Consider the following 230,686-nt stretch of genomic DNA (forward strand, 5'->3'; position numbering starts at 1 on the left):
TTCGAAGCCGAAGGTGTACGAGATGCGGCCGGAGGCGACACTTCCGGCGCTGCCGTTGCCGAGGTGGCCTTCGAGGCCCTCCGGTATGGCCTGGATGCGGGAGCCGTAGTCGTTGTACATCACGCCGACGAACACGCCGGTTCGGCTGCCGCGCGCGGACGCCGGGTCGATGCCCGCCCGCTCCAGCGCTTCCCACGAGGTTTCAAGGAGCAGCCGCTGCTGCGGGTCGGTCGCCAGCGCCTCACGCGGGCTCATACCGAAGAAGGAGGCGTCGAAGCCGTTCGCGTCGTGCAGGAACCCGCCCTCACGCGTGTAGCTCTTGCCCGGCTTCTCCGGGTCGGGGTCGTACAGGTCCTCGTCCCACCCCCGGTCCACGGGGAAGGTGGAGATCGCGTCGGTGCCCGAGGCGACCAGCTCCCACAGGTCTTCGGGCGACTCCACCCCTCCGGGATACCTGCACCCCATGCCGACGATCGCGATGGGCTCCCGGTCCCTGTCCTTGAGTTCCTTCAGCTCCTGACGAGTTTCGTGCAGGCTGGCCGTCGCGCGCTTGAGGTAGTCGCGCAGCTTGGTCTCGCTCACCGTTTCTGGTCACTCCTCTGAGCACCCCGGACAGGGGTGGAAAGCCTTCGGCCGGTCACTTCCGGGGACAGGGGCGTCCGCGTCACGCGAGTTCCTCGTCGAGGAAGTCGAAGATCTCGTCGTCGGTCGCCGACTCGAACGTGTCGGCGGCGGCGACCTCGCCCTTCGCCGTCCCCGCCTGCTGCCTCGCGGTCAGCTTCGCCAGGACCTGCTGCAGGCGCGAGGTGAGACGTTCCGTGGCGGCCTCGTCCGCCACCACCTCGGCGATCGAGGTCTCCAGCTTCTCCAGCTCCGACAGAACCGGCAGCACCAGCGATGCGTCCGGCTCGTCCGCCACGAGCTCCTGCGCCAGGTATCCGGCCAGTGCCCTGGACGTGGTGTAGTCGAACAGCAGGGTGGCGGGGAGCCGGAGGCCGGTCGCCGTACCGAGCTGGTTGCGCAGTCCGACCGCGGTCAGCGAGTCGAAGCCGAGTTCGAGGAAGCCACGGTCAGGGGCGATCATGCGCGGGCTGTCGTGGCCCAGCGCCATGGCCGCGTACCCGGTCACCAGTTCCAGGAGTTCCTGCTGCCGGGCGGCGGGCCGCATCGAGCCGATACGGCGCCGCAGGTCGACGGAGTCGGCGCCGGAATCGCCCGCGGGTGTCCTCGCGGGGCCGCGTCGAGCCGTGGTCCGGATGATGCCCCGCAGCAGCGCGGGGACCGGCCCGTCCTGGGCTCGCCACGCCGCGGCGTTGAGCCGTGCCGGGACGAGGGTGGCCGCGTCGATGCCGCAAGCGGTGTCGAACAGGGCCAGGGCCTCCGCGGAGGACATCGGGGTCACGCCCTCGCGGGCGAGGCGCCGCATATGGGCCTCGTCCAGCTTGCCGGTCATGCCGCTGCGCTCCTCCCACAGGCCCCAGGCGAGCGACTGGGCGGGAAGGCCCTCGGCCCTGCGCCGGTGGGCGAAGGCGTCCAGGAAGGCGTTGGCGGCGGCGTAGTTGGCCTGGCCGGTGCCGCCGAGTGTCCCGGAGAGCGAGGAGAAGAGCACGAACGCGGACAGGTCGAGACCGGCGGTCAGCTCGTGCAGGTTGAGCACCGCGTCTACCTTGGGCCGCAGCACACGGTCGACCCGCTCGGGGGTGAGCGCTTCGACGACGCCGTCGTCCAGCACTCCGGCGGTGTGCACCACGGCGGTGAGCGGGTGTTCTTCCGGCAGGGAGGCCAGGAGCGCGGCGAGGGAGTCGCGGTCGGCGGTGTCGCACGCGGCGACCACGGCATGGGCGCCGAGGTTCGTGAGCTCCGTCCGCAGTTCGGCCGCGCCGTCCGCGGCGAGGCCGCGGCGGCTGACCAGCACGAGGTGGCGGACGCCGTGCTCGCCGACGAGGTGCCTGGCGACCAGGCCGCCGAGGCCGGATGCCGCCCCGGTGACCAGGACGGTGCCCCGCGGGTCCCAGGTGACGCCGGTCGTGGCCGACCCCGCGCCGCCCTGCTCGGACGCGCTGCCGCGCGCCGTCACCCGGGCCAGCCTGCCGGCCAGGACCGTGCCGTTCCGGACCACGATCTGTGGTTCGTCGGTGGTGAGCGCCGCGGGGAGGAGCCGGCGCGAGCCTTCCTGGTCGTCCAGGTCGGCCAGGACGAACCGGCCGGGGTTCTCGGACTGGGCCGAGCGCACCAGGCCCCAGACGGCCGCACTGGCGGGGTCGGCCACATCGGTGTCGCCGCCCGCGGCGATGGCCCCCTGGGTGAGGAACACCAGTCGGGAGGCGCCGAGGCGGTGGTCGGCCAGCCAGCTCTTGAGCAGGTCGAGGGCGTGGTGGCCGGCTTCCCGTACCGCCTGTGCCAGTTCCCGCGTCCGGCCGGTGCGGGACACGATCGCGGCGAGTACGACGTCGGGCGTGGTCGCGCCCGCGGCGATGTCCTCGGCCAGGGCCGCGAGGTCCGGGTAGGTGTCGAGGGTGACATCGGTCGCTCCGAGGGCGCCGGTCAGCTCGGCCTGGTCGGGTCCGACGAGCGCCCAGCGCCCGGTGGCCGCGCCGCTCGCCTCCGGGGCGGTCGGTACCCAGTCGACCTGGTACAGCGACTCGTGCGGCTGGGCGGAGTTGACCTGCTCCGGGGCCACGGGCCGCAGTACGAGGGAGTCGACCGAGGCGACGGGCGCGCCGGAGGTGTCGGTGACATGCAGGGAGACCGTGTCCTCGCCGACGCTCGCCAGCCGTACGCGCAGCGCGGACGCGCCGCTCGCGTGGAGGGTCACGCCGTTCCACGAGAACGGGAGGGTGCTGCCGTCGCTGCCGGACGGCTTGAACGCCACGGTGTGCAAGGACGCGTCGAGCAGCGCTGGGTGGAGACCGTAGCGCGCGGCCTCGCCCTCCTGCGCCTCGGGCAGGTCGACCTCGGCGAAGATCTCGTCGCCACGGCGCCAGGCGGCGCGCAGCCCCTGGAAGGCCGGGCCGTAGGCGAAGCCGACGTCGACGAAGCGGTCGTAGAGATCCGCCACGTCGATGGCCTCCGCCTCCGCGGGCGGCCACACGGCGAAGTCGGCGGCCAGGGACGCCGGTGCCGTGGTGGACGGGTCGCTGCTGAGCAGGCCGGTCGTATGACGTGTCCAGGGGGCGTCCGGCTGGGTGCCCTCGGGCCTGGAGTACAGGTTGAGCGAACGGGCTCCGGACTCGTCGGGCGCGCCCACGGTGAGCTGGATCTGGACCGCGCCGTGTACGGGCAGGACCAACGGCGCCTCGATGGTCAGTTCCTCGACCCGCTCGCAGCCCACCTGCTCGGCCGCGCGCAGGGCCAGTTCCACGAAGGCCGTGCCGGGGAAGAGAACGGTGTCCGCGAAGGCGTGGTCGGCCAGCCACGGCTGAGTGGCGACCGACAGGCGCCCGGTGAACAGGTAGGTGTCGGTTTCGGCCAGGGCGACGGCGGCGCCGAGGAGCGGATGGTCGGGCGAGTCCAGGCCGGCCGACGTCACGTCTCCACTGGTGGTCGGCGCGGCGTCGAGCCAGTAGCGCTGCCGCTGGAACGCGTAGGTGGGCAGCTCCACCCGCTGGGCGCCGTGCCCGGCGAACACCGCCTCCCAGTCCACCGTGGCGCCGTGGACGTGGAGTTCGGCCAGCGCCGTGGTCAGCGACTGAAGCTCGGGCCGGTCCTTGCGCAGCACGGCTACGAGGGCGGGAGTGACCGCGCCATCGGGTTCCGCGGCCGTCAGGCAGTCCTGCGCCATCGCGGTGAGCACACCGTCCGGGCCCACCTCGACGAACGAGGTCACGCCCAGGTTCTCCAGGGTCCGTATGCCGTCCGCGAACCGCACGGCCTCGCGCACGTGCCGGACCCAGTACTCCGGCGAGCACACCTCGTCCGCGTGGGCCGGGGTGCCGGTGACGTTGGAGACCAGGGACATGGTCGGCGGGGCGAACGACAGCCCCTCGACGACCTTCCGGAAGTCGCCGAGCACACCGTCCATGCGCGGGGAGTGGAAGGCGTGGCTGACCCGCAGGCGGCGGATCTTGCGGCCCTCTCGCTCCCACTGTCCGGCGATCTCCAGCACGGCGGGTTCGTCGCCCGCGACGACCACGGCCGTGGGGCCGTTGACGGCCGCGATGCTCACCTCGGCCTCACGACCGGCCAGCGACGCGGCGACCTCCTCCTCGGGCGCCTGGACGGCCACCATCGCGCCGCCTTCGGGCAGCGCCTGCATCAGCCGGCCACGGGCCGCCACCAGGGCGCAGGCGTCCTCCAGGGAGAACACCCCGGCCACGTGGGCGGCGGCGATCTCACCGACGGAGTGCCCGATCAGCACGTCGGGGGTGATGCCCCAGTGCTCCAGGAGCCGGTAGAGCGCCACTTCGACGGCGAAGAGCGCGGGCTGCGTGAACGCCGTCTGGTGCAGCAGTTCGGCGTCGGCACTGCCCTCGGCCGCGAACACCACCTCGGTCAGCGGACGGTCGAGCAGCATGTCGAGGTACGAGCACACCTCGTCCAGCGCCTGCGCGAACACCGGGAAGGCGTCGTACAGCTCCCGCCCCATGCCGAGCCGTTGCGCGCCCTGGCCCGAGAACAGGAACGCCGTCTTGTGCTCGGCCCGTGCCACGCCCTGGATCAGCGTGGCCGCGTTCCTGCCCTCCGCCAGCGCTTCGAGCCCGGAGCGGAACTGCGCCGGGTCCTCCGCGACCACGGCGGCGCGGTAGGGCAGGGCGGAACGGGTGGTCGCCAGCGAGTAGCCGATGTCGGCGACGTCACCGGCGCCCGCGGTGCGCACACCGTCGAACTCGCGCAGTTGCCCGGCCTGGGCGCTCAGCGCGTCGGCGTTGCTGCCGGAGAGCAGCCAGGGAACCACCGTGGTACCGGCCGGCGAACCGGTGGCACCGCCACCCGGCTTCGGCGACGGCGACGGCGACGGCGACTCAACGGGGTCGGCCGCCTCGATGATCGTATGCGCGTTGGTGCCGCTGATCCCGAAGGACGACACGGCCGCCCGGCGCGGGCGGTCCGTCCGCGGCCACGCGGTCGCCTCGCTCAGCAGCGACACGGCGCCGCTGGTCCAGTCGACGTGCGGGGAGGGCTCGTCCGCGTGGAGCGTCTTCGGCAGCACGCCCTCGCGCATGGCCATCACCATCTTGATGACACCCGCGACACCGGCCGCGGCCTGCGTGTGACCGATGTTCGACTTGATCGAACCCAGCCACAGCGGCTGGTCCTCGGACCTGCCCTTGCCGTAGGTGGCCAGCAGCGCCTGCGCCTCGATCGGGTCACCCAGCGAGGTGCCCGTGCCATGGGCCTCGACGGCGTCCACATCGGCGGCCGACAGACCCGCGTTCTCCAGGGCCTTACCGATCACACGCTGCTGCGACGGGCCGTTGGGCGCCGTGAGGCCGTTGGACGCGCCGTCCTGGTTGATCGCCGAGCCCCGGACGACGGCCAGCACCTGGTGGCCGCGGCGCCGGGCGTCCGACAGCCGCTCCACAAGCAGCATGCCCACACCCTCGGACCAGCCGGTGCCGTCGGCCTCGGCGGAGAACGCCTTGCACCGCCCGTCCGGCGACAGCACACGCTGGGCGCTGAACTCGACGAACGTGCCCGGCGTGGCCATGATCGTCACGCCGCCGGCCAGCGCCATGTCGCACTCGCCCTGACGCAGCGACTGGCAGGCCAGGTGCAGGGCCACCAGCGACGACGAACACGCGGTGTCCACCGTGACGGCCGGGCCCTCGAAGCCGAAGGTGTAGGAGAGGCGGCCGGAGGCGACGCTGGACGCGCTGCCGAGTCCGAGATAGCCCTGCACACCGTCCGGCGCGCTGATGGCCCGGCCGCTGTAGTCCTGGTAGTTCGAGCCGATGAAGACACCCGCCTGGCTGCCGCGCAACGCCGCCGGGTCGATACCGGCCCGCTCGAACGCCTCCCAGGACGTCTCCAACAGCAGCCGCTGCTGGGGGTCCATGGCCAGGGCCTCACGCGGTGAGATACCGAAGAAGTCCGGGTCGAAGTCGGCGATGTTGTCCAGGAACCCGCCGGTGAGCGCGTAGGTCTTGCCCGGCTTGTCCGGGTCGGGGTCGTAGAGCCCCTCGAGGTCCCAGCCACGGTCGTCGGGGAATCCGGAGATCGTGTCGACTCCGGCGTTCACCACGTCCCACAGTTGCTCGGGGGTCCGCACGCCGCCCGGGAAGCGGCAGCTCATCGCCACGATCGCGATGGGCTCGTCGAACGAGTCCGATCGGGTCGGCGTGATCTCGGCGGCGCCGTCTTCCTCGGTTCCGAACATCTCACCGTTCAGGAACCGGGCAAGCACCGTGGGCGTGGGGTAGTCGAAGACCAGGCTGACCGGCAGCCGCAGCCCGGTCGCCGCGCCGATCCGGTTGCGCAGTTCGACGGCGGTCAGCGAGTCGAATCCGAGGTCGCGGAAGGCACGGTCCGAGGCGACCGCGTCCGCGCTGTCGTGAGCGAGGACATCGGCGGCCTGGGCACGCACCAGATCGCGCAGCGCGGCTTCGCGCTTCGCCCGGGGCAGGGCCTCCAGCCGGTCGTGAAGCTCCGCCCGCCCGCGGTCGGCGCTGTTCGGCGCGGACTGCTTGCCCGTGGCCGTGGTCCGCGCGTCGCGCAGCTCGCGGAAGAGGGGGGTGGCGAAAGAGTCCGCCTCGAAACGGGTCCAGTCGATGTCCGCGACGGCGAGGAACGTCTCGTCGTGGTCCAACGCCTGGTGCAGCGCCGAAATCGCCAGTTCGGGGGACATGGCCAGCATCCCCGAGCGGCTCATCTGCTCTTCGTGTCCCCCGGCGACCGCCAATCCGCTGCCGGCCCAGGCGCCCCAGGCGATGGACGTCGCGGGTAGACCATCCGCACGCCGCTGCAACGCCAACGCGTCCAGATACGCGTTACCCGCCGCATAACTCCCCTGACCCGGCCCACCCAACGTGCCCGCCGCCGACGAGAACAACACGAACGCCGACAGATCCAACCCCACCGTCAACTCGTGCAAGTTCCGCGCCGCAACCACCTTCGGACGCAACACCCCAGCCGCCCGCTCCACCGTCAGAGCATCCACCACACCGTCATCCAACACACCCGCCGTATGCACCACGGCAGTCAGCGGCAACTCCCGCGGAACACCCGCCAACACCGCCGCCAACGCCTCACGATCCGCCACATCACACGCCACCACCGACACCCGAGCACCCAGACCCTCCAACTCGGCCTTCAACTCAGCGGCACCCTCGGCCCCCAACCCACGACGACTCGTCAACACCAGATGCTCAGCACCCCGACGAGCCAACCAACGAGCCACATGACCACCCAACGCACCCGTACCACCCGTCACCAACACCGAACCACCCACACGCCACCCCTCACCACCCACGGCCTGAGGAGCCGAAGCGCGCACCAACCGCTTGGCGAACACACCCGAACCACGCACCGCGACCTGATCCTCACCCCCCACACCCGCCAACACCCCGACCAGACGCGACACAGCACGCTCATCCAACGTCTCGGGAAGGTCGACAAGCCCACCCCAACGCTGCGGGTACTCCACTCCCACAATCCGGCCCAAACCCCACACCATCGACTGCACCGGACTCGCCAGCCGGTCAGAGCGACCCACCGACACCGCGCCCCGAGTGCCACACCACAACGGAGCCCCCACACCCACATCACCCAACCCCTGAACCAACCCCACCACCGCGGCAAGACCGGCAGGAACACCAGCAAAGGTCGCGTGTTCCACTTCATCCAGCGCCAGCAGCGAGAGCACACCCGCCACACCCGACGGCTCCGCCCCAGCCTCGTCGAGCGCTCCCCGCAAGCGCTCCGCCACCGCCCCACGGTCGTCACTCGATCCGTCCAGCACCACCCGGACGACCTCGGCCCCGTGCGTCTCCAGCCCGTTCACCGTGGCGGACACGAGGGCGTCATCGGCGTGCGACGCGGGAAGGACAACGAGCCAGGTGCCCGAGAGGCCCGCGTCGGTGACGGAGGCCAGGGGCTTCCAGACCGCCTTGTAACGCCAACTGTCGACCGTGTTCTGCTCACGCCGTTGACGACGCCAGGACGAGAGCGCCGGAAGCAACGCCGTCAACGACGACTGCGCCTCCTCGTCCTCCACCTCCAACGTCCGCGCCAACGCCTCCAGATCCTCGCGCTCCACCGCCTCCCAGAAACGCGCGTCCACCGCATCCGCGCTCAAGCCATCACCGGCGACCGCCACCTCGGCAGCCGAGACGGCGTCCAGCCAGTACCGCTGCCGCTGGAAGGCGTACGTCGGCAGCTCGGCCTGCCGACCACCCTGTCCGGCGAACACCTTCCGCCAGTCGACGTCGGCGCCGTTGACATGCAACTCGGCGGCGGAGGTCAGGAACCGCTCCAAGCCGCCCTCGTCGCGGCGCAGCGTGCCGACGACCACGGCCTGGGCGTCAGCGGCCTCCACCGTCTGCTGCACCGGAAGCGTGAGCACCGGATGCGGGCTCACCTCGACGAACACGGTGTGACCGTCACCGAGCAGGAGGCGGGTCGTGGCCTCCAACTCCACCGTCTGACGCAGGTTGCGGTACCAGTACTCCGCGTTCAGCCCGGCCGTATCCACCAACTCACCCGACACCGTCGAGTAGAACGGCACCTGCGACGAACGCGGCGCGATGTCCGCCAGGACCTGGAGCAGCTCCTCGCGGATCGACTCCACATGCGCGGAGTGCGAGGCGTAGTCCACCGGAACCCGGCGAACCCGCACCTCCTCACCCTCCAGCTCGGCCACCATCTCATCCAGCGCACCCGGATCACCCGAGACCACGACCGAGCCCGGGCCGTTGACCGCGGCGACCGATATCGCACCGCCCCAACCGGCGATGCGCTCCCGCGCCTGGTCGACCGGCAACCCCACCGACACCATCCCGCCACGGCCCGCCAGGCCACCCGCGATGGCCCGCGACCGCAACGCCACCACCTTCGCCGCGTCCTCCAACGACAACGCGCCCGCCACACAGGCCGCCGCGATCTCACCCTGACTGTGACCCATCACCGCATCCGGCACCACACCCACCGACCGCCACAACCGCGCCAACGACACCATCACCGCGAACAACACCGGCTGCACCACATCCACCCGATCAAAACCGGGAGCACCCGCAGCACCACGCAACACATCCGTCAACGACCAGTCCACATACGCCGACAAAGCCGCCTCACACTCACCCACCGCCTGCGCGAACACCGGCGAGGAGTCCAACAACCCCACCGCCATACCCACCCACTGCGCCCCCTGACCCGGGAACACGAACACCGAACGACCACGCACATCGGCCACACCACGCGTCACACCCGAGACCACCTCATCCCCGGCCAACGCACCCAACCGACCCAACAACTCCTCACGATCAGCACCCGTCACCACCCCACGGTGCTCGAACACCGAACGCGACGTCGCCAACGAGAACGCCACATCAGCAGCGCTCAACTCGGGACGCCCGGCCACGAACTCCCGCAGCCGGCCTGCCTGCGCCCGCAACGCGGTGTCGCTCTTGCCCGATACGACCCAGGCCACCGCGCCATCGGTGACCTCGGCCTCGGGCTCCTCCGCCTCCTCGGTCTCCGGCGCCTGCTCCAGGATCGCGTGCGCGTTCGTCCCGCTCACGCCGAAGGACGAGACGCCGGCGCGGCGCGGGTGGCCCGACTCCGGCCACGGCCTGGCCTCGGCCAGCAGCTCGATGTCGCCCGCTGACCAGTCGACGTGTTGAGACGGCTCATCCACATGCAGCGACTGCGGCAGTACGCCGTGCCGCATCGCCATCACCATCTTGATGACACCGGCAACGCCGGCCGCCGCCTGCGAATGGCCGATGTTCGACTTCACCGATCCGAGCCACAGCGGCTGGTCCGCTGGCCGGTCCTGGCCGTAGGTGGCCAGCAGCGCCTGCGCCTCGATCGGGTCACCCAGCGACGTGCCCGTACCGTGCGCCTCGACCGCGTCCACGTCGGCGCCCGACAGGCGGGCGGTCTTGAGCGCCGCGCGGATCACCCGCTGCTGCGACGGTCCGTTCGGGGCGGTCAGGCCGTTGGACGCACCATCCTGGTTGACCGCGGATCCCCGGACGAGAGCCAGCACCTCGTGGCCGTTGCGCCGGGCGTCCGAGAGCCGCTCGACGAGCAGCAGCCCGACGCCCTCGGCGAATCCGAATCCGTCGGCGGCGTTGCTGAACGCCTTGCACTTGCCGTCGGCGGACAGCGCGCGCTGACGGCTGAAGTCCACCAGCCCGGCCTGTGTGGACATCACCGTCGCGCCACCGGCGAGCGCCAAGTCGCATTCGCCCTGACGCAGCGCCTGGACCGCGAGGTGCAGCGCGACCAGCGACGACGAGCACGCGGTGTCCACCGTCACGGCGGGCCCTTCGAGGCCCAAGGTGTACGAGATCCGGCCCGAGGCCACGCTGCCCGCGCTGCCGGTGCCGAGATAGCCCTCAAAGCCTTCGGGGGCGTTCCCTTGTAGCCGGGTGCCGTAGTCGTTGTATACGACGCCGACGAAGACTCCGGTCCGGCTTCCCTTCGCCGACTCGGGGTCGATACCGGCCCGCTCGAACGCCTCCCACGAGGTCTCAAGGAGCAGTCGCTGCTGCGGGTCCATCGAGAGCGCCTCACGCGGGGAGATCCCGAAGAACGCCGGGTCGAACTGGTCCGCGTCGTAGAGGAAGCCACCGTTGCGGGCGTAGTACGTGCCCTCGCGCGCGGGGTCCGGGTCGTACGTCGTCTCGAGGTCCCAGCCACGGTTGGACGGGAGCGAGGCGATGGCGTCGGTGCCACCCATCACCAGGTGCCAGAATTCCTCGGGTGTCCGCACCCCACCGGGGAATCGGCAGCTCATGGCGACGATCGCGATCGGGTCGTCGTCCGTGTGCGCCGGGCTGTTGGCGGACCCGCCCGTCGCCGGTGCCGCGATGGCCGTGTCCTGCGCCCCGAGGATCTCCGAGCGCAGGTAGCCCGCCAGTACGGTCGGGTTCGGGTAGTCGAAGACGAGCGTGGCCGGGAGGCGCAGACCCGTCTCCGCGCTCAGGCGGTTCCGTAGTTCCACGGCGGTGAGCGAGTCGAAGCCCAGCTCCTTGAAGGGCCGTCCCGCCCCGATCGTGTCCGCCTTCGCGTGTCCCAGGGCGGCGGCGGCTTGGACGCGAATCAGCTCGTCGAGCAGGAACTGCTCCTGATCCGCCTCGGACAGGTCGACCAGTCGCCGTCGCAGACGGGTGGCGATGTCGTCCACGTCCGCGGCCCCGGCGCCCACGACACGGCGTGCTGTCACGGCGGGCACGACGTTGCGGAAGAGTGCGGGAAGTTCGGCACCCTGCGCACGCAGCGCCGGGACATCCAGCCGGAAGAGAACCGGAACGACCGCAGCCGAGACCAGAGCCGCGTCAAACAGCTCAAGCCCCTCGTCCGTGGCCAGTGGTACCAGGCCCGAGCGGGATATCCGCTGGACATCGTCCTCGCCGAGGTGTCCGGTCATACCGCTGGCCTCAGCCCACAAACCCCACGCCATCGACACACCCGGCAACCCCCGAGCCCGCCGCCACGACGCCAAACCATCCAAAAACACATTCGCCGCCGCGTAATTGCCCTGCCCCGCACTCCCCAACACACCAGCAGCCGACGAGAACAACACAAACGCCGACAGGTCCATCCCGGCCGTCAACTCATGCAAGTTCCACGCCGCATCCACCTTCGCCCGCAACACCAACTCAACCCGCTCACGCGTCAACGACGTCAACAACCCGTCATCCAACACACCCGCCGCATGCACCACACCACTGAGCCCAAAACCCTCAGGCAACCCCGCCAACACCCCAGCCAACACCCCACGATCCGCAGCATCACACGCCACAACCACCACCTCAGCACCCGCACCCTCCAACTCCGCCCGCAACTCCACCGCACCCTCAGCCCCCACACCACGACGAGAAAGCAACACCAACTTCCTCACCCCATGGCGCTCCACCAAATGCCGAGCCACCAAACCACCCAACACACCCGTACCACCCGTCACCAACACCGCACCCGAACCAAACACCCCCGACCCCAACTCCGAAACCCCACCCGAAGACACCACTCGACCCAAACGCGGCACCCGCACCACACCCGACCGCACCACCACCTGCTCCTCCCCCAACGCCAACACCCCAGGAAGAACACCCTCAACACCCTCCACATCATCGGTGTCCACCAACACCAAACGCCCAGGATTCTCCGACTGCGCAGACCGCACCAAACCCCACACCGCAGCCCCCGCCAAATCCACCACACCACCACCCACATCAACAGCACCCCGGGTCACCACCACCAACCGCTCACCCACAACACCCTCACCCTCACCCGCATCCCCCACCCACGACCGCACCCGCTCCAGAACCTCAAGAACCCGCCCATACACCTCACCCACCACACCCGAACCACCAGAAACCACCCGCACAACCTGGGACCCCGACCCCACCTCACCCGCAACCACAACCCCAGGCGCATCCACCCACTCCACCTGGAACAACGCATCACGCACCGCACCACCCACCGCACTCAACTGACCCGCGTCAACCGGCCGCAACACCAACGACTCGACCGACGCGACTGCGCGCCCCGACTCATCCCCCACCCACACCGACACCGCACCCGACCCTGAACCCGAACCCTGATCCGCCGACGCCAACCGCACCCGCAACGACGTCGCACCCACCGCCTCCAAAGCAAACCCACGCCACGAGAACGGCAACACACTCCCCGAACCACCCGCGAAGCCCCCACTCACACCCATCGCGTGCAACGCCGCGTCAAACAACGCCGGATGCAGACCAAACTGGCCCGCCCGCTCCCGCTCACCCTCAGGAAGCTCGACCTCAGCGAACACCTCACCATCACGCCGCCACGCCCGCCTCAACCCCTGGAAAACCGGCCCATACTCCAACCCACTCGCCGCAGCCCGCACATACTCACCCGACACATCAACCAACTCAGCGCCCACCGGCGGCCACACACCAAAGTCGAACCGCGACTCGGAGCCGGCCACGGCCGAGTTCAGCAGACCGTGGGCATGCCGCGTCCAGGCTCCACCCTCACCCGCAGCTTCCTCCCGCGAGAACACACTCACCTCACGGAAGCCAGAAGCATCCGCCTCCTCCACCTCGACCTGAAGATGCACCCCACCCTTCTCGGGCACGATCAGCGGCGCTTCCAGGGTCAGTTCCTCAACCCGGCCACAGCCGACCTGATCGCCCGCCAGTACCGCCAGCTCCACGAACGCTGTCCCGGGCAGCAGCGTCATCCCATGGACGGCGTGATCCGCCAGCCACTCATGCGTGGCCAACGACAACCGACCACTCAGCAGCACCCCGCCACCACTGGCCAACGACACCACCGCACCCAACAACGGATGCCCCAACGAACCCAACCCCACCGAACCCACATCACCCACACCCGCAGGGGCATCAAGCCAGAAACGCTCCCGCTGGAAGGCATACGTCGGCAGGTCGACCTGCCGGCCACCGTGTCCGGCGAACACCTTCCGCCAGTCGACGCTTGCCCCGCTGACATAAAGCTCAGCCGCAGAGGTCAGGAACCGCTCGGCCCCACCCTCGTCACGGCGCAGCGTGCCGACGACCACAGCCTGGGCGTCAGCGGCCTCCACCGTCTGCTGGACCGGCAGGGTCAGCACCGGATGCGGGCTCACCTCGACGAACACGGTGTGGCCCTCATCGAGCAGAAGGCGCGTCGTGGCCTCCAACTCCACCGTCTGACGCAGGTTGCGGTACCAGTACTCCGCGTCCAGCCCGGCCGTATCCACCAACTCACCCGACACCGTCGAGTAGAACGGCACCTCAGACGAGCGCGGCTCCAGGCCCGACAGGACCTTCAGCAACTCCCCACGGATCGACTCCACATGCGCCGAGTGCGAGGCGTAGTCCACCGGAACCCGACGAACCCGCACCTCCTCACCCTCAAGTTCCGCGACCAGCTCATCCAGCGCACCCGGATCACCGGAGACCACAACCGAGCCCGGCCCGTTGACCGCGGCGACCGAGATAGCGCCATCCCAACCGGCGATGCGCTCCCGCGCCTGGTCCACCGGCAACCCCACCGACACCATGCCACCACGGCCCGCCAGACCACCCGCGATGGCCCGCGACCGCAACGCCACCACCTTCGCGGCATCCTCCAACGACAACGCGCCCGCCACACACGCCGCCGCGATCTCACCCTGACTGTGACCCATCACCGCATCCGGCACCACCCCCACCGAACGCCACAACCGCGCCAACGACACCATCACCGCGAACAACACCGGCTGCACCACATCCACCCGATCAAAACCGGGAGCACCCTGGGCACCACGCAACACATCCGTCAACGACCAGTCCACATACGCCGACAAAGCCGCCTCACACTCGGCCACCGCCTGCGCGAACACCGGCGAGGAGTCCAGCAACCCCACCGCCATCCCCACCCACTGCGCCCCCTGACCCGGGAACACGAACACCGAACGCCCAGGTGTCTCGGCGCCATCCCCCCAGACCACACCCGGGAGCTTCGTCCCCTCAGCTACCGCCTCCAGGCGCTCGATGAGCTGCTCGCGGCTGGTTCCGGTCACCACGACGCGCTGCTCGAACGCGAACCTGGTCGTCGCCAGGGAGAGCGCCACGTCAGCGGCGCTCAGCTCGGAGCGCTCGGCCACGAACTCCCGCAGTCGGCCTGCCTGCGCGCGCAACGCGGTGTCGGTCTTGCCCGACACCACCCAGGCCACCGGACCCGCGACACCGCCGTCGGCAGGTTCCTCGGCAGCCTCGGCCTCGGCCGCCTCAACCTCCGGCGCCTGCTCCAGGATCACGTGCGCGTTCGTCCCGCTCACACCGAACGAGGACACACCGGCCCTGCGCGGCTCGCCCGTCTCCGGCCACGGCCTGGATTCGGTCAGCAGCTCGATCTCACCCTCGGACCAGTCCACGTGGCTCGACGGCTCGTCCACGTGCAGCGTCTTCGGCAGGACGCCGTGCCGCATCGCCATCACCATCTTGATGACACCGGCCACACCGGCAGCGGCCTGGGTGTGACCGAGGTTCGACTTCAGCGAACCCAGCCACAGCGGACGGCCCTCCGGCCGGTCCTGGCCGTAGGTGGCCAACAGCGCCTGCGCCTCGATCGGGTCACCCAGCGTCGTGCCGGTGCCGTGCGCCTCGACCGCGTCGATCTGACTGGGGGTCAGTTCGCAGTTCTCGAGGGCCTGCCGGATCACGCGGCGCTGAGAGGGGCCGTTGGGGGCCGTCAGGCCGTTGCTCGCGCCGTCCTGGTTCACGGCGGAGCCGCGCACCACCGCCAGGATCTCGTGCCCGTTGCGCCGCGCGTCGGACAGCCGCTCCACCAGCAGCACACCGATGCCCTCGGACCAGGTGGTGCCGTCGGCGGCGTCAGCGAACGCCTTGCACCGGCCGTCGGCGGCCAGTCCGCGCTGGCGGCTGAAGGTGACGAAGCCCTTGGGGCTCACCATGACCGTCGCACCGCCGACCAGCGCCATGGAACACTCGCCCTGACGCAGCGCCTGCGCGGCCAGGTGCAGGGCGACCAGCGCCGATGAGCAGGCGGTGTCCACCGTCAGCGCGGGGCCTTCGAAACCGAAGGTGTAGGAGACACGGCCCGAGGCGATGCTGGTGGTGGCGCCGTTGTGGAGGTACGGCTCGATCTCGTCCGGGATCTGCGCGGCCTCGGAAGCGTAGGTGGTGTGCATGGCGCCGGTGAAGACGCCTGTCTGGCTGCCACGCAACGACGCGGGGTCGATGCCCGCCCGCTCCATGACCTCCCACGACGTCTCAAGCAGCAGCCGCTGCTGCGGGTCCATGGCCAGCGCCTCGCGGGGCGAGATGCCGAAGAACGCGGAGTCGAACTGGTCCGCGTCGTGGAGGAAGCCGCCTTCGCGAACGTAACTGGTACCCGGGTGTTCCGGGTCCGGATTGTAGATCCCCTCCACGTCCCAGCCACGGTTCGTCGGGAAGGGGGTAATGGCGTCCGATCCATCGGCGACCAGGCGCCACAGCGCCTCGGGGGAATTCACTCCGCCCGGAAACCGGCAAGCCATACCGATAATGGCAATGGGCTCGGTGGCCGAACTGATCAGCTGGCGGTTCTGACGCCGGAGCCGCTCGATTTCCTTGAACGACTTGCGCAGTGCTTCAACGGCTTTGTTCTGGTTGGATGCAGCAGGCATCAGAAACTCCACACTTGACGCGTCGTTCGCCGGAAGAGCGCAACGGCCCTGAAAGTTGTGAGAACACGCATTGCCAGACGGACATCGGCCACACTAGCTCTGGTTTCGTAAGGGAAACCCTAGAAACCCACTCAGGCATGATTGACGCCCCGGACGTGTTTCCCGGGGGTTTGGTTTCAGTTGCGCTTCGCCGGCCGTGTGACCCTTGCTGCGGTCACGTTTTCCGCCGGCGTTCATGCCTCCGGAATGTCGAGCCCTGTTCTCACGCGCCAGGGTCTTCTTCGAAGCGGATCGCACCGGTCGGGCAACGGGAGACGACCTCGCGCAGAACGTCCAGTTGTCCGGTGTCGGGCTGTGCGTCGAGCAGGACGACGGAGCCGTCCTCGTCGCTCTGGTCGAACAGGTCAGGCGCGATCAGCGCGCACTGGCCCGCCGAACAGCACACCTCACGGTCGGCGGTGATCCTCATCGGGTCTCAGTCCTACCTTGTTGTTCGCGATGGGCCGACATGTCCACGTCTTGGGGGCCCTCTTGCATGACGGTGACGGACGGCGGGAGGGCGTCCCACCGTCCGTCGCGTGTACCGCTTGTTCGTCTCGGTCAGTCGTCCCAGGTGACGCGAAGCGACCTGGGGCCGTAGTGCACGCAGTCGTCCCGCATCGGGACCTCATCGGCCGGTACGGCCAGTCGCAGCGTGGGGAACCTGTCGAACAGGGCCTCGTAGCCGACGCGCAGGATCGTGCGGGCGAGGTGCTGGCCGAGACACTGGTGGACGCCGTGGCCGAGCCCCAGGTGCCCGTGATCCGTACGGCCGATGTCCAGCTGATCGGGGTTCTCGTAGCGCGCGGGGTCGCGGTTGACGGCGGGGAGGGCGACGGTGACCACCTCGCCCTTCTTGATGGTCTGACCGGCGAACTCGACGTCCTCAAGCGCCCACCGGCTGGCCCCGAGGTGGGAGATGGTGAGGTATCGGAGCAGTTCCTCGACGGCGGCCCCCATGAGCTCCGGGTCCTCCTGGAGCTTGGCCAGTTGATCGGGGTGCTCCAGCAGGGTGTAGACGCCCATGGCGAGCATGTTGCCCGTGGTGTCGAAGGCCCCGGTGATCAACGTGGCGGTCATGCCCATGAGTTCTCGCTCGGTGAGCTGCCCACCGCGGATGAGGTCCCCCAGGATGTCGTCCCGGGGGTCGTTCATCCGGCTGGGGACGAAGCGGGCCAGGAACCCGCTCATCCCGGACACTGCGGCGAGCGCCTCGGGAACGGTGGTGGAGAGCCGGCCCAGGGTCTCCACATGACGCTGGAGGCTCTTCCGCTCCGACTCGGGGACGCCGATCATCTCGCACATCACCCGCGAGGGAACGGATTCGGTGAAGACCTCCACCAGGTCGGCGCCGGGCCCGGCCTTTTCCAGATCGTCGAGTTGCTCGTGCACGATTCGCTCGATCATGGGGGCGAGTTGACGCGTGCGTCGGACCGTGAAAAAGCCGGTGACCAGCTTTCGGTACTTGCTGTGGACCGGGTCGTCCGTCTTCGCGAAAGCTCCCGGATCGGCAGGACCCTCGTACGCCAGTTCCGTGGGGACGGGGGAGATGATCCCTTCCTGGCGGGCGCTGAAGCTTTTATGGGTGAGCAGTTCCTTCGCTTCGGCATGCCGGGTGATGAGCCACCCTGGCGTGCCGTCCGGATAACTCATGCGCGTTATCCGCTCCTGCTCGCGCAGGGGGGTGTAGCCATCCGGAGGATCGAAGGGGCAGCTCCGCTTGGTGGGCAGCGAAACAGGGGGGCGCAGGACGTCGACCAAGACTCCTCCATCGATTCACAATCCATGCATCGAGGTCGTCGGCGGCTACACCGGCTGGCTCGATCCCGATGCTAGCTTCGCCGTAGACCCGGCAGCCCCCCACAAAGCCTCCCGCGGGCGCATTCTGTGGAATCCCTTAGACAAAGGGCGGGAGCTGTTGACCTCCGCGCGCGGGCGCACTCACCGCGCCGGCCGCGACGCGTGCGGGGTCTTCGGGTGCGCGATGGTGTCCTGCTCACCCGTCGGACCCGCTCGTCTCTCACGGGATCTCACCTGGCCGCCCCTCACCTCACCGCTCTCGTTCGCCTCCCTCGACGGCGGGCCCGACCCCGCCCGAAGCCTCCAGGTCAGGTGCCCGGCTCGGCACGTGAGCCGGGTGCGGAAATTCGTTCGCCGGGCCGCGTCGGACGGGCCGAGACTGTGGGCCGACCGCATCGGAGAGAGTGGGCCAGCGCTGACGTACAACCGAGACACCCTTCCCCTGCCGGAGAACCGCGTGCCGCCGGCCCCGTCGGGGGGCTTTCGGGACTGGGACGGCCTCGATCCGGCCCGCCACCCGTTCGACTGGGACGCCGAGGAGGAGGCCCACCTGTGCGCGCTGCTGCGCGAGTGGGTGCCGCCCGTGCTCTCCGGCATGGCCGGCTGGTGGCAGGGCGAGCACTGGTGCGAGAGCCAGTTCGACGCGATCATCCGGGAGCGCTACGGGAACTGGGCCCAGGGGTGGAACTGGTGCTACCGGTACGGCGGTCCCATCGGCGCCTGGGTCACCGGGGCCAGTTCCGTGACCACGCCCGACGAGACCGCCGCCCGTGCCGTGGCCGCGCTGTTGGAGTGGCGGGAGTGGCTGGAGCGGATGGCTCGGCTGTTCGCCGAGTTGGCTCCGCCGCCGGAGGCCACGCCCGAGGACCGGAGCTGGCATCTGGAGCGGGCCTGCGTCCGGCTCGTGACGCTCGCGCTGGACTCGGGCGCGGAGGGCGGCTGGCACGGCCAGGCCACCCGGGTACTGCAGTGGTTCCTCAGCAGCACGGGAATCGGCCAGGCCGAGGCCGAACAGGCGGTGGACGAGGCGATCGGCGGCCGGTTCCAGAGCTGGGTGGACCCCGGGCGGGCGCTGGTCGAAGCCGTGGGTGAGGACCTGGCGGTCGGCCTCACCGGCCACGCCCCCTACCAGGACCATCGCGAGCGGGCGGCCCTGGAGGAGCTTCATGACCGCTCCTGACAGCCTGGCGGTCTGGCTGCGCGTACGCCGTGTCGCCGCCTGGCACCAGGCACCGGCCCTGCGACCGGCGCTCCCCGCGCGCGACGGGTTCCGGGCCTGGTGCCAGGGGCCGGTGCGCCGGCGCGACCCCGTCCGTGCCGATCGGCTGCTCGCCGCCCACGCCCTGGCCAGCGCCGACGCGGCACGCCGCGCCCCGCTGGACTTCCCGCGCCTGGCCGCCTGGCAGTGCGAGGTCCTGGGCCAGGCGCGGGCGCCGTTCCGTACGGGCGACGCCCACGCGAAGGCCGGCCGCGAGCGCTACGGCCTTGGCCCGGACACTCCGGCCGCCTTCGCCGCCTGCCTGCGCGAGGCGGCCGACCCGCGGCTCCCGCTGGCGGCCCGCGCGGCCCGTGCCTACCTCGACGTGGCGTTCTTCCACCCCTTCACCGACGGCAACGCCCGCGCGGCGCTCCTGACCCTGGTCCACGTCCTGGCCCGGGAGGGCGTCGTCCTGCCCGAGGTCGGGCCCCTCCAGGCCACCCGTTACGCGGACGACCCGGTGGGCGCCGTCGACCTGGCCACGCTCGTCGGCGTACTCAACCGCCGTGGAGCCTGACGGTTCGGCGGCGCATCGGCCGCACACCCCTGGTGAGCACGTGGCCGAGAACGCTCCCTGGGGTGGGAGTTCGGCCCTGGTTAGGCTGGGCCGCACGGAACGACGTACGGAGACGACGCGCGGCGCGTGCGCGCGGCGCGAGTGAGGGGTCGGCGGGTGCTGAACGAGGTTGCGGGGTTGCGCGTACCAACGGGTCAGGCGGCGGAGGCGGCGCGGCTGGTCTGTACGGAGTACGCGGATGATGCGCTGTACCACCACTCCGTGCGGTCGTACTTCTTCGGTGCGGCCTGGGCGCGGGCGCGCGGGCTCGACTTCGACAGCGAGTTGCTGTACGTCTCCGCGCTGCTGCACGACATGGGGCTCACGGCGCCCTTCGACAGCCACAGGATCGCGTTCGAGGAGGCCGGCGGCCATCTGGCCCGGGTGTTCACGGCCGGCCTCGGCTGGCCGACCGAGCGTCGCGACCGGGCGGCCGAGATCATCATGCTGCACATGCGCGACGAGGTGGCGCCGGAAGTGGACGTGGAGAGCCGGCTGTTGCAGGAGGGAACCAGCGCGGACGTGACCGGGACGGGCCTGGAGGAGTACGACCCCGAGTTCGCGCGAGCGCTCGTGACGGCGTACCCGCGGCTGGGGTTCGGCGCGTCCTTCGTCGGCCTCTTCCGGGACCAGGCCGAGCGCAAGCCGGACTGCGCGGCGGCCGGGTTCTTCACGCGCGGCGGCGCCGAGCGGACCCTCGCCCACCCGCTCGAACAGAGCTGAGGCCGGGCGGGGCGCGGCCCGGGGGCAGCCCCGGCCCGCGCCCCGCGGCTTCGACGACGCCCGTCCGGCGGTTGCCATCGCGCCGCGGGGCGGGCGTTTCGCGTGCTGGGCCGAGCCCGTGGCGAGACGACGAGCCCTCGTGGTGTGCGGGCGCGCTCAGCTCCGCGTGTCGCGGCGGGCCCGGTACGCGCGTTGCTGGCAGGCCCGGGAGCAGTACGTGCGGGGCCGGCCGCGCGGGGTCTGGGCGACGGGCCCCCGGCAGCCGGGGCAGCGGGCCGCCTTTTCGTCACACGCGGACTGGTCCGGCGGGGTTTCGTCACGCGCCGGACGCCGCGACCACGCTGGCCTCCCGCCGTTGCCGGCCGCGCGGGCGGCGGCGACGAGGTCGCCGCCGGGGCCGCGCCCGACGGGCGTGTTCCGGGCCAACTCGCCCTCCAGTACGGGGCACTGGGCCATGTCGTCGGTCTCGCAGCGCAGCAGGTGGCGCAGGTAGTCGCGGGCAGCCCGCAACTGCTCGATCTCGCGGTCCAGCACGTCGATCTGCTCGCCGACGACGCGCCGCCAGCCGCTGAGCGTGGCCTTCCCCGAGGTGACGACGGCGGCCCGGTCGAGCGGCAGCCGCCCCACCACGCGGCACAGATAGGCGACGCCCAACCGGCGCAGGTCGCGGTCGCGGTAGCGCCGTCTGCCGCCGTCGCGGGCGGGTGGCGTCAGCACCCCCCGCCGTTCCCACCAGCGCACCGTGGAGGGCGCGAGTTCGTACAAGGCCGCTGCTTCCCCGATGGAGACCGCACTCTTCGTCACCGGTCCAGTTGACATCAAGTCGGCTTCACCGGACAAGATCTAACTAAGGCAAGCCTTACTTGCCGTGGTCGGGTGGCCCTGCCGCGCTCCGGAGCGTCCCGCAGGCCGCGCGCGTCCAGCACGCGGCACTCGACACGGCCCTCACCAATTATCCGAAACCACGCACCCGTCACGCGGCCACGCGCACGGCCACGCCCCACACCGTCGGCACAGCCAGCGCGCGACAGGGCGTGCGGGCGCGCGTGTTTGCGCACATCGATGCGACAGAGAGGTTCAACCGTGAAAGCAGTCGAATACGTGGAGACCGTCATCATCGGCGCCGGCCAGCAAGGGTGCGCGGTGGCCGCGTGCTTACAGGACGTCGGCCGTGAGGCGGTCGTCCTGGAGCGGGGCGAGATCGGCCAGGCGTGGGCGCACGAGCGGTGGGACAGCCTGCTCGTGGGGAGCGGAATCCGATCGATCCGCTTTCCGGGTTGGGAGTTCGAGAGCGACGATCCCCACGCCTCGCTGTCCGGCCCGGAACTGGCCGAACACCTGCGCCGCTACGCGGCCGACCGCAAGCTGCGCATACGCCAGCACACGCCCGTCCACAAGGTCGAATGCCCGCCGCGCGCCGCCGTCGGCGACGACGTGCGCTTTCGGACCCACTTCGGCACGGGCGGCATCATCGAGTCGCGCAACCTCGTGGCGGCGGTGGGCGGTTACGCGGCCCCGCGCATTCCCGACGTGGCCGCCGCGCTCGACCCGTCCGTGCACCAGATGCACTCGCGCTACTACCGCAACCCCGCCTCGCTGCCGGACGGTGCCGTCCTCGTGGTGGGCGCGGGCATCAGCGGCCAGCAGATCGCCGACGAACTCGCGGACGCCGGACGCCGCGTCTTCCTCTCGGTCGGCCGGCACCGCGCGTGGCCGCACCGCTACCGCGGTCGCCGCATCCACGAGTGGATGTACGCCTTCGGTCTCTACGGGGAGTTCGTCACCGGGAACACGGGTGGGCCGGCCGTGCTGCCCGGGTTGCCGGTGACCGCCGTGACCAGTGGCGACAGCGACCTGAACCTCGGCACGCTGGCGGTCAAGGGCGTCACCCTCGTCGGGTCCACGCGCGGGGCCGAGCACCGCACGCTGCTGTTGGCGGACAACGTCTCGGCCACGGTGGAACAGTCGGCCCGCGCCTACCGGCAGATTATCGACACCATCGACGCCGGCATCAGCCGGCGGGGGTTCGTGGTCCCGGAGCAACGGCCGACCCCGGAGGTCCGGCGGGACCACATCGCCGACTTCGGGCCCCGCCTCGACCTGGCGCAGCACGACATCACGACCGTCATCTGGTGCACCGGGTTCGGGCCCGACTACCGCGTCCTGCCGGCCGAGGTGCTCGACGAGCGCGGGGCGCCGCTCCACGAGAAGGGACGCGTCGGGGCGGTACCCGGGTTGTACTACGCCGGGCTGCCGGACGGGGACTCGCTGGCCTCGGTCGCCATCTCGGCCAGCGTCGACAACGGCCGGTTCATCGCCGGCCAGATCCACATCGACCACGTCATGCGGTCCGGTTCGGCGGAGCCGGTCATCGTGGCGTAGCGGCGCGCCCGGGCTCCGGAGCCGCCCCTCCGGGGCCCGCGCGCCCGCCGGGGGCCGGGCCCCGGTCGGGGAACCGGGGCCGTCAGGGCGTGACGGTGGAGACCACGTACACCTTCGGGTGGTCCGGGTTGTCGAAGTCGACCGTGATGTCGAGGGTCGGCTCGGGGTCCTTCTGGTCGATGACGCCGCCGGCCCACTTCCGGTCGGCGTCCAGCTTCCAGCCGACGACGCCCGCCGTCTTGGCGTCGATGGTGATCCTGCCGTCGTTGAGCACGTCGCGGTCGGCGCCGAGCCGGCCGAGGAACTTGTCCAGGCCCTTGGGGTTGGTGACGAACTGGACGTACATCTGGCTCCGCTTCCACGAGTTGGTCTCGTAGAAGGCGACGTCCACGGAGTACGAGGGGATGGGCGTGTCGTAGATCCGCCGCTGCACCTTGCTCGGCCAGCTGTGGGTCAGCCCGGTGGCCGCCGCGTTCTCCTGCTTGTCCTCGCCGCTGCCCCGGCTCTTCTGGGCCGAGATGGCCATGTACCCGGCCGGGATGGCGATCAACAGGAACAGGGTCACCTTGCGCCGCCAGGAACGCCTGCCCTGCGTGGTCTCGCTCGTCTGGGACTGCTGACTCATCGCCGTCCTGCCTGTGCGTAGCGCTCGTACCGCTCGACCCGGCGCCGGTTGGCGCGCCGGAACCTGCGGGCGACGAGCCGGGCCAGGTCGGCCGCGCCGACCAGCCCCGCCTCGTTGCCGAGCTGGGCCTTGATGATGCGGGCCTCGGGCCGGTACCCACGACCGGTGAGCGTACGCCGGAAGGCGTCCCTGGCCGGCCCGATGAGGAGATCGTCGGCGGCGCTGACGCCGCCGCCGATGACGAAGCAGGACGGGTCGAGCGCGGCGGCGAGGTTGGCGATGCCCACGCCGAGCCACTGGCCGATGTCCTGGAGGAGTTCCACACACATGGCGTCGCCGTCGCGGGCCAGCTCGGTGATGATCGGTCCGGTGATCTCCTGGACGTTGCCGCCGACCCGGTCGATGATCCCGTACGCCACCGGCGAGTCGGCCGCCGCCAGCTCCCTGGCCTCGCGGACCAGCGCGTTGCCCGAGCTGTACTGCTCCCAGCAGCCGCGGTTGCCGCACGGGCAGCGGTGGCCGGCGGGCACCACCTGCATGTGGCCGAACTCGCCGGCGACGCCGTACTTGCCGCGCTTGACCTGGCCGTCCTCCAGGATCGCGCCGCCGATGCCGGTGCCGAGCGTGATCATCACCAGGTGGTCCTCGCCGCGCCCGGCGCCGAACCGCCACTCCGCCCAGGCGGCGGTGTTGGCGTCGTTGTCGACCATGACCGGCACCGCGAGCCGCCCGGCGAGCCGGTCCCGCAGCGGCTCGTCGCGCCAGGCCAGGTGCGGCGCGAACAGCACCCGGGAGCGGTCGGCGTCCACCCAGCCGGCCGCGCCGATGCCCACCGCGTGCACGTCGTGCCGGTCGGACAGGTCGAGCACCAGCTCGACGATGGTGTCCTCGACGACCTTGGGGCTCTTGGACTTGTCCGGGGTCTCGGTGCGGAGCCGCTCCAGTATGTTGCCGTCGGCGTCCACGACGCCCGCCGCGACCTTGGTCCCCCCGATGTCGATGCCCACGGTGGGCACCCGGGGCGCGGTCAGGTGCGAGCGGCGCTCGCGGGTGCCGACGGTGCGCAGCACGGTGGCCCGGGCGGAGCCGCGGTGCACTCGCTCGCGGTACAGGCTCATCGGCCGTCCCTCTCGCCGGTGTGGGGGGCGGCGGCAGCTCCGCGTGGTGCATGGCTTCGATCGCTGCGGGTTCGGTCGCTGCGGGTTCGTGCGCGCAAGAGTCGTCGTCCCTGCGGGTGTCGTGGGAGGCCAACGGCCTCGGGCGTGCGGTCGGGCGTGACGGGCGTGACCCGCCGTGGCGATTGTGCCTCACTCGCGCTACGCGGCGCATGGCGGAGCGGCAGTCCTCGGCCGGGCGGGGCGGTACGCGCTGGATGCCCCTGTTGACCGTCGAATGTCGCTCGACCACTTCCGCGATGGCGCACCACGAAGGACGCGGCGACCGGCGAGGTTACCTGACCCGGGCCGCGAAACCGGCGCACCCGCCGCACGCGCCGGCTGTCGGCGCGCTCGCCGGTGCCGGTGCCAGTGCCGGTGCCGCTGGTGTCATCGACGCCATCGGCGCGGCCGGGCCCGCTGGGCCCGACCGCGCCGGTGGGTCACTCGACGGTGATCACCCGCCAGTGGGTCACCCGGCCGTGGGGCGGCCCGGGCGCAGGGTGGGCGTGCTGGCGCGGGCCAGCTCGTGGCTCAGCTCCTCCAGCTCGCTGCCGCCGGCCATCTGCCGGGTCAGCTCGTCCAACGTGATCTCCGACTTGGCGTGGCTGCCCGCCATCGCGCCCCGCTTGAGGAGGACGAAACGGTCGCCGACCAGGTACGCGTGGTGCGGGTTGTGCGTGATGAGGACCACGCCGAGGCCGGCGTCGCGGGCCGCGGCGACGTACTTGAGGACGACGCCGGACTGCTTGACGCCGAGCGCCGCGGTCGGCTCGTCCAGGACGAGGACCTTGGCGCCGAAGTAGACGGCCCGCGCGATGGCCACGCACTGCCGCTCGCCGCCGGAGAGGGTGCCGATCGGCTGGTCCACGTCGCGCAGGTCGATGCCCATGCGCCGCAGCTCGGTGCGGGTCGTCTCGCGCATGGTCGCGGTGTCCAGGCGGCGCAGCAGGCCGCGGCCCTTCGTCGGTTCGGAGCCGAGGAAGAAGTTGCGCCACACCGGCATCAGCGGCACCACGGCCAGGTCCTGGTAGACGGTGGCGATGCCCCGGTCGAGGGCCTCGCGCGGGGAGCCGATCCGGGCCTGCTCGCCGTCGATGCGGAAGGTGCCGGCGTCGTGCTGGTGCAGCCCGGAGATGATCTTGATGAGGGTGGACTTGCCGGCGCCGTTGTCGCCCAGCACGCAGCTGATCTCGCCGGCCCGCACCTCCAGCGAGACGCCCTCAAGCGCCTTGATGTTGCCGTAGTACTTGCTGACGTCGACCAGCTCGACCAGCGGCGCGTCGGCGGCGCCGACGCCCTCGGTCCCGGCGCCGGTGGTCGCGCTCGCGCCGGTGGTCGGCGGCTGCGGGGCCGGGGTGGCCGGCGCGCCCTCGCCCGGGCCCTGTGGCTGCTGCTCGCGCTCGCTCACTTGCTCGCCTCCGCCCGCTTGCGCACCCACGCGTTCAGCAGGGTGGCCAGGAGGAGCATCGCGCCGAGGAAGAACTTGAACCAGTCGGCGTCCCACTGCGCGTACACGATGCCCTTGTTCGTCATGCCGAAGATCAGCGCGCCCACGGCGGCGCCGATCGCCGAGCCGTAGCCGCCGGTCATCAGGCAGCCGCCGATGACGGCCGCGATGATGTAGAGCAGTTCGTTGCCCACGCCCTCGCCGGACTGCACGGTGTCGAACGAGAACAGCAGGTGCTGCCCGAGTACCCAGGCGCCGAACCCGGTGCCCATGTACAGGGCGATCTTGGTGCGGGCGACCGGCACGCCGACCGCGCGGGCCGCGTGCGCGTTGCCGCCGGCGGCGAAGATCCAGTTGCCGGCCCGGGTGCGCAGCAGGATCCAGGTGGCCACGGCGACCAGGCCCAGCCACCACAGGATGGTGACCTTGATGTTCACGTCGCCGATGGTGTGCTGCGAGGCGAAGATCTTACGGGCCGACTCGAAGCCCTCCATGTCCCCGATGGCCTTGGTGGAGACCTTGCCGCTGATCAGCTTGGTGAAGCCGAGGTTCATGCCGGTCAGCATGAGGAAGGTGGCCAGCGTGATGATGAAGCTCGGCAGCCCCGTACGGACCAGGACGATGCCGTTGAAGAAGCCGATCGCCAGGCTCGTCAGCAGGGACACCCCGACGCCGACCCACACGTTGGCCGTCATCTGGTAGCTGAACATGGACGAGACCAGCGCGGAGGTGGTGACCGCGACGCCGGTGGAGAGGTCGAACTCGCCGCCGATCATCAGCAGCGCCACCGGCACCGCCATGATGCCGATCGTCGAGGACGCGTACAGCACCGTGGAGAGGCTGGAGAGCTGGAGGAAGCTGTCGGCGACGACCGAGAAGAAGACGAAGACGGCGACCGCGCCGACCACCGCGCCCAGCTCGGGACGGCCGAGCAGGCTGCGCAGGGTGGAGCGGTGCAGCAGCCGTTCGTCCGGTTCGGGCGGGTCGGCCGGGGTCGTGGGGCGCGCCAGGGAACCGCTCACCGGGTGCCCCGATCCGCGTACTCGGCCAGTTCGTCCGCCTCGTCCTTGGTGACGATCTGCGGGCCGGTCAGCACCGGCTGGCCGCCGCCGAGCACGTCGGCGTTGTACTTGTACAGCCACAGCAGGTCGACGGCCTGGTAGCCCTGGAGGTAGGGCTGCTGGTCCACGGCGAAGCCGAGGTCGCCGTCGGCCAGCCCCTGGGCGACCTGCTTGCTGAGGTCGAAGGTGTTGATCTCCGCGTCGCTGCCGGCCTGCTTCTTGGCCTTGACGGCGGTGTCGGCGAAGGGCGCGCCGAGCGTCACGACCGCGTCGTAGTCGCCGGACTGGAGCTTGGCCTCGATGGCGGAGAGGACGTCGGGCATGTTGGTGCCCTCGACGTAGAGGTTCTCCAGCTTGCCCTTGAAGGTCTTGCGGGCGCCGTCGCAGCGCTGCTCGTGGCCGACGTTGCCCTGCTCGTGCAGGACGCACAGGGCCTTCTTCCGGCCGCGCTTGGTCAGCTCGTCGCCGACCGCCTCGCCGGCGATGGTCTCGTCCTGGCCGATGTGGCTGAGGGCGCCGAACTCCTTGGACTCGGCCGATCCGGAGTTCACCGTGATCACCGGGATGCCGGCCTTGCGGGCCTTGGCGACGACGGCCTTCATGGCGTCGGGCTTGGCGAGCGTGACGATGAGCCCGTCGACCTTCTGGTCGATGTAGCTCTGCACCTGCTCGCTCTGCTGCTGGCCCTCGTCGCTGTGCGCGTAGAGGAACTTGATGTTGTCCTTGACCGCCGCCTGCTCGGCGCCGCTGCGGACGATGTCCCAGAAGGAGTCCCCGTCGCCCGAGTGCGTGACCATCGCGACGGTCCAGCGCGGCGTGTCGACCGCCGCGCGCCCGTGTGCGGACTTGGCCGCCCGCTCCTCCGCGCGCTTGCCGCCCGTACTGCTGCATCCCGCAAGGGTCGCGCCGACCACCGCTGCCAGCACGGCGCTCACGGCGCGTACCCCTGTCCGAACCCTTGCCACGAGGACTTGCCCTTCTCCACTGAATGTCACGGTGCGGCCGGGTACCGTTCACCCACCCCGGCCGCCCAAGTATCCGTCACCGCCGCTGGGCGCGGCCCCAGCGGGTCCCGCGCGCGGCGTACGCGCCGTCCCCGCGCCGTTCGGGGCGTGCCGCGACACGGCCGCCCCGCTCCCGGTTCCCCCGGCTCCTTCCGGCCGCGTGCGAGCGGTTGGAGTGGTTGTAGCGGCGCGCGCCACCCACCGTCAATGCTTTGTCAGAACATTCTGACGAAGGGATCTTCGCCGGGCCGGCCCGACGCCCGGGCGCGGCGGGTCAGCGTACGCGGTACGGCCCGCCGCACGACACCCGGGACGGGCCCGGCCCGGGGACGCGGCGGGACGCGCGGCTCAGGGGCGGACCAGGAGCTGGAACTCGAAGGCGTAGCGCGAGGCCCGGTAGGTGTGCGAGCCGAACTCGATCGCGCGCCCGGTGTCGTCGAAGGTGGTGCGCTCCATGGTGAGCAGCGGCGCGCCCGTGGACTCGGCGAGCCGCTCCGCCTCGTCGGCGGTGGCCGCGCGGGCGCCGACCGTCTGCCGGGCGCTGTGCAGCGTGATGCCGGCCCCGCGCAGCAGCCGGTAGAGCCCGGTCTCCTCCAGCGCCGCGCTCTCCAGCGTCAGCAGCCCGCTCGGCAGGTGGTTGCGCAGGTGGGCCATGGGTTCGCCGTGCGCGAGGCGCAGCCGCTCCACCAGCACCACGTCCGCCCCCTCGGGGACGCCGAGGGCCGCGGCGACCTGGGCGGTGGCGGGCTGGACGGTGTGGCGCAGGACCCGGGTGGCGGGCCGCTGGCCCGCGGCCGCCAGGTCGTCGTAGAGGCTGCTCAGCTCCAGCGGGCGCTTGACCTGGCTGTGCACGACCTGGGTGCCCACGCCGCGGCGGCGCACCAGGAGCCCCTTGTCCACCAGCGACTGGATGGCCTGGCGCACCGTGGGACGGGAGAGGCCGAGCCGGCCGGCGAGGTCGATCTCGTTGCCCAGCAGGCTGCCCGGTGCGAGTTCGCCCTGCTCGATGGCGGCCTCAAGCTGCTGGGCCAACTGGAAGTACAGCGGGACCGGACTGCCGCGGTCCACGCTGAACTGGACGGCCGCCGCGGAACGCAGCACACCCGATGCGTCTCCTTGCTTCGCCACGGGCCGAGGGTATCCGCACCGACAGTTGACGGAAAGTCGTGAAGTCTGATTGTCCGGACAAAGTGCGATCCGGCGAGGTGGGCGGGGTCGGGACCGCCCCGCGCGGCACCGGTGACGGGCGTACGCCACCCCGCGCGGGCCAGGCGCGGCCCCGCCACGCGGCCCCGTCGAGACGGGCCCGGCCGCGCGCGGGCCGGGCTCCACCGCGCGCGGGCCGGGCCCAGCCGGCCGGCGCGCGGCCCGGCGGGATCACTCCCGCGCGTCCGCCAGCCGCGCCAGCAGGTCCGCGGCCCGCTTGGCCACCACGTCCCGGTCGCCCTGGGCCAGCGCCGTGCCCATGCCGACGGCCACCGCGCCCGCGGCGATCCACTCCGGGGCGTCGTCCAGGGTCACCCCGCCGGTGGGCAGCACCGGCGCCTGCGGCAGCGCGGCGCCCACGTCCTTCAGCCAGCGCGGCCCGTACGCCGAGGCGGGGAACAGCTTGAGCGCGTCCGCGCCCAGCTCCAGCGCGCGCACCATCTCGGTGGGCGTGGCGACGCCGGGGAAGACGGGCAGCCCGTACCGGTGGCCGGTGCGGATGACCTCGGCGTCCAGGCTCGGCGAGACCAGGTAGGTGGCCCCCGCCTCCACGGCCATCCGGGCCGCCTGGGCGTCCAGCACGGTGCCCGCGCCGATCACCGCGTCGGCGCCGACCTCGCGGGTGAGGGTGGTGATGGCCTCCAGCGCGAAGGGCGTGGTCAGCGAGATCTCCATGCTGGTGATCCCGGCCGAGAGGAGCGTGTCGGCCGTCGCCGCGGCCTGGTCGTAGCTCTCGGTACGGATGATGGCGAAGACCCGCTGTTCGAGCGCGGCCCGGGTGATCTCCCAGCGGTACACGGCAGTTCGCCGCCCTTCTTCACATGCGTCGGGTGAGGACAGAGACAGGGGACAGGGGACAGGATGCGGGGGGTGGCGGCAACGGATACGGGACAGCGGGCGGGGCGGTGGCGCGAGGCGCCGCGGTGGGGCGGGGTGCGGGAGCTTCGGACGGGGCACAGGGCCGGGCCGGAGAGCGCGTCGCCGTCGGCGGCGGTGCGCCGCTCGCGGAGATCCCGCATCGTCCTGCGCCGGTCTTGTGTCCCGCTGGCGGGACCATGGTGCGACGGGCGGACCCGGTACGCGCCCACCCGCTCGCCCGTGGGCCCGACACGAGGCGCCAACGAACCCAACGTGCGAGGAACGGTGATCGTTCGCAAGTGGCGCGGCGCGTTCTTCGCGGCGCGCCCGTCGCCTCCGGCGCCCTGTCACGACCTCGCGGGGGCCCGCGCGCTGGGCGGTCAACGGTGCACGGCGTCGATCCCCTCCGTGTAGGCCGCCAGCGCCCGGTCCCGCACGGCCGGGCTCGGCAGCCCGGCCGTGTCCGTCGGGGACTGGATGGCCAGCGCCGCGACGCAGGCCGCCTCGGCGAGCGCCGCCTGCTCGGGCAGGCCGCGCAGCCAGCCGGAGAGATACCCGGCGGCGAAGGCGTCGCCCGCCCCGACCGGGTCCACCACCGGGACCGCGAACGCGCTCTGGTCCCAGCGTCCGGCGCCGGTGTACGCGGTCGCCGAGTGGTCCGCGCGCTTGATCACGACCGCGCGCGCACCCTCCTTGACCAGGTCGGCGGCGGCCTCGTCGGCCGGCCGCGCGGTCAGCAGCTCCAGTTCGTCCGCGCCCGCGAGGAGCAGGTCGGCGTCGGCCAGCAGGGGCCCGACGATCTGCGCCCACTGGGCGGCGCCGCCGAGCTTGTGGCGCACGTTGGGGTCGAAGGAGACCAGCGCGCCCGCGGCGCGGGCCAGCTCGATCAGGCGACGGGTGGCTTCGGCCGCGGTCGGCGAGAGCATCGGCGTGATGCCCGACAGGTGCAGCAGCCGGACGCCATCGAGCGCGGCGGGCGGGATGTGCGCCGGCTCCAGGTGCGAGGCGGCCGAACCCGCGCGGAAGTACTGCACGTCGATGGCGCGGGAGGGGTGACAGTCCCGCAGCAGCAGGCCGGTGGGCGCCTGTTCGTCCACACCCACCTGGCTGACGTCCACGCCGTCCGCCCGCAGCTCGCCGAGGACGGCGGCGCCCGGCGCGTCCGCCCCGAGGCGGCCCAGCCAGCGCACGCTGTGCCCGAGCCGGGCGAGTCCGACCGCCACGTTGGCCTCGGCCCCCGCGATGGAGCGACGGAAGTGAGTCGCCCGGTCCAGCGGCACGCCCGGCTCGGCCAGCATCAGCAGCATGGCCTCACCGCACGTGACCACCTCGGGGCCTGATGTCCCCGGGCCATATGTCACCGATGCCTCCTCCTTACGTCCTTCCGCCCCCTCGAACGCGTTTCTACCGAAACGCTATCGGTTGGCACTGACATCCGAGCCCGCGGGGGCGCACTCGGCTCGATCGGGAGCATTCGACTGCGCCCCGTACCCCCATCGCCCGCCCCACTCGCCCCGCGCGCCCCACCGCCATCGAGGTCGCGGGCCCGTTCGCCCGCCTTGCCCCGGCCCTTGGGCGGCGGCAGGGCGGCGCGGCCGACGCGGCCGACGGAGGCGGCTGCCGGTGGCCGGACGCCAGCGCCTGCTGACCGAACTGTTCGGCGACGGGGGCGGGGCGCGGCCGGGCCAGCGCCGAGCCGGCGGAAGGACAACGGGCGCCTCGCGGGCGGGAGGTGGGGCCCGGAGAACGCGGACTCCCACGCCGCGCACCTCGTGCGGGCGGTGCGCCCCGACGCGGCGCGGCGGCCGGGGACCGGGGGCCGCTGGCCACTGGGGGCGCCGGGGGCTTCGACGGTGCGGAACGAGCCGCCGCGCGGGCCGTCTCCCGCTCGATGCCCATGACGCCCGGCAGCGGGCGGCCGTCCAACGGGCGCTGAAACACGGGCCGACGGCGGGCGGTCTGAACACCCGTCCGTTCGGCTACGGCCACGACGGGTCGATCCCCGACCATCCGTGGGCCGCACTTGACGCCGAACGGGACATCGACCGCGTACGCGAGATCGCCTTCCCCTGCCGCCGGGGCCGCCCCGAGGCGCAGCGGCGAGTGCGGGGCCTCGGGCCACCGGCCCGAACGTTCGCCAGGACGCTGGAGTGGCAGGCCGAGTGCCGGGTCATGCGCGGCCCGTGCGCGGACGTAGACGCAGGCCCAAACGCAGACGCAGGGACCCTGGCGCCGTGGAACCTCGCCGGCCCACCGGCTCCCCCACAGGCGCGGCGGCCACCTACCGCCGGCCGTCCAGCCCGGCCCGAGCGCAGCGACCGCGAAGCGACCGCGCGCCGGCGCGAACGGGAGAAGCGGCGGTCGGGGTGGGGGCGCCGACCGCCGCTTCGGTCACGGACCGCTGGCTCACGGACCGCTGGTTCGCGGGCCGCTGGCCGCGTCAGCAGCCGTAGTCGACCAGGTCGAAGGACCGGTAGTGGTCGGCGGTGTAGTAGTCCTCCTGGTGGCTGTCACCCGTCACGATGCGGCGGGCGCCACGGTCGGAGGAGCCGGGGGTCTTCACGGTGTACTCGTGGTAGTAGCCCCGCGGGTGCTCGGGCAGCAGCCCCTCGCGGTTCTGGAAGACGGTGCCGTCCTGCGGGTAGGGGTAGGGGCCGCCCTTGTCGATCAGCCGCAGGGTGTCGTGGGCCTGCGAGGGCAGGTCCGAGTAGCAGATGTCGCCGACGGCGAGGCGGGAGAAGGTCGCCGACGCGGCGGGGGTCGCGGTGTCGACTGCCGGGGTGGCCGCGACGGCCGGGCCACCGATGAGAAGGGTCGTGGCGAGGGCGCCGAGGGCGCCGATGCGCGCGATGCGTGGGGGAATCCTCATGGAGCCAGCATGACGCGCGTAGACTGTGACATGTCAACGACAACTGGGCGATGTTTCCCAGGAGTTCACGAGACCCGCGCGGGGCCTCCCACTGCGGGCTCGCATTTTTGCCTATGAGGCAAAACTTTTGCCCCGGAGGCACGGTCCGGCTATACCGGACGTATGACCACGCCCCCCGACGAGTCCGTCGCGGAGCTGCCGTCGGTCGCGCCCCGGCTGCGCGACCTGCGACGGCGCTCCGGGCTGACGCTGGAGTCGGCCGCCCAGCGCGCCGGCCTGTCCCCCGCCCACCTGTCGCGGCTGGAGACCGGACGCCGCCAGCCCTCGCTGCCGATGCTGCTCGCGCTGGCCCGCACGTATGGCATCACGGTATCCGACCTGCTCGGCGAGGTCCCGGCGGAGCAGGACCCGATCGTGCGGGCCGACCGGATGGAGGCGTCGCCGGCGGGCGGCTGGACGTACTGGCGCGCGGGTGGCTCGGGCCGGGCCATGCAGGTGCTGCGCGTGCACGTCCCGTACGGCGGGGCGCAGGACGAGCTGGTGCGGGTGCACCCCGGCGAGGAGTGGCTCTACGTGCTGCGCGGTCCGCTGCGGCTCGTGCTGGGGGACGCCGTGCACCGGCTCGACGCCGGCGACGCGGCCCACTTCGACTCGATCACCCCGCACCGCATCGCCGCCGAGTCGCCCGGCGGTGCCGAGCTGCTGTTCGTGCACACCCTGCTGCAGAGCGGCGCCGCCGAGCTGTGCCTGGGCGACCGCGACCACCGCGCCACCGGAAGGACTGGTCGAGCATGAGCGACCGTACGCCGCACGCCGAGGACCCGAGCGCAGCGCAGCCGCCCACGGACCGCGCGGCCGAGGCCACACCCGCCGCACCCGCCGCTCCCGAGACCGGCGCCGGGGCCGGCGCCGGCGCCGGCGCCGCGAGCGGGCCCGGCGGCGCGGCGGCCAGCGCGCCCGACCCCGTGAAGCCCGACCCCGTGGTGCCCGGCTCCGTCGAGCCCGGCCCGGTGCGGGTGGAGCGCGCGGCCATGAACGAGGAGGACCGCGCGCCCTGGGGCCTCACCATCCGCGTCACCTTCTACCTGGTGGGCGTGCACATCTTCGCGGCCTTCCTCTTCCTCCTCTTCCACCTGGGCGCGAAGTAGCCGCCCGCGAGGCGGGCGCGGTACGAGCGCCTCGCGCCGCGTCGGCGGCGGCCCGGGGCGCGGTCAGCGGCGGGTGAGCAGCCGGCCGCCAGCGGAGGCGGAGGGCTGGCCGTCCTGGGCGATCCGCGTGCCGCGCAGCCAGGTGGACCGTACGACGCCGTGCAGCGTCCGGCCCGCGTACGCCGTGACCCGGTTGCGGTGGTGCAGTCGGGCCGCGTCCACGGTGAACGTCTCCTCCGGCGCGAGGACCGCGAAGTCCGCGTCCCGGCCCGGCGCGATGGCGCCCTTGACGGTGAGCCCGGCGAGCGCGGCGGGGGCCGTCGACATCCAGCGGGCGACGTCCGCCAGGTCGTGGCCGCGCGCCCGGGCGGCGCTCCACACGGCGGGCAGGCCCAGTTGGAGCGAGGAGATGCCGCCCCAGGCCGTGCCGAAGTCGCCCGTCTTCAGCTCCGGGGTGCTCGGCGAGTGGTCGGAGACGACGCAGTCGATGACGCCCTCGCGCAGGCCCTGCCACAGCAGGTCCTGGTTGGCGGCCTCCCTGATGGGCGGGCAGCACTTGAACTCCGTGGCGCCGTCCGGCACTTCCTCCGCCGCCAGGGTCAGGAAGTGCGGGCAGGTCTCGACGGTGATCCGGACGCCGGCGCGGCGTGCCGCCGCGATCATCGGCAGCGCCTCGCCGGACGAGAGGTGCAACAGGTGCACCCGGCCGCCGCTGGCCCGGGCCGCGTCGATGAGCGCGGCGATGGCCTCGCCCTCGACGGCTCGTGGCCGCGATGCGAGGAAGTCGGCGTAGCGCGGGCCGCTGGCGGGCGGGGCGCTCGCGAGGTGGTGCGGGTCCTCCGCGTGGACGAGCAACAGCCCGTCGACGGCGGCCAGCTCGTCCAGCACGGCGGCGAGCTGAGCGCGGGTCAGGTGCGGGAACTCGTCCACGCCCGACGGCGACAGGAAACTCTTGAAGCCGAAGACCCCGGCCGCGTGCAGGGCGCGCAGCTCGGCCAGGTTGTCGGGCACGGCGCCGCCCCAGAAGCCCACGTCCACCAGGACCTTCGGGCCGGCGACGGCCCGCTTGCGGGCCAGGTGGGGCACGGTGGTGGTGGGCGGGAGGCTGTTGAGCGGCATGTCGACGAGGGTGGTGACGCCGCCGGCCGCCGCGGCCCTGGTGGCGGAGGCGAAGCCCTCCCAGTGGGCGCGCCCCGGGTCGTTGACGTGTACGTGGGTGTCCACCAGGCCCGGCAGCAGCGCGTCGTCCCCCAGCTCCACCCGTCGGGCGCCGGCGGGCGCGGGCGCGGCGTGCGGGAGCACCCCGGCGATCCGCCCGTCGGCCACGTGCACGGTGGCGGGGTGGACGCCGGTCGGGGTGACGACGCGCGTCGAGCGCAGCACGAGGTCGACCCAGGCCCGGGCGGGCGGCCCCCCGCCGCTCTCGTACGGGGTACCGCCCGGGGCGGCGGCGCCCCCCGTTCGGCCGCTCTCCGTCGCCGCCCCACCGGACGAGACCGCTCCACCGGACGCTTCGGACACGCTGCCCCCTCGCCGCTCGCCGTCACACCGCGCGTCGCACCGATCTTCAACGTTCTGTTGAAGGAGTGTTCACGCGGGCCCACGCCGGCGTCAAGGGCTCGTACGGCACCGCCCGTGCCCCCGCGACCAACCCACCGCGCTTCGCGAAGCGGAACCGGAATTCCGTACGCCAGAAGCGCGCGGGGCGCCGCGCGGCGCTCCGGCACCCCGCCGGCGATGCGGACAAACCCGTCGCTACCGGCGATCGCAGCATGTGGACGGCTCGGTGCGGGACTTCGGCGCCGGGTAGGCTGCCGATGGCCGGTCGGCCAGCCAGCCACACGGCGCTTTGGCCGATCACCTCCGCCCCGAAAGGAAGCCGACGTGTCGACGTCCGCCCGGTCCCACACCGCCTCCACCGCCAGCTCGGGTGGCGTCCAGTCGCTTGAGCGCGCCTTCGACCTGTTGGAGCGCATGGCCGACGCCGGCGGCGAGGTCGGGCTGAGCGAGTTGGCCACGAGCAGCGGGCTGCCGCTGCCCACCATCCACCGGCTGATGCGCACGCTGGTCGCCACCGGCTACGTGCGCCAACAGCCCAACCGCCGCTACTCGCTGGGCCCGCGGCTGATCCGGTTGGGCGAGAGCGCGTCCCGGCTGCTCGGCACCTGGGCCCGGCCGCACCTGGCGCGGCTCGTGGAGGAGACCGGCGAGACGGCCAACATGGCGCTGCTCGACGGGGACGAGGTGGTCTACGTCGCGCAGGTGCCGTCCCGGCACTCGATGCGGATGTTCACCGAGGTCGGCCGCCGGGTGCTGCCGCACTCCACGGGCGTGGGCAAGGCGCTGCTCGCCCCCGTGCCGGACGACGAGGTGCGGGCCCTGCTCGCGCGCACGGGCATGCCCGCGGCCACCGAGAAGACCATCACGACGCCCGACGCGTTCGTCTCCGCCCTGGAGACGGTGCGCAGCACGGGGTACGCGGTGGACGACAACGAGCAGGAGATCGGCGTGCGCTGCCTGGCCGTCACCGTGCCCGACTCCCCCACCGCCGCGGCCATCTCCATCTCGGGCCCGGCCGGGCGGGTCACGGACGCGGCGAAGGAACGGATCGTGCCGCTCCTCAAAGAGGTCGCGCGGGACCTGTCGCGGACCCTCGCCGCCACCAGGCCCGCCTGAGCCCACCCGCCGAACCGCCCTCGCCCTCCGGGGGGCCCGGGCTACCGGGGCGCGGCTACCGGTGTGGCGCGTCGCCGAACCGGTCGATCGCCGTGCGCACCGCCGTCACCGATGGCCCGAGCCGGCTCACGGAGCCCAGCGAACTCGCTATCAGCAGCAGCGAGCGCCGCAGTTCCGGCACCTCGGCCCGCCCCTCGCGCACCATCGCGTCCAGGGCCGTCAGTTCCTCGTCGGCCACCGTACGGTCCGACAACTCGACCGGATAGGCGGCCAGTTCACACCGCAACCGGGAGACCGCCCGCCCCAGCTCCGCCGCCTTGGGGTCTCTTTCGGCGTCGGCGGGCCGCCGGTGCTTGACGGCCACGGTGCCCTCCATGGCCAAGACGTCGGATGGCCGACCGTACCTTGCCTCGTCGCCTGGCAACACTGACCGCCTCCCCATCTCATGCGTCCGCCCGCGACCCTCCGCGCCCCCGTATACGCGAAGGACGCGGCACAGTTAACGCCACTCTCCGCACGGTGCGCTATACACAGGGCGAAAATCGGTCGGCAAAGCCGGCTAAAACGGCCGGGGGGAGGCGGTCAGGGGGCGCGATCAGGAATCGTCCTCGACTCCGACGTCGAGCGCGTTGCGCCACACCGTGACGTCGAGCTTGACGTAGTCGCTCGGGTCCGACTCGGGCGCGGGGCCGTTGAAGGTCACCAGGCCGATGTGGCCGGAGCCGGTGCGTACGCAGATCCGGGAGCCCTTGGAGAGCCGGTCGAAGCCGATCGTGGTGGCGAACCGGGTCTCGCTGCGGCAGGTTTCGAGCGATCCCTCCTGCGCGTTGTTCAGCAGCACCAATTTGGTGTCCGTCGAACCCGTACGCAGTTCCCGGTCGCCGAAGCTGTTGTAGTAGGCGATGTCGCTGTCGGTGCTGCCGTTCTCCGGGTGGATGGGGTCGGAGGCGAAGAACAGGTGGTAGCCCTCCGGCAGGTTGATGCCGTTCTTCGTCACCGGTTCGGGGTCGGGGACGACGGTGGGCGCCGTCTCGGTGGGGGTTTGCGAGGGCTCGTCGCTCGGCTGGGTGGACGGCTCGTCGGTGCTGGGCGCCTGGGTGGGCGTCTCCGTGGCCTTGGAGGGCTCCTTCTTCTCGGCCTGGTTGGACTTCTTGTCGTCCTCCTGGAAGAGCACGTACGTGGTGGCCCCGCCCGCCGCGGCGAAGACCAGCAGGCCCGCCACGCTCAGCGCCACGAGCTTGCCCCGGCCGCGCTTGCGCGGCCCCGCGCCGCCGCCCTCGGGCGAGCCGAGCACGGTGGTGCCGGTCGAGCCCGGGCCGGCACCGTCCGACCCGGTCGTCGGGGTGGTCAGGGCGGTGGTGGAGAACGCGGGCGGACCGAACCCGCCCTGGCCCGTGGCGGCGCCCGACTGCGGGTAGCCGTACGCCTGGTGCGCGCTGGCCGCCTGCTGCGGATAGCCGTACTGCTGCGGCGACGCGGCGGCCCCCTGACCCTGCGGGTAGCCGTACTGCTGCTGCGCCGCGACCGGCGGCGGGGTGTGGGCCGGGTTCGGCGTCTGCGTCGGGTTCGGCGTCTGGGCCGGGTTCGCCGCCTGCACCGGCGGCGGGGTGTGCGCGGGCGTGGGCGTCGGCGTCGGGGTGGCCGGCGGCGTCGGCACGGGGGCCGGGGTGGCGGGGGGCTGCGCCGCGACGGCCGGGGCGGCGGCGGGCGGTTGGGCGGGCGCGGCCGGCGGTTGGGTGGGCGGCGCGGCCGGGGGTGCCTGCGGGGGCGCGGCGGGGGTCTGGGGCGCGTGCGCCGGGTAGGCGGGGCTCGGGGCCTGCTGTGGGGCGGGCGGTACGGGCGGCGCGGCGGGCGCCGGGGCCACTCCGGCCGCCGGCGCGACCTGGGGCGGCGCCGGGACCTGGCGGGGGGCCGGCGCGGGTACCCGGCCGGTGATGTCGGCCGCGACGGCGCCCGGCAGCCAGTCCTCGGACCGGCGCAACTGGGTGTGCGGCGACGCCTGTTGGCACAACTGGAGGATTTCGGCCAGCGCGGGCCTGGCGGCCGGGTCCTTGCGCAGGCAGCGGCCGACCAGGTCGGAAAGCTCCGCCGGCAGCCCCGTCAGGTCCGGCTCCTCGTGCACGATGCGGTACAGCACGCCGTGCGAGGTGCCCTCTCCGAAGGCCGGGGTGCCGATCGCCGCGTACGCCGCGACCTGGCCGAGCGCGAAGATGTCGGTGGCCGGGGTGACCTCGCGGCCGGCGGCCTGTTCGGGCGCCATGAAGGTCGGGGTGCCGACCGTGACGCCGCTGCTGGTGAGCGAGGTGGCGTCGGCGGCGCGCGCGATGCCGAAGTCGATGACGCGCGGGCCGTCGTCGGCGAGCAGCACGTTGGACGGCTTCAGGTCGCGGTGCACGATGCCCGCGCCGTGGATGACCTGGAGCGCCTCGGCTATGCCCGCGACGAGGAAGAGCACCGTGGAGACCGGGAGCTTGCCGTGCTGGGCCACCGACTCGGCGAGCGAGGGCCCTGGCACGTACGCGGTCGCCAGCCACGGGGTGGGGCCGTCGGGGTCGCTGTCGATGACCGGCGCGGTGTACAGGCCCTGCACCCGCTGGGCCGCCTTCACCTCCTGCCGGAAGCGGCGGCGGAACTCGGCGTCCTCGCTGAACTCGGGCCGGATCACCTTGATGGCCACGGCCCGGCCGCCGAGGGTGTACGAGAGGTAGACCTTGCCCATCCCCCCGGAACCCAGCTTCGCACTCAGTCGGTAACCCGCGACCGTCGTCGGGTCATCGCCCTCAAGTGGCTTGAAGACTCCCGCGGAATCCACACTATTCATGACGTCTCGTCCCCCGGCCCCATCAGGGCTGCCCTTCAAGCTTGCATGTGACAGCGGTGACCTTATCGGAAGTCGTCACCCGCGCCACCGCCGCTGACGCGGTCACCTTGACTCCTTCACGTACGCGGCGAACCGGCCCGCCACACCGTCACGTCGAGGCTGATGTAGTCACTCGGATCACCCTGCGGCGCGGCCCCCTGGTACGTGACCAGGGCGAGGTCACCGGAGGCGGCCAGCACGCAGACCCGGGAGCCCGGGGTGAGCTGGCCGAGGCCGATCTCGGCGGTGAAGCGGGTGGTGTCCCGGCAGGAGGTGGCGGAGCCGTACTCGTCGGCCCGCAGCAGCACCAGCTTCCCGCCGTCGCCCGCGCGCACGCTGCCGCCGCCGCTGCCGGGCGCGGCGGGGTTGCGGTAGCCGAAGTCGGCGGCGGTGGCCGGGGAGTTGTCGGGCCGCAGCGGGTCGGTGGCCAGGGTGAGGTGGTAGCCGTCGGGCAGCGACACGTCGTCGTAGTCGACGCCCTTGGGGCTGATCCCGCCGGGCAACCGGCTGCCCGGGCCGGTGGGCACGCCGGTCGGCTCCACGCCCTCGCGGTCCCCGCTGCCGGACGGCCCGCCCCCAGGGCCCTGGCCCACCGGGTCCGACGCGTCGCGCGACGGCTCGCCCTTCGACTCGCCGTCGGGCGTGCGCGGGGCGCTCGAATCGCCCCCGCGCCGGGCGGAGCTGTCCCCGTCGTCGTCCTGGCCGAGGTAGTACGCGGCGCCGGCGCCCGCTCCCACCACGAGCACGGCGGCGGCCACCAACGCGGCCACGCGCCGGCCGGCCCGCCCCGGGGGCGCGGCGGTGCCACCGGAGTCGGGAGCGGGGGCGCGGTCGGGGGCGTTCGGGTGGTCGGCGGCCGGCTCGCGCCGCGCCGGGTCGAACGCGCCACTACCTGACGCCGCCGCGCTGTGGTGCGCGCTCGCGTCGGCGCCACGGCCCCGGGCCAGCGTCTCGTCGTGCGGGGAGGCACCGGCCGCCGGTGCGGGGCTCGCGGACCGGTGGCCGAGGTCGGCGGCGACCACGGTGGGCAGCCAGTCCTCCGGGCGGCGCAGTTCGGCGCCGGGGGACGCGGCCCGGCACATGGCGATGACCTCCGCGGGGGTCGGCCGGTCGGCCGCCTCCTTCGCCAGGCAGCGGCCGATCAGCTCGCGCAACTCCTCGGGCACGCTGCTGAGGTCGGGCTCCTTGTGGACGACCCGGTAGAGGACGCCGTGCGGCGTGCCGTCGCCGAAGGCCGGGGCGCCGGACGCCGCGAAGCAGGCCACCTGGCCGAGCGCGAAGATGTCGGTGGCCGCCGTGATCTCGGTGGCCTCGGCCTGCTCGGGCGCCATGAAGGCCGGGGTGCCGATGGTCATGCCGCTGCCGGTGAGCGAGCTGGCGTCCGCGGCGCGCGAGATGCCGAAGTCGATGACGCGCGGGCCGTCGGCCGCGAGCAGCACGTTCGACGGCTTGAAGTCGCGGTGCACGATGCCCGCCTCGTGGACGGCAGCGAGCGCCTCGGCCATCCCGGCGATCAGCAGCAACACGGTGGGAACGGGCAGCGGGCCGTGGTCGGTGATCACCGACTGGAGCGAGGGGCCTGGCACGTACGCGGTCGCCAGCCAGGGCGTGTCGCCCTCGGTCTCCGCGTCGATGACCGGCGCCGTGTACAGGCCGTGCACCCGCTTGGCCGCCGCCACCTCGCGGCGGAACCTGCCCCGGAACTCCGGGTCCTCGCTCAGGTCGGGCCGCACCACCTTGATCGCGACCGGGCGGCCGGCCGGCGTGTAGGAAAGGTAGACCTTGCCCATGCCGCCCGAGCCGAGCTTGGCGGCGAGCCGGTAGCCCGCGATCTGGCGCGGGTCCTTCTCCCCCAGCGCCTTGAAGACCTCCGCCACCTTCGTCCTCCCCGTTTCAGCACCGCACGCCCCGACCTTAACCGAGCCTTCGGGCCCGGTACGCGGAGCGGTGGGCCCGCCCGGCGGGGGCCGGGGCGCGGGCGGGGGCGCGTTCCGGCTGGCCGGTACGCCAGCGCGCCCCGGGCGCGTGGTGCGGTAGGACAGGGCCATGGCAGCGACCTCACCGATCACACCAGCACCACCACGGGCGAAGGCGGCGGGCGTGGCGCCGAGCGCCGCGGAGCGGCCGGCCGTCGTCGGGCTGGTGCTCGCGGCGGGCGGTGGCCGGCGGCTCGGCGGGCGGCCCAAGGCGCTGCTCGACCACGGCGGTCGGCCGCTGGTGGAGCGCGCGGTGCGTGCGGCGCGGGCGGGGGGCTGCGCGCCCGTGGTGCACGTGGTGCTCGGGGCGGCGGCGGAGCGGGTACGCGAGCGGGCCGACCTCGCGGGCTGCGTCGTGGCCGACAACCCCGACTGGGCCACGGGCATGGGCTCCTCGCTGCGCGCCGGGCTGGCGTCGGTGCGCGACGCCCCGCGTGGCGGGCTCGGGCCGGGCGGGTCGCCTTCCAGCCGGGGCGCCTCGGCGGTCCTCGTGCTCCTCGTGGACCAGCCGGGCGTGGGCGCGGAGGCGGTGGCGCGGATGGTGCGCGCGCACCGGGCGGGCGCGGGCCTGGTGGCCGCGGCGTACGAAGGGCGGCGCGGGCACCCCGTGCTGTTCGCCCGACAGCACTGGGCACAGGTGGCCGCGCTCGCCCACGGCGACCGTGGGGCGCGGGACTTCCTGCGCGCCCACGCGGCCGATCTGACGCTCGTGGAGTGCGCCGACATCGCCTCCTGCGCGGACATCGACACCCCGGCCGACCTGCGGCTGCTCGATCCCGACCGCTGAGGTCGGGGCGGGTTCGTCGTGGGTAGCGGCTCGTTCGGCCGGCCGGGCCCTCGGCGCGTCAGCGGTCGCCGTCGCCGGGGTGGGTGCCGGGGGCGGGGGTGGTGTGCGGGCCGACGGTGGTGCCGGTATGCGGGTCGGCGGTGGTGCCGGTGGCCGGGTCGACCGTGGTGGCGTCGCCGGTGGACACGATCCCGGAGACGTTCCCGCCGATGGCCACCGATCGCTCCGCCGAGGCGTGCGCGGTGGCGGGCGGCGTGGTTGGCGTGGTTGGCACGGCCGGCGACACGGTGGGTGGCGCGAGGGGCGCGGCTCCGCTTCGGGGGTGGGCCGGGGCCGGGGTGGGGCCGTCGCCGGTGGACACGGCGCCGGAGACGTTTCCGCCGATCGCGACGGACCGGTGCCCGCTCGCCGTGACGGCGGGGCTCGCGGGGGCGGTCGGGCCGGGTGGAGCCGGCGCGGCGGGCCGCCGCAGCGCGTACACCGAGACGCCCAGGCCGGCCAGGCCGACGATCGTGCCCACGATGCCCGCCACCTGGCCCGCCGTGTCCAGGTCGGCGATCGCCACGAGCGCGACCAACCCGATGGCCAGCAATGCCCCGGCCGTCACGCCGCCCCAGGCCAACGCCCGCTGTCGTCCCGTCATATGAGCCATCATCGACGGCGCTCCCCCCACCACGCCACGCACTCGCCGCAACCCGTGTCAGCCGCCCGGACGCCGGCGCGTGGGGCCGGCCCGCCGGGCGCGTGAGCGGCGCCCGACGGACGCGGGCCACGGCGTGACCGCTGCCGGACATCGGCCCCATTGAACTTCCACCATGAGAAAACTATTCTCCATCAATCAGAAGCACCATGGCCGAAGCTCCGCCGTCCCCGCACCTCCACCACGGCACCACGGCACCACCCACCCGGGCACCGTTCGCCGTCGCCGCGCGGCGGCGTCCGCCACCGCCCTCCGCGCCCCGCCCGCCCTTCCGCGCCCCGCAGGCCGCCGCGTTGGCCCCGGCCGCGCCCGGGGGGCGGCTCGGCCGGGGGCGCCCGTCGAAGGAGAGTCAGCTCTCATGGCCGTACCAGTCCAGCCCCCGCCTGCCGTCACCGTCGCCGACGATCCCGCGCACCGCCTCGACCGCCAGGACGAGATCCTCACCGACGCGGCGCTCGCCTTCCTCGGCGCGCTGCACGAGCGGTTCACGCCGCGCCGCGACGCACTGCTGGCGCGGCGCGCCGAGCGCCGCGCGGAGATCGCCCGTACCGGCACGCTCGACTTCCCGCCGGAGACCGCGGCCGTCCGCGCGGGCGACTGGCAGGTCGCACCGGCGCCCGCCGCGCTCCAGGACCGGCGCGTGGAGATCACCGGTCCGACCGACCGGAAGATGACCGTCAACGCGCTCAACTCCGGCGCCCGGGTCTGGTTGGCCGACTTCGAGGACGCCTCGGCGCCCACCTGGGAGAACGTGATCGGCGGCCAGCTCAACCTGCGCGACGCCTTCGCCCGGCGCATCGACTTCACCGGCCCCGGGGGCAAGACGTACGCCCTGCGTCCGGACGCGGAGCTGGCGACCGTCGTCGTACGTCCGCGCGGCTGGCACCTGGACGAGCGGCACCTGCGGGTGGGCGAGCGCGCCATCCCCGGCGCGCTGGTCGACTTCGGCCTGTACTTCTTCCACAACGCGCGCCATCTCGCCGAGCGGGGCAGGGGCCCGTACTTCTACCTCCCCAAGACCGAGTCGCACCACGAGGCGCGGCTGTGGAACGAGGTGTTCGTCTTCGCCCAGGAACACCTGGGCCTGGCGCGCGGCACCGTGCGGGCCACCGTCCTGATCGAGACCATCACGGCGGCGTTCGAGATGGAGGAGATCCTCTACGAGTTGCGCGAGCACGCCGCGGGGTTGAACGCGGGCCGCTGGGACTACCTGTTCTCGATCGTGAAGAACTTCCGGGACGGCGGGCCGAGGTTCGTACTGCCCGACCGGAACGCGATCACGATGACGGCGCCCTTCATGCGCGCGTACACCGAACTCCTGGTCCGCACCTGCCACAAGCGCGGCGCGCACGCGATCGGCGGCATGGCGGCCTTCATCCCCTCGCGCCGCGACGCCGAGGCCAACGCGGTCGCCTTCGAGAAGGTGCGGGCCGACAAGGACCGGGAGGCGCGCGACGGTTACGACGGCTCCTGGGTGGCCCACCCGGACCTGGTGCCGATCGCCATGGCCTCCTTCGACCGGGTGCTGGGGACGCGCCCGCACCAGAAGGACCGGCTGCGCGAGGACGTCGCGGTGCGCGCGGCCGACCTGCTGGCCGTCGACTCGCTGGAGGCGCGCCCGACGCGCGCGGGCCTGGTCAACGCGGTGCAGGTGGGCATCAGGTACATCGAGGCGTGGCTGCGCGGGCTGGGCGCCGTGGCCATCTTCAACCTGATGGAGGACGCGGCCACCGCCGAGATCTCCCGCTCGCAGCTCTGGCAGTGGGTCAACGCGGGCGTGGTGTTGGAGGACGGCGTGCCGGTCACCGCCGCGTTGGTGCGCTCCGTCGCCGCCGACGAACTGGCGGCCATCCGCGCCGAGGCGGGCGAGGCGGCCTTCGCGGCCGGCGCCTGGCAGCGGGCGCACGACCTGCTGCTCCGGGTGGCGCTGGACGCCGACTACACGGACTTCCTCACCCTGCCGGCGTACGAACTCTTGGAGTGAGCAGGGGAGTTGGCTACTCCCGGCGGGGTCCCCCACCCCTCACACGACCGGTTTCTGAGGCCATCTGGACGGGGAAAACGCAACTTCGACAGGGTCCGCCGGGGCGGCTACCTTCACCTGGTCCCCGGCGATCGCCCACGGTCGTACGGGGAGTTCCCGCGGGCCGCGCGCTCCCGCGACGGGACGCGTGGGGCCCGCCCCGCGCGCCCTCGCCCCGCGCGTGGGCCACCGAACGGGACCCCGCCAGGCACCCCCTCCAGGGAGACGCATGCCCCATCTCGCTCTGTACACGTTCGGCGTCCTGAGGTCGCCCCTCACCGATCCCGCGCCCCTCACGGGCGAGTTCCTCGACCGCGGCGAGGCCATCTACCGGAAGATCAGCCAGCACCCCGGGTACCTCGCTCACGCCGAGGCGGCCGACGGGAAGCGGGGCGCCCACTTCGACCTGGACTGGGGCGCGTGGGGCGAGTTCGCCGTACCGGCCTGGTACGGCAAGGGCCGGACGATGGACACCATCGCCCTGGCCGCCTCCCTCTCGCTCTGGACCGACCTGCGCCCCGCCTTCGACGCCATCTACACCGGTCCGCACCGGGCGGCGCTGAACAGGCGTCACGACTGGTTCGAGCGGTCAACGCACCCGGGTTACGTGTTCTGGTGGGTCCCCGAAGGCGCGACACCCACCTGGCAGGACGGGGTCTCCCGGCTGGAGCACCTGCACACCCACGGCCCCGCGTCGCACGCCTTCACCTTCCACCACGCCTTCACCCCGGAGGCGACTCCCACCCGGGTCACGGGCATCGGCCCGAAGGACGAGCGGGTGCGCTGACGCGGAAGCCCGAACGGCGGCCGGCCCCGTAGTGGTCACGGGGCCGGCCGCCGGAAGGTGAAGAACGTGCAAAACGCGAAACGTACAACCGCGAAAAAGAGGGCCGGGCGGTGCGGGACCCCTCTGTCCCGCACCGCCCGTTTCTCCCTCGGCGATGGTCTGGGGCCGGGGCGCCCGTGCGGGCGCCGGTCGGCCGGTCAGCTCACGGGCCCGGTCTCCCGGACCGCGTCAAGCCGGTCGCCGTGGGGTGTGGTTCAGACGAGCTGCCACAGCGCCGGGGCGCTCACCGGGTCCCAGCCGGGCTGGGCCTGGTGCGGCTGGAGGCAGCGGTAGGTGGAGCCGTTGTAGGTGACCTGGTCGCCGGCGTTGTAGGTGGTGCCGGCCGCCCAGGTGCCCTCACCCGGGCCGGGGCCGGGGCCGGGGCCACCGCCGTCATCGGTCTTCAGGGTGAGCCCGTAGCCCTGGATCAGCGGGTTGATGGGCTGGTGGAAGGTGGTACCACCCGAGCGGCAGTCGCCGGAGCCACCGGAGGTGACGCCCTGGGCCTGGCTGCCGGAGATGTACGAGCCGCCGGAGTCACCGGGCTCGGCGCAGACCGTCGTCTGGGTCACGCCGCTGATGGTGCCCTCGGGGTAGGTGACGCTGGTGTTGTGCCGGGTGATGGTGCCGCAGTGCCAGCCGGTGGTCGAACCGGAGCGGCAGATCGAGGCGCCGACGGCCGACTGCGTCGAACCCGCGACCTTGACGTTCTGGCCCTGGCTCGCGACGTACGGCGTGGCCTTCCAGTTGCTGTTGGTCGCCACCCAGGCCGTGTCACGGCCGGGGAAGGTGGACGCCTGGAAGGAGCCCTGGCTGACCTGGTTGAAGCCGCTGGTGGTGGTGCCGGCCCGGCCACAGTGGCCCGCGGTCGCGAAGCCCTCCGTGGTGCCGCGGGTGACCGCGAAGCCGACCGAGCAGCGACCGCCGCTGCCCATGTAGTACGCGTCGCCGCCGCGGATGTCGTACAGCGGGCGCGGGCTCTCGGAGATGGTCTCGACGCGCACGAGGTCGCGGGCGACACCGCTGGCGGAGATCAGCTTCTGGGCGGCGGCCGGCTTGACCGCGTTCACCACGACGGTGTTGGTGCGCACGTCCACCGACCAGTACGGGGCGTCGACCGAGCTGTTCTTGACCGCGGCGCGGTCGAGCTTGGCCTTGGCGGCGTCCAGCTCGGCGAGCGTGTGCGACACCAGCTTGGCCTTGGCGCCCTTGGCGGCGATGCCGGCGACCTCGGAGCGGTCCGTGGTGGCGACGGTCAGCGTGGCGGACTCGGCGCCGCTGACCCAGGCGCCGGCGAAGTCGCGGCCCAGCGACTGCTGGAGCCGGCCGGCGAGCGCGCCGGCGTCGGCCTCGTTGACCAGTCGCTCCTTGGCCTGCTGCGGGCTGCTGAGGCCCAGGTCGCGCTGCATGGCCGCGAGGACGGCCGGGGACGTGTCGGCGACGCGCAGGGTCTCCGCGGCCGTCGGGGCGGCGGAGTCGGCCGACCGCGCGGAGGCAGTGCCCGGCAGCAGGCTGAGGGCGAGGGCGCCGACCGCCGCTGCCGCGGCACACGCGATGGTGGCGTGTCTTTGGGGCATGGGGTGTCTCCTCGGTTTCGGTGGGGGTTGGCGAAACCGTAAGTGGCGCGATCTCTTCCGCAGAAGATTCCAGATTTACCCCTGCCTCGCGGTATGGACCTGTGGCGGCGCCGCCATCGACACGCACCGCCGCGATCGGTCCACGGCCACCGCGCGGGCCACGACCGCACCACCGTCGCGCCCGCGACCTGCACCGCGCCGCGTCACGGCCATCACATCAGGTCCCCCTCGCCCGGCCGCGCCCGGGTCCCGTCCCACGGCTACGCCAGGGACCTCTCCCCCGGCCTGGACGGCGCCCGGCACGGGTTCGGGGCCGGGTTCCAGACCTCCGCGTCGTGAGCGGCGAGCCAGGCGGCGTAGCTCTCGCTGCGGGTGGCGGCGTCGGCGTGCGCGGCGTACGCGTGCTCCACCACGTCGGACGCGACGTCGGCGGCGGGCCCGTAGGGGTCCCAGCCGATGAGGTGCCGCCACATCAGCGGCGTACCGGCCAGCGCCCGGGTCACCAGCCCCGGCGGGGTGGGCAGGGTGGCGCGGCACAGGCCGGCGGCGCGGCCGACCTCGGCCAGGTAGACGCAGGAGGCGATGTCCGTCTCGTACAGGCGCCGGGGCCGGAACCCGGCCCGGGCGCAGGCGGCGTTGAAGCACTCGCCGAAGCAGCCGTCGCCCGGCACGACGGCCCACGCCTCGTCGGCGAGATCGGCCAACTCGACCTCGGAGCGGGTCGCGAGCGGGTGGTCGGTGCTGAGCATGACGAAGATCGGATCGACCGCGAACTGCCGCCAGGCCAGCCGGTCCGGCTCGGGCGGGGTGCTCTGGCCGCAGGCGCCGATGACGGCGAAGTTCAGCCGCCCGTCGGCGACCGACGCGGCGATCTCCCGGTCCGACCAGGCGATGCGGGTGGTCACCGGGGCGCCCGGGTGGGCGGCGGACAGGCGGTCCACCATGGCGCCGAGCAGCGGCCCGTGGGTGCCGCCGAGCCGGAAGGCGGGCGCCTGCTCGCCGTCCTGGGTCAGGCGCACGGCCTCGCGCTGGAGCTGCCCCACGGCGGGCAGCAGGATGCGGGCGCGGTCCAACACGAAGTCACCCAGCGCGGTGGTCCGCACGCCGTACCGGCCCCGCTCGAACAGCCGCCCGCCCAGGGTGGCCTCGATCCGTTTCAACTGCGCGCTCAGGGCGGGTTGCGCGAGCCCGAGCACAGCGGCTGCCCGGGTCAGGCTGCCCGCTTCGGCTATCGTCCGGATCGCCCTCAGATGCCGCATCTCCAGGTCCATGATGCGAGCTTGGACCCGCCGTCCACCCGGGACAATACCCAGGTCCAGACCAGCCCTCCGGAAGGCCGCGGCGACGCCGGTGCCCGCGATCGGCGGCGGCCGCGGCGGGGGTTGGGCGGCGGACGGGACCGGGCGAGGACGGGTGGCGCGGCCGGGGGCGCGGCTCAGGGGACGGTCGGTACCGGTGGCGGCGCCGAGCCGGCCGGCTGGTCGGACGGGGTCGCTGGCGTCGGGCTGCCCAGGTGGTTGAAGGCGAGGTTGAGGGCGACGGCCACGAGGCAGCCGGTGCTGATCCCGGAGTCCAGGACGACCAACACGTCGGCGGGGAAGGCGTGGTAGAAGCCGGGCGCGGCGACGGGGATCAGGCCCACGCCGAGTGCGGTGGCCACGATCAGCGCGTTCTCGCCCCGGTCGAGGTCCGCCCGCGCCAGGGTCTGGACGCCGCTGGCGGCGACCGAGCCGAAGAGCACGATGCCCGCGCCGCCCAGGACCGGCAGCGGGACCAGGGATATGACGGCCGCGGCGACCGGGAACATGCCCAGCAGGACGAGGATGCCGCCGCCGGTGGCCACCACGTACCTGCTGCGTACGCCGGTCATCGCGACCAGGCCGATGTTCTGCGCGAAGGCGCTGGCGGCGAAGCCGTTGAAGACCGGGCTGACGGCGGTGCCGAGGGCGTCGGCGCGCAGCCCGCCCTCCAACGTCCGGCCGTCCGTGGGCCGGTCCACGATCTGGCCGAGCGCGAGCATGTCGGCGGTGGACTCGGTCATGCACACCAGCATCACCACGCACATCGAGACGATCGCCGCGAGGTGGAACTGCGGCGCGCCGAACTCGAACGGGGTGGGGAAGCCGAACACGTCCGCCTGCCGGACCCCGTCCGTGCTGGTCATCCCGAACGGGACGGCGGCCAGGGTGCCGACGACCAGGCCCAGCAGGATGGAGATCTGCCGCAGGAAGCCGCGCGACAGCCGGCGCAGCGCCAGCACGATGACCAGCGTGGCGGCGGCGAGCGCCAGGTGCTTGGGGGCTCCGTGGTCGGCGGCCCGCGGGTCGCCGCCCTGGGCCCAGTCGAAGGCGACGGGCAGCAGCGAGAGGCCGATGAGGGTGATGACGCTGCCGGTCACCACCGGCGGGAAGAAGCGCACCAGGCGGCGGAAGTACGGTGCGAGCAGGAAGCCGAGCACGCCGGCGACGATGGTGGCACCGAAGATGACCGGCAGCGCGTCACCGGGGCCGGCCGACTCGCCGATGGCGATCATGGGCGTCACGCCCGCGAAGGAGACGCCGTTGACGAACGGCAGCCGGGCCCCGATCCGCCCCACGCCGAGCGTTTGCAACAGCGTGGCGATGCCGGCGGTGAAGAGGCTGGCCCCGATGAGGAAGGCGGTCTCGGGCGGATCGAGCCCCACGGCGGGGCCGATGATCATCGGTGGGGCCACCACCCCGGCGTACATGGCGGCCACGTGCTGGAGCCCGCTGGCCACCGTCTTCCCCGGCGGCAGCGTCGCGTCGACCGGATGCGGCGCGTCGACCGGATGCGGCACCTCGGCCGAGGCCCCCCGCGCCTCCTCCCGACGTGGCGTCCGCTCGCGCTTGCGTACCCGCTTCCGCTCCACGGAGGTCGCCACGGGCGTGGAGGCTGCGGTGGTTCGACGAAACCTGGGCACTGGCGCCACGGCGGTTCCTCCTGTCGGTGATCGCGCCGTCGCGGGCGCGGCGTTCGGGGAGCGGTGCGCGGGCGGTGGACACGCTTGCCGTGCGAGGTGCGAGGTGCGAGGTGCGGGGTGCTGCGAGGTACGGGGCGCGAGGCGAGGTACGCGGCATGCGGGGGCGCGGATACGCGGGGACGCCGCACGTGGGTACGGGCGGGCGGCGCTGGACCGGTGACGTTCGTGACGCCGGCCGCGACCAGGGGCGGGGTGGGCCGGCGGGCCGTGGTGATCGGGGCCGGCCCGGGGAGGCGGTGCGCGGGCGCCCTCCCGGGCCGGCGGTGCGCTCGCGGGCCGTGGCCCGCGAGCCCGGCCGAGGGCCGTCCCCCTCGGCCGAGTTCGGGCGGCGGGGTCCGCCGGCGGGCCTAGGCCGCGGCGATGCGGGCCAGGCGGCGGGCCTGCTCGCCGGCGGCGCGCGCGATGGCCTCCTCGTCGGCGGTGGTGAGCCGGCCGTCCTCGACCACCGGCACCCCGTTGACCAGCGACAGGGTGATGGGCGCCGGGGCGCCGAGGACGAGCGCGGCGACCGGGTCGGCGATCGTGGAGTGGCCGATGCCGTCCAGCCTCCACAGCACCAGGTCGGCCAGCTTGCCCGGCTCAAGGGAGCCGATCTCCGCGCCACGGCCCAGGACCTGGGCGCCGCCGTACGTGCCCATGCGCAGCGCCTGCCGGGCGCCCAGCGCGTCGGGGCCGCCGGCGATGCGGTGCACGAGCAGCGCGGTGCGCAGTTCGGTGTGGAGTTCACCCGACTCGTTGGACGCGGTGCCGTCCACGCCGAGGCCCACCGGTACCCCGGCGCGGAGCAGGTCCGGCACCCGGGCGGTGCCGGCGGCGAGCCGGGCGTTGGACGAGGGGCAGTGGGCGACGCCCGTGCCGGTGCGGGCGAAGGCGGCGATGTCGGCGTCGCCCAGGTGCACGCAGTGGGCCATCCACACGTCGTCGCCGAGCCAGCCGGTGGACTCGAAGTACTCGGTGGGGGCCATGCCGAACGTCTCCTTGCAGAACTGTTCCTCCTGCACCGTCTCGGAGCCGTGGGTGTGCAGCCGCACCCCCTTGCGGCGGGCCAACGTCGCGGCGTCGCGCAGGAGTTCGGTGGAGACGGAGAACGGTGAGCAGGGCGCGACGCCGACGCGCAGCATCGAGTCGAAGGACGGGTCGTGGTGGGCGTCGATGGCCGACTCGGTGGCGGTCAGCGCGGCCTCCGTGGTCTCGACGGCGAAGTCGGGCGGCAGACCGCCCTGTTCCTCGCCCAGGTCCATGGAGCCGCGCGTGGGGTGGAACCGCACGCCCAGCTCGCGCGCGGCCCGGATCTCCGCGCCGAGCAGGTCGCCGGCGCCGCGCGGGAAGACGTAGTGGTGGTCCATCGCCGTCGTGACGCCGCCCCTGGCCATCATGGCCAGCGAGCCGCGCGCCGCCTCGTACACCATCGGTTCGTCGATCCGCCCCCAGATCGGGTAGAGCGCGACGAGCCAGTCGAAGAGGCCGGCTTCCTGGGCCAGGCCGCGGGTGAGCCACTGGTAGAAGTGGTGGTGGGTGTTGACGAGCCCGGGCGTGAGCAGGTGGCCCGTGCCGTCCACGCGCCGGATCACGCCCGGCAGGTCGGCCGGGGCGGGGCCCGGGCCCACGGACTCGATGCGGTTGCCCGCGACGACCACGTGGCCCGAGGCGTACTCGGTGTCCCGGGCGTCCACGGTGGCGACGGCGCAGTTCTCGATGACGGTGCGGACCGGTGCGCCCGTGCGGCCCACGCCGGGGCGCGGGTCGCGGGCGGGGTCCGCCGGGTCGGCTGGGGCTTCCGGTACTGCCATGGGGGTTCCTCGGTGTCGTCGGGGCGAGGCGGGGCGGGCGGGCGCCGGGTGGAGCCGGCGGCGGGGGCCGCTGGCGGCTCGCCGGCGCCGCGTGTCGCATCAACCGCCGTACGGAGGCGGTGACTTCGCGCGCCCCGTCACTTAGGGGCTGGTGAGGTCCGTCGGTATGGTCTGGTTGGCGCCCTCGCGTAGGACGGTCGCCTCGATCAGGCCGTACGGGCGGTCGGCCGCGTAGTACACGGCGCCGTCCGCGTTGGCGTTGGTGAGGCCGAACGGTTCGAGGTCCACCAGGAAGTGGTGCTTGTTGGGCAGCGAGAGGCGGATCTCGTCCACCTCCTGACGGTTGTCGATCACCCGCGCGCCCATCTGGAACAGGGTCTGCTGGAGGGAGAGGCTGTAGGTCTCGGCGAACGCCTGGAGCAGGTGGGTGCGGGTCCGCTCGTAGGCCGTGTCCCACCGCGGCGCGGGCTCCCCGTCGCTCGCCCAGCGGTAGCGCCAGCGGGCGTGCACGTCGGTGGCCAGGACGCGGTCGTACGCCTCCTTGAGGGTCGTGTACCGGTCCTTGGCGTAGCCCCAGAACTCCGAGTTGGTGGAGTTCAGCACGGTGAGCCCGGACAGCCCCGAGATCACCTCCCAGCCCCGGCCGTCGTAGCTGACCTGCGCGGTGCGCACCTCCTGGCCCGCGCGCACGAACGAGTGCCGGACCGCGTCGGCGCCGACGAAGCGGGAGCCGTCGTCGGAGGTCTCGACGCGCTGCCACGCGTACTCCTCGATCCGCACGCGCGCCCGGGTGATGGCCTCCTGGCTGGTGACGAAGTGCCGGGCGAGGTGGATGCCGAACTGCTCGGCCGAGGCGATGCCGTGCTCCTGCGCGAAGGCGAACACGGTGTTCTTGACGGTGTCGGTGGGCAGCACGTTCGCGTTGCTGCCCTCGCGGTGGACGTCGGTCATGTCGCCGGAGAGGGCGACCGAGACGTTCAGGTCCTTGAGGTGGTGGGTGGCGCCCTCCCGGCTGACCTTCACGACCCGGCACTCGGCCTTGCCGTACTGGTTCTGACCGAGCACGGCCGCCCCGGACCGGCCGGGGCCGACCCGGGCCATGGGGTGACCGTTGGCGGACGAGGCGGGGGAAGCGTCGGACGTGGCGGACACAGCAGACGCAGAAAGCCCAGCAGACGCGGGGGTTCCGGAAGACGCGGAGGACGCTGTCATGGCAGTGCTAGCTCCCTCGGTATACGGAGTAGCCGAACGGGTTGAGCAGCAGCGGTACGTGGTAGTGCTCGCCGGCGGCGACGGCGAAGGCCACCGTCACCTCGGGGAAGAACGCGCCGTCGGCGGCGCCCCCGGCCCGTCCGGAGGCCGCGGCGAGGTGGGGGCCCACGTCGAAGCGCAGCCGCGCGTGTGTCGTGTCGGCGGGCAGCGCCGGCAGGCCCGTGCAGCGGCCGTCGGCGTCGGTGGCCGCGCGCGCGTGCACGCCCCAGGCGGCGTCGGGTGAGGCGCGGGCGGAGAGTTCGACGCCGATCCCGGCGGCCGGTCGGCCCGCGCTGGTGTCCAGGACGTGGGTGGACACCGATGCCTGGGTGTCGCCGCTGGTGTGGCGGTCGCTTGTCTGGTCGCTCATCCGGCTGCCGCTCCTTCGTTTCCCTCGTCCGTGCCGGCGGTGGTCCCGGACGCCCGGCTGGGTGCGCCGGGCGCGGGGTTCACAGCGGCGAGTACCCCGTCAGCCAGCAGTTTGGCCAGCCGAAGGCGATTGATCTTGCCCAGTTCGGCGCGGGCGACCGCGCGCTCCCGCTCGGGCGTGTTGCCGATCCGCTCCCGGATGGCCGCCAACAGCCCGTCGGCCGCCACCCCGGCGGCGCAGATGAGGAAGACGTGGCCGAACCGCTCCTGGTAGGCGAGGTTCAGCGCGAGCATCTCGGCCCGCAGCGCCTCCGGCGCACCCGCCATGCCGCGCTGTTCGTGCGCGGCGGCCAGGTCGCCGGGGGGCGGACGGCCGATCGGCGGGTGCCCGGCCATGGCCTCGGCCAGGTCCGCGTCGGCCAGCGCCGCCAGGGCGGCGTCGGCGGCGGCGAACAGGTCGTCGGCGCTGGCGTACGGGCGCCGCGCGAGGACGGCCGCGCCCCACGCGCGGCTCGCGCACACCGCGCGCAGGGCGGCGGACGCCACGGCGTCGTCGGCACCGTTGAACCGGGCGAGACCCGGTGGCGAACTCGACGTCACATCAGCCTCCGTTGCGGTGCGGTGAACGGCTGAGCAGGGCCGGGAGTCGTACGGATTCCCGAGGCGGGCGGGGAGCCGCGCGGGCGTGGCCGTACGGAGCGTGGTGCGGAGGACCGGCCGGTCGGGTGGCCGGCCCGTCGGGTGGCGGGTCGCGGCGGGCCGCGCCGGGCGCGGCGGTCAACGGGGGGATCGGCGGGTGTCCGGTGGGTGGCGGGTGCCCGGCGTGGTGGCGCCCGCAGCCCGGGGCCGGGCGCGGTGCGAGCGCTCGTGCTCGTTCGTGCTCGTGCTCGTGCTCGATCGTGCTTCCGGATAGCTAAGACCCTGCGCCCGCACATCGTCAACAGTTTGTTGAAATTCTTGTGGCGCGCGACACAACACCAGGGCCGCCGACCCGCGTTGGGTCGACGGCCCGCACTCCACGGCGCCCGGGGCGCTACTCGCCGGCCCGGCCGACCTTCTCCCTGTTCAGGTAGTTGTAGATGGTGAAGCGACTCACGCCGAGCGCGGTCGCGGCCGTCTCCACGCCGTGGCGTACGGAGAAGGCGCCGCGCGCCTCCAGGACGCGGACCACCGACTGCTTGGCCTTGCGGTCCAGGTCCGCGAGCGGCATGCCGTGCCGCCGCTCCAGGTCGGCCAGGATGTGGTCGAGCGAGTCGGACAGGTGGGGCAGGCGCACCGCGAGCACCTCCCGCCCCTCCCAGGAGAGCACGACGTCGTCGCCGGCCGCGCGCTCGGGTGGCACCATCTCGCCCCCCATGGCGTCGATGAGCGGCTTGACCGCCGCGACGAAGGGGTGGTCCCCGACCTCGGTCACGCCCCCTCCTCCCGTACGACGTTGACCTGCACCGAAACGCGCGTCGCCCCGGCCTCGACGGACCGGCGCAGCAGCGCGTCCACGGCCGCGTAGACGACATCGGGGCGGCCCTGGACGGTGTTGCCGAACGGGCCCACGTCAACCGCGTCCAGATCGGCGGCCCGTACGACCTCCCGGGCCACCAACGCGTGGGACGGCGTCTCGTCCAGGTCGAACGGCTCGGTGGTGAATTCAACCCTGAGTCTCACCCGGCCCAACCTACTGCGCCCCTCCCCCGCGACCGCTCCGAGCCCCTGGCAGCAGTGTGCCAGCCCTCGCACTTCTATTCCATAGAGCAGAATGAGCCTTCCGCATTGTGGTAGTTGATCGAGTATGCGGGGACGCGGAGGCGTCCGCCGCCCGGCTCGCGGGGCCGTCGGGCCGGGCGCGGGTGGGCGGTGCCGGGCGGAGAGGACGGATCGCTTCCGCGCCAACCTCGGTGCCGTGGCCGGCCGGGCCGACGCGTTCGGCCACCGGCGCGGGCGGAGCCTTCGGCGCCGGGCGGGCTCGGGCGCGGGGCGCGACCGTGCCGGCGCGCGGGAGGTTCGCGCACTACGGCACGGTCGGCCGGGCGCCCCTCGCCGCTCGGCGCGGCGAGGGGCGGGCGGCGGGGGCGCACCCCGGCGGTGGTGCCCTCAAGTGACACGCCCTAAGTGGCCACGGCCGAAACCCGCTCGCCGTCTCCCCAACGCCCCGCGCATCGTGGACGATGGGACCGCGTAGTAACCAACCCCCCGTTCCACATGTCCTGCTGGAGCCGACGATGGCCAAGAGCGTGCCGGTGCGGTGCCCGGCGTGCAGCCGTGAGCACTCGTTCACGCCGCCCACCTTCCCCTGCGCCTGCGGCGCCCCGCTGACCGTGCCGATCCTGGCCGGCCCCGTGGCCCGCCTCGACCACCGCACCTGGGAGGACTCCTGGGTCGCCGTGCGCTGTCACTCCTGCGGGCGCAGGGACCACTGGCCACAGCCCGAACTCGGCTGCCCGTGCGGCACGGTGGTGCGGCTGCCGGTGGCCGAGGCGCCGGAGGAGACCGGCAGTCGGCTCGCGACCACGGGCGGCGCCGGCGCGGCGGGCGCCACCGGCACGCACTCCGCGACCAGTTCGGCGGTGTTGCGGCCGGCGTTCCACCCGGTGACCATCCGCACCGGGCGCGACGTGGTGACCGCCGCCGCGCAGTACCTGAAGTGGCTCGGCTTCACCAGCATGCGCCGGGTGGAGGACCGCGCCCCCTCCGGGGTCGACCTGCGCGGGCCCGGCATCGTCGCCCAGGTGGACCCCACGACCCGGCCCACCGGGGTGCGGGACGTGGAGTGCCTGTGGCTGCACGGTCTGAGCGAGGCCGCCGTCAGCGTCTTCTTCTCCCTCGCGGGGTACGCGCGCATCGCGAGATCGCGCGCGGACGAGCTGTACCTGCCGCTGTTCGTCATGGACCTCACCGGCACCCCGCAGCCGGTCAACGACCCGGCGGACGACCTGATCCGGATGGGTCCGCCCGAGGTCTGAGCACCCGGGCCGGTCAAGGTCGCGGGCCGCGCAGGTCCTCGACGGTCTCCTCGCGCAGCACCGCCTTGCGGACCTTGCCGCTGGCCGTCAGCGGGAAGGCGGCCACGACCCGTACCAGGCGCGGGGTCTTGTAGCGCGCGAGGTGGCCCTCACAGTACGCCGCGACCTCGTCCACGGTCAGCGTCCGCGCGCCCGGCGCGAGGATGACGCAGGCGGCGATCTCCTCTCCGTACTTCTCGTCCGGCACGCCCACCACCTGCACGTCGGCGATCTTCGGATGCGCGTGCAGGAACTCCTCGATCTCGCGCGGGTACACGTTCTCACCACCCCGGATGATCATGTCCTTGATGCGGCCGACGATCTGCACGTACCCGTCGTCGCCCATCACCGCCAGGTCCCCGGTGTGCATCCAGCGCGCCGCGTCGATCGCCTCCGCCGTGCGCTCGGGCTCCGCCCAGTAGCCGAGCATGACGCTGTAGCCGCGCACGCACAGTTCGCCGCGCTCGCCGCGTTCCACGGTGAGCCCCGTGACCGGGTCGACGATCTTGAGTTCCAGGTACGGGTGGGCCACGCCGACCGTCTCGGTACGCCGACGCAGCGTGAGCAGGGCGCTCTCGTCCGCCGCCGGCAGCAGGGTCTGGGTGGCGATCGGGGAGGTCTCGGTCATGCCGTACGCGATGGCGATCTCGGACAGGTGCATGTCGGCGATGACGCGCTTCATCACCTCGGCCGGGCACGGCGAGCCGCCCATGATGCCGGTACGCAGCGTGGACAGGTCGTAGGTGGCGAAGTCGGGCAGGTTCAGCTCGGCGATGAACATCGTCGGCACCCCGTACAGCGACGTGCACCGCTCCCGCTCGACCGCGCGCAGCGTGGCGGCGGGGTCGAAGGACGGGGCCGGGATGACGGCGCAGGCGCCGTGGCTGACGGCGGCCAGCACGCCGACGACCATGCCGAAGGTGTGGTACAGCGGCACCGGCAGGCAGATCCGGTCGTGCTCGGTGTAGCGCAGCAGACTGCCGGTGACACGGGCGTTGTTGAGGATGCTGTGGTGCGAGAGGGTGGCGCCCTTGGGGTGGCCGGTGGTGCCCGACGTGTACTGGATGTTGATGGGGTCGTCGCAGCTCAACGCGGCGACGCGGGCGGCCAGTTCGTCGTCGCCCGCGCCGTAGGCACCGCCCCGGTCCGCGCCCCGGCCCGTACCCCCGCCCGCGCCGCTCGCGGCGCGCTCGCCCGCCGTCAGCAGCGCGGTCCAGGAGGCGTCGCCGAGGTGCACGACCTCGCGCAGGTCGGGGCACTGGGACCGGGCCGCGCGCACCACGGCCCGGCAGTCGACGCCCCGGTACTCGCCGGCGGCGACGAGCACACTGGTCCCCGACTGCCGGAGCGCGTACGCCAACTCGTCGGCTCCGTACGCCGGGTTGAGGCTGACCAGGATCGCGCCGACGCGGGCGGCGGCGAGCTGCACCAGCACCCATTCGGCGCTGCCCGGCGCCCAGATGCCGACGCGCTCGCCCGCCGCCACGCCGTACGCGAGCAGCCCGCGGGCGACACCGGTCACCGCGGCGTCCAGTTCGGCGTAGCTCCAGCGGCGGCCACTGGCCGCCTCCACCAGCGCCTCGCGGTCGCCGTGCCGGCCGGTGGTCTCGGCCAGTGCCGCGCCGATCGTCTGTCCGGTAAGCGTCAGTTCCCCGCCGGGGCTGCTCGCGTACGAGAGGGTCATCGTCAGCGGGCCCTCTCGGCGACCGAGCGGCGCGGGGCCGGGGCGGCGGGCTCGGCGGATGGCGCGGGCCGTTGGGGGGCCAGGGCCCGGGCGACCTCGTCGCGCAGCTCCACCTTACGGACCTTGCCGCTGACCGTCATCGGGAAGGACTCGACCACGCGCAGGTAGCGGGGCACCTTGTAGTGCGCGAGGCGACCCCGGCAGAAACGGGCGAGTTCGTCCCGGGTGAGCGGGTTGGCCGGATCGCGCAGGATGACGCAGGCGGCGATCTCCTCCCCGTACTTCTCGTCCGGCACGCCCACCACCTGCACGTCGGCGACCTTCGGGTGGGAGTAGAGGAACTCCTCGATCTCGCGCGGGTACACGTTCTCGCCACCCCGGATGATCATGTCCTTGATGCGGCCGACGATCTGCACGTACCCGTCCTCGCGCAGCACCGCCAGGTCCCCGGTGTGCATCCAACGGGCCGAGTCGATCACCTCGGCCGTGCGCTCGGGCTGCTCCCAGTAGCCGAGCATCACCGAGTAGCCGCGGGTGCACAGCTCGCCGGCCTCGCCACGGGGCAGGGTCACACCGGTGGCCGGGTCGACGACCTTGACCTCGATGTGCGGCATCACCCGGCCGACGGTGGCGGTGCGCCGCTCCAGGTCGTCGTCGACCCGGGTCTGGGTGGAGACCGGCGAGGTCTCGGTCATGCCGTACGCGATGGCGACCTCGGCCATGTGCATCTCGGCGACCACCCGCCGCATGACCTCCACCGGGCACGGCGAGCCGGCCATGATGCCGGTGCGCAGCGTGGACAGGTCGTAGGTGGCGAAGTCGGGCAGGTTCAGCTCGGCGATGAACATCGTCGGCACCCCGTACAGCGACGTGCACCGCTCCCGCTCGACCGCGTGCAGGGTGGCGACGGGGTCGAAGGACGGGGCCGGGATGACCACGCAGGCGCCGTGGCTGGTGGCGGCGAGGTTGCCCAGGACCATGCCGAAGCAGTGGTAGAAGGGCACCGGCACGCAGATCCGGTCGCGCTCGGTGTAGTTGACCAACTCGCCGACGAAGAAGCCGTTGTTGAGGATGTTGTGGTGGGAGAGCGTCGCGCCCTTGGGGAAGCCGGTGGTGCCCGACGTGTACTGGATGTTCACCGGGTCGTCGCAGCTCAACTGGGCCTGGCGGGCGGCGAGTCGCTCCGGCGCGACGGCGGCGCCGGTGCGCACCAGGCCGTCCCAGGTCGGGTCGCCGACGTAGACGACGTCGCGCAGCGCCTTGCAGTCGGCGCGGACCTGCTCGACCATGCGCCGGTAGTCGCTGGTCTTGTGCTCGATCGAGGAGACCAGGACCTGGACGCCGGCCTGGTCGAGCACGTAGCGCAGCTCGTGGACGCGGTAGGCCGGGTTGATGTTGACCATGATCGCGCCGATCCGGGCCGCCGCGTACTGCACCAGCACCCACTCCGGGCAGTTGATCGCCCAGATGCCGACCCGGTCGCCCTTGCCGACGCCCTTGGCCATCAGACCGCGGGCGACCTCGTCCACCGCCCGCCCGAACTCGGTGTACGTCCAGCGCCGCCCGCTGGCCATGTCCACCAGCGCCTCGCGGTCGCCGAAGCGGGCGATGGCCGCGTCGAGGTTGGCCCCGATGGTCTCGCCGAGCAGCGGCGTGTCACCGGCGCCGCTGGCGTACGAGAGCGCGGGCGGCGACTGGCCCGACTCCACGCGCCCCGGGGTCAGCGTCTGGCCGGCGGCGGCCTCGGGGTGTCGCTCGGCGGCCGGTTGCGCGGCGGCGCCCGCGTCCTGTCCCGTGGTGGCCGACGGCGCGCCGGTGGCGGCGCGCACGGCGGGCTCGGTGCTCTGACTGCTGGTGGCGGGGCCGGTCATGAGGACTCCTCACGGTATTCGGCGGCGCCGCCCCCCTGGGCGGTACGCTCGCGCAGCTCGATGCGGCGGATCTTGCCGGAAACGGTCTTGGGCAGCTCGGCGAACTCGATGCGGCGCACCCGCTTGTAGGGCGCGAGCACCGCGCGCGAGTGCGCGAACAGCTCCTTCGCGGTCTCCGGCCCGGGCTCCCACCCCTCGGCCAGGACCACGTACGCCTTCGGCACGGCGAGCCGCACCGGGTCGGGCGCGGGCACCACGGCGGCCTCGGCCACGGCCTCGTGTTCGAGCAGCGCGCTCTCCAGCTCGAACGGCGAGATCTTGTAGTCGGACGCCTTGAACACGTCGTCGGCCCGCCCCACGTAGGTGATGTAGCCCTCCGCGTCGCGCACGCCGATGTCGCCGGTGCGGTAGTAGCCGCCCGCCATGGCCTCGGCGGTACGCTCCGGATCGCCCGCGTACCCGGTCATCAGGCCCACCGGGTGCGCGGACAGGTCGAGGCTGATCTCGCCCTCGTCGGCGGGGACGCCGGTGACCGGGTCGAGCAGCGCGACGGCGAAGCCGGGCGTGGGCCGCCCCATGGAGCCGGTCTTGAGCGGCTGGCCCGGCGTGTTGGCGACCTGCACGGCCGTCTCGGTCTGCCCGAACCCGTCCCGGATGGTCACCCCCCAGTCCCGCCGCACCTGCTCGATGACCTCGGGGTTGAGCGGCTCGCCGGCCGCCACGGCCTCCCGTGGCGCGGAGCGCAGCGCGCTCAGGTCGGCCTGGATGAGCATCCGCCACACGGTGGGCGGCGCGCAGAACGTGGTGACGGCACAGCGGTCCATCTCGGCCATCAGCCGCGCCGCGTCGAAGCGGGTGTAGTTGAACACGAAGACGGTCGCCTCCGCGTTCCACGGGGCGAAGAGGTTGGACCAGGCGTGCTTGGCCCAGCCCGGCGAGGAGATGTTCAGGTGCACGTCGCCGGGGCGCAGGCCGATCCAGTACATGGTGGCCAGGTGGCCGACCGGGTACGAGACATGGGTGTGCTCGACGAGCTTGGGCTTGGCCGTGGTGCCCGAGGTGAAGTAGAGCATCAGCGGGTCGCTGGCGCGGGTCGGCCCCTCGGGCGTGAAGTCGGCGGGGGCGGCGTAGGCGTCCGCGTAGTCGAGCCAGTCCGGGGCCTCGCCACCGGCGCCCACCACGATCCGCGTGTAGTCGCCGGGCACGTCGGCGAACTTGCCGGTGTCCAGGGCGCGGGCGATGACGTGCCGGGCGCCGCCCCGCTCGATCCGGTCCGTCAGGTCGGCGGGGCCGAGCAGCGGGGTCGCGGGGATGACGACGGCGCGCAGCTTCATGGCGGCCAGCGCGGTCTCCCACAGCTCGGCCTGGTTGCCGAGCATCACCACCACCCGGTCACCGGCGCGCACGCCCTGGGCGCGCAGCCAGTTGGCCACCTGGTGGGAGCGCACGCGCAGCTCGGCGAAAGAGAGACGGGTCTCCGTACCGTCCTCCTCCACGATGTGCAGGGCCGTTCGGTCCACCCGCTCGGCCAGCGGGTCGAACCAGTCGAGCGCCCAGTTGAACACCTCGGGGCGCGGCCACTGGAACCCGGCGTAGGCAGCCGCGTAGTCCTCCCGGTGCCGGAGTAGGAAGTCCCGCGCCGCTCGGAACTCTTCGGTCGGACCGATTACCGCCACATGTCCTCCTCATTGCCAAAGCGCTCGCTAGCATCGTGCGACGAGTGATCTGAGTCTCACTACCCCCGGACGGGGGTGACGGTATTTACGGGGAGGTGTCGGTGGCGGATACGTACGGCGCCGTGGAAATGCGGTCCGCACTCGGGCGGATGCGACGGGGCGGCGGACTACCGGTCGCGTTCGGTGGACTGTTCGAGGGAACCCGCCAGTTCCGCATAGCCGAACTGGCCGGCACGGCCACACCCGTGCTCCTCGGCCTCACCATTACCACCGGCAACGGGCTCGGAGGCAAGGCCATGGCACTCTCCCGGCCCGTCTACGTATCGGACTACCCCGCCTCCCGCGTCATCAGCCACGAGTACGACGCGGCCGTCGCCGCCGAGGGCCTGCGCTGCGTGCTCGCCGTGCCGGTGGTGGTGCGGCGCCGGGTACGGGGGGTGCTGTATGGGGCGCTGCGGCAGCCGATGGCCCTCGGCGACCGCACCATGTCGGTGGCGGTCGAGGCCGCCCGCGAGTTGGAGCAGGCGCTCGCCGTGCGCGACGCCGCGCAGGACGAGGCGCAACGGGTACTGACCGCCGCGGCACGCCCGCCGGAGGCGGACCCGGCGGCGTGGGAGGAGGTCCGCGCGGCCCACGGCGAACTGCGGGCGCTGGCCCAACGCGTACACGACCAGAAGCTCCGCCACGACCTGCTCGCCGTCCTCGGCCGGCTGGCCACGGCCTCCCCCGAGGCCGCTCCCCCACCCGACCGGGCGCCCGGCCTCCCCTCGGTCGAGCTGTCGCCGCGCGAGGTGGACGTGCTCGCCTGCGTAGCGTCGGGCGCCACCAACGCGACGGCCGCCGACCGGCTCGGGCTGCGCCCGGAGACCGTCAAGAGCTACCTGCGGTCGTCCATGCGGAAGCTGGGGGCGCACACCCGACTCCAGGCCGTGGTCTCGGCCCGCCGGGCGGGGCTGTTGCCGTAGCGTCGGCTGGGGGTACCGGGGCGGGGCGGCTGCTGGTGTGTGGGGGTGGGGTGGGGTGGTTGTGGGGCGGTTGTGGGTGCGGCGGTGGTCCACGGTCGGGGTCGGGGTTGAGGGGCACGGTCGTGGTGGACAGGCATGGTCGTGGTCGTGGTCGACGGGCATGGTCGTGGTCGTGGTCGTGGTCGACGGGCATGGTCGTGGTGCGCGGTGGGGCGCGTGGGAGCGCGCTGGAGCACTGGGGCCCGTCCGGGCGCCGGGCCGGTCCGTCGTCCGGTCGGCGTCGCGCGGGGCGCGGTGCGCGGGCGCGGCGGGCGTGGCGCGTAGGTGGGGCCAGGCCGGAATCAGGTCGGCCAGGGTCGGGGCACCCGGTCGGACCGGGTGAGCCGGGGCCAGGGCAGAGGCGCCCGGTCGGGTCGGATCAGCCGGTCGGCGCGGTGGTGAGCATCCACTGGCTGAAGGCGGCGTAGCGCTCCGCGGACTCGGCGGCTCCGTCGGCGAACTCGATGGCGGTGGCGTGCTCGCGCACCCGCGCGAAGCGCGCGCGGCGGGCGTGCTCGTAGCGGGCGAGGGCCGTGGCGGTGTCGGGCCCGGCCACCAGTGCGGCGCGCAGCACCCCGACGTCCTCGATGCCCAGGGCGCCGCCCGCCGCGATGTGCGGGGACAGGCCGTGCGCGGCGTCCCCGATCAGCGCGACCCGGTCGGTGGTCCACCGCGACAACTCGGGAACCAGCATGATCTGGTTCTCCAGGATCGTGTCCTCGGGGGTCGCGGCGATCATCTCAAGCAGCTCGTCGTGCCAGCCGGAGGCCGCCACGTTACGGGCCCGCCGCAGGGCCCGGTCCCGCTTGCTGCCCACCAGTTCGCCGGCGTCGAACTGGCCGACCCACCACATGGTCTGTCCCGGCGCGACCCGGGTGTAGCCGCCTCGGGTGCGCCTGGGGCCGATGGTGACCATGGTGCCCTCCGGCCGCTCGGCGCCGGAGGGCAGCACGGCCCGCCAGGCGTAGTGGCCGACGTGCTCGACCGCCGCGCTGCCGGGCGCCAGGGTGGCGCGTACGTCGGAGTAGACCCCGTCGGCGCCGATCAGCAGGTCCGCGCGGAGTCGCGCGCCGCCGGCGAGGTGCACCTCGACGTGGGTGTCGTGTTCGGTGAAGCCGGTGACGTGGGTTCCCAGACGTATCCGGTGTCTGCCGAGGGCGTCGGCGAGCAGGTCGTTCAGGCCCGCCCGGGGCACCATCAAGAGCTGGTAGGCGGCCGGGTCGTAGCCGGCCGCGCGGATCGGGCGCCCGGTGGCGTCGAAGAACCAGGCGTCGACGGCGCTGCCCATGCCCCGCACCTCCGCCCCGACGCCGATGGCGTCGAACTCCCGCAGCGCGTTGGGCCACAGGCTGATGCCGGCCCCGGCGGCCCGCACCCGGGGGGCGTGCTCCAGGACGGTCACCTCGTGCCCGATCAGCCGCAGTGCCGCCGCGGTGGTGAGTCCGACCAGTCCCGCTCCCACGATCACGGTGCGCGTCACGTGCTTCCTCCGTCGTCCGGTGGATGATGCCGCGAGGTCGACCGACGACGACCCATGGTGCGAACTCCGTACCGGGCCCCCGGACTTGGCAAACCTCGCTCACCTCAGGCAGTCGACCATAGCCATAACCGTTAGCTTTTAACAACCGTTAGCGCTTTGGCCCCCATGGCCCGCCGCGTGAGCCGGCACCCCGCGCCCGGGGCGACAAAAGCAGTGGCGTCCGGCGTCTTCCGCAGGTAGGGAGGGGCGCATGATCGAACGCCAGGCCCTCGCCACGAAGCCCACCCTCACCGGGGAGCGGCTGCGACTGGTCCCCCTCACCGCGTCCCACGCCGACGCGATGTACGCCTCGACCACCGACCCCGAGACGCGGCGACTGACCGGCACGCACCGCACGTTCACCCCCGCCCAGATCACCGCCTGGTGCGCGAGCCGCGCGGAGCAGACGGACCGGCTCGACCTGGCCGTCGAGGACCTGGCCAGCGGCGCGTACCTCGGCGAAATGGCGCTGACCGAGGTGGACCCGGACAACGAGTCGGCCGCGCTCCGCATCTCGCTGGCCCCCCGGGCACGCGGCCGGGGCGCCGGCCCCGAGGCCATCCGACTGCTGCTCGACCACGCCTTCGGCCAGGTGCGGCTGCACCGGGTGTGGCTCGAGGTGTTCGCGTTCAACGACCGGGCCAGGCGCGCGTACGAACGCTGCGGCTTCCACGTGGAGGGCCGGCTGCGCCACGCGTTCCACTGGGCGGGCGAGCGGCACGACACGCTGGTGATGGCCGCGCTGAACGAGCCCCCGGCCGGCCACGGGTAGCCCTCCTCGGCGACGCGAGTGCCGCCCCGGCGGCAGACCGGGCGCCCCGGCGGCACGGGCCGGGGGCGACCAGACCGGATGCGGCCTGACCGAGGGCGCGGACTGGCTCGGTGGGGGCGGGCTGCTCCCGTATGGGGGTGTATATCCTGTTCGACGTTCGACGGTTCCGTCGGCTGTACGAGTCACGTGTGCGAGTCATGCGTGTGAGTCGGGTGCGCGAGTCAGGTGTGCGAGGAGGAGGTGAGGACCGCCGTGAGTGGTGAACCCCCCAGTCGCACGCCGCGCGGCAGCGCCGCACGCCGCCCGCGGCCCGCGGCGGCGCTCGCGCGTGCGTCCTCAACTCCCCGAGCCCGCGACCGTAAGGACCGACCATGGCCGAGCGCCGTAGCCGTAGCCGTACGCCCCTGTCCGCGATGAACGCCCGCCGCAACGCGCGCAGGGACACCCCAGAAGCCACCCCGAACACCACGCCCGCCACCGACGCCACCCCGCAGGGCCCCGCGCGCCGCCACTCCTGGCTCCGCCCGACCGCCCGCCCCACGCCCGACGCGCCACGCCCGTCACGGGGCGACACGGGGGATGCCGAGCCCACCGAGACGCGCAGCCTCATCGACGCCGCGGTCTACCGCGACGGCGTGCGGGTCGCCTCGCCGGGCAGTCTCGCCGACACCTTCCACGAACTGCGCGAGCGGCAGGACGGCATGGCGTGGATCGGCCTCTACCGGCCGAGCGAGGAGGAACTCGTCTCCCTCGCCGCGGAGTTCGACCTGCACAAGCTGGCGATCGAGGACGCCCTCGAAGCCCACCAGCGCCCCAAGCTGGAGCGGTACGGCGAGACGCTGTTCGTCGTCCTGCGCGCGGCCCGCTACCTGGACGCGCCGGAGGAGGTCGAGTTCGGCGAACTGCACCTGTTCGTCGGCCCGGACTTCGTCATCACCGTCCGCCACGGCGCCGCCCCCGACCTGCCCGCGGTACGCGCCCGCATGGAGGCCGCCCCCGACCTGCTGGCCCTCGGCCCCGAGGCCGTGCTGTACGCGATCCTGGACGCCGTGGTGGACGGCTACGCGCCGGTGGTGGAGGGCGTGCAGATCGACCTGGACGAGATCGAGACCGAGGTTTTCCGCGGCGACCCCGCGGTCTCCCGTCGCATCTACGAACTCTCCCGCGAGATGGTGGAGTTCCAGCGGGCGGCCAGCCCGCTGGTGGGCATGTTGCAGGCACTGATGGCCGGCTTCGACAAGTACCGCACGGACGAGGAACTCCAGCGCTACCTGCGGGATGTCGCCGACCACGTCACGCACACCAGCGAACGCGTGGACGGCTTCCGCTCGGCCCTCACCGACATCCTGGCCGTCAACGCGACGCTCGTCACCCAGCAACAGAACGCGGAGATGCGCGCCCTGGCCGAGGCGGGCTTCGAGCAGAACGAGGAGATCAAGAAGATCTCCTCCTGGGCGGCGATTCTGTTCGCACCCACGCTGGTGGGAACCATCTACGGTATGAACTTCGACCACATGCCGGAGCTGCACTGGGTGGGCGGGTATCCGTTCGCGGTGGTGCTGATGGGTGTGGTGTGTGTGAGCTTGTACTTCGTGTTCAAGCGGCGGGACTGGTTGTAGGGGCCTGGTCAGCCGGAGAGGCATCGGCTCAGGGCGGGTTGCCGCTTCGCAGGCTGTGCACGACGTACGTCATGTGCTGCACGTTGCCGACCCACAGCCAGGTGCTGGCGTTTCCGGTCCCGCCGCTGCCCTGCGCGCAGTCGCGAATCCACGCCTCGGCCGTGCTGGTGCCCGTCGCCCGGAAGCCGGGGGTTGCGAGTAACCGTCGGGCCATGGCCCGGTTGTGCGCCGTGCGTTCGTCGCCGCGCGTGAACATCTTGGCGAGGAGGTAGGAGCGGTCGGTGGTGTAGCGCAGCGTTCCCCAGGGCGGCCCGCCTTTGCCGGGTTGTGGGTCGCGGGAGAGGGCGGAGGCAGGTTGGACGCCGTAGTCGCCGTAGGCCAGCGTGTCGAGGTAGGAACGACCGCTGTCGAGGGTCTCGCCCCACAGGGCCCAGTCCGTGCGCGGTTCGTCGCACATGCCCTCGCTCATCAGGTCGGCGGCGGGCTGCGGCGCACCGCCGGCGATCAGCGCGAGGGTGCGCCAGGGGGCGAGGGGCAGCAGGGCGTCCAGCGCTCGGAGGGCCTCCTTGCCCGCGTCGGGCCGGTCAGGAAGGACGGTGACGAGGTCCAGGAGGAGGTCCACTCGTACGGCGGGGTCGGCCTGAGCCAGCAGGTCGCGCACGTGCCCCAGCGTCTCGGCGTCCCACTCCTGGGGGAGCGTGACCCGGATGCCGAGCCCGTCGCCGGAACGCCGTGCCGCCTCCCAGGCCCATCTCTGCTGGGGCCCGGGGCGCGAGGGGCCGGTCACGGGGCGCAGCGGAGCCACGGCCGCTACGCGTCGCAGGAGGGGGGCGAGCACGGGGAACTGGGTTTCGTCGACGAACGGGGCGTCCAGCCAGGCCGGTTGGTAGCGCTGGGCCCGGGCCACCGCGTCCAGGTCGGCCCGGAACGCCTTGCCCAGCTCGGTGGGGGGCAGGCCGGTGCGTTGGGGGACGGTCCACAGGGGTGTCACGCCGCGCTGGATGGCGGGGAGCAGCCGGCGGTAGGCGGTGCTGGCGTGCGGTCGGGTCGGGAGTACGGGGACGTAGAGCGGTTCCAGCATGACGGCCACCCCTCCGCGCCGCGTCGTCATCACCCTGGTGGCCAGGGTGAGCGTTGGCCTCGCACCGGGGAAGAGGGCCTTTCAGCCGCAATGGCCGCAATGGTCTAGGGGCTGTCATGGCAGCAACGGGCGCGATGCGGCGCCGCGCGCTGCCGGGATCGTGGGGGCCGTGGCGGACGGACGCGAGCCCCGCAGGTGTGAAAACCTCCCGGTGCGTCTACTCGTAGAGGCATGGACGACAAGAATCCCGATCCGGACCCGCGGACGACGCCGGGTCTCGAACCCGGTGGGTCGGTGCCCCCCGGGGAGACGCCGCCCGCCGAGGGCAGCACGCCTGACGCCGGGCCCGAGGAGACGCACAATCCGACGACCGGATGGGCGAAGGCCCCGGTATTTCTGATCGGGCTGCTGGTGGTGGTCGCGGTGGTGTACTTCGTCGCCCGCATCTGGCTGCAGTGACACCGCCGCGCGGGCCCCGCGACCGCCCGTGCCACGCCCGGCCCACGGGCGGTCGACGCCTGATCCGGGCCCGTGCCGGGGCACGGGCCCGGCCCGCGCCCGGCGCCCCGCGTCGGCCCCGAACCGAGTTCGTCGATCCCCGAGGACCGCGCATGAGCGAGCACCGGATCACCGTCGTGGTGATCACCCACAACCGTCGCGCCGAACTCCTGCACACCATGGAGCGGCTCGCCGCGCTGCCGGAGCGGCCACCGGTGATCGTGGTCGACAACGCCTCGACGGACGGCACGGCCGCCGCGGTACGGGCCCACCGGCCGCCGGTGCGGCTGGTCGAGCCCGGTCGGAACCTGGGGGCGGTCGGCCGGAACCTGGCCGCGCGTCTGGTCGACACGGACTACATCGCCTTCTGCGACGACGACTCGTGGTGGGAGCCGGGCTCCCTGACCGCCGCGGCCGACCTGCTCGACGCCCACCCACGGCTGGCCTCCGTCACCGCGCGCATCCTCGTCCACCCGCCGCTGACCGACGGGGGCGAGCCGGCGGGGGAACCGTTCGAGGACCCCATCGTCGCCGAGCTGCGCGACTCGCCGCTGGAGGGTCCGGACTGGCTGCCCGGCCCGGCGTTGGGGTCATTCCTGGCCGCCGCCACCGTCCTGCGCGCCGACGCCTTCCGCGCGGCGGGCGGCTTCTCGCCGCGGCTGTGGCTCGGCGGCGAGGAGGAGTTGCTCGCCGCCGACCTCGCCGCCCGTGGCTGGTGGCTCGCCTACGCGCCGGAGCTGACGATCCACCACCGGCCGTCCGCGAGCCGCGACGCGCGGCTGCGCCGCCGCCACGGGATCAGGAACACCCTGTGGTTCGCCTGGCTGCGCCGCTCGGCACCGGCCGCGCTGCGCCGTACCGCCCGCCTCGCGGCGACGGTGCCGCGCGACGCGACCTCCGTGCGCGCCGTGGGCGAGGCGCTGGCCGGGCTGCCCTGGGTGGTCCGCGAGCGCCGGCCGCTGCCGCCGGCGGTGGAGCGTCGCCTGGCCCTCCTGGAGGCGCCGCAGAACGCCTCGTCGGCCCGCCGCTACGTCGGCTGACCGGCGGGTCCCCGCAGCGCACCGACGACGGCCGGTGCCGGCCCCAAGGAGTTGATCCGTGCCCCGAACCCTGCTGACCGGCTGGTTCAGCTTTCTGCACGGCGAGGTGACCGCGGGTGACCTGCTCGTCGCCGACGTGGTGCGCGACGCGCTGCGCGGGGCGTCCATCCCGTACGACACCGCCTGGTCCCCCACCTTCCGGCCGGCGGGGCTGCACCTGGAGAACGTGGACCCGGCCGCGTACACGCACCTGGTCTTCGCGTGCGGGCCGCTGCACTCGCGGCGGCCCGCCGCCGACGGCGTCCCGGCGCCGCTGCTCGAACTGCACCGTCGCTTCGCCGGCTGCCGGCGCATCGCCGTCGGTGTCTCCGTGGTGGACCCGGCCGACCCGGCGGTCACCGGGTTCGACGTGGTGCTGGCGCGCGACGAGGCGGCGGCGACGGGCGCGCCGGACCTGAGCCGGCACGCACCGCCGCCGCGGGCGGTGCCGGTGGTCGGCGTGGTGGTGACCGAGGGCCAGCACGAGTACGGCGCGCGCCGGCGCCACGGCGAGGTGGCGCGGGCCATCGAGGCGTGGGCCGGCGGGCTCGACGCCGCCCGGTTGCCGCTCGACACCCGCCTTGACGCCCAGGACTGGCGGCTGCCGGCCAGCCCGGACCAGGTGCACGCGGTCTTCACCCGGCTGGACGCAGTGGTGACCACCAGGCTGCACGGGCTGGTGCTGGGGCTGCGGGCCGGGACGCCGGTGTTGGCCGTCGATCCGGTGGCGGGCGGCGCGAAGGTCAGCGCCCAGGCCGCCGCGCTCGGCTGGCCGATGGTGCTGCCGGCCGAGCGGGCGACGGCGGCCGAACTCGACGAGGCGCTGGACTGGTGCCTGAGCCCGGCCGGGCGCGCCCGGGCCCGCGAGCTTGCCGACTCCGCCGGCGCGCCCACGGGCCCGGGCCTCCTCGCCGACCTGCTGCGCCACCTCGCTCCCGGTACGGGGTGACGGGTGGCCGGGCGCGGCGGGCGGGCGCGGGCGGGTCTCCCGCCCGTGACGGCGCGGGCCCGCCACGGCGCGGGCCCGGCGTCGCTACGCGGGTCCGGGGCCCGCGCGGTCCGCGCTCAGGCGGCCTGGCCCAGGGCGGCCTGGGTGCTGACGGACGGGCGCGGTGCCAGCCGGCCGACCTCCCAGGTCGTCAGCAGGCGGGAGCGGAGCAGGGTGCCCGCGCCCACGGCGCCGGCGACGAGCAGTCCCCCGACGATCAGGGCGCCCCGGGCCCCGGCGAACTCCATCAGCAGGCCGAGCAGCGGCGGGCCGACCAGGCCCCAGCCGGTGCTGGCGCTGCGCCACACGCCGAGTACCCGGCCCCGCATGTGCGACGGCGGGTCGGTCTGCAGGACGGTGGTCCCCGCCGTGTCGGAGACGGACTCCACCATGGCCATCGGCAGCACCAGCAGGAGCAGCGGGAACAGCGAGGGGGAGAGCCCGGCGGCGATCTGGAGCAGCGCGCCGGCGGCCGTCAGCGTGCCGACCAGCCGTACGGAGGGGTTCTGCATGCGGCCGGCGAGCACGGCGCCGGCGATACCGCCCGCGGCCAGCGCCGTGGAGACCGTGCCGAAGTCGGCGGCGCTGCCGTGCAGCGCGCCGGTGACCAGTACCGCGAGCGTCAGCCCGTAGTTGCGGCCGAAGATCGCGCCGAGGCCGGTGATGACGGCCAGCGCCACCAGGCGCGGCCTGCGCAGGAAGAAGGCCAGCCCCTCGCGGGCGGTCATCCGCGCGGCGGCGCTCTCCCTGGCGGCCTGTTCGGCGGAGACCGCCCGGGTGGTGGCGGTGTCCGGCTCGGCGGGCTCGGGCGGCGCGAAGCGCAGGAAGGGGATGACGGCGGCGACGAAGAGGAACGACAGCCCGTTGGTGACGTAGGCCGCGGCGGTGCCGAACACCCCGATGGCCACGCCGGCCGCCGCCGTGCCGGCGAGGCGGCCGACGCTGTGCACGACCGAACCGAGGGCGATGGCGGACGGCACGTCCTCGCGCGGGACGAGGTCGTTGCCGAGCAGGGCGGTCGCCGGGCCGTCGATCGTGGCGACCAGGCCGGTGACGACCGCGAGCGCCATCAGCAGCCCCAGGTCGAGCTGGTCGAAGGCGACCAGTGCGGCGGTGGTGAAGGCCACGGCGCCCAGCACGGCCTGGCTGACGGCGGCGGTCAGTTTCCGGGGCCAGCGGTCGACGGCCGTGCCACCGAACACGCCGAGCAGCAGGCCGGGCCCGGCCTGCGCGGAGAGCGAGAGGCCGGTCGCCGCGGCGGAGCCGGTGACCTGGAGCACGAGCAGGTTCTGCACGGTGAGCTGCATCCAGGTGCCCGCGTTGGACACCAGGTTCGCCACCGACCACCAGCGCATGCTCGGGTAGCGCAGGCAGCGCCAGGGCGAGCGCTCACGCGTGGCGCCCTGGTCGGCGCGGCCCGGCGCGCCCCGGCGCCCGAGGCGGGCACGGGCCCGCTCCGTGCGGGAGGGGGTGTCCGCGAGGGCGGGCGTGGCGTCGGGGTCGGCCACGGCGTGGGCCGTCTCGCGGAGGTCGTCAAGGCGCGCGTCGGGCGCCGGGGCGGGCGCGGGCACGCGGGCGAGGGCGGAGACAGAAAGGGGCACGTCGGCACGTTTCGTGAAGAGCCCAGCAGGCTCGGAGAACGGACTCGGGTGAGGGAGGCTGGCCCGCGCCGTGCGGTCGTGGCCTCGGTCGGGCCGCCGCTGCGCGGGGGGGGCGGGATCGATCGATTCACCGCACCCAGCCAAGGCGCTACTGTCCCAGACGACGGCGGCCCGCCGCTGTGACCCGGGCCTCTCTCTCGCAGGCGAGGAGGGAAGTTCCCCTGCGTTCCCATGGATTGAACGCCTACGTGCCCTTGGTCACAAGGTCCGCCAGGGCCCTTCCAGCCACCCGTACGGGGTGCTCACGACCGGTCGTACGAGATGCTCCCGACCGGCCGTAGGGCCTTCGGCACGCGGCTCATGGCACCTGACGCGGCGCCGTGCGTACGGGCGCGTACGGGCGCGTACGGGCGGGCGTACGGACGGACGCCCTGGGGGCGGCGCGCCACCGCCTACGCACCGCCACCCCCGCGCGACGCTTCGCGACTCACCCGCTTGGCCCGCGTGAACCGTGTGGGGCGGGTACTCCGGCAGACATGAAGGCACTCGTGATCAACTGCACCCTCAAGCCGACCCCCGCCCCCTCCAACACCGAGGCGCTGGCCGCCGTGGTGGTGGCGGAGTGCGCCCGCCGGGGAGTGCCGTCCGATGTCGTACGGGCGGTCGACCTCCAACTCGCCCCCGGCGTCGAGCGGGACATGGGCGGCGACGACCAGTGGCCGACCGTGCACGAGCAGATCCTCGCGTCGGAGATCCTCATCATCGCCTCGCCCACCTGGCTCGGGCGGCCCTCGTCGGTGGCACAGCGGGTCCTGGAGCGGATGGACTCGATGCTCAGCGAGACCGACGACGCCGGCCGGCCGGTGGCGTTCAACCGGGTCGCGGGCGTCGTGGTGACGGGCAACGAGGACGGCGCGCACCACGTGATCAGTGAGATCAGCGGGGCGCTGGTGGACATCGGGTTCACGGTGCCCGGCCAGTCGTGGACGTACTGGCACCTGGGGCCCGGGCCCGGGCCCGACTTCCTGGACGACGAGCGCGGGCACGACTGGGCGCGGTCGACCGGCAAGGCCATGGCCGCGAACCTGATCGGAGTAGCGGAGGCGCTCAGCGTCCGGCCGCTCGGCCCGCCGCCTTCCTGAGCGCCGGCCGACCGCCGCCCCGGCTCCGCGCGCCGCCGGCACGGCCCGCCGCGCGCCGTTCGGTCGGGGCGGAACGCTCCGGCAGTGTCGCGGGACACAGGCACTCGTGTCAGTCTGAAAGCTGTTTAGGCCCATTTGTTGGGATATTTCGTCTCGACGAAGACACCGGCAGCACGCACGAGCACCCTGCCCGGGCCGGCCGTCACCCCCGCGACCGGCCGACCCGACCGGCACCGAAGGAGGGCACATGAACACCTCTGCCGCACCCCGCTGGCGCCACGCCGTCGTCACCGGAGGCGCCGGCTTCGTCGGCTCTCACCTGTGCGCCGCGCTCCTCGACCAGGGGACGGACGTCACCTGCATCGACGACCTCAGCACCGGGGCGCAGCAGAACATAGCGCCCTTCCTCGGCAGCCAGCGGTTCACCTTCCAACGCGCCAACGCCTGCCGGCCGTTGGAGGTCGACCGCCCGGTGGACCTCGTCCTGCACTTCGCCTCCCCCGCCTCCCCCGCGGACTACCTGCGGCTGCCCGTGCACACGCTGGAGACCGGCAGCCTGGGCACGCGCAACGCGCTCGCCCTGGCCCGCGCCCACCAGGCGCGCTTCGTGCTGGCCTCCACCTCGGAGGTCTACGGGGACCCGCAGCGCCACCCGCAGAGCGAGGACTACTGGGGCAACGTCAACCCGGTGGGCCCGCGCAGCGTGTACGACGAGGCCAAGCGCTTCGGCGAGGCGCTGACCACCGCGGAGGCGGGGGCGAACGGCGTCGACACCGGCATCGTGCGGCTGTTCAACACCTACGGACCGCGCATGCGCGGGTACGACGGCCGCGCCGTGCCCACCTTCATCCGGCAGGCGCTGGCCGGCGAGCCGCTCACGGTCACCGGGGACGGTCGGCAGACGCGTTCGCTGTGCTACGTGGACGACACCGTGCGCGGCATCCTCGCCGCCGCCGCGTCCGACCTGCGCGGCCCGGTCAACCTCGGCAACCCGGTCGAGATCACCATGCTCGAACTCGCCCACCTCGTCGTGGAGTTGACCGATTCCCGGTCCACCGTCCGGTTCATCGAACGGCCCACCGACGACCCGGCGGTGCGCTGCCCGGACATCACGTTGGCCCGCGGCAAGCTCCAGTGGGAGCCGCGCGTCACCGCGCACGAGGGCCTGCGCCGCACCATCGGCTGGTTCCGTCAGCGACTCGCCGCCTGACCCGGCCGCCGGCCGCCGGCCCGGCCGTTGCCCCCCGCCGACCCGACGACACCGTCGCATTCGCCGAAAGGCCCCCGGTCCTATGCGCGTTCTGGGAATCAACGCCCTCTTCCACGACCCCGCAGCAGCCCTCGTCATCGACGGTCACACCGTCGCCGCGGCCGAGGAGGAACGCTTCTCGCGCCGCAAGCACGGCAAGCGCCCCGTGCCGTTCGCGGCCTGGGAGATGCCCGAGCACGCCGCGCGGTGGTGCCTGGCCCAGGCCGGGCTGCGGCCCGAGGACCTGGACGCGGTCGCGTACTCCTTCGACCCCACCCTGGCCCGCCCCGCCGACACCATGGGCCTCGACGACCCGTGGGACCACCTGCGGCTCGCCTACGCGCGGGAGGCGCCCGGCTTCCTGCACACCGTGCTGCCCGGGCTCGACCCGGACATCGTGCGCTTCGTCCCGCACCACATGGCGCACGCCGCCTCCAGCGCCTTCGGCGCCCCGGGCGCGGACTCCTCCTCCGTGCTCGTGCTCGACGGCCGTGGCGAGCGCACCTCGCACCTGGCGGCCCGCCGCGTCGGCGCGCGCCTGGAGCCGCTGCACGGGCAGGAGTTGCCGCACTCGCTGGGCCTGGTCTACGAGGAGCTGACCGAGCACCTGGGGTTCCTGCGCTCGTCGGACGAGTTCAAGGTGATGGCGCTCGCCTCGCACGGCCGCCCGCGCGTGCTCGGCGAGCTGCGCCGGTACGTGCACGCCACCGGGGACGGCGGGTTCCGCGCGGCGGGCGTGCCCTGGCACGAGCTGTGCCCGCCGCGCCGGCCGGACGAGGCGTGGACCCAGGACCACGCCGACGTGGCCGCCAGCGCCCAGGCGTGCCTGGAGGAGACGCTGCTCGACCTCGCGCGCTGGCTGCACGGGCACACCCACGACGAGGTGTTGACGCTGGCCGGCGGCGTGGCCCTGAACTGCGTCGCCAACTCCCGGATCGCCCGCGAGGGCCCGTTCGGCGCGGTGTGGGTGCAGCCGGCCGCCGGCGACGCGGGCACCGCGCTGGGCGGCGCGCTGCTGCTCAGCGCCGAACGGGGCGCCGCGCCGGACCCGATGCCCGGCGCGGCGCTGGGCCGCGGCTGGTCGGACGCCGAACTGGAGGCCCGGCTCAAGACGGCGGCCGTGCCCTACGAACGCCCCGACGACGTCGCCGACACGGTCGCCGAGGCGTTGGCCGACAACGCCATCGTGGCCTGGTTCCAGGGGCGTTCCGAGTACGGGCCGCGGGCGCTCGGGCACCGCTCGCTGCTGGCCCACCCCGGGCACGCCGGGAACCTGGAGCGGCTCAACGACGTGAAGGGGCGCGAGCAGTTCAGGCCCGTGGCGCCGATGGTGCTCGCCGAGCGGGCGCCCGACCTCTTCGACGGGCCGTTGCCCAGCCCGTACATGCTCTTCGTGCACGACGTGGCGCCGGAGTGGCGCGAGCGGATCCCGGCCGTGGTGCACGTGGACGGCACCGCGCGCATCCAGACCGTCGACGCGACCACCGAGCCGCTGGTGGCCCGGATGCTGGCCGCCTTCGAGCGGCGCACGGGCCTGCCCGTGGTCGTCAACACCAGCCTCAACACGGCCGGCCGGCCCATGGTCGACGACCCGCGCGACGCGTTGGAGTGCTTCGGCTCCGCGCCCGTCGACCTGCTGGCCATCGGGCCGTTCGTGGTGCGCCGCGCGGACTTCTTCGCCGCGCGCCGCGACGAGGCGGCGGCCTCGGCCGGGCAGAGCTCGTACCGCCAGGGCTCCTACGAGCCGACCGCGGGCGCCGACGACGCCGCGGCGCTGGCCGACGACGCCGCGCCGCCCGACTGGGCCGCCCACGGGCCCGCCCGCTATCCCACCCCCGACCACCAGGGAGGCAGCCGATGAGCGGCGCCGACGCGACGCCGCCGTACGCGGTCGTCATCCCGACGCTGGGCCGGCCCAGCCTGACGGCCTGCCTGCGGGCGCTGGCCGACGCGGGCGAACCCGGGCCGAGCCGGATCGTGCTGGTCGACGACCGGCCGCCGGAGCGGTGCACGGCGCTGCCGGTCGCGGTGCCCGACGTGCTGCGCGACCGGGTCGAGATCGCGTTCGGCTGCGCGGGCGGGCCCGCCGCGGCGCGCAACATCGGCTGGCGCGCCGCCCGCGAGCCGTGGGTGGTCTTCCTCGACGACGACGTCATCCCCTCCCCCGGCTGGGCCACCGCGCTCGCCGCCGACCTGGCCGCCGCGACGCCCGACACGGCCGCCGTCACCGCCCGGATCGCCGTGCCGCTGCCCGCCGACCGCCGGCCGACGGACTGGGAACGCGGCACCGCGGGCCTGGCCACGGCGCGCTGGATCACCGCCGACATGGCCTGCCGCACCGCCGCGCTGAAGGCCGTGGACGGCTTCGACGAGCGGTTCCGGCGCGCCTTCCGCGAGGACGCCGACCTGGCGCTGCGGATGGTCTCGGCCGGCTGGCAGATCGCGACCGGCCGCCGGACGACCACCCATCCGGTGCGGCCCGCCGACCGCCTGGTGTCGCTGCGCGCGCAGGCCGGCAACGCCGACGACGTGCTCATGACGCGGCTGCACGGCCGCTCCTGGTGGCGGCGGGCCGACGCGCCGCGCGGCAGGCGCCCCGCGCACCTGGCGGTGACCGGCGCCGCGCTGGCCTCGGCGGCCTGCGCGCTGGCCGGCCGCCGTCGGGCCGCCGCCGGGTGGGGCGCGCTGTGGGGCCTTGGCACCGCCGAGTTCGCCTGGGCCCGCATCGCGCCCGGGCCGCGCACCGGGGACGAGGTCGCCACGATGGCGCTGACCAGCCTGCTGATCCCGCCGCTGGCCAGCTACCACTGGCTGCGCGGCCTCGTGCGCCACCGCGCGGCGCGCCCGCTGCCGCCCGGACGCCCGCCCACCGTCGAGCGCCAGCCGGCCCGGCCGCGCGCCGAGCGGGTGTAGCCGATGGGCATCCACACCAGCGACTCCCACCGGCCGCTCGTCCCCTCTCCCGCCTCCGACGGCGCCCCCGAGGGTGCCCTCGACGGGCCGTGGGTCACCCCGCGCGGCGGCTTGCCGCCCACCCGCGTACCGCGCGGCGCGGACGACGGCGGGCTCCCGCAGGCGGTGCTCTTCGACCGGGACGGAACGCTGGTCGTCGACGTGCCGTACAACGGCGACCCGGAGCGGGTGCGCCCGCTACCGACGGCCGGGGCCGCGGTGGAGGCCGTGCGCGCGCTGGGCATCCCGGTGGGGGTGGTCAGCAACCAGTCGGGCATCGCGCGGGGGCTGCTGACGCGCGAGCGGGTGAGCGCCGTGCACCGGCGGGTGGAGCGGCTGCTCGGCCCGTTCGACGTGTGGGCGGTGTGCCCGCACGGGCCCGACGACGGCTGCGGCTGCCGCAAACCCGCCCCCGGCCTGGTGTTCGCCGCCTGCGAGCGGCTGGGCGCCGACCCCGCCCGCTGCGCGGTCATCGGCGACATCGGCGCCGACATGGCGGCGGCCCGCGCGGCGGGCGCACGCGGGGTGCTGGTGCCCACCCCGGTCACCCTGCCCGCCGAGACGGCGGCGGCCGACGAGCGGGCGAGCGACCTGTTGGCGGCCGTGCGGCTGCTGACCGCCCCGGCGCGACCGGCGGGAGGCGCCGCATGAGCGATCTGCCCCGCACCCTCGTCGTCCGCCTGGACAGCGCCGGCGACGTGCTGTTGGCCGGGCCCGCCGTGCGGGCCGCCGCGGCCGGCTCCTCGTACACCGCGCTGCTGTGCGGTCCGCTCGGCGAGCGGGCCGCGCGCCTGCTTCCCGGCGTGGACGAGGTGCTGGTGCACGAGGCGCCGTGGGTGGGCCTCGACCCCGCGCCGGTGTCCGCGCGGCAGACCGCCGCACTGGTGGACGCGGTGGCCGCGGGCCGCTTCGACCGGGCGCTGATCCTCGTCTCGTTCCACCAGAGCCCGCTGCCGGCCGCGCTGTTGCTCAAGCTGGCCGGGGTGGACTGGATCGCGGCGGACAGCGTGGACTACCCCGGCTCGCTGCTCGACCTGCGCCACCAGCGGGCGCCGCACCGGCACGAGGCCGAGGCCGGGCTCGACCTCGCCCGGGCGGCGGGGTTCGCGCTGCCGCCCGGCGACGACGGCCGGCTGCGCGTGCTGACGCCGCCACCGACGACGGAGCTGACCGGCACCGAGCCGTACGTCGTCTTCCACCCCGGCGCCGCCGTGCCCGCCCGCGCGCTCTCCCCCGAGCGGGCGGCCCGGGTCGCCGCCGCGCTGGCCGCCGCCGGGCACCGCCTGGTGGTCACCGGCGGCCCCGGTGAGCGGGCGCTGACCGCCCGGGTCGCCGGAGATCACGCGCTGGACCTCGGCGGCGCGACGGACCTGCGCCAACTGGGCGGCGTGCTGGCCGGGGCGGGGGCCGCCGTCGTCGGCAACACCGGGCCCGCGCACCTGGCCGCCGCCGTCGGCACGCCCGTCGGCTGTCTGTTCGCGCCGGTGGTGCCGGCCCGGCTGTGGCGGCCGTACGGGGTGCCGCACGTGCTGCTGGGGCAGCAGGACGCGCCGTGCGCCGACACCCGGGCACGCCGCTGCCCGGTGCCCGGCCACCCGTGCCTGAACGGGGTGCCCGACGCCGCCGTGGTCTCCGCCGTCGACGCGCTGGTCAGCGGCGGGGCGCCCGGGGACCGACGCGCCACCGAACCCGACCGAGGGGCGACCGTATGAACATCCTGCTGTGGCACGTGCACGGCTCGTGGACCACCGCCTTCGTGCAGGGCCCGCACACGTACCTGGTCCCCGTGACCGAGGACCGCGGGCCCGACGGGCTGGGGCGGGCGCGCACCTTCCGCTGGCCGGAGTCGGTGCGCGAGCGCACGCCGGCGCAACTGCGGGACGACCCCGTCGACCTGGTGGTCCTCCAGCGTCCGCACGAGGCGGCGCTGGCCGAGCGGTGGCTCGGCGGGCGCCGGCCCGGCCGCGACGTCCCGGCCGTCTACCTGGAGCACAACGCGCCGCACGGCACCGTGCCGGACACCCGGCACCCGTGCGCCGACCGGGACGACCTGACGCTGGTGCACGTCACCCACTTCAACCGGCTGTTCTGGGACAACGGGGCGACGCCGACCACCGTCATCGAGCACGGGATCGTCGACCCCGGCCACCGCTACAGCGGCCACGTCGAACGGGCCGCCGTCGTCGTCAACGAGCCCGTCCGACGCGGTCGTACCACCGGCACCGACCTGCTCCCCGCCCTGTCCCGGGCCGCCCCGCTGAGCGTGTTCGGGATGGGCACCGAGGGGCTCGCCGACCACCTCGGGCTGCCCGCCGACCGCTGCCGGGCGGTCGACCTCCCGCAGGAGGCGTTGCACGACGCGATGGCCGCCTGCCGCCTGTACCTGCACCCGGTGCGCTGGACCTCGCTCGGCCTGTCCCTCCTGGAGGCCATGCACCTGGGCATGCCGGTGGTGGCGCTGGCCACCACCGAGGCGGTGCGGGCGGTGCCGCCGGGCGCCGGGACGCTGTCCACCCGGCCCGAGGAACTGGCCGAAGCGGCCCGCGGCTACCTCGCCGACCCGGCCGCCGCGGCCGAGGACGGCGCGCGCGCCCGACAGGCGGCGCTCGCCCGGTACGGACTCAAGCGCTTCCTCTACGACTGGGAGCAACTGATAGCGGAGGTGGTGGCCCGATGAACGCCGTCGAGCAAGCCCGTGGACTGTCCATCGCACTCGTCTCCGAGCACGCGAGCCCGCTCGCGGTCCTGGGCGGCGTGGACGCGGGCGGGCAGAACGTCCACGTCGCCCAGTTGGCCGGGGCGCTCGCCCACCGGGGCCACCGGGTGACCGTCTACACCCGCAAGGACGCGGCCGACCTGCCTAGCCGGGTGCTCCTGCGGCCCGGCGTGGAGGTACGGCACGTGCCGGCCGGGCCAGACCGGCAGCTCCCGAAGGACGAACTCCTGCCGTACATGGACGAGTTCGGCCGCTTCCTGGCCCGCGACTGGCAGCGGCGGCCCCCGGACGTGGCGCACTCCCACTTCTGGATGTCGGGCCTCGCCGCCCTGGCCGCCTGTCGCGAGCTGGACCTGCCGCTGGCCCACACGTACCACGCGCTGGGCACCGTCAAGCGCCGCCACCAGCGCGAGTGCGACACCAGCCCGGCCGAGCGCGTCGCCTGCGAGACGGAGCTGGGCGAGGGGTGCGACCGGGTCATCGCCACCTGTCGGGACGAGGTCGCCGAACTGGTGGCGATGGGTGTTCCCGCGCACCGGGTGACGGTGGTGCCCTGCGGCGTCGACCCGGACCGCTTCACCCCGTGGGGCCCGGTCGCCGAACGCGGCGGCCACCGGCACCTGCTGGTCCAGATCGGCCGCCTGGTGCCGCGCAAGGGCGCCGCCGTCTCCATCGCGGCCCTGGCGCACGTGCCCGACGCCGAGTTGGTCATCGCCGGCGGGCCGCCGCCCGAGCGGGTGGACCAGGAACCGGAGGTGCGCCGGCTGCGGGCGCTGGCCCGCGCGGCCGGCGTCGCCGACCGGGTGCGCTTCGTCGGGGGCCTGCCGCGCGCGGAGGTGCCGGCGCTGCTGCGGGCGGCCGACGTGGTGCTGTGCCCGGCCTCGTACGAGCCGTTCGGCATCGTGCCGTTGGAGGCGATGGGGTGCGGCACGCCGGTGGTCGCCAGCGCCGTCGGCGGGCAACTGGACACCGTGACCGACCCGAGCACCGGCCGCCTGGTGCCACCGGGCGACCCGGTCGCGCTGGGACAGGCCGTCGCCGAGTTGCTGCGCAGCCCGTCCCTGCGGGCCGCCTGCGGGGCGGCCGGGCGGCGGCGCGTGCTGACCCGGTACGGCTGGGGCCAGGTGGCCTCGGCCACCGAGGCCGTCTACCGACAGACCCTGGCCCGCCGGCCGGCCGTGCCCAAGGTCGCCTGACCGCCCGCCGGATCGCGTGTCCGGCGCCCGAACGAGACCGAAGGGAGGCGCGGGCCCGCCGCGCGCACCGCGCGCGCTCGCCCGACCCCACCATGAGCGATGTCAGCGACGTCAGCGACGTTCACGAGAGCGCGCACGCCCACTGCCAGTCCCTCCAGGAGGCGCTGCTCCGCTTCCGCCGCCGCGGCCTGCGCGACGTCGCCGACTGGGGCGGCCAACTCGCCGCGCTGCTGCCCGTCGGCGGCCGGCTGCTGGCGGCCGGCAACGGCGGCAGCGCCGCCCAGGCCCAGCACCTGACCGCCGAACTGGTGGGCCGCTACCGCCAGGAGCGCCCCGCCTACTCCGCCATCGCGCTGCACGCCGACACCTCCAGCGTGACCGCCATCGGCAACGACTACGGCTTCGACCAGGTCTTCGCCCGCCAGGTGGCCGCGCACGGCCGGCCGGGCGACGTGTTGCTGCTGCTGTCCACGTCGGGGCGCAGCCAGAACCTGTTGACCGCCGCCGAGACCGGCCGGGCCGCCGGGCTGCGGGTGTGGGCGCTGACCGGGCCCACCCCCAACCCGCTGGCCCGGGCCGCACACGAGGTGGTGGCCGTCCAGGCGGAGAGCACGGCCACCGTCCAGGAGGCCCACCTGGTGGCGGTGCACCTGCTGTGCGAGAGCTTCGACGCCGCCCGGGCCCGGCACCGTACGCCCGGCGCGGCGGGCTCCGCCCTGGAGGCGGCCGGGGCCCGCCGGGAGCGCCCGCTGTGACCGCGCCTGGCGCGGGCCGGCTGGCGGGCGGCCCGCGCGGACATCGCCCCACCGCCGGCCGTGGCGGCCCGGGCCGCCGGTCGGCCGGCTCCCGCACCGTGCGAAGGAGGTTCCCGTGAGCACCCGAGCGCCGCTCGTCGTCGTCGGCGACGCCCTGCTCGACCAGGACATCGACGGCGACGCCCACCGGCTGGCCCCGGACGCCCCGGCCCCGGTGGTGGACGTCACCGACGACCGCAGCCGCCCCGGCGGCGCCGGCCTGGCCGCCGCGCTGGCCGCCCGCGACGGCCGGGAGGTCACCCTGGTCACCGCGCTCGGCCAGGACCCGGCCAGCCAGGCGGTCCGCGAGGCCCTGGCCGGCCGGGTACGCCTGGTCGAACTCCCGCTGCACGGCAGCCTGCCCGTCAAGACGCGGGTACGGGCGGCCGGCCGGCCGCTGGTGCGCGTGGACCGGGGCGGGGGCCACTGCGGCGAGCCGGGCGACGCGGTGCGCTCGGTGCTGGCCAGCGGCCAGCCGCTGCTGGTCGCCGACTACGGACGGGGCACCGCGGACGCCGCACGGGCCGAGTTGGCGCGGGCCGCCGCGCGGGCACCGCTGCTGTGGGACCCGCACCCGCGCGGTGGCGCCCCCGTGCCGGGGACCCGACTGGCCACGCCCAACGCGGCGGAGGCCCGCGCGCTGTGCCCCCGCGACGACACCTCGGTGCGCGCCGACGCCGCGCGCGGCGCCTGGTTGGCGCACCGCTGGCAGGCGGCGGCCGTGGCCGTCACGCTCGGCGAGCGCGGGGCGCTGCTGGTGGAGGCGGGCAGCGACCGGCCGATGCTGGTGCCCGCGCCCTACCGCGCCCAGGGCGACCCCTGCGGCGCCGGCGACTGCTTCGCCGCGGCCACCGCCGGCGCGCTGGCCGACGGCGCGCTCCCGGAGGAGGCCGTGCAGCGCGGGGTCGCGGAGGCGGCGGCCTTCGTCGCCGCCGGCGGGGCGGGCGCGGGCGACCTGTGGGGGGCCTCGCCGACGTCCCGTACCGACGCCCGACGGTCCGTGGACGCCTTCGAGCTGGCCGCGTCGGTGCGCGCCGCCGGCGGGACGGTGGTGGCCACCGGCGGCTGCTTCGACCTGCTGCACGCCGGGCACGTGGGGCTGTTGGAGAGCGCGCGCCGGATAGGGGACTGCCTGATCGTGTGCGTCAACTCCGACGAGTCCATCGCCCGCCTCAAGGGCCCGGGGCGCCCCCTGACCCCGGTCGCCGACCGGGTGCGGGTGCTGTCCGGCCTGGGCAGCGTGGACGCGGTCGCCGTGTTCGGCGAGACCACCCCCGAGCCGTTGCTGCGCAAGCTGCGGCCCGACCTGTGGGTCAAGGGCGGCGACTACTCCGTCGACGCCCTGCCGGAGGCCGCCGCCCTGCGCGAGTGGGGCGGCCAGGCGCTGGTCCTGCCCTACCTCGACGGCCGCTCCACCACCTCGCTCGCCGACCGCGCGGCCCGCTCGGCGGCCCGCGCCGCCGCCGGGGAGCCGCGCCGGTGACCGGGCAGCCGCACACCGGCGCCACGGCCCCCGCCCAGGGGCTTGAACCAGACGCTCCGCGCGCCACGGCCGATCCCGGGTCCGGAGCCGGGTCCGGCGCCGGCCGCGTGTTGGTGCTGCGCGCCCTGGGCCTGGGCGACCTGTTGACCGCGCTGCCCGCGCTGCGGGCGGTGCGCCGGGGGCTGCCGGGCCGACGACTCGTGCTCGCCGCGCCCGCCCGGCTGGCCGACGCCGCCCGCGCCACCGGCGTCGTCGACGACCTGTTGCCCACCACCGCGCCCGGCCGGGCCGTGCCCCGCCGCCTCGACTGGAGCGGGCCGCCCCCCGAGGTCGCGATCGACCTGCACGGCAACGGCCCGCCCAGCCACCTGCTGCTCGACCGGCTGCGCCCGGGCCGGCTGTGGGCGTACGCGCACCCGGACACCCCGCACCTGCCGGGGCCGGTGTGGCGCGCGGACGAGCACGAGCGGGAGCGTTGGTGTCGGCTGCTGAGCTGGTACGGGCTGCCGGCCGACCCGGCGGACCTGCGGCTGCCCGCCCCCGCCTGCCCGTCCCCGACCGCCGGCGCCATCGTGCTGCACCCCGGCGCGGACGCCGCGGCCAGGTGCTGGCCGCCGGAGCGGTTCGCGGCGGTCGCCGCGGCGCTGCGCGCGCGGGGGCACCGCCTGGTGATCACCGCCGGGGCCGGAGAGGGCCCGCTGGCCGCCGAGGTCGCCGAGCGCGCCGGGCTGCCGCCCCACGCGGTGTTCGGCGGCGCCGCCGACGTGCCCTTCGACCGGCTCGCGGCCCTGGTGGCCGGCGCTCGGGCGGTCGTCGTCGGCGACACGGGCCTGGCCCATCTCGCCACCGCCCTCGGCACCCCGTCCGTCGTCCTGTTCGGGCCCGTGTCGCCCGGCCTGTGGGGGCCGCCCCGCACCGCCCGGCACCGCGTCCTGTGGCACCCGTCCCCCGCCGGCGGAGCGGACGGCGCGACGGCCGACCCGCACCGGCCCGGCGACGCGCACGGCGAGCGGCCGGACGAGCGGCTGCTGCGCATCACCCCGGACGAGGTGCTGGCCGCCGTGGACGCGCTTCTCGCCGAGGAGACACGCGGCCCGCTGGTCGCGGAGCCGGCGGTCTCATGAGCGCGCCCCCGCCCCGCGTCGGCGTCGTGGTCATCACCCGCGACCGCCGCGAGCGCGTCCTCGACACGCTGCACCGACTGACGCGGCTGCCGGAGCGCCCACCGGTGGTCGTGGTGGACAACGGGTCAACCGACGGCACCGCCGATGCCGTGCGCCGGCGCTTCCCGCAGGTGCGCCTCGTCAGCCCGGGGCGCAACCTCGGCGCCGTGGGGCGCACGCACGGCGCGGCCGTGCTGAGCACCCCGTACGTGGCGTTCAGCGACGACGACTCGTGGTGGGAGCCCGGCGCGCTGAGCCGGGCGGCCGACCTGCTGGACGCGCACCCGCGGCTGGCCCTGATCGCCGGCAGCACGCGGGTGGGCGCCGACGGCCTGCCCGACCCGATCAACGACGCGCTGTCCACCTCGCCGCTCGGCCGGGACGCGGACCTGCCGGGCCCCGCCGTGCTGGGCTTCCTGGCCTGCGCGGCCGTGGTGCGCCGCAGCGCGTTCCTCGACGTGGGCGGCTTCCACCCGGTACTGCACTTCGGCGCGGAGGAGGCGCTGCTCGCGCTCGACCTCGACGCGCACCGGTGGGGCCTCGCGCACTGCCCCGACGTCGTCGCCCTGCACCACCCGGACACCGGCCCCCGGCCCGGACGCGAGGCCCGGGTGCGCCGCAACGTCGTGCTCACGGCGTGGATGCGACGCCCGCTGCGGCACGCCGTCGGCCAGACGGCATGGCTGCTCGCGGACAGCCTCCGCGACCCCGAGGCCCGCGCGGCGCTGCGGGGCGCCGCCCGACGGCTCCCGGCGGCCCTCGCCCACCGCCGCCGACTGCCGCCCCGGGTGGAGCGCCGGGTACGTCTCGTGGAGGCGGCGGCGTAAGCCCACGGCGGGGCGGGCCGGACGGGCCCGGCCCGGTGGGCGCGGCGCGCACTCGTACGGGGCCGTGAACGGGGTTGCCGCTCACGACAGTTGACGGTGGAGCCCTGTGCGGTGATGACGGCATCGCTGATCCGTAGCGGCCAGCAGGCATCGCGGCGCTCCCCCGCACGACGCCCGTCGCCCGCGCCACGCGGGCTCTCCGGGCCACACGTCGCCGAGGCGAACCGCCCCGCGACGGCCTGGCGCCCGCCACTGCCACCTTTCCGTTTCCGCGCCCCCACCCTCATCTTGCCATTGACTAGATCCCCGCGATGACGCAATCTAGCCAATGACAAGATTTGCCGTGAGTGACCCGCGACAGGAAGGGCCGCGCCATGACGCACCGCCTCGACACCGTTCGCCGGATGTGGCAGTTGCTGGAGCCCGTACACGCCACGCTGTACTACGCGCCGGAGGCGTTCGAGGAGGCCGCCGCGCTCGGGTACGCCACCGACGAGCGCTGGCCCAGCTACTTCGCCTACCGCGCGGCGCCCCTCGGCCCGGTCGGCCCCGCGCTGGTGACCTCCCTCTTCTACAGCCTCAGCCCGGACATGGTGGAACGTCACACCGCTCCGGCCTGGCGGGTCGCCGCGCCCGAGCGGGTGCTCGCGGCGCGCGGCGTCGCGGTGGACCGCGCGCTGCGGAGGCTGCTGGGCGACCACATCGGGTCACCGGAGCTGCGCGAGGCCGCCGGGCTGGCCCGACGCGCCGCCGGGGCGGCGAGCGTGGCGGGCCGGCCCATGGCCGCCGCCAACGCCGCGCTGCCCTGGCCCGAGGAGCCGCACGAGGTGCTCTGGCACGCGGCCACCCTCCTGCGCGAGCACCGCGGTGACGGCCATGTCGCCGCCCTCCAGGCCCACCACCTCGGGCCCGTCGAGGCCCTGGTCTCGCACGCGGCGGTCGGCGCCGCGCCGCAGGAACTGTTCCGCAGCCGGCAGTGGTCCGGCGCGGACTGGGACGCCGCCCGCTCGCGGCTGGCCGACCGCGGGCTGGTGCACGCCGACGGCCGGGCCACCGACGAGGGGCTGCGGGTCCGCACCTCGGTCGAGAAGCTCACCGACCAACTCGCCGCCGCCCCCTGGGACGCGCTCGCCCCCGACGAGCTGGCCCGCCTGGCCGACCTGCTCATGCCGCCGGTCCTCACCCTCGTCGGCTCCGGCCTCCTCCCGGCACAGAGCACCCTGGGCATCGGCATGACGTACGACTACGCGTGAGCAGGGCGCACCGTGCGCCGGGGACGGGCGCCTTCGGGCGCGACCTCGGCCGTACGCGGCGCGTGGAGGTGGGCCTGGGAGACGGTGGGTGCGCCGCTCGGCGGTGCGAACACGGGTGCGATGATCGTTTGCATGATCTCCGTCGCGGATGTGACCAGACGAACCGGTGCCGGCCCGATGCCGCTGCTCACCGTGGACGAGTTCTTCGACGGCAACACGGACGAGGAGTCCATCGCCCCCAACCAGTGGGGGTACGGGCGCCCGCCACTGGCCGAGTTGGCCGAGCGGCTGCGGGCGATCGAGGCGCGCCCGGAGGTGGCGTGGGTGCGCGTCCAGCCGCACCCGGAGACCGTGGAGGCGCAGACACTGGCCGGCGAGGCGCTCGCCCTCTGCACCACGGCCGACGAGGCCACCTGCCGGACGTGGGTGGACGGCTTTGAGGCCGACGTCCTGATCGGCCTCGTGGACACCTACCGCGACGTGCCAGCCGTCCCCGAGGGCGCGCTCGTCTGGTCCATCACCTGGGACTGAGGCCGCTCCGTCGGCTCCGTCGGCGAGCGCGGACACCGAGGGGCGGGGCGCGGTCGGAGGGACCGCGCGAACGGGGCCGGGACGCCACGCCGGCCCCGCTCGCTCCGTGCGTCGCGCCCTAACAGGTGGGGCTGTCGACGATCCGGATGTGGGTCACCACGTCCGAGCCGAAATGCCACCACGAGTCGGCCTGGATGCACACCGTGCCAGGCTTGTTCGCGAACTTGACGATCGCGCCGTCGTCGTTGCGGGAGTTGACGGCTTTGACGGCACCGCGGGCTCGGGAGCCCAGCTTCTGGAATCCGCTGGTGACGTCCTTATATGCGGCCGTCGGACGATTCGCGTCGTAGTCCGCCTGGGTCTTGTAGAAGCAGACGCGCGGGAAGTCGCATCCGCGCATGCTCCCCGCCGAGGCGTCGGGAGCCGTGACCAGGGTGGCGCCGAGGGCGGCGACTGTCGCCGCGCCGACGCTGAGGAATTTCCTTCTCGCGTTCATGTTGACGAATGTAGCGAGGCAACGGCAGGTACCCGGAAGGGGATTCCACGCCATGCGAGAATTCAGCTTTTCCCTTTCCTCGTGTCCCAGTTCTCACGCAGGGGAAGATATTGCGCTCCACGCCGATTGTTCACGGCGCGGGCCATCATTGCTGAACAAACGGCGCCTTGCTGTACTTCCGCGCCGTGGCATCAGTCGATCCCCCATGCGATACGGGCGGCCTCGCGGCTGGGCCGGCAAAGAGTCAGTCACCCCTGGTCGGAGCCCTTCTGACGAGGGCTCTACCGCGCGTGCATGGGGTGGCGGTGAGCCTCCTCGCCCGCCCCGGGCATTCCGTCGAACACGGGGTCGCCCCTCGTATCCGCATGCGCCACCATTCCGAGCGCGGTCGTCCTGAAAGGGCCGTAGTGGTGCCGAATGGTCCGGCCTCAGCGTGCGCCACCCCGGGCGGCGGCCCGAACCCGCCTCGAATGGTTGGGGCGGCGGATTTCCCTCGGAAAGGCGGGACCGGGCGAGCGGCAGAATTCCACGAACTTCTCCTCGCGGAACGCTCGCGCGCGGCGGGGCGTCCTTGTCTCGCCCCGTCCGATGACGCAGCATGCTCGAATGCGCTTCTCCCTCAACATCCCGAACTTCGGAGACTTCGCCGACGTCCGTACGGTGGCCCAGGTCGCGGTGGCGGCGGAGGAGGCCGGCTGGGACGGCCTGTTCGTCTGGGACCACGTGGTGCACGAGAAGTACCACCGCCGCTCCTTCGGTGATCCCTGGATGCTGCTGACCGCCGCCGCGCTGGCCACCTCGCGGATCAGGCTCGGCACCATGGTCACCCCCCTCGCCCGGCGCCGGCCGCAGCAACTGGCCCGACAGGTCGCCACGTTGGACCAGCTCAGTGGTGGTCGGGTGATCCTCGGGGTGGGGCTCGGCGGGCCGATCGAGGACGAGTACGGCAGCTTCGGCGAGTCCACCGACCCCCGGGTGCTCGCCGAACGCCTCGACGAGGGGCTGGACCTGGTGACCCGCTTCTGGTCGGGCGAGGACGTGACCCACCAGGGCCGGCACTTCACGGCCCGCGAGGTGGCCCTGTTGCCCACCCCGGTGCAGCGGCCCCGGGTGCCGATCTGGGTCGCCGGCTTCTGGCCGCGCCGCGCGCCGATGCGCCGCGCCGCCCGCTGGGACGGGGCCGTGCCCCTGTTCACCTCGGCCGACCACGGGCAGGCGCCGGCCGCCGCCGAATACCGCGAGCTGGTGGAGTACGTGCACGGGCAGCGGGGCGACGAGCGGCGGGGCGAGCCCTTCGAGTTCGTCGTGGGCGGCATCAGCCCGGCCGATCCGGCGCGCGCCCGCGACCTGATCGGGCCGCTGCGGGACGCGGGGGCCACCTGGTGGGACGAGCGGCACCTGATCGACGACGAGGTGGACCGGCTGGCGCCGATCATGCGCCGCCTCCAGCAGGGCCCGCCACGGCTCTAGCCGCCCGCCCACCGGGGGCGCGCCGGCCCCTCCACCAGCAGGCCCCCGGCGGGACGTTTCACCGCACGCCGACTGCCGTTCACACATCGCTGGTGAGATGCCTGGCGCGTGACGCACCCGCGTCACCTCAGTTCTGGGAGGCGCGGATGAATCTGCTGGTCAACGGCGATGCCGAGGCGGGGCCCGGTGGCACGGCGGAGCCGGTCACCGAGGTGGCCGGCTGGCGGACGGTCGAGGGGGCGCCCGCCCTCGTCGGCTACGACGTGGGCGGCGGCTACCCGACGCCGGCCGACCCCGGCCCGGCCGCGCGCGGCAGCCGGTTCTTCTCGGGCGGCAACTCGCCCCGTACGGCGCTGGTGCAGGACGTGCGGCTGCCCGCCACGGGGCGCGTGGGGCGGCGCGCCGTCGACCGGGGCGCCGTGCGGTTCTCCGTCACCGCCTGGCTCGGCGGCTACGCGGGGCAGCAGGACGGGGCCCGGCTGTCCGTCGAGTTCCGCGACGCCGACGGCACGCCGCTCGCCCTGGCCGTGCTGGGCCCCGTGGCGGCGGCCGAGCGCGCGGGCCGTACCGGGCTGGTGGAGCGCACCAGCTCCGGCACCGTGCCGCCGGGCGCGCGCACCGCCCGCGCCCTGCTCGTCTTCACCCGCGCCGGTGGCGGCACGTCCAACGACGGCTACGCCGACGCCCTGTCCCTGACCCTCACCCACCACCGCGGAGGCCGGGCGTGAAGCTCAACCGTCGTGACCTGCTCAAGGCGGCTGCCGCCGCCGGTGCCCTGAACGTCGTGTGGCCACTGAGCGCCGGCCTGTCCCCCGCGCAGGCCCGCGAGGCCGCCGAGGCGCTGGGCGCCGACTACGACCCCGCCCCCTTCACGCTCGGCATAGCCTCCGGCGACCCGCGGCCGGACAGCGTCGTGTTGTGGACCCGGCTGGCGCCCGAGCCGCTGGCCGCCGAGCAGAAGCTGCCCGAGATCGTCGAGGTCGAGTGGGTGGTGGCGGCCGACGCGCGGCTGCGCCGGGTGGTGGCGCGCGGCACGGTCGCCGCCTCCGCGACGCTGGGCCACAGCGTGCACGTGCCCGTCCGGGGGCTGCGCCCCGGACGCCACTACTGGTACGGCTTCCGCGCGCTCGGCAAGCGCAGCCGGGTGGGCCGCACCAAGACCGCGCCGGTCGGCCGCGTCTCCTCGGTGCGCTTCGCCGCCGCCAACTGCCAGGCGTTCCACGACGGTTTCTACGCCGCCCACCGTGGCATAGCCCGCGAGAACGTCGACTTCGTGATGCATCTGGGCGACTACATCTACGAGCACGGCCCGGTCGGCGGCGACCACGTGCGCGACCACAACGCGCCCGAGGTCCTGACGCTGGCCGACTACCGGGTGCGGCACGCGCTCTACAAGGGCGACGCGTCGCTGCGCGAGGCACACGCGGCCCACCCGTGGTTCCTGACCTGGGACGACCACGAGGTGGTCAACGACTACAGCGGGACCGGCGGCGGGGCGCCGTTCATGCGGCGCCGGGCCGCCGCGTACCAGGCGTGGTACGAGCACATGCCGCACCGCGACGCCAGTGACTCGGCGCTGCCCGACCCGGAGATCCACCGGGTGCGGCGCTGGGGCGACCTGCTGGAGCTGACCATCCTCGACCTGCGCTCCTACCGCTCCGCGCAGAACCTGCCGGACGGGACCATCCTGGGCGGCGCGCAGAAGGAGTGGCTCAAGCGGGGCGTGGACCGGGCCGGCGACGCCTGGCACTGCTGGGCCAACTCGATCATGCTCAGCCAGCTCCGTGGCCGGCCCGGCGGCGGCTACATGTTCACCGACCAGTGGGACGGCTTCCTCGCCGAGCGCAAGGAGGTGCTCACCCACGTGCACGACGCGGGCCTCGAGGACCTCGTGGTGATCACCGGCGACTGGCACTCGGCGTTCGTGGACGACGTACGGCCCGACTACGACGACGCCTCGTCCCCCGTCATCGGCACCGAGTTCACCGCGCACTCGGTCACCTCGGGCGCCTACAGCGCGGACTGGAACAAGACCAACGGGCCGCTGATGGGCGCGGCCAACCCGCACCTCCAGTACTTCGAGGGCAACCGCTACGGCTACGACGTGTACGAGGTCACGCCCGAGCGCTGGAGCACCCACATGCGGGTGATCGGCGACCGCCGCGACCCGGTGTCCCCGGTGACCACCCTGACCACCTTCCACGTGGACCGCGGGCGCGCGGGCGCGTACGAGGACGAGGGCACCAAGGGCTCCCCGGCGCAGTACCGCAGGCCCACCGGCCGCTAGCCGGCCGGGCGGCGCCGTGGCGCCCGGAGGCGGGGTCGCGGGGCCGCACGGTCCCGCGACCCCGCGCCGGGCGCCCGGTGCCACCGGGGCTCAGGCAGCCGGGAGCAGTCCGGGGACGAGCAGGTCGATCTGGCGCAGGACGCCGTCGTCGCCGCCGAGTTGCGGGAAGTCCGGCAGCGCCTGCTGGCAGAGCGCGATGAGCTGGTCCCGCATGTCCCCGTCGCGCGGGTCGGTGGAGAAGGCGTAGAACTCGAAGGGCGGGCCGACCCGGGCGTGCTTCATCGGGAGCGGGGTGCTGACCAGGAGTTCGGCGACGGGGTAGAGGACGCCCTGCATGACGGCGATGAAGACGCGCTCCATGTGGTAGCGCTTGGGGTCGTTGACCCACCGCGCGTCGGCGACGGGCGTCGCGTACAACTGGTCGAGCAGCCGCAGCATGTAGGTGAAGGCGGCGTTGAACAGGGCCAGCGGGCGGGCGATGGGTAGGCCCTCGTAGTCCCTCAGGTGCGGGCTGGTGGCCAGGGTCTGTTCGACGGCGAGGGCGGAGTCGATGTTGACCTCCGCCTCGCGGGTGCCGTCCACGATGCCGATGCCCTCGATGTGGCGGAGCATCCGGTTGAAGCGCTCGAAGTGGGTGTACTCCTCAAGGCCCGGGCGCGGGTTGTTCGGGTTCTTGGGCACCGTGCCCTTGCTCGGGTCGGCGCCCTCGCCCTGGTCGATGATGATGTTCAGGGCCTGGAGGGCGGTCTTCTGGTCGGTGACGATGACCGGCTTCCCGCCGCCGTACTCGTTCCAGAACCCGCGGTTGTACTGGCACCCGCGCGCGCCGTCCTTGTTCCAGGGAATCTCGCCCTTGCCGTCCAGGTGCTTGATGCCCTCGATGACCCGGCGGTACAGCTCGCCGATGGTGGCGTACTCCCAGACGTCGCCGTCCTTGTGCACGATGCCGTCGGCGACCTCCTGACCGGCGGGCAGGTCGTCGCTGGCGGGCACCTTGTGCGGCTTCTCGATCTCCAGGAAGGTCCTGCGCACCAGGTCGGTGGAGAGCGGGCCGAGCGCCAGCGGCAGGGCCGGGTGGCGGTGCGGCAGGTCGCTCGGGAACGTCGGGACGAAGTTCGCGTCGCAGAACCGGATGCGGTCCCCCGCCCCGATCCCCACCAGCACGTTGCGCGCCAGGCACAGGTGCAGCATCTCCTCGACGGCGATGCCGAGGAGGGTGCGCAGCGCCCCGATGCCCGGGGACCACTGCGAGTAGCCGCGGGTCTTGATGGAGTACGCGGCGTACAGGTACGGCCCGATGGTGCACATCTCCACCTTGGCCGCGGCGTGCAGGTGGGAGACCAACTCCTCGTACGTCTCGATCCTGCGGGTCGGGACGAGCGGCTCGGGCGGGGTGAAGGGCGGGGCGGCGAGTCGGGGGGCCTGGGTGGGTGCCGTGGCGGTCACGGGGCGGGCGTCCTTTCGCGGGTGGGATTGCGCGCGGGGCGTCGCGGGGGTGTGGGGGGACGGTGGTGCGAGACGGGCGGCGGGGTGAGGAGGCCGGCGGCCGTCCAGGCCCGCAGCCAGCGCGCGCCACGGGCCACGGGGACCGCGCCGAGCGCCTCGCGCGCCGTCGCGGCGTGGGGCAGCGCGCGGAGCACGGCGTACTGGTCCGGGGAGAGTTCGCGCAGCACGACCGTGTAGTCGCGGCGGCTGACGGCCAGGTGGGTCGGCCGGTACCGCGGCCGGTCCGGGGCGGTGGTGCCGCGCCGCGCCGCCAGCAGGTACGGGTGGACGACGGCGCGCGTGCGCAGCAGCCGCAGGCACGGGGCCGGGGTCGGGGGCGCGCCGTCCAGCCAGGCCGCGTCGGGGAGGTCGACCAGTGGCTGCTCCGCTCCGTCCCGCTCCGCCCGCGCGGCCAGCTCCTCCGTCCCCTCCGCGTCGAGGACCTCGCCGTACGTCCGCTCCAGGTGGGCCAGGTCCACGAGGAGGTCGATCCACCGCTCGCGGGCCGAGGGGGCGAGGTGGGCGTCGGGGCGGTGGCGTTCGAGGTGGTCGGCGAACCGGTCGCCGAGCCGGGCCAGGGCCCAGGAGCGCGGCGGGCAGGCGTGCAGGTACTCGGCGCAGAAGCGGTCGAAGAGGTCGTCGCCGAGGAGGAGGCGCAGCGCCGGGTACGTGGTGCGCAGGGACTCGATGAGCCGCGTCCGGTAGCTCGTGCGGTACAGGTCCAGGCACGCTCGCGGGTCGAGCGCGCCGCCGGCGGCCAACACCCGCCGTGCGGCGCCCGGTTCGGGCGGGTCGGCGGCGAGGAGCGCGGCCTGGAACCAGCTCTGGAGTTCGGCCAGGGCGCCCGGCGCGCGGGCCGGGTCAGCCACGGACGGCCCCGGCCGGGGACGGGCGCCGGGCGCGGCGGCGCGCCAGGTCGGCCTCGGCGGCCAGCGCGGGGAACGGCGGCAGGTGGTCGTCCCACTCGATGAGCGTGCTGACGCCGCCGGTGTGCTCCACCACCCGTTCGTACAGCTCCCACACGGGTTCCGCCACGGGCGCGTCGTGGGTGTCCACGATGTGCGTGCCGTGGTGCCGGTGCCCGGCCAGGTGGGTGTAGGCCACCCGGTGGTGTGGCAGGTGGCGCAGGTAGGCGTGGGGGTCGAAGCGGTGGTTGACGGAGGAGACGTAGACGTTGTTGACGTCCAGCAGTACGGCGCAGTCGGCCTCCTCCGCGACCCGGGAGACGAACTCCCACTCGGGCATGGCCGACCCGGCGAAGCCGACGTAGCTGCTCGGGTTTTCCAGCGCGATGGTGCGCCCCAACACGTCCTGGACCTGCCGTACCCGGCGCACGACGTGGCGCAGGGTCTCCTCGGTGAAGGGCAGCGGCAGCAGTTCGTGGCTGTGCGCGCCGGCCACGCCCGTCCAGCACAGGTGGTCCGAGACCCAGACCGCGCGGACCTCGTCGGCCAGGCGGCGCAGCAGCGCCAGGTAGTCGCGGTCCAACGGGTCGGTGCTGCCGATGGACAGGCACACCCCGTGCAGCAGGACGGGGTAGCGCTCGGCGATCTCGGCCAGCGCGCGGCGCCGCGCGCCGTGGCAGTCCAGGTAGTTCTCGGTGATCGCCTCGAAGAAGTCCACCGCGGGCCAGTGCGCGCGGATGTGGGGCACGTGCGGGCCGCGCAGCCCGACGCCGAAGCCGAGGCGGCGCGTGCCCGGGCCGGCGGTCCCGGCCCGCGCGCCCGCCTCAGGCACGGGTGGGCTTCTTGATGACGTCGTACGGGGGGATCACGTCGTCGGGCCAGCCCTGGCCGGGCGAGGGGCCGAAGGCGAGGCCCGCCTCGTACATCCTGGCCTCGAACAGCTTGCGCGCCAGCTTCCACACGCTCTTGCCCTTGTGCGGGCCGCACGCGTGCACCCGGCTCTCGTTGATGGGGCTGGCGCAACTGCCGTTCCAGCGGCACGCCTGCTCGCCCGGGTGGGCCTGCTCGTAGTCGCTGCCGGCGTACCCGCAGCCGCCGAGGCCCCGGCAGGCGCCCTCGCCGTGGCAGACGTGCACGACCGTGGCGCACTGGCCCATGCCGGCCATCGGGGCCGTTCCCGGCGCGTCCTGGTGACGGCAGGAGTTCAGGCCCATGCAGACGTGCAGTTCCCTGGGCTGGTCGTCTTCCGGCCACGAGACACCGCTGTCGGGCGCCTCGCTGAGATGGAGCTGGCGTCCCTCGCCCGACTCGTGGTGGCCGGCCTTCACGTCGGCGACGATGGCGTGCACCGCGGCGCGCGCCCGCTCGACGTCCTCCGAGTTCACGGCGCCGTCCGGGGACACGTGGCCGTTTCCCTGACTCACGGAACTACCTCCTCGCTCATCGATCGGATGTCGACACGGCGAGCATGTGTCGCGGAGTCGCCATCGTGCCCGACCTGACGTGCCGTCTCCCTTCCCACGGAACGCGCGGCGCCCGAATCCCGCGAATGGCCGACGCGTCGGGCGGGCCGTTCGGCCGGAGCCGCGCGGCGGGCGGGGGCCGGTCAGTTCCGGGGCGGCGGCGGGTCGTGGTGGATGGGGGTGTGCGCGCCGGTCAGCGGGGTGCCGGTGCCGCCGCGGCGGTCGGCCACGATCTCGGCCGCGATGGACAGCGCCGTCTCCTCGGGCGTGCGGGCGCCGAGGTCGAGGCCGATGGGCGAGCGCAGCCGGGACAGTTCGCGCTCGGTCAGGCCGGCGGCGCGCAGCCGTCGCAGGCGGTCCAGGTGGGTGCGCCGGGAGCCCATGGCGCCGACGTAGCCGACCGGCAGCCGCAGCGCGCGCTCGAGGAGCGGCACGTCGAACTTGGCGTCGTGGGTGAGCACGCACAGCACGGTGCGGCCGTCGACGCCACCGCCCGCGCGCCCCTCGTCGGCCCCCTCCCCCGCGCGCGCCCCGTCCGGCGCGGTCCGGGCGGACCGGGCGGACCGGGTGACCTGCGCGTCCAGGTAGCGGTGCGGCCAGTCGGCCACCACCTCGTCGGCCTCCGGGAAGCGCTGCGGCGTCGCGAAGACCGGGCGGGCGTCGCACACGCTCACGTGGTAGCCGAGGAACTTGCCGACCCGGACCAGCGCGCTCGCGAAGTCCACCGCGCCGAAGATGATCATGCGCGGGGCCGGCACGCTGGACTCGACGAGCACGGTGACCGGCTCGCCGCAGCGCTCGCCCGTCGCGCCGATGGTGCGGGTGTCGGTGCGGCCCGCGTCCAGCAGGGCGGCGGCCTCGGCCGCCGCGATGCGGTCCAGCGCCGGGTCGCCGCCGAGCGAGCCGGCGTACCCGCCGCCGGGCTGCACCAGCAGGGCGCGGCCGATGAGTTCGGCCGGGCCCGCGACGACCCGTACCAGCGCCGCCGCCCGCCCACCGGCCGCGGCGTCCAGCGCCGCCGCCAGCGTCGCCGACGCGTCCCCGGTCGTCCGGTCACCGGGCCCGGCGCCGCCGCCTTGGCCCGGGTCGCCGCCGCGCACCGGGGTGACCAGCACGTCGATCACCCCGCCGCAGGTCAGGCCAACGGCGAAGGCGTCGTCGTCGCTGTAGCCGAAGCGTTCGACGGTGCTGCGCCCGCTCTCCAGGGCCCGCTGGCACAGCTCGTACACGGCCCCCTCCACGCAGCCGCCGGAGACCGAGCCGATGGCCGCGCCGTCGGCGTCCACGGCCAGCGCGGCGCCTACTTCGCGCGGCGCGCTGCCGCTCACGGCCACCACCGTGGCGGCGGCGAAGTCCCGCCCCCGCGCGCGCCACCGCGTCAGTTCGTCGGCGATGTCCAACATGGTCCTCAGCTCCCTCGGCGTTACGGGCGGGCCGGCGTACGGGGCGTGGCGCTCGGTCAGGCCGCCCTGAGCCAGCCCTCGATGGGGTGCAGGGCGAAGTAGACCGTGAAGACGACGGCCAGCGCCCACAGGAAGGGGCCCGGCTCGCGCCATTGCCCCCGCGCGGCCCTGAGACAGACGTACGCGATGACGCCCGCGCCGACGCCGACGGTGATCGAGTACGTGAACGGCATGAGCGCCACGGTCAGGAACACCGGCACGGCCACCGTGTGGTCGGCCCAGTCCACGTGACGGGCGTCGCGCAGCATCATCGCGCCGATCACCACCAGGGCCGCGGCGGCCACCTGGGCCGGCACCATCTGGGTGAGCGGCGTGAGGAAGAGGCAGGCCGCGAAGAACAGGCCGGTGACGACGCTGGCGAGCCCGGTGCGGGCACCCTCGCCGACGCCGGTGGCCGACTCGATGAAGACCGTCTGGCCCGACGCGCCGCTCACGCCGCCGACGGCCCCGCCCGCGCCGTCGACGAACAGCGCCCTGCTCAACCCGGGCATGCGGCCCCGCTCGTCCGCCAGCCGGGCCTGGGTGCCGACCCCGATGATGGTGGCCATGGCGTCGAAGAAGCCGGCGAGCACCAGCGTGAAGACGATGACGCCGACGGTCACGCCGCCGATCTCGCCCCAGCCGCCGAACTCCACCTGCCCGATGAGCGAGAAGTCCGGCCGCGATACGGCGTGTGCCGGCAGCTCCGGCGGCCGGCCGCCCCAGGTCGCGGCCGGCAGGTCACCGACCGCCTGCACGGCCACGGCGACGACGGTGCCGGCCACGATGCCGATGAGCAGCGCGCCGGGGACCTCGCGGGCCTGCAACATGAAGATCAGCAGCAGCGTCACGGAGAAGATCAGCACGGGCCAGCCGCGGAGTTCGCCGTCCACGCCGAGCGTGACGGGCGCGCCGACGCCGACGAAGCCCGCCTTGACGAGGCCGAGCAGCGCGATGAACATCCCGATGCCCATGGTGATGCCGTGTCGCAGCGGCGCCGGGATGGCGTTCATGATCGCCTCGCGGAGCCCGGTGACCGCCAGGAGCATGATGACGGCGCCGTAGACGACGCACATGCCCATCGCCTGCGGCCACGTCATGTGCGGCACCACCTGGGTGGTGAGGACGGCGGAGACGCTCAGCCCGGCGGCCAGCGCCAGCGGCACCTTGCCGACCAGGCCCATCAGCAGCGTGGTGACGGCGGCGGCCAGGGCGGTCGCCGTGATCAGCGCGGGCCGCTCCAGGCTGTGTTCGGCGGCGTCGGGCCCGCCCAGCAGCACGGGGTTGAGCAGCAGGATGTAGGCCATCGCCATGAAGGTGGTGACCCCGCCGCGCACCTCGCGGGCGAGCGTCGAGCCGCGCGCGGTGATGTGGAAGTAGCGGTCGATCCGGGACCGGCCGCTTGGTGGTGGCGGGTCGGCGCCCGCCTCGTCGGCCGCGGTCGGTGGCCGGGGTGACGGTCGGGTCATGGTGCGTGTCTCCCAGGGGTGAGGGCGCCCGCGGCGACCGCGGGGCGCGGGGACGCTGCCGCACGACCCGGGGGACGGCCCGAGACGAACGCTCGCTCTCCTTCGGTGCGCTGGCCTCCTCGATGTCGCTTCCCTCGGGTCGCTTCCCTCGGGGTCGGTACGAGGCCGGGTTCCCGCCCCGCGCGCGGGCGGGCCCGACATCGCCGGGGCCCGGCCCCCGCCCCGCGCGGGGCCGGGGCCCGGATCGTCGTGGATCAGGTGCGGGTCAGGTGCCGGTGAGGTGCTCGGGGCGTACGGGCACCCGGCGCAGCGGGAGGCCGGTGGCCGCGCGGATGGCGGCGACGATGGCGGGCGTGGCCGAGAGCGTTGGCGCCTCCCCGACGCCGCGCAGCCCGTACGGGGCGTGCGGGTCGGCCAGTTCGAGCACGTCGACGGGGATGCTCGGGGTGTCGACGATGGTGGGGATGAGGTAGTCCGTGAAGGACGGGTTGCGCACCTTCCCGTCCGCGACGACGATCTCCTCCAACAGGGCGAGGCCGAGCCCCTGCGTGCTGCCGCCCTGGATCTGGCCGGTGACCGACAGCGGGTTGAGCGCCTTGCCGACGTCCTGCGCGCAGGCCAGCTCCACGACCTTGACCAGGCCGAGTTCGGTGTCCACCTCGACCACGGCGCGGTGCGCGGCGAACGAGTACTGCACGTGCCCGAAGCCCTGCCCCGTGTGCGGGTCCAGTGCCTCGGTCGGGCGGTGCCGCCACTCCCGTTCCACGTCGATGACCTCGTCCCCGAGCACGTCCGCCAGGTCGGCCAGCGCCTCGCCGCCGTCCGTGACGACCTTGCCGCCCTCCAGGAGCAGTTCGGCCGTGGCCCAGGCCGGGTGGTGGCTGCCGAACCGGGCCCGGCCGAGGTCGAACACCCGCTCGCGGACGAGTTCGCAGGCGTGGCGGATCGCGCCACCGGTGACGTAGGTCTGCCGGGAGGCGGAGGTGGAGCCGGCGGAGCCGATGCGGGTGTCGGCGGGGTGGATGGTCACCTCGGCGACGCCGAGTTCGGTGCGGGCGATCTGCGCGTGCACCGTGACGCCGCCCTGGCCGACCTCGGCCATCGCGGTGTGCACCGCCGCGACCGGCTCGCCCGCCACCACCTGGAGGCGCACCCGGGCGGTGGAGTAGTCGTCGAACCCCTCCGAGAAGCCGACGTTCTTGACGCCGACGGCGTAGCCGACGCCGCGCACCACGCCCTCGCCGTGCGTGGTGCCCGCCCGGCCGCCGGGCAGCGCGCGCACGTCGATGGTCTCGCCCGCCTCGTCGGCGGTGACCCACTGCCGCTCGGGCGGCATCGGCATCGCCCGCACCCGGCGCAGCAGTTCGGCCACCGGCGCCGGCGAGTCCACCACCTGTCCGGTGGGCATCGCGGCGCCCTGGGACAGGGCGTTGCGCCGCCTCAGCTCCACCGGGTGCAGGCCGAGCGCGGCGGCGAGCTTGTCCATCTGCGACTCGTACGCGAAGCACGCCTGGACGGCGCCGAAGCCGCGCATGGCGCCGCAGGGCGGGTTGTTGGTGTAGAGCGCGAGGGCCTCGATGTCGACGTTGTCGATGGCGTACGGGCCGGCGCCGAGCGAGGCCGCGTTGCCGACGACCGCCGGGGACGCCGAGGCGTACGCGCCGCCGTCGAGCACGATGCGGCAGGTCAGGTACTGGATGACGCCGTCACGGCTGGCCCCGTGCTCGTAGTGCAGCCTGGCCGGGTGGCGGTGCACGTGGCCGAAGAACGACTCGAACCGGTTGTAGACCATCTTGACGGGCTTGCCGGTGTGCAGCGCGAGCAGGCAGGCGTGGGCCTGCATGGACAGGTCCTCGCGCCCGCCGAAGGCGCCGCCGACGCCGGAGAGCGTCATCCGCACCTTGTCCTCGGGCAGGCCGAGGACGGGCGCGAGCTGGCGCAGGTCGGAGTGGAGCCACTGGGTGGCGACGTACAGGTCGACGCCGCCGTCGGCGGCGGGCACGGCGAGCCCCGACTCGGGGCCGAGGAACGCCTGGTCCTGCATGCCGATCTCGTAGTCGCCGCTGACCACGATGTCGGCGCGGACCCGGGCCGCGGCCACGTCGCCGCGCGTGATGGGTTGCCGGTGCACGACGTTGGGGTGCGGCACGTGGGCCGCGTGCGCGTCGGTGCGCCCCGGATGCAGCACCGGCGCGTCGGGGGCCAGCGCGCTGGCCTCGTCGGTGATCGGGGTCAGCTCCCGGTAGTCCACGACGATCCTGGCGGCGGCCCGGCGCGCGGTCTCCGGGTGGTCGGCGGCGACGACGGCCACCGGCTCGCCGTGGCAGCGCACCACGTCCCGGGCCAGCACCGGCTGGTCGGCGATCTCCAGCCCGTAGTGGGTGGCGGCGGGCAGGTCGGCGTGGGTGAGGACGGCGTACACGCCGGGCACCCGCAGCGCCTGGCTCAAGTCGACGGAGCGGATCTCGGCGTACGCGTGCGGGCTGCGCAGCGTGTGGCCCCACAGCATGTCCTCGTGCCACAGGTCGGAGGCGTACGCGAAGTCGCCGGTGACCTTGAGCGTGCCGTCCGGGCGCGGCGTGGACTCGCCGACGCCGCCCCGGGCCTGGCTGGCCTGCGTGAGGCTGGCGGGGATGCGGGTGGCGCCCATGGTCAGCCTCCCTGGCTCGCGCGGGCGGCGGCCAGGCGCACCGCGTCCATGATGGCCTCGTAGCCGGTGCAGCGGCACAGGTTGCCGGCCAGCGCCTCGCGGATGTCCTCGTCGGACGGCTCGCTGGTGCGCTCCAGGAGTTCGTCGGCGGCCACCAGCAGGCCCGGGGTGCAGAAGCCGCACTGCACGGCGCCGGCGTCCAGGAACGCCTGTTGGATCGGGGCGAGTTCGCTGTTGGCCGGGTCAGCGGGGCTGGCCTGCCAGCTCCGGGCCGCGGCGAGGTCGGTGCCGGGGGCGGGCTCGGGGGTGTCCGGGGGCGGCGCGGGCGTGTCGTGGGTCGCGGGCCGGTCGGCGGCCCGCTGCCTGGCGTGGTCCGCCAGGCCCTCGACGGTGAGCACCTCGCGCTCGTGGGCCTGGCCGGCGGCCACCAGGCAGGCGCAGACCGGGACGCCGTCCAGGCGCACCGTGCACGAGCCGCACTCGCCCTGTTCACAGGCGTTCTTGGAGCCGGGCAGACCGAGCCGCTCGCGCAGCACGTACAGCAGGCTCTCGCCCTCCCACACGTCGTCCGCCGTCTGCGGGCGTCCGTTGACCGTCAGGTTCACGCGCATCGCGGTGCGCCTCCTTCCGTGCTGCCGATCTGGTCCCGGTAGCTCTCCCAGGCCCAGCCGAGGGTGCGGCGGGCCAGCACCGCCACCGCGTGCCGGCGGTAGGCGGCGGTGCCGCGCACGTCGTCGATGGGGTTGCAGGCGCCGGCGGCCAGCTCGGCGAACTCACGGACGAGCCCCTGCGGCAACGGCTCGCCGCTGGCCCACAGGTCGGCGTCGGCGAGGGCGGCGGCCAGAAACTCCTCGGCCGTCCTGGCGCGCACCGGGGTCGGCGCGGCCGAGCCGATGCCGGTGCCGACGCGGCGCTGTTCCGGGTGGAGCGCGAGCCCGAAGGCGCAGACGGCGATCACCATGGCGTTGCGGGTGCCGACCTTGGCGAACTGCTGCGGGCCGGTGGCCCGGGTGATCCGTACCGCCCTGATCAGCTCGTCCGGCTCCAGGGCGGAGCGCTTGACGCCGGTGAAGAAGTCGTCGATGGGGATCAGCCGGGTACCGCGCACCGACTCCGCCTCCACCTCGGCGCCGGCGGCCAGCAGCGCGGGGTGGCAGTCCCCGGCCGGTGACGCCGCGCCCAGGTTGCCGCCCACGCTGCCGCGGTTGCGGATCTGCGGCGAGCCCACGGTGTGGGCGGCGAGCGCCAGACCGGGCAGTTCGGCGCGCAGGTGCGTCATGATGCGCGTGTACGGGACGGCCGCGCCGAGCCGTACCCGCTCGTCGCCCACCTCCCAGGTGTACAGGTCGGCGACGCGGGTCAGGTCGATGAGGTGGGCGGGACGGCGGTGGTCGAAGTTGATCTCGACCATGACGTCCGTGCCGCCCGCGATGGGCACCGCCGAAGGGTGCTCCGCCTTCGCGGCGAGCGCTTCCCCCCAGGTTGTGGGGCGCAGGAAGTCCATGGATGTGCTCTTCTCGGATAGCGGGGCTGCGAAGCGGGCCCGCGAGGCCCGCCGGGCGGATGGTCATTCCTGTTCACGCGGCCTGCCTCCAGTACACCGAGGTGCGACACGCCCGGTGCAGTCACCGAACGCATGAAGCGGTTGGCTGGCCAGCGGCCCGGTCTTGTAGATTCGAACGAACGGCGTGGAGTGCCTGCCCTGGCGTTCACCCCACCTGACCTGCGTCACGGGTACCCCGTACGGGCCGGCCGCCACGACCGCGCCGCCCGGCGGGGCCGCCCACCGCGCCGTGCCCCCACCCCGGGCGCCCCACCCCCGGGCGCCCCCGCCCCGGCTCCCCGGCCGAGCCGGGCGCCCGCCCCACGAGACAGATCGGCTGACGAGACGATGCGGCTGCGCGCACTGCTGGACACCGACGCCCTTGGCCTGCGCCTGCTCGGCGGCGAGGAGGAGCTCGACCGCACCGTGCGCGGCGTGATGACCACCGACCTACGCGACCCCAGCCGCTACCTGTCCGGCGGCGAGCTGGTCCTCACCGGCCTCGCCTGGCACCGCGAGCCGGCCGACTCGGAGCGGTTCGTCCGCATCCTGACGGCCGCCGGGGTCGCCGGGCTGGCGGCCGGCGAGGCCGAGCTGGGCTCCGTCCCCGAGGACCTGATGGTCGCGTGCGCCCGGCACCGGCTGCCGCTGTTCTCGGTGGTCGAGGACGTATCGTTCGCGTCGATCACCGAACACGTGGTGCGGCAGGTCTCCAGCGAACGGGCCGGGGACCTGGCCGCCGTCGTGGACCGGCACCGCAGGCTGATGAGCGCGGGCCCGGCGGGCGGCGGCCCCGAGGCGGTGCTCGACCTGCTCGGCAGCGACCTGGACCTGCGCGCGTGGGTGCTGTCCGCGACGGGGCGCCAGATCGCGGGCTCGGCGCTCGCGGGCCAGGGCCCCGCGCTGCCCGCCGCGCTGCGGGCCCGGCTGGCCGGCGAACACCTGGCCGCCGTACGGGCCGGGCGCCGCTGGCCGCACCGGGTCACCGCCGGCGCGGGCACCACCTACTCCCTCTTCCCGGTCGGCGGCGGTGACCGCGAGGCGCCGCGCGAGGGGCACGAGGTGCGCCAGACGGTGCTCTCGGAGTGGCTGCTCGTGGTGGAGGCCGACGCCGGCGACTGGCCCGCAGAACGGCTCGACCTGCTCCAGGGCGTCACCCAGCTGATCGCCGTCGAGCGCGACCGCCGGGACGCGGCCCGCACGGTGCGCCGCCGGCTCGCCCAGGAGGTCCTCGAACTGGTGCAGGCGAGCGCCCCGCCCGCGGAGATCGCCGCGCGGCTGCGGGTCGCGGCCCCGGTGCTGCTGCCGGGGCTCGGCACCGCGCCGCACTGGCAGGTGGTGGTCGCCCGCGTCGAGTGGTCGGGCGCCGGGGTCGCCGGCGGCCCGGTCGCCCAGGCGCTCCTGGAGGAGATCTTGGTGGACCCGACGGCGCCCGGGCCCGAACCGTCCGACCGGATCGCGGTGGCGCACACCGGCGACGAGGCGGTGGCCCTGGTGCCGCTGCCGGCGCTGGCCGGTGACGCGCCGGACGCCGAACCGGCGGTGCGCGCGGACGCGCTGCTCGCGGCGGTACGCGAACCCCTGGCGCACGGCCTGGCCGACGACGGCCGGCTCACCATCGGGGTGAGCGCCGCCGTGCTGTCGGCCGAGGGGCTGCGCGGCGCGGTGGAGGAGGCCCGGCACGCGCGCCGGGTCGCCGCGGCCCGCCCCGGCAGCGTGTGCGCGGCCGGCCACCAGGAGCTGGCCTCGCACGTCCTGCTGCTGCCGTTCGTCCCCGACGACGTACGGCGCGCCTTCACGGCCCGGCTGCTCGACCCGCTCCGCGAGTACGACCGCCGCCACCGCGCCGAACTCGTCCCCACCCTGGAGGCGTTCCTCGCCGCCGACGGGTCCTGGACCCGCTGCGCGACCCGCCTCCACCTGCACGTCAACACGTTGCGCTACCGCGTCGGCCGCATCGAGCAGCTCACCGGCCGCGACCTGTCCCGCCTTGAGGACAAGCTGGACTTCTTCCTGGCCCTGCGGCTGGGCTGACGACCCCGGCGGGGCGGCACGAGGCGCCCCGCCGGCGGGAGGCGGGCCGGGGCGCGGGCGCCGCGGGCGGGAGCGACGGGGCGTGGGCGCCGCGCGCCAGGGGCGGGCCGTGGGGCCGGCCAGGCCCGCTCAGCGCGCCCGGCGGCTGGCGCGCGCCTAGCGCGTGAGCACCAGCGCGTCGCCCACCGCGCGCTCGCCGGTGGCGTCCGACGGCATGGTGATGAGCTTGCCGTTCACGGCCATGGCCGACGAGCCGCCACCGTCCAGGTTCATCGCCTGCCGGGCCCCCAGCGACCGCATGAGCTGGGCCGTCTCGTGCAGGCCGAGGCCGTCGCTGTAACCGGGCTGGCGGCCGGCCGTGGTCACCACGATCAGCCGGCCGCGGGCGTCCACGCCGACCGCCGTGCGCGGGTTGCGCTTGAGGCCCCAGGCGTACGCGAACGACGGCTCGTCCGCCCGGTCGATGCCGTCCGCCGCGAAGTCGACGGCCACCCTGCCGTCCCGCACCAGTCGCGGCCCGCCGCTGACGATGTCGTCACGGGAGCCGAGGCGCACCTGCCGGCCGTGCTCGTCGACGATGTTCTCCCGCACGGTCAGCCGCTGGCCGACCGCCGCGTGCTCCCGCAGCCACCGCTCCCCCTCGCCGATGCCGGCGAGCACGCTGCCGCCCGCGGGCACCGCGCCGCCGCGCGGGCGCAGCTCCAGCACCCGGCCCGAGCGGTCGAGTACGGCCTCCGCGCCGTCGCCGGCCGGGGTGGGCGCGCCGAGTTCGTCGGTGAACCGCACGATCTCGTCCGGGTCGGTGCACGTCACGTCGTGCAGCGGGCGCTCGGTGGGCAGGTCGCCGCCGGTGCCGCCGCAGTTGCGGATCTTGCCGGGGACGCGGTTGACGCCGTCGACGACGGCGGACGCGTTGCCGGCGTGCACCCGCAGGCGGGTGCTCAGGTGGCGGAACTCGGGGCGCAGGCCGTCGCCGCGCAGCACCATCGCCACCCGGCCGTTGGTCGCGGCGCTCTGCAACTCGCCGTCGTACGCGGCGATGCCCGCCGCCGCTCCCGGCACCCCGTCGCGGCTTTCCATCACGAAGAACCCGGCGTTCACGGCGAGCAGCGCGCGGGAGCGGGCCGCCATGTCGCTGACGTTCTCGCGCCCCGCCACGTGGGTGCCGTAGGTGCCGCTGAGCTTCCCGCCGAACCGGGCCGGGTCGATGACGGCCACCTTGACCTGGGCCAGCCCGGTGCCGGGCGCGCCGTCGCCGCCGGTCCACTCGCTGACCGCGTCGAATCCGGCCGCCGCCAGGGCCTTGCGCCGCGCGTCGGCCTGGTTCTGCCCGCCGAAGGTGCCCACCCGGGTGCGTACGCCGAGCAGTCCGGTCCGGTCGGCGCCACGCGGCCAGGTCACGCGCTCCGCGCGGGGCTCGAAGCCCGCCGCGCGCAACTGGCCGGCCAGGGTGTCGGCCGCCGCCTCGGACAGCAGGTGGGCGCCGCCCGCGCCGCGCACGGTGACCGTCCAGTGGTCGGCGCCCGGCTTGCCGGCGATGACGCCCTGGTAGAGGTCGACCCCCGGCGCCAGCCGATCCCGGTCCCAACCGGCCACCGGCTTCGGCACACCGCCCCACCCACCCGCACGGGCCGCCTCCGCCGTGGGCACGCCGGACACGGCGCGGTGGGAGGCGGCGGCGCCCTGAGCGGTGGCGCCGGGCGCCACGAGCGCCGCGACGAGCACCGCCGCCAGCGCGGCAGGCCGCAGCGATCGAGAACGGCTGGACACCTTGAACACGTCGAACACTCCTCAGTCACTCTCCGCCGCACTGACGACCACAACCGGGCCCGCGCCGATCAGACCCGAACACCTTCAACCCGGCCCGGTCGCGCCGCCCCGTACGGTCGACGCCGCCTCGGTCCGACCGGCCGGACGTGGCACGCCACGGCCCGCCGTCGACCCCGCCCGGCGACGCCGGCTTGGCTGAGCCGCGACCCGCGACCCAGCCGGCACCCTCGCAGCGCCCCGGGACGCTCAGTGGTCACGCCGACGTCGCCGAGGTGAACATGCGGCGCGGCACCCGCTCCCCGGACGGCGCCCGGCCCCTCGGCTCGCCGCCATCGCCGCTGGTCAGGCCCGGAAGGGCTGGCGAGTCGTCCCGACGAGCCCGGGAGTTGGGCCCGGCGTGGGCCTACGGGGCGCCCCTCACAGTGCGTGTCCGCCGGCCGCCTGCACCACCTGCCCCGTCACCCACCGCGCCTGCGCCGAGGCGAGGAAGACCACCACGTCCGCGATCTCCGCCGGCTCCCCGACCCGGCGCAGCGGAATGTGCGGGATGACCTCCGCGACGAGCGCGTCGGACATCCAACCGGTCTGCACCGGCCCCGGCGCGACGGCGTTGACGCGCACGCCGTACGGCCCGAGTTCGATGGCCGCGGCCCGGGTGAACGCCTCCAGCGCGGCCTTGGACGTCCCGTAGGCGACCTGTCCGGGAAACGCCCGCGCCGCGTCCGTACTGAGGTTCACGACGGCACCACCGTGCGGCGCCGCGTCGCCGCCGGTACTCGCCGCGCCGGCCGCCGCACGCCGACGGCGGGCCAACTCCCCCGTCAGCAGCACGGGGCCGAAGAGGTTGGCACCGTAGGTCCGGGCCAGCGCCGCGTGGTCGAGGGTGAGCGTCTCGTCGGGGCCCTCGCAGTGCGCGGCGTTGTTGACGAGCACCGTCACGGGCCCGAGCCGCCGCTCGACCGCGTCGAAGAGTTCCCCCGCCGCCCCGGGCACGGCGAGATCCCGCTCGTACGTCATGACATCGGGCGCCCCCAGGTCGAGTAGCCCTTCCGCCACCCGCTCGGCCGCCTCGACACTGCCCGTGTGATGGTGCACCGTGACGCCGTCGGGAACCGGCGACCCGCCAGCGAAGTAGTGCACCGCGACCCGAGCCCCCTGAGCCGCGAACGCGGCGGCCACGGCGGCCCCGATGCCCTGGTGGGCCCCGGTGACGAGGACGGTCCTGTCGGTTAACTCCGTATCAATCACCCGCCCAGCCTGCCACGGAGACCGGCGCCTCCCCTGGCCGCGCAGATCCGACGCCGTGGCCCCGCCCGAGAGCGGGATCAGCTCATCGAGAGGGTCCGAGCACCAGGACCGCGCCGGCGGAGGAGGGCAGGAGACGGCTACCGCTAAGCGACGATGCGGATTTGGGGGCTATCGCCACGGTGGTACCGCGATGGACGACGGTCGTACGGGCCTCAGCCGTCTCGGCGTTGAGTACGTATCGGCGCGATGGGGCTCGCCGCGTTTCGGGCAGTCACCCACGCGCGCATGCCGTCGCGCGGCAACACGTTGAACGGTAGAGCGGCGTTGGTTCCCGCCCACGAACCCGGCTCTCTATCGGATCGACTCATCATCACGGTGAGCGTGGCACTGCTCATCGGGGAAGCTGCTGGAGCGCAACGCTAGGCTGAACATCCTTGCTCGCCGGAGGGATATGACATGGGCGATTCGTCGTGGTTGGGCGATAGGTCGCGATCGATGGAAGTTGTAGAAAACCGGGTTCTCGCGAGGTAAGGCCCCAGGTCAATTGCTCTGGTCCCCGCGCGTGCGGGGATGGTCCCGACGGCTAGCCCTGCCCCCGGGACGACACATGCTGGTCCCCGCGCGTGCGGGGATGCTCCCGAGGCCGCCACGACGGCGGAAGCGGGCTCGCCTGGTTCCCGCGCACGCGGGGCTTACCTCCCAGCACCGGCAGCCCCCGACAGCCCCAACCACCCACCCGCCGGCGCGGCGCGCCCCCACCGAAGGCCAGCGAGCGCGCCAGCGACGCACCGCACCCCCGGGCACCCCGAGCCGTGTACGCGGGGGGCCACCTCAGCCCCGACGCCCCGCTGGCACCCCACCGAGCCCCGCAACAAGACCGGCCCCGCCAACCGCCCAACACCCCACCCAGACCGCCAATCCCCCCGCCCCACAACCCCGGCGCCCGCGCATGCCCCGGGGCGATCTTCCTCTACCACTGCTCGACCGCCATTACCTGGTCAGAAGAGATCCAAGTTTGTGAATCAATTCACACCTACCCCTTGGCCGGGCCCTGTTTTCCGTGTTGAGATGCGCGCACGACTTCCGGCTCGATGGCGCGCTTGGGGAGGGCAATGTGGCGGACACCGCCATGTCACGTTCTGGATCGTCGGATTCCGAAGGAGAGCCAGGAGGCGGGCTCCATGCCGGACTGTTGGACGACCCTCTGCACACGGCGGTATGGCGGCTGCGTTCGCGCGGCTGCTGGCACGACGCCGCGGAGTTGCTCAGCCCGCTGGCCGCGACCGATCCGGTTGCGGCCCGGTTGCGTAGCTCCGTACTGACCGAACAGTGCATGTTCACCGCGGGGAGTTGGGAGGCGGCCGAGGACGCGTTGCGGGCGGCGGAGGCCATCGCGCACACCGATGACGAGCGCGGGGCGGCGGCGTGCGAGCGCGGGCACCTGGCGTACGCGGCCACGCTGTTCGGCAACCGGGACCGGGCGGACGAGGCCCGGGCCGCCCTGGGGCGGGCGGCGGCGCTGCTCGGCCCCGACTCCCGGACCCGCCCGCTGCTCGACTTCCGGCGCGGCCTGCTCGCCCAGCACCTGTCCAAGAACGCGTCCAGCGCCCAGGCCGCCTTTCAACGCGCCCACGCCGCGGCCCTGTCGCACGGCGACGCGTTGCTGTCCTCCTTCACCTGGCGCCACCTCGCCGCGATGGCCGAGGAACGGGGCGACCGGGCCGAGGCCCGGCACGGGTTCGCCGAGTCGCTCAGGATTCGGGAGGAACTGGGCTACCTCATCGGCATCGCCCCCGCGCTGGTCGCGCTGGCCAGCGTCGAGTCCGAGCCGGAGGCGGCCCGGCTGCGCGCCGAGGCCGGGCGTCTGGTGCGGCTGCTGGGCGGAGTGCCGGCCTGGCTCGCGCGCCGGCTGCGGGCGATGGAGGCGGGACCCGAGGACAGCGCGGCGGCGGACTGAGCGGGCAGCGTACGGGGCCGGGAGAGGGTACGGGGCGGCCTGGCGCGGCGCGCGGGCGGACGCGGCGGCCCGCCCCGCGCCCCGGCCTCAGGCGAAGTGGGCGCGGATCACCGTCTCGGCCGCAACCGCGTCGCCCGCCGCCAAGGCGTTCAGCAGCGCCGCGTGCTCGGCGGCGTCGGCGACCAGGTCACCGTGGTCTCGGGCGGGGGCCGGGGACCACTGGGAGCGGCGGTGCAACTCCGCGGCGATCCGCACGAGTTGGTTGTTGCCGCTCATGCCGAGCACCGCCCCGTGGAAGGCCCGGTCCGCGTCCGCGTAACCGGCCACGTCCCCGCTCGCCGCCGCCAGCGCCGCCGCGTCGGCCAGCGGGCGCAGCGCCGCCCACTGCCGCGCCGGAACCGTGCGGGCCAGCCGCAGGATCGCCGGCACCTCAAGGAGGGCCCGCACCTCGGCCAGTTCGGCGGCCTCGCGCGGGGTACGCCGGGCGACCCGGAAGCCACGGTTGGGGACGATGTGCACGGCGCCCTCGCTGGCGAGCCGCTGCATGGCCTCGCGCACCGGGGTCGCCGAGACGCCGTAGCGGTCGGCGAGCGAGGGGGCGGAGTAGACCCGGTCGGGCGTCAGCTCGCCGGCGAGGAGCGCGGCGCGCAACGCGTCCAACACCTGCTCGCGTACCGAGAACCGGCGCGGCAGGACCGGCGCGGCGGGCGCCGTCCCCGCGCGCGCCCCGGTCCACCCGCCCACGTTCACCTGCGCGGCACACTGCTCCACTCGGCCCCCCTGCGACGTCCCTGTCCGTCTTGGCCCGGACTTTCCGGGCTTCACGCACCATAGGTGGATAGCGCGTCAATTCCTACACCGACCGGTTCGCGTAAGGTAAGCCTTACCTGTCGCAGCCCGTGATTCGGTGGTCCGCTCATGCCCGTGGTGCCTCCCCCTCCTCTCCCGCCTCCCCCGCCCGGGCCGCTGCGGGCGGCGTACGAGCGACTCAGCGCCGTCTACCCCGCGCTGACCATCACCGACGAGGACCCGCGCACCGGCGACGGCTGGGTCACCGCGGCCGAGCTGGCAGCGGGCGGCCCGGCCCTCGACGCCTTCCTGGCCTGGGACGACGCGCAGGTGCTGCGGGACTACGGGCAGCGCGGCCGGCCCGAGGTCGTCGCCAGCTTCGGGTTGCACCGCTACGCCTGGCCGGCCTGCCTGTTGATCACCATCCCGTGGCTGCTCCAGCGGCGGGTCCCCCGGGCCCCGGTGGGCCGGGTCTCCTTCCAGCGCACGCTGGGCCGCATGACGGTGCGCGGTACGACCTTCGCCTGCCTGCCGGGCGACCCGGCGGCCAGCGCGCCCGGCGCCCGGGTGGTGCCGGACGAGGCGGCGCTGCGCGCCGAGGTGCGCTCCGCCGTCGCCGAACATCTCGGGCCGGTACTCGAAGGCTTCCGGCCGCGCATGCGGCGCGGCTCGCGCGCGCTGTGGGGGATGGCGACGGACGAGGTCGTCGAGGGCCTGTGGCACATCGGGCACCTGCTCGGTGAGGAGGAACGGGCACTGACCGAGGCCAGCCAACTACTGCCCGGCGCCACGGCCCCGTACGTCGGCGGCGCCGCGTTCCGCGAGTTGACCGGCCCCGAGGGACAGCCGCTGCGCACCAGGGACCGGGCGAGCTGCTGCCTCTTCTACACGCTGCGCCCCGAGGAGACCTGCGTGACATGCCCGCGCACCGGCGACGCGGAGCGCGTACGGCGCATGACGGCGGCCTGACGCCCCGTCGCACCGCAACGCGCCGCTCGCCGACAGGAGCTGACGCCTCGACCGGGGCCGCGCCGCGTCGTCAGACGTGGCCCGCCTGCGAGGAGGAACGTTCCTCGCGAGGCCGACGACTCATCGGATGACCTGTCGGCGGCGCCCGGCTGCCGGTGAGGTGACGCGCCCTCACCGGCCGGCGCGCGCCCCCGGATACGCCCACACACCAGGCCGTCCGAGATTCATCGCCGATCAAGGTCCCGCAACTGGTCAATCGCACCAATCACTTGCGGTAGATTCACCCCATCGGGTTTCGCGACTCGAACGCGACGCGGCGTCATCGTGCCCGCGTTCGGCCCGCATCGCACCTATCCGGATGCCCTGGATCTCCGTTGGCGTCCTCTTGCCCGGAAACGCCCTAGGACAAGGTCCGGTTCCGTCAAGATGACCCGCGATAGGTCGCACTGCGGCTTAAACGTCACGGAAGCGAGGCAAGGGGCACCGGATGAATATGACCGATATATCGCTTGATTGGGCGCTTCCGGTCACCGTGGCCGTCGTCGGGGTCGCGGTAGCGGTGACGTTGAAGACGCGCGGTCAGAAGGTCGCCGCCAAGGAAGCTGCCGCGCCCGCCGACTCCTGGGAGCGCAGCGAGGAGCGTCGGCGACGCAAGGAAGCCATCTACGGCAGCGCCTCGTACCTGCTGCTGTTCTGCTGTGCGGCGGTGGCCGCCGCGCTGTCCTTCCACGGCCTGGTGGGCTTCGGACGGCAGAACCTGAACCTGCACGGCGGCTGGGAGTACCTGGTCCCGTTCGGGCTCGACGGCGCGGCCATGTTCTGCTCGGTGCTGGCGGTGCGCGAGGCGAGTCACGGCGATGCCGCGCTCGGCTCCCGCCTGCTGGTGTGGACGTTCGCGGGTGCCGCGGCCTGGTTCAACTGGGTGCACGCCCCGCGGGGCATGGGCCACGCGGGCGCCCCGCACTTCTTCGCGGGCATGTCGCTGTCGGCGGCCGTGCTCTTCGACCGCGCGCTGAAGCAGACCCGTCGGGCCGCCCTGCGCGAGCAGGGTCTGGTGCCGCGCCCGCTGCCGCAGATCCGCATCGTGCGCTGGCTGCGGGCGCCCCGCGAGACGTTCGCCGCCTGGTCGCTGATGCTGCTGGAGGGCGTACGGACGCTGGACGAGGCCGTGGAAGAGGTCCGCGAGGACCGGCGGCAGAAGGACCAGGAGCGTCAGCGCCGCCGCGATCAGGACAAGCTGGACCGTGCCCGTATCCGGGCCTACAACCGGCAGCACCGGGTGTGGGGCCGGCGCGGTGGGCGGCAGGTGGACGCCGGCGGCGGTCTGCCGGCGCCGGCCGGGCAGCTGAGTTCGGAGAGTGCCATATCCGACGCGACCGGAACCGAACGGCCGGGAACCCTGCCCGTGCTCTCCCGGCCGGCGCTCCAGCCGGTCACCAGCACCGAGAAGGAGGGCAGCGCGGCGGCCTCTGGCCGCCCGCGTACCGTTGACCTGACCGCCGAGGACGACACGCTCACGATCCCGCGCCTCGACTCCCTGGAGGAGAAGCTCGCGGAGATCGAGCGCCAGTTCGGCTGAGTCAGGACACGCTGTGAACGTGGTCCGTGCGGGGAGCGCCCCGTACGGGCCACGTCGCTTTCCACGCCTCGTACGGTTCGCACGCCTCGCACCCTGATGCGCCCCGTACGGCTCGTACGCCTCGCGCACCCGGTACGCCTCCGTGCGGCTGCCCCGACGCCGTGCGCGGCGCGGCGGGCGGCCCCCGCTCGGCCTCCGCGCGGCGCCCGTTCGGCGGCCGGATGGTGGGGCGTAAGCGGGCGGCGGGCAGCGTCACGCCGCGCACCACACGCCGCCCGGCCAGGTGCCGGGCGTCCCTCGTCGGCCGCGTCCCGCGTTCAGTCCGGGGCGTCCGCCGCCAGCTCGAACCAGATCACCTTGCCCGCGCCGTGTTCGCGCACGCCCCAGGTGTCGGCCATCGCCTCCACGAGCAGCAGCCCCCGCCCGGACGTGCCGGCGTCCGGCACCTCCCGGCGTGGTCGGGGCATGCCGTCGGCGAAGTCCCGCACCTCCACCAGCAGTCGGCCGCCCACCTGGGCGTGCGTGCCGCGTGGCAGGCGGGCTCGGACGACGGCGCCGCCGTCCGTGTGCACCAGGGCGTTGGTGGTCAGCTCGCTGGTCAACAGCTCCGCGACGTGGGCCTGCTCCGGGCTGCCGCCCCACTGGCGCAGCAGTTCGCGCAGCGCCCTGCGGACGTCGGAGATCCCCGTGAGTTCCCCCCGGCGCAACTGCCGTGTCATCTGCGCTTCCGCGTCCTCGTGCGCTCCGCCGCCGGCGTCACCCGCCGCGACCCTTCCTACCGCTCCAGCGCTCCCCCCGGTCTCCCCCACGACGTTCCTGGTCTGCCCCGTGATCCGTGCGGCTTCCCCCGAGGCGTTCCGTCCGACGGTCGCCGTATCGGCTTCCCACCGAAGGTCCGTATCGCTTAACCGCGCAGGCTGACGCTTCATACCTCCCCGCCCCGAACCTTTCCTACCGATCCCCGTATGTCAGACGAACCGTGTGATTCGAACGCGCGCTCTCACCATGCATGCCCACTCAGCCGACCCACACTCACCGCCGCCCGCTCAGGGACGGGGGAGGTTGCGCAGGTTTGAGCGGGCCATCTGCACCATCTTCCCCACCCCGCCATCCAGGACGATCTTGCTCGCGGAGAGCGCGAACCCGGTGACCATCTCCGCGCGGATCTTCGGCGGGATCGACAGCGCGTTGGCGTCCGTGACGACGTCCACGAGCGCGGGCCCCTTGTGCGCGAAGGCGTCCCGCAGCGCCCCGCGGAGGTTCTTGGGCTTCTCCACCCGCACCCCGTAGGCGCCCGCAGCGCGGGCGATCTGGGCGAAGTCCGGGTTGTTGTTGCTTGTGCCATATGCCGGTAGGCCCGCTACCAGCATCTCCAGCTCGACCATGCCCAGCGAGGAGTTGTTGAACAGCACGATCTTCACCGGCAGGTCGTACTGCACCAGGGTGAGGAAGTCGCCCATCAGCATGGCGAACCCGCCGTCGCCCGACATGGAGACGACCTGCCGCTTCCGGTCGAGGAACTGCGCGCCGATCGCCTGCGGCAGGGCGTTGGCCATCGACCCGTGCGAGAACGAACCGATCACCCGGCGCCGACCGTTGGGCGTGAGATAGCGGGCCGCCCAGACGTTGCACATCCCCGTATCCACCGTGAACACCGCGTCGTCGGCCGCCTCTTCGTCTAGCACCGAGGCGACGTATTCCGGATGGATGGGAATGTGCTTGTCTACCTTGCGGGTGTACGCCTTGACGACCCCTTCCAGTGCGTCCGCGTGCTTGCGGAGCATCCGGTCGAGGAACTTGCGGTTCGTCTTCACCCGCACCTGCGGCGTCAGGCAGCGCAGCGTCTCGCGCACGTCACCCCAGACGGCCAGCGCCAGCGTGGAGCGCCGCCCCAGGTGCTCGGGCCGGACGTCCACCTGCACGATCTTCACGTCGTCCGGCAGGAAGGCGTTGTACGGGAAGTCGGTGCCCAGCAGGATCAGCAGATCGCACTCGTGCGTCGCCTCGTACGCGGCGCCGTAGCCGAGCAGCCCGCTCATGCCGACGTCGTACGGGTTGTCGTACTGGATCCACTCCTTGCCGCGCAGCGCGTGCCCCACCGGGGCCTTGACCCGCTCGGCGAACGCCATCACCTCGTCGTGCGCGCCCGCCGTGCCGCTGCCGCAGAACAGCGTCACCCGCTTCGCGTCGTCCACCAGGCGGGCCAGCTCGGCGATCTCGGCGTCGCCGGGGCGTACGGAGGGCCGCGAGGTCACCAGGGCGTGCTCGACCGCGCGCTCGGGGGCCTGTTCGGCGGCCACGTCGCCCGGCAGCGCGACGACGCTGACGCCGCCACGGCCGATGGCGTGCTGCACGGCGGTCTGGAGCACCCGGGGCATCTGCCGGGAGTTGGAGATCAGCTCGCTGTAGTGGCTGCACTCGCGGAAGAGCTGGTCGGGGTGGGTCTCCTGGAAGTAGCTGGTGCCGATCTCGCTGCTGGGGATCTGTGCCGCCAGGGCCAGCACGGGGGCCATGGAGCGGTGCGCGTCGTACAGGCCGTTGATCAGGTGCACGTTGCCGGGCCCGCAGGAGCCGGCGCAGGCCGCCAGCGACCCGGTGAGCTGGGCCTCGGCGCCGGCCGCGAAGGCGGCTGCCTCCTCGTGCCGGACCTGCACCCAGTCGATCCCCGGGGTGCGGCGGATGGCGTCGATGACCGGGTTGAGGCTGTCGCCCACCACCCCGTACAGCCGCTGCACACCGGCTCGCACCAGGATGTCCACGAACTGCTCCGCCACGGTCTGCTTCGCCATCGCGCGCTCGCCCCTTCCGCTGGGTCTCGCGGGTACCGGGCGCCGAGGAGCAGGCGCCCGCTGTCCGGGCCGGGTGCCCCGGTTCCTCCCATCAACCCACGAACCGCGCCGTTACGCCTCCCAGACGGTGACCGCCGTACGGTCGTCGGCGTAACCCTTCACCCGCAGCCGCACGTCCGCCAGGTAGGACGCGAGTCCGGGCGGTTCCGCCTGCGACCACCGCTCGCGCAGCGCGTCCGCGAGCGCCGGCTGCCCGGTGAACGGCTCCGCCAGTCCCGGGCCGCACAGCAGCAGCACGTCGCCCGGCCGGGCGACGGCCGCCTGGAACCGGAACGGTTCGACGGCCACGCCAGTCGCCTCCGAACCGGTCGACTCCACGCTGGCCCCGCCCGGTGCGGCCGGCGGCTCACCGGCACCGCCGGCGCCGCCACCGCCGGCCTCCGGCGCGGCGTCCACGGACTCGTCGGCCGGGGACAGGCCCACCGCGATCCGCGGGTCGGCCGGGGGACGCGGGCCGGAGCCTGCCGCCGCCGGCGCGGGCGGCGCGGGCGGCGCGGCGGGGTCGGTGTCGGGCGCGGCCTGGCCGGGGGCGGTGGTGGGGCCGCTGTCGGGGGCGGTGGCGTGCCCGGTCGGCGCTGCGGTCACGGGGGCGGCGGCCGGCTCCACGTCCTGCCAGGCGCCGTCCCGCAGTCGGAACAGCCCGCCGTCGCCGACGCCGAAGAAAATCCGCGTACGACAGTCGGGGGCGATCGGCAGCAGCAGGCAGCGCAGCGAGGCCGTGTAGGCCGTCGGGTCGAGGCCCTGTTCGTGGGCGTGCGCGCGCAGCCGGACGTAGGCGCGGTCGGTGAGCCGTTGCAGCCCCGACTTGAGCGCGGCGCGGCGCCCGCTGTGCACGTCGTCGGCGAGCCGGACGTGGCTGCGCCCGATCGCCCCGCCGATCGACGCGCACAGTTCGCGGGCCGCCCGGTGCGCGAGCGGCGCGGCCCTGGCACCGCTGGCCACGGCCACCAGCAACAGCGCCTCGTCCCCGCTGCCGAAGCGCGCGGTGAGCAGCGCGTCGCGGCGGGGCTCGCCGCGGTAGCGGGCCGAGTCGCCGCGCGAGGAGACGGCGCGCAGCGTGAGCGTGCCGTAGCTGGCCCCGTCCAACGTGGTGTCGGGCACCAGGGCGTCGAGGTCCGCGGCGTCGGCCGGCGGCAGCGCGGTCGGCTCGGCCGCGTACGTCGGCGGGCGGACCCCGATGAACTCCCCCTCGCCACGCGGCTGGCCACTCCGGAACGGCTGCGCCCCGGACGGGCCGGCCGACCGCGACGCGGCCCCGGTGCCCACGGCACCCGCCCCGTCGGCACCCGCCACGCCCCCGACGGGCACCTCGCCGGAGCCGGCCCACGCGGCGGCGGCCCCGGGCGAGGCGGCTGACCTTGGCGGGGCGACGGACCCGGGTTGGACGGCGGCCGAACCCGGCCGGTCGGCCACGGGGCCGTTCGGGCGACCCCGGTGCGGGGCGCCGGGGCGGCGCAACTCGGTCGTGGCCGGATGGTCCTCGGGCGGATGCCACGGGTCGGCGGGGCCGGGGGCCGTGGCGGGTACGTCGCGGGTCGGCGCGCTGCGGGACGAGGACGGTACGTCACGTGGCGGCGCTTGGCGTGGCGGCACCTGGCGGGTGGGAAGGTCGTCCCGGGTCGGGAGGTCCCGAGCCGGTACGTCGGCGGGCGGTGCGCCGCGGGTCGGTAGGCGGGTGGTGGGTACGTCGCGGGTTGGCGGGTCGCCGGTAGGTGCGCCGCTGGTGGGTTCGGCGCCGGTCGGTTCGGCGCCGGTCGCGTCGTCGGCGCTGCAGTCGGGGGCGGCGTCGGCGGCGGGGGACGTGGCGGTCTCCGTACTCGTCCCCGTGCTGGAGTCGGTACCCGTGCCGGAGCCGGAGCGGGGCTCACGGGTGGCGGGGTGGTGCGTCGTGGTCTCGCGGGAGGCGCCGGTGGTCGGGGCGGCGGGCTCGTCGGAGGTGCGCAACGCGTTGGGCGGCGTCGTCGGGCTCGGCATCGCGAAACCGACGGGCGTGCCGTAGCCGGGGAGGCCGGGGGCGCCGCCCTCGGTGCCGGGGGGCGGCGGCGGTTCCCAGGGCGCCCGCGCGGTCGGCCGGGGCCGGTTCGCGCCCCCCAGCGGGCCCGGCTCCGCCGTCGGCCGCACCCTGTGGCCCGCCGTCGAGGCCGGGCCGCCCCCGAACAACACGTCCCAGGGCCAGCCGGCCACCGGGGCACCGGTCGCCGGGGCACCCTCCCCCGACGGCGCCCCGACCGTGCCCTCGCCCGGCTCCGGCCGACGCGCCGGCCCGACCGCGCCCACGGCGTCCGCGTCGCCGGAAGATATGCGCCCCGCCAACGGTCCAGAGCCCCCGGCCGCCCCCGGCGGCTCCTGCTCCCCCGTCAAATCCTGCTGCGCCGTGCCCTGTGGGCTGCCGGGTGCCACGGATATCCCGCCCGGCTCCGGCGGGCCGGCTTGGTCGTCGGCGCTGTCCGAGGTGAAGCCGTCCGGAGCAGAACCATCAGGGGTGGGGTCGTCGGCGACAGGATCGGACGTCGCCGGTTGGTGCGTCGCGGGCTCGTCGGCAGCCGGAGCGTCCGGCGTCGGGGCCTGGGCTTCGGGGGTCGGCTCCCACCAGGCCAGGACCTGCGCGGCGGCGGGCTGCTCCCACCACGGAAGTTCCTCCGCCGCCGCCCCCCGGGCCTTCTCCGTGGCCTCCACCGCTTCCGGCTTCTGGGCTACGTCCAGGGGCTGCGGGACATTCGGGGTTTGCGGTGCCGGCGGGGTTTGCGGTGCCGGCGGGGTTTGGGGTGCCTGCGGTGTTCGCGCTGCCGCTGGGGAGCTGGTCGCCGCCGAGGTGTCGGGCGCGGCCACGGGAGGGTCCGGTTGCTCCGGCGCCTGCGCCGCCTCCCGTGGCGGGGCGGGCTCCGGCGGGCTCGCGGGGGCCGGCGGAGCCGGGGGCGCGGGCGGCGCGGCGGGCGCCTCGTACGGGGGGACGGGCGGCGGAGCCGGAGGCGCGGGCGGAAGCGCGGGTTCGGCCGGGGCCGGTGGCGCGGCGGGGGCGGCCGGGGCCTCGTGTCGGGGCGGGGGCGGCGGTTGGGGCGGGGCTGTGGGGGGACGGGCGTCCTTCGGCGCGGCCTGGTCCGGCGGTGTGCCAAGCGTCTGGGCCGCCGAGTCGAAGCGGTCATCCAGTGAGTCCGGACCGACGGCGGGACCGGTGTCGTCCTGGTCCGCCTCGTACAACTCCCGCCACCAGTCGTCCTCGTGGCCGTGGCGGTGTTCCCCCTGCTGGCTCATGGCCCATATTCTCCACCGCACACGACGCACGTGGACCGGAAGACCAGAACGTCTCCACACCCCGTTCGAGGCGGGAGCCCCGGTCACCGTGGGGTTGGCCCCCGCCGATCGACTGGGCAGGAACGCGCTTGCCAGTGCGAGGATGTGTGCCCGCGGGGCGGGTTCACGCCGCGGCGTATTCCCGTCGCGTCCGTCGTTGGCCCGCTTCTCGCCCACCGGCTTTCGCTAACCGGCTTTTCGCTAACCGACTCTCTGGAGGGCGCGGCATGCTGAGTGCACTGGGGCTGGACGAAGGGCAGGAGTCGACGTACCGGACCCTGGTGGCGCTCGGCGCCGCCGAGGTTCCCGAACTCGCCCTCCGGTTGTTCCGCTCGGAGGAGGACGTCGAGCGGGCGCTGCGCCGCCTGGAGCGGCAGGGGCTCGCGGCCCGGTCCGCCGGGCGCGCCGAGCGCTGGGTCGCCGTGCCGCCCGACGCCGCGCTGGGCACGCTGCTCGGCCGGCGCCGCCAGGAGTTGGAACGGGCGGAGCGGGCCGTCGCGGTCCTGACCGACGAGTACCGCAACGGGGCGCCCCGGTCCGCGACGCAGGACGCGGTGGAGATCGCCCGTGGCACGACCGCCATCGGCCACCGCTCGCTCCAACTGCTCGCGGCCGCGACCGACGAGGTGTGCGCGCTCGTCCCCGCGACGGAACGACTGCCGCGCGGCGTGCCGTTGCGCCCCGGCGTACGCCATCGCGTCGTGGTCGAGCGGGCGCTGCTGTCGCGCCCCCCGGCGCTCGGCGAACTCGCGGCGTCCCTGGGGCGCGGCTACGAGGCCAAGGTCCGCGTGGTGGACCGGCTGCCGACGACCCTGCTCGCCGTGGACGGACACCTCGCGCTCGTCGCGCTGCACCGCCCGTGCTGCGCCACGACGCCCAGCCGTGGCCCCGGCGCCGCGAGCGAGGCGTACGACGGCGCGCCAGCGGAGCCACGGGACGAGCCGTACGCGGCCGCTCACCTCGGCGCGTACGCCGGCACGCACACCGGCACGTGCGACGAGGGTGTGTGCGGGCGCGGGGCGCGCGGCGAGGCGTTGGTGGTCCACCCCAGCGGCCTGCTCGCCGCGTTGCTCGCGCTCTTCGAGGGGGTCTGGCGGGAGGCCGTACCGCTGCGGCCGGAGGCCGCGCGCCCCGGCGCGGCCCGCCCGGCGGCGCCGTCGTCCGCGCCGCCCGACGGCCCGGACGCGACGGACCTGGACATACTGTCGCTGCTGCTGGCCGGACTGACCGACGCCAGCGTCGCCAAACAACTCGACCTCGGGCTACGCACCGTGCAGCGCCGGGTGAAGGGGCTGATGGAGCGGGCGGGCGTGACGACCAGGCTCCAGCTCGGCTGGCACGCGTACGAGCTCCGCTGGATATCCCGCCCGCCCCGCCCGACCGCCACCCCCGCCACCGTCGCCGCCCCGCCCGAGGATCGCCCCCACGCCCCGCAGCCCCCTCCCCCACTCCGCCCCCCGATGCCCCGTACGCCGGCGCACGGCAGCACGGCTACGCCCGAGCGCACCACGGCGTACGGCCCCGCGCACGCGACCGGGCACCCGGCGAAGGCAACCGCCGACCGGGCCGCGAACGCCACGATCCGCGACGGCAACGCGCCGACACGTCTGAGATCCACGCCCCTACGCCGGGAGCCCGGCCAGCCCGCCGGCCACGGTGACGGCCTGCGCTAGCCGCAGCGCCCGGCGGGTCCGGTTCGGCCCGGCCCGGCCTACCGGATGCTCCGTCCCTCGGCACGGGCAGCGACGCGGTCGCACCCGGCCCCCGGCACCAGCACTAGGCACCGGGCACCAGGCACCAGGCACCAGGCACCAGAGAACGTCGATGAGCGGTCGGCGGTGTGGTCCGGCAGGCTGGGGCCATGAGTACCGGGCAGCTCGTTCTCGACGGCCTGGTGCTGCTGTTCGGGCTGGTCGGCGTCGCGCTGCCGGGGGTGCCGGGGCCGCTGATCGTCTGGGCCGGAGTGCTGTGGTGGTCGATGGCCGAACAGACCTCGGTGGCCTGGGCCCTGCTGGCCGGGGCCACGGCCGCGCTGTTGCTCAACCAGGCGCTCAGGTGGCTGCTGCCGGCCCGCGGCATGCGCGACTCGGGCATCACCCGGGGCACGCTCCTGCTCGCCGCGTGCACCGCGGGGGTCGGCTTCGTCGTCCTGCCCGTGATCGGCGCCGCGCCGGGCTTCCTGGCCGGGCTCTACGCCGCCGAGCACGTCCGCCTCGGCGCGCACGGCCCGGCCTGGTTCTCCACGCGCGACGCCCTGCGCGCCATCGGCTTCGCCGTCCTGGTCGAGCTGGTCATCTGCCTGCTGGTCACCAGCGCCTGGCTGGCCGCGGTGCTCTTCGGCTGAGCGGTGGGGGTGGGGCTGGGGTGGCTCATTACTCGGTGACCGGTGGGGCTTACCGCCGCTCGGTCATGGCGCGAGGGAATGCGCATAGGGCTCGATTCATCCGCACCCACCTCGGTCGGCTTGTGAACCTCACACCTCCCGCCCCGCTGCGGCAACAGAAGTGGCCACCGTCTCCGTCCCCGCTGCCGAGTGGCGAGTGTCGCCCCGACCCCGACTCCTTCACGGCTCTGGCTTGGCCAGGAGAGCGAGCGGGACGTGGAACGCCGAAGGGGAGCGCGTCCAAAATCAGCCACGCTCCCCCGGAGCCGGATCGGTGCCCGCCCAGCCTCCAGCCGGACGTTCGCTCCTCCGACCTGCGCTTCTCCGGCTGCGATCTGCGGATAGTGGCTGACGGGACCATAGGCAGGACTCGATTGATCTGTCCTTCGACGAGGTGAGACCCTCGAACGGGCCAAAAGACGACGCCGACAGGCGGTCACTCCGCAGACACGAGTGCGGATACCTCTGGTGACAGCGGGTGCATACGTGTAGCGTCTGCTCAAGCTGTCATGGTTCGGAAGTACCCCTTCGCCCACGTCCTCGGCGTGGGCGTTCTGCTGTGTTGTGCCGCAGGAACCAGGGCGATCACCTCCGTCCCCCGCACCTCGCGGGGAGACGCACATCGGCTGGAAGGCATGAGACATGGCTACAGGAACTGTGAAGTGGTTCAACGCTGAAAAGGGCTTCGGCTTCATCGCCCAGGACGGCGGCGGTCCGGACGTGTTCGCGCACTACTCCGCGATCAACTCCACGGGCTTCCGTGAGCTCCAGGAGGGCCAGGCCGTCACGTTCGACGTCACCCAGGGCCAGAAGGGCCCGCAGGCCGAGAACATCAACGTCGCCTGACGACCCCCTCGCCCACGCCCGGAGCGTAAACCGCCCCGGGCAGGCCCGACCGTCTGACGGGGCATCGCGACAGCGGGGCCCGGTCTTCCGACGACGACGTCTCGGACGATGACGGCCGGGTCGTGGGCGGCACCTGATCAGGGCCGTGCGGCACTGCGCCGCGCGGCCCTGTTCCGCGTCCGTACGCGGGCACACGGTAGCTCCCGGGGAGTCGCCCCTTCCCGTCCCGTGGGGCGCGCAGACGCCGCCGAACGCGCGACGGCTCCCGCGTTCCGCCGGGTACGAAGATGACCACGTACTCCTCGTAGACGTACGTGGTCTCGTGGGTGGTCGCGGGCTACGGCGGCGTCCCAGCTAGTCTCCCGTGAGGAGGATGCGGCGGCCCGTGGCGGCGGCCCCCGGAGAGGAGGCGAGAGAGGTGCGCCCGGCAGGCACCGCGCGCTCCCGGCCCCAAGCTCGGATCTCCTCGATCCGTTCCGGGTTAACCCGGATAAGGGGAACGGTGTTGGCGAAGGTGTCCTGCACGAAGGACGGTCTCAGATTCTCCACTCCGCCAGCCAGTAGTGCCTCGGCTCCCACCTCGTGCAGTGCGGATTCGATGTCGGAGCCAGCGAAGTCGACGGACAGGTCAATCAGTCGCTCCAGTTCGTCGGGCTTGGGCTCTTTGCTCAGATAACGCGCGAAGTACAGTTCGATGATCTCCTTGCGGTCCTCGGAATCGGGCAAGTCGACGAAGAACAACTCGTCGAAGCGGCCCTTGCGTAGCAGTTCGGGCGGCAGGTTGTGGACGTCGTTGGCGGTCGCCACCACGAACGACCGCGACTGCGACTCCTGGAGCCAGAACAGGAAGTGGCCGATGACCCGCTGTCCCACACCCGTCACTTCTCCGGCACCGCCGGCCAGTCCCTTCTCGATCTCGTCGATCCACAGCACGCAGGGAGCAACCCGGTCGGCAGCCTCCAGCGCGGCCCGCAGATTTCCCTCGGACTCGCCCCAGTACTTTCCGTGGATACCCCCCATATCCAGCCGATAGAGAGGAAGCTGCCACTCCTGTGCGATCGCCTTGGCCGACAGGGACTTGCCACACCCCGGCACCCCTACCAACAGCACGCCACGGGGCGGGCGCAGGTTCGTGTGCCGAAGGTCGGAATGGATGAGCCGGTTTCGCCGCTGTAGCCAGGAGCGCAAGGTCGTCAGCCCGCCGATCCGGTGATCGGCGTCCTTGAGGTGAATGCGTTCCAGCCCACTGATGTCGCTGAAGATCTGATCCTTCGCCTGAGCGAGGGCGAGCACGTCCTCCTTCGTCACCGAGCCCTTCGCCGCGATGGTGGCCATGAGGTTGACGCACTCGGTCTCGGTGGTGCCGGAGAGGAACTCGGCCGCGCGGCGGGCGTCGGTCTCGTCCCATTCGATGGGAAAGCGGCCTCGGTGATCCGCGAGGAAGCCGCTGAGGATCTCGTACGTCTCCGCCGCGTCCGGCAAGTCGAGCGTCAGGCTCATCCCCAGCCGCTGGAGCCCGCTCCACACGGGGGTGTCGGACACCAGAACCACGCTGCCCATGTTGTTCTCGGCGAGCCGCACCAGTTCCGCGATGTGGCGGACGGCCGGCGTGTCCGAGGCGATGTCGTGCGGGTCGACGAGGATCACAGTGGCGTTGGCCTGTGCGGCGAACCGCGTCGCAGCGAATTCCATGGCGCCGGTCAGCGAGCGGTCCTCTTGGACGGTCACGTGGGTGCGTAGATCTCGTAGCCCGGTCGCCCTGGTATAGATCCAAAACGGCATGCCTCGGCGGTTCGGCCGGCCGGCGATCTCGCGGAGCAGTCGCAGGGCGCGCTGCTGCTCCATCGTCCGCAACGCGACCGTCGGCACCCGAGCGGAGACGTAACTGTCAAGTCGGCGCAGGCTCTCAGCGTAGTTCGGCATACCGGCCTTCATGAGGGTGACGGACTGGAGAGCGCCACCACGGCCCCGTGTGCCTGAGGTGGCGGCGTGCGGCTGCCGTACCCGTGCCCGGCAGCCTTCGGGATGTGCCAGTTCAGTCCGGCACGACGCACCGCCGCGACGCTGTAGCCGTGCCGGCCGCCCACGGATCACCCGCGCTCGGAAGATCGCCCTCCGCAGGCGCCGACGGCTGCATGTCCCGGCAGACGTTCTCATTCGGCTCCTGGTCACTCGCGGGCCGCGGGCCGCGCGGGGTCCGGCGAGATCTGGCGAGCCGACCAGACGCCCCGGCCGACGGCTCCGGCGGGGCGACGAGGACCGAGGTGAAAGCGTTGTCGCGCATGGTCTGCAGCCGCAGTTCCACCCACTGCGGATCGCTGTCGCTGCGACCCTGTTGGACGTGGGATAGTTCCATCTCACGTTGTAGTGAGCAAATGTGCTGATCGACGGTTTCCGCGAGCTGGACGCTGATCTGGTCCGGCAGTCCCGGATGGCGCACCAATGCGCGAATGGCCTGTAGCCCGGCTCTTGCCTGGGCGAGTTCCCGGCCGAAGGAAAACTCGTCCTCGGCGGGTTCACAGGCGCGCGAAAGCCGGTCCGCCCACTGTGCGAACCTCGTGTCGACAGCGGACACAACATGGACGGCGAGCCGCTCCCAGGTGGCCACGTTGAACTCCTCGCCCCCGAGGCGGGGCAGTGCGGCCAGGTCCGCCGGCTCCTCCCGCGACCAGGCCCGCACGGCTCGCACCCAGGCCGCATAGGCCCCTCCCCCGCCCCAGAGCTCGCTCACGCCCCCACCCCCGTGTTGGGCCTGCGCAAGAGGGTCTCTCCAGGGGGCAGGGGGGCCCATTCCGGCAGCCCCTCGACAACGCGACGCCTGCGCTGGGTGGAGCGCCGCCTCGAACGAACGGCGGCTGCCGCCCCCCGCGAGTCTTCGCCGTTGTCTTTCGGACTCGGAGGAGCCCACGGTAGCCAGGGTGGTACGGGGCGGGGAACGGACGCAGTCGTAGCGGCTTCGTCATGTGTCATGCCGGCACCCCGTCCCCCAAGACAACCCGCCCGTCGAACCGTGACCCGTTGTCGGTCGTGGTCCGGAGTGAAGTGATCAATTCGATGAGGGCCGTCGCCACTGCGTCGGCATCCGCGAACTTCGCCGACCAGTCCGTCAGTTCGGCTGCGGCCTCCCGGAGCTGGAGCAGCGACTCAGCCGTGGCCCGCCTGATGGCCTCACGGGCCTGGGCTTGAGCCCGAACGGCAGCTCGTGCCCCCAGGTAGACCCGCACCCCCCAGCCCAGGGCGAGGGCCAATCCGAAGGGCAAGGCGGCCAAGACGCTGACCACGCTCGTACCCAGCAGGATGACGGCTAGCACCACGATCAGGGCTGACACGACGTTCCGTGTCCATGCGTATGCGAGCGACTTGACGTGCGCCGTGCCGTAGTGGCTCCAGTGCGCGGCGAGTGACTTCTCCAGCTCCGCCAGCGGCCACAGAAACGATCCCGTCCATGGCGGCAGTCGGAAGTACTGGGCGCCCGGGGAGTGATGTGTCGGCAAGTCGATCCGTACATCGTGCGGGACGTTCGTGCGGTAGTCCCGGGTGAACTCGGCGTGGGCGCGGGAGAGCCATTCCCGGCAGGCGCCGACGGCGAGCCGGCTGGTCTCCTGCGAGACGCCGATCGCCGTCGGGTTGAGCGCGGCGACCGTCTGAAGCATCAGAAGGTCAAGCGTGTCTGCGTGAGCGGCCAGATCGGCGTGCGCGGCGGCGGTGGCGGCTGGCACATCGCCCCCGTGTGCGACGACGGCCCGCTGGACGGCGAGCTCCCGGCGCAAGGGCAGCTCTTCGATGTCGTACTCGGACACCAACTGGTCGAGAAGATCGTCGACGACGTCTTCCATGCTCTGCGCGACATCGGCTCGTTGGTTGAGCAGGTGCTCGTACTTGTCGAGGAGGCACTGCTGAGTACGGGCCGAGGAGAGTCCCTCGGCGAGGACGCCCCACTGGGGGGACAGTAGTGCCAGTCGGGGAAATTCCGACGGCGCCACCGGAGTGCGCAAGGAATCGATCTCCACCCGCCACCGTCGGGTTTGGGCCTTCTGCGCTTTGCCGTACATGACACCGTCCGCCATCGCCTCCTTCCACCGGGTCAGGGTTCGGGCGAGTACGTCGCGGGCTGCTGCCCCGAAGATGCCGCCGGTGACCGCCTCAAGGATGACCGCGAACTCCCTGCCCAGTGATCGCGGGTCCTGGGCCAGCAGGTAGTGCCGCAGCCAGCGCGCCGCTCCGTCGGTCCGGCCCTGGCGACGCAGCACGAGGGCGAAGAAGAGCGAGGTGCGATCCGGCGAGCGGCGGAATGCCTCCTCGACGCTCCGCTCGCACAGCAGCGGGTCATCGCCGGCCCAAGAGGCCAGGGCGACGACCGCGGGAGCGAGCCAGTAGCGCGGGTTCTGGATCATCAGCTCTTCGCTGACCGTCCGTACGGTGCTCTCAGTCACCAGCCCGGCGTCGAAGGCTTGGAGCATGGCCACGGCCGTGCGCCTGACCAGCTTGTAATGGCCGAAGTCGTGGTCGATAGCGTCCTGCAGCACGCCGATGCGAGTCTCCGCCCGTTGGACTTGGGCATGCAGTTCCGACTGGCGCGCGTACGCCTGGAAGTCGTCCCGCAGTTGCAGGAGTTCCCGCCGGGCCGCCGTCTGGAGCTCCCGGGCCAGGTCGACCTGACCCGACACGTTGGCGACATGTTCACCCAGGACGTTCAGCTTGCGGCTGACATCCGCGACTTGGCGGCGGAGGGCGTAGTCGATGTCGCTCATCGCGAGCCCCCGGACGTGTGCGCGCCGAAAACTCGGCCGGCACGCGCGAGGCTGCGGTCCGCCGGCACGAGGGTGGTCAGCCCGTCGCTGTGGATCTGGATGTGCGCATGGCCCGTGGAGCAGGCAAGCCATCTGGCCGCCTCTAAGGGGTGCGGCATGGCCCCGTCGACCCCGTAGTTGCGCATGGGGCACGGGCGTGAACGGTAGCGGCCGTGAACGGCGGCTTGGCCTGACCCCGAACCTACGGAAAGGACGCCTTGTACGTCCGAGGTGCCGGCGACATCGATTAGCCGGCCACGTTCAACGAGTGCCACCTGTCCCCCAACTCGTATCCACCCGCTCGACGACGGGTCCGTGCCAGTGGCTCAGCCAACTCTCGCGGATCAGGACACGCGGTGTGGCGAACCCGGTTCCATCGTGCGACCGGTTTGGGCGAGCGGAACAGGCGTAGGACCAACTGCGCCCTTAATACAGCCAGTTAGTGCCCAAAAGTGCGTCGGTGATGTGACGAGGGAGCTGACAGACTCTCCGCCATGGCGACGCTTCATGCACTCTTGGTAGGCATTGACGACTATCCGACACTGGTAGCCCCGCCGCTGGGCGGCTGTCTCAATGACATCGCCGGGGTTTGTCGCCTCCTGGAAAAGCGCACATCGGTGCCCACCCTTCGGGTGCTGTTGGACCAGGAGGCGACCGTCGCGGCGGTCGAGGTCGGAATCCGCGACCAGCTAGGTAGGGCAGGGCCCGGGGATACCGCGATGTTCTGGTTCTCCGGGCACGGCACGCGCCAGCAGGCCCACGGGGCGGACCTGCTGGTCGAGGCTACGGGCCACAATCAAGCACTGGTCTGCGCCGACGGCCTGTTGCTCGACAAACGGCTGAGGGCGCTGCTCGCGGCGGTCGCCGCACGCGGTGCCCACGTCGTGGCGATAGTCGACTGCTGCTTCGCCGGCGGAACGACTCGCGACCCCTTGCTGACGCCTCGGTACGCACCCGCCCGCGATGTCTGGGCCCGCACGAGGCTCCCGAGGGCGCGCGATGCCGGCCCGGCATGGTCGTCTGCCCCCCGTGGCCGGAGCGAGGTGCTGCTGCTGGCGGCGAGTCGCGCCGATCAGGCCGCGCACGAGGCGTACTTCGGCGGGCACCGGTACGGGGTGTTCACCCGTGCGGTGCTCGACGTGGTCCAAGACTCACAACCGGGCGTCAGCTACCGGGAGGTGCTGTCCGCCGCCGATGCGCGAGTGCAATGCTCGGGTGGGCTGCAACAGCCCATCCTTTTTCCTCCCGGGCCGGACGGCGTCGCGGACCTGCCGTTCCTAGCAGACGGCACTGCGAGGAAGCCCGGTGTGTACCTGCTGCGCCATGGGCCGGCGGGTTGGGAGGTGAACTGCGGGGCGGGGCACGGGTTGCGCGAAGACGCCCCGGCGGGAGCCACCATCGCGGAGTTCGCTGTCATGGCGGGTGGCCCGGCACCCACCGCACACCCCACGGCAGAGGTGACGCACACGGTCGACGTGCCCGCCGTGCCCGGTCGGCTGCTCACCGCCCGGACAGTACTGCCGGACCGCGCCCTGGTCGACCCGGTGGACTGGGCTCCGGCCCCGGCACACGTCTATCCGGTCGCGCTGACCGCGCTGAGCCTGCCTGCCGCCACGGTCACCGTCAACGCAGCATCGGGGATGGCAGGTGACGTCCGAGCGACCCTGGACAGAGCGCTGGTGTCGGCCGGTCCCGGTGGCGGCCCCTCGCCGCTGCTGCGACCGGTGTCGGACCCACGGGAGGCCGGCGACCTGCACTTCCACGTGGAGATTCGAGACCTCACCGCGCACGTTCTGCGCCGCGACGGCAGCCACTTCGTCGCGCCCCAGCCCCTGTCCGTGCCCGGGGAGGCACGGCAGATCGCCGACTGCCTGATCCATCTGACGCGCTGGCACCGGCTGCGCGACCTCGCGCCGCGCCCCTCACCACTCGACGGCCTGGTGCGAGTCGAGATCAGCCCCTGGGGCTCGCCCCCCGAGCGGCTCCTCGCCCCGGACGGCCGAGGCGAGATCGTCTGCGCCTACACGGCTGGGGACATCAGGCTCCCGGACGCGGCACAGCCGCCACTGCTCTCGGTGCGTCTCCACAACCGCTCGCCGGATCGGGCCCTGTGGTGCCTGCTACTCGACCTGACGGACAGCTACGCCAGCCATGCGACGCTCTATCCGGGGCACTTCATCGCACCGGGCCACACCGGCCACGCCCTCGACGGGGAGCCCGTGCAGTTCTCCCTACCCACGGGCCGTAGGCCAGTGCCCGGAGCGGAGGGAAGGGACTGGCTCAAGCTCATCGTCGCCGAGTGTGAGCTCAACACGGTCCCGTTCCACCTACCCGCCTGGGCCCCGGCACCGGCAGGTTCTCGACTGCCCGCCCCGGGCGCCCACGACGGGATGCTGCGCTTCTCGCAGGCCCCGCCGAGTCTCTCCACGCGAGACCTGAACAGGGTCGGCGCCGGGCGGTACGGCCAGTGGACGACACGCACAATCGCTCTACGCACCGTCGTGCCAACCTCCTAGCCTCGCAACGGCACGGACCCCGTGCGGCACACCGTCCACCATGGCGGGGTCTAGCGGCCCAGGTGGACGAATCCCGCCCAAGCGCTCAGATCGTCCGGGTCCACCCGCGCTGCCCGAGCGGTCAGTTCGGCCGGGAGGCCACCGACCGACCGCCGCTCCAGTCCCAGCAACCACAGTTGAGCCCGCCGCAACGCCCGCGCGGGCGACTCGTGCTCGCGGCACAGGAAATGGTGGGTCAAAAGCATCAATCCTGAGGTCGCCTCGTCCGGTACCGGCCACAGCGAGCCCACCGCTGACCGGGCGCCTGCCACCAGGAAGGCGGTGGCCAGGGTGAACGCCTCGTTGTCCCCATGTCCCGAGACGTGGCTGCGGCACGCGGCCAACAACACGAGCGCGGGCCCCCCGGAGCTCATAGCGTCCGCCGTCCCGGTCAGGTCCTCGGCGAACAGAGTGCCGCCGGACAGGGCGAGCCCCGCGCTGCGCCGGGCGTGGTGCGTGACCGAGGCGTGGCAGGCCAGGTGCAGTACCCCGTCCGTGCTTTCGGTTCCCCGCAGCCAGTCGAGCACCTCGGCCGGTGTCCCCGCGCCGTCTCTCACCCCGCTACCGCGCCGCCCCAGGAACGTCCCGTGCGGATAGAACAGGCGCTGGATGGCATCCGCCTCCTCTCCCGCGTACACCAGGTCCCCGACGGGGTCGCCGACGATCAGGGCGCCCTCCGTCCGTGCGGCGGCGGGTCGAGCCGCCACCTCGCAGAGCAACCGAGCCGAGGCGGCGTACGAGAGGTCGGCGTCCTGCAGTGCGTATCGACGACGGCCCCGGGCGACCACGTGATACGCGGCGTGCCACGGCACGAGTCCGAGTCGCCCCATGGGGACGAGCACGAGCCTGGGTACACGGTTCGGACGGTCGGGAGCGGCGAAGACGTCAAGCAACGGCCTCATGGCGACGTACCACGCCCAACCGCACAGTCGGTCGAGTTGCCGCCGCAGTTCAGGCCGGCCACTGGGCGAGGACACCGCCGGGTCACCACCCAGCGTGCCCGTGCCCCCTGGGATCGGCCCCATGTCCCGCGCACTGCTGGGGACCGGGGCGTACTCCGCGAGCGGGCCGGCCTGTTCGGTGAGTCCGGGCAGCGGCAGGGCATGCACGTCGTCGGTGGACGTGACGAGGACGGCGGTGCCGCTCCCTCCGTCCGACTCAGGCACGAGATAGACCAGCGCGTCCCGGCCAAGGGCGCGCAGCGCTTCGCCGATGGCTGCGACGTCGGGCGGGTCCAGCAGCCGGTCGCCGGGCTCCGTCGCCCCCGCGCGCAGCGCGGTGAGCACCCGGCGCCGCAGCGCACTGGGTGCCTCCCTCGTACCGGCGCTCTCGAACGGGCCGGAATTCCCGCTGTCGATGCCAGCCGCGCTCCATTCGCCGGCCAGTTCGTCGAGTCCGGCGGCGACCAGCCGGTGGGGCACGGTCTTCGTGGTGATGACGGCGTGCAGAGTCAGGCCCCGGCAGGCTTCCAGCGCCTCGACGGCGGGTTCCAGCGCCCCCTGACGCAACGCCCAGGAGGCGACTTCGAGCGCGTGGGCCGTGGCCTCGGCGGCGGCCTGCGCGGCGTGACTGGTGGCTGACTGGAGCAACGCGGCCCAGGCATACCCACGCAGACCTTGCAGGCCGACTGTCAAGGCCCGGGCCCGGTCGCGCGAACTCCCCAGTGGTCGACGGGAGGCTCGCTCATAGCGCGCACGAGCGAGCCCCATAGCGGTGCTGGCGTAGAGCTGGCGCTCGGGCTCGCCTATGCCCACGAAACTCTCTTCGAAGAGGTCGATCGCCGAGTCCAGGTGCTCTCCACAGGTGCGTGGGTCGCGGAGCAAACCGGCTGAGAGGTAGTGAGCGTGCGCCAACAAAGCGGTGTACCGGAGGTACCCGTCGTTCCCCGGCTCCGACAACTCACGTGCTTCTCTGATCGCCCCCAGCCCCTCGGTGAGCGCTCTCGTGTCCCGGTTCCGCCAGGCGTGGTGCAACCGGCCGGCACCGCTGTCACCCAGGATCAAGGCACGGTGGCTGCGGGGGAGGGTGAGGCTGTCGCGGCGCAGTTCCCCGATCGTGGGGGCGTCTGGCAGCTGCCGGTAGGGCCTGCCGAGTGCTTCGGCCAGTGCCTCACGCCGCACGCTCATGTGGGTCAGGCGAACCCACAGCTCGGCCCTGGACGGATGGTCCGCCTCCAACTCCGCCCGGATGGCGGCCACCCGCGTGATGCACTGGTCCACCGCCACCAGGTCCCCCTGCTGAGCAGCCTCCCGCACCTCGTGCGTCAACTGCTCGGCCTCGGCCAGTAGCGCGATGCGCGGCGACAGGCCGTGCTCGTCGCGTAGTCTCCGCCACATCTCGGCCGCCGCTTCCAGTTCGTCGCGGGCTCCGTCGGCTTGGCCACGGTACTGCCGGGCCTCGGAGCCGAGGAGCAGGTCGGTGTAGTCTGTGGCCGAACCCTCCCCGTTAGCCCTGGCCAAGTGGGCGGCGACCTCGTCCATACCGCGTCCACGGCCCTGCTGCTCGTACCGGAGCATCACCAGGCCGGCCACCTTGTGCGCGTGCCGCTGCCACTCGGGGTCCTCCTTGTCTGTCTCCAGCATCGCCCCGAGCAACGTGTCTCGCAGTTCCTCACTGACGACCGCCACGTCTACGTCCATGGTCATGACGGTCAGCAACCCTGCCGCCATGCGCCCGCGCTCCCTGCTCCCCACCTCCATCCCGCACCAGAGCTCGTACCCGGCGGCGAATTCGCTGGCCAGGCGCTGCCGTCCCGATGTCCCTGCCGAGGTCCCGGGAAAGTCGGGGGCCGTGTCGCCCATGTACGGGCGTGAGTTGCCCCGTTGGACATCGTCCAGCAGTCTGGTCGCCATGTCCTTGACAGAGGCGGCGCTGAAGGCGGGCAGGGCCGTTTCGTCATCGGGCGTCAGCAGGCCACGGCGTGCCAACTCAATCCGGGCCCAGGCGTGGATGCTTTGGGCTAGGAGGGGCATTTCGGCACCTGACAGCTCACCCACCTGCGCCGAGACCGCCGCGCGACCGGCCTCTCTGACCCGTTCCGGATCCGGGTCCTGGTAGTAGCGCATCTTCTGGAAGCCGGCCAGCAGCAACAGGCGGCGGGATCTTTCGACGCCCCAGTCAGACAGTGTCTCGCGCACCAACCGCCGTGCCATGGCTATGGCACGGTCCTGCCCCTCGCTGTCGGCCTCGCGCCCTGCCTTCTCGAAGAGCACACTCGCGAAGACGCTCAGGAAGAGGGACTCCAGTCGCTCTTCCGCCCCCGGCTCGGCCAAGAGCCTGCCCACGTCCGCCATCGCCTGGTGGCCGTGGTTCTGGTCCTTCCACTTGAGCCAGATGTAGCCGTGCACGGCAGCCAGCCGGATCTCTGCCTCCCAAACCCACGGCTCGGTACTCATCCCGGCTGCCCCAGCCACGGCGAACGCGGTCTGGAACGCATCCCGTGTCGCGTCCAGCAGGGCCCGGTCCTGGGCGACGGTTCCCCGCACGAAAAGGGCCAGCCCCAGCCCGTACCAACACAGCGGCAGTTGTTCTGCCGGTGGCGACAGGTTCAACGCCTCTTGGCTGTAGTCGACCGCGCGTTCCGCGTCCCGTACGTCGGTTGTGAACTCGTAACGTTCCAGCAGGAGATACGCCTGGGCCCGGCGCAGCGCCAGGAGGGTGCCGATTTCACCGGACGGGTCCTCGTCCGGAGGTCGCGCCCACGGCTCGGCGTCGATGTGTCGCTGGATCGCTTCGTCGAGCAGCGCCCTGCGCTCCTCGACGCCTCTCCTCCCCTTACTTCTCTCGTAGCGAAGGCGTGCGACGAGGGCCAGCAGGACGTACGCGAGCGTGCGGTCCTCGCTCCCTTCCCCGTCGTCGTCCGGCAGCGCGGCGAGGCCCGCGCTCAAAAGGTTCCGGGCGTGCCGCAGCAGCGGTGCGGCCGGGGCCTCTTCGTACTGGACGCAGCGCAGATGACCGAGCATGATCCGCCACACGGCCCACGTCCCGTCGGAACCGGGGTCCTCGAACGCCTCCTCGAATTCCTCGGTCGCCCGACTGAGCAGTTCGGGGTCGCTGGTCTCGCAGTAGTCGAAGTAGGCGACTTCCGCAGCCATCGCGTGTGCCCACGCGGTCTCTTCGGACATGCGGTACTCCTCGCCGTCTCAGGGGCGGTGACCGGCCGGCGGCAGTTGGACGCGGTAGGGCTGCAGCACGGAGTTGAGCCACGCCTCACCGTCCGGCGTGCCGAAGTCCACCGGGTCGGTGTCTGCCGCCTCCAGCACGTTCGGCGGACAACGGTCCTCGAAGAGAACCACCGTGCGGTCGCCGGGTTCCCGCTTCGATGGCCACAGGAGCCCTTGCGCCCAGGGCGCGGTGTGGCGGCGAATCCAGTGTGCCCAGTCGCGGGTGTACGGGTACTCGTGGGCCTCGGTCTGCACCAGCCAACTGTCCTGATGAACGGCTGCCAGGTCCTCAGCCGTGGTCAGGGAGACCAGCGTGACGTCGGTTGCCAGCCGCAGTGTGGAGAGGTTTCGGCCCGCGACCGCGACGCGCGGGAGGAGTCGTGGGCCGCCAGCGGAGTCGAACGGTATGCCGCGCAGCAGCGCCTCGCAGACGGCGGTTGCCGCCCCGAGCCCCGCGTAGAGATATCCGTACCGGTCACAGGCGGTGGAGTCGAAACGGCCACCCCCGTACAGGCAGTGTGCCGGGACCGGGTTGAAGGCGTCAGGGACCCGGTGCGCGGCGTGTACCCGGTACAGCAGCGTTCCGGCGCCGAGTTCGACCTTGGTAGGCGCCCCGGACATCCGGGCAGGCGGGCGGTAGTTCGGCACGGCTACTCCGCATCGGTCAACATACGTGCGGCGTTCGGGAGTTGCTGTTCACGGGTGGTCCCGATGAGCGCCTCGGGGCGTGCGTCGAGCCAACCGTTGATGGTGAGCCACCAGTCCGCGGCCCCCCACGGGTCACGATCCGCGGTCAGGATGCGGTTGACGTCCAGCACGATCGGCCGCGGTCGGTGGTCCGCGGTGAACTGGAAGCTCGGCAGCCGCACGGCACCACCGCGGCCGCTCAGTCGGATTAGCCCCACCGCGTACGGATCAGCGCCTCCCAGGAACACGGTGTCCGGCTCCAAGGCCGGGGCCGCCAGAAGGCGCTCGCGTACCGGGCTGAGCAGTGACCCCACCATCCGGTGGCCGTCGACGAGCAGGACGGCTAGGTCCTCGGCGCTGAAACCAAGGTGGGTGACGTTCTCCGCGGACAAGCCGGCAGGCGGCGGCGTGGCGGTGAGGCGCGCCTGCTGCTCGCTGCCAAACAGCTCGGGCAGCCCATCCGCGAGTACCTCCACAGCGCGCGAGGCTGCCGCGTGCCGCTGTTGTTGATCACATGGGTCAGGGCCATCGCGACGTATCCGACTGAGATGCGCGGCCAGCCGCTCCCGCGTACCCGCGTCGAGCAGGCCGGCGATCCGCTCCCACTGCGCGGCGGCAGCGGCGAGTACGGCATACGGGTTCACTGGCGCTCCTCGTTCAGTGGGACGACCGATTCACCGAGCCCGCGAGCAGCCGCTCGATGAGGTCCGCATGGGCGTGCTGACGCACGATGAAGTGGATCTGCCACGGCGCTCGACGAGCCAACTCGGCCTCGACCACGGGCCACAGGGCGTTGAAGCTCTCCAGCGGTGCGAGTCCACCTCGTCCCGCACCAAGGAGCGGGAGACACACGGAGAGGAGCGGTGGGTCCTCGTGACCGGACTCCCGCGCTAGGAGGGCGAACGCCGCAACCACGGCCTGGGCGACGACCGCGGGCCGGACGTCATAGTCGTTACTGTCGGGGCGTGGGACGGCCACCGCCGCGTGATAGATCCGCCGCACCCCCTGCGCGCGCAGTGCGCCGGCCGTCGTGGCCGCCACGGTTCCCGGCAGGGCCGCTCGCCCTGGCATCTCGTTTCTCGCTACCCATCCTCGCAACTCGTCGTGGACGTAGTCCTCAACCAGCCGTCCCGTTGGGTCTTTACCCGCCCCCGCACGTCGCAGGGTGGCGGCGATCGACGCCTTGAAGGGTGCGGGCAACGCGAAGTACGTGTTGGTCGGGGAGACGACGACGTCTATCTCTCTCAGCAGATCAACCGAGTGGACGTGCACCGTCACGGTGGCGCGACGGCCGTGCACGAGCGGATGGAGCGTGCGGTGCGAGGGGGCGAGTTCGGAGAGCGGGACGGGACTGGTCTCGCATCCGCCAACGCCGCCGGGGGCCACTTCGGTCACGGGAACAGCGGCGATGAGCAGCACCTGCTCCGTGACCTGCCCCAGCACCATCAGCTCATGGTGTTTGCGGAACCGCTCGATGCTGACCCCGTACACTTGCGCGGCCCGGCGGCGACGATCAGCCGCTGGCCAGTCCCGTGTGCCGTCGGCGAGCCCGAGACAATATTCGGCAGCCGTTTGAAGGGTGCCCCCACCGAGGCACGAGACGGCGGTGCGCAGCAGTTGCTCCACCGTGGCAGTACCCGTCGCCGTCCCACCAGCGCGTTGGCGGTCGACGATCCCACAGAGCTCCGGCGTGTCCAACGAGCGCAATCCCACCACTCCGGCCCGTCTCACCGTCCGGACCTCCGCGAGTAGCGCCCCGTATTCGGGTAAGGGGATGGGTTGGGCCATGGCGGCAACAGTGGCACCCGCCCGCGCCACGGCACAAGCCCGCCCGCGGCCTCCATCACGTGGATCGGGCCGGGCGCATCCTGGTCACCCCGGTCGATTACCGGTGGGCGGGCGAACCTGGCCATGCGGCAGCGGGGCCGTCTCCGGCTTCCTGCCGGGTGCAGGGCCTTCGGGTCTGCACCCGGCGGCCACACCCGGAGCGGGGGACGATCCGCTCACGTGCCGGGCTTCCAGGGGGAGGGGCTCTCGGTCTCCGGCGGCCTCCCGGCCCGGGTCCAGCACGCGCCCGCGGCCTCCGTCGCGCGACCCCGCCGTGGTTCCTATCCCCGATACGCCTCCAACAACCGCAGCCACACCTCACTGATCGTCGGATAGGCCGGCACCGCGTGCCAGAGGCGGTCGATGGGGATCTCGGCCACCACGGCCAGGCTCGCGGAGTGCAGGAGTTCGCCGACGGCGGGGCCCGCGAAGGTGGCGCCGATCAGGTGGTCGCGGTCCAGGTCGACGACGATGCGGGCCTGGCCTCGGTAGCCGTCCACGTACAGGCTGGCGCCCGCCACCTGGCCCAGGTCCTGGTCGATGACGCGTACGCGGCGGCCCGCGCGCTTCGCCTCGGCGGCGGTCAGGCCCACCGCCGCCACCTCGGGGTCGGTGAACACGACCTGTGGAGCGCCGGCGCGGTCGGCGGTGGCGGCGTGCGCGCCCCACGGGTCGGTCTCCAGGAGCGGCAGGCCCTGCGCCCGGGCGGCGATGACGGCGCCCGCGACGCGCGCCTGGTACTTGCCCTGGTGGGTCAGCAGCGCCCGGTGGTTGGCGTCGCCCACCGCGTACAGCCAGCCGCCCGCCACGTCCCGCACCTGACAGGTGTCGTCCACGTCGAGCCACGCGCCGGGGGTCAGCTCGACCGTCTCCAGGCCGATGTCGTCGGTGCGCGGCGCCCGGCCGGTAGCGAAGAGGACCTCGTCCGCTTCGAGGGTGCCGTCCGCGCCCGCCCCGTCGCCGGAGAGGGTGAGCGTGACGGGCCCGGTCGGGTCGGGGCGCCGTACGTCTGTCACCGACGTGCCGGTACGGAGGTCCACGCCGGCCTCGGTGAGCGCGGCGGCGACGAGTTCGCCGGCGAACGGCTCCATCCGGGGTAGCAGGCCCTGGCCACGGACCAGCAGGGTCACCTCGGCGCCGAGCGCCCGCCAGGCGGTGGCCATCTCGACGGCGACGACGCCGCCGCCCACCACGGCGAGCCGCCCCGGGACGCTGGCGGCGCTGGTGGCCTCGCGGCTCGTCCACGGCCGCGCGTCGGCGAGCCCGGGCAGGTCGGGCAGGGCGGCGCGGCTGCCGGTGCAGACCGCGACGGCGTGCCGCGCGGTGAGCGTGCGCTGTCGGCCGTCCGGCTCCGTCACCGTGACCCGCCGGGGCCCGTCGAGGCGTCCGTGCCCGCGCACCAGGTCGATCCCCGCCGAGTCCAGCCACTGGGCCTGGCCGTCGTCCTTCCAGTGCGAGGCGAACGCGTCACGGTGGGCCAGCACGGCCGACGCGTCCAACGGCCCGGTCACGGCCTGCCGCAGCCCCGGCGTGCGCCGGGCGTCAGCCTGCGCGAGTACCGGGCGCAGCAGTGCCTTGCTGGGCATGCAGGCCCAGTACGAGCACTCGCCGCCGACCAGTTCGCTCTCCACGACGACGGCGGACAGGCCCTGTGCGTGCGCCCGGTCGGCCAGGTTCTCGCCGACCGGGCCAGCGCCCAGGACGATGACGTCGTACGTATCCATGGCGGCGTCCATCACAACCCGCTCTCTCTGTTGGCGACGGGGACCCACGGTCCTCGGCAACGGCTCGGCTACGGCGTGACCGGGGCCCACGGCCACAGTCGCGGCCACGGTCACGCCATCGGCGACGCGACCCGGTCCGGCGCGGATTCGGCGCGGCTCGGTGCGAGCTGCTCGGTCCGCTGTCGGCTGGCCCGGGTCGCGCCCTCCGCAAGGCTCCATCCTTACCCCGGCGCTCGGGGCGAGCCACCCGGCGGCGCGGAATGGGCAACGGGTCGCGGTGCCGGGCGCCCCGACCGGGCGTACGCCGGGGTCTTCGGAACCGGTTTCGGGGCACGACGGCGACTTTCGGGGTACGACGGCGGCCACGGGGGCCGGGTCCGAGCGGGCCCGGCCCCCGTGGCGTCACGCGCCCGGCGGGTCACGGCTTGCGCTGCACGCCCCGCTTGCGTTCCATCATGTGCCGGCCGAGCGCCTGCCGTTGCTTCCAGTCGCGCCGCATCTCGGCCCGCATCCGGGCGTCGGTGCGGGCCGAGATGCGCTCGTTCTCGCGCAGGAGCTTGCGGTAGCTGTCCAGCCGGCGCTGCTGGAGCGAGCCGTCCTCGACCGCGGCGAGGACCGCGCAGTGCGGCTCCGCCTGGTGGGCGCAGTCGTGGAACCTGCACTGCTCGGCCAGCGCCTCGATCTCGGAGAACACGCGGGCGACGCCGTCCTCCGCGTCCCACAGCCCGACGCCGCGCAGCCCGGGGGTGTCGATGAGCACCCCGCCCCAGGGCAGTGCGAGCAGGTTGCGGGTGGTGGTGGTGTGCCGGCCCTTGCCGTCCATGTCGCGGGTGGCCTGTACCTCCTGCGCGTCCTCGCCGACGAGCGCGTTGGCCAGCGTGGACTTGCCGGCGCCGGACTGGCCGAGCAGTACGGCCGTGCCGCCGGCGAGCGAGGCGGCGAGGATGTCCACGCCCTCGCCGGTGGCCGCGCTGACCGCGAGGACCTGCACGCCGGGCGCGGTGTTCTCGCAGTCGGCGACCAGGTGGCCGAGCGTGGCCGCGTCGTCCACCAGGTCCGCCTTGGTCAGCACGACCAGCGGCGTCGCCCCGCTCTCCCAGGCCAGGGCCAGGAACCGCTCCACCCGCCCGAGGTCGAGTTCGACCGCGAGCGAGACGGCGATCAGGGTGTGGTCGACGTTGGCGGCCAGGATCTGGCCCTCGGACCGCTGCGAGGAGGTGGAGCGCACGAAGGCGGTACGGCGCGGCAGCAGCGTCCGCACGTACCGCGGGTCGCTGCCGTCGGGGTCGAGCGCGGCCCAGTCACCCGTGCACACCACCCGCAGCGGGTCGTGCGGCGTGACGTACTCGGTGTCCGCGCGGACCAGGCCGTACGGGGTGACGCTGTCGCACTGGCCACGGTCGACCCGCACCACGCGCCCGGGCACCAGCCCCTGCGCGGCGTACGGGGCGAACTCGGCCTCCCAGTGCGCGTCCCAGCCGTACGGGGCGAGCGGGTGCGCGGCGGAGGAGTCGGACGAACCAAGGGAACCAGTGGGACCGTCGGAACCAGGGGAACCAGTGGAACCGGAGGAGAGAGAGGAAAGGGAGAAGCGAGGGGAAGAGGAAGACACAGGGTGGCCCTTCGGGAGCGGCCCCGGCCGGGCGCGACGACGCGCGGCGTAGAGAGGATCAGCCGGGGACCACGGAGGTGGACTTGATGAACTCGCGGAAGCGGGCAGCGCCCAGCGCAACGACAGCCATCGGTCGACACCTCCTCGTCACACACGGTCTGACTTCGGCGGCTTGCTGCCGCCGAGGGGAACAGCGAGCACTCTAGCCCCGGACCGCGCGGCCCGGCCACCGCTTTTTCACGGGCCGTCACGCGGGGCTCCTCGGGGGCTTCTCGCGGGGTCGCTCCCGGGGCTTTTCGCGGGTGGCCGCGGGTGTCGGGCGCGGGGGTGGGCTTGACCGATTCGGTGAATTGCGAAACTTCGCAATTCGTTGGATGGTGTGCGGGCGGTGCGCAGGGGCGCCCGCGCTCAGCAGCCTGTCGCCGCGCCGGCCGCCGTCCGGCCCGCGGCCGGGCGCACCCGGCCCGGCCGGAGTGCGGGGAAGTCGAGGTCGAGGGGTCGTGTCGGTTCCGCTGTACCAGGCGAAGGCCGAGTTCTTCCGCATGTTGGGCCACCCTGTGCGGATACGCGTACTGGAGCTGTTGCGGGACGGGCCGCTGCCCGTGCGGGAGTTGTTGGCCGCGATCGAGGTGGAGCCGTCCGCGCTGTCGCAGCAGCTCGCGGTGTTGCGCCGGTCGGGCTTCGTCACCTCGCGGCGGGACGGTTCGACGGTCGTGTACGCGCTGGCCGGTGGCGACGTGGCCGCTCTGATGCGGGCCGCCCGGCGCGTCCTGACCGAGATGCTCGCCGGGCGGCACGAGTTGCTCGACGTCCTGCGGGAGGCAGAGCCGGCGAAGGTGGCGGCGCGGTGAGCGCCACCGTCCCGCGCGGGGCCGCTGGCCCGGCGCGGTCCCCACGGCCGGTGGCCGGTTCGCGGCGCGCGGAGTGGCCGTGATCGGACTCGCCGGGCTGACCGAACTCGCCGCCCTGCCCTACCAGCACCTGCTGACCCTGCCCACCATGCCGTCCGCCGTGCGGGTGGCCCGGGAGACGGCCGAGCTGGCGCTGGCCGAGTGGGGCATCAGCGCCGCCGTGCGACACCCGGTCACCGACCCGGCCCTGCTGATCCTGAGCGAGCTGGTGACCAACAGCGTGCGGCACGCCTCCGCGCTCTCCTCCCAGATCACCATCATGTACGCGGCGAGCCGGGACACCTTCGCCTTCGGGGTGCACGACCGCCACCCGTACCAGCCGCCGCTGTACGGCGCGATGACCGGCGGCGGCAGCGGGCTCGCCACCGTCGTCCAGCTCACGCTGGAGCTGGCCGGCACCGCGGGCGTGCGGCAGGACGCCGACGGCGGCGGCAAGAGCATCTGGGTCACCCTGCCCCTGTGACCCCCGCGAGGGGGGCGGCCCGTGGTCCCGGGTCGATCCGTCCGGCGTGCGCGGGTGAGGATGGCCGCATGCTGAGGAATGCTGGGCGGATGCGTCGCGTGGGGCTCGTGCGGCCCCGGCATCGGTGGGCGGCCGAGCGCGGGGGGAATGGGAGGCCGGTTCGATGAGCACGCCGCTGTACCAACTCAAGGCCGAGTTCTTCAAGACGCTCGGGCATCCGGTCCGCATCCGCGTACTGGAGCTGCTGAGCCAGCGCGAGCACGCGGTCGCCGAGCTGCTGCCCGAGGTGGGGGTCGGGCCAGCGCACCTGTCGCAGCAGCTCGCCGTGTTGCGGCGGGCGAACCTGGTCGTGCCCCGCCGGGAGGGCTCGACCGTCTACTACGCGCTGACCAGCCCCCGCGTCGCCGAACTGCTGGCGACGGCCCGCACCATCCTCACCGGCGTCCTCGCCAACCAGGCCGAACTGCTCGCCGACCTCCAGGCCGCGACGGCCCGGGCCGACCCGCCGCCCTGAGGCGCTGCCTTGAGGCGCTGCCGTGAGGCGCCGCTTTGAGGCGCCGCCTTGAGGCCCCGCGCGCCCCGGCCACGCGGGTGGCGAGCCGCCGCAGGGAGCACGGCGGCCGGCTGAGGCCGGGACCGACATGTGGCGCGGACGCGGGACGCCGTGGCGCGCCCCGCGTCCGCCCGACCGCGTCGGCCGACCTGACCGCGCCGCCCGCCTCGCCCCGCCCTACGGTCCGGCGCGGTGCCGGCCGCGCGCCGAGCCCGTCGGGCGGCCCCGCTCCGGGGCGGGGCCCTGCGGCTCGGCGTCAGCGGGCCGGGGCCCGGTCTCGCCCAGGCCGTACGCGCTCGGGGGGAAGGGGCCAGGCGGGTAGCTGGGGCGGGGCGGGTAGCGGGGGTCGGTCGCCGGGGCCGGTGGGCGCTCGGGGTCCCGCGGCGGCCTCGCGGCCTCGCGCGCGGCCTCCTCGGCACGTGCGGTGGGCCGCTGACGCCCGGCGCCGCCCTCCTGGGTGCGCTCGCGCTCGCGCCAGGCGTGCAGCCGCGACCTGACGTCCTCGGGGGGCAGGAACTGGGCCCAGCGCTCGGGGAACTCCGACGGCGGCTCGGCGTCCGCCCCGTCCCCGTCGCCGTCCTCCGCCAGGGCCGCCGCCTCGGCGTAGGCGCGGGCCACCGCCCGGCGCCGCTCGCGTTCGCGCTCCTCGCGGGCCGCCGCCGTGGCGACCGAGGGCCAGACCCGGTCCAGGGCGGCGTTGACCGCGGCGCCGACCAGGACCGCGAACGCGGACACCCCGATCCACAGCAGTACCGCCACCGGCGCCGCGAGGGAGCCGTAGATGGTGGGGCCCTCGACCGTCTGGGTCAGGTAGATGCGGAGCAGGAAGCTGCCGAGCACCCACATGGTCAGGGCGATCAGCGCCCCCGGGATGTCCTCCCGCCACGGCGAGCGCACGGGCACCGAGACGTGGTAGAGCGTGGTCAGGAAGGCGACGGAGAGCAGGATGACCACGGGCCAGTACAGGACGCGTACGGTGTCCGCGCTGCGCGGGAAGATCTGCACCACCGCGTCCGGCCCCACCACCATCAGCGGCAGCGCCACCGCCCCCACGAGCAGGGCGACCAGGTAGAGCAGGAAGGCCAGCAGCCGCGTCTTGACGATGCCGCGGTGACCTTCGAGCCCGTACATGATCGTGATGGTGTCGACGAAGACGTTCACCGCGCGCGAGCCGGACCACAGGGCGATGGCGAAGCCGAGCGAGATCACGTCGGGTCTGCCGCCCTCGATGACGTCGTCGAGCAGGGGCCGGGCGATCTCGCTCACGCCCTTGTCCGACAGGACGGTGCCCGAGGCGTCGAGGATGTTGTCCCGGATGGTGGCGACGGTCTCGGTGTTGGTCCAGGCGTCGAGGTAGCCGAGCAGCCCGATGAGGCCGAGCAGCAGCGGCGGCAGCGAGAGCAGCGTGAAGAACGCCGCCTCGGCGGCGAGGCCGGTGACCCGGTATTCCAGGCAGGAGTTGACGGTGTCCTTCAGGAGCAGCCACGCCATCTTGCGCTTGGACACATGCTGCGACAGGGCACGTGCCCTGTGCAGTCGACCGGTCGGCCGACTGGGGGATTCGTTCGCTGGCTGCACGTCTTCACCGTATCTGTCCTTTCGCCCCTGGCTTGCCGGATGACCTGGGCCGATCGCGGGCGGGCGAAGGCCGCGTGGTTGGCTGCCGGCATGACCACCACCGTGACCACCTGGTATCTGGAACAGACCGCTCCCGGCGACCTCTCCCCCGCGCCGGCGCCCGACGCCGGGGTGCGGATCGTGCGCGCCGAGGTCCCGAGCCCCGAGTTCAGCCGCTTCCTGTACGCCTCCGTCGGCGGGGACATCGCCTGGACAGACCGGCTGGCGTGGACGTACGCCCAGTGGCAGCGGGCGCTGGCCCGCCCCGGCGTGGAGACCTGGGTGGCGTACGAGCGCGGCACGCCGGCCGGGTACGTCGAGTTGGCGGCCAACCCGCCGGAAGACTCCTCCGACTCCTCCGACTCCTCCGGCTCCGCCGGCTCCGCCAGTTCCTCCGGGTCCTCCGGCTCCGCCGGCTCCGTGGAGATCGTCTACTTCGGGCTGCTGCCGGCCTTCCGGGGTCGGCGCATCGGCGGGCACCTGCTGTCGGTCGGGGTCCAGCGGGCGTGGGACCTCGGCGAGCGGTGGCCGGATCTGCCCGCCACCCGGCGGGTGTGGCTGCACACCTGCTCCAAGGACGACGAGCACGCGCTCGGCAACTACCAGAAGCGCGGCTTCAGCGTCTACCGGACCACGACCGACGAGGAGCCGGAGCCGGTCAGTCCGGGGCCGTGGCCGGGCGCGTACCCGGCTCCCACCAGTGCGTAAGGCAGGGTGGTGAGGGCGCGACGCGAACCCCGTTCACTCGTGTGAGCGACCCCACAGCATCCCATTCTGCGAGACTCCATCGCCCACATATTGGACAATGCTGGACGGTCAACAAAGGCCCGTGCCAGGCTTCCGTCATGTCTAGAGCTGGAATCGCCTTGGTGAGTCGACGACACGTCGACCTCGGACGCATGTCCAGCGCCATCTGTTCGGCGGGCTGACAGCACAGCACCACCGCGTTTTCCGCCGTCCCCGCCGCCGCGGACGTGCGTGTTCCGTTGATCTCACGACACCCCGCCCCGGCCCGTCACGGGCCGCCACGCGTCCGCTCGCGCGCGGTTCGGCAGGGGTTCAGCCGGCCCAGCCCGCTAGGTTGCGGCGCCCTGGCGCGCAGCCGAGAGTTTCAGCGCAGCCCCGCTTTCCCCTGGCTGAGCCCATGCCCGCGCTCAGCCATGTCGCCATCCGCCACGCTCGCCGCACGCCGTCCCGCACGGCCTCAAGCCGCCCCGAAGGACATATCGCCATGGCCGCCAATTCGGAACGCCCGCAGTCTCCGGCCCCGGGCGCCCCCGCCGCCGCGCCCCGCCGCAAGGCAGGTCGCCACCGTGGCGAGGGCCAGTGGGCCATGGGGCACTTCACTCCGCTCAACGGCAACGAGCAGGTTAAGAAGGACGACAACGGTCTCAATGTGCGGACACGCATTGAGACGACGTACTCCAAGACCGGTTTCGACACCATCGACCCGGCCGATCTGCGCGGCCGGATGCGCTGGTGGGGCCTGTACACCCAGCGCAAGCCCGGCATCGACGGCGGCAAGACCGCCATCCTGGAGCCGGAGGAGCTGGACGACAGCTACTTCATGATGCGGGTGCGCATCGACGGCGGGCGGCTGACGACCGAGCAACTGCGGGTCATCGGCGAGATATCGCAGGAGTTCGCGCGCGGCACCGCGGACATCACCGACCGGCAGAACATCCAGTTCCACTGGATCAGGATCGAGGACGTCCCCGAGATCTGGCGCCGCCTCGAGGCCGTCGGGCTGTCGTCCACCGAGGCGTGCGGCGACACCCCGCGCACCATCCTGGGCTCCCCGGTCGCCGGCATCGCCGAGGACGAGATCATCGACGGCAGTTGGGCCATCGACGAGATCCACCGCCGGTACATCGGCGACCCGGCGTACTCGAACCTGCCGCGCAAGTTCAAGACCGCGGTCTCCGGCTCACCGCTGCTCGACGTGGTGCACGAGATCAACGACGTCGCGTTCGTCGGCGTCCGTCACCCCGAGCACGGGCCCGGCTTCGACGTGTGGGTCGGCGGCGGCCTGTCCACCAACCCGAAGCTCGGCGTGCGGCTGGGCGCCTGGGTGTCGCTGGAGGAGGTGCCGGACGTCTTCGGCGGCGTCATCTCCATCTTCCGCGACTACGGCTACCGCCGGCTGCGCAACCGCGCCCGGCTGAAGTACCTGTTGGCCGACTGGGGCGCGGAGAAGTTCCGGCAGGTCCTGGAGGACGAGTACCTGAAGCGCAAGCTGACCGACGGGCCCGGGCCCGAGCAGCCCGTCGAGCGCTGGCGCGACCACGTGGGCGTGCACCGGCAGCGGGACGGCCGCTACTACGTCGGTTTCGCGCCGCGGGTGGGCCGCGTGGACGGTGCGACGCTCACCAAGATCTCCGAGCTGGCGCGGGAGCACGGCTCGGGGCGCCTGCGGACTACCGCCGAGCAGAAGATGATCATCCTCGACGTGGCGCGGGACCGGGTGGACTCGCTGGTCGCGGGCCTGGAGGCGCTGGAGCTCCAGGTGAACCCGTCGACGTTCCGGCGCGGCACCATGGCGTGCACCGGCATCGAGTTCTGCAAGCTGGCCATCGTCGAGACCAAGGCGCGCGGCGCGGCGCTGATCGACGAGTTGGAGCGGCGGCTGCCGGACTTCGACGAGCCGCTCACCATCAACATCAACGGCTGCCCCAACGCCTGCGCCCGTATCCAGGTCGCCGACATCGGGCTCAAGGGCCAGTTGGTCACGGACAGCGACGGCAACCAGGTCGAGGGCTATCAGGTGCACCTCGGCGGCGCGCTCGGGCTTGAGGCCGGGTTCGGTCGCAAGGTCCGCGGCCTCAAGGTCACCTCGGCCGAACTCCCGGACTACGTCGAGCGGTTGCTGACCCGTTTTCAGGACCAGCGCACCGACGGAGAGCGGTTCGCCCAGTGGGTCGGCCGCGCGGCCGAAGGAGACCTATCGTGAGCGAGCGGACCGCGCCATTCTACTGTCCGTACTGCGGCGAGGAGGACCTCCGTCCGTCCGAAGAGGGCCGCGGCGCCTGGGAATGTGCCTCCTGCAACCGTGCGTTCCGACTGTCGTTCCTAGGACTGCTAGCTGCCGGTCTGCGGCGCGACGACGCCGAGGCCGGCGAGAGGAGTGGTCGTCATGACGACGACTGAGCACCGCACGGCGGGCGCGCTACGGGAGTTGGCCGAGCGGGCGGGCCGCGAGCTGGAGGACGCGCCGGCCCTGGAGATCCTGCGCTGGGGCGTCGAGACGTTCGGCGCGCGCTTCTGCGTGACCTCCTCGATGGAGGACGCCGTCGTGGCACACCTGGCGGCGCGCGTACGGCCCGGCGTGGACGTGGTCTTCCTCGACACCGGCTACCACTTCCCCGAGACCATCGGCACCCGGGACGCGGTGGGGGCGGTGATGGACGTCAACCTGATCACGTTGACGCCCCGTCAGACGGTGGCCGAGCAGGACGCGGAGCACGGGCCCCGGCTGCACGACCGCGACCCGGACCTGTGCTGCGCGCTGCGCAAGGTCGCGCCGCTCGAGGCGGGGCTCGCCGGCTACGACGCGTGGGCGACGGGCCTGCGCCGCGACGAGTCCCCGACCCGCGCCGGCACGCCGGTGGTGGGCTGGGACGAGCGGCGCGGCAAGGTGAAGCTGTCGCCGATAGCCCGCTGGACGCAGGAGGACGTGGACGCCTACGTCACCGAGCACGGCGTCCTCACCAACCCGCTGCTGATGGACGGTTACGCCTCCGTCGGCTGCGCCCCCTGCACCCGCCGGGTACTCGCGGGCGAGGACGCGCGGGCCGGGCGCTGGGCGGGGCGGGGCAAGACGGAATGCGGGCTGCACGGCTGATGACAGACACACACATACCCCAGGAGCCATCGATGAGCACGGCCCCGGCAGACGGGTCCACCGCGGACACCCCGCGCGACACGGACGCCGTGAACACCGCGAACGCCGTGGAGGCCGCCCGGTCGGTCGGCGGGACGGTGTGGCTGACCGGCCTGCCCAGCGCGGGCAAGACGACGATCGCCTACGCGCTGGCCGAGCGGCTGACCAGCGAGGGCCACCGGGTCGAGGTGCTCGACGGCGACGAGATCCGCGAGTTCCTCTCGGCCGGGCTCGGCTTCTCGCGCGCGGACCGGCACACCAACGTGCAGCGGATCGGCTTCGTGGCCGAACTGCTCGCCTCGCACGGCGTCATCACGCTGGTGCCGGTGATCGCCCCGTACGCCGACAGCCGGGAGGCCGTGCGCCAGCGGCACCAGAGCGCGGGCACGCCGTACCTGGAGGTGCACGTGGCGACGCCGGTCGAGGTCTGCTCCGAGCGTGATGTGAAGGGCCTGTACGCCAGGCAGGCGGCGGGCGAGATCTCCGGGCTGACCGGCGTGGACGACCCGTACGAGGCGCCGACGGACCCGGACCTGCGGATCGAGACGCACCGGCAGGGCGTCCACGAGTCCGCGGCGGCGCTGCACGCGCTGCTGGCCAGTCGGGGGATGGTGTGAGCGGCGCACGCACGGCGAACGACGCACACTGCGACCTAGAGGAGCCCCCCATGACACCCCCCGCGTCCGTCGGTGCGGACACCGACAACCCGTACGCGCTCGCTCACCTGGACGCCCTGGAGTCCGAGGCGGTGCACATCTTCCGCGAGGTGGCGGGCGAGTTCGAGCGACCGGTGATCCTCTTCTCCGGCGGCAAGGACTCGATCGTGATGCTGCACCTGGCGCTGAAGGCGTTCACGCCGGCGCCGGTGCCCTTCGCGCTGTTGCACGTGGACACCGGGCACAACTTCCCCGAGGTCATCGACTACCGGGACCGGGTCGCGGAGCGGCACGGGCTGCGGCTGCACGTGGCCTCCGTACAGGAGTTCATCGACCGCGGCGAGCTGCGCGAGCGCCCCGACGGCACGCGGAACCCGCTCCAGACGGTGCCGCTGCTGGACGCCATCGAGAGGAACCGCTTCGACGCGGTCTTCGGTGGCGGGCGGCGGGACGAGGAGAAGGCGCGGGCCAAGGAGCGGGTGTTCTCGCTGCGGGACGAGTTCGGCGGCTGGGACCCGCGCCGCCAGCGCCCCGAGCTGTGGCAGCTCTACAACGGCCGCCACTCCCCCGGCGAACACGTCCGCGTCTTCCCGTTGTCGAACTGGACCGAGCTGGACGTGTGGCAGTACATCGAGCGGGAGAAGATCGACCTCCCGGCGATCTACTACGCGCACGAGCGCGAGGTCTTCTCGCGCTCGGGCATGTGGCTGGCCCCCGGCGAGTGGGGCGGCCCCCGCGAGGGCGAGCGCGTCGAACGCCGCCTGGTGCGCTACCGCACCGTCGGCGACATGTCCTGCACCGGCGCGGTCGACTCCCAGGCGGCGACCATCTCGCAGGTCATCGAGGAGATAGCCGCGTCCAGACTCACCGAGCGGGGCGCCACGCGGGCGGACGACAAGCTGTCCGAGGCCGCGATGGAAGACCGCAAGCGCGAGGGGTACTTCTAACCATGACGAGCATCATCACCGGCCAGCCCGGGCCGACCGAGCGGGCGCCGGCCACCTCGCTGCTGCGCTTCGCGACCGCCGGCAGCGTGGACGACGGCAAGTCCACGCTGGTGGGGCGGCTGCTGCACGACTCCAAGTCGGTGCTGGCCGACCAGTTGGAGGCGGTCGAGCACGCCTCGCGGCACCGTGGCACGGAGGGTCCCGACCTGGCGCTGCTGACCGACGGGCTGCGCGCCGAGCGCGAGCAGGGCATCACCATCGACGTCGCGTACCGCTACTTCGCCACACCCCGGCGCCGCTTCATCCTCGCCGACACCCCGGGCCACGTGCAGTACACCCGCAACATGGTCACCGGCGCCTCCACCGCCGAACTGGCCGTCGTCCTGGTCGACGCCCGCAACGGCGTCGTCGAGCAGACCCGCAGGCACGCCGCCGTCGCCGCCCTGCTGCGCGTGCCGCACATCGTGCTCGCCGTCAACAAGATGGACCTGGTGGACTACGCGGAGCCGGTGTTCGCCGCGATCGCCGAGGAGTTCAGCGCGTACGTGGCCTCGCTCGGCATCCCCGGCTGGAGCACCGTCAGCACGTCCGGCGCGGCAGGCTCGGCGGGCTCGGCGGGCTCGGCGGGCTCGGCGGGCTCGGCGGGCTCGGCGGGCTCGGCAAGCCCAGCCGACGCGTGGTGCACGGCCATCCCGATCTCGGCGCTGGCCGGCGACAACGTGGTGACCCCGTCGGCGAACATGGACTGGTACGGCGGCCCCACGGTGCTCGAACACCTGGAGACGGTGCCGGTCGTGGCCGACCCGGCGCGCGACGTGGCCCGCTTCCCGGTGCAGTACGTCATCCGCCCGCAGTCCGCCGAACACCCCGACTACCGCGGCTACGCGGGCCAGGTGGCCTCCGGCGTGCTGCGGGTGGGCCAGCCGGTGGTGGTGCTGCCGTCCGGGCGCGAGAGCGTGATCGAGGGCATCGACGCGCTGGGCGACCCGGTGGACGCGGCCTGGGCGCCGCAGTCGGTGACGCTGCGGCTCGCCGACGACCTCGACGTCTCGCGCGGCGACCTGATCGCCCCGGCCGACGCGGCTCCCACCAGCACCCAGGACGTGGCGGCGACGGTGTGCCACGTGGCGGACCGGCCGCTGCGCGTCGGCGACCGCGTGCTGCTCAAGCACACCACCCGTACGGTCAAGGCCATCGTCAAGGACATCCCCTCGCGGCTGACCCTCGACGACCTGTCCCAGCACCCGGCGCCGGGCGAATTGGTCGCCAACGACATCGGCCGGGTGGTGCTGCGGACCGCGCAGCCGCTGGCCCTTGACGCGTACGCCGCGTCCCGGCGCACCGGCTCCTTCCTGCTCATCGATCCGGCGGACGGCACGACGCTGACCGCGGGCATGGCCGGCGAGGCGTTCGCGGCCGGTCCGGCGGAGTCGGGCGCGCGGCCCGGCGGCGACGCGGAACGGGGTGCGTGACATGGCGGGCGAGGCGTTCTCGACGTTCGCGAAGGAGGGCGGTCGCGTGGGCAGCGGCGCGCTCGGCGCCGGTCAGGGCGGGGTCGGGCGATGTGCGTGCTAACCGCCCGCTGTGCCCCCACCCCCCGCGCCCCCGGCCGCCCGGCCGGATCGCTCGTGCCCTTCCGTACCCCGGAACCACCGCCGGGGCCGCCCTGAGGCGTGCCCCGGCTCGCTGAGAGGAACCACCTTTCATGTCTGCCCTTCCCGCGTCCCGCGCCCGCAGAGCACGTCGCCGCCTCCTGGCCGCCACCGCCCTGGCCCCGCTGCTGATCGGCGCGCTGGGCGCCTGCGGCTACGGTTCGGAGAAGGAGGACGACGGGAAGAAGCCCGCGGCGAAGGCCAAGGGGGCCAAGATCGACGGCCTGGACTCGGTGCGGATCGGCTACTTCGCCAACGTCACGCACGCCACGCCGCTGGTGGGCATCCAGGAGGGGCTGATCCAGAAGGAGTTGGGCGGCACCCAGATCAAGCCGTTCACGTTCAACGCCGGACCCTCGGAGATCGAGGCGCTCAACGCCGGCTCCATCGACATCGGTTGGATCGGCCCGTCGCCCGCCATCAACGGCTACACCAAGTCCGGCGGCCAGAACCTGCGCATCATCGGCGGCTCCGCCTCCGGCGGCGTCTCGCTCGTCGCCAACCCGGACAAGATCAAGACGCCCGCCGACCTGGAGGGCAAGCGGATCGCGACCCCGCAGAAGGGCAACACGCAGGACGTCGCGCTGCTGAATTACCTGTCCGAGAAGGGTTACGACGTCGACGCCCAGACCGGCAAGGGCGACGTGTCGGTGATCCGACAGGACAACAAGGAGATCCCCACCACCTTCAAGCAGGGCGGGATCGACGGGGCGTGGGTGCCGGAGCCGACCGCCTCCAAGCTGGTGGCCGAGGGCGGCAAGGTCATCCTGGACGAGCGTGACCTGTGGGAGGACGGCAAGTTCGTCATCACCAACGTGATCGTCTCGCAGAAGTTCCTCAAGGAGCACCCGAAGGTCGTCGAGGCGGTGCTGCGCGGCTCGGTGCGCACCAACGACTGGATCAAGGCCAACCCGGACGCGGCCAAGAAGCAGGTCAACGCGGCCCTGAAGAACCTGACCGGGAGCCAGTTGGACGCCAAGGTCCTCGACCCGGCGTTCAAGAACGTGGACGTCACCAACGACCCGCTCGCCAAGACGCTGCGGGACGAGGCGGAGCACGCCGTCGAAGCGGGCTTGCTGGAGAAGCCCAAGCTCGACGGCATCTACGACCTCACACTGCTGAACAAGGTGCTCAAGGCCGCGGGCAAGCCCGAGGTCGAGGACGCCGGGCTCGGCGCCAGCTAGCACGCGCTACTCGCCACCCCCCACGCGCCGCCCCCCACGTCCTACCGCCCACCGGCCCCCTTCCCAGGAGGTGACGCCATGACCGCCACGCTCACCCAACAGCCCGTCACGACGGAACGGTCCAGCGGCTACGCCGCGCGCATCGACCACGTCTCCAAGTCGTTCGGCCGCCCCGGCGCCCGGCAGCAGGTGCTCGACGACATCGCGCTGGACGTCGCGCCCGGCGAGTTCGTCTGCCTGCTCGGCGCCTCCGGGTGCGGCAAGTCCACGCTGCTCAACCTGGTCGCCGGGCTCGACAAGCCGACCGTCGGCAGCATCGACGTGCCGGGCGGGCGGCCGGCCCTGATGTTCCAGGAACACGCGCTGTTCCCGTGGCTGACGGCCGGCAGGAACATCGAGTTGGCGCTGCGGATGCGGGGGGTGCCGCGCGCGGAGCGGCGCCCGGAGGCCGAGCGGCTGCTGAACCTGGTGCGGCTCAAGGGCGCGTACGGCAAGCGGGTGCACGAGCTGTCCGGCGGCATGCGGCAGCGGGTGGCGCTGTCCAGGGCGCTGGCCCAGGACAGCAAGCTGCTGCTGATGGACGAGCCGTTCGCGGCCCTCGACGCCATCACCCGGGACGTGCTGCACGAGGAGCTGACCCGCATCTGGGCCGAGACGCACGTCTCGGTGCTGTTCGTCACGCACAACGTGAGCGAGGCGGTACGGCTCGCCCAGCGCGTGGTGCTGCTCTCCTCGCGGCCCGGCCGGATCGCCCGCGAGTGGACCGTGGACATACCCCACCCGCGGCGCATCGAGGACGCCGCGGTCGCCGACCTGTCCGTAGAGATCACCGAGCAGCTCCGTGGGGAGATCCGGCGCCATGGCCAGCACTGACAACTCCGCCTCCACGGGACCGGCGGGCCCAGCGGGCTCGGAGTCCCGGGCGACGGGTCCCGCCGCCGGCACCACCGTCACCAAGGAGCCGGCCGCGACCGACGCGGCCGAGGGCACCCCGGACCAGCTCGCCGGCCTGGAGGCTGGCCTGGACGCGCTGGACACCCAGACCAGGACCCGGGTGCCGCTGGCCCGGGTGCTGCTCGACAAGGTCGTGCCGCCCGTGGTGGCGATCGCCCTGGTCCTGACGGCCTGGCAGCTCGCCTACCACTTCGAGGTCAAGCCGCACTACCAGTTGCCCAGCCCCGCCGACGTGGCGCGGGCCCTCCAGGACAAGTGGCTGGACGGCACGCTGCTGGGCTACGTGTGGGAGAGCGTCTCGCGCGGCGCGCTCGGCTTCGCGGCCTCGCTGATCATCGGCACGCCGCTGGGTCTCCTGGTGGCGCGGGTGCGGTTCGTGCGCGCGGCCATCGGCCCGATCCTCTCCGGCCTCCAGTCGCTGCCTTCGGTGGCCTGGGTGCCGGCGGCGATCATCTGGTTCGGGCTGACCAACTCCACGATCTACGCGGTGGTGTTGCTCGGGGCGGTGCCCTCGATCGCCAACGGGCTGGTCGCGGGGGTCGACCAGATTCCGCCGCTGTACCTGCGCGCGGGCCGCACCATCGGGGCCACCGGGTTCGCCGGCATCCGCCACGTGCTGCTGCCGGCCGCGCTGCCCGGCTACATCGCCGGGCTCAAGCAGGGGTGGGCGTTCTCCTGGCGCTCGCTGATGGCGGCCGAGCTGATCGCGACCTCGCCGGAGCTGGGCACCGGGCTCGGCCAGTTGCTGGACCAGGCGCGGGTGGACTCGGACATGTCGCTGGTGCTGGCGGCGATCCTGCTCATCCTCATCGTGGGCATCGGCATCGAGTTGCTGATCTTCGCGCCGATCGAGCGGCGGGTGCTGCGCAGCCGCGGCCTGCTGGCCAGCAACCGCTAGGGGAACGTCGATGCATGCGACAGCACTGGTGATCATCGCGCACGGCAGCCGCGACCCGCGGCACGCGGCGACCGTCACCGAGCTCACCGCTCGGGTCCGGGCGCTGCGGCCGGGGCTGCGGGTGGAGGTCGGCTACCTGGACTTCTGCGCGCCGAGCGTGTCACAGGTGCTGTCGCGGCTGGCGGCCGACGGCGTACGGGACGTGGTGGCGGTGCCGCTGCTGCTCACCCACGCCTTCCACGCCAAGGCCGACATCCCCGCGGTGCTCGACGCGGCCCGCGCCGCGCTGCCGCGCCTGAGCGTGCGGCAGGCGGCGGTGCTCGGCCCGTCCGCGCTGCTCGGCGCCGCCCTTGAGCGGCGCCTCTCGGAAGCCGGGGTGCGCCCCGGCGACCGCGGCACCACCGGGGTCGTGTTGGCCTCGGCGGGCTCCTCAGACCCGGAGGCGATCGCAGTGATCGCAGAAATCGCGCGGGAGTGGCGGCACACCGGTTGGTGCGCCGTGCGGCCTGCGTTCGCCTCCGCGGCAGCCCCGCTCACCTCGGTCCCACGGACCGAGGACGCGGTGCGCGCGCTGCGCGCCGACGGCGCCCGGCGGGTGGCCGTCGCGCCGTACGTCATCGCGCCCGGGCGGCTGCCCGACCGCATCGCGGACGGGGCCGCGCGGGCCGGCGCCGACGTGCTGGCCGACGTGCTCGGGCCGGCTCCGGAGGTGGCGGCGCTGGTGCTGCGCCGCTACGAGCAGGCGCGTCAGGCGCGAGCGGTGCGCACGCCGTTGGGCGTACCGCTCAGCGCCTGACCGTACGACCTGACCGGCGTCGGTTAGGGCCCGGCCGGTGAGGGTGACCGGCCGGGAGGGTGGTGGGCAACGTTGCCATGCTCTGCTCCACGGCGGCGTTGCCCCACGTGCGGTCAGGGGCCGGGCCCGCGCTCGGGCCCGGGTGCGCCGTCAGCGGGAGACGCGGCGCATGGCGTGTCGTACGCCGCCCAGCGCGACGCCGAGGTGGCGCCCCAGCCGGGTGGCCGCCTGGCGGCTGGCCTCGCGGGCCATGAACGCCAGCAGCGGGCCGGCGCTGGCCTTGGTGATCAGGGCGAAGCAGTCCGTGGTGCCGATGCGCTCGGCGAAGAACCCGTCGAGTTCGGGGTCGCCGCTGCGTGGCGCCTGCCCGTAGAGCTGGGACAGCAGGCCGCCCAGGGCCTCCCTGACCACGAGCTTCTCGGCGTCGATCTGCTCGGGCCGGTGGCCGAGCCACCGCATGGTGGCGACGCCGAGGCGCTGCACCTGCTCCGGCACCGGGCGGTCGGGCTGCGGGAAGACGCGGTCGGGGCCGAAGGTCTTGGTGAACCCGGCGTGTATGCCCGGGTTCTGGGTCCGCAGGACCACGTAGGTGTGTCCGAACGGGTTCCGCAACAGGACCTCGGTGATCAGGAACCGCGCCTGCACCCGGGCCGACAGCTTGGAGCGCCGGTGCGCGGGCAGCAGGCCCGCCGCGTCCAGGTAGACCACGCGCTTGCCGAAGAAACGCTTGCGCTGGTACCCCGCCCAGCCGACGACCTCGTCGTCCGGCGCCAGGGTCAGCGTGAAGTTGGAGACCTGGTCGAAGAAGTTCTGTTCCTTGCGCGCCTTCCAGTAGTTGGAGTGGTCGGTCTCGAAGGTCCGGGTGGCGACGTCGGCCACCACGTCGAAGATCCGCTCGCGGCAGCCGTCGGCCAGCTTGGCCGGGGCGGTCCAACTGGCTGAGCGGTAGCCGTTGTGCAGGTTGCGCACCTTGGGCGGCGCCGAGAATCCCCGCAGATCGGCTGCGGTCAGTCGTAACGTGCCCACTGTCAGTCGTCCTCGCTTCTCGTGGCGGGTGCCAGGATCAGAGGAAAGCTTAAGCACGCTACGTTGCGGTAAGGTAACTCGCCGGCCAACAGAACAAGGGGTACTTCCGCGCAATAGCCGCAGGTGAGCGGGGGTGTGACCGACCTAACGCGGCGAGGCGGCGGGGCGGGTTTACTGGCCGGTCAGCGGGCGTGACGGGCCCCTCGCGATCCTTCCCGGCCGCCTCGGATGTGGCGCATCCCACACGGACAGTGACCACGACCGCGTGCGGCGAGCGGGCGACTCGCGGGCGGGAACCGGATGTTGGGCGACCCTGTCGGCCTCCTTGCGGCGGGCGCGTCCGTACGACGACACGTCAGCGCGACGGCACGTCAGCACGCGAGCGCGTCCACATGGGGGAGGCCCGCCGACCCGCCGGCAACGCGGCGGAAAGACCAGGAGGCAAGGGGCCGGCCGTCGCGCCCCGTGGGGGTTGGGCGCGACGGCCGGACACCTGGGGGCGCGCGCGACCGACCGGCGGCACGCGGCTTCCCCGCTCCGTCGGGCGCGGCCACGGCCACCCCCGAGGAGACTCGAAACTCTGGCCGACCGGCGGCGGCCGACACAACCAAGTTGAGGCGTTGTGACATATCCAACGCCTCACATGTCGCCCGTATGCGGCGTAAGTCGCGCACTTCGGTCTGCTTCCTTGGCAATAACTGACACAATTTACCTATGCACCATGTGCGTGGTCCCGCATGTGTATGCGGCCCGCACGCCTCGGTGGCGCGCCGCCCGGCCCGCTCTCCCGCGCGGCTCAACCGGTTGGCTTGTACGCGCCGTTGAAGCCGCTCACTCTCCGCCCCACAAGTCCGCTTTCGGACAGATTTCGCCGTCGGATGTGACGTCTCGGACGCGGTGTGGGCGGCAGGCAACCCGTGGAGCACGGTCGGCATCCTCCGCGGTAGCGGAGGCCCGCCGCCTCGTGGGTCCTCCGGCTGATCTCACCGATCAACGCCGATCCATGAGGAGGTCCACCTTGATCCGTGTTCCGCGCGTGATCACCGCCACGGCCGCGGTGTTCGCGCTGGCGGCCGGGTTGCCCGGGCTGGCGCACGCGGCGCCGAGACCCGTGCCACAGCAGCAACCCGGCACCCACATACCCACCGCCCCGTCGGGCGTCACCGCCGAGCGCCTTCCGGCGGGTTGGCGGCTCGACGGGGAGGGCGCCGACCGGGAGTTGGTCTGGCGCTCGCGCGAACCGGTGCCCATGGGCGACGCCCGCGTCGAGTTCTACGCCGGCGACCGGCTCATCGGCCGGCCGACGGCGGCGAAGGACGGCAGGACGTTCCGGCTGCCGCTCGACGACGCCCGGGCCCAGCTCACGGACGAGCTCCAGGTCCGGGCCGGCGGTCGCCGCCTGGACGCGGCCCCCCGGCACCGCGCCCCGCGCACCGCCCGGCCCACCACCCCCGCCGAGCCACCGGCGGCCCTGCCCGTAGGCCCGGTCGACCCCGGCGTACCGGGCCGCTACCGCACCACCAGCGGCGAGTACGACCTGCCGGCCGTGCGGCTCCCCGACTTCGCCAAGCCGGTGGAAATGCGCGCCACGGTCGTGGGCCCGACGAACGCCCCCGGCCGCCGGCCGTTGGCGCTGTTCCTGCACGGCCGCCACTACACGTGCTTCGGCCCGTCCGCGGACGACCAGACCGGCGACTGGCCGTGCGCGGCCGGCAGCAAGCCGGTACCCAGCTACCGCGGTTACCTCCAGGCCCAGAAGCTGCTCGCCTCGCAGGGCTACGTGACGGTCTCCATCTCGGCCAACGGCATCAACGGCCAGGACGACGTCGTGGAAGACGGCGGGGCCCAGGCGCGCTCCTCGCTGGTGCGCCAGCACCTGGCCCGCTGGGCGGGGTGGGCCGACAAGCCGAAGGGAGCCCCGCGCGCGGTGCGCGCGGTGGCACCGGCCGACCTGTCCCGCGTGCTGCTGGTGGGCCACTCGCGCGGCGGCGAGGGCGTCAACCGCGCCGCGCTCGACAGCCTCAGCCGCCCGCCGGCGGCGCAGGACGGCTACCGGGGCCCGGTGCGCTGGCGCGTTCGCGGCAACGTCCTGATCGGCCCGACCATCTTCGGGCAGAACCCCGTACCCGACGTGCCGTCGGCGACCATCCTGCCGGGCTGCGACGGGGACGTGTCCGACCTCCAGGGCCAGGTGTACGCGGACGGCACGCGCGGCGTCAGCCGTGGCACCGCCCTGCACAGCGCGCTGTACATGGTGGGCGCCAACCACAACTTCTTCAACACGGAGTGGACGCCAGGCCAGGCCGAGGCGCCGGCCGACGACGACTTCTACGAAGACCCCGAGGCACCGGACCGGGTCTGCGCGCCGAGCGCCAAGACCCGGCTGAGCGCCGCCGACCAGCAGCGGGCCGGGGCCACCTACATCGCCGCCGCCGCCCGCCTGTTCGTCGCGGGCGACGACCGGGTGCGCCCGCTGCTCGACGGGTCCCAGCGGCGGGCGCCGTCGGCGGGCCCGGCGCGGGTGCTCAGCCACGCGGTCGGCGGGCGGCGCACGCCGCTGGTCGTACCGCACACCTCGCTGAAGGTCACCGGCGCGCGGATGTGCGTACAGGTGGACGCGGACGAGAACACCGCCGGCGCGCCCTGCCTGCCGCCCGAGACCAGCCAGCAGTCCCCGCACTTCTCGCTCCGGTACACGCCCGGCGAGCCGGAGCGGCACGCGGTCGCGCTGCGCTGGTCCAAGGCCGGCACCCCGGCCCGCATCGGCCTGCCCCGGCCGGTCTCGGTCGCCGGCTCCCAGGCGCTGGCCCTGCGCGTGATGGTGCCGCCCAACACCTCGGGCACCTCGCTCGACGTCACCCTCACCGACGCGGCGGGCCACCGCGCGACGCTGGGCCGGGTGCGCGTGGACGGGCTGCCGGGCACCGACCGGACCGCGTCCCTGTGGGGACGTGAGGTGCGGGTGCCGCTGTCGGCCGCCGCGCGGGCGGGGCTCGACCTGAAGCGGGTCGCCTCGCTGGAGTTGACGCCGCGCGGCGGCCCCGGTCGCGCCTGGCTGGTGGACGCGTGGGGCTGGAGCCCCGGCACGCCCACGGCCCGGCCCGCCGCCCTGCCCCGCATCGACATCGGCAAGGCGGAGGTCAAGGAGGGTGACGCGGGCGTCCGCACGCACCGGGTGCCCATCCGCGTCGCCGGCCACGGCACCGGCCAGGTCCGGCTGTCCACCACCGACCGCACGACGGGCAAGCTCACCTACCGGACGGTGACGGTGCGCCCGGGCAGCCAGACCATCGACGTTCGGTTCTCCGTGCGGGGCAACACCCGCTACGGCGCCGACTCCGGGTACTGGGTCACGGCACGCGCGCTGCGCGGCACGGCGGTCGGCTCCCACCACGGCGGGGTTCTCGTACGCGACGACGACCCGATGCCGAAGGTCACGGTGACACCGGTCAAGGACCGGGTCACCGAGGGGCAGGCGCTGAGTTGGCGGGTGACGCTGTCCGAGGCCGCCGACACGGACATCTGGTCCGTACTGCGCCTCCAGGCCCCGGCCAGTGGGGCCGAGCTGTCCAGCGTCGACGTCGAGAAGAGTTGGTTCGAGGAGGTCTTCTACGAGGACCAGAAGCCCGCCCGCCCGCTCTCCCGGGCGACCGAGCCACCGGTCATCCCGGTGCCGGTGGAGGAGGGGAAGCTGAGCGCGGTGGTGACCGTGCCGACCGTCAAGGACGCGCTCACCGAGCCGGACGAGCTGCTCCAGGCCCGGTTGGTCACCTCCGACGATGACGGCACGGAGTACGAGGGCCCGCTGGTCACCGGGACGGTGCGGGACGCTTCCTAGCTCCGCGACCGGCGTCGGACGCACGCCGCCCGGCGCACGCCGCGGACGCCCCAGCGGCTGCCTGCGGCTCGCCAACCCTCCATCGTGACAGATGAGTTGCCTCGCCCCCACGCCGATCGGCGTGGGGGCGAGGCGCGCGTGTGCGCACTCTTCCCCGCAGGCCGGCGGGCCGCGCCGAATTCGTTTGTTCGCCCGTCGTGGGCCGCACTACCGTGCCCGGGTGGATCTCTTCTCGCACTCCTGGGCGGCGCTGCGCGCGGCGGTCGCCGAACTCCCTGAAGAAGCCTTCGAGCAGCCGTCGGGCTGCGCCGGCTGGCTCGTCCGCGACCTCGTCTGCCACCTGGTCATCGACGCGCAGGACGTCCTGATCACCCTCGCCACCCCCGCCACGACGGAGCCGACCGCCGACGCGGTGACGTACTGGAGCGTCACGCAGCAGCCGCCGACCGGTGACGACCCGCTCGACGCACTGATCGTCCGGCTGGCCGCCGCGTACGAACAGCCGAACCTGCTCACCTTCCACCTCGACGACGTCGGCTCCGCCGCCGGGCGCGCGGCCGAACTCGCCGATCCCGACGCCCTGGTGTCCACCCAGGACATGGTGTTGACGGTGCGCGACTTCCGTACCGCCTACGTCCTGGAGTGGACGCTGCACCACCTCGACCTGGTCGCCCACCTCCCGGACGTCGCGGGCCCGCCCGCCGAGGCTCTCGCCCACTGCCGGGCCACGCTGGAGACGATCGCGGGCACGACGTTCCCCGCGTCGTTCAGCGACCGGGACGTGCTCCTGGTCGGCACCGGGCGGCGGGCGCCGACGGCGGCGGAGGAGGCCGAACTCGGCGCGCTGGCCGAGAGGTTGCCGTTCGTCATCGGCTGAGGCGTTGGTTGGTCGGTCGCCCGGTCGGCGGCGGGGTCAGCCGTCCGCGTTCCCCGGGGACAGTGGCTTCTGGAACCAGGCCACGTCCCAGAACCTGTCGAACTTGCGCCCCACGTGCTCGAAGACGCCGACCAGCCGAAAGCCGAAATGTGCGTGGAGGCGCCGGGACGCCTCGTTCGGCACGGTGATCCCGGCGAGCGCCACGTGCACGTCCTCCGCCTCCAGCGCGGCGAAGAGCCCGGCGTACAGCAGCCGTCCGACGCCGCGCCCCACCTGTTCGGGCGCCGCGTAGACGGTGGTCTCCACCGAGGTCGCGTACGCCGGCTTGGCCCGGAAGGCACTGCTGGTCGCGTAGCCGAGGAGCGTGCCGCCCGCCTCGGCCACGAGCAGCCGGTGCGGCCCCGTGGCGGGGTGGGCCAGCAGCCACGGCCGCCGCTGCTCGGCGGTGAAGGGTTCGGTGTCGAAGGTGATGGGCGTCCGGACGACGTAGTGATTGTAGATCCGGGTCAACTCTTCGAGGTCGCCCTCGCCGCCCGGCCTCACCGTCGCGCCCGACCCCGTACCGTCCCCGCCGACCTGTGCGTTCATCCGCACGACGGTACGCGGCCCTTGTTACGCGGCCGTGTCGCCGTCCGGCCGCCCGTCGCGCGGCCCCGCCGGCGCGGCCGGCGCGAGCCGGGCTCAGGCGTCGCCTGGCGGGCCGGGTGGCTGCCAGCCCCGGGTGAGGATGTCGAAGATCGCTTCGACGGCGGCGCGGCGGTCCGCCTGGCCGCGCGCGAGGGTCGGGACCTCCAGGACGAACCGCGCCAGCGCCGTGCAGGCCGGGTCCGAGTGGGGCACGCCGCACTCCTCGGCGATGGCCGCGCCGAGGGCATCGGTGTACCGCGTCCACATGCGCTCGGCGTAGGCACGCAGCGCGGGCGTGGTGTCCACGAGGCGGACGAAATCGGGCAGTTGGGGGTCAGCCGTGAGCGGCAACCAGGTGTCGAGGACGTGCGCGCGGAGGGCGTCGGGGATGCTCCGGCCGGCGGGCCGCTCTCGTACGGCGGCGACGAGCGCCGCCTCGCGGTCCGCCTCCTGGTCGAAGACGAGCGCCTCCTTACCGCTGAAGTGCTTGAACACCGTCGTGGTCGACACGTCGGCCGCCTCGGCGACGTCGCGGACGCTCACCTGGTCGTAGCCGCGCTCCAGGAAGAGGCGCAGGGCGGCGTCGGCGATGGCTTGTCGGGTGGCCGCCTTCTTGCGTTCGCGGCGGCCGACGGGGGGCTCGGTCATGGCGGGAGCGTAGCCGATGGTTGCCTCGTTTAAAACGTTGACTCGTTGCACTTTTTTATTCGGTGTGCTGTTCTGGGAGCGGAGCCCGACCGGCCAGTGCGGCGACCGGCCCCCTTGGCCGCCCCGCGCGCCCTCGCCCCGCCTCGCCCCGCCGCACCCCTTCCCCCCGCCCTCGACGTAAGGAACAGCCATGCACTCCCCAGCACCCGCCCGCGCCAGGATCAGCGTCATCGGCGCCGGGCCCGGCGGCCTGACCTGCGCCCGGGTCCTCCAGCGGCACGGCCTCGCGGTCACCGTGTACGAGCGCGAGCCCGGCCCGACCGCGCGCGACCAGGGCGGCACCCTCGACCTGCACGTCGACAACGGTCAACGCGCCCTGCGCGCGGCCGGCCTGCTCGATGACTTCTTCTCACTGGCCCGGCCCGAGGGGCAGGAGATGCGCCAACTCGACCCGTCGGGGTCGCTGTTGTTCCACTCCGTCCCGGAGGCAGGCGAACTCCTCCAACCGGAGATCGATCGCGGCCAGTTGCGCGACCTGTTACTCGGCTCCCTGGAGCCGGGAACCGTTCGCTGGGGCCGCGCCCTCGACGTGATCAGCGAACCCGCCGACGGGCCCCGGCGCCTGCGCTTCGCCGACGGCACGAGCGTCGAAACCGACCTGGTCATCGGCGCCGACGGGGCGTTCTCGCGGGTGCGCCCGGCCGTGTCCCCCGCCGTCCCCGAGTACACCGGGGTGAGCTTCCTGGAGGCGTGGTTCTCCGATGTCGAGCGCCGGCACCCCGACATCGCCGCGTTGGTCGGCGCGGGGAGCGCCGCCGCGGCCGACGGCGACCGTGGCCTGTTCGCCCAGCGCAACGGCCGCGACCAGATCCGCGTCTACCTCATCCAGCGGGCCCCGGTCGACTGGATCGCCGCGAGCGGCCTGGCCGCCGACGACACCGCCGGCATCCGCGCCCTGTTGCTCGACGCATACGCCGACTGGTCACCCCGGATGCGGCAGTTGATCACCGACAACGACGGGCCCTACGTCGACCGCCCGATCCTCGCCCTCCCGGTGCCGCACACCTGGCGGCACTGCCCGACGGTGACCCTGCTCGGCGACGCAGCCCACCTCATGCCCCCACTCGGCGTCGGTGTCAACCTCGCCCTGCTCGACGCCAGCGAACTCGCCCTCGCCCTCGCGAGCGCCACCACCGTGGCGGAGGCCGTCCGCGCGTACGAGGAGACCATGGTGCCCCGCTCCGTCGAGACGGCCCGCGCCCTCGAAGGCGGCGCGGAGCACCTGGTGTCCGCCGAGGTTCCCGACTTCGGCCACGCCGGCGACGCCCGCGCCTGAGCGGCACGCCCCGCTGGAGGTGACGTCCGCACCTGAGCGTCGCACTCCGCTGGAGGCGACGCCGACGCCCGAGTGCCGCGCCCCCTGCGTGGCGGCGTCCGGCCAGCCGCGCGGGCGCCCGCGTGGCGCGCCTAACCCTGTCGTGCGGCGCGCCCGGGCAGCGCGGCCTCGATGAGGTCGGCGGCCTGCTCGGTCCCGCCCTCGGCGGCCGTGCGCTCCCGCATCCGGTGCACGGCCGCGGCGACCTCGGGGTCGGCCACCAGGTCGAGCACCGCCGTGCGCAACGTGTCGGCGGTGGCCTCCGCCATGGGCACGTGCCGGGCCACGCCCAGTTCGGCCAGCATGGCCGCGTTGCCGAACTGGTCGGTGGCCAGCGGCACCGCCACCATCGGCACGCCGCTGGCCAGCCCCTCCTGGCTGCCGCCGGCCCCGGCGTGGGTGACGAAGGCGTCGGCCTGGCGCAGGATGGACAGTTGCGGCACCCACGAGTGGACCTCGACGTTGTCGGGTATCGGGCCGAGTTCGGCCGGGTCCACGAACTTGCCGATCTGGAGCACCAGGTACCAGCCGGGCAGGTCGCCGAAGGCCGCGAGGCACTCGCGGTAGAACGCGGGCTCCTTGGTCCAGGCGGAGCCCAGCGAGACGAGCACCACCTTGGTCCCCGCGTCCAGGTGCGCGGGGCGGTGCCACTCCCCCTGGTCGGCGCGGTCGCCCTGGCAGGCGCCGACGAAGGCGAAGACGGAGGTGTCGACCTTGTCGTAGTGCGGCTGGAGGGCGCTGGGGATGAGCACGATGCCGCGCTCGGGCATCGCGACCAGCCGGGACGGGTCGGTGTGCGTCATGTCGTGTTCGACGAGCCAGGCCGCGAAGCGGTCGTAGTAGGCGGCGCCGCGCGGGGTGCGCTTCATCTCCTCGAACCCCTGGGCCAGTTCGGACTCCTCGTAACCGTCCCAGACCACCAGGTTCGGCGTGAGCTGGATGGCCGGCACGCCCCAGCGGTGGGCCAGCATGGGCGCCGGGTACGAGGTGATGTCGTGCAGCACCAGGTCCGGCTCGTCGCCGGCGTACGCGTCGAGGAGTTGCGGCAGCATCTGCATGCCGTCGGCCAGGAAGTGCTCCAGGTAGTCGATGAGTTCGGTGCCCCACGCCTCCGGCTCGTCGTCGGTCGGCAGGGTGGAGGTGTAGATCACCGGCTCCGCGCCGGTGGCGGCGACCTTCTCCGCGAACGAGGCGGGGATGGCGTAGGTGACCCGGTGGCCGCGGGCGACGAGTTCGCGGATCACCTCAAGGCTGGGGTTGACGTGCCCGTGGGCCGCGATGCTGAACATGGCGATGTGGGCGCGTTCGGTTGGCGTCATGATCGGGACTGTACGCGAGACGATACGTCTCGTGCAAGACGATACGTCTCGTCCATCTCCCTGGGTCGCGAGACGGCGGCTCGGGTTCGGGGTTTCGGGTTCGGGGTTTCGGGTTTCGACGGGTGAGGGCCCAGCGGCTCAGGGCAAGGCGGCTGGGGGCTCGACGGATGCGGGCCCGGCAGCCCCGCCGAGCCCCAGCCGGTGGCGCTCAGCGCTGGTAGCGCGCGAGGACCAGGTTGCCGTCGGAGACCAGCCGGTCCCGCAGCTCGCCGTCGTCGATCGCGCCGCTGTAGAACTCCTGGAAGGCGGGCGTGGCCACCTTGTCCTTCCACTCCGGGTAGCCGCGCACGGACTGGGCGGGCGCCGAGCGCAGGTGGCCGGCGAGCGCGGTGCCGGTGGCCCAGCCGTGCCGCGGGGTACGCAGCGCCGGGTCGGCCAGGGCGGTGGTGCCGGTGGGCAGCAGCCAGTCGCCACGGGCCAGCCGCACCATGTTCGCCGGTCGCAACAGGAACTCGACGAAGGCCATCGCCTCCTCCTTGCGGCGGCAGTCCGCCGCGATCGACAGCGTCTGCGGGCTGACGCCCTGCCGCTGGTCGCCGCCCGGTCCGGCGGGCGCGGGCAGCACCACCCAGTCGAAGCCGCGCGGGGCCTGCTGGACGATCTGCTGCCGGTACGAGAAGCCGAGCGGCACCATCGCGTACCGGTCGCCGAAGAAGCCCGGCAGGGTGTCGGCACCGCTCATGCCGAGGGTGCTGCGGGATGCCGACTTCTCCCGCACCACCTGGTCGCGGATGGCGTTCGGCACCACCCGGTCGCGCGCCGTGTAGCGGATGGTGACCTTGCCGTCGTCGCCACGGTGGAACAGGTGTCCGCCGGTGGACAGCGAGAGGTTCAGCGTCGCGGAGACCGGCTCCTTGAGCGGCCAGGCCACCCCGTACGTGGCGCCACGGGTGAGTCGCTCGGCGGCGTCCGCGAACTCCTCCCACGTCCAGGGCTCGCGCGCCGTGGGCAGCCGCACGTCGGCGGCGGCCAGCAGCCGCCGGTTGGCCATGATCATGCGGGGCTCCTGGAGGAACGGCACCCCGTACACCCGCCCGCCGAAGGTCGCGGTCCGCCAACTGTGGGGCGGGATCTCGCGTCGCAGCCGGTCCGGGAGCAGGTCGCCCAGGTCGGCGAGGTAGCCGCCGTAGGCGAAGTCGGCGAGGTCGTCGGAGGCGTCGTGGATGATGTCCGGCGCCTCCCCGCCCTCGAAGGAGGTGAGGAGTTGGTCGTGCACGCTGGTCCAACTGCCCTGTACGTAGGTCACCCGGGACCGCGGGTGCGCCTCGTTCCACTCCGCGACCAACCGCTTGTTGGCCCGCACCGACTCCTGCTGCCAGGCCAGCGAGAGGAAGCGGAGGCCGCCCCCGCCCCCGCTCGCGCACCCGGGCACCAGCGCGCCGACGCCGGCCGCCCCGGCCGCGGTCAGCAGGCGACGGCGGGGCAGGCGGCGGGAGAGCGGTGACGTACGGGCCGGCTCGTGCGGGCTTCCCGCCATCAGTGCTTCACCGCCCCGGCCAGCAGACCGCCGGTGATCCGGCGCTGGATTAACGCGAACAGCACCAGCGACGGCAGGGTCGCCAGCAGCGCGGCGGCGGCCAGCGGCCCGAGGTCGGCGACGCCCTCGGTGCCGATGAAGTGGGTGAGGACGACCGGCATGGTCTGCTTCTCCGGGGTCTTGAGCAGGACGAGCGCGAAGAAGAACTCGTTCCACGCGGTGATGAACGTGAACAGCGCGGTGGCCACGATGCCGGGCGCGAGCAGCGGAGCCGTCACCGAGACCAGCGTGCGCAGCCGGCCCGCCCCGTCCACCGCCGCGGCCTCCTCCAACTCGCGCGGCACGGCCCGCACGTACCCGGCGAGCATCCACAGCGCGAACGGCAGCGACCAGACCACGTAGACCAGGACCAGCCCGGCGGGCTCGTCGATGAGCCGGAACTCCTTGAGGATCAGGAACAGCGGGATGATCACCAGCACGAACGGGAACGCCTGGCTGACCACCACCCAGCCGGTGGCCGCGCGGGAGAGCGCCGAGCGGTGCCGGGCCATCACGTAGGCCATGGGCGTGGCGATCAGCACCGAGATCGCGGCGGCGCTCCCGGCGGTGAGCAGGCTGTTGCCCGCGGCCCGCAGCAGCGGCTGCTCGTCGAAGGCGCGCCGGAAGTTGTCGAACGTGGGGCGCTCCGGCAGCCAGGTCGGGTGCAGGGTGGCGAGTTCGGTGGGCGGCTTGAACGCGGTGGAGACGAGCCACAACAGGGGGAAGGCGAGGAAGACCAGGTAGCCCAGGAGCGCCAGGTACTGACCGGCGCGCGCCGCCCGGCGCCGGCCGCGCCGGGGCACACCGGCGCGCCGCCGGGACAACGCCGCGCGCCGCCGGGACAGCGCCGCACTCGGCCGGGACAGCGCGGCCCGGCCCCGGGAGTGGCCCGGCGTCGGGTGGTCCGTGGGGTGATCGGTCGGACCGGGTCCGGCTCGCTTCACTGGTCCGCTCCCTTCAACCGTCCGACGAGGTACACGGCGAGCAGCACGGAGACGACCGCGACCAGGACGCAGCCCATGGCCGCCGCGTAGCCGAACTGGCCGTACCGGAACGCCTCCTCGTACGCGAAGAGCATCGGCAGTCGGGTGCGTCCGCCGGGGCCGCCGCTGGTGAGCACGTACACCAGGGCGAAGGAGTTGAGGTTCCAGATGAAACTGAGCGCGCTGATGGCCAGGGCGATGGGGCGGATGGCGGGCCAGGTGACGGTGCGGAACCTGCGCCAGGCGCCGGCGCCGTCCACGGCGGCGGCCTCCCGCAGTTCGCGCGGCACGTTCTGCAACCCGGCCAGCAGGGCGACAGTGACCTGGGGCAGGCCCGCCCACACGCCCACCACGATCACCGCGGGCAGCGCGCTGGACAGGCCCGCGAGCCAGTCGGAACCGTCGCCCAGGTGCAGGTCACGCAGCGTCTCGTTGAGGATGCCGGCGTCGGAGTGGTAGACGAGCCGCCACATGATGCCGACGACGACCTCCGGCATCGCCCACGGCACGATGGCCAGCGTCCGCGCCAGCCAGCGCATCCGCAGGTCCTGGCTGAGCAGCAGGGCGAGCCCGAGCCCGAGGAGGAACTGCGGCACCGTGACGCCCACCGCCCACACCAGGCCGACCCGGAAGGACTCCCAGAAGAGGGTGTCGTGGCGCAGGTCGCGGAAGTTGAGCAGGCCGATCCACTCGGTGGGTTCGGTGCGGCCCGACTGGGAGTCGGTGAACGCGAGGCCGATGCCGTACAGCAGGGGCCCCGCGCTCAGCAGCAGGATGGGCAGGAGGGCGGGCAGGACCAGGAACCAGGGCCCGAGCCCGGCGGGCCGCCCGCCCCGGCTCCGGCCGCCGCGCGACCCCGGGGCGCGGGCCTCCTTGGCTGGGGCGCGGTCCGGTTCGTCGCCGGACCGAGCCGCCTCGGTCATCGGTCTCACGGCAGGGGGGCTCCTTCACGGCGCGGCGCGGTGGGGCGCGGCGGCCCGGACGCCGTCCGGGGAGCGCGGCACCCCGGTGCTGGGCTTGGCTGGGGCGGGGCAGCCGCGCCTGGGGCGGGCGGAACCGTCCCGTGGTCACGGGGAGCGGGCGCCCGTCAGGAGGCCCCCGTCATCGTGCTGACGGTCCGTATCGCAGTCAAGCGGTACGCGCGCACGACCTCGACTCCCGCGATGCGAGACTGACCGGACAGGACCGGTCAGAGTCAGGCACGGCCAGACCAGGACGCGGCAAAATCAGACAGGCCCGGACAAAACCCGGCCCGATCAGGCCCGGCCAGACACGGCCAGCCGAGGCCAGACACGGTCAGCCGGGGCCAGACGGGGACGGGCACGAGAGGACGGGCGCGGCGTGGGGCGTGACGGTGTGGGGAGCGTGGCGTGAGCGCGGATTTCACCGAGGAGCGGGCCCGGCGGGTGTTGGCGGCGGCGGGGCTCGCGCGGGCGCCGGGCGACGCGCGGCTGCTCGCCCTGGGCGAGAACGCGGTGTTCGCGCTGGCCAGCACCGTGGTCAAGGTGGGGCGCGAGAGCGGGCTGTGGGAGCGGGCGAGCCGCGAACCGCGCGTCGCGACCTGGCTCGCCGAGCACGGGGTGCCCGCGGTGCGCCCCGCCGAGCCGAGGGCGCTGCTGGTCGACGGGCACCCGGTCACGGTCTGGCACCGGCTGCCGCCGGCGGTCCGCGCCGCGACCCCGGCCGACCTGGCGGGGCTGCTGCGGCGCGTGCACGCCCTGCCCGAGCCGCCGTTCGCGCTGCCGCGCCGCGAGTTGCTGGGCGGCGTGGAGCGGTGGCTGCGGCTGGCCGGGGACGCGATCGACCCCGCCGACGCGGCCTATCTGCGGGCGCGCCGGGACGGTTTCGCGCAGGCCGCGGCGGCGCTGACGCCCCATCTGCCGCCCGGTCCGCTGCACGGCGACGCGCTGCCGCGCAACGTGCACGTCAGCGCCGACGGCCCGGTCCTGGTGGACCTGGAGACCTTCGCCAGTGACCTGCGCGAACACGACCTGGTGGTGATGGCCCTCACCCGCGACCGGTACGGGCTCGACGCGGCGGCCTACGCGGAGTTCACCTCGGCCTACGGCTGGGACGTGCGCGAGTGGGAGGGATGCGCCGTGCTGCGCGGGGCCCGGGAGACGGCGAGCTGCGCCTGGGTGGCGCAGCACGCGCCGGGCAACCCGGCCGCCCGCGCGGAGTTCGAGCGCCGGGTGGCGTCGCTGCGGGCGGGCGACCCGAGCGTGCGGTGGTTCGCCCTGTGAGCGTGGCGCGGGTACGCGCCGTGAACGTGGCGCGGGTACACGTCGTCAGCGTGGCGTGGGTACGCGCCGTAGCGGTCGCGCCCGTGCCGTAGCGGGGCGTTGCGCACGCTCGCCGCGGCCGGGCGCCCGGGCCCGGCTCGCGGTCAGCCGGCTATCGCCGGTGCCCCGCGCAGCGGCCAGGCGCCATCCACGACCGCGTCCTGGGTGCCCTTGCGGCGCAGCCAGGACTGGAAGTCGGCGGCCCACTCCGCGTACCACCCGACCTGCTTGCGGTGCAGCTCCCACAGGTCGAGCCCCGCCACCTGGGCGTGCCGCTCGGCGACCGCGCAGGCGACCTGGGCCGCGGCCAGCGCGTCCGACCGGGCCTCGTGCGCCTGGTCGAGCGGGACGCCGTAGTGCCCGCAGACGGCCTCCAGGGTGCGCTTGCCCTTGCGGTAGCGGTCGACGGAGCGGTCGATCGTGTACGGGTCGATGACCGGGCCGACGTCGGCCCGACCGAGCCGCTCGGGCAGCGAGGGCAGCCCGTGTCGGCGCAACTCCGCCGCCAGCATGCTGAGGTCGAACGCCGCGTTGTACGCCACGACCGGCGTGCCCGCCCGCCAGTGCGCCACGAGCACGTCCGCTATCTCGGCCACCACCTCGCGGGCCGGCCGTCCGTCGGCCGCCGCGCGGGCGTTGGTGATGCCGTGCACGGCGACGGCGTCCTGCGGTATGGGGATGCCCGGGTCGGCCAGCCATTCCCGGCCGCCCACCGCTTCCCCACCCCGGACCTCGACGACCGCGGCCGTCACGATCCGTGCCTCGTCCGGGTCGGTGCCCGTGGTCTCCAGGTCGAAGCCGATCAGCAGCTCTCGATGCCAGCCCATGGCGGCCCTCCTTCGTGGTGCGTCCCCCTGTTGTTCATCACCTTCCCACGCGCCACTGACAACCCGTCCGGCGTCGGGCGCGGCCGACCGCCCCCACCGGCCGAATACCCCAAGAAGCAGCGATATGCCCGAGTTGATGGGTTTTGAGGGGAGGGGGAGGCGCGGGTCCGGCTCAGCTCATCGGGGTCAGCAGGTCGTCGCGCATGCCGTCCACCCGGGCGGCGAAGCCGTCCAGGTCGATGGAGTGCGGGTCCTTGCCGGTGGCGGCGCGGGTGTTCTCCATGACGGCCACGAGCGTGGTGGTGTCGGCCCAGGCGCACACGGGCATCACGAGCTTCTGCCCGCTCTGCCGCTTGATCACGACCTCGCAGGTCAACGCGGCGTCCGCACCGGGCGGGGTGATCTCCCGGCGCTCGACCCCCACCTCGGCGTTGTCGTTGCCCTCCAGCCCGCGGAAGAAGCTGTTCTTGGCGTACGTGGGGCTGACGAAGGTGCCGTTGAGCCCGGTGACCACCATCTCCGCGTCCCGGGGCGCGGTGACGTAGCGCCCGGTGGCGGGCTTGACGCCGCTCGCCCCGCTGCCGTCGTCCGGCACCTGCTCGTCGGCCGACTCGCTGAGGTCCTTCTCCAGCGTGTACTTGCCGCCCTCCAGCGACTTGGGGAGGACCACCTTGTACTTCGTGTTCGTGTCGCGGTCGGTGTCGGCGGTCGGGCTGGGCGTGGGCAGCGTCGGGCTCTGGCTCGGGCTCGGCCGCTGACTGGCGTCGACCGAGGAGTCGTCGCTGACCTTGGACTCGTCCCGCTTGCCCCCGCCGTCGTCGCCGCTCGTCGCGAACACCACGCCGCCGATCGCCAGCAGGCCCACGAGCACGGCGCCGACGACGATCGCCACGGTCTTGCGCGAACCCCCGTTCGGCGGCCCCGGCGGCCCACCCATCCCCGGGCCACCGCCGTACGGCGCGCCGTACCCGGGCTGGGCGTACGGGGACTGCTGACCCGGCTGCCCGTACGGGGGTTGCTGGCCCGGCTGCCCGTACAGGGGTTGCTGGCCGGCCTGTCCGTACGGGGGTTGCTGGCCCGGCTGACCGCCATAGGGCGAGCCCTGCTGGGGGTAGCTGTGGGGGTAGCCGTAGGGGTTCTGCGGCGGCCCGCCCGGCCCGGGCTGGCCGGACGGCCAACCGCCTTCCGGAACTCCGGACCCGGGCTGCTGCGGGGGCATACTCACGTCGCGTTCCCTCTCCCGTTTTGTCAGGTCCGCGCAGCGTATCGCGCCGCCCGGCGCCACGTGGCGGGTGCTCCCGCTCCGGGGCCGAGCCCCGGACAGGCCCCTGCTCGACGGCCGGGCGCGGGTCTCAGGAGACCGGGCGGGAGTCGGCCCAGGCGCCCTCGAACTCCTCGCGGTAGACCTCGAAGAGGCTGTTGTCGGCGCCCGTGTCCACCCCGCGCACCACCTCGCGCTCGCGGCCACCGGCGCGCAGCACCAGCACCGGGGCCTCCATGCCACGGGCCCTGCGCAGGTACGACTGGACGACGCCGACGCCGTCGGCCGAGTCGCCGTTGATGAGGTAGGCGGTCACCCGCGGGGTCTCGTCGAAGACGTGGATCTCGAAGGCGCCGGGGTCCCGCAGCCGGGCCCGCACCCGGCGCATGTGCAGGATGTTCATCTCCACCGAGCGGCTGAGCTCGCCCTTGCGCATGCCGAGTTCCCGCTCCCGGCGGCGGACCGCGCTGCTGGCCGGGTTGAGGAAGAGGAGCCGCGTCCGGCAGCCGGTCTCCGCGAGCCGCATCAGGCGGCGCCCCGAGTAGTTCTGCACGAGCAGGTTCAGACCTATGCCCATGGCGTCCAGCCGGCGCGCGCTGCCGAACAGGTCCTCCGCGGGCAACTGGCGCTGGAGCCGGACCCGGTCGGCGTGGACGCTGACCACGTCCGCGTACCGGTCCCCCACCAGGTCCTCGACCGCGTCTATCGGCAGCCGGTCGGTCGAGGGGCCGCCGGTGCCGCCGCCGAGGATGTCCAGGAGGCGGGCCGAGGCGCGCTCCGCCTGGTCGAGCACGTTCTGGGACAGGGCGCGGTTGCGCGAGACGACGTTGCGGGTGACTTCCAGCTCGTCGAGCGCGAGTTCGAGCTCGCGCCGGTCGTCCAGGTAGGGCACGAAGCACGGCCAGTGCTGGACCAGGAGTTCGCGCAACTGGGGCAGCGTCAGGAAGCTGACGACATTGTCGTCGGCCGGGTCGAGGAGGTAGCCCTTGCGGCGGCTGACCTCGCGCACGGCCACCGCGCGCTGCACCCACTCCTGGCCGGCCGGGCCCGCGGCGGCCACCACCCAGTCCTCGCCGTGCACCGGCTCGTAGATCGGTTGCAGCACCGAGGCCACCACCGCGCGCAGTCGCTGTTCGACCAGATTGAGCCAGATGTAGGCACGGCCCGCCCGCCGCGCGCGCGTGTGCACCTCGGCCCACGCGTCGGTGCCCCAGTCCAGTTCCGCTCCGATCTCCACCGGCCTGACCAGGGATACCGCGCCGGGAGGTGCGTCGGTGGCGCCGCCCTGCGGGGTGCTCTCCTCCCCAGATGGCAGCTCCAGCCCGCCCGAGCTCACCTGTGCACCGCCTTCCGCCCCCGTCCAACGATCAAGGCAGACTACTGCGATGCGGGGAGCCGGTGCAGCCTCAGCAGGTCAGTTGTGCGTCAACGCGCCACCGCTCGCGGCGCGTTGTGCTCACCCCGACCACGCGGAGTGAGGCGATTCATAGTCGCACGCCGCGCCACGGGGCGCGGCGCGCGCCGCCACCTCCGCCCGCCCCGGGCACGACTCCCGCGCCCCCGGGCTCGCGCCCGACGCCCTTCCACGCGACGGCCGGTGCATTATGGTGCGGCACATCCCCGTACAGCCCCTACATCGCCCCATACGGACACTTGTCACGCATGCGCCGAACGCCCGGCCGGGCGGCCCGGCGAGAGAAGTGGAAGAGTCGATTCATGCAGGTCTGGCCAGGACAGTCCTACCCCCTCGGGGCCACCTACGACGGCGCGGGCACCAACTTCGCGGTGTTCTCGGAGGTCGCCCAACGGATCGAGCTGTGCCTGCTGCACGACGACGGCTCCCACGAGACGGTCGAACTGCGGGAGACCGACGCCTTCGTGCGGCACGCCTACCTGCCGGGCGTGATGCCGGGCCAGCGGTACGGCTTTCGGGTGTACGGCCCCTACGCCCCGGAGTGGGGCCACCGCTGCAACCCGGCCAAGCTGCTGCTCGACCCGTACGCCAAGGCCGTCAGCGGCCAGATCGACTGGGACGAGGCGGTCTACGGCTACCACTTCGGGCGCCCGGAGCGGCGCAACGACCTCGACTCGGCCCCGCACACCATGTCGTCGGTGGTGGTGAACCCGTACTTCGACTGGGGCGACGACCGGCCGCCGCGCACCGACTACCACCGCACCGTCATCTACGAGGCCCATGTGAAGGGCCTGACCATGCGCCACCCGGGGCTCCCGGACGAGCTGCGCGGGACGTACGCGGCGCTGGCGCACCCGGCCGTCATCGAGCACCTGACGGAGCTGGGGGTGACGACGCTGGAGCTGATGCCGGTGCACCAGTTCGTCCAGGACCACCGGCTCGTGGACGAGGGGTTGGCCAACTACTGGGGGTACAACACGATCGGGTTCTTCGCCCCGCACAACGCGTACGCCTCCTGGGGCGACCGGGGACAGCAGGTGCTGGAGTTCAAGTCGGCGGTGCGGGCGCTGCACGCGGCGGGCATCGAGGTCATCCTCGACGTGGTCTACAACCACACCGCCGAGGGCAACCACCTGGGACCGACGCTCTCCTTCCGCGGCCTGGACAACGCCTCGTACTACCGGCTCGGCGAGGACCCGCGCACGTACACGGACACCACCGGCACCGGCAACTCGCTGCTGATGCGCCACCCGCACGTGCTCCAGCTCATCATGGACTCGCTGCGCTACTGGGTGACCGAGATGCGGGTGGACGGGTTCCGCTTCGACCTGGCGGCGACGCTGGCCCGCCAGTTCCACGAGGTGGACCGGCTCTCCTCGTTCTTCGACCTGGTGCAGCAGGACCCGGTGGTCAGCCGGGTGAAGCTGATCGCGGAGCCGTGGGACGTCGGCGAGGGCGGCTACCAGGTGGGCAACTTCCCGCCGCTGTGGACCGAGTGGAACGGCAAGTACCGGGACACGGTGCGCGACCTGTGGCGCGGCCAGCCGCGCACGCTGGCCGAGTTCGGCTCCCGGCTCACCGGCTCCTCCGACCTCTACCAGAGCGACGGCCGCCGCCCGCTGGCCTCCATCAACTTCGTCACCTGCCACGACGGCTTCACCCTGCGCGACCTGGTCTCCTACGACCACAAGCACAACGAGGCCAACGGCGAGGACAACCGGGACGGCGAGAACGACAACCGGTCCTGGAACTGCGGCGTCGAGGGCGAGAGCCGGGACCCGGCGGTACGCGAGCTGCGCGCCCGACAGATGCGCAACCTCGTCGCCACGCTGCTGCTCTCGCAGGGCGTGCCGATGCTCAGCCACGGCGACGAGTTCGCCCGCACCCAGCACGGCAACAACAACGCCTACTGCCAGGACAACGAGCTGGCCTGGGTGCGCTGGCCCCGCCGCCCCGACCCGGCGCCGGACGAGGAGTCGGAGCGGGAGCCGGAGCGGGACGCGGACCGGGAGGCGCTGCGGATGCTGGAGTTCACCCGCACGCTGGTGTGGCTGCGCCGGGACCACCCGGTCTTCCGCCGCCGGCGCTTCTTCCACGGCCGGCCGGTCGCGGGCACCCACGACGCGCTGTCGGACATCGCCTGGTTCACGGCCGAGGGCGAGCCGATGCGCCAGCGCGACTGGCAGGCGGCGCACGCCAACTCGCTGATGGTCTTCCTCAACGGCAACGCGATCTCGGAGCCGGGCCCGCGCGGGGAGCGCGTCCGCGACGACTCGTTCCTGCTGATGTTCAACGCGCACAGCGCGCCGCTCACCTTCACCGTGCCGCCGCGCCACGGCCGGCGCTGGCAGGTGGTGGTGGACACCGCCCGCCCGGACGGCGTCCCGCCGGGCGCCGGCCCCACCGTCGCGGCGGGCGACCGGCTCACGCTGGTGGACCGCAGCCTGCTGGTGCTCCAGCGCCCCTCGTAGGCGCCGCTGGGAGGCGTCGTTCGGAGGCGCCGTTCGGAGACTCCTCGCGTCGGTGCGGCTCGCGGCGCGGCTCGGCGGGGGTGCTGGCCGGACGTCGCGTCAGGCCGCGGGAGCGGTGGCCCCGGGGACGACCATGGTGGGGTCGGTCGCGGCCGTGGCGCGGGGGGCATCGGTGGCGCCGGGCGGGGCGCCCGCGAGGGCGCCGGGCAGGGTCTGGCGTAGCTCGGCGACGAACGCCCGGGCCGCGCCGACCAGCTCGGCGCGCGAGAAGACGACCAGTTCACGGCGGATCGGCGGGTCGACGCGGAGCCCGACGCAGCCCTGGATGCCGGCGATGACGTGCGCCGGGGCGGCCACCACGCCCGCGCCGGCGCGCGCCATGCGGACCGCCGTGGACGTGTGCTCGGTGTGGACCGCGTTGCGGGGCGTGAACCCCGCGCGCTCGCAGATCGCGTCCATGGCGGGACGGCCGGCGACGATCGGCTCCAGGGCGCAGCGCACCCAGGGGCGGTCGGCCAGTTCGGCCAGCCGTACGGAGCCACGGCGGGCCAGCGGGTCGTCGGCGGGGACGGCGATGACGATCTCCTCGGACCCCACCGGCTCCACCGGGCCCTGCCAGTGTGGGGGCCGGTGCCCGACGGCCAGGTCGGCCACGCCACGGTCCATGTGGTCGGCCAGCTCGCCGGCCGACGCGTACTCGTGCAACGTCAGGCGCATCCCGGGGTGCGCGCGCCGCCAGCGGGCGAACGTCTCCGGCAGCACCCCCATGGCCACCGCGTGCACGCTGGCGATGTGCAGTTCGCCGTCGGCCGCCCCGGCGGCGGCCCGGGCCGCGCGGCGCGCCTGACCCGCGCTGCGCACGGCCAGCTCGGCGTGCGGCAGGAAGGCGCGGCCCATCGGGGTCAGCCGCACGCCGCGCGGCAGGCGCTCCAACAGCGGGCCGCCCACCTCCCGTTCCAGCGCCTTGATCTGGTGGGAGAGCGCCGACTGCGTGACGCTGAGCGTCTCGGCGGCGCGCGTGAACGAGCCCTCCTCCACCACCGCGACCAGGTACTCCATCTGTCGCAGGCTCATCGCCGCCCCCACCTTCCTCGTCCGCCCCACCCGCCGGTCGCGGGGGCACCCCCCGGACACGCCGCGCCAGCGCCCCGACCCCGCCCGCGCCACGGTGGCGCGCGCCACACCCGCCGCCCCACGAAGACCGCTCCGCGCCCGAACGACGCGGGTGTGCCGCCTGGCATGCACGGGTTTCATCGGCTCCATCAAAACATTGCCTTGGACCGATCGGCCGCTGTGGGCGGAGCCTTGGGCCATGGCGGATCGAGCACAGGAAACAGAGAACGCGCACGTCGCGGACGTCATCGTGATCGGCGGCGGCACCGGCGGCTACAGCACCGCTCTGCGGGCCGCCGCGCTGGGCCTGGACGTGGTGCTGGTCGAGCGCGACCTGGTCGGCGGCACCTGCCTGCACCGTGGGTGCGTGCCCAGCAAGGCGATGCTGCACGCGGCCGAGTTGGTGGACGGCGTCACGGAGGCCCGCGAACGGTGGGGCGTCAAGGCGACGGTGGAGGGCGTGGACTGGGCCGCGCTGACGGCGACCCGCGACGACATCGTGGCCCGCAACCACCGAGGCGTCGAGGGCCACCTCGCACACGCGGGGGTGCGCGTGGTGCACGCGACGGCGACGCTGACCGGGCCCCGTACGGTGCGCGTGGAGCCGGGCGGGACGCGGCGAGCGCGGCGCGGCGTCGTGCTGGCGACCGGTTCGAGGCCGCGCACGCTGCCGGGGCTCGTACCCGACGGGCGCCGGGTGGTCACCAGCGACGACGCCCTGTTCGCGCCGGGGCTCCCGGGCTCCGTACTGGTCATCGGCGGCGGCGCGATCGGCGTGGAGTACGCCTCGCTGCACCGCTCGATGGGGGCCACGGTGACCCTGGTGGAGGCGGCGGACCGGCTGCTTCCGCTGGAGGACGCGGACGTCGGTCGGCACGTGACGCGCGGCCTGAAGAAGCGGGGCGTCACGGTGTGGACCGGGGCCAGGTGCGAGGAGGCGCGGCCGTACGAGGACGGGGTGCGCGTCACGGTCAGCGTGCCGCGCGGCGAGCTGCGCCACCTGGACGTGGAACGGGTGCTCGTGGCCGTGGGGCGGGCGCCGGTGACCGAGGGGCTCGGCCTCGCGGCGGCGGGACTGGCGCCGGACGCGCGGGGGTTCGTGGCGCCGGCCGACTGGTCGCGCCTGGAGACGGCCGTCCCGGGCGTGCACGTGGTGGGCGACCTGCTGCCGCCGCCGTCGCTGGGCCTGGCGCACGCCTCGTTCGCGGAGGGGCTGCTCGTGGCCGAGACGCTGGCCGGGCGCGCCCCGCGCCCCATCGACTACGCCGCCGTGCCACGGGTGACGTACTCCAGCCCGCAGACCGCGTCCGTCGGGCTCACCGAGGAGGGCGCCCGGGAGCGGGGCCACGACGTGGTCACCAACACGCTGCCGCTGACGGCTACGGCCAAGGGCATGGTGCACGGCCAGGGCGGCCTGGTGAAGGTCGTCGCCGAGCGCGGCGCCGGCGGGCCGGCCGCCGGCGCGGAGCCGGGCAGCTCGGGGGCGCGGTCGGCCGTGGGGGCGGCCGGCGAGGTGGGCACGGTGCTCGGGGTGCACCTGGTGGGCCCGCACGTCTCGGAGATGATCGCCGAGGGTCAGCTCATCGTCGGCTGGGAGGCCGACCCGACCGACGTCGCCCAGCACATCCACCCGCACCCGACGCTCTCCGAGGCCGTGGGCGAGGTGTTCCTCACGCTGGCGGGCCGGGGTCTGCACCAGCACTGACGCCGTCGGGGCCGACGGCATCGCGGGCGGTTCAGCGGTTCAGTCGCCGTCCTCGCCGGCGTGGGCGTCGGACTGGCCACCGTGGGCCTGGGGTTCGGCGCCCCCGGCATCGGGCTCGGCGTCGCCGGCGGGGTGCCGGCTGGTACGGGCGGGGGTACGGGCCGAGGCGCGGGTGCCGCCGTCGGGGACCAGGTCGCCGGCGCACAGCACGGCGAAGCCCAGCACCGCCACGATCCCGCTGGCGTACAGCTCGTACCCGTCGAGGAAGGGCAGCCGGTCCAGCACGGCCCACTTGCCGAACCAGTCGGTGAAGTGGTGGACGAGGCTGGAGGCGCCGATCAGGAGCAACCCCGCGCCCAGCAGCTCAAGCAGCTTTCTCATGGGCCCGACGCTAGGCGCGCGGGGCGCCGCCGCCCGTCCGCCGAAGGTCTACGGACCCGCGACTTTGGTAGCCCATGCCGTGCTGAGGGGGCGCGCACGCGGCGCCGTTCCGTAGATTCGCCGGCATGAACGGCACGTTGAACGGTACGCACGAACCGCCGCCCGCGCCCGTCGCGGCGGGGGCGTCCGAGGGCGAGCCCGCGCAGGCGCCCGGCGCGCGTCCCGCGCGCGCCCGGCGCGGGCCCCGCGACTGGGCGGTGGACCTCAGCGCCTTCGTGCTCGCCGCGCTGTTCTCCTTCATGACCGCCGAGTCGGTGGTGGAGGACCCCGACCTGCCGGAGCTGTGGCTCTTCGTCGACCAGGTGCTCGGGTTGCTGGCCTGCGCGGCGCTGTGGTTCCGCCGGCGGTGGCCGGTGCCGCTCGCGGCGGCCATGCTGCTGGCGTCCACGGCCTCGCACTTCGTGATCGGCCCGAGCCTGGTGGTGATGTTCACCGTCGCGGTGCACCGCCCGTTCCGTCCCGTGGCCGTCGTCGGCGCGCTGGCGTTCGCGAGCAGCCTGGTCAACGGGCTGGTGCACACCGATCCCGACCTGGGGTACGTGGGCTCCGTGCTGACCGGGGCGCTGCTCTACAGCACGGCCATCGGCTGGGGCATGTTCGTCCGCTCCCGGCGCCAACTCGTCATCTCGCTGCGGGAGCGGGCGCACCGGGCGGAGTCGGAGGCCGCGCTGCGCGCCGAGCGCGTCCAACGGCTCACCCGGGAGCGCATCGCGCGCGAGATGCACGACGTGCTCGCGCACCGGCTGTCCCTGCTGAGCGTGCACGCGGGCGCGCTGGAGTACCGGCCCGACGCGCCGCCGCAGGACGTCGCGCAGGCCGCGGGCGTGATCCGGGCCAGCGCCCACCAGGCCCTGGAGGACCTGCGGGAGGTGATCGGCGTGCTCCGCGCCCCCATCGGGCAGCCCACGGCCGGCGCCGGCACCCCGACGGCCGCGGACGGCGCGCCGTCGTCGACGGCGGGAGCGGACACGGGAGCGGGAGCGGTGCCGGAGCCCCGACCGGGGACGGAAGCCCGGAGGAGGCCGAGCGGGTTCCGGCGCCCGCGCCGCGAGCGCGCCGACCGCGCGGCCGGCGCCGCCTGCGCACCGCACGACCAGCAGGCGCCGCTGGCCGCCCGGGACCTCTGGGACGGGGCCGAGCCGAGCCGGCCGCAGCCCACGCTGGCCGACCTGCCACGGCTGGTCGATGAGTCGCGGCAGGCGGCCATGCGGGTGGCGCTGCACGACGAACGGGAGGCGTGCGACCCGGTGCCGGCCGCGACGGGGCGCACGGCGTACCGGATCGTGCAGGAGGGGCTGACCAACGCCCGCAAGCACGCCCCGGACGCCGCGGTCACGGTGCGGGTGGCCGGCGCCCCCGAGCGCGGTCTGACGGTCGAGGTGCGGGACCGGCCCGTGGCGCGGGCCGGGAGGGCGCGGCGGGCGGAGCGGATACCCGGCTCCGGGCAGGGGCTGATCGGCCTGGCCGAGCGCACCTCGCTGGCCGGGGGCGGCCTGGAGAGCCGGGCCGTGGAAGACGGCGGCTTCCTGCTGCGCGCCTGGCTACCGTGGCCCTCATGAACACCTCCGATCACCAGCGCGTGCGCGTGCTCCTCGTCGACGACGACCCGCTGGTACGCGCCGGGCTGCGGCTGATGTTGGGTGGCTCGGCCGACGTGGAGATCGTCGGCGAGGCCGCCGACGGGACCGAGGTCGGCCCGCTGGTGCGGCGGCACTCCCCCGACGTCGTGCTGATGGACATCCGCATGCCCACGCTGGACGGGCTCGCGGCGACGGAGGAGTTGCGGCGCGCGGAACGGCCGCCCGAGGTCATCGTGTTGACGACGTTCCACGCCGACGAGCACGTGCTGCGCGCGCTGCGGGCCGGGGCGGCCGGGTTCCTCCTCAAGGACACGCCGCCGGCCGAGATCGTGGCCGCCGTGCACCGGGTCGCCGCCGGTGACCCGGTGCTCTCACCGGCGGTCACCCAGCAGCTCATCGAGCACGTGGCCGGCGCCGGCCAGGACCTGCGCCGCAGCCGGGCGCGCGGCCTGCTGGGCCAGTTGAACGACCGGGAGCGCGAGGTGGCCCTCGCCGTCGGCGAGGGCAAGTCGAACGCGGAGATCGGCACCGCGCTGTACATGAGCGTCGCCACGGTCAAGACGCACGTCTCCCGCATCCTGACCAAGCTCGACCTCAACAACCGGGTGCAGATAGCCCTGTTGACGCACGACGCGGGCCTGCTGGACGGCAACACCCCCTGACACCCACCCGGCGCGCGACGGCGGGGCGGGACGGGACGGGACGTGGGATGCCTGGCGTGGTGACGGGGCGACAAGGAACGGGGGCGGCGGTGGGCGCGGGCCGGGCGGGGAGCGCCGACCGGCCGCGCGTACGGCGCGCCCCGCCCGGCGGCACTCGCACAAAGGTGTGGACAGGGCGCCGGTGGCCCGCCTACAGTGCGGTCACGCCCTAGATCACGGAAGGAGGCCGGAGCCATGTACGTCACTTCATTCCCGCGCTCCCGCCCCGTCCGCAGGGCTGCCTTCGTCTGACGCCGTCTGACCGGGAGCGCACCGCATTCCTGGAAGGACTCCCGTGACCGATCTGGTCATCCGTCCGCTCTCCGAGAGCGACGCACACCTCTTTCACACCCTGCCCGACCCCGGCCTCGTCGGCCACGGCGCGTTCGAGCGGCGGTACGCCACCTTCGCCCAAGGCGGCGAGTACCGGCCCGACTGGACCTGGGTCGCCCTGCGCGAGGACACCGTGGTGGCCCGCGCCGCCTGGTGGGCCGGCCCGGACGACGCGAAGCCGATCGCCCTGGACTGGTTCGACTTCACCGACGCCGACGCCGCCGTGCAGTTGCTGCGCGCGGCGCCGTTCCGCTCCGACTACGCGTTGCTGCTGCCGCCCGACTGGGAGCGCGACCCGGCGGTGCGGGAGGCGGCCCGGGCCCGTGTCGACGCCGTGACCGACGCCGGCATGGACCAGCTCGTCGGCCGCCACCGCTACACCTGGACGCCCGAGTGCGGGGTGCCCGAGCAGCCGGGCCGGCTGACGTTCAGGCCGACGCCCGACGACGAGGAGATCCTCGCCGTGCTGCGCCGGGTCCAGCACGGCACGTTGGACGCGCACGCCCGCCGCGTCATCGCCACCGACGGCCACGACGCCGCCGCGAAGGAAGAGCTCGACTTCTTCCACTGGTGCCCGTCCCCGCGCGAGTGGTGGCGCACGGCGTGGACGGCCGAGGGCGAACTCGTGGGGCTGCACGTCCCGGCACGTAACCAGACCGCTCCGGTCATCGGCTTCATCGGGGTCGTGCCCGAACAGCGCGGCCACGGCTACGCGTACGACCTGCTCGCCGACTGCACCCGGCTGCTCGCGGCGGAGGGCGTGGAAAAGATCTTCGCCGAGACCGACCACGGCAACCGGCCGATGGCGGCCAACTTCGCCAAGGCCGGTTACCCGATCTCCCAGGAGCGCGCCTACTTCCAGTGGCCGCAGCCGTGAGGCTGAGCCCACGCTGACGGCGTGCCCCGCGCGCGGCGTATGCCCAGCGCCCGCCCCCGTGCCCGCCAGGCACGGGGGCGAGCACGGTCACCAGGCGCGGCACGCCCGGCGGCGTACGCCTGGGGCGCGGGCCTGGGCCGGTGAGGGCGTCGGCCCGGGGTGGTCGGTGGGCTCAGTCCTCGGCGGGCTGGAGCCGCAGCGATATGGAGTTGATGCAGTACCGCTGGTCGGTGGGGGTCGGGTAGCCCTCGCCCTCGAAGACGTGGCCCAGGTGGGAGCCGCAGCGGGCGCAGCGCACCTCGGTGCGGACCATGCCGTGCGAGCGGTCCTCGACCAACTCGACCGCGGACGAGTCCTTCGGGTCGAAGAAGCTCGGCCAGCCACAGTGGCTCTCGAACTTCTCCGTGGACCGGAACAACTCGGCGTCACACGCCCGGCAGGAGTAGACCCCCTCGGCCGTGGTGTCGGTGTACTCGCCACGGAAGGCGGGCTCGGTGCCGGCCCGGCGGAGCACCTGGTATTCCGCCGGCGACAGCTCAGCACGCCACTGCTCGTCGGACTTCTCGACCTCGTACGCCATCTCGCGCCTTTCGGGGATGCGGTCTTACGCGTCGTCGCCGGCCCGCGGCCGTCGCGCGGCGCGGGCCGGCCACAGGTCAGCCTTTCAGCCGGGCCACGATCCGCGGACCGAGGTCCGTGACGTCGCCCGCGCCCATGGTGAGAACCAGATCACCGGGGCCCGCCATTCCCGCGACCAGCTCCGGGACCGCCTCCCGGTCGGCGACGGCCCGCACGTCCGCGCCCCGGGCGGTGGCCGCGTCGATGACCAGGGCGCTGGTGACGCCCGGGACCGGGTCCTCCCGGGCCGGGTAGATGTCGAGCACGAACGCCGCGTCGGCCAGCGCCAGCGCCTCGCCCATCTCGACGCCGAGCTCCTGCGTGCGGCTGAAGAGGTGCGGCTGGAAGACCACGAGCACCCGCCCGTCGCCGGCGCCGCCCCGGATGGCCTCCAGGTCGGCGGCGATCTCCGTGGGGTGGTGCGCGTAGGAGTCGATGACCTGCACGCCGCCCGCGGTGCCGCGGAGCTGGAGGCGACGGTTGACGCCGGTGTACGAGGCGAGCGCCGTGGCCAGCTCGCGGGTCGGCAGGCCCATCGCGGTGCCGGCGGCGAGGGCCGCGACCGCGTTGTGCGCGTAGTGCCGCCCGGGCACCGAGATCGTGAACGTGAGCCGCTCGCCGTCGGCCAGGGCCACGGTGACCTCGCTGGTGAGGCCGTGCGGGGTGACGTCGAGGATGCGCAGGTCGGCCTCCTGCGACTCGCCGTAGGTGACGATGGTCAGGTCCCGCCGGCCACGGACGCGGCGGGTCAGCTCGCGGGCGCCGGACTGGTCGGCGGCGATGACGAGCGTGCCGCCGGGGCGCACCCGGGCCACGAAGGTCTCGAAGGACTCGTAGATCTCGTCCATCGAGGCGTAGTTGGCGTGGTGGTCGAGCTCCACGTTGAGGATGACGGCGACCTCGGGCTCGTACTTGTGGAAGCTGCGGTCGCTCTCGTCCGCCTCGGCCACGAAGATCTCACCGCTGCCGTGCCGCGCGTTGGAACCGGGGGCGTCCAGGTCGCCGCCGATCGCGTACGACGGGTCGACGCCCAGGGTGCCGAGGGAGACGGCCAGCATCGAGGTGGTGGTGGTCTTGCCGTGGGTGCCCGCGACGGCGATGGCGCGCCGGTCGGTCATCAGGGCGGCCAGCGCGTCCGAGCGGTGCACCACCGGGATGCCCCGCTCGGCCGCCGCCCGCAGCTCCGGGTTGTCCTGGCGGATGGCGCTGGAGACCACGACGCTGGTGGTGTCCGGGGCCAGGTGCTCGGCCGCGTGCCCGACGTGCACCGTGGCGCCGAGCGCGCGCAGCGACCGCGCGGTGGCCGACTCGCGCGCGTCGCTGCCCGCGACCTGGGCGCCGCGCATGGCGAGGATCCTGGCGATGCCGGACATGCCGGCACCGCCGATCCCGATGAAGTGCGGGCGCGCCAGCGCGTCGCCCGTCGCGGGCGCCGCCACGGCCGCCGTGGCCGTCCCGGTCGACGCCGTGGCCGTGGCCGCGGGGGCCGCCGCTTCGCGCCGCGCTGCGTTCTCGGAGCCGAGGCCGGCCGGTGCCATCGCGGTTCTCCCTGGTGGTAGAGGTGTGGGCGGCCGGGTGGCCGCCGATCCGGTACGGGGTCGCCACTGCCGCCGACCCCGGCCAAGATTCTCGCACCCCGGACCGACACCGCCGCCCCCGGCCGCGCGCCCCCGCGCCGGCCCGGGCGGCGGGTCAGCCCTGCTGGCTCTCGGGGGGCTCGTCCGCCGCGTGCGAGAAGAGCTTGAGGACGGGGACGCCGACCTTGTGCCGGGCCCGGGAGGCCCAGTCGCGGTGGAAGAACTCCTCGACGAAGTGCGGCGCGGTCAGCACGATGACCTCGTCGGCGCCGGTCTCCTCGACCACGGAGCGCAGCAGGTCCAGCGGGTGGCGTTGGACGAGCTGGCCCACGGCCTCGCTGCCGGTGGCGCGCAGCGCGTCCAGGGAGTGGGCCAGGGCGCGCTCGGCGGGCTCCCCGTCCGCGTGGCCCTCGGGCATCTCGGCCTCCTGGACGGCCCGGTCCAGCTCGCCGAGGGCCACGTCGTCGATCGCGCGCAGCAGTCGGTCCTGGTCGCCGCGCGGCTGCATGAGGACGATGAAGGAGACGGCATCGTCGCCGTGTAGCGAGGCAACGAAGTCCACATCCGCTGGTGTCAGGGGCTGCTCGATCATCAATACGCTCGTGAACACGACGGACGCCCTTCTTCTCCCTGGGCCCGAGCGGCCCAACAGAAACCATCCTGCGCGTGCCCGGACGGGGCCGCGTGACACAAGTCTGCCCAGCGGAAGTTAACCGGAACGGTAAATTCCGCCGATTGTCAGAACCGACGGTAGCGGGTGAAGAGGAAACCGTCCTCCTCCATGACGGAAGCGATGGAGAATCGTTCCGGCACGGTGAGCGCCGGCCCGTTGACCACGCGCGCCGCCTCGCCCGACGCCAGCAGCGGCGCCACCGACAGGCACAGCTCGTCCAGGGCGCCGGCGGCCACGAACTGCCCCAGCAGCGTCGGCCCGCCCTCGGTGAGCAGCCGGGTCAGCCCGCGCTCGGCCAGCGCCCCCTTGACCAGCCCCGGGTCGACCCGGGCGCCCTGGCCCGCGCGCACCACCACGGCCCCCGCCGCCTCGGCCGCCGCCACCCGCTCGGCGGGCGCCCCGGCCCCGGTCAGCACGAGGGTCGGCGTCCGCGGCGCGGTGAACAGCGGCAGCGAGAAGTCCAGGTCAAGGCTGGCGCTGACGACGGCGATGGCGGGCGCCGGCGACTGGCCCGCCGCGGCCCGGCGCGCCGCGAACGCCTCGCGGGCCTTGGCCGGCCGGTACCCCTCCTGCCGCACGGTCTGCGCGCCGACCACGATCGCGTCGGCCAGCCCGCGCAGCACCCCGAAGATCCGCATGTCGGCGTCGGAGGACAGCGGCTGCGAACGGCCGTCGTGGTAGGCGGCGCCGTCCAGCGAGGCGACCATGTTGGCCCGCAGCCAGGCCGTGGGCCGCGGGCTCGCGGTGGCCGGCGTGTCGGCCACGCCCGCCCCGGTCGGCGGCCCGGCGGCGTCGGCCTCACCCGGATAGGCGTACGCGTCGGCCAGCTCGTCCAGCGACCAGGAGCGCGCTTCGATGTCCGTCGGGTCGGGTGTCGGGGGGAAGAGGCGTCGCATGGCCGCAGTGTGACATGGGTCCCTCGGCGGGCGGTGGACCGGTGTGCAGCGACTAGGCTGGAACGCTGTGTCCTTCTCGTCCTCCTCTGCCGACTCCGCCGCCAGCTCTGCGCCCGCCTCCCGAATAGGGACCGCGGCGACGCACGAGGGCCCACTCGCGCTGACCTCCCGCGCCCCACGCGTCCCCGCCGACCAGCTCGTCGCCGAGATGGTGCCGCCGCCCCGCTTCGGCCTCGTGAGCTTCGACAACTACCTGCCCGACCCGAACCAGCCGAGCCAGGCCGAGGCCGTGCGCGTGCTGCGCGCGTTCGCCGCCGGCCTGGGCGAGGGGGCCGGCGGCTCCTCGGACGGGCGCCGGCGCTGGTTCCGCAAGGCCAGGCCCGCCGCGGCCGGTGCCCCGCGCGGGGTCTACCTGGACGGCGGGTACGGCGTCGGCAAGACCCACCTGCTGGCCTCGCTGTGGCACGCGACGCCCGCGCCAGCCGAGCGCAAGGCGTTCGGCACCTTCGTGGAGCTGACGAACCTGGTCGGCGCGCTGGGCTTCCAGGAGACGGTGCGGACGCTGAGCGGGCACCGGCTGCTGTGCATCGACGAGTTCGAGCTGGACGACCCGGGCGACACGGTGCTGGTCTCCAGCCTGCTGACCCGGCTGGTCGAGGCGGGCGTGGCGCTGGCGGCCACCTCCAACACGCTGCCGGGCAAGCTGGGCGAGGGCCGGTTCGCCGCGGCCGACTTCCTGCGCGAGATCCAGGGGCTCTCGGCGCACTTCCGCCCGCTGCGCATCGACGGCGAGGACTACCGGCACCGGGGCCTGCCCTCGGCCCCGCCGCCGTACTCCGACGCCACCGTCACCGAGGTCGCCCAGCGCACGCGCGGCGCCTCCCTGGACGACTTCGGCGCGCTCCTCGGCCACCTGGCCACGGTCCACCCGAGCCGGTACGGCGCGATGACCGACGGGCTGCACGCGGTGTGCCTGACGGGCGTCACGCCCGTCCCCGACCAGGCGACCGCGCTGCGCCTGGTCGTCCTGGCCGACCGGCTCTACGACCGGGAGGTCCCGGTGCTGGCCTCCGGCGTGCCGTTCGACCAGCTCTTCAGCGAGGAGATGCTCGAAGGCGGCTACCGGAAGAAGTACTTCCGCGCGATATCCCGGCTGACGGCCCTGGCGCGGGACGCGAAGGGCCTCCTGGAGGCGTAGCGGCGCGAGGCCCTGGGGCGCGGCGTCGGCCCTGCCGCCTCGCGCGCGTCCCGCACGGCTTCGCCGCCGCGAGCGGGTGGACGGGTCACGGGGTGCCGAGTGCGGGTGGGGCGGGCGGGACGGGTCCCAACGGGTGGGCGCGGTGGCGGCGTTGGCCTGGGCGAGCGGCTCGGGGGCGCGGGAGTGCCGCGTGGCGGGGGCGTGGCGAGCGGGGCGGTCGTACGGGGCCGGGGGTGGCGTGGCGGGTGCGCGCGGCCGGTTCCCGTCCGGGCCGTTGCGTGGTACACACGGGCGGATCACGTCACCTGTCCGCCACCAGGGAGTCACCTTATGTCCACGACACGACGTCAGGTCCTGGCCCGCAGCGGGGCGCTCGGGGCCGGCCTCGCCTTCACCGGTGCGCTTTCCGAACTCTTCGCCGGCACGGCCGCCGCCGCGCCCGGGGCCGATCGGCCGGGCGGTTACGGCCCGCTGGTGCCCGACCCGGACGGACTGCTCGACCTGCCGGCGGGCTTCCGTTACCAGGTGCTCTCCCGCGAGGGCGACCCGCTGCGCTCGGGCGAGGGCGAGGTGCCCAGCAACCACGACGGCATGGCCGCCTTTCCCGGCTCCCCCGGCCATCCGGGCCCCGCGGCCTACGGGCGGGCCCACACCCGGCTGGTCCGCAACCACGAGAACCGCCCCGACGCCGCCATCCGGGTACCCGCCGTGCCGGACCTGACGTACGACCCGGCGGGCATGGGCGGCTGCACGACGCTCGCGCTCGACCAGCGGAACCGGGTGCTCGGCGAGCGGGTGGCGATCGCCGGCACGGCCGTCAACTGCGCGGGCGGCCCCACGCCCTGGCACACCTGGCTGACCTGCGAGGAGACCGAGGACCGGGCCGGCACCAACGGCTACACGAAGGACCACGGCTTCGTCTTCGAGGTCGACCCGTACAACCCGCTGCGCACCGGCGCCGTGCCGCTCACCGCGATGGGGCGCTTCCAGCACGAGGCCGTCGCCGTGGACCCGCGGCGGGGCGTCGTCTACGAGACCGAGGACGCCTTCGAGCGCCCCTTCGGCCTCTTCTACCGCTTTCTGCCGAACAAGCCGCGCGGCGGGCGCGGTTCGCTGCGCGCGGGCGGCGTGCTGGAGGCCATGCGGGTGCCGGAGGTGCCCGACCTCTCGGCGATCCGGGAGCCCGGCACCGCCTTCGACCGCGTCGAGTGGGTGCCGGTGCCCGACCCGCTGGCCACCCGGACGCCCATCCGCTTCCAGGACTTCGGCAAGGGCGGCATCACCCACGCGCAGAAGCTCGAAGGCTGCTACTGGGGCGGCTCCAGCGTCTACTTCGTCTCCAGCTACGCCCGCAGCGAGGAGGGCTCGGCCGGGGACCACTTCGGCCAGGTGTGGCGGTACGACCCGCGGCGCGAACGGCTGACCCTGGTGATCGTCTTCGGCCCCGACACCGACGTGGCCCTCCCCGGCGAGTCGCCTGACAACATCACCCTCGCGCCCAGCGGCGGCCTCATGGTGTGCGAGGACGGCGACGGTGCCCAGCACGTCTACGGCCTCTCGCGACGCGGCGAGGTCTACCCGATGGCGCGCGGCCGGCAGAACCTGGGCACGCCCGACGAGCCGTCGTGGGGCGAGTTCGCGGGGGTCACCTTCTCGCCCGACCACCGCACGATGTACGTCAACTGCTACAGGCCGGGCACGACGTTCGCCGTGACGGGCCCCTGGCGGTAGCCGCCGGACGGGCGCCGCCGGCGCGCGCACCGCGTACCGGCGGCGCACTCGGCCACGTGTCCGGGCCGCGTGCCCTGGCCGCGTACGCGCGCTCAGGCCCTTCGCGCACTGAGCGCGCAGGCCACGGCGGTGGCCGCGGCGCACAGCAGCGCGGCGGCGGCGCACGCCGGCACCGGCATCGGCACCGCCCCGCTGTGCGAGCCGCTGACCAGGTCGCGCACGGCGGCGTGGGCCGGCGACGGGGCCTGGACCAGGGCCACGAGCGCGGCCAGCGCCGTGGCCAGCAGGGCGTATCCGGGGCGGCGCAGCAGCGGCCAGTTGCACAGCGCGCCGACCGCCGTGCCGAGCAGGGCGCAGGCGACGGCGGCCAGCAGCCCGCCCACGGTCGCCTCGCCCACCGGGACCGCCACCCGGTGGTCGGCGCTGTGCGCGCCGCTGATCCGCGCGACGACCACGGTGGCCAGCGCGCCGAGCGCGGTCGAGCACAGCAGCGCGGTCAGCACGCACGCCAGGTGGACCCGGGCCGGGCTGGTCGCGGCTGCCGCGACCTGCCGGGCGGCCGGCGGGTCGCCGGCGACGCACACCCGCACCAGCCAGGCGGCCACCGGCAGCAGGCCGGCGGCGGTGTAGCCGAGCGAGTCGAGGACGGGCTGCCCCGACTGGACGCCGATCGCCAGGAAGATCCCGTACAGCAGCAGCGGGGGCAGCAGCCGGTGGGAGCGGACCAGCAGCTCCGCCTGGTAGCGCAACAGGGCGGTCACGGGCGCTCCTCGGGCTTCGGCGGGTGCGGCGCGCGGCCCGCCGGCGCCACCGGCCCCTCGGGCGCGGGCGGCTCGGTCACGGCCCGGATGTGCCAGGGCGGGTGGGCCGTGAGCAGGGCGCGGAGCAGCGCGTCGGAGTACGCGGCGGGCACCGTCAGCGCCGTGCCGCCGTCGGGGGCGCCGGCCACCTCGGGCGCGCCGGGCAGTCCGTCCGGGGGCGCGGCGCCCGGCGGGCCCACGGCCTCGATCCGTACCCGCCGGCCCGCCGCTCTCGGGCCGGCCGGCCCGTCCGCCGCGAGCGGCCCGTCCGGGTCCCGCGGGGCGAGGCCGGCGCCGTGGACGTGGTAGACGGCGTCGGCCGCGCCGGCGAGCCGCCGTGGGTCGTGGTCGACGAAGACCACCGCGCCGCCGTCGGCGACCCGCTCCGCGACCGCGCGGTCGAGTTCGGCCCGCGCCCGCTGGTCGAGCCCCGTCCACGCCTCGTCGAGGACCAGCAGTTCCGGGTCGGCCAGCAGCGCCTGGGCGACGGCGACCTTCTGGCTGGTGCCCTTGGAGAGTTCGGCGAGCGGCGTGTGGGCGTGCCCGGCCGCGCCGAAGCGCTCCAGCCACCGCGCCGCCGCGTGGGCGGCGGGCCGCCCACGCAGGCCGTGCACCCGGCCCAGGTGGGTGAGGTAGCCGACGGCCGTGAAGGGCAGTTCGACGGGGAAGCGCTCGGGCACATACGCGGTACGGGGCCGGCCCCGCACGCGGCCGACGGTGGGCCGGTCGATGCCCGCGACGATCCGCAACAGGGTGGACTTGCCGGTGCCGTTGGTCCCCACGATCCGCAGCAGCGCCCCGGCCGGCACGGCGAGTTCGACGTCGCGCAGCACCCACGGGCCGCGCGGCCCGTACCGCCGGCCAACGCCCTCCAGCGCCAGCGTCGTTCGGAGCTCGCCCGGCGGCGGTCGTAGCGCTCTCATGGCGCCGACCCTAGCCGAGGCCCCCGGCCACGGACCGGGTCGGGAGCGCCGGCTGGGGCGGGCCCCGGGCGGCCCCGGGCCCCGCGCCGGCCGGGCGCGCGGCGAGTGCGCGAGCGGGCGGGGGGCTCGGGGGCGGGCTGGCAGACTGGAGCGCGTGATCAACTCCGCTTCCGACGCCCACCACGACGCCTCCCCCGCCACCCCCGACGACTCCCCCACCCAGCCCACCACGGGGCCGGGCGACGCCACCGCGCGCCCGGACGCGGCCGGGCAGCCGCGCGCGGCCACCGACCGTGACGCCGCGCCGCAGTACGTGCTGCCGCTGGTGGTACGGGTGGAGAAGGCCGCTCCCCCGGCCCGTACCGACGCCCTGGAGGCCGCCGCGCGCGCCGTGCTCACCCTGCTCGCCGACGAGCGGGCGACGGCGGCGGACGGGCCGTGGGCGAAGGCCGTACGGGACTGGGAGGACGCCCGCATCCGCAAGGTGGTGCGGCGGGCGCGCGGCGCCGAGTGGCGGCGGGCCGCTGAGCTGCCCGGGATCACGGTCACCGGCGCCAGCGCCGAGGTGCGGGTCTTCCCGCCGGTGCCGCTGGACGGCTGGCCCAGGGAGTTGGCCAAGCTCCAGGTGTCGGGTACCGAGTTGGCCGAGCCCACCGCGCCGGGCCCGCCGGAGCCGGGCCTGCCCGTGCTGTGGCTCAGCCCGGAGCTGGAGATGTCGGCCGGCAAGGCGATGGCCCAGGCCGGGCACGGGGCGCAGCTCGCCTGGTGGGAGCTGACCGACGAGCAGCGCGCGGCCTGGCGTGGGTCGGGGTTCGCGCTGGCGGTGCGCGTCGCTCCGCCGGAGCGCTGGCGGGACCTGGTCGACAGCGGGCTGCCGGTGGTGCGGGACGCGGGATTCACGGAGATCGCTCCCGGTTCGTGCACGATCGTCGCAGACCACCCGGCCCTTCGGAAACGCCCCAGGGAACTGTGATACTTAGGCACGAGAACATCTGTACTGGTGCCCAGGGGGGCGAAGTTGAGCACGTCCCGGAAGAAGTCACGTCGAGCGCGTTCGTCGCGTGAATCGTCGAAGTCATCGAAGAAGACCCTTTACACGGCGGTCGCGATCGTCTCGGCGTGTGCCGTGACCGCGGTCGCGATAGGGCTTTCCCGTGGCGATTCCGACGACGGGAAGAAGGAATCCGCCACCGCCACCGGCGCCCGGCCCACGCTCCCGGGCCCGCTCGACAAGGACAAGGACGGCAAGCCGAAGCCTACGGAGGAGCCCTGGGACGGCAAGGTCAAGGTGCTCGGGGACGGTTCCACGTCCTACACCGGGCCGCAGCCGCACCAGCCCAAGGCGACGAAGCTGAAGCCGGGGCAACGGCCGCCGCAGTTCATCGTGTTCTCCTGGGACGGCGCGCTCCAGGGCGATGACCGGCTGTTCTCGCACTTCCGCCAGGTGGCGCGGGACAGCAACGCGAAGATGACGTTCTTCCTGACCGGGATGTACCTGGTCCCGAAGTCCAAGCGCGAGTTGTACCGCCCGCCGCAGCACAAGCCGGGCAGCGCGGCGATATCCTTCGCGACCGATCCGCACATTCGGGACACCCTGGAGCAGTTGCGCGGCGCGTGGCAGGACGGGCACGAGATAGGCAGCCACTTCAACGGGCACTTCTGCGGCGCCAAGGGGGGCGACGACTGGAGCGTCGACGAGTGGAAGAGCGAGATCAAGCAGCAGTACTCGTTCGTGCAGAACTGGAAGACCAACACCGGTTTCACGGACATCGACCCGCTGCCCTTCGACTACACGAAGGAACTGGTGGGCGGCCGGGCCCCGTGCCTGGAGGGGCAGAAGACGCTGATACCGGCGGCCAAGTCGTTCGGCTGGCGCTATGACGCGAGTTCCCCGGGCGACTTCCAGATCTGGCCCACGAAGATCGACGGGGTGTGGAACTTCCCGCTCCAGCTCCTGCCGTACCCCAAGAGCGAGAAGCAGGTCCTTTCCATGGACTTCAACTTCCTCTACAACCAGTCCGGGGACAGCACCGAGGGCGATCCGGCGAAGTACGACGAGTGGCTGGACCTCACCACCGGCGGGTACATGAACGGCTTCGAGCGCGTCTACAACGGCAGCCGCGCCCCGCTGTTCGTCGGCAACCACTTCGAGAACTGGAATGGCGGCATATACATGCAGGCCATCGAGAACGTGATGCGCGAGGCGTGCACGCGCAAGGAAGTGCGCTGCGTGTCCTTCAAACAGCTCGCCGACTGGCTCGACGCCCAGGACCCGAAGGTGCTCGCCAAGCTCCGTGGCCTGGACCCGGCGCAGGCGCCGGACTGGAAGACGTTCCTGAAGTAGCGCCCGCCCCGGGCGGCCCGGCCGCTCCCGCGCGACCGGCCGGGCCGCCCGCGCGCCGCCGTGGCCGGCCCGCCGCCGGCCCCGCCCGGCCGGTGGCCGCTGGCGGGTCGGCCGGCGCCGTGGTCAGGGCGAGGAGCGCAGGTAGTCGCGCCAGATGGCCAGCGGGTAGCCGGCGCCCGTCTTCCCCGACGCGTCGCCGCCCACGCCGTCGAGCGGCAGCAGTTCGTGCGTCTCGGGGTCGAGCCTGCTGATCGACACGGCCGTGGCGAGCACGTCCCGGTAGCCGACGAACCAGGCCGAGGTGCGGTCCTGGGCCGTGCCGGCCTTGCCCGCCGCGCCCGGCCCGACATCGCCCGCCGCGCTCGCCGCGCCGGTGCGCAGCGAGTCCCTGAGCGCCCCGTCCACCGCCTCGGCCACCTCGGCGCGCAGCGCCCGCTTCCCGCTGGGCACGTCGAGCGGCACGGCGTCGCCGTTGCGGGTCAGGTGGGTCACCGAGTACGGCTCGGTGTGCATGCCGTGCGCGGCGAAGGTGGCGTACGCGCTGGCCATGCGGATCGCGCTGGGCTTGGCCGTGCCGAGCGAGAGGGCGGGCACCTGTTCGCCGAAGCTGCTGGGCAACAGGCCCGCCGTGGTCGCGGTGCGACGCACCCGGTCGAGGCCCACGTCCATGCCGAGCTGCATGATCGGCGTGTTCACCGAGTTCACCAGCGCCTGGTGCAGGCTGATGTCGCCCCAGGACTTGCCGTCGTCGTTGCGGGCCCGCACGATCTTGCCGCCGCGGTCCCAGTACGGGCCCTCCGGCGTCTGGAGGGCGGCCTTGTCGTCGCCGTCGTACACGGTGGCGGGCGTGATCGTCTTCCGGCTCTCGCCACGCTCCTTGAGCACGCCCTCCTGGAGTCCGGCCGCGTAGACGAAGGGGGCGAAGGCGGTGCCGGCCGGCACGTTGGAGGCGTTGGCGTCGTTGAAGCCCTGCTTGACGTAGTCGGGGCCGCCGTAGAGGGCGACGATGCGCCCGTCGGCCTCCACCGAGGCGGCGCCGATGTGCAGTTCCCGATCCGCCTCGCGCTCCTTCGGCCGCAGGTCGTCGCGGACCTCCTTCACCGACGTGGCCAGCGATTCCACCTTCGGCCTCTCGAAGGTGGTGCGAATCTGGTAGCCGCCGAGGTCGAAGTCGGCGGGCTCGATGTCGGTGTGGGCGGCGACGTAGGCCCGCGCGGTCTCCACCAGATATCCCGTCTGCCCGTCGAGGCCGACCGGCTTGGGGGGTTTGCGCGGCTCGGGGAACTCGGTGATCTGCTCGCGCTCGGAACGGGAGAGCTTGCCGATCTCCACCATGCGGTCGAGCACCCATTCCCAGCGCTCCACGGCCCGCCGGTGGTTGGCGTCGCTGAGGTGCGGGTCGTACATTCCCGCGCCCTTGAGGAGGGTGGCGAGGAAAGCGCCCTCGCTCACGGTCAGTTCGGACACGTCCTTGCGGTAGTACGCGTAGGCGGCGCGCTGGATTCCATAGGTGCCGCGCCCGAACCAACTGGTGTTGAGATATCCCTCCAGAATTTCGTCCTTGCTCATCTTGTTGTCCAGCTTGATGGCGATGAACATCTCGGTGACCTTGCGGGAAAGGTCCTGCCGCTGGTTCAGATAGGCGTTCTTGACGTACTGCTGCGTGATGGTCGAACCACCCTGGGTGTCGCCCCCGGTGATCATGCGCGTCACGGCGCGGAACATGCCGGTCGGGGAAACACCGCTGTCGGAGTAGAACGAGGCGTTCTCGGCCGCGAGCACCGCCCACCGCACGTCTTCGGGTACCCGTTTCAACGCCGTGGCCTGCCGGTTGATCTGGCCCGTCCGGCCCATTTCGGTGCCGTCGGCCCAGTAGTAGACGTTGTCCTGCTGGGTGGCGAAGTCGTTGAGGTCGGAGGGTATCTCGGTCTGCGAGTACGCGTAGCCGGCGACGCCCGAGAGCGTGCCGAGGACGAAGAGGAACGTGCCGAGCACCAGCCGCCAGGAGGGCACCCACCGGCGCACGCCGCGCCTGCCCGCGCGCGGGTAGTCGATCCGGGGCCGGCGTAGCGACGGGCCACGGCGCGGCCGGGCCTTGCGCCTGCGGCCCCTGCCGGTCGCGCCGCCCTGGCCGGTCGCGCCCGGAGCGGCGGGGGGCGCGGGGGCGGTGCCGGGGCGGGGCGGGGGGTGGCCGCCGCTCGCGGCGGCCCTGCCGGGGGTGACGATGCCGAGGGTGATCGTGTGGGCGTCGTCGTGCCCGGGCGCCGGGCGGGGCGCGGCGGGCGACGTGCCCGGCTCCGCGGGCCCGTCCGAACCGTCCGGCCCCCTGGACTTTCGCGCCTTGGCCGCCGCGAACAGCTTTCCGATCCGCACGTCTCTCCTACGTCCCGAATGCGACGCGGCGGACCCGGCGCGCACCCGCACCGATCCGCGCCCCCACAACCGTCCGACTCTATGGCGCCTTGTGAACAGCTTTCGCAAGAGAACCGCACAAGTTCGTAGCAGTGCCGACATTAGCGGACCCGCACGAGCGCAATCCATGCATCCCAACTCGCGTGCCCATCATCACCCAACCCGCCCTGGGCCGCACGAAAACCAAGCCCACAGCCCCTTTACGCGCCTCCCCGCACTCCCCGAGAGCGCGCCCGCGCCCGCCGGCGCACCACCCCGCCGCGCGGCGCCCAACCCCCTTGGGCCCGCCGGGAGATCGCCCCCGGAGCAACCTCAAATGAAGCTCTGAACCGAACGCGGACGGGGTTCGTCCCCCCTACGGGGGGCCAAGACTCTCCCCACGCGGATGGACGCGCGCATTCTTCCAGGGGGGCAACCATGAAACGACTGGGGACCGGAATCGGGTGGCGACCGGAGATCGCCGAGGACATCGCTCGCCTTCCCGACATCGACTGGGTGGAGGTGGTGGCCGAGAACATCTGCCCGGGCCACGTCCCCGACGCCCTCACCGCCCTGCGCGAGCGCGGCACGACCGTGGTGCCGCACGGGGTCTCGCTCGGGCTCGGCGGCGCCGCACCACCGGACCCGGCACGGCTGGCCGCCCTCGCCGAGCGCGCCGAGACGCTGGCCGCGCCGCTGGTCACCGAGCACATCGCGTTCGTACGCGGCGGGGGGCCGCTGACCGCGTCGCCGGAGATCGAGGCCGGACACCTGCTGCCGGTGCCGCGCACCCGTCAGGCGCTGGCGGTGCTGTGCGAGAACGTGCGCATCGCGCAGGACGCGCTGCCGGTGCCGCTGGCCCTGGAGAACATCGCCGCGCTGATCTCCTGGCCGGGCGAGGAGCTGACCGAGGGCCAGTTCCTGACCGAGCTGGTCGAGCGCACCGGCGTCCGGTTGCTCATCGACGTCGCCAACCTGCACACCAACCACGTCAACCGCGGCGAGGACCCGGCCCGCACCCTGGACGCCCTGCCGACCTGGGCCATCGCGTACGTGCACGTGGCGGGCGGCGTCGAGCGCGACGGGGTGTGGCACGACAGCCACGCCCACCCGGTCACCCAGCCGGTGCTGGACGTGCTCGCGGAGCTGTGTTCCCGGGCGACGCCACCCGGGGTGCTGCTGGAGCGCGACGAGGCGTTCCCGCCCACGGCGGAGCTGGCGGCCGAACTCGACGCCATCCGCGCGGTCGTGGCCACCACCCCGACCGCACCGACGCCCGACCGGACCGCCCCCTCGGCGCGCCGGGCGGTCGCCCCGGCGCGCGCCCTGCCGCACCTGAGGGCCGTCCCCGCGCCCCGCTCGCCCGCGCCGACCCCGCGACCGGCCCGCGAACCGGTGGCGGCGGCGCACGGGGCGCGGTCTGCGGTACGCCCGGCGGCACCGCGCCCGGCGTCCGGCACCGGCACGGCACGCGCCACCCCAACCGCCGCCCCGACCGCCGCCGCCCCGACCGCCGCCGCCCCGACGGCCCGACCCGCGGGCCACCGCGCCGCGCCCGGCGTCGTGTCCGACGCCCTGCCCGCCGCGGGCCCCGTCGCCGCGCCGAGCGCGCCGGACGCCGCCACGGCCGGGGTCGCCACGCCGGACGCCGGTGACGCGGAGCGGCAGCGGCTCGCGCTCGCGCAGACCGCCCTGCTGTCCGCGCTGGTCGCGGGCACGCCGGCGCCGGAGGGGTTCGACCGTGGCCGGCTGCGCGTGCAGAGCCGGGCGCTGGTCGCCAAGCGCGCCGACGTGGTGGCCAGGATCGCCCCCGAACTGCCGGAGATCCTCGGCACCGCGTACCGGCCCGCGTTCGTGGCGTACGCCCGGCACCGGCCGCTGCGCGGCGGTTACCGGCGGGACGCGCTCGCCTTCGTCGAACGGCTGCTGGCGACCGAGGAGTTCGCCGACCCCGTGGTGCACCGACGGCTGGCGGCCTGGTGGCAGGAGCGCTCGGGGCCCGCCCCGCTGTCGGCGCGCCCGGCGGCGCGGCTGCTGCGCGCCGCCCGACTGGCATGGGGGAGGAAGCGATGATCACCGCGCTCGCGCTCGCGCTGGCCGCCGTGGTCGGCGGCGCGCTGCTCGCCCTGGTCCTGGGCGTACGGGCCTTCCGGCGCACCCTCTCGACGGTGCGCACGGAGCGGCCCGACGACGTGTGGGAGGCCGCCTTCCTGGCGGGCGGGCCCGGTCGGGTCACGGACCTGGCGCTGTACGCCCTGCACGCCGACGGGCGGATACGTGTCGGGGACCCGGGCGTCGTCACCGTCGAACAGGCGGTCGCGCGGCACCCGGTGGAGAGCGAGGTCCTCGCGGCGCACGCCCGCTCCCCGCACGGCGGTCTCGGCCGGCTGCGCGGCGAGGTGATGCGCAGCGCCACCGTGCAGGGCATCGGCGACCGTCTCGCGGAGCGCGGCCTGATGGTGCGGCCCGCCGTCATCCGGCACTGGCGACGACGGGCGCGCACGCTGGCGCTGACCTGTCTGGGGCTCGCGTTCCTCGTCGTGCTGCTCGGCCTCGGCGGGCTCGGCGACTCCGTCGGCTCGACGCTCGGCGCGCTGCTGCCCTCGCTGGCCGTGGGCTTCGTCGGCAGCCTGGTCTGCGTGGCGGCCGTCGGCGGCCGGCTCACCCCGGCCGGCGAGGCGGCCTTCTTCACGTACGCCTCGACGACCGGCTCCGAGACCGGGGACGAGGTGCCGGCCACCATGAACCGCGTCGCGGCCAAGGGGCCGCACGAGATCAGCGGGAAGCTGCGCACCCTGCTCCAGGAGGCCGCGCGGAAGGGCTCGGCCGCGCCGCTGGTCGCCGGAGGCGCGGCGGTGGCGGCGCCGGCGGTCGCCGAGGTCACCTGGTGCGGCACGGCGCCCGAGCTGTCGGTGCGGGCCAGCTCGTCCGGCAGCGGGGGCGGCGGGGGTAACGGGGGCGGCGGGGGCAACGGATGTGGCGGAGGCAACGGTTGCGGCACCGCCTCGTGCGGGGCGGGCTCCGGTGACGGCGGTGGCGGAGGGGGAGGCAGCGGTAGCGGCGGAGGCAGTGGCTGCGGGGGCGGTTGCGGCGGCGGAGGCTGCGGGGGCGGTGGCGGCTGACCCGGGGGCCGGGCGCCGGCGCGGCGGCGTGGGGCGGGGACGGCGTGGGGCGGCTACGGACGTCGCCCCACCCACCACCGTGCGTGGTTCGGGCCATCCGTTCTGATCCGGTCCGTGCGTCTCGTACCCACGGACGGTCACCGATGCGCAGGTCGTCGGTCCGTATCGTGAACAAAGCATGGCGGAGCCGGAATTGGCCGAGTAAGAATCGGCCATGCTGTGGGTCCTGTTTCTTGTGATCGCCTGGGTCGCGGCGTTTGTCACCTGTGCCCGACTCTGTCAGGCGGCCGTCGCCGCCGCGCAAGGCCCCGACGCCGCGTCGTCCACGGGCCGTGACCGTGCTCTCACGCTGTACGAGGCGGCGTTCCTGTCCGGCGGCCCGTACCGGGTGAGCGATCTCGCCCTCGTCGCCATGCACCGCGAGCGGCGGCTGCTGCTCGCCCACACCGGCTGGGTCACCGTGGTCGACCCGGTGGGCCGGGACGAGATGGAGCGCTCGCTGCTCCGGGCCATCGGCTCGGCCGGGCAGGCGCCCGTGCCGCCGGTGCGCTCGGCGGTGGCCGCCGCCGAACCGGTACGGGCGCTCGCCGACCGCCTGGTCATGGCCGGCCTCGCGGTGCCCGACGCGGCCCGGGCCGGGGTCGCCGCCGCGATCGCCCACGTGCGCGGCGCCTGCGCGCTGATCCTGGTGAGCGCGGTCGCGGCGCTGGTGATGGTGCCGCCGGAGACCGGCACGGGGACGGTCGCGGCGTGGTTCGCGCTGCCCCTGGTGGCCACCACCGGCTGCCTGGCCATAGCGCGCGTCGAGGTTCACCCGTACACCCGCTGGGCCTCCCCCGCGGGTCAACAGCGGCTCGGCCAGATCCTGGTGCCGCCGCGCGAGGACCGGCTGCCGGGCGGCACCGCCCGGCCGGCCGATGGCCCCGCGCCCCACCCCGGCGACCGAGGCGTCCCGGACGCCCGGGGCGAACGGGACGCCTGGGACGACGGGCACGAACGCGGCGACCGAGGCGACCGTGCCGACGACCAGCCGCCCGCCGGCCCCGGCGCGGGCGATGACGCGCCACGGGCGACCGCGGGGGCGGAGGGGCCGGCGGAGCGCGGCGTGCCGGGCGGCGGCCCGGTGCCGAGCGAACCGTACGACCCGAACGGCCCGGCCGAGCGCGCCGAGCGGGCCGCGCTCACCATCCTCGCCATCCACGGCGCCGCCGGCCTGTCCGACCCCGCGCTCCGCGCCGCGCTGCGCGGCGGACGGCGCCGCACCCTGCCCTGACCGCCGTGCCCGTAACCCGCCCGCCCGGGGCCCGCGATGCCCCCGATCCGTTCGCCGGGCCCGGCCCGGACCTGCCCGGGCCGGGCCCTCGGGCGGCGACTCCAGGGCGCGGGCGCGGGCCGAAGCCCGCGCCCGGCCGTGCCGCCGCCGCGCCACCGGCGCGCGCTCGGCGTCGACTACGCCAGGCCGGCGACCAGTTCGGCCACGGGGCGGCGACGCCCGGTGTAGAACGGCACCTCCTCGCGGACGTGCATCCGCGCCTCGGACGCCCGCAGGTGACGCATCAGGTCCACGATCCGGTACAGCTCGTCCGCCTCGAAGGCCAACAGCCACTCGTAGTCGCCCAGCGAGAACGCGGGCACCGTGTTGGCGCGCACGTCGGGGAAGCCGCGCGCCATCTTGCCGTGGTCGGCGAGCATCCGGCGCCGGTCCTCGTCCGGCAGCAGGTACCAGTCGTAGGAGCGCACGAACGGGTAGACGCTGACCCACTCGCGGGGCTCCTCGTCGGCGAGGAACGCGGGGATGTGCGACTTGTTGAACTCGGCGGGGCGGTGCAGCGCCATGTTCGACCACACGGGCTCAAGCGCGCGGCCGAGCCGGGTGCGGCGGAAGCGGTTGTACGCGTCCTGCAGCGCCTCCGCTGTCTCCGCGTGCCACCAGATCATCAGGTCCGCGTCGGCGCGCAGCCCCGACACGTCGTACGTGCCGCGCACCGTCACGTCGGCGGTGGCGAGCTGGGCGTACAGCTCCTCCACCTCTTCGGCGTAGCCACCGCGGTCAGCGGGCAGCGCGTCGCGCAGCCTGAACACCGACCACAGGGTGTAGCGGATGACCTCGTTCAGGTCCTTGGCCCGCTTGCCGGCGTTCGGCGTCTTGTCGGGAGCAGCAGTCATCGTTCCTCTTCTCGGTCTTCACTTGCGTCCGGCAGTGCCCCGCGGCAGGGCCCGGTGCCCGCGGCGGGGCGCTGTCGCGGGCTCTGTCGGAAGTATTCAGGCGGCGGCGAGCGTGGTCGCCAGGAGTTCGTCGGCCGCGGCGTGCGCGCTGGCCACGCAGGCCGGGATGCCCACGCCGTCGTAGACCGCGCCGCACACCCGCAGCCCCGGCAGCTTGGCCACCTGTTCGCGCACCCGGGCGACCCGACCGAGGTGGCCGACCGGGTACTGCGGCAGCCCCCCCGTCCAGCGCTCGACGCGGCTGGCCACGGGGCGGGCGGTCAGCCCCGTCGCGGTGCGCAGGTCGGTCAGCGACCGCTCGACCAACTCGGCGTCCTCGCGCTCCAGGTCACCCTCGTCGCCGTGCCGGCCGACGGAGGTGCGCAGCACGAACAGGTCGGGGTCCGCGTCGGCGACCCAGCCCCACTTGTTGCTGGAGAACGTGGACGCCTTGATCGTCAGGCCGTCCACGGAGGGCACCAGGAAGCCACGGCTGCCCGGGAGCGCGGCCACCTCCGCGCGCCGGAAGGCCATCGTGGCCAGCGCCACCGAGGCGTACTCGACGCCGGACAACTCGGCGGCGGCGCCCGGCGCGTCGGCGGCCAGCAGCCGGGCGGCGGCGGGCGCCGGCAGCGCGAGCAGCACGGCGTCGGCCGGGTACGCCGTGCCGTCCTCGGTGATCACGTTCCAGCCCGTACCGGTGCGCGCCAGGCGGCGTACGGGGGCGTGCGTGCGCACCTGACCGCCCCGGGCGCGTACCGCGTCGGCGACGGCCAGCGGGAGCCGCCCGATGCCGCCGTCGATACCCATGAAGACCGGGCCGGGCGGGGCGGCCTCGGCCGACCGGCGCAACAGCGCCCGCACGCCCTCGGTGAGCGAGCCGTCGGCGCGCGCCGCCTCGTAGAGCTGCGGCACGGCGGCGCGCATCGAGATCCGGTACGCGTCGCCCGCGTACACGCCGCCGAGCAGCGGCTCCACCAGCCGGTCGACGACCTCGCGGCCGAGCCGGGCGGCGATGTAGTCGCCGATGCCGACGTCGTCGCCGAGTTCGACCGGGGGCAGCGTCGCGTACTCGCGGATCCGGGCGACGCCGGCGTCGCTGAGCACGCCGGAGGCGGCGAGCGGGGCCAGGTCGCCCGGGACGCCCATCAGGTGCCCGGTGGGCATGGGGCGCAGCGCGCCGCGCGTGTACAGGTCGGCGGCCGAGGCCGCGGGCGGGCACAGGTGGTCGCCGAGCCCCACGGCGCGGGCCAGCTCCACCGCCTCGGGGCGGCGGGCCAGCATGGACTCGGCGCCGAGGTCCACCGGAACGCCCGCGATCTCGCCCGCGTACAGCTTGCCGCCGAGCCGCCCGCTCGCCTCCAGGAGGGTGACCCGCGCGCCGCCGCCGGTGAGCCGGTGGGCGGCGGCCAGGCCCGAGATGCCGCCGCCGATGACGACCACCTGACGCACCTGGGGGGCGGGAACGCGCGTTTCGCTCATACCCCCACTCTCTCACCGCGCCCCGGCCCGGCCGTCGCACCCCCACCCCCCGGGTGGCGGCCTTCAGTGACAGCCGCGCGGGCCCCATTGACACTGCGTGCCAGGGTGCGGAGACTCGGCGCAGGGTGAGCGGCACGGGCGAGTATCCCCACCCGCCGAACGGACGATCGGTCGGTGGGTTGGGTGCTGCGCGCCGCCCGGCCGGCCGCGCGACGACGCCGGACGGCCGCGGCGCACCGGCTGAACCACCCCACCGTTCGACCGGACCGCCGCCCACCAGGGCCGCCCCGGGAACCCCGCACCGTCCTCGGCACGACCGTCATCCACCGGATCACCTTCACACGAGGGACCACCACCGCATGAATGACCGCCTCCGCGACGTGTACATCGTCGACGCAGTCCGCACGCCGATCGGCAAGTACGGCGGCGCGCTGTCCGGCGTACGCCCGGACGACCTCGCCGCCCATGTTCTCGGTGCGCTCGTGGAGCGCTCCCCCGCCCTCGACCCGGCCCGGATCGACGACGTGTACTTCGGCAACGCCAACGGAGCGGGCGAGGAGAACCGCAACGTGGCCCGGATGGCGGTGCTGTTGGCCGGGCTGCCGGTGTCGGTGCCGGGCGCGACCGTCAACCGGCTGTGCGCGTCCGGGCTTGAGGCCGTCGTGCAGGCGGTGCGCGCCGTGGCCGTCGGCGACGCGCGCGTGGTGATCGCGGGCGGCGTCGAGTCGATGAGCCGCGCGCCCTACGTGCTGCCCAAGCCGGACCGGCCGTTCCCGCCCGGCAACCAGGCGCTGCTGAACACCACGCTCGGCTGGCGGATGACCAACCCGAAGATGCCGCCGCAGTGGACGATCCCGCTCGGCGAGGGCGCCGAACTCATCGCCGACCGGCACGGGATCAGCCGGCAGGCCCAGGACGCGTTCGCGCTCGCCAGCCACGACAAGGCCGCCCGGGCCTGGAAGGACGGGGCGTACGACGCGGAGGTGGTGGCCTACCCGGCGGCCTCGCTCGACCGCGACGAGACCATCCGCCAGAACACCTCGCTCGACGCGCTGGCCCGGCTGCGGCCCGCGTTCCGCGAGGGCGGCACGGTCACGGCCGGCAACTCCTCGCCGCTCAACGACGGCGCGGCGGCGCTGATGCTCTGCGACGAGGAGGGGCTGCGGGCCAGCGGGCGCGAGCCGCTGGCCCGCGTGCGGGCGACGGCGGTCACCGGCATCGAGCCCGAGCACTTCGGCCTCGGCCCGGTGCGGGCGGTGCGCCAGGTCCTGGAGCGCAGCGGCCACACCTTCGCCGGCCTGGCCACCTTCGAGCTGAACGAGGCGTTCGCGGCCCAGGCGCTCGGCTGCCTGGCCGAGTGGCCCGATCTCGACCCGGAGATCGTCAACCCGCGCGGCGGCGCCATCGCCATCGGCCACCCCCTCGGCTGCTCCGGCGCCCGGCTGGCCGGCTCGGTGGCCCACCAACTCGCCGCCGCGGGCTCGGGCGTGGGGCTGGCCGCCCTGTGCATCGGCGTCGGCCAGGGCCAGGCCCTCGTCCTGGAGCGCTGACGCCCGGGGCGCGGGGGACGAGCACGGTCGGGGTGGGTTCGGGCGCGGGTTGCCGGACCCGCCCCCGGCGCGTGTGCCGGGGCGCGCTAGGGTCCGCCCGCCGGGGCCACCGGGGCCCCACCGCACCGAGGGGCGAGCTACATGAACACTGGCTTACGTACGCGACACCACAGACCCAAGCGGGCGGTGATCGCCGTCGTCACCGGCACGCTGCTCTGCGCGGCGGCGACCGGCTGCGGCGAGTCGCCGTCCGCCGCCGACGACGCCCCTCGACCGGCGAGGTCCACCCCGCGCGCGAGCGCCCCGCCGGCCCCGGCCTCGCCCGCGCGGGCCGTACGCGAGGCCGCCCGCCAACTCCGACAGGTCACCTCCCTCCGCGTCACCCTGAGCGTCGAGACGCCCGGCGCGAGCATGCGCGCCAGCACGGCGGCGCTGACCTTCAAGCCGTTCAGCATGGACCGCGAGGACTTCGCTCCCGAGGAGAGCCCCGACGTGCGGGCGCGCAAGCGGATCGTCGGCGGGGTCACCTACGCGCAGGGGTCGAGCGACGGCCCCTGGGTCAGGCGGGGCGGCTCGCCGACCACCGACGGCGGCTGGGAGCAACTGGCCGACCAGGCGCTGGAGAACCCGATGGGCCCCTCGTCGCCGCCCGCGCGACTCGACGACGTACGCCGGGTGGGCACCGAACCCTTCCACGGCGCGGAGACCACCCGCTACCGGGGCACGCTGACCGTCGCCGCGCTGCGCGCCGAACTCGCCCACGTCAAGGACCCGACCCAGCGCGCACACCGCGCGCGACGCGTCGCGGAGTACGAGGCGAGGGGCGTACGCCAGTTCACGGCCGAGCTGTGGATCGACGCCGACGGCTTCGCCAGGCAGTACGTGCTCAAGGGCGCGTCGTCCGCCGGGCCGATGGAGATGGTCCTGACCTACGACGGCATCAACTCGGGGTTCAGCATCGACCCGCCTCCGACCGGATCGTGAGCCGGTCGACTCCACGTACCGGAACGAGCGGCTAGCGGAAGGGCGGCTCGGGGACTCCGCGCGCCCCGCGTGGCCCCCCGAGCCGAGCCCGCCGACACGCCCCACCAAGCGCCCGCCTCCGCTGGGCATTTGAGCCGGGGCCGGCACCACCACCCTCCACCACCCGTCCGTTATGCGTGCGTTAAAGTCCGCAGGTTGCGCACAAAGCGCTCCATAACGAACAGGGGTGGGATATATGGCCAATGCCTTACGCACGCGCGAACAAAGACGGACGCGGATGATCGGCGCCGTCCTCGGCAGCCTGCTGCTGTGCGGCTGGGCGGCCGGCTGCGGCTCGCCGTCGTCCCTCGCGGACGTGCAGCGGCGGGTGGAGGCGGAACCGAGTGCGAAGCCGACAGCGCGACCAAGCCCGACGGCGGGCGCCGATCGGGCGGCGAAGACCGAGCCCACGCGCGAGGCCACGCGGCGGACGACGGACATCAACGCGATCCGCATGCGGGTGACCACCTGGGACCGCGAGAGCGGGCACCTGTACTCCGAGATAGCGATGACCGAGAAGCCCCGCGCGATGAGCCGGCGGATGTACATGCCGGCCCCGGGCGGAAAGCCCGTCATAGAGCTACGGGTGGTCGGGAGCACCCTCTACCTCAGGGACCCGGAGGCCGAGGCGTCGGGAGACAAGCCGTGGACCAGGGTGACCGACGCGCTGCCCCAGAAGAGAGAACGCGGTACGGATCGGGAGCAGCCGGCTGACGATCTCGCGGGGGTGGAGGACGACACGACACTCTTTCCCGACCGCCTGGACGAGGGGCGCAGGATCGGCACCGAGACCATCGACGGTGTGCGGACCACTCACTACCGCCTGTACAGCGAAGTGAGCACCGCCGAGCTGCGCGCCAAGGCCAAGGACGAGACGCTGAGCTGGTCCCGGCGCCTGACGCTCCTGACCACCGCGAAGAGGTACGAGGCCCAGGGGATCACGCGCTTCACCATGGACGGGTGGGTCAACGACGCCACACAGACCACCAAGCGGTTCAGGATGCGCGGCGAAACGGCCGACGGGCCCGTGGAGTCCACCGTGACCTTCCTGGACGTCGCCGAGACCTTCCGCATCGGCCCGCCCCCCGCCGACCAGGTCGAAGACGGGACCGACTGGGACTGGTCCGATCTCGCCGACGAGTTCAGGGAGTTCGGCGTCACGCTCCCCTAGCCTCGCTGCCCGCCCGGCCACGCCCGGGCGGGGCCTCCTCCACCACCCCACCCCCCACGCCACCCCAGCCCCGCACCGCAGGCCACGTACCGTGGGCCCGGCACATCCGGGAACGGCGTAAGGAGCACGCGGCATGGCAGCTCGGCGGCTGGTGGTCATCGGAGGGGACGCGGCGGGGATGTCCGCCGCGTCCCAGGCACGGAGGTTCAAGGGTCCCGACGAGTTGGAGATCGTCGCCTTCGAGCGGGGGCACTTCACCTCGTACTCCGCCTGCGGCATCCCGTACTGGGTGGGCGGCAGCGTGGAGGGGCCCGACGCGTTGATCGCGCGCACGCCCGAGGAGCACCGCGAGCGCTCCATCGACCTGCGGATGCGCACCGAGGTCACCGAGATCGACCTGGACCGGCAGCGGGTGCGCACCCGCGATCTCGCGGCACCCGGTGCCACGGACGCCTGGACCGGCTTCGACGACCTGGTCATCGCGACCGGCGCGCGGCCGATCCGGCCCCCGCTGCCGGGCATCGACGCGCCGGGCGTGTACGGGGTGCAGAACCTGGACGACGGTCAGGCGTTGCTGGACGCGCTGCGCGCCGTGGAGGGTGGCGAGCAGCCACGGGCGGTGGTCGTCGGCGCGGGGTACATCGGCGTGGAGATGGCCGAGGCGCTCGTACAGCGCGGCTACCGGGTGACGGTCGTGGACCAGGCCGAGCAGCCCATGTCCACGCTCGACCCCGACATGGGGCGCCTGGTGTACGAGGCGATGTGCGGCCTGGGCATCGAGACGGTGCGCGAGGCGAAGGTGACCGAGATCCGCACCGACGGTGAGGGCCGGGCGTGCGCCGTGGTCACCGACGACGCCGAGTACCCCGCCGACATCGTCGTGCTCGGCCTCGGCGTACGCCCCGAGACGACGCTGGCGCGCCGGGCGGGACTGCCGCTCGGCGAGTCCGGCGGGCTGCTGACCGACCTGTCCATGCGGGTGCGCGGGCAGGACAACGTCTGGGCGGGCGGCGACTGCGTGGAGGTGCTCGACCTGGTGTCGGGCCGCACCCGGCACATCGCGCTCGGCACCCACGCCAACAAGCACGGCCAGGTCATCGGCGCGGGCGTCGGCGGCGGCTACGCCACCTTCCCGGGCGTGGTCGGTACGGCGGTGAGCAAGGTCTGCGACCTGGAGATCGCCCGCACCGGGCTCCTCGAAGAGCAGGCGCGGTCGGTGGGGCTCCAGTTCGTCACGGCCACCATCGAGTCCACGAGCCGCGCCGGCTACTACCCGGGGGCCCGCCCGATGACCGTGAAAATGCTCGCCGAGCGTCGTACGGGGCGGCTGCTCGGCGTCCAGATCGTCGGCCGCGAGGGCGCCGGCAAGCGGGTGGACGTCGCGGCGGTCGCGCTGACCGCGGGCATGACGGTAGAGCAGATGACCGCCCTCGACCTCGGGTACGCGCCGCCGTTCTCGCCCGTCTGGGACCCGGTCCTGGTCGCGGCCCGCAAGGCGACGGCCCAGGTGGCCCGGGACATCGAGCACGCCGCCGGCGGACGCTGACCGGCTCTCCGGATCGCTCGGCCCGGCTCGTCGCGTCCCACCGGGCGCGGCGGGTCGGGCCCGGCCCCCTGCGGCCGACCGGCGGCCGGCCCGGACTGGGCCGGTCCCGGGCCGCCCCGTACGGCCGGCCGGCGGCCGGCCCGGACTGGGCCGGTCCCGGGCCGGAGGGAACAGCTAGCGGCTGGTCCGCTCGTGGACGTGGGCCACCAGGCGGGTCAGCGCGTCCGGGTCGGTGGTCGGCAGCACGCCGTGGCCCAGGTTGAACACGTGGCCCTCCAGGCCCCGCGCCGCCGCCAGCACCTCGTCCGCCGCGGCCTCGACCGCGGCGCGCGGCGCGAAGAGCACGGCGGGGTCGAGGTTGCCCTGCAACGCCTTGCCCGGGCCGACGCGGCGGCGCGCCTCGTCCAGCGGGACCCGCCAGTCGACGCCCACGACGTCCGCGCCCGCCTCGCCGAGCAGCGGCAGCAGCTCGCCGGTGCCCACGCCGAAGTGGATGCGGGGTACGCCGAAGCCGGCGACCGCGTCGAAGACCTTGGCCGACGCGGGCATGACCGAGCGCCGGTAGTCCGCGGGGGCCAGGGCGCCCACCCAGGAGTCGAAGAGCTGCACGGCGCTGGCGCCCGCCTCGATCTGCACGGTGAGGAACGCGGCCGTGATGTCGGCGAGCCGGTCGAGCAGGTCGGCCCACAGCTCGGGGTCGCCGTACATGAGCGCCTTGGTGTGCTCGTGGTTACGGGACGGGCCGCCCTCCACGAGGTAGCTGGCGAGCGTGAACGGGGCGCCCGCGAAGCCGATCAGCGGGGTGGTGCCCAGCTCGCCGACGAGCATCCCCATGGCCTCAGTGACGTACTTCACATCGTCGGGCGTGAGTGGCCGAAGACGTTCGAGATCCGCCCGGGAGCGGATGGGCTTCTCGACCACGGGGCCGACCCCCGGCTTGATGTCGAGGTCGATGCCGATGGCCTTCAGCGGCACCACGATGTCGCTGAAGTAGATCGCGGCGTCCACGCCGTGCCGGCGCACCGGCTGCATGGTGATCTCCGTGACCAGGTCGGGCCGCATGCAGGACTCCAGCATGGCGGTGCCCTCGCGGACCTTCCGGTACTCGGGCAGCGAGCGGCCCGCCTGACGCATGAACCACACCGGGGTGTGCGGCACCGGCTCCCTCCGGCAGGCCCGCAGGAACGCGGAGTCGTAGGCCGCGGTGCGGCCGGTCTGCTGCTGGCTCGTCGGCTGGGAGTTGGCGCTCATGTCCCAAATCTTCGCACGGGCCGAACGAGTGACCCGCCCATGCGGGTGTTCCTACCCGAACAAGCTCCGTTCTCCGCCTAGTCTTCCCCGCATGGCTGCGGCTCACGGACACCTCGTTGACGGTGCGGACGACGCGGACGGGGAGGGCACCCCGCTCGTGTTCCGGCACGCGGTCGCCGGGCTGCGCGACGCGCGGCTGCGACCCGAGCTGGAGATCGACTCGACGCCCCCACCCCGGCGCCTCGCGCCGTTCTCCTACGCGCTGGAGGCGGCGGTCGTCGTGGACGACGAGGAACTGGCGGAGGGCCGGTTGATCCTGCTGCACGACCCGGCCGGGCACGACGCCTGGCACGGCTCGTTCCGCATGGTCACGCTCGTCCACGCCGACCTGGAGCCCGAGATGGCGGCCGACCCGCTCCTACCCGAGGTGTGTTGGACCTGGCTGACCGGGGCGCTGGCGGCGCGCGGCGTCGCGTACGCCGAGCCCAGCGGCACCGTGACCCGGGCCGGCTCGCACTACTTCGGCGGGCTCGCCGACCGCGCCCCATCCACGAAGATCGAGATCCGCGCCTCCTGGACCCCGACGGAGGGCGGCGACCCGGACCGGCGGGGCGGCCCGAGCCCGGTGCCCGACACCGCGGCGCACCTCTCCGCGTGGGGCGACCTGCTCTGTCAGGTCGCGGGCCTGCCACCGGTGGGCGCCGGCGACCCGAGCGTCGTCACCCTCCCCCAGCGCCGGGGGCCGCTCTCCCGCTGAACCGGTACTCCGACGACTACCGCCGCCCGGCCTCGGGCGACTCCCACGGGGCCGACCCTCGGCGACCGCGCGGAGCCCGGTCCCCTGAGCCGAGCCCCCTGAGCCCGGCCCTCGGTGGCTTCGCCGCGCCCGGCCCCGGCGGTCGGGCACCCTTACTTATGGCACTCAGTGCCACAGCGCGCCGTGGTCGCGCGGCGGGTCAGCCGGCAGGGCGCGTACGGCCGTGGATGACGGCGACCAGCCGGGGGCCAGCCACGGAAAGCGCGGCGGAGGGCGGCGTCCCGGGCCGTGGAGTGCCGAGGGCGTACGCCATCGGCGTGGGCGCGCGGCCCTTCCCGGACGACCTCGCGTACCTCGCCCCGCCCGGCTCCGGGCCGCCCCAGCACCCGGCGAGCCCTCTCCCCCTGGTCCGTAATGACCCGAATTGTTACCCAGGATTTCGTGATCAATCCCTAAAGCCGGGCACCTGAGCTGCCGAAGGATCACATGACCCTTCCCACCCGGAACGCCTCGCTTGTCCCCCGAGCACGGCGTCCGTTCTCGCCACTCCCTCAGGAGGCCTGGTGTCTGTTCTTCTAGAGCAACCTTCGAGCCTGGTCGCCTACCGCCCGAACAAGCCGACCGCCATGGTGGTCGTGGCCGACCCCCGAGTCCGTTCCACCGTCACCCGCCACCTGTGGGCGCTCGGAGTGCGTGACGTCATCGAGGCGTCGTCCATCGCGGAGGCCCGCCCCCGAGTCGGAAACCCGCGCGACATCTGCGTCGCCGACGTCCATCTCCCCGACGGCTCGGGGCTCACCCTGCTGTCCGAGACCCGCGCCGCCGGCTGGCCCAACGGCCTGGCCCTGTCCGCCGCCGACGACATCGGGGCCGTGCGCAACGCCCTCGCCGGAGGCGTCAAGGGGTACGTCGTCACCGGCACCCGGACCAACCTCGGCCTCCCCGGCCGCCCCGGAGCCACCCCCGTGGGCGCCGCGGCGGCCCGGCTGCACCGCCGCCCGCCGGGCGCGCCCGGCCACCCCGGTGGCTACCGGGAGCTGTCGGGGCGCGAGGTGGAGGTGCTGCGGCTGGTCGCCGAGGGCCAGTCCAACAAGGCCATCGGCGTCTCGATGGGCCTGTCCGCGCTCACCGTCAAGAGCCACCTCGCGCGCATCGCCCGCAAGCTGGGCACCGGCGACCGGGCCGGCATGGTCGCCGTCGCGCTGCGCACGGGGATCATCCACTGACCCCGGGGGCCACCCCCGACCCCCGTCCGACCCCCGCCTCCCGATCCGCCCGTAACCCCGCGCCCGTCTGCGGAGACGTTCCGCCGGCGGGCGCGTGTCGTGCCCGCGACGGCGAGGTCGCGGGGCCCCGCGCGCCGGGCGCTGTCGGGCCCGAACCGCGATCCTGTGCGACCCGCGCACCGGTCCGCGCGCCGGCCGTTGGCGCCGGATACGGGCCCGCCGGGCCGGGGCGGGAACTACGGAGCGTGGTCGGCGCAGGTCAGCGCCCATAGAGTGGAATCAGGGCAGGTCACCGCCCCAGGTGACCTATACCCTTGATGAGTGACCGACGCCCAAGAAGCCGCAGCTAAGACGACACTGCGAACCACCGGGGGCGGCCCCCCGGACAGCCCATCGGCACCGGTCCCGTTGCTGGAGCCGCGGGAAGGCATCCCTCCGGTCGTCGCCGACGCCGACGCGCTCGCCGAGGTCATCGCGGCCTTCGCGGCCGGTTCGGGTCCCGTGGCCGTGGACGCCGAGCGCGCCTCCGGCTACCGCTACGGACAGCGCGCGTACCTGGTCCAGTTGCGCCGTGCCGGGGCCGGCACCGCCCTGATCGACCCGGTCGGCTGCCCCGACCTCTCCGCGCTGGGCGCGGCCATCGCCGACGCCGAGTGGGTACTGCACGCCGCGACCCAGGACCTGCCGTGTCTGCGCGATATAGGCATGGTCCCCGAGCGGCTCTTCGACACCGAGCTGGCGGGCCGGCTGGCCGGCTTCGCCCGGGTGGGCCTCGGCGCGATGGTCGAGAACGTGCTCGGCTACGCCCTGGAGAAGGGGCACTCGGCGGTCGACTGGTCCACCCGCCCGCTGCCCGAGCCGTGGCTGCGCTACGCCGCGCTCGACGTGGAGCTCCTGGTGGACCTGCGGGACGCGCTGGAGGCCGAACTCACCGAGCAGGGCAAGCTGGAGTGGGCCCAGCAGGAGTTCGCGGCCATCGCCGCCGCGCCGCCGGCCGCCCCGCGCAAGGACCCGTGGCGGCGCACGTCGGGCATGCACAAGGTGCGCAAGCGCCGGCAGATGGCCGTGGTGCGGGAGCTGTGGGAGGCCCGGGACCGGATCGCGCAGCGGCGCGACGTCTCGCCCGGCAAGGTGCTCGGCGACGGCGCGATCGTGGAGGCCGCCCTCGCGATGCCGACCAGCCCCCGCGCGCTGGCCGCGCTGCCCGGCTTCGGGCAGCGGATGAGCCGGCGACAACTGGAGCAGTGGCACGGAGCCGTCGAGCGGGCCAGAGCGCTGCCGGAGACGGAGCTGCCGCAGCCGGGGGCACCGCTGAACGGCCCCCCGCCGCCGCGCGCCTGGGCCGACAAGGACCCGGCCGCCGCCGCCCGGCTGGCCGCGGCCCGCGCCGCGGTGAGCGCGCTCGCGGAGCGGCTGAACCTGCCGCAGGAGAACCTGATCACCCCCGACACGGTGCGCCGGCTGTGCTGGGAGCCGCCGGCCGACGCCACGGTGGAGAGCGTGGCGCAGGTGCTCACCGGGTACGGGGCCAGGCCCTGGCAGGTCGATCTGGTCACGCCCGCGCTCACCGGCGCGCTGCTGCCGACGGCGTGAGCTGACGCGCGTGTCGCCGCGCACGTGGGAGCGGGCGGTGTGATCTGCGCCGCTTAGCCCGTGGGGGGTGGGCAGCTTGGTTACCCGTAAGTAGCATGACGGTGTGAGCCCCGCCGCTACGCCTGCGGTGAGCTCTGCCGGGTGACCTGCCCGGCGTATCCGGCCAGCCCCGTGAGGCGAGCAAGCCAGCGGGCGCCCGGCGCGGCGGTGGAGTCGGCCCGCGGGTCGGCCCGGGCCGCGCGTCGGGCCTGGTGACCGGTGGCCGCGGGTCCCGGGTGGGTCGGCCCTTCGGGGGCGGCACCGGTCGCGCCGTACCCGGTGGCGAGCGAACACAACGAGAGGGAGAGCCAACGTGCCTCGTAGCGCTAGGGAAGTCGTCTTCGTCGACGGCGTCCGCACCCCGTTCGGCAAGGCGGGCCCGAAGGGCATCTATCACGAGACCCGTGCCGACGACCTGATCGTCAAGTGCATCCGCGAGCTGCTGCGCCGCAACCCCGGGCTGCCGCCGGAGCGCATCGACGAGGTGGCCGTGGCCGCGACCACCCAGATCGGCGACCAGGGCCTGACGCTCGGCCGCACCGCCGGCATCCTGGCGGGCCTGCCGCAGAGCGTGCCCGGCTACTCCATCGACCGGATGTGCGCCGGCGCCATGACGGCCGTCACCACGACCGCGGGCTCCATCAGCTTCGGCGCCTACGACGTGGTCGTGGCCGGCGGCGTCGAGCACATGGGCCGGCACCCGATGGGCGAGGGCGTGGACCCCAACCCGCGGTTCGTGTCCGAGAAGCTGGTGGACGAGTCCGCCCTGTTCATGGGCATGACGGCGGAGAACCTGCACGACCGGCTGCCGCATCTGACCAAGCAGCGCGCGGACGAGTACGCCGTACGCAGCCAGGAGAAGGCCGCCAAGGCGTACGCCAACGGCAAGATCCAGCAGGACCTGGTGCCGATCTCCATCCGCCGCACCAGCCCGGAGGGTGGGGAGACCGGGTGGGGCCTGGCCACCGCGGACGAGCCGATGCGGCCCGGCACCACGCTGGAGAACCTGGCGGGCCTCAAGACCCCCTTCCGCCCGCACGGCCGGGTCACCGCGGGCAACGCGGCCGGTCTCAACGACGGCGCCACCGCCTCGCTGATCGCCGCCGAGGACGTGGCGCGCGAGCTGGGCCTGCCGGTGCGGATGCGGCTTGTCTCCTACGCGTTCGCGGGCGTGGAGCCCGAGGTCATGGGCATCGGCCCGGTCCCGGCGACCGAGAAGGCGCTGGCCAAGGCCGGCCTGTCGATCGACGACATCGGGCTGTTCGAGATCAACGAGGCGTTCGCCGTGCAGGTGCTCTCGCTCCTGGACCACTACGGCATCGCCGACGACGACCCACGGGTGAACCAGTACGGCGGCGCCATCGCCTACGGCCACCCGCTGGCCTCCTCCGGCGTGCGGCTGATGACCCAGCTCGCCCGGCAGTTCGAGGAGCAGCCGCAGGTGCGGTACGGCATCACCACCATGTGCGTCGGCTTCGGCATGGGCGGCACGGTCATCTGGGAGAACCCCCACTGGGAGGGCAAGTGAGCACCACCACCGCCACCACCGAACTGCTGCGGGGCGCGGCCGAGTTGTTCCCGGACGAGGTCGTCACGCAGGCCCACGTGCGCCACCTCGACCTGCCCGGCGCCGGGCGGTTCGCGCTGATCACCCTGGACAACGGGTTCGACCACACCAAGCCCACCACCTTCGGTCCGCAGTCGCTGGCCAACCTGAACGCGGCCATCGACCAGGTGGAGAAGGAGGCCGCGGACGGCGAGATCGTCGGCGTCGGCCTCACCGGAAAGCCGTTCATCTTCGCCGTCGGCGCCGACCTCAAGGGCGTCGAGCTGCTCAAGCGCCACGAGGACGCGCTGGCCATCGGCAAGGGCGGGCACGACGTCTTCAAGCGGCTGTCCCAGCTCGCGGTGCCGACCTTCGCGTACTACAACGGCGCGGCGATGGGCGGCGGCGTCGAGGTCGGCCTGCACTGCACCTACCGCACCGTCTCCAAGGCGCTGCCCGCCTTCGCGCTGCCCGAGGTCTTCCTCGGCCTGGTGCCCGGCTGGGGCGGCTGTACGCTGCTGCCGAACCTGATCGGCGCCGACCGCGCGGTCAGCGTCATCATCGAGAACGCGCTGAACCAGAACCGGCAGCTCAAGGGCCAGCAGGTGTTCGACCTCGGGATCGCGGACGCGCTCTTCGAGGGCGCGGACTTCCTGGAGCGGTCGCTGCTGTGGACCGCGTCGGTGCTGAGCGGCGAGGTCGAGGTCGCACGGGCCGAGGTGGACCGCGGCGAGGCGTGGGACGCGGCCGTCGAGCGCGGCCGGACCTTCGCGGACGCGAAGGTGCACGGCGCGGCCCCGGCCGCCTACCGGGCGCTCGACATCATCGCCGCCGCCAAGAACGGCGACCTGCGCCAGGGCTTCGACGCCGAGGACCAGGCGCTCGCCGACCTGATCATGGGCGGCGAGCTGCGGTCCGGGATCTACGCCTTCAACCTGGTGCAGAAGCGCGCCAAGCGGCCCGCCGGCGCCCCGGACAAGTCGCTGGCCCGCCCGGTCACCAAGGTCGGCGTGGTGGGCGCGGGCCTGATGGCCTCGCAGCTCGCGCTGCTGTTCGTACGCCGCCTCCAGGTGCCGGTCGTGCTGACCGACATCGACCAGGAGCGCGTGGACAAGGGCGTGGCGTACGTCCACGGCGAGATCGACAAGCTGCTGCTCAAGGGCCGGGTCAACCAGGACCAGGCCAACCGGCTCAAGGGCCAGGTGACCGGCTCGCTCGACAAGGCCGCCGCCTTCGGCGACGCGGACTTCGTCATCGAGGCCGTCTTCGAGGAGATGGGCGTCAAGCAGAAGGTGTTCGCCGAGGTCGAGGCGGTCGTGCCGGCGCACGCCATCCTGGCCACGAACACCTCGTCGCTCTCCGTCAGCGAGATGGCGTCCCAGCTCAGCCACCCCGAGCGGGTCGTGGGCTTCCACTTCTTCAACCCGGTGGCGATCCTGCCGCTGCTGGAGATCGTGCGCGGCGAGCGGACCGACGACGCGTCGCTGGCCACCGCGTTCGCGGTCGCCAAGTCGCTGAAGAAGACCGCGGTGTTGGTCAAGGACGCCCCGGCGTTCGTCGTCAACCGCATCCTGACCCGCTTCATGGGCGAGATCCAGAACGTCATCGACGAGGGCACCCCGGTGGCCACCGCGGAGCGCGCGATCGAGCCGCTCGGGCTGCCGATGTCCCCGCTGGTCCTCCTCGAACTGGTGGGCCCGGCGATCGGGTTGCACGTCTCCGAGACGCTGAACCGGGCCTTCCCGGACCGGTTCACGGTCTCGCCGAACCTGAAGGCCGTCGTGGAGGCGGGCAAGCGCGGCTTCTACGTCCACGACTCGGGCAAGCCGGAGCTGGACCCGGAGGTCCTCGCGCTGCTCAAGCAGGGCGACAGCGTGCTGAGCGAGGAGCAGGTGCGCGAGCGGGTCCTCGACGCCGTCGCGCAGGAGATCGACCTGATGCTGAAGGAGGGCGTGGTCGCCGAGGCGCAGGACATCGACCTGTGCCTGATCACCGGCGCGGGCTGGCCCTTCCACCTGGGCGGCATCACGCCGTACCTGGACCGCGCGGGCGTCTCGGAGCGGGTCGCCGGCAAGCGGTTCCTGGCGCCGGGGCTGGCGAGCGTGCCGGCCTGACGGCCCACCGCCCCGCACCGTCGACGGGGAGTGTCACGCGGCGCGTGGCACTCCCCGTTCGCGTGTGCGCCGACGGGCGGCGCCGGGCGCCCCGCCTCCGCGTGGGCGCGTGCGGGGCCGCCGCCGGGCGGCGGACGCGGGGTCGTCGTACGACGCGTGCGGGGCGGGTACGGGGCCGCCGCCGGCGGGCTCGGCTCGCGCCGGCGAGGCCGGCCCGCGGGCGTGGGGCTAGACGGCCGTCCAGGCGTCCAGCGCGAGCCCGGGCTCCGTCGTCTTCTGCCGGGCGACGCGCAGGGTGCGGTCGGGCGCGAGGGCGGCGAGGACGACGCGCCCGTACCCGTCGAGCGCCAACGCGGGCTCGGTCAGGCCCGGGTCGCCGGTGGGCGTCCACCACACGCCGGCGGCCTCGTTCTCCGTGGGGTAGGCCGCCACGGCCAGCCGCCCGGTGCCGGGCTCGCGCTGGGCGAGGACCGTGCAGTCGTATCCGTAGACCGGGGCCTGGATGACCGCGGCCGGGCCCTCGCCCGCCGCGCCGCCGAGCGAGACGGGCTCGGCGCCCTCCTCGGCGGGGCGCAGGGCGAAGATCTCGTTGCTGCCCGCGTCCCGCCAGTAGTGCGTGAGGGTGTCGGGGCCGGTCTGCACGCCGGAGGCGGTGCCGGGCAGCGGGTCCACGTCGAGGTTCTTGCCGCGCTTGAGGCCGCCGCCGGGCTCGTTCATGTACCAGCGCAGGGCGGCGCCCGTGGCCGGCGCGAAGAACTCCACCCGGCCCTCAGCCGTGGCGATGGCCGAGATGCCCTCGGTGACGTTGCTGCCCTTGAAGTCGACCCAGCCGCTCCACTTGCCCTTGGCGTCCTGGCGGCGCGCGCTGATGCCGCCGCCCGCGTTGCGGACCACGACGTGGAGGGCGCCCTCCTTGCCGACGACGGTGGTCACCACGTTGACGCGGCTGGCCTTGTGCCAGTCGTTCGGGTACGGCGTGCCCAGCGAGTGCCAGACCGTGGTCGGCCGGCCCGTCTGGTACTGGGTGGCGTGCACCACGTCCACGTCGACCCGCTCATCGGGGGCGCGTCTCTCCCGCAGGCCCACCAGGTGGACGTAGCCGTCCGACCCCTGGCCGATGGAACAGACGGTCAGCCCCGGCACGTCCAGCCACACCGGCCCCGTCCATTTCGGACCTCCGGGACGGGTCTCCGTCCAGCGGGCGATGCCGCCTGCCGCCGGGGCGTAGGCCGAGAGCCTGCCGTCCTTGCCGCGCAGCAACCGCAACACCATGGTTCGCAGACAACCTTCCCTCTTGTAACACTGACCATAGTATTTTGCCTGGCCGCGCACGCCGGGTGCCCGCCCGTGGGCAATACGGCCCCGAGCCATAGATCGTGCCAGGCTGGGCGCATGAAGGCACTCGTGGTGGTGGACGCGGCGAACGTGGTCGGCTCCGTACCCGACGGTTGGTGGCGGGATCGACATGGTGCGGCCGAGCGACTGCGCGACGCACTGACCGCATTCTCCGTCACCGGACTGCCCGAGCGCACCGACGTGCCCGCGTGGGCGTGCGGGCAGCCGGTGGACATCGTGCTCGTCGTGGAGGGCAGGGCCCGCGAGGTGGCGTCGGCGCCGGGCGTACGGGTCGAGGCGGCGCCCGGCTGCGGAGACGACCACATCGTGGACGTCGTCGCCGCCCGCCCGCCGGAGCGGCCCTGCCTGGTGGTCACGGCCGACCGCGAACTGCGCGAGCGGGTGGGCGCGTTGGGGGCGAGCGTGGCGGGGCCAAGGTCGGTGCGCACCTGAGCCGTGCGCCGCGCCGCACCACCGTCCACCGCGCGCGGCACCGTACGCGCGTACGGGGGCGACCTCGGCCAGGAGTTCGGGCGAGGAGGCGACCCATGCCCTCGCCGAACGGGGACGCGGCGGGCGGGTCGTGGGGCAGCGGGAGGGAGTGAGCCACGGTCAGGGGGCCGCGCAGGGCGTGGTCAGCCAGGTCGGCGCCCAGCTCGCGGCGCGGCAGGCCGCGCGGGAGGGCGAGGCGCGCCCGCGCGGCCAGCCCGTGCGCCTCCGGGCCGGAGCGTTCCCTGCCGGCCTCGAACAGGTCCGCGCGCCCCTCCGGCCAGAGCAGGCAGCGCCACGCCCCGGGCTCGGGATCGGATCGCACGGCCTGCCGTACGAAGAGCAGGGCCGAGGCCCCGCCCGTCTGGGTCAAGCAGGACCCACTGACAACGGTCCCGCCGCCAACTCCCTTACGGGCACCGCGTGTCGGTGGGCGCGATGAGGAGTTCGATGTCCTCCTTGGCCTGCCAGCGCTCGTCCAGGGCGGTCCCCGGGGCGGGCCGTTGGGAGCAGACCGTCCAGGAGTCGGACGCGCCGTCGCCCGGGTATGCGTGCGGGTTGACGCCGGGGCGGGCTCCGACCAGGCGAACGCCCTTCGTCAGGGCCGTCTCGAAATCGGTGAGTTCGGCCCGCGCGCTGGAAACCGGCCCTCCCGACACGTCGGGCATCCGCAACCAGGGGATCGGCCGACCGTCCGCGCTGGGGCACGTTTCGGCTTTTGTGACGACGGCGAACTCGACGCTCCGCTCGCGCTGGGACTGGAAACACACGGACCAGTCGGCACGTGGCGCCCGATCACCCTCGCTGGCATCGTGCGACGAGAAGGTCAGGCCGGCCTGCCGCGCCCGCTCCTCGGCCTTTCCGAGCGCCTGCCCCCTCTGTGACGTGAACTCCACGGGGGCGGACGCGGAGTCGCTGGCGCAGCCCGCCACCGCCAGGCCACCGGCCAGAGCCAGCGCGGACGCACGTACCCGAAATCTCAACGCAGCTCCCGCTGTCACTGTGTCAGCCGCTCCGTCAGCGCGCTTTTCTCGGCGAATACGCCGCCACCCGTGGGTAATCCGCCGGGCCCAACCGAGATTCGCAGGCGCCGGATCACGACGTCAACGAGATCCGACAAGTGGCAGGGCCACCTATCGCTTTTCCCGGTCCTGAGATCGACGCTTTCCGACCCTCGGTTCCCGCCACCGCGCCGCTTTTCGGACCGCGTGTTCGGGTGTGGCGATCCGCGCACCGACGCACCCGCCCACTCGGCGGGGCCAGACGGGGGCGTGACGGCGACCTACTCCCCCGGGCTCGTGGGCGCGCTCATGCGGCTGTGGGAGCGGCCGTACGCGACGTAGATGACGCAGCCGAGCGCCATCCAGGCCGCGAAGCGCAGCCAGGTCTCGGTCGGCAGGTTGAGCATCAGCCAGAGCGAGGCCAGCACGGAGGCCACCGGCAGCGCGGGGACCAGCGGGGCGCGGAAGCCGCGCGGCAGGTCGGGGCGGGTGCGGCGCAGGATGACCACGCCGATGGCGACCACGACGAAGGCGAACAGCGTGCCGATGTTCACCAGCTCCGCCAGTTCGGCCAGGCTGGTGAAGCCGGCGATGACGGCGACCACGGCGCCGAGCAGCACGGTGGACCGGTAGGGCGTGCCGAAGCGCGGGTGGACCTGCGAGAAGGCCCGGGGCAGCAGCCCGTCCCGGCTCATGGCGAAGAACACCCGGGTCTGGCCGAGCAGCAGGATCAGGCACACCGTCGTCAGTCCGACCGCGGCGCCGAAGCTGATGAGGCCGGAGTAGAACGGGTGCCCGCTGGCCTTGAACGCGTCGGCGAGCGGGGCGTCCACGGTCAGTTCGGTGTACTTCCGCATGCCGGTGACCACCAGCGAGACGGCGACGTAGAGCAGCGTGCAGATGGCCAGCGAGCCCAGCAGGCCGCGCGGCACGTCGCGCTGCGGGTTCCGGGTCTCCTCGGCCGCGGTGGCCACGATGTCGAAGCCGATGTACGCGAAGAAGACGACGGCCGCCGCCGTGAAGACGCCCTGCACGCCGAAGGTCGTCGGCTCGTACCCGAACATGACCTGGATGAGCGGGGCGGTCAACCCCGAGCCCTGGTCGGCGGTTCCCTCGGCCGGTGGGATGAACGGCCGGTAGTTGTCGGCCTCCACGAGGAACGCGCCAGCCACGATCACCAGGAGCACCACCGCCAGTTTGACCGCCACGACCAGCGAGGTGACCCGCGCGGACAGCTTCATCCCCGCCACCAGCACCGCCGTCACCAGCCCGACCAGCAAGAAGGCGAGCAGGTCGAAGCCGAACCCCTCCGCCTGACCGGCCCCGGACAGCCAGTCGGGCAGGTGCCAGCCGACGTTGTCCATCAGCGAACGCACGTAGCCCGACCAGCCGACGGCGACCACCGCGCAGCCGAGCGCCAGCTCCAGCATCAGGTCCCACCCGATGATCCAGGCGGGCAGTTCGCCGAGCGAGGCGTACGAGAAGGTGTACGCGGAGCCCGCGACCGGCACGGTGGAGGCGAACTCCGCGTAGCACAGGGCGGCCAGCGCGCAGACGGCGCCGGAGACCAGGAAGGCCAGCGCGACGGAGGGGCCCGCGGTGTCCCTGGCGATCTGTCCGGTGAGCACGAAGATGCCGGTGCCGATGACCACCCCGACGCCGAAGACGGTCAGGTCGAGGGCGGACAGGGACTTGTTCAGCGCGTGCTCGGGCTCCTCGGTGTCGCGGAGGGACTGCTCGACGGTCTTGGTACGGAAGTAGCCTCCCCGGCCCCTCCCGGGTGCCCGTGTGCTCATCGGCGTTCCTCCGCCCTGGCTCGATCACGCGTCCGCGTCAAGCTCTCGCACCACACGGGCCAGCCGACCGCGCACACCGCCGACACCGCCCCGGTTCACCCGATGGGACGCGGGGCGCGGCGCCCCCGCTGGACCACCCGGCCCACGCCCCGGGCCTGGGTGCCGCGCCCCGGCGCGGCCCACGGCGCACGGCCCGCGCTCGGGCCCGCGCGGGCCCCGGCAGCACGATGCCGGGCCGGCCGCGCGCGGCGTGGTGCGCCGTGCGGGCCGACCCGGCATGGTCGGTCGGGCGGGCGCGCCGTGGGCGGCCCGGTCGGGGAGGCTAGTCGCGCGCGGCCTGCGCCGAACCGGAGCGGGCGCCGGCCTCGTCCGCCTCGTACCGGCCGTCGAGCTTGGCCACCAGGCCGGTCACCTGGCGCGCGATGTCCGGCGCGGTGAGGCCGATCTCGGCCAGGATCTCCTTGCGGGACGCGTGGTCCAGGAAGCGCGGCGGGATGCCGAAGTCGCGCAGCGGCACGTCCACGCCCGCGTCGCGCAGCGCCTGCGCGATGGCGGAGCCGACGCCGCCCACCCGGCTGTTGTCCTCGACCGTGATGACCACCCGGTGCCGCTCGGCCAGCACCGGCATCGCCTCGTCGACCGGCTTGACCCACCGCGGGTCCACCACCGTGGTCGAGATACCCTGCCTGTCCAGCAGGTCGGCGACCTCGAGGCACATCGGGGCGAGCGCGCCGATCGAGACGAGCAGCACGTCGGCCCGGCCGGCGGCCCGGCCCTCGGGGGCCGGCTCGCGCAGGATGTCCATGCCACCGATCCGGTTGACGGCCTTGACCGCCGGGCCCACCGCGCCCTTGGAGTAGCGCACCACGGTCGGCGCGTCGGTGACCTCGACCGCCTCCCGGAGCTGGGCGCGGACCTGGTCCGCGTCGCGCGGGGCGGCCAGCCGCAGCCCCGGGACGACCTGGAGGATGGACATGTCCCACATGCCGTTGTGCGAGGCGCCGTCGGTGCCGGTGATCCCCGCCCGGTCCAGGACGAAGGTCACCCCGCACTTGTGCAGCGCCACGTCCATCAGCACCTGGTCGAAGGCGCGGTTCAGGAAGGTGGCGTAGACGGCGAAGACCGGATGCAGGCCGCCGGTGGCCAGTCCCGCCGCGGAGACGGCCCCGTGCTGCTCGGCGATGCCCACGTCGAAGACCCGGTCAGGGAACTCCTTGGCGAACTTCTCCAGGCCCACCGGCTGGAGCATGGCCGCCGTGATGGCCACGATGTCGTCGCGCTCCTTGCCGAGCTTGACCATCTCCTCGCCGAAGACCGAGGTCCAGTCGGCGCCGGAGGAGGAGATCGGCAACCCGGTGTCGGGGTGGATCTTGCCGACGGCGTGGAAGCGGTCCGCCTCGTCCTGGAGGGCCGGCGTGTAGCCGCGGCCCTTCTCGGTCAGGCAGTGCACGATGACCGGGCCGCCGAACCGCTTGGCCCGCTCAAGGGCGGACTCCAGCGCCTCGATGTCGTGGCCGTCGATGGGGCCCACGTACTTCAGGCCCAGGTCCTCGAACATGCCCTGCGGCGCGATGAAGTCCTTCAGGCCCTTCTTGGCGCCGTGCAGCGTGCCGTACAGCGGGCGGCCGACGACCGGGGTGCGCTCCAGGAGGTCCTTGCCACGGGCGAGGAAGCGTTCGTAGCCGTCGGTGGTGCGCAGCGTGGCCAGGTGGTTGGCGAGGCCGCCGATGGTCGGCGCGTACGAGCGCTCGTTGTCGTTGACGACGATGACCAGCGGGCGGTCCTTGGCGGCGGCGATGTTGTTGAGCGCCTCCCAGGCCATGCCGCCGGTCAGCGCGCCGTCGCCGATGACGGCGACCACGTGGTCGTTCTTGCGGCGCAGCTCGTTGGCCTTGGCGATGCCCTCGGCCCAGCCGAGGACCGTGGAGGCGTGGCTGTTCTCGATGACGTCGTGCTCGGACTCGGCGCGGGAGGGGTAGCCGGACAGGCCGCCCTTGCCCTTGAGCTTGGAGAAGTCCTGACGGCCCGTAAGCAGCTTGTGCACGTACGACTGGTGTCCGGTGTCCCAGAGCACCCGGTCCTTCGGGGAGTCGAAGACCCGGTGCAGGGCGATGGTCAGCTCGACCACACCGAGGTTGGGTCCGAGGTGGCCGCCGGTCTTGGCGACCTCCTCGACGAGGAAGGAGCGGATCTCCGCCGCCAGCTCGTCCAGTTGCGCGAGGCTCAGCCGGTCGAGGTCGCGAGGCCGCTTCACACGGCTCAGCAGTCGCCACCCGTCCGCTGCCTCCGCACGTGCTGCACGCGGCTCCTTCGGCACTTGCGCCTCCTTGGTGTAGAGCTGTCGAGCCTTGTCGGTCTGACGAGTCTAATGTTCCGCACTTGACGGTGATGCTGGGCCGATGCGATGTAACTCACGCGAGTGGTCCAGTTCTCGGACGTTGGCGGTCCGCCCGCGCGGGGGTCCCACGCGCCCGGCGGGCCGTGGCGCGGGGTGTGCCGGCGCACTGGCACGTGAGCCCCGAGCGGGCCCCCTAGCGCCCCGAGGCGGGCCACAACGCGGCCCCACGGGGTCCCACCAGCGTATGGCGGGACCCCGTGGGGCCGCTGGGGGTGCTAGCCGCGCCCGGCCGAGCGCTGCGTGCGACGCGAAACCGAGTCAATTACCACAGCCGCGAGCAGCACGCCACCCGTGATCATGTACTGCACGGACGCCTCGATGCCCAGCAGCGCCATGCCGGAGGCGATGGAGCCGATCACGAGCATGCCGAGCAGCGCCGACCACACGCTGCCCCGGCCGCCGAAGAGGCTGGTGCCGCCGATGACCGCCGCGGCGATGGCTTCCATCAGCAGGTTCCCGGTGCCGGCGCCCTGGTTGGCCGCGGCGATCCGGGAGGCGATGAACAGGCCGCCGACCGACGCCATGAGGCCGGAGATCGAGAAGACGGCGATGCGGACGAGGGCGACGTTGATCCCCGCCCGCCGCGCGGCCTCCACGCCGCCGCCGACGGCGAAGACCTGGCGGCCGAAGCGGGTGCGGCGCAGCAGGACGTCGTAGCCGATCAGCACCACCAGGAAGATCAGCAGCGCCAGCGGCAGGCCCTTGTACTCGTTGAGCCGCCAGGCCGCCGCGAAGGCCAGTACGGCCAGCACGGCGGTGCGCGCCAGGATCTCGCCGAGCGGCCGGGAGGGCACGCCTGCGGCCTGGCGGCGTCCGGCGTCGAGGAGCTGGGCGGCGAGGAAGAGCGCCACGGCGAGCCCGGCCACTCCGTAGGCAACGGCGATGTAGACGAAGTAGTGGCTGGTCAGGTGGACGATGAAGCTGTCGCGGTCGAGGTTGATGGTGCCGGTGGTGCCGAGCACCTGGAGCATCAGCCCGTTCCACGCCAGCAGCCCGGCCAGGGTGACGACGAACGCCGGGACGCCGATGCGGGCGAAGAAGAAGCCGTGCACGGCCCCGGCCGCCGCGCCGGAGACGAGGGCGATGAGGATGGCCTGCCACTCGGCCAGGCCCTCGTTGACGTAGAGCACGGCGAGGACGGCGGCGGCCAGGCCGCTGACCGAGCCGACCGACAGGTCGATCTCGCCGAGGAGCAGGACGAGCACGATGCCGACCGAGATCATCCCGGTGCCGACGATGTAGATGGACAGGTCGGAGAGGTTCTTCGGGGACAGGAAGGCCGAGTCCCGCCACTGGAAGACGGCCCAGATGATGGCCAGGCCGACCACGACGGGGACCGAGCCGAGTTCGCCGCCGCGCAGCTTGCGGCCGAACTCCCGCACGTACCCGCGCACGCCCTCCTCGCGCACGATGAGACGGGGGTCGACGGCGGTGACCGCGCCGGGGGCCACGGGGGCGCCCTCGATGGGGGGCGCGGCCGGCCGGCCGGCGTCCGTCCCCGTGGTGTCGGCGCCCTCGCGTGGCTCGTCGGCTGACTTGTTCAGGTCGGTGCTCACGCGTGGTCCTCCGCGTTCGAGGTACGGGCCTTACGGCGGGTGACAGCGTTGTCGGTGGCGCCGGTGATCGCGGAGATGATGTCCTCCTGTGAGGTGGTCCTGACGTCGAAGGTGCCGTTGTTACGGCCCAGCCGGAGCACCGCGACCCGGTCGGCCACGGCCTTGACGTCGGCCATGTTGTGGCTGATGAGGATCACCGCGAGGCCGCGTTCGCGCAGCCGTTCCACCAAGTCGAGCACCTGCGCGGTCTGCTCGACGCCGAGCGCCGCGGTCGGCTCGTCCAGGATCACCAGGCCGGGCTCGCCCAGCATGGAGCGGGCGATGGCCACCGTCTGCCGCTGGCCGCCGGAGAGCGAGGCGATGGGGATGCGCACGCTCGGAATGCGGATCGAGAGCGTGTCCAGGAGCTCGCGCGAGCGGCGCTCCATCTCGACCTCGTCGAGGATGCCGGCGCGGGTGATCTCCCGGCCGAGGAAGAGATTGCCGACGACGTCGATGTTGTCGCACAGCGCCAGGTCCTGGTACACGGTCGCGATGCCCAGCGCCTGGGCGTCGTGCGGGCGGTCGACCCGCACCGGGCGCCCCCGCCACTCGATGACGCCGTCGTCGGCGGGGCCGACCCCGGCGATCGTCTTGACCAGGGTGGATTTGCCGGCACCGTTGTCGCCCACCAGGGCGACCACCTCGCCGGCCCGGACCTCCAGATCGACGTCGGTGAGCGCCTGGACGGCACCGAATCGCTTGGAGATCCCGCGCAACGCCAGTACGGGCGTAGCGGTCACGTCAACCATCTCCTTCACCGCCCTACCCGGGGCGGGGGATGCGCCGCGCCCGGACGGGGGCGGCGGGTACGGAACTCGGGTGAGCCGCGGGATACCGGCCGCGGTCGGTACGTCGGCTACCGCAGGCCGGCCCGTTCACAGGCGCTCCTGAACTTCGCCGTGCAGATCTTGTCCAGCGGGTACAGGCCGTCCTTGATGACCGTGTCCTTGACGTTCTCCACGGTCAGCGCGACCGGGGGGATCAGGGTGGCCGGTACGTCCTTCTCGGTCGGGCTGTCCACGGTGGTCCCCGCCGGCACGTCCTCGCCCCAGCCCAGGGCCACCGCCATCTCGGCCGCCGTCTTGGCCTCGATCTTGTACGACTTGTAGACGCTCATGAACTGCTCGCCGGCGATGATCCGCTGCACGGCGGCGAGTTCCGCGTCCTGCCCGGTGACCGGCGGCAGCTTGTCGAAGCCGCCCTGCCGCAGCGCGGTGATGGCGCCGCCCGCCATGCCGTCGTTGGCCGAGTAGACGCCGACGATCTTGTCCTTGCCGAGCGAGGAGATGGCACCGTTCATGCTGTCGTTGGCGAGGTTCGGCAGCCACTTCTCCACGTCGTACGACTTGCCGATCTTGACCTTGCCCTTGAGCACGGAGAGCGCGCCCTGCTTGTACATGGCGGCGTTGGGGTCGGCCTCCCAGCCGTTGAGCATGACGATCTGGCCGCTCTTGGCCTTGCCGCCGATCTCCTTCAGCAACGACCTGGCCTGGACCTTGCCGACCTCCGCGTTGTCGAAGGAGGTGTAGGCGGAGATGGGGCCCTCGGCCAGCCGGTCGTAGGCGACGACGGGGATGTCGGCGTCGTGCGCCTTCTCGACGGAACTGGCGATGGACTTCGAGTCCACCGAGTCGAGGATGATCACGTCCACGTCCTTGGTGATCATCGAGTCGACCTGTTGCTGCTGGACGGACGCGTCCGACTTGGCGTTCACGTACTTGACGTCGCAGGCCGAGCAGAGCTCCTTGACCCGCTTCTCGATCAAGGGCTGGTCGAAGTTCTCGTAGCGCGCGGTCTGGTCTTCCGGCAGCAGGAGCCCGATCGTAAGAGCGTCGCCCTTCTTCCGGTCCCTGGACTCACGACCGTCCGCCTCCTTGGCCTTGCCACACGCGGCAAGGCCGACGGTCAGGCTGACCGCGGCGGTGGCGATGACGACACGACGGAGCGTCGCGTTCATATGGGGTACCTCCCTGACGCGGCCGTCACTGCGGCCGAGGTGGCTGGAAGTCAACTCGGCGGTCACACAAGCGTCAAGAAGTAAATTCTTAACGAGATGGCAACGATGCCATTCATTACGCCTGTGAACTCAGGATCGAGTGGGACGCGAGCGTCGCGGCCGGCGGTGCGCGCGATGCCGGTCGGCAGGGCGCGTGCGACCTCGCCGGGTGCTGGCGAGGGAGCTTCGTCGCAGGCAGACGGGCAGGCGGGCGCGGCGGGTACGGCGGGTGGTCGGCCGCCGGCGGTGGCGGCGGCCGAGGCGGGCCGGGGCTGGACGGGCCACGGTGGAGTTGGACGGGCCACGGCGGGGCTCGGCAGGGGTGCGCGGCGCGGGGCGCCCCGGGCGGGCCGGGGCCCAGGCTCCGGCTCGGGCGAGGCAGGGGGCGCCGGCGGGCGGGCGCGGCGGAGGTTACGGCGCGGGGGCGCACGGGAGGGCCCCGAGGTCGCGGGGTGCGGGCACGGGGCGCGCGCGTGGGTGTGCGGGGGGCGGGCAGGCGCCGGGACGGCGCCGCTGGGTGAGGGCAGGCCGGGTCGGATCAGGTCAGGGCCGGCGTGGCGGCGACGGCGCCGTCCAGGAGCGTGGAGTCGCCCATCTCGCTGAGCACCAGGGCCAGCGCCCCGAGGACCTCGGCCCGGCTGCCGAGGGCGCCCGGCAGCACGGAGAGCTGCCGGGCGGCGCTCGGGATGGCGTACCGGGCGACCGAGTCGCGGATCGGGTCGAGCACCAGGTCGCCGGCCTCGGCCAGGTCGCCGCCGAGCACGACCCGGCTGGGGTTGAGCAGGTTGCACAGGTTGGCGACGCCGCTGCCCACGTGCCGCCCGACGTCGGAGACCACCCGGCGGCAGCCGGGGTCGCCCTCCCGCGCGAGCGCCACCATGCGCTCCATGGTCAGGTCGGGGCCGTGGCTGGAGTGCAGCAGCGGCAGCACGTAGCGGGCGGCGGTGAAGGTCTCCAGGCAGCCGCGGTTGCCGCACCGGCACACCGGGCCCGACTCGTCCAGCGTGATGTGGCCGATCTCGCCGGCCGTGCCGCCGGGCCCGCGGTAGATCTGGCCGCTGATCACCAGGCCCGCGCCGACGCCGCTGGCGACCTTGATGTACGCCAGGTCGGCCACGCCACGGCCGCTCCCCCACACCAGTTCGCCGAGCGCGCCCAGGTTGGCGTCGTTGTCCACGTACACGGGCACGCCGAGGCGCGCCGCGAGGTCGTCGCGCGGGTTGGTGCCGGCCCAGCCCGGCAGGATCGCGGTGGAGCCCAGCGTTCCGGTGGCCACGTCGATGGGGCCCGGCACGCCGAGCCCGACGCCGACCACCTTGTCCGGCGCGATGCCGCTGGCCGCGATCAGGCGTCCCACCAGGGCTTCGGCGCGTTCCATGCCCTGCGCGGCGGAGGCGTCCACGTCCAGCGGCTCGGTCTCCTCGGCGAGCACCCGGTGGGCCAGGTTGCCGACGGCGACGCGCAGGTGGGCGTGGCCGAAGTCGACGCCGACGACGATGCCGGCGTCGCCGCTCAGCGCGACGCTGCGGGCCCGCCGACCGCCGGCGGAGGTCGGGGTCACCTCGACGGTGCCGCCGTCCTTCAGCTCGCGGACGATGTTGGAGACCGTGGCGGCCGAGAGCCCCGTCGTACGGGCGATCTCCGCCTGCGTGAGGGACCCCGCCATGCGCACCGCGCGCACGACCCGCTCAAGGTTGGCCCGGTGCAGCGACGACTGCGATCCCGGAGTCTCCACGCCCATCCACTCCCGCCTCGGCGTACGGCGCGACGGCCGGTCGCCGGCCGGACCGCAGGTGAGGTCCGGCGATGTCTCCAACATGTGAACTCTAAGCTGAGCCGTACAGGTTGCCACTCGTCAAGTCCTCGACGCACCACCGCCACCCGTCGGACAGCGGCCCGTTGGATAGCGGCGGTTTCGCGGGGCCGGCGACGCCGATCGCCGGCGGCACCGCGCGGCGGCACACCGTAACGGCAGCGGCACACCGTAACGCGGGAGGGGGCCGCGCCGCCGCCCGACCCCCGTGATCACGACGCGGAGCCCGGACGGCACGGCAGCGGCCCCGGTCCCGCGCGGGGCGGGTCCGGGGCCGTGGTCAGCCGGGTGCGACTACTTCAGGGCTCCGGCGGTGAGGCCGGCTTGGACCTGGCGTTGGAAGATGATGTAGACGGCGAGGACGGGGATCATGGCGATGAGGAGGCCGGAGAAGAGGACGGCCCAGTTGCCTTTGTATCCCTGGGAGACGGCGAGTTCCACCAGTCCCTGGGGGAGGAGTTTGTCCTTCTCCTCGCCTTGGTTGAGTACGTAGGGCAGCATGTACTGGTTCCACTGGCCCAGGAAGTTGAAGATGCCGATGCTGATCAGTCCTGGTTTGGCCATGGGCAGCATGACCTGGAAGAACGTGCGCGTGTGCGAGGCCCCGTCGATCATCGCCGCCTCTGCCACGGAGGTGGGCAGGGTTTTGAAGAACGAGGTCAGGAAGAAGACCGTGAAGGGCAGCGAGTACGCGATGTAGACCAGGATCAGGCCGTGCTTGGTGTTGAGCATCTCCATGTTCTGCAACACGAAGTACAGCGGCACCAACGCCAGCACGATGGGGAAGCTCATGCCGCCGACGAACAGGTAGTAGATGAACCGGTTCCCACGGAACTCGAACCGCGCCAGGACGTAGGCGGCCATGGCGCCCAGGAGCATGGTGCCGAAGAGGGAGCCGGCGACGACGACGGCCGAGTTCAGGAAGTACCGGCCCATGTTCGCGGTGTTCCACGCGTCGGACCAGTTCTGGAAATGCAGCGACGAGGGCAGCGACCAGGGCGAGGTGAAGATCTCCCGGTCGGTCTTGAGCGAACTCATCGCCGCCCACAACAGCGGCAGCGTGACCAACAGTCCCCACACGGCCAGAATGCCGTGCGAGAACACGTTGAGCACCCCACCGGCGCGGTCCCCACGCTGCCGCCCGGCACCCGACACCGTCGGCGGCGCGACTTTCACGGGCGTGGTGGGATCTTCCTTGCTCACGCCCGACACGTCGGGGGCGTGGCTCGGTGGCAGTCCGGTCACGGTGCTTCGCTCCCCACTTCACGGCGTCGGTCGGCGTTCAGGCCCTGCTGGCTTTCGCTCGGGCGAGCAGACGGGTGAGACAACGGGTTCATCTCAGAACTCCAGCCTTTCTCGGCGGCCGAGGCGCATGACGATCGCCGCGAAGATCATCGTGACGATCAGCAACGCCACCCCCAACGCGGTGGCATAACCGGCCTGCCCGTCCCGAATGCCCTTCGTGTACACGAACCACGTCAGGACCTCGGTCGAGTAGTCAGGACCACCGGGACCGACCGTCATGATCTGCACCACCGCGAACGCGTCCAACGCCAGGATGCCCATATACACCCAACCGGTCTGCACGGTGTCCCACAGCAACGGCAACGTGATCCGGAAGAACGTCGTGAACCGGTTCGCACCATCCAACAACGCCGCCTCGTAGAAATCCCGGGGAATCGTGCTCATCGCCGCCGAGAACAACACCACATAGAACCCGACATTGCTCCACACCATCACCGCCATCACACACCACAGCGCCAGGCTCGGATCACCCAACCAGTTGGGCTGCACCGAATCCAACCCGATCCCCGACAGGAACGAGTTCAACGCCCCACTGTTCGGGTTGTACGCGAACTGGAAGATCAACGCCACGATCGCGATCGACAACACCTGCGGGAAGAAGTACACCACCTTGTACAGCGACGACCCCCGCACACCCGAGACCACCGCCCCCTTACGCCGCCCACCCACATTCAACATGAACGCGAAGAACAACCCCATACCCAGCGTCACCAAAGGCAACACCAGCAACAACACCAGATTGTTCCGCAACGCATGCCAGAACACATCATCATCCAGCAACTTACGGTAATTATCGAACCCCACCATCTGGAGATCCGAACTCAGACCACTCCAATTCGTGAACGAATAGTAGATAGCCTGGACGAACGGCGAGATCACAAAAACCGCGTAAATCGCCAACGGCAGGGCCAAAAACCCCACGATGAAGCCGTACTTACCGTGCCGCACTACTACCGACCCCACTCCTCGCCCGCGGGAAGCGCCACTGCCAGCGCGCCCTCACTTGTGCCGGTACTTCTTCACCGCGGAGTCCTTCGCCGTCTCATCCGCGAACTTCTGACACTTGGCCATGCACTCCTTCGGCGACATACGCCCCGCCATCATCTCGCCCAACGCCGCCACCCCGATCTTCTCCTTCTGCAACGTCACATACCAATCCTGCAACCGCGGATTGACGACGTTAT

Annotated in this window: 171 protein-coding genes and 5 pseudogenes (2 of these 176 cut by a window edge); 83 read left to right on the forward strand and 93 right to left on the reverse strand. The window is 73.7% G+C overall.

Annotation, left to right across the window (positions count from 1 at the left end):
* The 4 genes from H7H31_RS05685 to H7H31_RS05700 form a co-directional block, all read right to left on the reverse strand.
* On the reverse strand, positions 1-582 hold the 5' end (the start) of the coding sequence (locus H7H31_RS05685) for a type I polyketide synthase (RefSeq protein ID WP_187117808.1). It extends 9,564 nt beyond the left edge of the window; 582 of the gene's 10,146 nt are visible here — the first part of the coding sequence; its start codon is at positions 580-582; its stop codon lies off the left edge, out of view.
* Between the two features lie 82 nt (positions 583-664).
* On the reverse strand, positions 665-16,264 hold the full coding sequence (locus H7H31_RS05690; RefSeq protein WP_187117809.1) for a type I polyketide synthase: 15,600 nt from the start codon (positions 16,262-16,264) through the stop codon (positions 665-667).
* A 262-nt stretch (positions 16,265-16,526) separates the two neighbouring features.
* On the reverse strand, positions 16,527-16,733 hold the full coding sequence (locus H7H31_RS05695; protein WP_176164732.1) for a ferredoxin: 207 nt from the start codon (positions 16,731-16,733) through the stop codon (positions 16,527-16,529).
* A gap of 131 nt (positions 16,734-16,864) precedes the next feature.
* Positions 16,865-18,064 carry a cytochrome P450 gene (locus tag H7H31_RS05700; RefSeq protein WP_187086584.1) on the reverse strand — a complete coding sequence of 400 codons (1,200 nt, stop codon included), beginning with the start codon at positions 18,062-18,064 and terminating at the stop codon, positions 16,865-16,867.
* Positions 18,065-18,560: 496 nt separating this feature from the next.
* Between H7H31_RS05700 and H7H31_RS05705 the strand changes: the two genes are divergently transcribed.
* From H7H31_RS05705 to H7H31_RS05715, 3 genes are all read left to right on the forward strand, one after another.
* Positions 18,561-19,283 (forward strand): hypothetical protein, encoded by a 723-nt coding sequence (locus H7H31_RS05705; protein WP_187117810.1) that lies wholly within the window; start codon positions 18,561-18,563, stop codon positions 19,281-19,283.
* The gene (locus tag H7H31_RS05710; protein ID WP_187117811.1) at positions 19,270-19,878 is read left to right on the forward strand and encodes a Fic family protein; all 609 of its coding nucleotides are present in this window, start codon (positions 19,270-19,272) and stop codon (positions 19,876-19,878) included. The genes H7H31_RS05705 and H7H31_RS05710 overlap by 14 nt, the downstream gene beginning before the upstream one ends.
* A gap of 156 nt (positions 19,879-20,034) precedes the next feature.
* On the forward strand, positions 20,035-20,640 hold the full coding sequence (locus H7H31_RS05715) for an HD domain-containing protein (RefSeq protein WP_232109702.1): 606 nt from the start codon (positions 20,035-20,037) through the stop codon (positions 20,638-20,640).
* A gap of 156 nt (positions 20,641-20,796) precedes the next feature.
* Here the strand turns inward: H7H31_RS05715 and H7H31_RS05720 are convergent, their stop codons facing one another.
* Positions 20,797-21,444, reverse strand: coding sequence for a MerR family transcriptional regulator (locus H7H31_RS05720; RefSeq protein ID WP_232109703.1), 648 nt, complete (start codon positions 21,442-21,444; stop codon positions 20,797-20,799).
* 279 nt (positions 21,445-21,723) lie between these two features.
* Here H7H31_RS05720 and H7H31_RS05725 point away from each other — a divergent pair, with 279 nt between their 5' ends.
* The gene (locus H7H31_RS05725; protein ID WP_197995949.1) at positions 21,724-23,022 is read left to right on the forward strand and encodes a flavin-containing monooxygenase; all 1,299 of its coding nucleotides are present in this window, start codon (positions 21,724-21,726) and stop codon (positions 23,020-23,022) included.
* A gap of 82 nt (positions 23,023-23,104) precedes the next feature.
* On the opposite strand, the gene H7H31_RS05730 is transcribed toward H7H31_RS05725, so the two are convergent.
* The 9 genes from H7H31_RS05730 to H7H31_RS05770 all read right to left on the reverse strand — a co-directional run bounded on the left by H7H31_RS05730 (position 23,105) and on the right by H7H31_RS05770 (position 33,249).
* On the reverse strand, positions 23,105-23,647 hold the full coding sequence (locus H7H31_RS05730; protein ID WP_187117814.1) for a hypothetical protein: 543 nt from the start codon (positions 23,645-23,647) through the stop codon (positions 23,105-23,107).
* The gene (locus H7H31_RS05735) at positions 23,644-24,765 is read right to left on the reverse strand and encodes an ROK family glucokinase (protein ID WP_176164725.1); all 1,122 of its coding nucleotides are present in this window, start codon (positions 24,763-24,765) and stop codon (positions 23,644-23,646) included. The genes H7H31_RS05730 and H7H31_RS05735 overlap by 4 nt, the downstream gene beginning before the upstream one ends.
* A gap of 508 nt (positions 24,766-25,273) precedes the next feature.
* Positions 25,274-26,077, reverse strand: a complete 804-nt coding sequence (locus H7H31_RS05740) for an ATP-binding cassette domain-containing protein (protein ID WP_187118224.1) — start codon at positions 26,075-26,077, stop codon at positions 25,274-25,276.
* A gap of 131 nt (positions 26,078-26,208) precedes the next feature.
* Positions 26,209-27,273 (reverse strand): ABC transporter permease, encoded by a 1,065-nt coding sequence (locus tag H7H31_RS05745; RefSeq protein ID WP_187117815.1) that lies wholly within the window; start codon positions 27,271-27,273, stop codon positions 26,209-26,211.
* On the reverse strand, positions 27,270-28,277 hold the full coding sequence (locus tag H7H31_RS05750; RefSeq protein ID WP_187117816.1) for a sugar ABC transporter substrate-binding protein: 1,008 nt from the start codon (positions 28,275-28,277) through the stop codon (positions 27,270-27,272). The genes H7H31_RS05745 and H7H31_RS05750 overlap by 4 nt, the downstream gene beginning before the upstream one ends.
* A 387-nt stretch (positions 28,278-28,664) precedes the next feature.
* Entirely contained in the window at positions 28,665-29,384 is a 720-nt protein-coding gene (locus H7H31_RS05755) for a GntR family transcriptional regulator (RefSeq protein ID WP_187086587.1), read from the reverse strand.
* Between the two features lie 309 nt (positions 29,385-29,693).
* Positions 29,694-30,320: a bifunctional 4-hydroxy-2-oxoglutarate aldolase/2-dehydro-3-deoxy-phosphogluconate aldolase gene (locus H7H31_RS05760; protein ID WP_187117817.1), complete on the reverse strand. Its 627-nt coding sequence runs from the start codon at positions 30,318-30,320 to the stop codon at positions 29,694-29,696.
* 440 nt (positions 30,321-30,760) lie between these two features.
* Positions 30,761-31,741, reverse strand: coding sequence for a sugar kinase (locus H7H31_RS05765; protein ID WP_269475440.1), 981 nt, complete (start codon positions 31,739-31,741; stop codon positions 30,761-30,763).
* Between the two features lie 1,079 nt (positions 31,742-32,820).
* The gene (locus H7H31_RS05770; protein WP_187060692.1) at positions 32,821-33,249 is read right to left on the reverse strand and encodes a ribonuclease domain-containing protein; all 429 of its coding nucleotides are present in this window, start codon (positions 33,247-33,249) and stop codon (positions 32,821-32,823) included.
* Positions 33,250-33,411: 162 nt separating this feature from the next.
* Between H7H31_RS05770 and H7H31_RS05775 the strand changes: the two genes are divergently transcribed.
* Together H7H31_RS05775 and H7H31_RS33715 are read left to right on the forward strand one after the other, a co-directional pair.
* On the forward strand, positions 33,412-34,044 hold the full coding sequence (locus tag H7H31_RS05775) for a helix-turn-helix domain-containing protein (protein ID WP_187060693.1): 633 nt from the start codon (positions 33,412-33,414) through the stop codon (positions 34,042-34,044).
* Complete coding sequence (locus H7H31_RS33715) at positions 34,041-34,397, forward strand: DUF6126 family protein (RefSeq protein WP_187060694.1); 357 nt, start codon at positions 34,041-34,043, stop codon at positions 34,395-34,397. Before H7H31_RS05775 ends, H7H31_RS33715 begins: the two co-directional genes overlap by 4 nt.
* A gap of 63 nt (positions 34,398-34,460) precedes the next feature.
* On the opposite strand, the gene allB is transcribed toward H7H31_RS33715, so the two are convergent.
* Positions 34,461-35,780, reverse strand: a complete 1,320-nt coding sequence (allB, locus tag H7H31_RS05785) for an allantoinase AllB (protein ID WP_187060697.1) — start codon at positions 35,778-35,780, stop codon at positions 34,461-34,463.
* Between the two features lie 501 nt (positions 35,781-36,281).
* Between allB and H7H31_RS05790 the strand changes: the two genes are divergently transcribed.
* Positions 36,282-37,073: an IclR family transcriptional regulator gene (locus H7H31_RS05790; protein WP_232109704.1), complete on the forward strand. Its 792-nt coding sequence runs from the start codon at positions 36,282-36,284 to the stop codon at positions 37,071-37,073.
* Between the two features lie 55 nt (positions 37,074-37,128).
* Here the strand turns inward: H7H31_RS05790 and H7H31_RS05795 are convergent, their stop codons facing one another.
* From H7H31_RS05795 to H7H31_RS05805, 3 genes are all read right to left on the reverse strand, one after another.
* Positions 37,129-37,437 carry a DUF5955 family protein gene (locus H7H31_RS05795; RefSeq protein ID WP_232109705.1) on the reverse strand — a complete coding sequence of 103 codons (309 nt, stop codon included), beginning with the start codon at positions 37,435-37,437 and terminating at the stop codon, positions 37,129-37,131.
* Between the two features lie 231 nt (positions 37,438-37,668).
* The gene (locus tag H7H31_RS05800) at positions 37,669-39,894 is read right to left on the reverse strand and encodes a serine/threonine-protein kinase (RefSeq protein WP_187117818.1); all 2,226 of its coding nucleotides are present in this window, start codon (positions 39,892-39,894) and stop codon (positions 37,669-37,671) included.
* A gap of 116 nt (positions 39,895-40,010) precedes the next feature.
* The gene (locus H7H31_RS05805) at positions 40,011-41,810 is read right to left on the reverse strand and encodes a serine/threonine-protein kinase (RefSeq protein WP_232109706.1); all 1,800 of its coding nucleotides are present in this window, start codon (positions 41,808-41,810) and stop codon (positions 40,011-40,013) included.
* Between the two features lie 169 nt (positions 41,811-41,979).
* Between H7H31_RS05805 and H7H31_RS05810 the strand changes: the two genes are divergently transcribed.
* Positions 41,980-42,696: a nucleotidyltransferase family protein gene (locus H7H31_RS05810; RefSeq protein WP_187059551.1), complete on the forward strand. Its 717-nt coding sequence runs from the start codon at positions 41,980-41,982 to the stop codon at positions 42,694-42,696.
* 58 nt (positions 42,697-42,754) lie between these two features.
* On the opposite strand, the gene H7H31_RS05815 is transcribed toward H7H31_RS05810, so the two are convergent.
* Entirely contained in the window at positions 42,755-43,339 is a 585-nt protein-coding gene (locus H7H31_RS05815) for a DUF2975 domain-containing protein (protein WP_187117820.1), read from the reverse strand.
* A 415-nt stretch (positions 43,340-43,754) separates the two neighbouring features.
* On the opposite strand from H7H31_RS05815, the gene aceB reads away from it, so the two are divergent.
* Positions 43,755-45,380, forward strand: a complete 1,626-nt coding sequence (gene aceB / locus H7H31_RS05820; RefSeq protein WP_187060853.1) for a malate synthase A — start codon at positions 43,755-43,757, stop codon at positions 45,378-45,380.
* Between the two features lie 268 nt (positions 45,381-45,648).
* Positions 45,649-46,206 carry a DUF3291 domain-containing protein gene (locus H7H31_RS05825; protein ID WP_187060854.1) on the forward strand — a complete coding sequence of 186 codons (558 nt, stop codon included), beginning with the start codon at positions 45,649-45,651 and terminating at the stop codon, positions 46,204-46,206.
* Between the two features lie 254 nt (positions 46,207-46,460).
* On the opposite strand, the gene H7H31_RS05830 is transcribed toward H7H31_RS05825, so the two are convergent.
* From H7H31_RS05830 to H7H31_RS05870, 9 genes and pseudogenes are all read right to left on the reverse strand, one after another.
* Positions 46,461-47,822, reverse strand: a complete 1,362-nt coding sequence (locus H7H31_RS05830; protein WP_187060855.1) for a carbohydrate-binding protein — start codon at positions 47,820-47,822, stop codon at positions 46,461-46,463.
* A 260-nt stretch (positions 47,823-48,082) separates the two neighbouring features.
* Positions 48,083-49,093, reverse strand: coding sequence for a LysR family transcriptional regulator (locus tag H7H31_RS05835; protein WP_187060856.1), 1,011 nt, complete (start codon positions 49,091-49,093; stop codon positions 48,083-48,085).
* Positions 49,094-49,257: 164 nt separating this feature from the next.
* The gene (locus H7H31_RS05840) at positions 49,258-50,640 is read right to left on the reverse strand and encodes a nucleobase:cation symporter-2 family protein (RefSeq protein ID WP_232110245.1); all 1,383 of its coding nucleotides are present in this window, start codon (positions 50,638-50,640) and stop codon (positions 49,258-49,260) included.
* 530 nt (positions 50,641-51,170) lie between these two features.
* Complete coding sequence (locus tag H7H31_RS05845) at positions 51,171-52,613, reverse strand: 8-oxoguanine deaminase (protein WP_187059629.1); 1,443 nt, start codon at positions 52,611-52,613, stop codon at positions 51,171-51,173.
* A gap of 141 nt (positions 52,614-52,754) precedes the next feature.
* Positions 52,755-53,714: a factor-independent urate hydroxylase gene (gene pucL / locus H7H31_RS05850; RefSeq protein ID WP_187061570.1), complete on the reverse strand. Its 960-nt coding sequence runs from the start codon at positions 53,712-53,714 to the stop codon at positions 52,755-52,757.
* 118 nt (positions 53,715-53,832) lie between these two features.
* Positions 53,833-54,234 (reverse strand): hydroxyisourate hydrolase, encoded by a 402-nt coding sequence (gene uraH, locus H7H31_RS05855; RefSeq protein ID WP_187061571.1) that lies wholly within the window; start codon positions 54,232-54,234, stop codon positions 53,833-53,835.
* Between the two features lie 98 nt (positions 54,235-54,332).
* Positions 54,333-54,833, reverse strand: a pseudogene (gene uraD, locus H7H31_RS05860) (2-oxo-4-hydroxy-4-carboxy-5-ureidoimidazoline decarboxylase); the annotation flags it as partial.
* Between the two features lie 433 nt (positions 54,834-55,266).
* Positions 55,267-55,647 carry a helix-turn-helix domain-containing protein gene (locus H7H31_RS05865; RefSeq protein ID WP_176164706.1) on the reverse strand — a complete coding sequence of 127 codons (381 nt, stop codon included), beginning with the start codon at positions 55,645-55,647 and terminating at the stop codon, positions 55,267-55,269.
* On the reverse strand, positions 55,644-55,895 hold the full coding sequence (locus H7H31_RS05870; RefSeq protein ID WP_187061573.1) for a hypothetical protein: 252 nt from the start codon (positions 55,893-55,895) through the stop codon (positions 55,644-55,646). The genes H7H31_RS05865 and H7H31_RS05870 overlap by 4 nt, the downstream gene beginning before the upstream one ends.
* Before the next feature lie 554 nt (positions 55,896-56,449).
* On the opposite strand from H7H31_RS05870, the gene H7H31_RS05875 reads away from it, so the two are divergent.
* Positions 56,450-57,190, forward strand: coding sequence for a hypothetical protein (locus H7H31_RS05875; protein WP_187061574.1), 741 nt, complete (start codon positions 56,450-56,452; stop codon positions 57,188-57,190).
* A gap of 13 nt (positions 57,191-57,203) precedes the next feature.
* Here H7H31_RS05875 and H7H31_RS05880 read toward each other — a convergent pair whose 3' ends face one another.
* From H7H31_RS05880 to H7H31_RS05890, 3 genes are read right to left on the reverse strand one after another with little or no spacing between them, the layout of a single operon-like run.
* Positions 57,204-58,913 carry an AMP-binding protein gene (locus tag H7H31_RS05880; protein WP_187061575.1) on the reverse strand — a complete coding sequence of 570 codons (1,710 nt, stop codon included), beginning with the start codon at positions 58,911-58,913 and terminating at the stop codon, positions 57,204-57,206.
* A gap of 2 nt (positions 58,914-58,915) precedes the next feature.
* Positions 58,916-60,784, reverse strand: coding sequence for an AMP-binding protein (locus H7H31_RS05885; protein WP_232109707.1), 1,869 nt, complete (start codon positions 60,782-60,784; stop codon positions 58,916-58,918).
* A complete protein-coding gene (locus H7H31_RS05890) occupies positions 60,781-62,451 on the reverse strand; it encodes an AMP-binding protein (RefSeq protein WP_187061577.1) in 1,671 nt (556 codons plus the stop codon). Before H7H31_RS05890 ends, H7H31_RS05885 begins: the two co-directional genes overlap by 4 nt.
* Before the next feature lie 137 nt (positions 62,452-62,588).
* On the opposite strand from H7H31_RS05890, the gene H7H31_RS05895 reads away from it, so the two are divergent.
* Complete coding sequence (locus tag H7H31_RS05895; protein ID WP_187089436.1) at positions 62,589-63,425, forward strand: helix-turn-helix transcriptional regulator; 837 nt, start codon at positions 62,589-62,591, stop codon at positions 63,423-63,425.
* A 418-nt stretch (positions 63,426-63,843) separates the two neighbouring features.
* On the opposite strand, the gene H7H31_RS05900 is transcribed toward H7H31_RS05895, so the two are convergent.
* On the reverse strand, positions 63,844-64,944 hold the full coding sequence (locus tag H7H31_RS05900) for an FAD-dependent monooxygenase (RefSeq protein ID WP_187064077.1): 1,101 nt from the start codon (positions 64,942-64,944) through the stop codon (positions 63,844-63,846).
* A 250-nt stretch (positions 64,945-65,194) separates the two neighbouring features.
* Here H7H31_RS05900 and H7H31_RS05905 point away from each other — a divergent pair, with 250 nt between their 5' ends.
* The gene (locus tag H7H31_RS05905; RefSeq protein WP_187064078.1) at positions 65,195-65,755 is read left to right on the forward strand and encodes a GNAT family N-acetyltransferase; all 561 of its coding nucleotides are present in this window, start codon (positions 65,195-65,197) and stop codon (positions 65,753-65,755) included.
* A 371-nt stretch (positions 65,756-66,126) separates the two neighbouring features.
* Positions 66,127-67,374, forward strand: coding sequence for a magnesium and cobalt transport protein CorA (locus H7H31_RS05910; protein ID WP_232109709.1), 1,248 nt, complete (start codon positions 66,127-66,129; stop codon positions 67,372-67,374).
* 28 nt (positions 67,375-67,402) lie between these two features.
* Here the strand turns inward: H7H31_RS05910 and H7H31_RS05915 are convergent, their stop codons facing one another.
* Positions 67,403-68,455 carry a beta family protein gene (locus tag H7H31_RS05915; RefSeq protein ID WP_187064079.1) on the reverse strand — a complete coding sequence of 351 codons (1,053 nt, stop codon included), beginning with the start codon at positions 68,453-68,455 and terminating at the stop codon, positions 67,403-67,405.
* Positions 68,456-68,686: 231 nt separating this feature from the next.
* Here H7H31_RS05915 and H7H31_RS05920 point away from each other — a divergent pair, with 231 nt between their 5' ends.
* The 3 genes from H7H31_RS05920 (at position 68,687) to H7H31_RS05930 (ending at position 70,981) form a co-directional block, all read left to right on the forward strand.
* The gene (locus tag H7H31_RS05920) at positions 68,687-68,914 is read left to right on the forward strand and encodes a DUF6480 family protein (protein WP_187064080.1); all 228 of its coding nucleotides are present in this window, start codon (positions 68,687-68,689) and stop codon (positions 68,912-68,914) included.
* 152 nt (positions 68,915-69,066) lie between these two features.
* Complete coding sequence (locus H7H31_RS05925) at positions 69,067-69,993, forward strand: glycosyltransferase family 2 protein (RefSeq protein ID WP_187064081.1); 927 nt, start codon at positions 69,067-69,069, stop codon at positions 69,991-69,993.
* Between the two features lie 58 nt (positions 69,994-70,051).
* Complete coding sequence (locus tag H7H31_RS05930) at positions 70,052-70,981, forward strand: polysaccharide pyruvyl transferase family protein (RefSeq protein ID WP_187064082.1); 930 nt, start codon at positions 70,052-70,054, stop codon at positions 70,979-70,981.
* 116 nt (positions 70,982-71,097) lie between these two features.
* On the opposite strand, the gene H7H31_RS05935 is transcribed toward H7H31_RS05930, so the two are convergent.
* Positions 71,098-72,375: an MFS transporter gene (locus H7H31_RS05935; protein ID WP_232110246.1), complete on the reverse strand. Its 1,278-nt coding sequence runs from the start codon at positions 72,373-72,375 to the stop codon at positions 71,098-71,100.
* A 782-nt stretch (positions 72,376-73,157) separates the two neighbouring features.
* Here H7H31_RS05935 and H7H31_RS05940 point away from each other — a divergent pair.
* From H7H31_RS05940 to H7H31_RS06005, 14 genes are all read left to right on the forward strand, one after another.
* Positions 73,158-73,763: a flavodoxin family protein gene (locus H7H31_RS05940; RefSeq protein WP_187064083.1), complete on the forward strand. Its 606-nt coding sequence runs from the start codon at positions 73,158-73,160 to the stop codon at positions 73,761-73,763.
* 247 nt (positions 73,764-74,010) lie between these two features.
* Positions 74,011-74,973, forward strand: a complete 963-nt coding sequence (locus tag H7H31_RS05945) for an NAD-dependent epimerase/dehydratase family protein (RefSeq protein WP_187064084.1) — start codon at positions 74,011-74,013, stop codon at positions 74,971-74,973.
* Between the two features lie 82 nt (positions 74,974-75,055).
* On the forward strand, positions 75,056-76,873 hold the full coding sequence (locus H7H31_RS05950; RefSeq protein WP_187064085.1) for a carbamoyltransferase family protein: 1,818 nt from the start codon (positions 75,056-75,058) through the stop codon (positions 76,871-76,873).
* Positions 76,870-77,925 (forward strand): glycosyltransferase family 2 protein, encoded by a 1,056-nt coding sequence (locus tag H7H31_RS05955; protein WP_187064086.1) that lies wholly within the window; start codon positions 76,870-76,872, stop codon positions 77,923-77,925. The genes H7H31_RS05950 and H7H31_RS05955 overlap by 4 nt, the downstream gene beginning before the upstream one ends.
* A gap of 3 nt (positions 77,926-77,928) precedes the next feature.
* On the forward strand, positions 77,929-78,615 hold the full coding sequence (locus H7H31_RS05960) for a D-glycero-alpha-D-manno-heptose-1,7-bisphosphate 7-phosphatase (RefSeq protein WP_187064087.1): 687 nt from the start codon (positions 77,929-77,931) through the stop codon (positions 78,613-78,615).
* Positions 78,612-79,676 (forward strand): glycosyltransferase family 9 protein, encoded by a 1,065-nt coding sequence (locus tag H7H31_RS05965; RefSeq protein ID WP_187064088.1) that lies wholly within the window; start codon positions 78,612-78,614, stop codon positions 79,674-79,676. Before H7H31_RS05960 ends, H7H31_RS05965 begins: the two co-directional genes overlap by 4 nt.
* Entirely contained in the window at positions 79,673-80,641 is a 969-nt protein-coding gene (locus tag H7H31_RS05970) for a glycosyltransferase (RefSeq protein ID WP_187064089.1), read from the forward strand. The genes H7H31_RS05965 and H7H31_RS05970 overlap by 4 nt, the downstream gene beginning before the upstream one ends.
* Complete coding sequence (locus H7H31_RS05975) at positions 80,638-81,876, forward strand: glycosyltransferase (RefSeq protein ID WP_187064090.1); 1,239 nt, start codon at positions 80,638-80,640, stop codon at positions 81,874-81,876. The genes H7H31_RS05970 and H7H31_RS05975 overlap by 4 nt, the downstream gene beginning before the upstream one ends.
* 92 nt (positions 81,877-81,968) lie before the next feature.
* On the forward strand, positions 81,969-82,631 hold the full coding sequence (locus H7H31_RS05980) for a D-sedoheptulose-7-phosphate isomerase (protein ID WP_187064091.1): 663 nt from the start codon (positions 81,969-81,971) through the stop codon (positions 82,629-82,631).
* 115 nt (positions 82,632-82,746) lie between these two features.
* Positions 82,747-84,153 carry a PfkB family carbohydrate kinase gene (locus H7H31_RS05985; RefSeq protein WP_187064092.1) on the forward strand — a complete coding sequence of 469 codons (1,407 nt, stop codon included), beginning with the start codon at positions 82,747-82,749 and terminating at the stop codon, positions 84,151-84,153.
* A complete protein-coding gene (locus H7H31_RS05990) occupies positions 84,150-85,277 on the forward strand; it encodes a glycosyltransferase family 9 protein (protein ID WP_187064093.1) in 1,128 nt (375 codons plus the stop codon). Before H7H31_RS05985 ends, H7H31_RS05990 begins: the two co-directional genes overlap by 4 nt.
* Positions 85,274-86,143, forward strand: a complete 870-nt coding sequence (locus tag H7H31_RS05995) for a glycosyltransferase family 2 protein (RefSeq protein ID WP_187064094.1) — start codon at positions 85,274-85,276, stop codon at positions 86,141-86,143. Before H7H31_RS05990 ends, H7H31_RS05995 begins: the two co-directional genes overlap by 4 nt.
* 374 nt (positions 86,144-86,517) lie before the next feature.
* The gene (locus tag H7H31_RS06000) at positions 86,518-87,396 is read left to right on the forward strand and encodes an SCO6745 family protein (RefSeq protein ID WP_187064095.1); all 879 of its coding nucleotides are present in this window, start codon (positions 86,518-86,520) and stop codon (positions 87,394-87,396) included.
* A 132-nt stretch (positions 87,397-87,528) separates the two neighbouring features.
* A complete protein-coding gene (locus H7H31_RS06005) occupies positions 87,529-87,927 on the forward strand; it encodes a hypothetical protein (protein WP_187064096.1) in 399 nt (132 codons plus the stop codon).
* Between the two features lie 118 nt (positions 87,928-88,045).
* On the opposite strand, the gene H7H31_RS06010 is transcribed toward H7H31_RS06005, so the two are convergent.
* Positions 88,046-88,423: a hypothetical protein gene (locus tag H7H31_RS06010; RefSeq protein WP_187064097.1), complete on the reverse strand. Its 378-nt coding sequence runs from the start codon at positions 88,421-88,423 to the stop codon at positions 88,046-88,048.
* 606 nt (positions 88,424-89,029) lie between these two features.
* On the opposite strand from H7H31_RS06010, the gene H7H31_RS06015 reads away from it, so the two are divergent.
* The 3 genes from H7H31_RS06015 (at position 89,030) to H7H31_RS06025 (ending at position 92,180) form a co-directional block, all read left to right on the forward strand.
* A complete protein-coding gene (locus H7H31_RS06015) occupies positions 89,030-89,893 on the forward strand; it encodes an LLM class flavin-dependent oxidoreductase (protein WP_187064098.1) in 864 nt (287 codons plus the stop codon).
* Between the two features lie 146 nt (positions 89,894-90,039).
* Complete coding sequence (locus tag H7H31_RS06020) at positions 90,040-90,621, forward strand: phosphoesterase (protein ID WP_187064099.1); 582 nt, start codon at positions 90,040-90,042, stop codon at positions 90,619-90,621.
* The gene (locus H7H31_RS06025) at positions 90,618-92,180 is read left to right on the forward strand and encodes an alkaline phosphatase D family protein (protein ID WP_187064100.1); all 1,563 of its coding nucleotides are present in this window, start codon (positions 90,618-90,620) and stop codon (positions 92,178-92,180) included. The genes H7H31_RS06020 and H7H31_RS06025 overlap by 4 nt, the downstream gene beginning before the upstream one ends.
* A 90-nt stretch (positions 92,181-92,270) precedes the next feature.
* On the opposite strand, the gene H7H31_RS06030 is transcribed toward H7H31_RS06025, so the two are convergent.
* From H7H31_RS06030 to H7H31_RS06070, 9 genes are all read right to left on the reverse strand, one after another.
* A complete protein-coding gene (locus H7H31_RS06030; RefSeq protein WP_187117821.1) occupies positions 92,271-93,626 on the reverse strand; it encodes a ferritin-like domain-containing protein in 1,356 nt (451 codons plus the stop codon).
* Positions 93,623-94,534: an HvfC/BufC N-terminal domain-containing protein gene (locus H7H31_RS06035; RefSeq protein WP_187117822.1), complete on the reverse strand. Its 912-nt coding sequence runs from the start codon at positions 94,532-94,534 to the stop codon at positions 93,623-93,625. Before H7H31_RS06035 ends, H7H31_RS06030 begins: the two co-directional genes overlap by 4 nt.
* A complete protein-coding gene (gene bufB, locus H7H31_RS06040) occupies positions 94,527-95,402 on the reverse strand; it encodes an MNIO family bufferin maturase (RefSeq protein WP_187059768.1) in 876 nt (291 codons plus the stop codon). The genes H7H31_RS06035 and bufB overlap by 8 nt, the downstream gene beginning before the upstream one ends.
* Positions 95,395-95,994, reverse strand: coding sequence for a hypothetical protein (locus tag H7H31_RS06045; protein ID WP_187059769.1), 600 nt, complete (start codon positions 95,992-95,994; stop codon positions 95,395-95,397). Before H7H31_RS06045 ends, bufB begins: the two co-directional genes overlap by 8 nt.
* Positions 95,995-96,176: 182 nt before the next feature.
* The gene (locus H7H31_RS06050) at positions 96,177-97,436 is read right to left on the reverse strand and encodes an XdhC family protein (protein ID WP_187117823.1); all 1,260 of its coding nucleotides are present in this window, start codon (positions 97,434-97,436) and stop codon (positions 96,177-96,179) included.
* A gap of 56 nt (positions 97,437-97,492) precedes the next feature.
* A complete protein-coding gene (locus H7H31_RS06055) occupies positions 97,493-98,944 on the reverse strand; it encodes an NCS2 family permease (protein WP_187060462.1) in 1,452 nt (483 codons plus the stop codon).
* A gap of 265 nt (positions 98,945-99,209) precedes the next feature.
* On the reverse strand, positions 99,210-101,594 hold the full coding sequence (pucD, locus tag H7H31_RS06060; RefSeq protein ID WP_187060463.1) for a xanthine dehydrogenase subunit D: 2,385 nt from the start codon (positions 101,592-101,594) through the stop codon (positions 99,210-99,212).
* A gap of 2 nt (positions 101,595-101,596) precedes the next feature.
* Complete coding sequence (locus tag H7H31_RS06065; RefSeq protein WP_187117824.1) at positions 101,597-102,205, reverse strand: (2Fe-2S)-binding protein; 609 nt, start codon at positions 102,203-102,205, stop codon at positions 101,597-101,599.
* Positions 102,196-103,098 carry an FAD binding domain-containing protein gene (locus H7H31_RS06070; RefSeq protein WP_187059612.1) on the reverse strand — a complete coding sequence of 301 codons (903 nt, stop codon included), beginning with the start codon at positions 103,096-103,098 and terminating at the stop codon, positions 102,196-102,198. The genes H7H31_RS06065 and H7H31_RS06070 overlap by 10 nt, the downstream gene beginning before the upstream one ends.
* A 387-nt stretch (positions 103,099-103,485) precedes the next feature.
* On the opposite strand from H7H31_RS06070, the gene H7H31_RS06075 reads away from it, so the two are divergent.
* Entirely contained in the window at positions 103,486-105,171 is a 1,686-nt protein-coding gene (locus H7H31_RS06075; RefSeq protein WP_187060426.1) for a PucR family transcriptional regulator, read from the forward strand.
* A 156-nt stretch (positions 105,172-105,327) separates the two neighbouring features.
* Here the strand turns inward: H7H31_RS06075 and H7H31_RS06080 are convergent, their stop codons facing one another.
* Positions 105,328-106,950: a phosphodiester glycosidase family protein gene (locus H7H31_RS06080; RefSeq protein ID WP_197995950.1), complete on the reverse strand. Its 1,623-nt coding sequence runs from the start codon at positions 106,948-106,950 to the stop codon at positions 105,328-105,330.
* 408 nt (positions 106,951-107,358) lie between these two features.
* On the reverse strand, positions 107,359-108,189 hold the full coding sequence (locus H7H31_RS06085; RefSeq protein ID WP_187060427.1) for an SDR family NAD(P)-dependent oxidoreductase: 831 nt from the start codon (positions 108,187-108,189) through the stop codon (positions 107,359-107,361).
* 1,129 nt (positions 108,190-109,318) lie between these two features.
* Here H7H31_RS06085 and H7H31_RS06090 point away from each other — a divergent pair.
* On the forward strand, positions 109,319-110,146 hold the full coding sequence (locus tag H7H31_RS06090) for a hypothetical protein (RefSeq protein ID WP_232109710.1): 828 nt from the start codon (positions 109,319-109,321) through the stop codon (positions 110,144-110,146).
* 87 nt (positions 110,147-110,233) lie between these two features.
* Here H7H31_RS06090 and H7H31_RS06095 read toward each other — a convergent pair whose 3' ends face one another.
* Entirely contained in the window at positions 110,234-110,917 is a 684-nt protein-coding gene (locus H7H31_RS06095) for a GntR family transcriptional regulator (protein ID WP_187060942.1), read from the reverse strand.
* A 147-nt stretch (positions 110,918-111,064) separates the two neighbouring features.
* On the opposite strand from H7H31_RS06095, the gene H7H31_RS06100 reads away from it, so the two are divergent.
* A complete protein-coding gene (locus tag H7H31_RS06100) occupies positions 111,065-111,904 on the forward strand; it encodes a (2Fe-2S)-binding protein (RefSeq protein WP_187060943.1) in 840 nt (279 codons plus the stop codon).
* A gap of 487 nt (positions 111,905-112,391) precedes the next feature.
* A complete protein-coding gene (locus H7H31_RS06105; protein ID WP_187060944.1) occupies positions 112,392-113,483 on the forward strand; it encodes a DUF2637 domain-containing protein in 1,092 nt (363 codons plus the stop codon).
* A 317-nt stretch (positions 113,484-113,800) separates the two neighbouring features.
* Here the strand turns inward: H7H31_RS06105 and H7H31_RS06110 are convergent, their stop codons facing one another.
* The 3 genes from H7H31_RS06110 to H7H31_RS06120 all read right to left on the reverse strand — a co-directional run bounded on the left by H7H31_RS06110 (position 113,801) and on the right by H7H31_RS06120 (position 118,306).
* A complete protein-coding gene (locus H7H31_RS06110; protein WP_187060945.1) occupies positions 113,801-114,202 on the reverse strand; it encodes an ATP-binding protein in 402 nt (133 codons plus the stop codon).
* A 327-nt stretch (positions 114,203-114,529) separates the two neighbouring features.
* Entirely contained in the window at positions 114,530-116,272 is a 1,743-nt protein-coding gene (locus tag H7H31_RS06115; RefSeq protein ID WP_187060946.1) for a pyruvate dehydrogenase, read from the reverse strand.
* Between the two features lie 111 nt (positions 116,273-116,383).
* Positions 116,384-118,306 carry a protein phosphatase 2C domain-containing protein gene (locus tag H7H31_RS06120; RefSeq protein ID WP_187117825.1) on the reverse strand — a complete coding sequence of 641 codons (1,923 nt, stop codon included), beginning with the start codon at positions 118,304-118,306 and terminating at the stop codon, positions 116,384-116,386.
* Between the two features lie 1,544 nt (positions 118,307-119,850).
* On the opposite strand from H7H31_RS06120, the pseudogene H7H31_RS33720 reads away from it, so the two are divergent.
* From H7H31_RS33720 to H7H31_RS06135, 4 genes and pseudogenes are all read left to right on the forward strand, one after another.
* Positions 119,851-120,042 (forward strand): annotated as a pseudogene (locus tag H7H31_RS33720) (helix-turn-helix domain-containing protein); the annotation flags it as partial.
* A 264-nt stretch (positions 120,043-120,306) separates the two neighbouring features.
* A pseudogene (locus tag H7H31_RS34905) lies at positions 120,307-120,996 on the forward strand (helix-turn-helix transcriptional regulator); the annotation flags it as partial.
* A gap of 488 nt (positions 120,997-121,484) precedes the next feature.
* Complete coding sequence (locus H7H31_RS06130; RefSeq protein ID WP_187060196.1) at positions 121,485-121,967, forward strand: DUF456 domain-containing protein; 483 nt, start codon at positions 121,485-121,487, stop codon at positions 121,965-121,967.
* A gap of 681 nt (positions 121,968-122,648) precedes the next feature.
* Positions 122,649-122,852 carry a cold-shock protein gene (locus H7H31_RS06135; protein ID WP_031104458.1) on the forward strand — a complete coding sequence of 68 codons (204 nt, stop codon included), beginning with the start codon at positions 122,649-122,651 and terminating at the stop codon, positions 122,850-122,852.
* 354 nt (positions 122,853-123,206) lie between these two features.
* Here H7H31_RS06135 and H7H31_RS06140 read toward each other — a convergent pair whose 3' ends face one another.
* The 3 genes from H7H31_RS06140 to H7H31_RS06150 all read right to left on the reverse strand — a co-directional run bounded on the left by H7H31_RS06140 (position 123,207) and on the right by H7H31_RS06150 (position 127,603).
* Entirely contained in the window at positions 123,207-124,775 is a 1,569-nt protein-coding gene (locus H7H31_RS06140; RefSeq protein ID WP_187060197.1) for an AAA family ATPase, read from the reverse strand.
* Positions 124,776-124,887: 112 nt separating this feature from the next.
* Positions 124,888-125,460 (reverse strand): hypothetical protein, encoded by a 573-nt coding sequence (locus H7H31_RS06145; RefSeq protein ID WP_187060198.1) that lies wholly within the window; start codon positions 125,458-125,460, stop codon positions 124,888-124,890.
* A 358-nt stretch (positions 125,461-125,818) separates the two neighbouring features.
* On the reverse strand, positions 125,819-127,603 hold the full coding sequence (locus tag H7H31_RS06150) for a hypothetical protein (protein WP_187062698.1): 1,785 nt from the start codon (positions 127,601-127,603) through the stop codon (positions 125,819-125,821).
* Positions 127,604-128,136: 533 nt separating this feature from the next.
* Between H7H31_RS06150 and H7H31_RS06155 the strand changes: the two genes are divergently transcribed.
* Positions 128,137-130,158, forward strand: coding sequence for a caspase family protein (locus H7H31_RS06155; RefSeq protein ID WP_187062699.1), 2,022 nt, complete (start codon positions 128,137-128,139; stop codon positions 130,156-130,158).
* 50 nt (positions 130,159-130,208) lie between these two features.
* On the opposite strand, the gene H7H31_RS06160 is transcribed toward H7H31_RS06155, so the two are convergent.
* The 6 genes from H7H31_RS06160 to rsgA form a co-directional block, all read right to left on the reverse strand.
* On the reverse strand, positions 130,209-134,321 hold the full coding sequence (locus tag H7H31_RS06160) for a CHAT domain-containing protein (RefSeq protein WP_187062700.1): 4,113 nt from the start codon (positions 134,319-134,321) through the stop codon (positions 130,209-130,211).
* An 18-nt stretch (positions 134,322-134,339) separates the two neighbouring features.
* Positions 134,340-134,981, reverse strand: a complete 642-nt coding sequence (locus H7H31_RS06165; protein ID WP_222625235.1) for an RES family NAD+ phosphorylase — start codon at positions 134,979-134,981, stop codon at positions 134,340-134,342.
* Between the two features lie 29 nt (positions 134,982-135,010).
* The gene (locus H7H31_RS06170) at positions 135,011-135,691 is read right to left on the reverse strand and encodes a hypothetical protein (protein ID WP_187062702.1); all 681 of its coding nucleotides are present in this window, start codon (positions 135,689-135,691) and stop codon (positions 135,011-135,013) included.
* 13 nt (positions 135,692-135,704) lie between these two features.
* Positions 135,705-136,835 (reverse strand): hypothetical protein, encoded by a 1,131-nt coding sequence (locus H7H31_RS06175; protein ID WP_187062703.1) that lies wholly within the window; start codon positions 136,833-136,835, stop codon positions 135,705-135,707.
* Between the two features lie 320 nt (positions 136,836-137,155).
* A complete protein-coding gene (locus H7H31_RS06180; protein WP_372455961.1) occupies positions 137,156-138,598 on the reverse strand; it encodes a dihydrolipoyl dehydrogenase family protein in 1,443 nt (480 codons plus the stop codon).
* A 418-nt stretch (positions 138,599-139,016) separates the two neighbouring features.
* Complete coding sequence (rsgA, locus tag H7H31_RS06185; RefSeq protein ID WP_187062705.1) at positions 139,017-140,210, reverse strand: ribosome small subunit-dependent GTPase A; 1,194 nt, start codon at positions 140,208-140,210, stop codon at positions 139,017-139,019.
* Between the two features lie 500 nt (positions 140,211-140,710).
* Here rsgA and H7H31_RS06190 point away from each other — a divergent pair, with 500 nt between their 5' ends.
* The 3 genes from H7H31_RS06190 (at position 140,711) to H7H31_RS06200 (ending at position 142,098) form a co-directional block, all read left to right on the forward strand.
* The gene (locus H7H31_RS06190; RefSeq protein WP_187062706.1) at positions 140,711-141,061 is read left to right on the forward strand and encodes an ArsR/SmtB family transcription factor; all 351 of its coding nucleotides are present in this window, start codon (positions 140,711-140,713) and stop codon (positions 141,059-141,061) included.
* Between the two features lie 148 nt (positions 141,062-141,209).
* Complete coding sequence (locus H7H31_RS06195) at positions 141,210-141,584, forward strand: ATP-binding protein (RefSeq protein WP_176166495.1); 375 nt, start codon at positions 141,210-141,212, stop codon at positions 141,582-141,584.
* Between the two features lie 163 nt (positions 141,585-141,747).
* A complete protein-coding gene (locus tag H7H31_RS06200; RefSeq protein ID WP_187062707.1) occupies positions 141,748-142,098 on the forward strand; it encodes an ArsR/SmtB family transcription factor in 351 nt (116 codons plus the stop codon).
* Between the two features lie 216 nt (positions 142,099-142,314).
* Here the strand turns inward: H7H31_RS06200 and H7H31_RS06205 are convergent, their stop codons facing one another.
* Entirely contained in the window at positions 142,315-143,715 is a 1,401-nt protein-coding gene (locus H7H31_RS06205; RefSeq protein ID WP_187117827.1) for a YihY/virulence factor BrkB family protein, read from the reverse strand.
* A 90-nt stretch (positions 143,716-143,805) separates the two neighbouring features.
* On the opposite strand from H7H31_RS06205, the gene H7H31_RS06210 reads away from it, so the two are divergent.
* From H7H31_RS06210 to H7H31_RS06260, 11 genes are all read left to right on the forward strand, one after another.
* Positions 143,806-144,462, forward strand: coding sequence for a GNAT family N-acetyltransferase (locus H7H31_RS06210; RefSeq protein ID WP_187061075.1), 657 nt, complete (start codon positions 143,806-143,808; stop codon positions 144,460-144,462).
* Between the two features lie 523 nt (positions 144,463-144,985).
* Positions 144,986-146,704 carry a nitrite/sulfite reductase gene (locus H7H31_RS06215; RefSeq protein ID WP_187061076.1) on the forward strand — a complete coding sequence of 573 codons (1,719 nt, stop codon included), beginning with the start codon at positions 144,986-144,988 and terminating at the stop codon, positions 146,702-146,704.
* Entirely contained in the window at positions 146,701-146,901 is a 201-nt protein-coding gene (locus H7H31_RS06220; protein WP_187117828.1) for a hypothetical protein, read from the forward strand. The genes H7H31_RS06215 and H7H31_RS06220 overlap by 4 nt, the downstream gene beginning before the upstream one ends.
* A complete protein-coding gene (locus H7H31_RS06225; protein ID WP_187061077.1) occupies positions 146,888-147,595 on the forward strand; it encodes a phosphoadenylyl-sulfate reductase in 708 nt (235 codons plus the stop codon). The genes H7H31_RS06220 and H7H31_RS06225 overlap by 14 nt, the downstream gene beginning before the upstream one ends.
* Positions 147,596-147,627: 32 nt before the next feature.
* Positions 147,628-148,251 carry an adenylyl-sulfate kinase gene (cysC, locus tag H7H31_RS06230; RefSeq protein WP_187061078.1) on the forward strand — a complete coding sequence of 208 codons (624 nt, stop codon included), beginning with the start codon at positions 147,628-147,630 and terminating at the stop codon, positions 148,249-148,251.
* Positions 148,252-148,301: 50 nt separating this feature from the next.
* On the forward strand, positions 148,302-149,237 hold the full coding sequence (gene cysD, locus H7H31_RS06235; protein ID WP_187061079.1) for a sulfate adenylyltransferase subunit CysD: 936 nt from the start codon (positions 148,302-148,304) through the stop codon (positions 149,235-149,237).
* A gap of 2 nt (positions 149,238-149,239) precedes the next feature.
* Complete coding sequence (locus H7H31_RS06240; RefSeq protein ID WP_187061080.1) at positions 149,240-150,709, forward strand: sulfate adenylyltransferase subunit 1; 1,470 nt, start codon at positions 149,240-149,242, stop codon at positions 150,707-150,709.
* 233 nt (positions 150,710-150,942) lie between these two features.
* On the forward strand, positions 150,943-152,073 hold the full coding sequence (locus H7H31_RS06245) for an aliphatic sulfonate ABC transporter substrate-binding protein (RefSeq protein WP_187060606.1): 1,131 nt from the start codon (positions 150,943-150,945) through the stop codon (positions 152,071-152,073).
* 78 nt (positions 152,074-152,151) lie between these two features.
* Positions 152,152-152,946 (forward strand): ABC transporter ATP-binding protein, encoded by a 795-nt coding sequence (locus H7H31_RS06250; protein WP_187060607.1) that lies wholly within the window; start codon positions 152,152-152,154, stop codon positions 152,944-152,946.
* The gene (locus H7H31_RS06255) at positions 152,933-153,925 is read left to right on the forward strand and encodes an ABC transporter permease (RefSeq protein ID WP_187060608.1); all 993 of its coding nucleotides are present in this window, start codon (positions 152,933-152,935) and stop codon (positions 153,923-153,925) included. The genes H7H31_RS06250 and H7H31_RS06255 overlap by 14 nt, the downstream gene beginning before the upstream one ends.
* Before the next feature lie 10 nt (positions 153,926-153,935).
* The gene (locus tag H7H31_RS06260) at positions 153,936-154,721 is read left to right on the forward strand and encodes a sirohydrochlorin chelatase (RefSeq protein WP_187060609.1); all 786 of its coding nucleotides are present in this window, start codon (positions 153,936-153,938) and stop codon (positions 154,719-154,721) included.
* Between the two features lie 150 nt (positions 154,722-154,871).
* Here the strand turns inward: H7H31_RS06260 and H7H31_RS06265 are convergent, their stop codons facing one another.
* A complete protein-coding gene (locus H7H31_RS06265) occupies positions 154,872-155,747 on the reverse strand; it encodes a GNAT family N-acetyltransferase (RefSeq protein ID WP_187060610.1) in 876 nt (291 codons plus the stop codon).
* A 1,018-nt stretch (positions 155,748-156,765) separates the two neighbouring features.
* Between H7H31_RS06265 and H7H31_RS06270 the strand changes: the two genes are divergently transcribed.
* Positions 156,766-159,585 (forward strand): alpha/beta hydrolase, encoded by a 2,820-nt coding sequence (locus H7H31_RS06270; protein WP_372455960.1) that lies wholly within the window; start codon positions 156,766-156,768, stop codon positions 159,583-159,585.
* A 220-nt stretch (positions 159,586-159,805) separates the two neighbouring features.
* Entirely contained in the window at positions 159,806-160,462 is a 657-nt protein-coding gene (locus H7H31_RS06275; RefSeq protein ID WP_187060244.1) for a maleylpyruvate isomerase N-terminal domain-containing protein, read from the forward strand.
* Between the two features lie 36 nt (positions 160,463-160,498).
* Here the strand turns inward: H7H31_RS06275 and H7H31_RS06280 are convergent, their stop codons facing one another.
* Both H7H31_RS06280 and H7H31_RS06285 read right to left on the reverse strand, forming a co-directional pair.
* The gene (locus tag H7H31_RS06280; RefSeq protein WP_187060245.1) at positions 160,499-161,050 is read right to left on the reverse strand and encodes a GNAT family N-acetyltransferase; all 552 of its coding nucleotides are present in this window, start codon (positions 161,048-161,050) and stop codon (positions 160,499-160,501) included.
* A 93-nt stretch (positions 161,051-161,143) separates the two neighbouring features.
* Positions 161,144-161,737: a TetR/AcrR family transcriptional regulator gene (locus tag H7H31_RS06285; protein ID WP_187060246.1), complete on the reverse strand. Its 594-nt coding sequence runs from the start codon at positions 161,735-161,737 to the stop codon at positions 161,144-161,146.
* A 190-nt stretch (positions 161,738-161,927) separates the two neighbouring features.
* Between H7H31_RS06285 and H7H31_RS06290 the strand changes: the two genes are divergently transcribed.
* A complete protein-coding gene (locus tag H7H31_RS06290) occupies positions 161,928-163,073 on the forward strand; it encodes an FAD-dependent oxidoreductase (RefSeq protein ID WP_187062987.1) in 1,146 nt (381 codons plus the stop codon).
* Between the two features lie 131 nt (positions 163,074-163,204).
* On the opposite strand, the pseudogene H7H31_RS06295 reads toward H7H31_RS06290, so the two are convergent.
* The 4 genes and pseudogenes from H7H31_RS06295 to H7H31_RS06310 all read right to left on the reverse strand — a co-directional run bounded on the left by H7H31_RS06295 (position 163,205) and on the right by H7H31_RS06310 (position 167,913).
* Positions 163,205-164,474: pseudogene (locus tag H7H31_RS06295) on the reverse strand (macrolide family glycosyltransferase).
* Positions 164,475-164,639: 165 nt separating this feature from the next.
* Complete coding sequence (locus H7H31_RS06300; protein WP_187062989.1) at positions 164,640-165,968, reverse strand: ABC transporter substrate-binding protein; 1,329 nt, start codon at positions 165,966-165,968, stop codon at positions 164,640-164,642.
* Positions 165,968-166,810 (reverse strand): carbohydrate ABC transporter permease, encoded by an 843-nt coding sequence (locus H7H31_RS06305; protein WP_187062997.1) that lies wholly within the window; start codon positions 166,808-166,810, stop codon positions 165,968-165,970. The genes H7H31_RS06300 and H7H31_RS06305 overlap by 1 nt, the downstream gene beginning before the upstream one ends.
* A 137-nt stretch (positions 166,811-166,947) precedes the next feature.
* Positions 166,948-167,913 (reverse strand): carbohydrate ABC transporter permease, encoded by a 966-nt coding sequence (locus H7H31_RS06310; RefSeq protein WP_187062998.1) that lies wholly within the window; start codon positions 167,911-167,913, stop codon positions 166,948-166,950.
* Positions 167,914-168,360: 447 nt separating this feature from the next.
* Here H7H31_RS06310 and H7H31_RS06315 point away from each other — a divergent pair, with 447 nt between their 5' ends.
* Positions 168,361-169,233, forward strand: coding sequence for a phosphotransferase enzyme family protein (locus H7H31_RS06315; protein WP_187062990.1), 873 nt, complete (start codon positions 168,361-168,363; stop codon positions 169,231-169,233).
* Between the two features lie 143 nt (positions 169,234-169,376).
* Here the strand turns inward: H7H31_RS06315 and H7H31_RS06320 are convergent, their stop codons facing one another.
* From H7H31_RS06320 to H7H31_RS06330, 3 genes are all read right to left on the reverse strand, one after another.
* Positions 169,377-170,099, reverse strand: a complete 723-nt coding sequence (locus H7H31_RS06320; protein WP_187062991.1) for a 3'-5' exonuclease — start codon at positions 170,097-170,099, stop codon at positions 169,377-169,379.
* 172 nt (positions 170,100-170,271) lie between these two features.
* The gene (locus H7H31_RS06325) at positions 170,272-171,324 is read right to left on the reverse strand and encodes a hypothetical protein (RefSeq protein ID WP_187062992.1); all 1,053 of its coding nucleotides are present in this window, start codon (positions 171,322-171,324) and stop codon (positions 170,272-170,274) included.
* Positions 171,325-171,451: 127 nt separating this feature from the next.
* On the reverse strand, positions 171,452-172,696 hold the full coding sequence (locus tag H7H31_RS06330; protein WP_176164634.1) for an SAV2148 family HEPN domain-containing protein: 1,245 nt from the start codon (positions 172,694-172,696) through the stop codon (positions 171,452-171,454).
* Positions 172,697-173,076: 380 nt separating this feature from the next.
* Between H7H31_RS06330 and glgX the strand changes: the two genes are divergently transcribed.
* Positions 173,077-175,245: a glycogen debranching protein GlgX gene (gene glgX, locus H7H31_RS06335; protein WP_187062993.1), complete on the forward strand. Its 2,169-nt coding sequence runs from the start codon at positions 173,077-173,079 to the stop codon at positions 175,243-175,245.
* A 99-nt stretch (positions 175,246-175,344) separates the two neighbouring features.
* On the opposite strand, the gene H7H31_RS06340 is transcribed toward glgX, so the two are convergent.
* On the reverse strand, positions 175,345-176,319 hold the full coding sequence (locus H7H31_RS06340; protein WP_232109713.1) for a LysR family transcriptional regulator: 975 nt from the start codon (positions 176,317-176,319) through the stop codon (positions 175,345-175,347).
* Positions 176,320-176,557: 238 nt separating this feature from the next.
* On the opposite strand from H7H31_RS06340, the gene H7H31_RS06345 reads away from it, so the two are divergent.
* A complete protein-coding gene (locus tag H7H31_RS06345) occupies positions 176,558-178,063 on the forward strand; it encodes an FAD-dependent oxidoreductase (RefSeq protein WP_187062994.1) in 1,506 nt (501 codons plus the stop codon).
* A 39-nt stretch (positions 178,064-178,102) separates the two neighbouring features.
* Here H7H31_RS06345 and H7H31_RS06350 read toward each other — a convergent pair whose 3' ends face one another.
* Positions 178,103-178,444, reverse strand: a complete 342-nt coding sequence (locus tag H7H31_RS06350) for a hypothetical protein (protein WP_187062995.1) — start codon at positions 178,442-178,444, stop codon at positions 178,103-178,105.
* A gap of 125 nt (positions 178,445-178,569) precedes the next feature.
* Here H7H31_RS06350 and H7H31_RS06355 point away from each other — a divergent pair, with 125 nt between their 5' ends.
* From H7H31_RS06355 to H7H31_RS06365, 3 genes are all read left to right on the forward strand, one after another.
* Complete coding sequence (locus H7H31_RS06355) at positions 178,570-180,063, forward strand: sensor histidine kinase (protein ID WP_232109714.1); 1,494 nt, start codon at positions 178,570-178,572, stop codon at positions 180,061-180,063.
* Positions 180,060-180,746, forward strand: a complete 687-nt coding sequence (locus H7H31_RS06360; RefSeq protein WP_187062996.1) for a response regulator transcription factor — start codon at positions 180,060-180,062, stop codon at positions 180,744-180,746. The genes H7H31_RS06355 and H7H31_RS06360 overlap by 4 nt, the downstream gene beginning before the upstream one ends.
* A gap of 334 nt (positions 180,747-181,080) precedes the next feature.
* Positions 181,081-181,995 carry a GNAT family N-acetyltransferase gene (locus H7H31_RS06365; protein WP_187060579.1) on the forward strand — a complete coding sequence of 305 codons (915 nt, stop codon included), beginning with the start codon at positions 181,081-181,083 and terminating at the stop codon, positions 181,993-181,995.
* A gap of 172 nt (positions 181,996-182,167) precedes the next feature.
* Here H7H31_RS06365 and msrB read toward each other — a convergent pair whose 3' ends face one another.
* From msrB to H7H31_RS06385, 4 genes are all read right to left on the reverse strand, one after another.
* Complete coding sequence (gene msrB, locus H7H31_RS06370; protein ID WP_176164627.1) at positions 182,168-182,575, reverse strand: peptide-methionine (R)-S-oxide reductase MsrB; 408 nt, start codon at positions 182,573-182,575, stop codon at positions 182,168-182,170.
* A 76-nt stretch (positions 182,576-182,651) separates the two neighbouring features.
* Positions 182,652-184,151, reverse strand: a complete 1,500-nt coding sequence (gene murC / locus H7H31_RS06375) for a UDP-N-acetylmuramate--L-alanine ligase (RefSeq protein ID WP_187060580.1) — start codon at positions 184,149-184,151, stop codon at positions 182,652-182,654.
* A gap of 154 nt (positions 184,152-184,305) precedes the next feature.
* Positions 184,306-184,800: an indole-3-glycerol phosphate synthase gene (locus H7H31_RS06380; RefSeq protein ID WP_232109715.1), complete on the reverse strand. Its 495-nt coding sequence runs from the start codon at positions 184,798-184,800 to the stop codon at positions 184,306-184,308.
* Positions 184,801-184,928: 128 nt separating this feature from the next.
* The gene (locus tag H7H31_RS06385; RefSeq protein WP_187060581.1) at positions 184,929-185,759 is read right to left on the reverse strand and encodes a pyrimidine reductase family protein; all 831 of its coding nucleotides are present in this window, start codon (positions 185,757-185,759) and stop codon (positions 184,929-184,931) included.
* 124 nt (positions 185,760-185,883) lie between these two features.
* Here H7H31_RS06385 and zapE point away from each other — a divergent pair, with 124 nt between their 5' ends.
* Together zapE and H7H31_RS06395 are read left to right on the forward strand one after the other, a co-directional pair.
* Entirely contained in the window at positions 185,884-186,957 is a 1,074-nt protein-coding gene (zapE, locus tag H7H31_RS06390) for a cell division protein ZapE (protein WP_232110250.1), read from the forward strand.
* Positions 186,958-187,287: 330 nt separating this feature from the next.
* Positions 187,288-188,688 carry an alkaline phosphatase PhoX gene (locus H7H31_RS06395; RefSeq protein ID WP_187059947.1) on the forward strand — a complete coding sequence of 467 codons (1,401 nt, stop codon included), beginning with the start codon at positions 187,288-187,290 and terminating at the stop codon, positions 188,686-188,688.
* Positions 188,689-188,780: 92 nt separating this feature from the next.
* Here the strand turns inward: H7H31_RS06395 and H7H31_RS06400 are convergent, their stop codons facing one another.
* A complete protein-coding gene (locus H7H31_RS06400) occupies positions 188,781-189,449 on the reverse strand; it encodes an ABC transporter (RefSeq protein WP_187059948.1) in 669 nt (222 codons plus the stop codon).
* Complete coding sequence (locus tag H7H31_RS06405; protein WP_187059949.1) at positions 189,446-190,411, reverse strand: ABC transporter ATP-binding protein; 966 nt, start codon at positions 190,409-190,411, stop codon at positions 189,446-189,448. Before H7H31_RS06405 ends, H7H31_RS06400 begins: the two co-directional genes overlap by 4 nt.
* A 154-nt stretch (positions 190,412-190,565) precedes the next feature.
* Between H7H31_RS06405 and H7H31_RS06410 the strand changes: the two genes are divergently transcribed.
* Together H7H31_RS06410 and H7H31_RS06415 are read left to right on the forward strand one after the other, a co-directional pair.
* The gene (locus H7H31_RS06410) at positions 190,566-191,384 is read left to right on the forward strand and encodes a peptidyl-tRNA hydrolase (RefSeq protein WP_372456016.1); all 819 of its coding nucleotides are present in this window, start codon (positions 190,566-190,568) and stop codon (positions 191,382-191,384) included.
* Between the two features lie 27 nt (positions 191,385-191,411).
* On the forward strand, positions 191,412-192,755 hold the full coding sequence (locus H7H31_RS06415; RefSeq protein WP_372456015.1) for a polysaccharide deacetylase family protein: 1,344 nt from the start codon (positions 191,412-191,414) through the stop codon (positions 192,753-192,755).
* A gap of 123 nt (positions 192,756-192,878) precedes the next feature.
* Here H7H31_RS06415 and H7H31_RS06420 read toward each other — a convergent pair whose 3' ends face one another.
* Positions 192,879-195,128, reverse strand: coding sequence for a transglycosylase domain-containing protein (locus H7H31_RS06420; RefSeq protein WP_232109717.1), 2,250 nt, complete (start codon positions 195,126-195,128; stop codon positions 192,879-192,881).
* 456 nt (positions 195,129-195,584) lie between these two features.
* Between H7H31_RS06420 and H7H31_RS06425 the strand changes: the two genes are divergently transcribed.
* The 3 genes and pseudogenes from H7H31_RS06425 to H7H31_RS35135 form a co-directional block, all read left to right on the forward strand.
* Positions 195,585-197,219, forward strand: coding sequence for a multinuclear nonheme iron-dependent oxidase (locus tag H7H31_RS06425; protein ID WP_187117832.1), 1,635 nt, complete (start codon positions 195,585-195,587; stop codon positions 197,217-197,219).
* Entirely contained in the window at positions 197,216-198,268 is a 1,053-nt protein-coding gene (locus H7H31_RS06430) for a TIGR04222 domain-containing membrane protein (RefSeq protein ID WP_187117833.1), read from the forward strand. The genes H7H31_RS06425 and H7H31_RS06430 overlap by 4 nt, the downstream gene beginning before the upstream one ends.
* A 214-nt stretch (positions 198,269-198,482) precedes the next feature.
* Positions 198,483-199,133 (forward strand): annotated as a pseudogene (locus H7H31_RS35135) (TIGR04222 domain-containing membrane protein); the annotation flags it as partial.
* A gap of 584 nt (positions 199,134-199,717) precedes the next feature.
* Here H7H31_RS35135 and hemQ read toward each other — a convergent pair.
* Both hemQ and hemG read right to left on the reverse strand, forming a co-directional pair.
* A complete protein-coding gene (gene hemQ / locus H7H31_RS06440; RefSeq protein ID WP_187061874.1) occupies positions 199,718-200,434 on the reverse strand; it encodes a hydrogen peroxide-dependent heme synthase in 717 nt (238 codons plus the stop codon).
* Positions 200,435-200,530: 96 nt separating this feature from the next.
* Positions 200,531-201,955, reverse strand: coding sequence for a protoporphyrinogen oxidase (gene hemG, locus H7H31_RS06445; protein WP_187061875.1), 1,425 nt, complete (start codon positions 201,953-201,955; stop codon positions 200,531-200,533).
* 359 nt (positions 201,956-202,314) lie between these two features.
* On the opposite strand from hemG, the gene H7H31_RS06450 reads away from it, so the two are divergent.
* From H7H31_RS06450 to H7H31_RS06465, 4 genes are all read left to right on the forward strand, one after another.
* On the forward strand, positions 202,315-203,505 hold the full coding sequence (locus H7H31_RS06450) for a thiolase family protein (protein WP_187061876.1): 1,191 nt from the start codon (positions 202,315-202,317) through the stop codon (positions 203,503-203,505).
* A gap of 141 nt (positions 203,506-203,646) precedes the next feature.
* Positions 203,647-204,489, forward strand: coding sequence for a hypothetical protein (locus H7H31_RS06455; protein WP_187061877.1), 843 nt, complete (start codon positions 203,647-203,649; stop codon positions 204,487-204,489).
* Between the two features lie 277 nt (positions 204,490-204,766).
* Entirely contained in the window at positions 204,767-205,699 is a 933-nt protein-coding gene (locus H7H31_RS06460; RefSeq protein ID WP_187061878.1) for a hypothetical protein, read from the forward strand.
* 133 nt (positions 205,700-205,832) lie between these two features.
* Positions 205,833-207,245, forward strand: coding sequence for an FAD-dependent oxidoreductase (locus H7H31_RS06465; RefSeq protein ID WP_187061879.1), 1,413 nt, complete (start codon positions 205,833-205,835; stop codon positions 207,243-207,245).
* Positions 207,246-207,419: 174 nt separating this feature from the next.
* On the opposite strand, the gene hemE is transcribed toward H7H31_RS06465, so the two are convergent.
* Positions 207,420-208,496: a uroporphyrinogen decarboxylase gene (gene hemE / locus H7H31_RS06470; protein ID WP_187061880.1), complete on the reverse strand. Its 1,077-nt coding sequence runs from the start codon at positions 208,494-208,496 to the stop codon at positions 207,420-207,422.
* Between the two features lie 91 nt (positions 208,497-208,587).
* Here hemE and H7H31_RS06475 point away from each other — a divergent pair, with 91 nt between their 5' ends.
* The 5 genes from H7H31_RS06475 (at position 208,588) to H7H31_RS06495 (ending at position 215,771) form a co-directional block, all read left to right on the forward strand.
* A complete protein-coding gene (locus tag H7H31_RS06475; protein ID WP_176164610.1) occupies positions 208,588-209,253 on the forward strand; it encodes a DUF3000 domain-containing protein in 666 nt (221 codons plus the stop codon).
* A gap of 563 nt (positions 209,254-209,816) precedes the next feature.
* Complete coding sequence (locus H7H31_RS06480; protein ID WP_176164609.1) at positions 209,817-210,479, forward strand: response regulator transcription factor; 663 nt, start codon at positions 209,817-209,819, stop codon at positions 210,477-210,479.
* A 321-nt stretch (positions 210,480-210,800) separates the two neighbouring features.
* On the forward strand, positions 210,801-212,072 hold the full coding sequence (locus tag H7H31_RS06485; protein ID WP_187062489.1) for a ribonuclease D: 1,272 nt from the start codon (positions 210,801-210,803) through the stop codon (positions 212,070-212,072).
* A gap of 352 nt (positions 212,073-212,424) precedes the next feature.
* On the forward strand, positions 212,425-213,639 hold the full coding sequence (locus H7H31_RS06490) for a thiolase family protein (RefSeq protein ID WP_176164607.1): 1,215 nt from the start codon (positions 212,425-212,427) through the stop codon (positions 213,637-213,639).
* Positions 213,636-215,771 carry a 3-hydroxyacyl-CoA dehydrogenase NAD-binding domain-containing protein gene (locus H7H31_RS06495; RefSeq protein ID WP_187062490.1) on the forward strand — a complete coding sequence of 712 codons (2,136 nt, stop codon included), beginning with the start codon at positions 213,636-213,638 and terminating at the stop codon, positions 215,769-215,771. The genes H7H31_RS06490 and H7H31_RS06495 overlap by 4 nt, the downstream gene beginning before the upstream one ends.
* 228 nt (positions 215,772-215,999) lie before the next feature.
* Here the strand turns inward: H7H31_RS06495 and H7H31_RS06500 are convergent, their stop codons facing one another.
* The gene (locus tag H7H31_RS06500) at positions 216,000-217,043 is read right to left on the reverse strand and encodes a hypothetical protein (protein WP_187062491.1); all 1,044 of its coding nucleotides are present in this window, start codon (positions 217,041-217,043) and stop codon (positions 216,000-216,002) included.
* Between the two features lie 120 nt (positions 217,044-217,163).
* Between H7H31_RS06500 and H7H31_RS06505 the strand changes: the two genes are divergently transcribed.
* On the forward strand, positions 217,164-217,559 hold the full coding sequence (locus H7H31_RS06505) for an NTP pyrophosphohydrolase (protein WP_187062492.1): 396 nt from the start codon (positions 217,164-217,166) through the stop codon (positions 217,557-217,559).
* A 446-nt stretch (positions 217,560-218,005) separates the two neighbouring features.
* On the opposite strand, the gene H7H31_RS06510 is transcribed toward H7H31_RS06505, so the two are convergent.
* The 10 genes from H7H31_RS06510 to ngcE all read right to left on the reverse strand — a co-directional run.
* Complete coding sequence (locus H7H31_RS06510) at positions 218,006-218,578, reverse strand: hypothetical protein (RefSeq protein WP_187062493.1); 573 nt, start codon at positions 218,576-218,578, stop codon at positions 218,006-218,008.
* Between the two features lie 299 nt (positions 218,579-218,877).
* Positions 218,878-220,392, reverse strand: coding sequence for an amino acid permease (locus tag H7H31_RS06515; protein ID WP_187062494.1), 1,515 nt, complete (start codon positions 220,390-220,392; stop codon positions 218,878-218,880).
* Between the two features lie 322 nt (positions 220,393-220,714).
* The gene (gene dxs / locus H7H31_RS06520) at positions 220,715-222,658 is read right to left on the reverse strand and encodes a 1-deoxy-D-xylulose-5-phosphate synthase (protein ID WP_187062497.1); all 1,944 of its coding nucleotides are present in this window, start codon (positions 222,656-222,658) and stop codon (positions 220,715-220,717) included.
* 347 nt (positions 222,659-223,005) lie between these two features.
* Entirely contained in the window at positions 223,006-224,346 is a 1,341-nt protein-coding gene (locus H7H31_RS06525; protein WP_372456017.1) for a sugar ABC transporter permease, read from the reverse strand.
* Positions 224,343-225,137, reverse strand: a complete 795-nt coding sequence (locus H7H31_RS06530; protein ID WP_187062495.1) for an ATP-binding cassette domain-containing protein — start codon at positions 225,135-225,137, stop codon at positions 224,343-224,345. The genes H7H31_RS06525 and H7H31_RS06530 overlap by 4 nt, the downstream gene beginning before the upstream one ends.
* 107 nt (positions 225,138-225,244) lie before the next feature.
* Positions 225,245-226,345, reverse strand: a complete 1,101-nt coding sequence (locus tag H7H31_RS06535; protein WP_187062496.1) for an ABC transporter substrate-binding protein — start codon at positions 226,343-226,345, stop codon at positions 225,245-225,247.
* Positions 226,346-226,922: 577 nt separating this feature from the next.
* A complete protein-coding gene (locus tag H7H31_RS06540; RefSeq protein ID WP_187063179.1) occupies positions 226,923-228,119 on the reverse strand; it encodes an ROK family transcriptional regulator in 1,197 nt (398 codons plus the stop codon).
* A gap of 372 nt (positions 228,120-228,491) precedes the next feature.
* Positions 228,492-229,373, reverse strand: coding sequence for a carbohydrate ABC transporter permease (locus tag H7H31_RS06545; protein ID WP_390858192.1), 882 nt, complete (start codon positions 229,371-229,373; stop codon positions 228,492-228,494).
* Positions 229,374-229,535: 162 nt separating this feature from the next.
* A complete protein-coding gene (locus tag H7H31_RS06550; RefSeq protein ID WP_187063069.1) occupies positions 229,536-230,450 on the reverse strand; it encodes a carbohydrate ABC transporter permease in 915 nt (304 codons plus the stop codon).
* Between the two features lie 51 nt (positions 230,451-230,501).
* Positions 230,502-230,686 carry the 3' portion of an N-acetylglucosamine/diacetylchitobiose ABC transporter substrate-binding protein gene (gene ngcE / locus H7H31_RS06555; protein ID WP_187063170.1) on the reverse strand. 1,252 nt of this gene lie beyond the right edge of the window, so only the last 185 of its 1,437 coding nucleotides appear in the window; its start codon lies off the right edge, out of view; the stop codon is at positions 230,502-230,504.

It is taken from the genome of Streptomyces buecherae (genome assembly GCF_014295035.1).
Classification (GTDB): Bacteria; Actinomycetota; Actinomycetes; order Streptomycetales; family Streptomycetaceae; genus Streptomyces; species Streptomyces youssoufiensis.

What these genes read in the sequence shown, in the direction of transcription:
- H7H31_RS06260 (WP_187060609.1), top strand. Translation starts at nt 153,936, where the DNA reads ATGCATGCGACAGCACTGGTGATCATCGCGCACGGCAGCCGCGACCCG.
- H7H31_RS05895 (WP_187089436.1), top strand. Translation starts at nt 62,589, where the DNA reads ATGCGGTCCGCACTCGGGCGGATGCGACGGGGCGGCGGACTACCGGTC.
- pucD (WP_187060463.1), bottom strand. Translation starts at nt 101,594, where the DNA reads ATGGGCGCCACCCGCATCCCCGCCAGCCTCACGCAGGCCAGCCAGGCC.
- H7H31_RS05885 (WP_232109707.1), bottom strand. Translation starts at nt 60,784, where the DNA reads ATGACCGGCCCCGCCACCAGCAGTCAGAGCACCGAGCCCGCCGTGCGC.
- H7H31_RS06165 (WP_222625235.1), bottom strand. Translation starts at nt 134,981, where the DNA reads ATGTCCGGGGCGCCTACCAAGGTCGAACTCGGCGCCGGAACGCTGCTG.
- H7H31_RS06465 (WP_187061879.1), top strand. Translation starts at nt 205,833, where the DNA reads ATGGCAGCTCGGCGGCTGGTGGTCATCGGAGGGGACGCGGCGGGGATG.
- msrB (WP_176164627.1), bottom strand. Translation starts at nt 182,575, where the DNA reads ATGGCGTACGAGGTCGAGAAGTCCGACGAGCAGTGGCGTGCTGAGCTG.
- H7H31_RS05970 (WP_187064089.1), top strand. Translation starts at nt 79,673, where the DNA reads ATGAACATCCTGCTGTGGCACGTGCACGGCTCGTGGACCACCGCCTTC.
- H7H31_RS06065 (WP_187117824.1), bottom strand. Translation starts at nt 102,205, where the DNA reads ATGCGCGTGAACCTGACGGTCAACGGACGCCCGCAGACGGCGGACGAC.
- H7H31_RS05710 (WP_187117811.1), top strand. Translation starts at nt 19,270, where the DNA reads ATGACCGCTCCTGACAGCCTGGCGGTCTGGCTGCGCGTACGCCGTGTC.
- cysC (WP_187061078.1), top strand. Translation starts at nt 147,628, where the DNA reads ATGAGCACGGCCCCGGCAGACGGGTCCACCGCGGACACCCCGCGCGAC.
- H7H31_RS06130 (WP_187060196.1), top strand. Translation starts at nt 121,485, where the DNA reads ATGAGTACCGGGCAGCTCGTTCTCGACGGCCTGGTGCTGCTGTTCGGG.
- H7H31_RS05940 (WP_187064083.1), top strand. Translation starts at nt 73,158, where the DNA reads ATGAAGGCACTCGTGATCAACTGCACCCTCAAGCCGACCCCCGCCCCC.
- glgX (WP_187062993.1), top strand. Translation starts at nt 173,077, where the DNA reads ATGCAGGTCTGGCCAGGACAGTCCTACCCCCTCGGGGCCACCTACGAC.
- H7H31_RS06310 (WP_187062998.1), bottom strand. Translation starts at nt 167,913, where the DNA reads ATGACCGAGGCGGCTCGGTCCGGCGACGAACCGGACCGCGCCCCAGCC.
- H7H31_RS06075 (WP_187060426.1), top strand. Translation starts at nt 103,486, where the DNA reads ATGCGGCTGCGCGCACTGCTGGACACCGACGCCCTTGGCCTGCGCCTG.
- H7H31_RS05690 (WP_187117809.1), bottom strand. Translation starts at nt 16,264, where the DNA reads ATGCCTGCTGCATCCAACCAGAACAAAGCCGTTGAAGCACTGCGCAAG.
- H7H31_RS06395 (WP_187059947.1), top strand. Translation starts at nt 187,288, where the DNA reads ATGTCCACGACACGACGTCAGGTCCTGGCCCGCAGCGGGGCGCTCGGG.
- H7H31_RS05810 (WP_187059551.1), top strand. Translation starts at nt 41,980, where the DNA reads ATGGCAGCGACCTCACCGATCACACCAGCACCACCACGGGCGAAGGCG.
- H7H31_RS05730 (WP_187117814.1), bottom strand. Translation starts at nt 23,647, where the DNA reads ATGAGTCAGCAGTCCCAGACGAGCGAGACCACGCAGGGCAGGCGTTCC.
- H7H31_RS06105 (WP_187060944.1), top strand. Translation starts at nt 112,392, where the DNA reads ATGAATATGACCGATATATCGCTTGATTGGGCGCTTCCGGTCACCGTG.
- H7H31_RS06455 (WP_187061877.1), top strand. Translation starts at nt 203,647, where the DNA reads ATGAACACTGGCTTACGTACGCGACACCACAGACCCAAGCGGGCGGTG.
- H7H31_RS05965 (WP_187064088.1), top strand. Translation starts at nt 78,612, where the DNA reads ATGAGCGATCTGCCCCGCACCCTCGTCGTCCGCCTGGACAGCGCCGGC.
- H7H31_RS06070 (WP_187059612.1), bottom strand. Translation starts at nt 103,098, where the DNA reads ATGGACTTCCTGCGCCCCACAACCTGGGGGGAAGCGCTCGCCGCGAAG.
- H7H31_RS06015 (WP_187064098.1), top strand. Translation starts at nt 89,030, where the DNA reads ATGCGCTTCTCCCTCAACATCCCGAACTTCGGAGACTTCGCCGACGTC.
- H7H31_RS06210 (WP_187061075.1), top strand. Translation starts at nt 143,806, where the DNA reads ATGACCACCACCGTGACCACCTGGTATCTGGAACAGACCGCTCCCGGC.
- H7H31_RS05910 (WP_232109709.1), top strand. Translation starts at nt 66,127, where the DNA reads ATGGCCGAGCGCCGTAGCCGTAGCCGTACGCCCCTGTCCGCGATGAAC.
- H7H31_RS05815 (WP_187117820.1), bottom strand. Translation starts at nt 43,339, where the DNA reads ATGACGGGACGACAGCGGGCGTTGGCCTGGGGCGGCGTGACGGCCGGG.
- H7H31_RS06500 (WP_187062491.1), bottom strand. Translation starts at nt 217,043, where the DNA reads ATGGTGTTGCGGTTGCTGCGCGGCAAGGACGGCAGGCTCTCGGCCTAC.
- H7H31_RS06215 (WP_187061076.1), top strand. Translation starts at nt 144,986, where the DNA reads ATGGCCGCCAATTCGGAACGCCCGCAGTCTCCGGCCCCGGGCGCCCCC.
- H7H31_RS06340 (WP_232109713.1), bottom strand. Translation starts at nt 176,319, where the DNA reads ATGAGCCTGCGACAGATGGAGTACCTGGTCGCGGTGGTGGAGGAGGGC.
- H7H31_RS05775 (WP_187060693.1), top strand. Translation starts at nt 33,412, where the DNA reads ATGACCACGCCCCCCGACGAGTCCGTCGCGGAGCTGCCGTCGGTCGCG.
- H7H31_RS06505 (WP_187062492.1), top strand. Translation starts at nt 217,164, where the DNA reads ATGAAGGCACTCGTGGTGGTGGACGCGGCGAACGTGGTCGGCTCCGTA.
- H7H31_RS05880 (WP_187061575.1), bottom strand. Translation starts at nt 58,913, where the DNA reads ATGACCCTCTCGTACGCGAGCAGCCCCGGCGGGGAACTGACGCTTACC.
- H7H31_RS05800 (WP_187117818.1), bottom strand. Translation starts at nt 39,894, where the DNA reads ATGAATAGTGTGGATTCCGCGGGAGTCTTCAAGCCACTTGAGGGCGAT.
- pucL (WP_187061570.1), bottom strand. Translation starts at nt 53,714, where the DNA reads ATGGCCCGGGTCGGCCCCGGCCGGTCCGGGGCGGCCGTGCTCGGTCAG.
- H7H31_RS06290 (WP_187062987.1), top strand. Translation starts at nt 161,928, where the DNA reads ATGCACTCCCCAGCACCCGCCCGCGCCAGGATCAGCGTCATCGGCGCC.
- H7H31_RS06005 (WP_187064096.1), top strand. Translation starts at nt 87,529, where the DNA reads ATGATCTCCGTCGCGGATGTGACCAGACGAACCGGTGCCGGCCCGATG.
- H7H31_RS05925 (WP_187064081.1), top strand. Translation starts at nt 69,067, where the DNA reads ATGAGCGAGCACCGGATCACCGTCGTGGTGATCACCCACAACCGTCGC.
- uraH (WP_187061571.1), bottom strand. Translation starts at nt 54,234, where the DNA reads ATGAGCGACCAGACAAGCGACCGCCACACCAGCGGCGACACCCAGGCA.
- H7H31_RS06475 (WP_176164610.1), top strand. Translation starts at nt 208,588, where the DNA reads ATGGCTGCGGCTCACGGACACCTCGTTGACGGTGCGGACGACGCGGAC.
- H7H31_RS05825 (WP_187060854.1), top strand. Translation starts at nt 45,649, where the DNA reads ATGCCCCATCTCGCTCTGTACACGTTCGGCGTCCTGAGGTCGCCCCTC.
- H7H31_RS05735 (WP_176164725.1), bottom strand. Translation starts at nt 24,765, where the DNA reads ATGAGCCTGTACCGCGAGCGAGTGCACCGCGGCTCCGCCCGGGCCACC.
- H7H31_RS05830 (WP_187060855.1), bottom strand. Translation starts at nt 47,822, where the DNA reads ATGCCCCAAAGACACGCCACCATCGCGTGTGCCGCGGCAGCGGCGGTC.
- H7H31_RS05945 (WP_187064084.1), top strand. Translation starts at nt 74,011, where the DNA reads ATGAACACCTCTGCCGCACCCCGCTGGCGCCACGCCGTCGTCACCGGA.
- H7H31_RS33715 (WP_187060694.1), top strand. Translation starts at nt 34,041, where the DNA reads ATGAGCGACCGTACGCCGCACGCCGAGGACCCGAGCGCAGCGCAGCCG.
- H7H31_RS06255 (WP_187060608.1), top strand. Translation starts at nt 152,933, where the DNA reads ATGGCCAGCACTGACAACTCCGCCTCCACGGGACCGGCGGGCCCAGCG.
- H7H31_RS06055 (WP_187060462.1), bottom strand. Translation starts at nt 98,944, where the DNA reads ATGACCCGACCGTCACCCCGGCCACCGACCGCGGCCGACGAGGCGGGC.
- H7H31_RS06195 (WP_176166495.1), top strand. Translation starts at nt 141,210, where the DNA reads ATGCCGTCCGCCGTGCGGGTGGCCCGGGAGACGGCCGAGCTGGCGCTG.
- H7H31_RS06285 (WP_187060246.1), bottom strand. Translation starts at nt 161,737, where the DNA reads ATGACCGAGCCCCCCGTCGGCCGCCGCGAACGCAAGAAGGCGGCCACC.
- murC (WP_187060580.1), bottom strand. Translation starts at nt 184,151, where the DNA reads ATGGCACCGGCCGGCCTCGGCTCCGAGAACGCAGCGCGGCGCGAAGCG.
- H7H31_RS06350 (WP_187062995.1), bottom strand. Translation starts at nt 178,444, where the DNA reads ATGAGAAAGCTGCTTGAGCTGCTGGGCGCGGGGTTGCTCCTGATCGGC.
- H7H31_RS06300 (WP_187062989.1), bottom strand. Translation starts at nt 165,968, where the DNA reads ATGGCGGGAAGCCCGCACGAGCCGGCCCGTACGTCACCGCTCTCCCGC.
- hemG (WP_187061875.1), bottom strand. Translation starts at nt 201,955, where the DNA reads ATGAGCGAAACGCGCGTTCCCGCCCCCCAGGTGCGTCAGGTGGTCGTC.
- H7H31_RS06425 (WP_187117832.1), top strand. Translation starts at nt 195,585, where the DNA reads ATGAAACGACTGGGGACCGGAATCGGGTGGCGACCGGAGATCGCCGAG.
- H7H31_RS06180 (WP_372455961.1), bottom strand. Translation starts at nt 138,598, where the DNA reads ATGGATACGTACGACGTCATCGTCCTGGGCGCTGGCCCGGTCGGCGAG.
- H7H31_RS06050 (WP_187117823.1), bottom strand. Translation starts at nt 97,436, where the DNA reads ATGTTGGACATCGCCGACGAACTGACGCGGTGGCGCGCGCGGGGGCGG.
- H7H31_RS05875 (WP_187061574.1), top strand. Translation starts at nt 56,450, where the DNA reads ATGGCCAAGAGCGTGCCGGTGCGGTGCCCGGCGTGCAGCCGTGAGCAC.
- H7H31_RS06280 (WP_187060245.1), bottom strand. Translation starts at nt 161,050, where the DNA reads ATGAACGCACAGGTCGGCGGGGACGGTACGGGGTCGGGCGCGACGGTG.
- H7H31_RS06450 (WP_187061876.1), top strand. Translation starts at nt 202,315, where the DNA reads ATGAATGACCGCCTCCGCGACGTGTACATCGTCGACGCAGTCCGCACG.
- H7H31_RS05920 (WP_187064080.1), top strand. Translation starts at nt 68,687, where the DNA reads ATGGACGACAAGAATCCCGATCCGGACCCGCGGACGACGCCGGGTCTC.
- H7H31_RS06530 (WP_187062495.1), bottom strand. Translation starts at nt 225,137, where the DNA reads ATGGTTGACGTGACCGCTACGCCCGTACTGGCGTTGCGCGGGATCTCC.
- H7H31_RS05835 (WP_187060856.1), bottom strand. Translation starts at nt 49,093, where the DNA reads ATGGACCTGGAGATGCGGCATCTGAGGGCGATCCGGACGATAGCCGAA.
- H7H31_RS06160 (WP_187062700.1), bottom strand. Translation starts at nt 134,321, where the DNA reads ATGTCCGAAGAGACCGCGTGGGCACACGCGATGGCTGCGGAAGTCGCC.
- H7H31_RS05915 (WP_187064079.1), bottom strand. Translation starts at nt 68,455, where the DNA reads ATGCTGGAACCGCTCTACGTCCCCGTACTCCCGACCCGACCGCACGCC.
- H7H31_RS06115 (WP_187060946.1), bottom strand. Translation starts at nt 116,272, where the DNA reads ATGGCGAAGCAGACCGTGGCGGAGCAGTTCGTGGACATCCTGGTGCGA.
- H7H31_RS06430 (WP_187117833.1), top strand. Translation starts at nt 197,216, where the DNA reads ATGATCACCGCGCTCGCGCTCGCGCTGGCCGCCGTGGTCGGCGGCGCG.
- H7H31_RS05770 (WP_187060692.1), bottom strand. Translation starts at nt 33,249, where the DNA reads ATGAGGATTCCCCCACGCATCGCGCGCATCGGCGCCCTCGGCGCCCTC.
- H7H31_RS06140 (WP_187060197.1), bottom strand. Translation starts at nt 124,775, where the DNA reads ATGCCGAACTACGCTGAGAGCCTGCGCCGACTTGACAGTTACGTCTCC.
- H7H31_RS06120 (WP_187117825.1), bottom strand. Translation starts at nt 118,306, where the DNA reads ATGCCGAGCCCGACGACGCCGCCCAACGCGTTGCGCACCTCCGACGAG.
- H7H31_RS06245 (WP_187060606.1), top strand. Translation starts at nt 150,943, where the DNA reads ATGTCTGCCCTTCCCGCGTCCCGCGCCCGCAGAGCACGTCGCCGCCTC.
- H7H31_RS06155 (WP_187062699.1), top strand. Translation starts at nt 128,137, where the DNA reads ATGGCGACGCTTCATGCACTCTTGGTAGGCATTGACGACTATCCGACA.
- H7H31_RS06360 (WP_187062996.1), top strand. Translation starts at nt 180,060, where the DNA reads ATGAACACCTCCGATCACCAGCGCGTGCGCGTGCTCCTCGTCGACGAC.
- H7H31_RS06405 (WP_187059949.1), bottom strand. Translation starts at nt 190,411, where the DNA reads ATGAGAGCGCTACGACCGCCGCCGGGCGAGCTCCGAACGACGCTGGCG.
- aceB (WP_187060853.1), top strand. Translation starts at nt 43,755, where the DNA reads ATGGCCGTACCAGTCCAGCCCCCGCCTGCCGTCACCGTCGCCGACGAT.
- H7H31_RS05960 (WP_187064087.1), top strand. Translation starts at nt 77,929, where the DNA reads ATGGGCATCCACACCAGCGACTCCCACCGGCCGCTCGTCCCCTCTCCC.
- H7H31_RS05935 (WP_232110246.1), bottom strand. Translation starts at nt 72,375, where the DNA reads ATGCGCTGGTGGTCGGTGGCGAACCTGGTGTCCAACGCGGGCACCTGG.
- hemE (WP_187061880.1), bottom strand. Translation starts at nt 208,496, where the DNA reads ATGAGCGCCAACTCCCAGCCGACGAGCCAGCAGCAGACCGGCCGCACC.
- H7H31_RS06000 (WP_187064095.1), top strand. Translation starts at nt 86,518, where the DNA reads ATGACGCACCGCCTCGACACCGTTCGCCGGATGTGGCAGTTGCTGGAG.
- H7H31_RS06385 (WP_187060581.1), bottom strand. Translation starts at nt 185,759, where the DNA reads ATGCGACGCCTCTTCCCCCCGACACCCGACCCGACGGACATCGAAGCG.
- H7H31_RS06250 (WP_187060607.1), top strand. Translation starts at nt 152,152, where the DNA reads ATGACCGCCACGCTCACCCAACAGCCCGTCACGACGGAACGGTCCAGC.
- H7H31_RS06225 (WP_187061077.1), top strand. Translation starts at nt 146,888, where the DNA reads ATGACGACGACTGAGCACCGCACGGCGGGCGCGCTACGGGAGTTGGCC.
- H7H31_RS06320 (WP_187062991.1), bottom strand. Translation starts at nt 170,099, where the DNA reads ATGGGCTGGCATCGAGAGCTGCTGATCGGCTTCGACCTGGAGACCACG.
- H7H31_RS05980 (WP_187064091.1), top strand. Translation starts at nt 81,969, where the DNA reads ATGAGCGATGTCAGCGACGTCAGCGACGTTCACGAGAGCGCGCACGCC.
- H7H31_RS06345 (WP_187062994.1), top strand. Translation starts at nt 176,558, where the DNA reads ATGGCGGATCGAGCACAGGAAACAGAGAACGCGCACGTCGCGGACGTC.
- H7H31_RS06355 (WP_232109714.1), top strand. Translation starts at nt 178,570, where the DNA reads ATGAACGGCACGTTGAACGGTACGCACGAACCGCCGCCCGCGCCCGTC.
- H7H31_RS06200 (WP_187062707.1), top strand. Translation starts at nt 141,748, where the DNA reads ATGAGCACGCCGCTGTACCAACTCAAGGCCGAGTTCTTCAAGACGCTC.
- H7H31_RS06240 (WP_187061080.1), top strand. Translation starts at nt 149,240, where the DNA reads ATGACGAGCATCATCACCGGCCAGCCCGGGCCGACCGAGCGGGCGCCG.
- H7H31_RS05845 (WP_187059629.1), bottom strand. Translation starts at nt 52,613, where the DNA reads ATGGCAGTACCGGAAGCCCCAGCCGACCCGGCGGACCCCGCCCGCGAC.
- H7H31_RS05975 (WP_187064090.1), top strand. Translation starts at nt 80,638, where the DNA reads ATGAACGCCGTCGAGCAAGCCCGTGGACTGTCCATCGCACTCGTCTCC.
- H7H31_RS06175 (WP_187062703.1), bottom strand. Translation starts at nt 136,835, where the DNA reads ATGGCCCAACCCATCCCCTTACCCGAATACGGGGCGCTACTCGCGGAG.
- H7H31_RS06090 (WP_232109710.1), top strand. Translation starts at nt 109,319, where the DNA reads ATGTCACGTTCTGGATCGTCGGATTCCGAAGGAGAGCCAGGAGGCGGG.
- H7H31_RS06515 (WP_187062494.1), bottom strand. Translation starts at nt 220,392, where the DNA reads ATGAGCACACGGGCACCCGGGAGGGGCCGGGGAGGCTACTTCCGTACC.
- hemQ (WP_187061874.1), bottom strand. Translation starts at nt 200,434, where the DNA reads ATGACTGCTGCTCCCGACAAGACGCCGAACGCCGGCAAGCGGGCCAAG.
- cysD (WP_187061079.1), top strand. Translation starts at nt 148,302, where the DNA reads ATGACACCCCCCGCGTCCGTCGGTGCGGACACCGACAACCCGTACGCG.
- H7H31_RS05995 (WP_187064094.1), top strand. Translation starts at nt 85,274, where the DNA reads ATGAGCGCGCCCCCGCCCCGCGTCGGCGTCGTGGTCATCACCCGCGAC.
- H7H31_RS05905 (WP_187064078.1), top strand. Translation starts at nt 65,195, where the DNA reads ATGATCGAACGCCAGGCCCTCGCCACGAAGCCCACCCTCACCGGGGAG.
- H7H31_RS05950 (WP_187064085.1), top strand. Translation starts at nt 75,056, where the DNA reads ATGCGCGTTCTGGGAATCAACGCCCTCTTCCACGACCCCGCAGCAGCC.
- H7H31_RS06535 (WP_187062496.1), bottom strand. Translation starts at nt 226,345, where the DNA reads ATGAACGCGACGCTCCGTCGTGTCGTCATCGCCACCGCCGCGGTCAGC.
- H7H31_RS06100 (WP_187060943.1), top strand. Translation starts at nt 111,065, where the DNA reads ATGCCCGTGGTGCCTCCCCCTCCTCTCCCGCCTCCCCCGCCCGGGCCG.
- H7H31_RS05695 (WP_176164732.1), bottom strand. Translation starts at nt 16,733, where the DNA reads ATGAGGATCACCGCCGACCGTGAGGTGTGCTGTTCGGCGGGCCAGTGC.
- H7H31_RS06110 (WP_187060945.1), bottom strand. Translation starts at nt 114,202, where the DNA reads ATGACACGGCAGTTGCGCCGGGGGGAACTCACGGGGATCTCCGACGTC.
- H7H31_RS06020 (WP_187064099.1), top strand. Translation starts at nt 90,040, where the DNA reads ATGAATCTGCTGGTCAACGGCGATGCCGAGGCGGGGCCCGGTGGCACG.
- H7H31_RS06460 (WP_187061878.1), top strand. Translation starts at nt 204,767, where the DNA reads ATGATCGGCGCCGTCCTCGGCAGCCTGCTGCTGTGCGGCTGGGCGGCC.
- H7H31_RS06135 (WP_031104458.1), top strand. Translation starts at nt 122,649, where the DNA reads ATGGCTACAGGAACTGTGAAGTGGTTCAACGCTGAAAAGGGCTTCGGC.
- H7H31_RS05955 (WP_187064086.1), top strand. Translation starts at nt 76,870, where the DNA reads ATGAGCGGCGCCGACGCGACGCCGCCGTACGCGGTCGTCATCCCGACG.
- H7H31_RS06010 (WP_187064097.1), bottom strand. Translation starts at nt 88,423, where the DNA reads ATGAACGCGAGAAGGAAATTCCTCAGCGTCGGCGCGGCGACAGTCGCC.
- H7H31_RS06150 (WP_187062698.1), bottom strand. Translation starts at nt 127,603, where the DNA reads ATGAGCGACATCGACTACGCCCTCCGCCGCCAAGTCGCGGATGTCAGC.